This window comes from Streptococcus uberis, assembly GCF_900475595.1.
Classification (GTDB): domain Bacteria; phylum Bacillota; class Bacilli; order Lactobacillales; family Streptococcaceae; genus Streptococcus; species Streptococcus uberis.
The window spans coordinates 1,189,106-1,419,791 of sequence record NZ_LS483397.1; the positions used below are offsets into that span (position 1 = coordinate 1,189,106).

The 230,686-nt window shown below is 36.3% G+C and carries 213 protein-coding genes, 1 pseudogene and 1 riboswitch (2 of these 215 cut by a window edge); of the genes and pseudogenes, 28 read left to right on the forward strand and 186 right to left on the reverse strand.

What is annotated here, in order from left to right:
• The 3 genes from dltA to uvrB form a co-directional block, all read right to left on the reverse strand.
• A protein-coding gene (dltA, locus tag DQM95_RS06240) for a D-alanine--poly(phosphoribitol) ligase subunit DltA (RefSeq protein WP_111685973.1) crosses the window boundary here: on the reverse strand, nt 1–1,253 show its 5' portion. Its footprint begins 286 nt before the window's first position; only the first 1,253 of its 1,539 coding nucleotides appear in the window; its start codon is at nt 1,251–1,253; the stop codon falls past the left edge of the window.
• Nucleotides 1,254–1,265: 12 nt separating this feature from the next.
• Nucleotides 1,266–1,400 (reverse strand): teichoic acid D-Ala incorporation-associated protein DltX, encoded by a 135-nt coding sequence (locus DQM95_RS06245; RefSeq protein ID WP_012658637.1) that lies wholly within the window; start codon nt 1,398–1,400, stop codon nt 1,266–1,268.
• A gap of 229 nt (nt 1,401–1,629) precedes the next feature.
• Nucleotides 1,630–3,621 (reverse strand): excinuclease ABC subunit UvrB, encoded by a 1,992-nt coding sequence (uvrB, locus tag DQM95_RS06250; RefSeq protein ID WP_037591922.1) that lies wholly within the window; start codon nt 3,619–3,621, stop codon nt 1,630–1,632.
• Between the two features lie 168 nt (nt 3,622–3,789).
• Here uvrB and DQM95_RS06255 point away from each other — a divergent pair, with 168 nt between their 5' ends.
• Together DQM95_RS06255 and DQM95_RS06260 are read left to right on the forward strand one after the other, a co-directional pair.
• Nucleotides 3,790–5,964, forward strand: coding sequence for an ABC transporter substrate-binding protein/permease (locus tag DQM95_RS06255; protein WP_037591920.1), 2,175 nt, complete (start codon nt 3,790–3,792; stop codon nt 5,962–5,964).
• Complete coding sequence (locus DQM95_RS06260) at nt 5,964–6,704, forward strand: amino acid ABC transporter ATP-binding protein (RefSeq protein WP_012658640.1); 741 nt, start codon at nt 5,964–5,966, stop codon at nt 6,702–6,704. The genes DQM95_RS06255 and DQM95_RS06260 overlap by 1 nt, the downstream gene beginning before the upstream one ends.
• An 88-nt stretch (nt 6,705–6,792) precedes the next feature.
• Here the strand turns inward: DQM95_RS06260 and DQM95_RS06265 are convergent, their stop codons facing one another.
• Nucleotides 6,793–10,224, reverse strand: coding sequence for a S8 family serine peptidase (locus tag DQM95_RS06265; RefSeq protein WP_037591918.1), 3,432 nt, complete (start codon nt 10,222–10,224; stop codon nt 6,793–6,795).
• 300 nt (nt 10,225–10,524) lie between these two features.
• On the opposite strand from DQM95_RS06265, the gene pnuC reads away from it, so the two are divergent.
• On the forward strand, nt 10,525–11,223 hold the full coding sequence (gene pnuC, locus DQM95_RS06270) for a nicotinamide riboside transporter PnuC (RefSeq protein ID WP_037591915.1): 699 nt from the start codon (nt 10,525–10,527) through the stop codon (nt 11,221–11,223).
• Nucleotides 11,224–11,298: 75 nt separating this feature from the next.
• Here pnuC and DQM95_RS06275 read toward each other — a convergent pair whose 3' ends face one another.
• The 3 genes from DQM95_RS06275 to DQM95_RS06285 all read right to left on the reverse strand — a co-directional run bounded on the left by DQM95_RS06275 (nt 11,299) and on the right by DQM95_RS06285 (nt 13,319).
• Nucleotides 11,299–11,457 (reverse strand): hypothetical protein, encoded by a 159-nt coding sequence (locus tag DQM95_RS06275; RefSeq protein WP_037591912.1) that lies wholly within the window; start codon nt 11,455–11,457, stop codon nt 11,299–11,301.
• A 365-nt stretch (nt 11,458–11,822) separates the two neighbouring features.
• Nucleotides 11,823–13,139 (reverse strand): GTPase ObgE, encoded by a 1,317-nt coding sequence (gene obgE, locus DQM95_RS06280; protein ID WP_037591909.1) that lies wholly within the window; start codon nt 13,137–13,139, stop codon nt 11,823–11,825.
• Between the two features lie 51 nt (nt 13,140–13,190).
• The gene (locus DQM95_RS06285) at nt 13,191–13,319 is read right to left on the reverse strand and encodes a DUF4044 domain-containing protein (protein WP_012658645.1); all 129 of its coding nucleotides are present in this window, start codon (nt 13,317–13,319) and stop codon (nt 13,191–13,193) included.
• A 173-nt stretch (nt 13,320–13,492) separates the two neighbouring features.
• Between DQM95_RS06285 and DQM95_RS06290 the strand changes: the two genes are divergently transcribed.
• A complete protein-coding gene (locus DQM95_RS06290; protein WP_037591907.1) occupies nt 13,493–14,734 on the forward strand; it encodes an aminopeptidase in 1,242 nt (413 codons plus the stop codon).
• 46 nt (nt 14,735–14,780) lie between these two features.
• The gene (locus tag DQM95_RS06295; protein ID WP_037591905.1) at nt 14,781–15,698 is read left to right on the forward strand and encodes a magnesium transporter CorA family protein; all 918 of its coding nucleotides are present in this window, start codon (nt 14,781–14,783) and stop codon (nt 15,696–15,698) included.
• A gap of 38 nt (nt 15,699–15,736) precedes the next feature.
• Here DQM95_RS06295 and DQM95_RS06300 read toward each other — a convergent pair whose 3' ends face one another.
• Both DQM95_RS06300 and DQM95_RS06305 read right to left on the reverse strand, forming a co-directional pair.
• Entirely contained in the window at nt 15,737–16,456 is a 720-nt protein-coding gene (locus DQM95_RS06300) for a pseudouridine synthase (protein WP_037591902.1), read from the reverse strand.
• A 9-nt stretch (nt 16,457–16,465) separates the two neighbouring features.
• Nucleotides 16,466–16,819 carry an iron chaperone gene (locus tag DQM95_RS06305; protein ID WP_037592492.1) on the reverse strand — a complete coding sequence of 118 codons (354 nt, stop codon included), beginning with the start codon at nt 16,817–16,819 and terminating at the stop codon, nt 16,466–16,468.
• Between the two features lie 101 nt (nt 16,820–16,920).
• On the opposite strand from DQM95_RS06305, the gene DQM95_RS06310 reads away from it, so the two are divergent.
• Complete coding sequence (locus tag DQM95_RS06310; RefSeq protein ID WP_012658650.1) at nt 16,921–17,283, forward strand: thioesterase family protein; 363 nt, start codon at nt 16,921–16,923, stop codon at nt 17,281–17,283.
• 77 nt (nt 17,284–17,360) lie between these two features.
• Here the strand turns inward: DQM95_RS06310 and DQM95_RS06315 are convergent, their stop codons facing one another.
• On the reverse strand, nt 17,361–18,584 hold the full coding sequence (locus tag DQM95_RS06315; protein ID WP_037591900.1) for an MFS transporter: 1,224 nt from the start codon (nt 18,582–18,584) through the stop codon (nt 17,361–17,363).
• Between the two features lie 387 nt (nt 18,585–18,971).
• Between DQM95_RS06315 and DQM95_RS06320 the strand changes: the two genes are divergently transcribed.
• Entirely contained in the window at nt 18,972–20,456 is a 1,485-nt protein-coding gene (locus DQM95_RS06320; RefSeq protein WP_037591899.1) for a DUF1846 domain-containing protein, read from the forward strand.
• Between the two features lie 32 nt (nt 20,457–20,488).
• On the opposite strand, the gene DQM95_RS06325 is transcribed toward DQM95_RS06320, so the two are convergent.
• From DQM95_RS06325 to DQM95_RS06355, 7 genes are all read right to left on the reverse strand, one after another.
• Nucleotides 20,489–21,268: an ABC transporter permease gene (locus tag DQM95_RS06325; protein ID WP_037591896.1), complete on the reverse strand. Its 780-nt coding sequence runs from the start codon at nt 21,266–21,268 to the stop codon at nt 20,489–20,491.
• Nucleotides 21,265–21,921 carry an ABC transporter ATP-binding protein gene (locus tag DQM95_RS06330; RefSeq protein WP_037591893.1) on the reverse strand — a complete coding sequence of 219 codons (657 nt, stop codon included), beginning with the start codon at nt 21,919–21,921 and terminating at the stop codon, nt 21,265–21,267. Before DQM95_RS06330 ends, DQM95_RS06325 begins: the two co-directional genes overlap by 4 nt.
• Before the next feature lie 129 nt (nt 21,922–22,050).
• Nucleotides 22,051–22,449, reverse strand: coding sequence for a PaaI family thioesterase (locus tag DQM95_RS06335; RefSeq protein ID WP_012658655.1), 399 nt, complete (start codon nt 22,447–22,449; stop codon nt 22,051–22,053).
• A 222-nt stretch (nt 22,450–22,671) separates the two neighbouring features.
• Nucleotides 22,672–23,115 carry a GNAT family N-acetyltransferase gene (locus DQM95_RS06340; RefSeq protein WP_037591891.1) on the reverse strand — a complete coding sequence of 148 codons (444 nt, stop codon included), beginning with the start codon at nt 23,113–23,115 and terminating at the stop codon, nt 22,672–22,674.
• A 20-nt stretch (nt 23,116–23,135) separates the two neighbouring features.
• Nucleotides 23,136–23,609 carry a nucleoside 2-deoxyribosyltransferase gene (locus DQM95_RS06345; RefSeq protein WP_037591889.1) on the reverse strand — a complete coding sequence of 158 codons (474 nt, stop codon included), beginning with the start codon at nt 23,607–23,609 and terminating at the stop codon, nt 23,136–23,138.
• Between the two features lie 93 nt (nt 23,610–23,702).
• Nucleotides 23,703–24,158 (reverse strand): 8-oxo-dGTP diphosphatase, encoded by a 456-nt coding sequence (locus DQM95_RS06350; RefSeq protein WP_012658660.1) that lies wholly within the window; start codon nt 24,156–24,158, stop codon nt 23,703–23,705.
• A gap of 307 nt (nt 24,159–24,465) precedes the next feature.
• Entirely contained in the window at nt 24,466–24,651 is a 186-nt protein-coding gene (locus DQM95_RS06355) for a hypothetical protein (protein ID WP_037591887.1), read from the reverse strand.
• Nucleotides 24,652–24,836: 185 nt separating this feature from the next.
• On the opposite strand from DQM95_RS06355, the gene DQM95_RS06360 reads away from it, so the two are divergent.
• Together DQM95_RS06360 and DQM95_RS06365 are read left to right on the forward strand one after the other, a co-directional pair.
• Entirely contained in the window at nt 24,837–25,409 is a 573-nt protein-coding gene (locus DQM95_RS06360) for a dihydrofolate reductase family protein (protein WP_037591885.1), read from the forward strand.
• Nucleotides 25,410–25,439: 30 nt separating this feature from the next.
• Nucleotides 25,440–25,817: a DUF1761 domain-containing protein gene (locus DQM95_RS06365; RefSeq protein WP_037591884.1), complete on the forward strand. Its 378-nt coding sequence runs from the start codon at nt 25,440–25,442 to the stop codon at nt 25,815–25,817.
• 160 nt (nt 25,818–25,977) lie between these two features.
• Here the strand turns inward: DQM95_RS06365 and DQM95_RS06370 are convergent, their stop codons facing one another.
• The 29 genes from DQM95_RS06370 to DQM95_RS06510 form a co-directional block, all read right to left on the reverse strand.
• On the reverse strand, nt 25,978–26,379 hold the full coding sequence (locus DQM95_RS06370; protein WP_037591882.1) for an HIRAN domain-containing protein: 402 nt from the start codon (nt 26,377–26,379) through the stop codon (nt 25,978–25,980).
• Entirely contained in the window at nt 26,372–27,187 is an 816-nt protein-coding gene (locus DQM95_RS06375) for a J domain-containing protein (protein ID WP_111685974.1), read from the reverse strand. The genes DQM95_RS06370 and DQM95_RS06375 overlap by 8 nt, the downstream gene beginning before the upstream one ends.
• A gap of 44 nt (nt 27,188–27,231) precedes the next feature.
• Complete coding sequence (locus DQM95_RS06380) at nt 27,232–27,777, reverse strand: DUF3592 domain-containing protein (protein ID WP_037591880.1); 546 nt, start codon at nt 27,775–27,777, stop codon at nt 27,232–27,234.
• A 159-nt stretch (nt 27,778–27,936) separates the two neighbouring features.
• Nucleotides 27,937–28,704, reverse strand: coding sequence for a hypothetical protein (locus DQM95_RS06385; protein ID WP_111685975.1), 768 nt, complete (start codon nt 28,702–28,704; stop codon nt 27,937–27,939).
• Between the two features lie 365 nt (nt 28,705–29,069).
• Nucleotides 29,070–30,575: a serine/threonine-protein kinase gene (locus tag DQM95_RS06390; RefSeq protein WP_037591872.1), complete on the reverse strand. Its 1,506-nt coding sequence runs from the start codon at nt 30,573–30,575 to the stop codon at nt 29,070–29,072.
• Between the two features lie 13 nt (nt 30,576–30,588).
• On the reverse strand, nt 30,589–31,362 hold the full coding sequence (locus DQM95_RS06395) for a hypothetical protein (protein WP_037591870.1): 774 nt from the start codon (nt 31,360–31,362) through the stop codon (nt 30,589–30,591).
• Nucleotides 31,363–31,785: 423 nt separating this feature from the next.
• Nucleotides 31,786–33,144, reverse strand: a complete 1,359-nt coding sequence (gene rlmD, locus DQM95_RS06400) for a 23S rRNA (uracil(1939)-C(5))-methyltransferase RlmD (protein ID WP_037591868.1) — start codon at nt 33,142–33,144, stop codon at nt 31,786–31,788.
• A 69-nt stretch (nt 33,145–33,213) separates the two neighbouring features.
• Nucleotides 33,214–34,677, reverse strand: coding sequence for an LCP family protein (locus DQM95_RS06405; protein WP_037591866.1), 1,464 nt, complete (start codon nt 34,675–34,677; stop codon nt 33,214–33,216).
• A gap of 162 nt (nt 34,678–34,839) precedes the next feature.
• Nucleotides 34,840–35,331 (reverse strand): shikimate kinase, encoded by a 492-nt coding sequence (locus DQM95_RS06410; RefSeq protein WP_012658671.1) that lies wholly within the window; start codon nt 35,329–35,331, stop codon nt 34,840–34,842.
• Nucleotides 35,324–36,607: a 3-phosphoshikimate 1-carboxyvinyltransferase gene (aroA, locus tag DQM95_RS06415; RefSeq protein ID WP_111685976.1), complete on the reverse strand. Its 1,284-nt coding sequence runs from the start codon at nt 36,605–36,607 to the stop codon at nt 35,324–35,326. The genes DQM95_RS06410 and aroA overlap by 8 nt, the downstream gene beginning before the upstream one ends.
• A gap of 82 nt (nt 36,608–36,689) precedes the next feature.
• Nucleotides 36,690–37,637 (reverse strand): YihY/virulence factor BrkB family protein, encoded by a 948-nt coding sequence (locus tag DQM95_RS06420; protein WP_037591863.1) that lies wholly within the window; start codon nt 37,635–37,637, stop codon nt 36,690–36,692.
• Between the two features lies 1 nt (nt 37,638).
• Nucleotides 37,639–38,499 carry a methionyl aminopeptidase gene (locus DQM95_RS06425; RefSeq protein WP_037591861.1) on the reverse strand — a complete coding sequence of 287 codons (861 nt, stop codon included), beginning with the start codon at nt 38,497–38,499 and terminating at the stop codon, nt 37,639–37,641.
• A 22-nt stretch (nt 38,500–38,521) separates the two neighbouring features.
• Nucleotides 38,522–39,805, reverse strand: a complete 1,284-nt coding sequence (gene spxR, locus DQM95_RS06430) for a CBS-HotDog domain-containing transcription factor SpxR (RefSeq protein ID WP_037591860.1) — start codon at nt 39,803–39,805, stop codon at nt 38,522–38,524.
• On the reverse strand, nt 39,798–40,349 hold the full coding sequence (locus DQM95_RS06435; protein ID WP_037591857.1) for a GNAT family N-acetyltransferase: 552 nt from the start codon (nt 40,347–40,349) through the stop codon (nt 39,798–39,800). The genes spxR and DQM95_RS06435 overlap by 8 nt, the downstream gene beginning before the upstream one ends.
• Nucleotides 40,350–40,487: 138 nt before the next feature.
• Entirely contained in the window at nt 40,488–42,212 is a 1,725-nt protein-coding gene (locus tag DQM95_RS06440; protein WP_012658677.1) for a glycoside hydrolase family 3 protein, read from the reverse strand.
• A 24-nt stretch (nt 42,213–42,236) separates the two neighbouring features.
• Nucleotides 42,237–44,027, reverse strand: a complete 1,791-nt coding sequence (locus DQM95_RS06445; protein WP_037591854.1) for a glycoside hydrolase family 3 protein — start codon at nt 44,025–44,027, stop codon at nt 42,237–42,239.
• Nucleotides 44,028–44,043: 16 nt separating this feature from the next.
• A complete protein-coding gene (locus DQM95_RS06450; RefSeq protein ID WP_037591852.1) occupies nt 44,044–44,844 on the reverse strand; it encodes an HAD family hydrolase in 801 nt (266 codons plus the stop codon).
• A 129-nt stretch (nt 44,845–44,973) separates the two neighbouring features.
• Nucleotides 44,974–46,503, reverse strand: coding sequence for a hypothetical protein (locus tag DQM95_RS06455; RefSeq protein WP_037591850.1), 1,530 nt, complete (start codon nt 46,501–46,503; stop codon nt 44,974–44,976).
• Nucleotides 46,504–46,581: 78 nt separating this feature from the next.
• Entirely contained in the window at nt 46,582–47,421 is an 840-nt protein-coding gene (locus DQM95_RS06460; RefSeq protein WP_037591848.1) for an SDR family oxidoreductase, read from the reverse strand.
• Nucleotides 47,422–47,550: 129 nt separating this feature from the next.
• Entirely contained in the window at nt 47,551–48,597 is a 1,047-nt protein-coding gene (gene uxuA / locus DQM95_RS06465) for a mannonate dehydratase (RefSeq protein WP_037591845.1), read from the reverse strand.
• Nucleotides 48,598–48,616: 19 nt separating this feature from the next.
• Entirely contained in the window at nt 48,617–50,020 is a 1,404-nt protein-coding gene (uxaC, locus tag DQM95_RS06470; protein WP_037591842.1) for a glucuronate isomerase, read from the reverse strand.
• A 10-nt stretch (nt 50,021–50,030) separates the two neighbouring features.
• Nucleotides 50,031–50,651 carry a bifunctional 4-hydroxy-2-oxoglutarate aldolase/2-dehydro-3-deoxy-phosphogluconate aldolase gene (locus DQM95_RS06475; RefSeq protein WP_012658684.1) on the reverse strand — a complete coding sequence of 207 codons (621 nt, stop codon included), beginning with the start codon at nt 50,649–50,651 and terminating at the stop codon, nt 50,031–50,033.
• 121 nt (nt 50,652–50,772) lie between these two features.
• Nucleotides 50,773–51,498 (reverse strand): FadR/GntR family transcriptional regulator, encoded by a 726-nt coding sequence (locus DQM95_RS06480; RefSeq protein WP_037591841.1) that lies wholly within the window; start codon nt 51,496–51,498, stop codon nt 50,773–50,775.
• 43 nt (nt 51,499–51,541) lie between these two features.
• On the reverse strand, nt 51,542–53,332 hold the full coding sequence (gene uidA, locus DQM95_RS06485; protein WP_037591840.1) for a beta-glucuronidase: 1,791 nt from the start codon (nt 53,330–53,332) through the stop codon (nt 51,542–51,544).
• 11 nt (nt 53,333–53,343) lie between these two features.
• The gene (locus DQM95_RS06490) at nt 53,344–54,369 is read right to left on the reverse strand and encodes a sugar kinase (RefSeq protein WP_012658687.1); all 1,026 of its coding nucleotides are present in this window, start codon (nt 54,367–54,369) and stop codon (nt 53,344–53,346) included.
• 73 nt (nt 54,370–54,442) lie between these two features.
• Nucleotides 54,443–55,987 (reverse strand): MFS transporter, encoded by a 1,545-nt coding sequence (locus DQM95_RS06495; RefSeq protein WP_037591838.1) that lies wholly within the window; start codon nt 55,985–55,987, stop codon nt 54,443–54,445.
• A gap of 235 nt (nt 55,988–56,222) precedes the next feature.
• Nucleotides 56,223–57,482 (reverse strand): UDP-N-acetylglucosamine 1-carboxyvinyltransferase, encoded by a 1,260-nt coding sequence (locus DQM95_RS06500; RefSeq protein WP_046390309.1) that lies wholly within the window; start codon nt 57,480–57,482, stop codon nt 56,223–56,225.
• A gap of 185 nt (nt 57,483–57,667) precedes the next feature.
• A complete protein-coding gene (gene metK, locus DQM95_RS06505; RefSeq protein WP_012658689.1) occupies nt 57,668–58,855 on the reverse strand; it encodes a methionine adenosyltransferase in 1,188 nt (395 codons plus the stop codon).
• A gap of 321 nt (nt 58,856–59,176) precedes the next feature.
• Nucleotides 59,177–61,360, reverse strand: a complete 2,184-nt coding sequence (locus DQM95_RS06510; RefSeq protein ID WP_037591837.1) for a leucine-rich repeat domain-containing protein — start codon at nt 61,358–61,360, stop codon at nt 59,177–59,179.
• 155 nt (nt 61,361–61,515) lie between these two features.
• Between DQM95_RS06510 and birA the strand changes: the two genes are divergently transcribed.
• Entirely contained in the window at nt 61,516–62,490 is a 975-nt protein-coding gene (gene birA, locus DQM95_RS06515) for a bifunctional biotin--[acetyl-CoA-carboxylase] ligase/biotin operon repressor BirA (RefSeq protein ID WP_111685977.1), read from the forward strand.
• Here birA and DQM95_RS06520 read toward each other — a convergent pair.
• The 5 genes from DQM95_RS06520 to udk all read right to left on the reverse strand — a co-directional run bounded on the left by DQM95_RS06520 (nt 62,432) and on the right by udk (nt 65,860).
• A complete protein-coding gene (locus DQM95_RS06520) occupies nt 62,432–62,635 on the reverse strand; it encodes a DUF3272 family protein (RefSeq protein ID WP_111685978.1) in 204 nt (67 codons plus the stop codon). The genes birA and DQM95_RS06520 overlap by 59 nt on opposite strands.
• 51 nt (nt 62,636–62,686) lie before the next feature.
• A complete protein-coding gene (gene dnaX / locus DQM95_RS06525) occupies nt 62,687–64,354 on the reverse strand; it encodes a DNA polymerase III subunit gamma/tau (protein WP_037591835.1) in 1,668 nt (555 codons plus the stop codon).
• The gene (locus tag DQM95_RS06530) at nt 64,354–64,851 is read right to left on the reverse strand and encodes a GAF domain-containing protein (RefSeq protein WP_012658693.1); all 498 of its coding nucleotides are present in this window, start codon (nt 64,849–64,851) and stop codon (nt 64,354–64,356) included. The genes dnaX and DQM95_RS06530 overlap by 1 nt, the downstream gene beginning before the upstream one ends.
• 89 nt (nt 64,852–64,940) lie before the next feature.
• Nucleotides 64,941–65,222 carry a DUF1294 domain-containing protein gene (locus DQM95_RS06535; RefSeq protein WP_037591834.1) on the reverse strand — a complete coding sequence of 94 codons (282 nt, stop codon included), beginning with the start codon at nt 65,220–65,222 and terminating at the stop codon, nt 64,941–64,943.
• Between the two features lie 5 nt (nt 65,223–65,227).
• Nucleotides 65,228–65,860 (reverse strand): uridine kinase, encoded by a 633-nt coding sequence (udk, locus tag DQM95_RS06540; RefSeq protein WP_012658695.1) that lies wholly within the window; start codon nt 65,858–65,860, stop codon nt 65,228–65,230.
• 152 nt (nt 65,861–66,012) lie between these two features.
• Between udk and DQM95_RS06545 the strand changes: the two genes are divergently transcribed.
• Complete coding sequence (locus DQM95_RS06545) at nt 66,013–67,095, forward strand: DEAD/DEAH box helicase (RefSeq protein WP_037591832.1); 1,083 nt, start codon at nt 66,013–66,015, stop codon at nt 67,093–67,095.
• Between the two features lie 71 nt (nt 67,096–67,166).
• On the opposite strand, the gene DQM95_RS06550 is transcribed toward DQM95_RS06545, so the two are convergent.
• The 4 genes from DQM95_RS06550 to DQM95_RS06565 all read right to left on the reverse strand — a co-directional run bounded on the left by DQM95_RS06550 (nt 67,167) and on the right by DQM95_RS06565 (nt 72,185).
• A complete protein-coding gene (locus tag DQM95_RS06550; protein WP_037591830.1) occupies nt 67,167–68,456 on the reverse strand; it encodes a polysaccharide deacetylase family protein in 1,290 nt (429 codons plus the stop codon).
• Nucleotides 68,457–68,601: 145 nt separating this feature from the next.
• Nucleotides 68,602–70,029, reverse strand: coding sequence for an NADP-dependent glyceraldehyde-3-phosphate dehydrogenase (locus DQM95_RS06555; protein ID WP_037591829.1), 1,428 nt, complete (start codon nt 70,027–70,029; stop codon nt 68,602–68,604).
• A gap of 154 nt (nt 70,030–70,183) precedes the next feature.
• On the reverse strand, nt 70,184–71,917 hold the full coding sequence (ptsP, locus tag DQM95_RS06560; RefSeq protein ID WP_012658699.1) for a phosphoenolpyruvate--protein phosphotransferase: 1,734 nt from the start codon (nt 71,915–71,917) through the stop codon (nt 70,184–70,186).
• Between the two features lie 4 nt (nt 71,918–71,921).
• Nucleotides 71,922–72,185 carry a phosphocarrier protein HPr gene (locus DQM95_RS06565; RefSeq protein WP_012515399.1) on the reverse strand — a complete coding sequence of 88 codons (264 nt, stop codon included), beginning with the start codon at nt 72,183–72,185 and terminating at the stop codon, nt 71,922–71,924.
• Between the two features lie 484 nt (nt 72,186–72,669).
• Between DQM95_RS06565 and nrdH the strand changes: the two genes are divergently transcribed.
• The 5 genes from nrdH to DQM95_RS06590 all read left to right on the forward strand — a co-directional run bounded on the left by nrdH (nt 72,670) and on the right by DQM95_RS06590 (nt 79,025).
• Entirely contained in the window at nt 72,670–72,888 is a 219-nt protein-coding gene (gene nrdH / locus DQM95_RS06570) for a glutaredoxin-like protein NrdH (RefSeq protein ID WP_012658700.1), read from the forward strand.
• A gap of 19 nt (nt 72,889–72,907) precedes the next feature.
• Nucleotides 72,908–75,067 (forward strand): class 1b ribonucleoside-diphosphate reductase subunit alpha, encoded by a 2,160-nt coding sequence (gene nrdE, locus DQM95_RS06575; RefSeq protein WP_037591826.1) that lies wholly within the window; start codon nt 72,908–72,910, stop codon nt 75,065–75,067.
• 567 nt (nt 75,068–75,634) lie between these two features.
• Nucleotides 75,635–76,594: a class 1b ribonucleoside-diphosphate reductase subunit beta gene (gene nrdF, locus DQM95_RS06580; protein WP_012658702.1), complete on the forward strand. Its 960-nt coding sequence runs from the start codon at nt 75,635–75,637 to the stop codon at nt 76,592–76,594.
• 123 nt (nt 76,595–76,717) lie between these two features.
• Complete coding sequence (locus DQM95_RS06585) at nt 76,718–77,710, forward strand: hypothetical protein (RefSeq protein WP_037591824.1); 993 nt, start codon at nt 76,718–76,720, stop codon at nt 77,708–77,710.
• 61 nt (nt 77,711–77,771) lie between these two features.
• Nucleotides 77,772–79,025 (forward strand): chloride channel protein, encoded by a 1,254-nt coding sequence (locus DQM95_RS06590; RefSeq protein WP_037591823.1) that lies wholly within the window; start codon nt 77,772–77,774, stop codon nt 79,023–79,025.
• A 37-nt stretch (nt 79,026–79,062) separates the two neighbouring features.
• On the opposite strand, the gene alaS is transcribed toward DQM95_RS06590, so the two are convergent.
• The 10 genes and pseudogenes from alaS to nagB all read right to left on the reverse strand — a co-directional run bounded on the left by alaS (nt 79,063) and on the right by nagB (nt 91,438).
• Complete coding sequence (gene alaS / locus DQM95_RS06595) at nt 79,063–81,684, reverse strand: alanine--tRNA ligase (RefSeq protein ID WP_037591821.1); 2,622 nt, start codon at nt 81,682–81,684, stop codon at nt 79,063–79,065.
• Between the two features lie 291 nt (nt 81,685–81,975).
• Nucleotides 81,976–82,920: a peptidylprolyl isomerase PrsA gene (gene prsA, locus DQM95_RS06600; RefSeq protein ID WP_037591820.1), complete on the reverse strand. Its 945-nt coding sequence runs from the start codon at nt 82,918–82,920 to the stop codon at nt 81,976–81,978.
• A gap of 62 nt (nt 82,921–82,982) precedes the next feature.
• Nucleotides 82,983–83,690, reverse strand: coding sequence for an O-methyltransferase (locus DQM95_RS06605; RefSeq protein ID WP_037591818.1), 708 nt, complete (start codon nt 83,688–83,690; stop codon nt 82,983–82,985).
• 139 nt (nt 83,691–83,829) lie between these two features.
• Nucleotides 83,830–85,059, reverse strand: a complete 1,230-nt coding sequence (locus DQM95_RS06610) for an L-lactate MFS transporter (protein WP_037591817.1) — start codon at nt 85,057–85,059, stop codon at nt 83,830–83,832.
• Nucleotides 85,060–85,183: 124 nt separating this feature from the next.
• The gene (locus DQM95_RS06615; RefSeq protein ID WP_037591816.1) at nt 85,184–85,825 is read right to left on the reverse strand and encodes an HAD family hydrolase; all 642 of its coding nucleotides are present in this window, start codon (nt 85,823–85,825) and stop codon (nt 85,184–85,186) included.
• A 51-nt stretch (nt 85,826–85,876) separates the two neighbouring features.
• Nucleotides 85,877–87,685 carry an oligoendopeptidase F gene (gene pepF / locus DQM95_RS06620; protein ID WP_037591814.1) on the reverse strand — a complete coding sequence of 603 codons (1,809 nt, stop codon included), beginning with the start codon at nt 87,683–87,685 and terminating at the stop codon, nt 85,877–85,879.
• Between the two features lie 16 nt (nt 87,686–87,701).
• Nucleotides 87,702–88,646, reverse strand: coding sequence for a competence protein CoiA (locus tag DQM95_RS06625; RefSeq protein WP_037591812.1), 945 nt, complete (start codon nt 88,644–88,646; stop codon nt 87,702–87,704).
• A 75-nt stretch (nt 88,647–88,721) separates the two neighbouring features.
• A complete protein-coding gene (locus DQM95_RS06630; RefSeq protein WP_037591810.1) occupies nt 88,722–89,867 on the reverse strand; it encodes an MFS transporter in 1,146 nt (381 codons plus the stop codon).
• Nucleotides 89,868–89,952: 85 nt separating this feature from the next.
• A pseudogene (locus tag DQM95_RS06635) lies at nt 89,953–90,668 on the reverse strand (pseudouridine synthase).
• A gap of 65 nt (nt 90,669–90,733) precedes the next feature.
• Nucleotides 90,734–91,438 (reverse strand): glucosamine-6-phosphate deaminase, encoded by a 705-nt coding sequence (gene nagB, locus DQM95_RS06640; protein WP_037591809.1) that lies wholly within the window; start codon nt 91,436–91,438, stop codon nt 90,734–90,736.
• Between the two features lie 180 nt (nt 91,439–91,618).
• Between nagB and queA the strand changes: the two genes are divergently transcribed.
• The gene (gene queA / locus DQM95_RS06645; RefSeq protein WP_012658715.1) at nt 91,619–92,647 is read left to right on the forward strand and encodes a tRNA preQ1(34) S-adenosylmethionine ribosyltransferase-isomerase QueA; all 1,029 of its coding nucleotides are present in this window, start codon (nt 91,619–91,621) and stop codon (nt 92,645–92,647) included.
• Between the two features lie 39 nt (nt 92,648–92,686).
• Here queA and DQM95_RS06650 read toward each other — a convergent pair whose 3' ends face one another.
• From DQM95_RS06650 to DQM95_RS06675, 6 genes are all read right to left on the reverse strand, one after another.
• Nucleotides 92,687–93,727 carry a serine hydrolase gene (locus tag DQM95_RS06650; protein ID WP_037592486.1) on the reverse strand — a complete coding sequence of 347 codons (1,041 nt, stop codon included), beginning with the start codon at nt 93,725–93,727 and terminating at the stop codon, nt 92,687–92,689.
• A 165-nt stretch (nt 93,728–93,892) separates the two neighbouring features.
• On the reverse strand, nt 93,893–94,501 hold the full coding sequence (gene sodA / locus DQM95_RS06655; protein WP_037591808.1) for a superoxide dismutase SodA: 609 nt from the start codon (nt 94,499–94,501) through the stop codon (nt 93,893–93,895).
• A 96-nt stretch (nt 94,502–94,597) separates the two neighbouring features.
• Nucleotides 94,598–95,638, reverse strand: a complete 1,041-nt coding sequence (gene holA / locus DQM95_RS06660; RefSeq protein WP_012658718.1) for a DNA polymerase III subunit delta — start codon at nt 95,636–95,638, stop codon at nt 94,598–94,600.
• A 42-nt stretch (nt 95,639–95,680) separates the two neighbouring features.
• A complete protein-coding gene (locus tag DQM95_RS06665; protein ID WP_111685979.1) occupies nt 95,681–97,939 on the reverse strand; it encodes a DNA internalization-related competence protein ComEC/Rec2 in 2,259 nt (752 codons plus the stop codon).
• Nucleotides 97,920–98,600: a helix-hairpin-helix domain-containing protein gene (locus DQM95_RS06670; RefSeq protein WP_012658720.1), complete on the reverse strand. Its 681-nt coding sequence runs from the start codon at nt 98,598–98,600 to the stop codon at nt 97,920–97,922. Before DQM95_RS06670 ends, DQM95_RS06665 begins: the two co-directional genes overlap by 20 nt.
• A gap of 62 nt (nt 98,601–98,662) precedes the next feature.
• On the reverse strand, nt 98,663–99,403 hold the full coding sequence (locus tag DQM95_RS06675) for a lysophospholipid acyltransferase family protein (RefSeq protein ID WP_012658721.1): 741 nt from the start codon (nt 99,401–99,403) through the stop codon (nt 98,663–98,665).
• A 122-nt stretch (nt 99,404–99,525) separates the two neighbouring features.
• On the opposite strand from DQM95_RS06675, the gene DQM95_RS06680 reads away from it, so the two are divergent.
• Nucleotides 99,526–100,311 carry a tRNA1(Val) (adenine(37)-N6)-methyltransferase gene (locus DQM95_RS06680; RefSeq protein ID WP_111685980.1) on the forward strand — a complete coding sequence of 262 codons (786 nt, stop codon included), beginning with the start codon at nt 99,526–99,528 and terminating at the stop codon, nt 100,309–100,311.
• Between the two features lie 40 nt (nt 100,312–100,351).
• Nucleotides 100,352–100,621: a GIY-YIG nuclease family protein gene (locus DQM95_RS06685; protein WP_012658723.1), complete on the forward strand. Its 270-nt coding sequence runs from the start codon at nt 100,352–100,354 to the stop codon at nt 100,619–100,621.
• 21 nt (nt 100,622–100,642) lie between these two features.
• Here the strand turns inward: DQM95_RS06685 and DQM95_RS06690 are convergent, their stop codons facing one another.
• Together DQM95_RS06690 and DQM95_RS06695 are read right to left on the reverse strand one after the other, a co-directional pair.
• A complete protein-coding gene (locus DQM95_RS06690; protein ID WP_046389518.1) occupies nt 100,643–102,640 on the reverse strand; it encodes a KUP/HAK/KT family potassium transporter in 1,998 nt (665 codons plus the stop codon).
• Nucleotides 102,641–102,772: 132 nt separating this feature from the next.
• Complete coding sequence (locus tag DQM95_RS06695) at nt 102,773–104,392, reverse strand: DEAD/DEAH box helicase (protein ID WP_037591803.1); 1,620 nt, start codon at nt 104,390–104,392, stop codon at nt 102,773–102,775.
• Between the two features lie 211 nt (nt 104,393–104,603).
• Here DQM95_RS06695 and DQM95_RS06700 point away from each other — a divergent pair, with 211 nt between their 5' ends.
• Complete coding sequence (locus tag DQM95_RS06700) at nt 104,604–105,380, forward strand: Cof-type HAD-IIB family hydrolase (protein ID WP_037591802.1); 777 nt, start codon at nt 104,604–104,606, stop codon at nt 105,378–105,380.
• 36 nt (nt 105,381–105,416) lie between these two features.
• On the opposite strand, the gene DQM95_RS06705 is transcribed toward DQM95_RS06700, so the two are convergent.
• From DQM95_RS06705 to DQM95_RS06725, 5 genes are all read right to left on the reverse strand, one after another.
• Nucleotides 105,417–106,253, reverse strand: coding sequence for a hypothetical protein (locus tag DQM95_RS06705; protein ID WP_037591801.1), 837 nt, complete (start codon nt 106,251–106,253; stop codon nt 105,417–105,419).
• 53 nt (nt 106,254–106,306) lie between these two features.
• On the reverse strand, nt 106,307–106,951 hold the full coding sequence (locus DQM95_RS06710) for a DUF6287 domain-containing protein (RefSeq protein ID WP_111685981.1): 645 nt from the start codon (nt 106,949–106,951) through the stop codon (nt 106,307–106,309).
• Nucleotides 106,952–107,145: 194 nt separating this feature from the next.
• Nucleotides 107,146–108,690 carry a peptide chain release factor 3 gene (locus tag DQM95_RS06715; RefSeq protein WP_012658728.1) on the reverse strand — a complete coding sequence of 515 codons (1,545 nt, stop codon included), beginning with the start codon at nt 108,688–108,690 and terminating at the stop codon, nt 107,146–107,148.
• A gap of 113 nt (nt 108,691–108,803) precedes the next feature.
• On the reverse strand, nt 108,804–109,499 hold the full coding sequence (locus DQM95_RS06720; RefSeq protein ID WP_012658729.1) for a TMEM164-related integral membrane acyltransferase: 696 nt from the start codon (nt 109,497–109,499) through the stop codon (nt 108,804–108,806).
• A gap of 92 nt (nt 109,500–109,591) precedes the next feature.
• Entirely contained in the window at nt 109,592–110,962 is a 1,371-nt protein-coding gene (locus DQM95_RS06725) for a UDP-N-acetylmuramoyl-tripeptide--D-alanyl-D-alanine ligase (RefSeq protein ID WP_012658730.1), read from the reverse strand.
• 137 nt (nt 110,963–111,099) lie between these two features.
• Nucleotides 111,100–111,190, forward strand: a riboswitch (THF riboswitch).
• A 39-nt stretch (nt 111,191–111,229) separates the two neighbouring features.
• Between DQM95_RS06725 and DQM95_RS06730 the strand changes: the two genes are divergently transcribed.
• A complete protein-coding gene (locus DQM95_RS06730; RefSeq protein WP_012658731.1) occupies nt 111,230–111,787 on the forward strand; it encodes a folate family ECF transporter S component in 558 nt (185 codons plus the stop codon).
• 39 nt (nt 111,788–111,826) lie between these two features.
• Here the strand turns inward: DQM95_RS06730 and DQM95_RS06735 are convergent, their stop codons facing one another.
• The 7 genes from DQM95_RS06735 to DQM95_RS06765 all read right to left on the reverse strand — a co-directional run bounded on the left by DQM95_RS06735 (nt 111,827) and on the right by DQM95_RS06765 (nt 118,574).
• Complete coding sequence (locus DQM95_RS06735; RefSeq protein ID WP_037591800.1) at nt 111,827–112,873, reverse strand: D-alanine--D-alanine ligase; 1,047 nt, start codon at nt 112,871–112,873, stop codon at nt 111,827–111,829.
• Nucleotides 112,874–113,010: 137 nt separating this feature from the next.
• Nucleotides 113,011–113,607 (reverse strand): recombination mediator RecR, encoded by a 597-nt coding sequence (gene recR / locus DQM95_RS06740; RefSeq protein ID WP_012658733.1) that lies wholly within the window; start codon nt 113,605–113,607, stop codon nt 113,011–113,013.
• Between the two features lie 11 nt (nt 113,608–113,618).
• Nucleotides 113,619–115,691, reverse strand: a complete 2,073-nt coding sequence (pbp2b, locus tag DQM95_RS06745; RefSeq protein ID WP_046391468.1) for a penicillin-binding protein PBP2B — start codon at nt 115,689–115,691, stop codon at nt 113,619–113,621.
• An 88-nt stretch (nt 115,692–115,779) separates the two neighbouring features.
• Nucleotides 115,780–116,556 carry a formate/nitrite transporter family protein gene (locus DQM95_RS06750; RefSeq protein WP_046391469.1) on the reverse strand — a complete coding sequence of 259 codons (777 nt, stop codon included), beginning with the start codon at nt 116,554–116,556 and terminating at the stop codon, nt 115,780–115,782.
• Between the two features lie 94 nt (nt 116,557–116,650).
• Nucleotides 116,651–117,196, reverse strand: a complete 546-nt coding sequence (locus DQM95_RS06755) for a hypothetical protein (protein ID WP_037591797.1) — start codon at nt 117,194–117,196, stop codon at nt 116,651–116,653.
• Nucleotides 117,197–117,261: 65 nt separating this feature from the next.
• A complete protein-coding gene (locus DQM95_RS06760; RefSeq protein ID WP_012658736.1) occupies nt 117,262–117,780 on the reverse strand; it encodes a transcription repressor NadR in 519 nt (172 codons plus the stop codon).
• A 101-nt stretch (nt 117,781–117,881) separates the two neighbouring features.
• Nucleotides 117,882–118,574, reverse strand: a complete 693-nt coding sequence (locus DQM95_RS06765) for a phosphoglycerate mutase (RefSeq protein WP_012658737.1) — start codon at nt 118,572–118,574, stop codon at nt 117,882–117,884.
• Nucleotides 118,575–118,811: 237 nt separating this feature from the next.
• On the opposite strand from DQM95_RS06765, the gene DQM95_RS06770 reads away from it, so the two are divergent.
• Nucleotides 118,812–119,747, forward strand: coding sequence for a dihydroorotate oxidase (locus DQM95_RS06770; RefSeq protein WP_037591796.1), 936 nt, complete (start codon nt 118,812–118,814; stop codon nt 119,745–119,747).
• Between the two features lie 77 nt (nt 119,748–119,824).
• On the opposite strand, the gene DQM95_RS06775 is transcribed toward DQM95_RS06770, so the two are convergent.
• From DQM95_RS06775 to DQM95_RS06850, 16 genes are all read right to left on the reverse strand, one after another.
• Nucleotides 119,825–120,031: a hypothetical protein gene (locus tag DQM95_RS06775; RefSeq protein WP_037591795.1), complete on the reverse strand. Its 207-nt coding sequence runs from the start codon at nt 120,029–120,031 to the stop codon at nt 119,825–119,827.
• A gap of 67 nt (nt 120,032–120,098) precedes the next feature.
• Nucleotides 120,099–121,952, reverse strand: a complete 1,854-nt coding sequence (locus DQM95_RS06780; RefSeq protein WP_037591793.1) for a heavy metal translocating P-type ATPase — start codon at nt 121,950–121,952, stop codon at nt 120,099–120,101.
• A gap of 204 nt (nt 121,953–122,156) precedes the next feature.
• Nucleotides 122,157–122,432, reverse strand: a complete 276-nt coding sequence (locus DQM95_RS06785; protein WP_012658741.1) for an HU family DNA-binding protein — start codon at nt 122,430–122,432, stop codon at nt 122,157–122,159.
• 98 nt (nt 122,433–122,530) lie between these two features.
• Nucleotides 122,531–123,118 (reverse strand): YpmS family protein, encoded by a 588-nt coding sequence (locus DQM95_RS06790; RefSeq protein ID WP_012658742.1) that lies wholly within the window; start codon nt 123,116–123,118, stop codon nt 122,531–122,533.
• Complete coding sequence (locus DQM95_RS06795; RefSeq protein ID WP_037591791.1) at nt 123,096–123,938, reverse strand: SGNH/GDSL hydrolase family protein; 843 nt, start codon at nt 123,936–123,938, stop codon at nt 123,096–123,098. Before DQM95_RS06795 ends, DQM95_RS06790 begins: the two co-directional genes overlap by 23 nt.
• Nucleotides 123,931–124,770, reverse strand: coding sequence for a DegV family protein (locus DQM95_RS06800; protein WP_037592483.1), 840 nt, complete (start codon nt 124,768–124,770; stop codon nt 123,931–123,933). Before DQM95_RS06800 ends, DQM95_RS06795 begins: the two co-directional genes overlap by 8 nt.
• Before the next feature lie 98 nt (nt 124,771–124,868).
• Nucleotides 124,869–126,530, reverse strand: a complete 1,662-nt coding sequence (recN, locus tag DQM95_RS06805; protein ID WP_037591790.1) for a DNA repair protein RecN — start codon at nt 126,528–126,530, stop codon at nt 124,869–124,871.
• Between the two features lie 16 nt (nt 126,531–126,546).
• Nucleotides 126,547–127,017: an arginine repressor gene (locus DQM95_RS06810; RefSeq protein ID WP_012658746.1), complete on the reverse strand. Its 471-nt coding sequence runs from the start codon at nt 127,015–127,017 to the stop codon at nt 126,547–126,549.
• Nucleotides 127,004–127,831 (reverse strand): TlyA family RNA methyltransferase, encoded by an 828-nt coding sequence (locus DQM95_RS06815; RefSeq protein WP_037591789.1) that lies wholly within the window; start codon nt 127,829–127,831, stop codon nt 127,004–127,006. Before DQM95_RS06815 ends, DQM95_RS06810 begins: the two co-directional genes overlap by 14 nt.
• A complete protein-coding gene (locus tag DQM95_RS06820) occupies nt 127,824–128,693 on the reverse strand; it encodes a polyprenyl synthetase family protein (RefSeq protein ID WP_037591788.1) in 870 nt (289 codons plus the stop codon). Before DQM95_RS06820 ends, DQM95_RS06815 begins: the two co-directional genes overlap by 8 nt.
• Nucleotides 128,693–128,908, reverse strand: a complete 216-nt coding sequence (locus DQM95_RS06825; RefSeq protein ID WP_012658749.1) for an exodeoxyribonuclease VII small subunit — start codon at nt 128,906–128,908, stop codon at nt 128,693–128,695. The genes DQM95_RS06820 and DQM95_RS06825 overlap by 1 nt, the downstream gene beginning before the upstream one ends.
• The gene (gene xseA / locus DQM95_RS06830) at nt 128,898–130,226 is read right to left on the reverse strand and encodes an exodeoxyribonuclease VII large subunit (RefSeq protein WP_012658750.1); all 1,329 of its coding nucleotides are present in this window, start codon (nt 130,224–130,226) and stop codon (nt 128,898–128,900) included. Before xseA ends, DQM95_RS06825 begins: the two co-directional genes overlap by 11 nt.
• A gap of 141 nt (nt 130,227–130,367) precedes the next feature.
• Nucleotides 130,368–131,222 (reverse strand): bifunctional methylenetetrahydrofolate dehydrogenase/methenyltetrahydrofolate cyclohydrolase, encoded by an 855-nt coding sequence (locus DQM95_RS06835; protein ID WP_037591785.1) that lies wholly within the window; start codon nt 131,220–131,222, stop codon nt 130,368–130,370.
• Between the two features lie 103 nt (nt 131,223–131,325).
• Nucleotides 131,326–132,060: an amino acid ABC transporter ATP-binding protein gene (locus DQM95_RS06840; RefSeq protein WP_012658752.1), complete on the reverse strand. Its 735-nt coding sequence runs from the start codon at nt 132,058–132,060 to the stop codon at nt 131,326–131,328.
• Nucleotides 132,057–132,746: an amino acid ABC transporter permease gene (locus tag DQM95_RS06845; protein WP_012658753.1), complete on the reverse strand. Its 690-nt coding sequence runs from the start codon at nt 132,744–132,746 to the stop codon at nt 132,057–132,059. The genes DQM95_RS06840 and DQM95_RS06845 overlap by 4 nt, the downstream gene beginning before the upstream one ends.
• Before the next feature lie 126 nt (nt 132,747–132,872).
• Nucleotides 132,873–133,103, reverse strand: coding sequence for a DUF1797 family protein (locus tag DQM95_RS06850; protein WP_012658754.1), 231 nt, complete (start codon nt 133,101–133,103; stop codon nt 132,873–132,875).
• Nucleotides 133,104–133,357: 254 nt separating this feature from the next.
• Here DQM95_RS06850 and DQM95_RS06855 point away from each other — a divergent pair, with 254 nt between their 5' ends.
• The 3 genes from DQM95_RS06855 (at nt 133,358) to DQM95_RS06865 (ending at nt 136,580) form a co-directional block, all read left to right on the forward strand.
• Nucleotides 133,358–135,628 (forward strand): ATP-dependent Clp protease ATP-binding subunit, encoded by a 2,271-nt coding sequence (locus DQM95_RS06855; protein ID WP_046391474.1) that lies wholly within the window; start codon nt 133,358–133,360, stop codon nt 135,626–135,628.
• A 133-nt stretch (nt 135,629–135,761) separates the two neighbouring features.
• The gene (locus tag DQM95_RS06860) at nt 135,762–136,217 is read left to right on the forward strand and encodes an NUDIX hydrolase (protein WP_037591783.1); all 456 of its coding nucleotides are present in this window, start codon (nt 135,762–135,764) and stop codon (nt 136,215–136,217) included.
• Nucleotides 136,218–136,268: 51 nt separating this feature from the next.
• A complete protein-coding gene (locus DQM95_RS06865) occupies nt 136,269–136,580 on the forward strand; it encodes a DUF1827 family protein (protein ID WP_037591782.1) in 312 nt (103 codons plus the stop codon).
• Between the two features lie 102 nt (nt 136,581–136,682).
• Here DQM95_RS06865 and ileS read toward each other — a convergent pair whose 3' ends face one another.
• The 16 genes from ileS to DQM95_RS06945 all read right to left on the reverse strand — a co-directional run bounded on the left by ileS (nt 136,683) and on the right by DQM95_RS06945 (nt 153,480).
• Nucleotides 136,683–139,478 carry an isoleucine--tRNA ligase gene (gene ileS / locus DQM95_RS06870; RefSeq protein WP_037591781.1) on the reverse strand — a complete coding sequence of 932 codons (2,796 nt, stop codon included), beginning with the start codon at nt 139,476–139,478 and terminating at the stop codon, nt 136,683–136,685.
• Nucleotides 139,479–139,730: 252 nt separating this feature from the next.
• A complete protein-coding gene (locus tag DQM95_RS06875; protein ID WP_037591780.1) occupies nt 139,731–140,495 on the reverse strand; it encodes a DivIVA domain-containing protein in 765 nt (254 codons plus the stop codon).
• Nucleotides 140,496–140,504: 9 nt separating this feature from the next.
• Complete coding sequence (locus tag DQM95_RS06880) at nt 140,505–141,296, reverse strand: YlmH family RNA-binding protein (RefSeq protein WP_012658760.1); 792 nt, start codon at nt 141,294–141,296, stop codon at nt 140,505–140,507.
• The gene (locus DQM95_RS06885; protein ID WP_012658761.1) at nt 141,293–141,550 is read right to left on the reverse strand and encodes a YggT family protein; all 258 of its coding nucleotides are present in this window, start codon (nt 141,548–141,550) and stop codon (nt 141,293–141,295) included. The genes DQM95_RS06880 and DQM95_RS06885 overlap by 4 nt, the downstream gene beginning before the upstream one ends.
• A gap of 3 nt (nt 141,551–141,553) precedes the next feature.
• Nucleotides 141,554–142,189: a cell division protein SepF gene (gene sepF, locus DQM95_RS06890; RefSeq protein WP_012658762.1), complete on the reverse strand. Its 636-nt coding sequence runs from the start codon at nt 142,187–142,189 to the stop codon at nt 141,554–141,556.
• 12 nt (nt 142,190–142,201) lie between these two features.
• The gene (locus DQM95_RS06895; RefSeq protein ID WP_172455883.1) at nt 142,202–142,876 is read right to left on the reverse strand and encodes a YggS family pyridoxal phosphate-dependent enzyme; all 675 of its coding nucleotides are present in this window, start codon (nt 142,874–142,876) and stop codon (nt 142,202–142,204) included.
• 12 nt (nt 142,877–142,888) lie between these two features.
• A complete protein-coding gene (ftsZ, locus tag DQM95_RS06900; RefSeq protein WP_037591776.1) occupies nt 142,889–144,214 on the reverse strand; it encodes a cell division protein FtsZ in 1,326 nt (441 codons plus the stop codon).
• Between the two features lie 39 nt (nt 144,215–144,253).
• Entirely contained in the window at nt 144,254–145,618 is a 1,365-nt protein-coding gene (gene ftsA, locus DQM95_RS06905) for a cell division protein FtsA (RefSeq protein WP_012658765.1), read from the reverse strand.
• A gap of 185 nt (nt 145,619–145,803) precedes the next feature.
• Nucleotides 145,804–146,982, reverse strand: a complete 1,179-nt coding sequence (locus tag DQM95_RS06910) for a cell division protein FtsQ/DivIB (protein ID WP_111685983.1) — start codon at nt 146,980–146,982, stop codon at nt 145,804–145,806.
• The gene (locus DQM95_RS06915; protein ID WP_037591774.1) at nt 146,983–148,059 is read right to left on the reverse strand and encodes a UDP-N-acetylglucosamine--N-acetylmuramyl-(pentapeptide) pyrophosphoryl-undecaprenol N-acetylglucosamine transferase; all 1,077 of its coding nucleotides are present in this window, start codon (nt 148,057–148,059) and stop codon (nt 146,983–146,985) included.
• Nucleotides 148,056–149,417, reverse strand: coding sequence for a UDP-N-acetylmuramoyl-L-alanine--D-glutamate ligase (gene murD / locus DQM95_RS06920; protein WP_037591773.1), 1,362 nt, complete (start codon nt 149,415–149,417; stop codon nt 148,056–148,058). The genes DQM95_RS06915 and murD overlap by 4 nt, the downstream gene beginning before the upstream one ends.
• A gap of 137 nt (nt 149,418–149,554) precedes the next feature.
• Nucleotides 149,555–149,794: a DUF3165 family protein gene (locus tag DQM95_RS06925; RefSeq protein WP_012658769.1), complete on the reverse strand. Its 240-nt coding sequence runs from the start codon at nt 149,792–149,794 to the stop codon at nt 149,555–149,557.
• Between the two features lie 105 nt (nt 149,795–149,899).
• Nucleotides 149,900–151,741, reverse strand: coding sequence for a translational GTPase TypA (typA, locus tag DQM95_RS06930; RefSeq protein ID WP_037591771.1), 1,842 nt, complete (start codon nt 151,739–151,741; stop codon nt 149,900–149,902).
• Between the two features lie 170 nt (nt 151,742–151,911).
• Nucleotides 151,912–152,292 carry a rhodanese-like domain-containing protein gene (locus tag DQM95_RS06935; RefSeq protein WP_037591769.1) on the reverse strand — a complete coding sequence of 127 codons (381 nt, stop codon included), beginning with the start codon at nt 152,290–152,292 and terminating at the stop codon, nt 151,912–151,914.
• 8 nt (nt 152,293–152,300) lie between these two features.
• On the reverse strand, nt 152,301–153,272 hold the full coding sequence (locus DQM95_RS06940) for an ROK family glucokinase (protein WP_037591767.1): 972 nt from the start codon (nt 153,270–153,272) through the stop codon (nt 152,301–152,303).
• Nucleotides 153,262–153,480, reverse strand: coding sequence for a YqgQ family protein (locus tag DQM95_RS06945; protein ID WP_037591765.1), 219 nt, complete (start codon nt 153,478–153,480; stop codon nt 153,262–153,264). Before DQM95_RS06945 ends, DQM95_RS06940 begins: the two co-directional genes overlap by 11 nt.
• Before the next feature lie 101 nt (nt 153,481–153,581).
• Here DQM95_RS06945 and DQM95_RS10225 point away from each other — a divergent pair, with 101 nt between their 5' ends.
• Entirely contained in the window at nt 153,582–154,232 is a 651-nt protein-coding gene (locus DQM95_RS10225) for a prepilin peptidase (RefSeq protein ID WP_037591764.1), read from the forward strand.
• 24 nt (nt 154,233–154,256) lie between these two features.
• Here DQM95_RS10225 and DQM95_RS06955 read toward each other — a convergent pair whose 3' ends face one another.
• The 28 genes from DQM95_RS06955 to DQM95_RS07090 form a co-directional block, all read right to left on the reverse strand.
• Nucleotides 154,257–156,002, reverse strand: coding sequence for an ABC transporter ATP-binding protein (locus DQM95_RS06955; RefSeq protein ID WP_037591763.1), 1,746 nt, complete (start codon nt 156,000–156,002; stop codon nt 154,257–154,259).
• On the reverse strand, nt 155,989–157,737 hold the full coding sequence (locus DQM95_RS06960) for an ABC transporter ATP-binding protein (protein ID WP_111685984.1): 1,749 nt from the start codon (nt 157,735–157,737) through the stop codon (nt 155,989–155,991). The genes DQM95_RS06955 and DQM95_RS06960 overlap by 14 nt, the downstream gene beginning before the upstream one ends.
• 80 nt (nt 157,738–157,817) lie before the next feature.
• Nucleotides 157,818–158,273, reverse strand: a complete 456-nt coding sequence (locus DQM95_RS06965; protein ID WP_111686034.1) for a VanZ family protein — start codon at nt 158,271–158,273, stop codon at nt 157,818–157,820.
• Nucleotides 158,274–158,326: 53 nt separating this feature from the next.
• Complete coding sequence (rlmN, locus tag DQM95_RS06970) at nt 158,327–159,412, reverse strand: 23S rRNA (adenine(2503)-C(2))-methyltransferase RlmN (RefSeq protein WP_012658778.1); 1,086 nt, start codon at nt 159,410–159,412, stop codon at nt 158,327–158,329.
• Nucleotides 159,409–160,026 (reverse strand): YutD family protein, encoded by a 618-nt coding sequence (locus tag DQM95_RS06975; protein ID WP_037591759.1) that lies wholly within the window; start codon nt 160,024–160,026, stop codon nt 159,409–159,411. The genes rlmN and DQM95_RS06975 overlap by 4 nt, the downstream gene beginning before the upstream one ends.
• Nucleotides 159,995–161,377, reverse strand: coding sequence for a bifunctional metallophosphatase/5'-nucleotidase (locus DQM95_RS06980; RefSeq protein ID WP_037591755.1), 1,383 nt, complete (start codon nt 161,375–161,377; stop codon nt 159,995–159,997). Before DQM95_RS06980 ends, DQM95_RS06975 begins: the two co-directional genes overlap by 32 nt.
• A 162-nt stretch (nt 161,378–161,539) precedes the next feature.
• Nucleotides 161,540–162,508 carry a substrate-binding domain-containing protein gene (locus DQM95_RS06985; RefSeq protein ID WP_037591754.1) on the reverse strand — a complete coding sequence of 323 codons (969 nt, stop codon included), beginning with the start codon at nt 162,506–162,508 and terminating at the stop codon, nt 161,540–161,542.
• A gap of 39 nt (nt 162,509–162,547) precedes the next feature.
• Complete coding sequence (locus tag DQM95_RS06990; protein WP_037591753.1) at nt 162,548–163,495, reverse strand: ABC transporter permease subunit; 948 nt, start codon at nt 163,493–163,495, stop codon at nt 162,548–162,550.
• Between the two features lies 1 nt (nt 163,496).
• On the reverse strand, nt 163,497–164,975 hold the full coding sequence (locus tag DQM95_RS06995; protein ID WP_037591751.1) for a sugar ABC transporter ATP-binding protein: 1,479 nt from the start codon (nt 164,973–164,975) through the stop codon (nt 163,497–163,499).
• Between the two features lie 14 nt (nt 164,976–164,989).
• On the reverse strand, nt 164,990–165,388 hold the full coding sequence (gene rbsD, locus DQM95_RS07000) for a D-ribose pyranase (RefSeq protein WP_015911636.1): 399 nt from the start codon (nt 165,386–165,388) through the stop codon (nt 164,990–164,992).
• Entirely contained in the window at nt 165,363–166,274 is a 912-nt protein-coding gene (gene rbsK, locus DQM95_RS07005; protein ID WP_037591749.1) for a ribokinase, read from the reverse strand. The genes rbsD and rbsK overlap by 26 nt, the downstream gene beginning before the upstream one ends.
• Nucleotides 166,271–167,251, reverse strand: coding sequence for a LacI family DNA-binding transcriptional regulator (locus DQM95_RS07010; protein ID WP_046389542.1), 981 nt, complete (start codon nt 167,249–167,251; stop codon nt 166,271–166,273). Before DQM95_RS07010 ends, rbsK begins: the two co-directional genes overlap by 4 nt.
• Before the next feature lie 223 nt (nt 167,252–167,474).
• Nucleotides 167,475–168,518, reverse strand: a complete 1,044-nt coding sequence (locus DQM95_RS07015) for a SepM family pheromone-processing serine protease (RefSeq protein WP_111685985.1) — start codon at nt 168,516–168,518, stop codon at nt 167,475–167,477.
• On the reverse strand, nt 168,496–168,996 hold the full coding sequence (coaD, locus tag DQM95_RS07020; protein ID WP_037591747.1) for a pantetheine-phosphate adenylyltransferase: 501 nt from the start codon (nt 168,994–168,996) through the stop codon (nt 168,496–168,498). Before coaD ends, DQM95_RS07015 begins: the two co-directional genes overlap by 23 nt.
• On the reverse strand, nt 168,986–169,525 hold the full coding sequence (gene rsmD / locus DQM95_RS07025; RefSeq protein ID WP_037591746.1) for a 16S rRNA (guanine(966)-N(2))-methyltransferase RsmD: 540 nt from the start codon (nt 169,523–169,525) through the stop codon (nt 168,986–168,988). Before rsmD ends, coaD begins: the two co-directional genes overlap by 11 nt.
• Before the next feature lie 88 nt (nt 169,526–169,613).
• Entirely contained in the window at nt 169,614–170,489 is an 876-nt protein-coding gene (gene aguB, locus DQM95_RS07030; protein WP_037591745.1) for an N-carbamoylputrescine amidase, read from the reverse strand.
• Nucleotides 170,486–171,586, reverse strand: coding sequence for an agmatine deiminase (aguA, locus tag DQM95_RS07035; RefSeq protein ID WP_037591741.1), 1,101 nt, complete (start codon nt 171,584–171,586; stop codon nt 170,486–170,488). The genes aguB and aguA overlap by 4 nt, the downstream gene beginning before the upstream one ends.
• 15 nt (nt 171,587–171,601) lie before the next feature.
• The gene (gene nspC, locus DQM95_RS07040) at nt 171,602–172,729 is read right to left on the reverse strand and encodes a carboxynorspermidine decarboxylase (RefSeq protein ID WP_046389544.1); all 1,128 of its coding nucleotides are present in this window, start codon (nt 172,727–172,729) and stop codon (nt 171,602–171,604) included.
• Entirely contained in the window at nt 172,729–173,988 is a 1,260-nt protein-coding gene (locus DQM95_RS07045) for a saccharopine dehydrogenase family protein (protein ID WP_037591738.1), read from the reverse strand. The genes nspC and DQM95_RS07045 overlap by 1 nt, the downstream gene beginning before the upstream one ends.
• Nucleotides 173,988–174,845 carry a polyamine aminopropyltransferase gene (gene speE / locus DQM95_RS07050; protein ID WP_037591733.1) on the reverse strand — a complete coding sequence of 286 codons (858 nt, stop codon included), beginning with the start codon at nt 174,843–174,845 and terminating at the stop codon, nt 173,988–173,990. Before speE ends, DQM95_RS07045 begins: the two co-directional genes overlap by 1 nt.
• Before the next feature lie 3 nt (nt 174,846–174,848).
• Entirely contained in the window at nt 174,849–176,303 is a 1,455-nt protein-coding gene (locus DQM95_RS07055; RefSeq protein ID WP_037591731.1) for an aminotransferase class I/II-fold pyridoxal phosphate-dependent enzyme, read from the reverse strand.
• Nucleotides 176,304–176,794: 491 nt separating this feature from the next.
• Complete coding sequence (gene asnA, locus DQM95_RS07060; RefSeq protein ID WP_037591730.1) at nt 176,795–177,787, reverse strand: aspartate--ammonia ligase; 993 nt, start codon at nt 177,785–177,787, stop codon at nt 176,795–176,797.
• Nucleotides 177,788–177,972: 185 nt separating this feature from the next.
• Entirely contained in the window at nt 177,973–178,923 is a 951-nt protein-coding gene (gene arcC / locus DQM95_RS07065) for a carbamate kinase (protein ID WP_015911649.1), read from the reverse strand.
• A 16-nt stretch (nt 178,924–178,939) separates the two neighbouring features.
• Nucleotides 178,940–180,271, reverse strand: coding sequence for a dipeptidase (locus DQM95_RS07070; protein ID WP_037591729.1), 1,332 nt, complete (start codon nt 180,269–180,271; stop codon nt 178,940–178,942).
• A gap of 32 nt (nt 180,272–180,303) precedes the next feature.
• Nucleotides 180,304–181,800 carry a YfcC family protein gene (locus DQM95_RS07075; RefSeq protein WP_037591728.1) on the reverse strand — a complete coding sequence of 499 codons (1,497 nt, stop codon included), beginning with the start codon at nt 181,798–181,800 and terminating at the stop codon, nt 180,304–180,306.
• A 191-nt stretch (nt 181,801–181,991) separates the two neighbouring features.
• Nucleotides 181,992–183,005, reverse strand: a complete 1,014-nt coding sequence (argF, locus tag DQM95_RS07080; protein WP_037591724.1) for an ornithine carbamoyltransferase — start codon at nt 183,003–183,005, stop codon at nt 181,992–181,994.
• A 439-nt stretch (nt 183,006–183,444) separates the two neighbouring features.
• A complete protein-coding gene (gene arcA / locus DQM95_RS07085) occupies nt 183,445–184,677 on the reverse strand; it encodes an arginine deiminase (protein ID WP_015911653.1) in 1,233 nt (410 codons plus the stop codon).
• A 283-nt stretch (nt 184,678–184,960) separates the two neighbouring features.
• Nucleotides 184,961–185,641, reverse strand: a complete 681-nt coding sequence (locus DQM95_RS07090) for a Crp/Fnr family transcriptional regulator (protein ID WP_037591721.1) — start codon at nt 185,639–185,641, stop codon at nt 184,961–184,963.
• Nucleotides 185,642–185,786: 145 nt separating this feature from the next.
• On the opposite strand from DQM95_RS07090, the gene argR reads away from it, so the two are divergent.
• On the forward strand, nt 185,787–186,260 hold the full coding sequence (argR, locus tag DQM95_RS07095; RefSeq protein WP_015911655.1) for an arginine repressor: 474 nt from the start codon (nt 185,787–185,789) through the stop codon (nt 186,258–186,260).
• A gap of 22 nt (nt 186,261–186,282) precedes the next feature.
• Here argR and DQM95_RS07100 read toward each other — a convergent pair whose 3' ends face one another.
• The 6 genes from DQM95_RS07100 to DQM95_RS07130 all read right to left on the reverse strand — a co-directional run bounded on the left by DQM95_RS07100 (nt 186,283) and on the right by DQM95_RS07130 (nt 192,071).
• Nucleotides 186,283–186,993, reverse strand: coding sequence for a B3/B4 domain-containing protein (locus DQM95_RS07100; protein WP_037591720.1), 711 nt, complete (start codon nt 186,991–186,993; stop codon nt 186,283–186,285).
• Nucleotides 186,994–187,021: 28 nt separating this feature from the next.
• Nucleotides 187,022–188,101: an MmcQ/YjbR family DNA-binding protein gene (locus tag DQM95_RS07105; RefSeq protein WP_037591718.1), complete on the reverse strand. Its 1,080-nt coding sequence runs from the start codon at nt 188,099–188,101 to the stop codon at nt 187,022–187,024.
• 20 nt (nt 188,102–188,121) lie between these two features.
• The gene (locus DQM95_RS07110; protein ID WP_037591715.1) at nt 188,122–189,042 is read right to left on the reverse strand and encodes a magnesium transporter CorA family protein; all 921 of its coding nucleotides are present in this window, start codon (nt 189,040–189,042) and stop codon (nt 188,122–188,124) included.
• Nucleotides 189,043–189,461: 419 nt separating this feature from the next.
• The gene (locus DQM95_RS07115) at nt 189,462–191,012 is read right to left on the reverse strand and encodes a CHAP domain-containing protein (RefSeq protein ID WP_170123122.1); all 1,551 of its coding nucleotides are present in this window, start codon (nt 191,010–191,012) and stop codon (nt 189,462–189,464) included.
• A 159-nt stretch (nt 191,013–191,171) separates the two neighbouring features.
• Nucleotides 191,172–191,510: a hypothetical protein gene (locus DQM95_RS07125; RefSeq protein ID WP_231909962.1), complete on the reverse strand. Its 339-nt coding sequence runs from the start codon at nt 191,508–191,510 to the stop codon at nt 191,172–191,174.
• 243 nt (nt 191,511–191,753) lie between these two features.
• The gene (locus tag DQM95_RS07130; protein ID WP_037593599.1) at nt 191,754–192,071 is read right to left on the reverse strand and encodes a DUF4176 domain-containing protein; all 318 of its coding nucleotides are present in this window, start codon (nt 192,069–192,071) and stop codon (nt 191,754–191,756) included.
• Nucleotides 192,072–192,225: 154 nt separating this feature from the next.
• On the opposite strand from DQM95_RS07130, the gene DQM95_RS07135 reads away from it, so the two are divergent.
• Entirely contained in the window at nt 192,226–192,540 is a 315-nt protein-coding gene (locus DQM95_RS07135) for a hypothetical protein (protein ID WP_111685986.1), read from the forward strand.
• A 351-nt stretch (nt 192,541–192,891) separates the two neighbouring features.
• Here DQM95_RS07135 and DQM95_RS07140 read toward each other — a convergent pair whose 3' ends face one another.
• From DQM95_RS07140 to DQM95_RS07315, 35 genes are all read right to left on the reverse strand, one after another.
• Nucleotides 192,892–193,824 (reverse strand): hypothetical protein, encoded by a 933-nt coding sequence (locus tag DQM95_RS07140; protein WP_231909963.1) that lies wholly within the window; start codon nt 193,822–193,824, stop codon nt 192,892–192,894.
• A 156-nt stretch (nt 193,825–193,980) separates the two neighbouring features.
• Nucleotides 193,981–194,502, reverse strand: a complete 522-nt coding sequence (locus tag DQM95_RS07145; protein ID WP_145959609.1) for a hypothetical protein — start codon at nt 194,500–194,502, stop codon at nt 193,981–193,983.
• Between the two features lie 76 nt (nt 194,503–194,578).
• Nucleotides 194,579–195,112, reverse strand: coding sequence for a hypothetical protein (locus tag DQM95_RS07150; RefSeq protein WP_037593591.1), 534 nt, complete (start codon nt 195,110–195,112; stop codon nt 194,579–194,581).
• 139 nt (nt 195,113–195,251) lie between these two features.
• Entirely contained in the window at nt 195,252–196,805 is a 1,554-nt protein-coding gene (locus tag DQM95_RS07155; RefSeq protein WP_170123123.1) for a CHAP domain-containing protein, read from the reverse strand.
• Between the two features lie 260 nt (nt 196,806–197,065).
• A complete protein-coding gene (locus DQM95_RS07165) occupies nt 197,066–197,359 on the reverse strand; it encodes a DUF4176 domain-containing protein (protein WP_037593405.1) in 294 nt (97 codons plus the stop codon).
• On the reverse strand, nt 197,356–198,018 hold the full coding sequence (locus tag DQM95_RS07170; RefSeq protein WP_037593403.1) for a hypothetical protein: 663 nt from the start codon (nt 198,016–198,018) through the stop codon (nt 197,356–197,358). Before DQM95_RS07170 ends, DQM95_RS07165 begins: the two co-directional genes overlap by 4 nt.
• An 8-nt stretch (nt 198,019–198,026) precedes the next feature.
• Nucleotides 198,027–198,890, reverse strand: a complete 864-nt coding sequence (locus DQM95_RS07175) for a hypothetical protein (protein ID WP_408646215.1) — start codon at nt 198,888–198,890, stop codon at nt 198,027–198,029.
• A 439-nt stretch (nt 198,891–199,329) separates the two neighbouring features.
• Nucleotides 199,330–199,710 carry a hypothetical protein gene (locus DQM95_RS07180; protein ID WP_037593400.1) on the reverse strand — a complete coding sequence of 127 codons (381 nt, stop codon included), beginning with the start codon at nt 199,708–199,710 and terminating at the stop codon, nt 199,330–199,332.
• Between the two features lie 14 nt (nt 199,711–199,724).
• Nucleotides 199,725–200,060 (reverse strand): TIGR04197 family type VII secretion effector, encoded by a 336-nt coding sequence (locus DQM95_RS07185; protein ID WP_037593399.1) that lies wholly within the window; start codon nt 200,058–200,060, stop codon nt 199,725–199,727.
• Nucleotides 200,061–200,073: 13 nt separating this feature from the next.
• Nucleotides 200,074–204,483, reverse strand: coding sequence for a type VII secretion protein EssC (gene essC / locus DQM95_RS07190; protein WP_037593397.1), 4,410 nt, complete (start codon nt 204,481–204,483; stop codon nt 200,074–200,076).
• 7 nt (nt 204,484–204,490) lie between these two features.
• Nucleotides 204,491–205,747: a type VII secretion protein EssB gene (gene essB, locus DQM95_RS07195; RefSeq protein WP_037593396.1), complete on the reverse strand. Its 1,257-nt coding sequence runs from the start codon at nt 205,745–205,747 to the stop codon at nt 204,491–204,493.
• Nucleotides 205,747–205,992 carry an EsaB/YukD family protein gene (locus tag DQM95_RS07200; RefSeq protein ID WP_037593395.1) on the reverse strand — a complete coding sequence of 82 codons (246 nt, stop codon included), beginning with the start codon at nt 205,990–205,992 and terminating at the stop codon, nt 205,747–205,749. The genes essB and DQM95_RS07200 overlap by 1 nt, the downstream gene beginning before the upstream one ends.
• Nucleotides 205,973–206,431 (reverse strand): type VII secretion protein EssA, encoded by a 459-nt coding sequence (gene essA / locus DQM95_RS07205; protein ID WP_037593393.1) that lies wholly within the window; start codon nt 206,429–206,431, stop codon nt 205,973–205,975. Before essA ends, DQM95_RS07200 begins: the two co-directional genes overlap by 20 nt.
• Before the next feature lie 9 nt (nt 206,432–206,440).
• Nucleotides 206,441–209,476 carry a type VII secretion protein EsaA gene (gene esaA, locus DQM95_RS07210; protein WP_111685987.1) on the reverse strand — a complete coding sequence of 1,012 codons (3,036 nt, stop codon included), beginning with the start codon at nt 209,474–209,476 and terminating at the stop codon, nt 206,441–206,443.
• A 98-nt stretch (nt 209,477–209,574) separates the two neighbouring features.
• Nucleotides 209,575–209,865, reverse strand: coding sequence for a WXG100 family type VII secretion target (locus tag DQM95_RS07215; protein WP_037593389.1), 291 nt, complete (start codon nt 209,863–209,865; stop codon nt 209,575–209,577).
• A 258-nt stretch (nt 209,866–210,123) separates the two neighbouring features.
• Entirely contained in the window at nt 210,124–210,579 is a 456-nt protein-coding gene (locus DQM95_RS07220) for a DUF5085 family protein (protein WP_037593388.1), read from the reverse strand.
• Complete coding sequence (locus tag DQM95_RS07225; protein ID WP_037593387.1) at nt 210,569–211,021, reverse strand: hypothetical protein; 453 nt, start codon at nt 211,019–211,021, stop codon at nt 210,569–210,571. Before DQM95_RS07225 ends, DQM95_RS07220 begins: the two co-directional genes overlap by 11 nt.
• 41 nt (nt 211,022–211,062) lie before the next feature.
• Complete coding sequence (locus DQM95_RS07230; protein WP_037593385.1) at nt 211,063–211,734, reverse strand: hypothetical protein; 672 nt, start codon at nt 211,732–211,734, stop codon at nt 211,063–211,065.
• A 1-nt stretch (nt 211,735) separates the two neighbouring features.
• Complete coding sequence (locus tag DQM95_RS07235) at nt 211,736–213,190, reverse strand: hypothetical protein (RefSeq protein ID WP_111685988.1); 1,455 nt, start codon at nt 213,188–213,190, stop codon at nt 211,736–211,738.
• The gene (locus DQM95_RS07240) at nt 213,183–213,563 is read right to left on the reverse strand and encodes a hypothetical protein (protein WP_037593379.1); all 381 of its coding nucleotides are present in this window, start codon (nt 213,561–213,563) and stop codon (nt 213,183–213,185) included. The genes DQM95_RS07235 and DQM95_RS07240 overlap by 8 nt, the downstream gene beginning before the upstream one ends.
• A 1-nt stretch (nt 213,564) precedes the next feature.
• Nucleotides 213,565–213,897, reverse strand: a complete 333-nt coding sequence (locus tag DQM95_RS07245) for a TIGR04197 family type VII secretion effector (protein WP_111685989.1) — start codon at nt 213,895–213,897, stop codon at nt 213,565–213,567.
• 128 nt (nt 213,898–214,025) lie between these two features.
• Nucleotides 214,026–214,316 carry a WXG100 family type VII secretion target gene (locus tag DQM95_RS07250; RefSeq protein WP_037593377.1) on the reverse strand — a complete coding sequence of 97 codons (291 nt, stop codon included), beginning with the start codon at nt 214,314–214,316 and terminating at the stop codon, nt 214,026–214,028.
• 169 nt (nt 214,317–214,485) lie between these two features.
• The gene (locus DQM95_RS10135) at nt 214,486–216,993 is read right to left on the reverse strand and encodes an SA1320 family protein (RefSeq protein WP_037593376.1); all 2,508 of its coding nucleotides are present in this window, start codon (nt 216,991–216,993) and stop codon (nt 214,486–214,488) included.
• Between the two features lie 13 nt (nt 216,994–217,006).
• Nucleotides 217,007–217,636 (reverse strand): hypothetical protein, encoded by a 630-nt coding sequence (locus DQM95_RS07260; protein ID WP_037593375.1) that lies wholly within the window; start codon nt 217,634–217,636, stop codon nt 217,007–217,009.
• Nucleotides 217,637–217,765: 129 nt separating this feature from the next.
• Nucleotides 217,766–218,725, reverse strand: coding sequence for a Gfo/Idh/MocA family protein (locus tag DQM95_RS07265; RefSeq protein WP_037593373.1), 960 nt, complete (start codon nt 218,723–218,725; stop codon nt 217,766–217,768).
• A gap of 212 nt (nt 218,726–218,937) precedes the next feature.
• Nucleotides 218,938–220,602 (reverse strand): ABC transporter permease, encoded by a 1,665-nt coding sequence (locus DQM95_RS07270; protein ID WP_037593371.1) that lies wholly within the window; start codon nt 220,600–220,602, stop codon nt 218,938–218,940.
• Nucleotides 220,603–221,682, reverse strand: a complete 1,080-nt coding sequence (locus DQM95_RS07275; RefSeq protein ID WP_037593370.1) for an ABC transporter ATP-binding protein — start codon at nt 221,680–221,682, stop codon at nt 220,603–220,605. It lies immediately after the preceding gene.
• Nucleotides 221,683–221,692: 10 nt separating this feature from the next.
• A complete protein-coding gene (locus DQM95_RS07280) occupies nt 221,693–222,727 on the reverse strand; it encodes an ABC transporter substrate-binding protein (protein ID WP_037593369.1) in 1,035 nt (344 codons plus the stop codon).
• 70 nt (nt 222,728–222,797) lie between these two features.
• The gene (locus tag DQM95_RS07285) at nt 222,798–223,568 is read right to left on the reverse strand and encodes a helix-turn-helix domain-containing protein (RefSeq protein WP_037593368.1); all 771 of its coding nucleotides are present in this window, start codon (nt 223,566–223,568) and stop codon (nt 222,798–222,800) included.
• Nucleotides 223,556–225,217 (reverse strand): sensor histidine kinase, encoded by a 1,662-nt coding sequence (locus tag DQM95_RS07290; protein ID WP_111685990.1) that lies wholly within the window; start codon nt 225,215–225,217, stop codon nt 223,556–223,558. The genes DQM95_RS07285 and DQM95_RS07290 overlap by 13 nt, the downstream gene beginning before the upstream one ends.
• Before the next feature lie 107 nt (nt 225,218–225,324).
• Nucleotides 225,325–226,911 (reverse strand): hypothetical protein, encoded by a 1,587-nt coding sequence (locus DQM95_RS07295; protein WP_037593366.1) that lies wholly within the window; start codon nt 226,909–226,911, stop codon nt 225,325–225,327.
• Nucleotides 226,912–226,989: 78 nt separating this feature from the next.
• Entirely contained in the window at nt 226,990–228,210 is a 1,221-nt protein-coding gene (dcm, locus tag DQM95_RS07300; RefSeq protein ID WP_037593365.1) for a DNA cytosine methyltransferase, read from the reverse strand.
• Complete coding sequence (locus tag DQM95_RS07305; RefSeq protein ID WP_037593364.1) at nt 228,207–229,172, reverse strand: DUF4160 domain-containing protein; 966 nt, start codon at nt 229,170–229,172, stop codon at nt 228,207–228,209. The genes dcm and DQM95_RS07305 overlap by 4 nt, the downstream gene beginning before the upstream one ends.
• 3 nt (nt 229,173–229,175) lie before the next feature.
• Nucleotides 229,176–230,228: an AAA family ATPase gene (locus tag DQM95_RS07310; protein WP_037593362.1), complete on the reverse strand. Its 1,053-nt coding sequence runs from the start codon at nt 230,226–230,228 to the stop codon at nt 229,176–229,178.
• Nucleotides 230,221–230,686: the final stretch of a DUF262 domain-containing protein gene (locus DQM95_RS07315; RefSeq protein WP_111685991.1), read on the reverse strand. The gene runs 1,202 nt beyond the window's last position; the window shows 466 of its 1,668 coding nt (coding positions 1,203–1,668); its start codon lies beyond the right edge, outside the window — the gene reads right to left on this strand; its stop codon occupies nt 230,221–230,223. The genes DQM95_RS07310 and DQM95_RS07315 overlap by 8 nt, the downstream gene beginning before the upstream one ends.

The following is a 230,686-nucleotide window of genomic DNA, read 5'->3' on the forward strand; positions in this document are numbered from 1 at the left end:
GAAACATCTTCCAACTCAATACGGTAACCTCCATATTTAATTTGAAAATCAAGACGCCCCCCATATTGTAAGATGTTACTTTCTGAGAAATATCCCAAATCACCTGTGTGATAAGCTGGCATGCCCTTATAGGTAAAGAAGGCTTCTTTTGTTTTCTCTGGGTTATTTAAATAGCCCTTTGAGACAGCCGGACCTGCAACAATAATTTCGCCTGCCTCTCCAAGTGGAACAGGTTGCAAGTTTTCATCAAGGATTAGAGTTGGTGAATCAGGTTTAGGATAACCAATTGGTAAACGTGCTCCTTTTGCAACCATTTCTTTGGTAATTTGAATGGCTGAAAGTGCAACAGTCGCTTCAGTTGGACCGTAGGCATTAACAATAATTGCATTGGGAAAACGTTCCATTAACTTTCTTGCCGTCGAGACTGTCAACTCCTCACCATCAAAATAAAAATGTGTTAAATGTGGCATTTTATCATGGCAGAAGTCATCACTTAACATAGCCAAATCAGCAAATGAAGGCGTCGATGTCCAAATTCCAACAGGCAACTGTATGATTGTCTTAAACAACTGTTTAAAATCTGAAACCAATTCTTTAGGTAATGCATATAATGTTCCACCCAAAGCTAAGGTAGGGGCCCAATACATCACTGATAGGTCAAATGAATAGGGTGGTTGAGCAAGCATTTGAGGGCGCTCTGGGATTGCAAATTCTTTGTCTTCTATCATCCAATTGGTAAAACTTAACAAATTATCATGTGAAATTTGAACCCCTTTAGGCTTACCCGTAGTACCAGAAGTAAAAATAATATAGTAATTATCGTCACCTTTAACAGGACTAGACATCGTAAATGATTTTTGCGCAACCTTTGCCATCTGAATATCCTCAAGACTGATTACTTGTTTACTTTCAACAGTAACTGGAAGTTCTTCGATGGTGATAATAGCACTTGGTTGTCCTATTTCAATGATGTCTAAAATGCGATTCTGAGCAGAGTGAACGTCAACCGGAATATAAGCATGACCGGTTTTCGTTAAAGCAACAAAAGTTGCTAACATGTCATAGGTTTGAGCTCCAAAAACCATAACTGGGGATTTGGCTTCTAAATGTAAGTCGCTAAGGAAAGCCGCGATGCTATCTGAATCTCTCTTTAAATCACCATATGTGTAAGACTCTCCCATACATTTGTATACAGGAAAATCCTTTTGTACTTTTGCTAACTCTTCAATACGTTCAACCATATCTTTTATCATCTGTATGTCTCCTTAAAATTCATTATAAATAAATGCACTTTGACCATGTCCCAAATAATCAAAGATATAAATTAATAACATAAAAATCAGATAAAATAGAATTGTTTTACCAATAAATATACCTATTGATTGCCACTTTTTATTCATTGTCTATCCTTTGTCTTGTATTAGCTCTGTAAGGCACTAGAAAGATTTTACCCTAATTCACATCATTGAGCAAGAAAATTTCACAATTATGAGATAAAATTTTAATTATTTTAAAATTTAATTTTCTGTTTCCTTAATGTTATTAGATGTCAACTACTATATTTAGGTATTAACTGTAATAGTTGTAACTTAAACTTTTCTTAATTTTTCATTAAAAAAAGCATGGACATCAATCCATACTTTTTAATTCTAAAACCATATCTCTAATTTGAGCTGCCAATTCAAAATCAAGGAGCTCAGCTGCTTCATGCATTTGTTTTTGCAATTTCTTGATAGCTTCTTGCCTTTCTGATTTTGTCATAACAGAATAATCAAGACTTTCTTCTTCAACTTCTGTGTTTGTGCCTTTTGTGATTGAAATCAGGTCTCTAATTTCTTTTTTGATTGTTTGTGGAACAATACCATGTTCTTCGTTATAAGCCATTTGAATTTGGCGACGACGCGCTGTTTCATCAATGGCTTTTTGCATAGACTCTGTCATTTTGTCAGCATACATGATAACACGACCCTGTGAATTTCTTGCTGCCCGCCCTATGGTTTGAATTAAACCACGCTCGTTTCGAAGGAAACCTTCTTTGTCCGCATCTAGGATAGCAACAAGACTTACCTCAGGAACATCGATTCCTTCGCGCAGCAGATTTATCCCAATCAAAACGTCAAAAACGCCTAATCGAAGATCACGAATAATTTCAGTCCTCTCCAAAGTTTTGATGTCGCTATGCATGTACTTCACTTTGACACCCATTTCTTTGAGGTAATCTGTTAAATCTTCTGCCATTTTTTTAGTCAATGTGGTGATAAAAGTCCTTTCACCACGTTCTGTTCTTAAATTGATTTCACCCAACAAATCATCCATTTGCCCCATAGTCGGACGAACTTCCACAATAGGGTCTAATAGCCCTGTTGGTCGGATAATTTGTTCCACAATTGTATCGGTTTGTTCCAACTCATAATCACCAGGAGTTGCAGATACGTAAACAATTTGATGAACGTGACTTTCAAACTCCTCTCGTCTTAAAGGTCTGTTATCCAAGGCGGAAGGAAGTCTAAAGCCATAATCAACAAGCATTTTTTTACGAGCTTGGTCCCCATTATACATTCCCTTAATCTGTCCCATCGTCATGTGACTCTCATCAATCATAATTAAGAAATCTTCAGGGAAAAAGTCTAATAGCGTATAAGGAGGTTCTCCTTCCGAACGGCCATCCATATGTCTTGAATAGTTTTCGACACCGTTGGTATAGCCCATTTCACGGAGCATTTCAATATCATATTCTGTTCTTTGTTTTAAACGTTGCGCTTCTAAGAGCTTACCTTCTGACTCAAAAACTTTAAGCTGACTAGCTAGCTCAGCTTGAATTTTAGCAATTGAGGCTTCCATGTGTTCATCATTGGTCACAAAGTGAGTAGCTGGGAAAAGGACTAAATGCTCTGCTTCTCCCAAAATTTTCCCTGTTAAGGATTCAATTTCCCGAATACGATCAATTTCATCCCCAAAAAACTCTATACGAAAGGCATGTTCATCACGGGATGCTGGGAAAACTTCAACAACATCTCCACGAACACGAAATCGTCCTCTTTGGAAGTCAAAATCGTTACGTTCAAATTGAATATCAACCAGTTGATTCAAGAGTTGGTCTCGAGAGATTTCTTGACCTGGTCGAAGACTGACTGCAGAATCAGCGTACTCTTTGGGCGAACCCAAACCATAAATACAAGATACCGAGGCAACAACGATAACATCGTTTCTTTCTAATAAAGAAGAGGTTGCGGAATGACGTAATTTATCAATTTCATCATTAACAGACGAATCTTTTTCGATATAAGTATCACTAGAAGGTACATATGCCTCCGGTTGATAATAATCATAATAGGATACAAAATATTCCACTGTATTTTCAGGGAAAAATTCCTTAAATTCTCCATACAATTGCCCTGCCAAGGTTTTATTGTGAGCAATGACTAATGTAGGCTTATTGACTTTACTAATAACTTGACTCATGGTATAGGTTTTACCAGTACCAGTAGCTCCTAGTAATATCTGTGCTTTTTCACCACCTTCAATGTTATCGACTAACTGCTCAATTGCTTGAGGTTGATCACCGGAAGGCTGGTATTTGGATACTAATTTAAAAGTGTTCTCATCTCGTCTATCTATCATTTCAATACCTAAAACTCTTTCTTAAACCTATTTTAACACAGGAAGCTTCATTTCTGTAAATGAAAGATTTTAGAGTCATGTTATATTTTCTAACATGAAAAAATAAAAAGTTTGCTAATGTCAGACTTTTCTGATATAATGAAGCATATTTTTTCAAAGGAGAAAAAAATGAAAAAGATACTAAAGGTTTCCTTGCTTGCAATGCTTGCTCCTCTTTTTTTTATGGGAAGTATTGTAAGTGCTGAAACAATTACCATTGTTTCAGATACCGCTTATGCCCCGTTTGAATACAAAGATTCTGATCAGGTCTATAAAGGCATTGATGTAGATATTATTAATGAAGTTGCTAAACGCCAAAATTGGGATTTCAAGATGACCTTTCCAGGTTTTGATGCTGCTGTTAATGCTGTTCAATCTGGCCAAGCAAATGCCTTAATGGCAGGTACAACCATTACCGAAGATCGTCAAAAAGTATTTCATTTTTCAGATCCTTACTATGACACAAAAATCGTTATTGCAACCCAAAAAGCAAAACCAATTAAAAGTTATAAGGCTTTAAAAGGAAAAACTGTTGGTGTTAAAAATGGTACAGCTGCCCAATCTTTTTTAGATAAGCATAAAGAAAAATATGGTTACAGTGTTAAAACTTTTGATACTGGCGACCTCATGTATAATAGTTTATCTTCTGGTTCTATTGATGCCGTAATGGATGATGAACCTGTTATTCAATTTGCTATTAAACAAAATCAGGATGTCGCTATTAACATGGAAGGCGAAGCCATTGGTAGTTTTGGCTTTGCGGTTAAAAAAGGCAGTGGTTATGATGCTTTAGTTGATGATTTTAATAAAGCATTGAAAGAGATGAAAGCTGACGGTACATACCAAGATATCATGGCAAAATGGCTTGGCAACGACGTCAAAGCTGATAGTCTCGCATCTACTGGTGATGCTTCCAAAAAGGCAACACCTGTTAAAGAAAAATATAAAATTGTTGCAGACTCTTCTTTTGCCCCATTTGAATTCCAAAATGACAAAGGTGAATATGTTGGTATTGATATGGAATTGATTAAAGCCATCGCAAAGCAACAAGGTTTTACCATTGAAATTGCAAACCCAGGCTTTGACGCTGCATTAAATGCCGTTCAGTCTGGTCAAGCAGATGCTGCTATTGCAGGTATGTCTATCACCGATCAACGTAAAGAAATTTTTGATTTCTCAGACTCTTATTACACTTCTAAAATTTTACTAGGTGTTAAGTCTGGATCTAAAATTTCATCTTATAAAGATCTAAAAGGGAAAACAGTAGGTGCCAAAAAAGGGACTGCTTCCTATGATTTCCTTGACAATAACAAAGATAAATACAACTACAGTCTAAAAGCATTTGATGAAGCATCATCAATGTATGATAGCTTAAATTCTGGATCCATTGCTGCTTTAATGGATGACGAAGCGATTTTAAAATACGCTATTCAACAAGGACGCCAATTTGAAACACCTATCAAAGGTGAGCCTTCTGGAGAATATGGCTTCGCTGTTAAAAAAGGATCAAATCCAGAACTTATTGAGATGTTTAACAACGGCTTAGCAGCTTTAAAAAAATCAGGTGAATACAAAAAGATTCTCAACCACTATTTAGCATCTGATAAAGCTGAAAAAGAAGTTAAGAAAGCTGATGAGTCAAATATTGCTGGATTAATTTCGAACAACTACAAACAATTATTATCTGGTTTAGGTACTACCTTGAGCCTTACCTTAATTTCATTTGCAATTGCTATGATTATTGGTATTATTTTCGGTATGATGGCTGTTTCTCCAAGTAAAGGTATGCGTATAGCTTCTTCCATTTTCGTAGATGTTGTTCGTGGTATCCCATTGATGATTGTTGCAGCCTTCATTTTCTGGGGCGTACCAAATCTGATTGAGAGCATGACTGGACACCAATCACCTATTAATGATTTCTTAGCAGCTACAATTGCCTTATCATTAAATGGTGGTGCCTACATTGCTGAGATTGTGCGAGGGGGGATTGAAGCTATTCCTGCCGGACAAATGGAAGCTAGTCGAAGCCTAGGTATCCCTTACCGTGTTACCATGAAAAAAATCATTTTACCTCAAGCAGTTAAAGTTATGTTACCGAACTTTATTAACCAATTCGTCATTTCTTTAAAAGATACTACTATCGTTTCAGCAATTGGTCTTGTTGAACTGTTCCAAACTGGTAAAATTATCATTGCTCGTAACTATCAGTCTTTCCGCATGTATGCGATTTTAGCAATTATCTATCTTATCATGATTACACTCTTAACAAGACTAGCAAAACGTTTAGAAAAGAGGCTTAACTAATGGCAGAATTAAAAATTGATGTTCAAGATTTACACAAATCCTTCGGTAAAAATGAAGTATTGAAGGGTATTGATGCCAAGTTTTATGAAGGAGACGTTGTTTGTATTATTGGTCCTTCAGGTTCTGGTAAATCAACCTTTCTACGTACTCTAAACTTACTTGAAAGCATCACAAGTGGTAAAGTCGTTGTTGATGGATTTGAATTATCTGATCCTCATACAAACATCGATAAAGCTCGTGAGAACATTGGCATGGTTTTCCAACATTTCAATCTTTTTCCACATATGACTGTTATAGAAAATATCATGTTTGGCCCTGTGGAATTAGGCAAAGAATCTAAAGAAACTGCCAAAAAACATGCCTTGGAACTATTAGAAAAAGTTGGCCTTTCTGATAAAGCAGAAGCCTATCCTGCCAGCCTATCTGGTGGACAAAAACAAAGGGTTGCTATTGCACGTAGTCTAGCTATGAACCCAGACATCATGTTGTTTGATGAACCAACATCTGCTCTTGACCCTGAAATGGTTGGGGATGTTTTAAATGTAATGCGTGATTTGGCTAAGCAAGGAATGACCATGTTAATTGTCACTCATGAAATGGGATTTGCAAGGCAAGTTGCCAATCGTGTTATCTTTACAGATGGGGGACAATTCTTAGAGGATGGCACTCCTGAAGAAATATTTGATCATCCAAAACACCCACGTCTCATTGAATTTTTAGATAAAGTATTAAATGTCTAAAGCATAAAGTGATGTCAAAAGCCCTGTATTTTTACAGGGCTTTTTCTTATTTCTTTGGGATGTTTTGAATAATTATCCAATAGGCATATTAATCTCTCTTTTTAAAGTATGACCATAGGACTTGTAATATGCCACCAAATAACATGGCAATCCCTAAAAATGTCATTGTCTTTTGTGAATCAACTGTTTTAGGAAGACTTGTTTTTTGGCTTATTGACTGCGGATGAAGAGTTCCATCCTTAAGCGTGATTGAAGCGGGAACTTTTGGAAACTTATTTTTCTCACTTCTTTCAGACTTACTTTCATCCATAATGTCTTTCTCTTTTTCAACCATTAATTGGTCATTTTGTTTTTGGCCATCAATTGATGGTGTCGATAGTAGAGTTTGTTGACTAAGATTTTCTTGCTTTTCGTGTCTAATATCACCTGTATTATATTCTTTTCTATCACTCTTACTCTCTTCAAGTGAATGCATTTGATCTGAATGACTGTTCAATAATTGTGACAGGCTAATAACACTAAAATTACCTGAGAAATCTTCTCTGACAAAGAAGAAATGATCAGTTTTATCAAGATTGATAGTAATCTTCTCTCCACTGAGTTCATCTTCAACTTGGTTTGGGATCACAAAATGTCCCATATCATCTTTTTCAAAAGTGGTGAAATTAATATCATCTGTTCCATATTTATAGTAAAGTCGATCACGATAAGTATCATGAGATAAATAGTCTCTTGATTCTGTTAGCTCAATCCGTCTTTCGGCTAGCATCAAGATTGCACTTTGTGGCAGTTTTGACGGGGTTAAATCAACTAGAATATCAAAATCAATAAACTGTTCTTTGGCCCCTTCAGCAAGTGGCGTATAAGTTACACGATATCGATATAATCCCTCTGTAACCGGATTTCCAGAAGCATCTTTACCTTCCCAAACGGTATTTTCAAGCATGCTTTCTTTGATATCATTTGTATTCACATCTTTTTTAGCAAAAGCTTTTATAGGACTCTCCCAAATCGGATGTTGCAAATCATCACTTGGAAATACCTGTGCTTTGATGTCTCTGACATTTCTTAAGAAAACACCTCTAAATCCCACTTTATCCATATTATCATCGCCATTAGGTGAAAGTGCTAGATAAGGTTTGCCTTCGACAAATCGGAATCGACGAACCGTATTATCTCCTTCTTTATTATAGGAACCGAGGTAATCAGTCGTGCTAAATTCAGAAGCCATCTCTGGTGAAAAGCCATCTATTTTACTTCCTTCAACCAGTGACCAAGGCGTAAATGTTGTTATAAGACCAGTCATATATTGTTCTTTAATTTGTTGGATACTATCCACTTCAAAGTCATAAGGGTCTTGGCCTTCTTTGGGGCTGTAGTAAAACGTACCATCTAAATTTCGATAAATTGGACTATCAAGAGCCTCTAAATCTGCAAATTTTCCTTTGAAAGCGATAAAGGGAATAGATAAGTCTTTTTGAGCACCTTCCTTAGACTGAAATACTACAAAACCATCTAGAAAATAACCGTTAGGCATTTGAGCTTTAAGCTGTTGATCAAAGTTAGAAATATCAACCTTGATAACCACTTCTTGCTTTTGCTTCGGAGCTAGTTTTACTTGGAGGGGTCTCGTTTGATATAGCTCTTGTGGACGCAAGAGAATACGCCCCTTTCCAACTTTGTCAGTAAGCACCCTTGCAAAGTAAGTAAAGTTTTTTTCCTGATTGCTTAAATTATGTAAGGTTACTCTTAATTCGAACTGATTATTGACATCACCTAATTGAATTTTTGAAAGACCATCCGCAGCTGTTACATAAACATCTGTTTCAAGGGCCTTTTTGGCATCCAGTGCCCCTGCTCCTTGAACCCTAGGAGAATAGTAACTGTGATCTAACTCTGAATAAATTGGACTGGCAGTAGACATTAATAAGTTCTTAACTAACTGTAACTGTTCCTTAGCACTTAAGTGAGGGTATTCTTTCTGAATGTGTTTACGGACTAAATGAATAATTCCCATAGCATGTGGACTTGCAGCACTAGTTCCTGACATCTTTGAGTAGTCGTTTCCTGGAGTAGGTGAATAAATTTCATAGCCAGGTGCAGCAAAATCAGGTTTCATATTGCCATCAACTGATAAGCCCCAGCTTGAAAAGTTTGTCATTTGTCTGCCACCAGGCACCTCAACTAATTGCTTCTCTTTTTTTAATCTAAACTGTGGACTTGTCATCGTTTTTAACCAATCTGCATCCTCTTTACTGATAAAGCCCATAGGTAAAGGACCATTATAAGCTAAAGGAATGAGCGGTTTTTTAACTTGATTATTGTGGACAAGTACACCAGCTGCTCCCAAAGCCTCAACTTTTTCAGCAACTTCTTTGGAATTGGTGACAAAGTCATAATTCAAGACTAAAACCTTATTTTTCAGTCTTTCTGCATTCTCTTCCGTTTCTAATCCCTTTTCTAAGAAAATGAGCTCATAGTCCTTATTTTCTGCAAATGGACTAGCCATTTCAAGCGCCAAGGCTTTTGATGTGCTACCGTCAGTAACCGATAGTACTCTGCTCCAATAGTGCGGTGCAACATATGCTGCTACTGTAAAAACCTCCTCCGTAGTTGCTGGAGTTCCAATGACACCTGTATCAGGATTTTTCGCAAGAGGCTTCGTCTGGCTGCCGCCCATGGCATAATCATTTCCTGCAGCAACAACAATAGCGACGCCTTTATCTGCTGCTAATGCTAAGGCTTTTTTGAAATCATCATTAAGTTCATGGCTAGCTTTTCCAACTTGTCCAAAACTCATATTAATAGCTGTTGCTCCTAAAGCAATAGCATCTTTAACAGCCATGGCATAATGCTTTTCTCTTTCACCTTCTACACTTGGTTGCCCTACTTTTAAAAATAATAATTGAGCATTGGGAACAATGCCTTGCATTTGCTCCTTATTTTCTTTCTGTGTTAGGCCTGAAGCAGTTGCAATCCCTGCGACGTGGGTTCCATGGTAGGTATTTCTGTCAATAGACTCTTCCCCTTGTGTGTAATCATGGTAAAATGGGAGCTTATCATTTATCCACTGTCCTCGTTCAATACCTAATAATTGTTTCTTACTGTCAATGCTGGTTTGATCTGTGTACATTTTGTCAGCATCCTCTGGAAGCTGTAGCATGGAATGATTGGTTTCAATTCCTGAATCAATGACAGCTAAGACATCTCCTTCCCCTGTGCCAACTTTTTCCCAAAGAGCCTGGATATGAGATGGATCGACCTTTTCAATCATAGGTTGTAAGCTTTTTGGGGCAGTCTCATCCTTTTGATTGGTCTCTTGATTTGAGTTTGAGAGGTCTTCTGAACTTATGATAGTATGAGGCGTAGATGTTTCTGTCATCTTACTAAGCAAATCCGACTGCTTTTCATTTTGCAATTGATCTGCTGAGACTGTTGAAACTGTTGTCGTTAATACACTTGTTGCTAATAATGAGATTTTTAATATATGTTTTTTTCTCGAGTTAATGTTATTTTTCACAATAAGTCCTCCATTACATGTCTGTTCATTATCATACAATATTATCATTTAATTAGCAATATATTTATTTATCATTAGTTTTATATGATAGTTATTTCTGATAAAAATCCTTTTATCCCATTAATTTCAAGTTTTTTAATTATCTCAATTTCTCATCATCATTTCATGATATGGTATCAATTGAGTTCCATACGACTTTCTATTTCTTATTAATGATATCTGATTTCTAGAAGTTTTCCTCTAGTCTTGACAGCTTTTAAGGTTATTGACAGATACTTTTTACTGTGTTTGAATACTAGTATGATTAATTACAATTACTTTTCAAGGTGTGAATGGTGCTTGTGGCTGATTTCACTTCTAACAATTGTCACTACTCACTTCTTGTTTGGTGAGTCAAATCTCCTAACCCTTACGGCATCCTTAATTGGAGCTACTTCTCTCATTTTTTCAGCAAAAGGTAATCCAATTGGGCAAGGGCTGATGATTATATTTTCAGTCATTTATGCATATTTGTCGCTTATCAATCATTATTATGGCGAAGTGATAACCTATTTTTTTCTGACCTTACCTTTAGCCATTATTTCCTTATTGACTTGGCTTAATCACCCTTTTCGTGGTAGAAAATCACAAGTTTTAATTAGTCGCTTAAGCATTAAAGATATTTATTCTGTGAGTTTTTTGACTTTTTTGGTTACCATTTGCTTCTACTTTATTCTTGGAACACTACACACTTCTTTTTTATTAATGTCCACACTTTCCATAACGACTTCTTTTTTAGCAACACTTTTAACCTATAAACGAAGTCCTTATTTTGCATTAGTCTTTTCACTCAATGATTTAGTCTTAATGTCGCTTTGGATGTTTGAAGCAGATAAGGACCCCAGCCATTATTCTATTGTTATTTGTTTTCTTATTTTCTTAGTGAATGATGTTTATACATTTGTGAACTGGATAAAACTTCAAAAGCAACAAGAAAATCTCTTACAAAATGAATTGTAATTATGGCTAGCTCTGTCGATGTTTACATGAGAAAAAAGCTTGTTAAGTATACAAAAAAGGCTAGGACTTCGCATCCTAGCCTTTTGATTTTTCCAATTTTTCACGTTCAAGTCGTAAACGACGATTGGGATTTAATTGATTGAACAATTCTTCTAATTTTTGTGCATTCCAAACATCTGCTGCAGAAACAAAGTTTCCATCTTTATCCTTGAAGGATATTGGTTTATCACCCATAAAAAACCTCCACAAAAAGATAATACTATTAACGATTTGATCGTTTTCTTATAAATCGCAAAATAGGGAAAGCCGCCTTAGCAATAGGTGCCGAAGTACCATTACTAAGGTGCAAGTTACGAAGTGAGACTGAAAAATCGACCTTATTTTTCAGTGAGCTAGTAAGGTGCTTAGGCTTATCGCATTATAGCGAAAGCCGTCTTAGCAATAGGTGCTTTAGCACCATTACTAAGGTGCAAGTTACGAAGTAAGACTGAAAAATCGACCTTATTTTTCAGTCGAGCTAGTAAGGTGCTTAGGCTTATCGCATTATAGCGAAAGCCGTCTTAGCAATAGGTGCCGAAGTACCATTGCTAAGTAGCAAGTTAGTCGACGAACTCAAATTCAAAATTGCCAATTCGAACTAAATCTCCATCTTTAGCCCCACGCTCACGCAAGGCTTCGTCGACACCCATGCCACGTAATTGTCGTGCAAATTTCATTATGGACTCGTCTCTTTCCATATTTGTCATGACAAAAAGACGTTCCAGTTTTTCACCTGAAAGAACCCAAGAGGCATCGTCATCTCGTGTAATCTCAAAGGCTTTCTCTTCTTCTGAGAATCCATAATAAACTTCATCTTCGACTTGATAATCAGATTCATCATAAAGTAAGAATTCATCCGTTGAAGCAAGAAGATTGGCTGTTGCATCTAACAAACTATCCAATCCTTGTTTAGCCAAAGTAGATACTGGAAAAATTTGTGGCATGTCATCAAATTCATCATATTCGGCTGCTAATTTTTCCTTAAATGCCACTAAATGCTCTTCAGCTTCTGGCATATCCATTTTATTGGCGACAATGATTTGCGGACGTTCTAATAAACGAAGGTTGTAAGTTTCCAATTCATTATTGATTGACACATAATCCTCATAGGGGTCACGACCTTCAGAAGCTGACATATCAATAACATGTAAGATAACGCGTGTTCTTTCGATGTGTCGTAAAAATTGAGTACCAAGACCTACACCTTGACTAGCACCCTCAATTAAACCTGGAAGATCTGCCATTGCAAAACTATCACCAGATTTTGTACGCACCATTCCTAAGTTTGGAACAATGGTTGTAAAATGATAGGCTCCAATCTTTGGTTTAGCTGCTGAAACAACGCTTAATAAGGTTGATTTCCCTACTGAAGGAAAACCTACAAGACCAACATCAGCTAGAATTTTCAATTCCAATTCTAATTCACGTTCTTCTCCTGGTTCACCATTTTCTGCAATTTCAGGGGCTGGATTACGTGGTGTTGCAAAACGAATATTTCCACGGCCACCTCGACCACCTTTTGCAATGACGTACTCTTGACCATTTTCTACCAAATCTGTAATGACTTTTCCAGTTTCAGCATCTTTAACGGTCGTCCCTTGTGGAACAAGAACAATCAGATCCTCTGAACCACGACCATGCATGCCTTTGGTCATTCCTTTTTCACCGGCTTTAGCTCTAAATTTGCGGTTGTAACGGAAATCCATTAAGGTTCTTAATCCTTCATCTACTTTAAAGATGACTGATCCACCTTTACCACCATCGCCACCCCATGGGCCGCCATTTGGAACATATTTTTCACGTCTAAAAGCAACCATACCATCGCCACCACGACCAGCCTGAACGCTAATCTTGGCAGTATCTAAAAACATACTCATATTAATTTCTCAATCTTTCACTTACTTTAAAAAAACGCCTTTCAGCGTTTTTTACATTAAAACTGACAAAGCACCTGCAATAAGGCCACCTACAGTAACAAGGACCATCAAGATAACAACGAACATCGTTATTTTTTCAAAGCCAGTTTTTTTACGGGGTCCATTTTCTCCAAAAGCCACTCTTTAATACCTCTACTATAGAATTTTCTTTCTCTATATATTAACACGAAAAATGGCAATAAGCAAATATCAAGTCAATTGCCAATAAGCCCTATTTAAAAGGGATTATCTTGAGCTTTCGTTAGAATTATGCTACATTAGACTTACTAATTTATGAAATAGAGGTTCTTATCATGGTATTACCAGATTTCCAAAAAAATCTTGAAAAATATGCGGATTTACTTATCCGTAAAGGTGTCAATGTTCAAAAAGGTCATACTCTTATTATTGCAATTGCTGTTGAACATTATGCTTTTGCAAAAATGCTAACTGAAAAAGCTTATCAAGCTGGAGCTGCTGAGGTTGTTGTTGATTATTTAGATGACCGTATTGCTAAAGAACGCCTCTTGCATGCTGACTATGAACGCTTAGTGACTGTCCCAGATTATGTTGTTGAAAAATCCAATTACTTCTTAGATAAAAATGCCAGTCGCTTATTTGTACGTTCCTCAAATCCAAATGCCTTTGCTGGAGTGGATCCAGAAAGACTCTCTTCCTCAACAAAAGCTACTGCCATTGCTTTAGAAAAACAACGTGCTGCTTCGCAAGCCAATAAATTTTCGTGGAATTTAGTTGCAGCAGCTAGTCCAGAATGGGCAGCCATGGTTTTTCCTGACCTAGAAACTGAGGAAGAACAAGTCGATGCTCTTTGGGATGCTATTTTCAAAATGAATCGTATCTATGAAGAAGACCCAATTAAAGCATGGGATGAGCATCAAGAACGTCTTGAATCAAAAGCTGCAATCCTTAACAAATATCAATTTGATGCCCTCCATTATAGAGCACCAGGGACTGATCTCACACTAGGAATGCCAAAAAATCACCTTTGGGAAGCTGCCGGAAGTGTTAATGCGCAAGGTGAAACCTTTATTGCAAACATGCCTACAGAAGAGGTCTTTTCAGCACCTGATTATCGCAGAGCTGATGGATATGTTTCATCAACCAAACCATTAAGCTATGCCGGAGTTGTCATTGAAGGTATGAAATTCACCTTTAAAGATGGGAAAATTACAGAAGTAACAGCTGAAAAAGGTGAAGAAACCATTAAACGTCTGGTAGAGGAAAATGATGGAGCTCGGTCTTTAGGAGAAGTTGCATTAGTTCCGCATAAAACACCAATCTCACTTTCAGGTTTAACCTTCTTTAACACACTGTTTGATGAAAATGCCTCTAACCACTTGGCCATTGGACAAGCTTATGCATTTAGTTTAGAAGGTGGTACTGAAATGAGTCAAGAAGAGCTCAAAGCTGCTGGCTTAAATCGTTCCACAGCTCACGTTGATTTCATGATTGGATCAGATCAAATGGACATTGATGGGATTACCGCTGACGGTCAAGTTGTTCCTATTTTCCGTGGTGGTGAATGGGCAATTTAAATGATTGAGCCAGTGAAAACTGGCTTTTTTATATGAGGATAGAAATATGTTTTACCAAATCTCAGAGAAATTTAAAACGACAACTTTTGAAGACTGCAAATCTCAAAAACTGCCTTTTATTGCTATTGTTAAACCGGAAGAATGGCCTTCGCTTCAGCAAGACTTAAAAATGGGGATTGACATCGAGTTTGATTTTCAAAAAGCACGTTCAACAAAAGCAGAGGTTAATCTTGATTCTTTAACTGGTACTTTTAACATCCCCAACCGAGATGACATCTTAAATACAGCCATTGATTTTTCATTTGCACTTGATGAGCGTGGTATTGTTTTCATTGATAGTCATGATCATGTAGAACAAATGGCTAAGAAAATACAAAAAAGTAAAAAGTGGAAACAACCAAGTATGGAACGATTTCTCTATGACTTTTTAGAAAATCTCATCAAAGGTGATTCAGAACTCTTAGAATCCTATGATAAAATTTTGGACAATATGGAAGAAAGCATTTTAGAGGGGAAGAGTTCTTATCGGGAGCAAGAACTCAATGATTTACGACGAAAATTAACAAAACTGAATGTGCATTACAGTCAGTTAATTGATTTAGCACAAGAATTTTCAGAAAATGAAAATAATTTCTTTAGTGACGAACACTTACGCTTCTTCCATCTTTTCTCATCACGCGTTACACGGCTTCAATCAACAGTCCTAACTTTAAGAGAAAACATTCTTCAAATCAGAGAATTAGCCAAATCACAATTGGAAATGCGTCAGAATAAAAATATGGCTGTTTTAACCACAGTAACAACCTGTTGCATGCCCTTAACCATTTTAGTAGGCTGGTATGGGATGAATTTCAAACATATGCCGGAATTGGAAAACCCCATGGGCTACCCCTTAGTTATTGCTTTTGCGATTACGATTTTTATCTCGGCTATCCTTTATTCAAAATTCAAAAAATGGCTTTAAAAAACCGCTACCTTTTTTGGTAACGGTTTTTTATATTTCTATTTTAGGGCTAGTATGGCTTTCATTTCTGTTTCATTGAGGCGTCTAAAGGCGCCCAAAGCTAAGCTATCATCCAATTGGATAGGACCCATTGAAATCCTTTGTAAGTCAGTGACTTCCTTGCCACAGGCTAAAACCATTCGTTTTATCTGGTGAAACTTTCCTTCTCTGATGGTAATTCTAACTTTGCAGCAAGTCCTTTCAGCATCAACTTCTTCTATCTGTAATTGAGCTGGTAAACACTGATGGTCTGATAAGGTTATGCCTTTGGCAAAAGCCTCAACATCCTGTTCTGTCATAATCCCATCAACTCTGGCCATATAAACTTTATCAACATGTTTCTTTGGAGAAAGTAGACGATGAGCCAACTCCCCATCATTGGTTAAAAGGAGTAAACCATGTGTATCCTTATCAAGTCTTCCAACAGGAAAAACGGATTTACGTCTTGCGGTATCATCTAGTAAATCGAGAACGGTTTGATGAACCTTGTCTTCTGTCGCTGAGACAACTCCTTGCGGTTTATTCAATAAATAATAGAGGAATTCCTCATAAACAAGGACTTGGCCTCCAAATGAAACCTGATCCTGATTAGGTTTGATCTGTAACTTGGCTTGACTTTCTGGTTTACCATTAACAAAAACTTCTTTCTTTTTAAGAATAGACTTAACTTGAGTCCGACTGCCAATTCCGGCTTCTACTAAAAACTTATCCAGTCTCACTCTTTCCTCCTATTGAGCATATGTATCATAAAGCCATTTAAGCATGGCTTTTATTTCTTCTTGGGGTAAGCTTTCTTCGTAAGTCAGTTTAATCCCCCGTTTACTGAATCTTAAATTTGCATAAATCGTACTAAAATGATCTACCGCTTCAGGGCCAATGTAAAGATTCATATGATTGCTATAATCTTGGAAATGAATCAGATAGGTCTTGTCCCAGTAAGAAGGCATGGACCATGCCATTCCTTCAATCACTGAGTCCGGCAATTGACTGACAATTAAGTTTCTTAAGCTTTCTAATTGTTGCTGATGACTTTCTGGTCTTGCAGCAATATAAGCTGTCACAGCATCTTTATTTTCTTTCATGTGTAAATCCAATCACTTTTTTTCTAGTATAACATATTCACAGTTCCTAAAAGACTGAAAAGGTATTATGTCATATAATAGATAAAAAAGGAGGAAAATCAATGACTATTTTTTCTAAGATTTTTGATACTGAGGAAAAGCATTCCGCCTCTCAAATGGGTTCAGGGGGATTAAGCGTTTTATCAACGCCATCATTAGTAGCTTTCATGGAAAATGCTGCTTACCATTTGGGTGAAACCCTTTTGCAAGATCCAAAGCAATCGACCGTTGGCAGTCATATTTCCATTCAACACTTAAAAGCCAGTAAAATTGGTGATCCAGTTACAATCAACATAACTGACCTAAAGGTAAATGGAAGACGATTTGACTTTCGCATAGAAGCCTTTGTCAAGGATACTTTTGTTGCTGAAGCAAGTCATACTCGAATTGCTATTGATTGCGAAAAATTCCTCAAAAATCTATAAAAAGTCCTTAGATTGTCTAAGGACTTTTACGATATTATAGGTGACTTATTCACTATTTCTTAAGCGTGAGCCTTCAATTAATTTGCCAGATTGCTATAGATAGATGATTTTAAATTTTTAATAGATAGCATGGCAATAAATGAGATGATGTATAGCGATGCTAGGAAAATCATAACCATTGGAACGCCAGAAGCATCTAAAATTTTACCGATGATTACTGACGAGAATCCACCGATAGCTCGTCCCACATTAAGAATGACATTGTTAGCCGTTGAACGAATGTGGTGTGGATAAAGTCTTGTAATCATTGCCCCGTAACCTGCAAACATTCCGTTGACGAAGAAACCTACAATTGCCCCACCGATAATCATTGTCGGCATTGAGTTGGCAAACTGGAAGAGGTAGACACAAATGGAAGAGGCTAGTAAGAATACTGTATACACTAGTCTTGGTCCAAATTTATCTAAAATTTGTCCAAAGGTGAGCATCCCTAGACACATTCCTAGAATGGTTGATACCATCCAAAGTGAGGAATCTTTTACGGAAATATTGAGGCTTGTTTGAATGATAGTTGGTAACCAGTTCATCATACCAAAGTATCCTGCAATTTGTACTGTTGTCATCACCATCAAAGCTAAAGTTTGCGCTGTTAAAGTTGGGCTCTTAAAGAGTTGGTTGATTTTGACAGGTTGGCTTGTTTCTTCTGACTCATTTCCTCCCTTGTCCCAAATCTTGTCATCGTCGATTGAAAGCTTCATCCAAAGCACTAATAAGATTGGGGCTAAACCAAATAAGAAGAGTCCTCTCCATCCCAAGGCTGGTGCTAACCACCCTGCTAGTAATGCTGAGGTGATTGATCCTACCTGCCCTGCAATTCCGTTAAGGGATGAAATACGTCCCATTTTTTCAGGCGGAACAATCCCTGCCATGATGGCAATGGCAACACCATACTCACCACCGACACCAATACCAGCGATAAAACGCATGATGTAGAGGTATTCGATACTTTTAGTGAAGTAAATCAAACCTGTTGCAATAGAGAAAACTAAGATTGTCCACTTAAAGACTTTAAATTTATGATGTCTATCTGCTAATAAGCCAAATAGTAAACCACCTACTAACATTCCTAGGTTGGTAATGGTCGCAATCCAACCACCTTGAGCTCCTGTTATACCCAATTCTGTGATGATGGATGACATGGAAAAGGCTAGGAACATGACATTTAAGTCATCCGTTCCAGAGGCTACGATAGCGGCAGCTAGGGCACGCGCATTGTTTTTGTCTAAAGACAATTTTGACATAAATTTCTCCTTTTAATAGTAGCTCACTGTCTACCTTAATTAATTGAATACCCTTTAAAGTCAAAAAAAGACTCAAGCGCATGGCGTGAGTCTTAAAGGCTACAGAAAATAAGAGGATAGCAACTATTCTCTTCTTTGTGACTTTCATGCCTCACGGGACATGGTTTAAAGCAGTATTTAATTGTAATCAGTATAATTGAAAAAATGAGAATTGTCAATACTATTTTCTTTTTTAATGATTTTTTTTGGAAATGTCTTGTTTTTTACGGAGTTCATTCGGAATTTAATAAGCAGTTTTGATTTTTCAAAAGAAATCATACAGATTTTGGAAAAAGCTTTCCCTAAAAGCAGCATCTTTGATATAATGCTAAACAGAGGTGATTTATGATGAAAAAAATGGCTTTTGATTCGAATAAGTATTTACAACTACAACGCGACCATATTTTAGAGCGCATTCATCAATTTGATGGCAAACTTTATATGGAATTCGGCGGCAAAATGTTAGAAGATTACCACGCTGCTCGTGTTTTACCAGGTTATGAGCCTGATAACAAAATTAAACTGTTAAAAGAGTTGAAAGATCAAGTTGAAATTGTCATTACGATTAATGCCAATAACATTGAACATTCTAAAGCTAGAGGTGATTTGGGTATTTCTTATGACCAAGAAGTCTTTCGCTTGATTGATACCTTCCATTCACTTGATATTTTTGTAGGCTCAGTGGTTATTACTCAGTACAATAACCAAGCTGCTGCTGATGCCTTTCGTAAACAATTGGAAAAGAATGGGATTACATCTTACCTGCACTATCCTATAAAAGGTTATCCTACTGATATCAATCACATCATTTCTCCAGAAGGAATGGGAAAAAATGATTATATTAAAACCAGTCGAAACCTTGTTGTTGTGACTGCACCAGGACCTGGTTCAGGTAAATTAGCAACATGTATGTCTCAAATGTACCATGATCAAATCAATGGGATTACATCTGGCTATGCCAAATTTGAGACTTTCCCTGTCTGGAATCTCCCCTTACATCATCCTGTCAATCTCGCCTATGAAGCTGCAACCGCAGATTTAGATGATGTTAACATGATTGATCCTTTCCACTTGGAAACCTATGGAAAAACAGCTGTCAATTATAACCGTGACATTGAAGTATTCCCAGTTTTAAATCGAACTTTTGAACGGATTTTATCAAAATCTCCATATGCTTCTCCAACTGATATGGGGGTTAATATGGTTGGTTTTTCCATTATTGATGATGACTTAGCAATTGAAGCTTCAAAACAAGAAATCATTCGTCGTTACTATCAAACCCTTGTCGATTTTAAAGCAGAACGTGTGCCAGAATCAGCCATTAAGAAAATTGAACTCTTAATGAATGATATTGGTGTTAGTCCTGAAGATCGCAAAGTAACAGTTCTTGCACGCCAAAAAGCGGAACAAACCGGCGCTCCCGCTCTTGCTTTGGAACTTCCAAATGGAGAAATGGTAACAGGAAAAACCTCTGACTTATTTGGGCCAACAGCTGCTGTTGTCATTAACGCCATTAAGAAATTAGCTCATATCAGTAAAGAAACCCATTTGATTGAGCCCGAATATGTCAAACCCATCCAAGGATTAAAAGTCAACCACCTAGGTAGCCAAAATCCTCGCCTTCACTCTAATGAAATTCTGATTGCTTTAGCAATCACAGCTATGAATAACGACCAAGCCCATTTAGCGATGAAGGAACTTGGAAATCTAAAAGGTAGCGAGGCCCACTCAACAGTAACCTTAACCGAGGAAGACAGAAATGTTCTTAGAAAATTAGGCGTAAATGTCACCTTCGATCCCGTCTATCAGCATGATAAATTATATCGCAAATAAAAAAGAGCAGAGATCCTTAAATCTCTGCTTTTTTAGCTTTGTTGTGAAGGAAACACCACTTGCTTTTTAGCATTAAAGAAGCCTCTGTAAGCCAAATATGATGCAATAAAGGAAGCGATGGAGGTTGTTGAAAGTAACATAAAGGTTACCATCATTTGATATTTTACGGCTTGAATCGGAGAAGTACCCGCTAGAATTAATCCCGTCATCATCCCTGGTAAGGAGACAATCCCTAACGTTTTAGCAGAATCAATTGTTGGAACCATACCTGTTTTAATCACGTCTCGAATAATATCAATAGAGGCTGGTAATATATCAGCTCCCAAGGCCAACTTTGTTTCAACTTCTTCTTGTTTGTCACGAAAAGAAGCTAAGAGTTGCTTATAACAGAGTCCAATGGCCACCATGGAATTACTGATAATCATACCACCAACAGGGATCATTTGATTGGGAACAAATGCTAAAATCCCTGAAAAAATTAAAACTGATAAGGTAATACTTGCTCCTAAGAAAATAGCAATAAAAGAAATCTTAAAACCATTTTTGACACCTTTACCACGTTTTGAAGCATTATAAGCAGCATTAACAATCATAAATAATAATAGCAGGCCTGTAAAAAGCGGATTCTTATATCCAAAAATATAGTCGAGGACGAATCCGACAACCAATAATTGCAGCACAGCTCTGATAGCACTTATCAAAATCTCTTTTTCCAGCTTTAGCTTTTGCCAGTAGGAAAAAAAGAGGGTAATAAAAACTAGAGATGACGCTAACACTAATGATGTTACTGATATCTGTTCTGCTCCGCTCATTTTAATACCTCCAATGATTCTAATTGTCCTGCTACTATTGTCATCAATCGATTGGCATATTTTTGACTTTGTTCCATATCATGTGTTACCCACATAATGGTCACACCCTTTTGATGACAGTCTTGAATAACAGTTTCAACAATTTCCTTATTCTTTTGGTCCAATGCTGAAGTCACTTCGTCTAATAATAAGATTTGAGGTTCAAAAAGTAATTGTCGAATAAGAGCAATACGCTGCTTTTCACCACCTGATAATTTTTTGACATCTTGTTTCAAGTAAGCCTTGTCCATTTGGAACAAATCAAATAAGACATTGACACGTTCTTTATCGACAGCTAACTGACGGATACTGTAGGGAAAAGCTATGTTATCCTCAACAGTCTCACCAAATAAATGTGGGGTTTGGAAAACATAGGAAACTTTTTGACGCAGTGAAATTGGGTCTAGCTTTTCCAGGGAATCACCCTTAAAGAAAATATCCCCTTTGCTAGGACTGATTAAACTATTTGCCAACTTTAATAGTGTACTCTTTCCTCCACCTGATGGACCAACGATTGACATAAAATCACCCTTTTCTAAGTCAAAAGATAGATTCTTGATAATATCTTTGTCATCAGAGCTATACCAAACATTGTTAAAAGTCATTAATGACATAATGCATTCCCTCATTTCCTATACTCATTCTTATTTATAATCATTCTTATTAACTAGTTTACCATGAAATGAAGAAAATGTCAGCTTTGTGCACTTAAAAAAGCAGTTCAATGAACTGCTTCTGCTAATTTAAGACTTATTTTCACTTTTTTTAGTGTTAAACATGGTTAAGGTCGCCTTGGTTAATAAGGTACCTTTTTCATTTTTGACAGTTGCTTCGACAACCTGGGTTGATCTTCCGTTGTGAAGAAGAATTCCTTCTACAAACAGTTTGTCGCCAAGGAAGCCTGGTTTTAAATAATTGATTGTCGCTTGAGAAGTGACAGACTCAACACCTGTTGATCTTGCAATCAAACCACCCATTTGGTCACAAAGGGTAAAAAGGTAGCCACCATGAGTAATGTCATAATAGTTCAAACTAAAACTGGTAACCTCTGTACTTAAAATGACATGACCGAACTCTAGTTGTTCAATATTGAAATTTTCAAAGACACGAATTTCATTTAAATTCACTTTTGTTTTATCCATTGCTTAACCTCTTATCTTGGTATTTACTTGATTATTATACTATAAAAATGCCCATTTGTTGGCAGAAATGCCCTGAATCTCTCATTTAGTGGTAGCGTGAAATATTGAGTAAGAGTGGATTTTATGACACAAAACTGTTTTGCAACATCTGATAAGTTGGTTTTCGCATCTGCTTACGAAAAAACACCCAGATTGAAACCATAAATCTGGATGCCTTTTTCTTTAATCATTGACACTTAGTTCTTTGATAAAACGTTTTTGTAGTTTTTGCCCATCATAGCCTAATTTTTGATAAAAAGCATGCGCATCTTCACGATGAAGGGCTGAATTCAAGCGAATAAAGGGATAAGCATGATCTCTGGCCCATGCTTCCAAAAAAGTCATCAGCTGCTTACCAATGCCTTGCCCCTGAGCATCTTCAAGAACTGCCAAACCCAAAACATTTAAGCCAGTGGGACTATAAAAGCAATCATAATCTTCTACCTCTACATAACCCAATAGTGCTTGAGTTGACGGGTCAAGATAGACAAAACTATGATGTTTAGGGTCCTGGCACAATTTCCCAATCTGTTGACGGACCAGATCTAAGTCTGCATCATAGCCTAAAGCATCTCGACAGAGGGCTTTAATGGCTGGAGCATCAGTTATTTGAACTTCTCTAATCATCTTGATGTCCCTTCAAAGTCCTAAAGAAATTCAGTAATGGCTTGAAGTAAATCTTGGCTACTGCTAACGATTTTTCCATTTAATTTAATCAAACCAACTGTGTAAAGATTAACATAGCCAAATTGTGATTCTGCTACTGTTTTCAAGGCATTCAATTTATCTTGATTATCAGCTCCTAATTGACGTGAATCGGAGTACAAGCCAAGAATCGGGATTCCAGCTTGGTATGCCACACCAATTTCAGAAGCAACACCTGGATCAATGACCTGACCATCTAAGACTGCAATCAGTAAATCACTATCTAAAACAGCTTGGGTATCCAATTGCGCAATCATTTTAGAATCAGCATAAGCGTTTTTATCATTAATATCACCTTGTTCTTGAGGTAAAAACACCTCAACATCCGGATAGGTTTGACGGATCTTTTCTACTAAGACTTGATTAAATGTAACTTCCATCTCAGTAAACAAAGGACTAGCGAAATAGATTTTCATGGTATTCTCCTTTATGTAAACTAAAACCATTATACCACGGAGACGTTCAAGCCAAAAAGAAAAACTGCCCCGAAAGACAGTCTTTATCATTTGTTATTTCAATTGATCTTTCCATTCCCCATTTTCCTGGAAGAAAAAATGCTCACTAACATCATCTCGTAAGAAAACTTCTAGCATGATATCCATGGATGAGGCTAACTTCAAATGTTTCAGCTCTTCTAAGTCCACCCAATACACTTCGCCTTCATCTGAGGACTGTAATTGCCCTGAAAATTTATTGGTTTTGTATAAGAAGACAACATACCGTGAACCATCTTCATTTGTCCAATCTTTGATACCACAAATTTCCAAATCAGTAATGTCTAAACCTGTTTCTTCTTTAATTTCTCTGATCGTGGAATCTACAATGGATTCCTCAGGTCTAACATGTCCACCTGGGAAAGTAATTCCCCACCAATCATTACTAACCTTATCTTGCACTAAAACACGTCCTTGGTCATCATAAATCATACACATGTTGGTCAGCGTAGTTGCAATTTCGCGCGACATTTCTTTCTCCTTACTCCTTAAAGCCTCCAAAGAAACCTTATTGTATAAGTTTTACATATTAAAGTATCTGATTTTTCCACAGATTTGTCAAGTAGCTGACGTTTAAGAAGCCTGTTGAGTTTTGCATGAATAGTCTGGAGAAAAATAACGCAACTCATTCATCTCAAAAATAATTATTTCTGACATAAACAAGAACAATTAAAGCAATAATAACCACAGGCGTATACCACAATAACACCGGTGTTAAACAGAGTGCTGCTGTTATACCCAAGCCAGCAAAAATGTCTAAACCATCAACAACTTTTTCCTAGTAGCCTTTACTGTCTAAATAACTTAAAAATGCAATGGCATCCTTTTCTTGATTTGGCAGTTGAAAGTCTTTCGTTCCCACCATTTCAACGGCTTTATTCCCATAACTTTTTAAAAATTCTTCCCGATTCAAGCGGCTCACTAATAGAGATACAGAGGGTTGGTGGGCTATGGAAATAGTCACAGTCCCCTGACCAGATTTCAGTCATTTTGACCCCTCATGTATTGACATTTTTAAAAGCTTTCACCTAAAGTCATTATACCATCTCGCACTTGAAAATAAAGCTATCTTCAGGCATGAAAACACATTTTTTTACTTTCTCACCTAAAAACAGTATACTGAGAAAAACAAAATGAGAAAGTCTGAAAATGAGAAAATTAAAAATCTTTTTACACATGTCCTTAGATGGCATCGTTGAAGGCCCCAATGGTCCAATGGACATCGGTTTTGTCGCTTATAATGAAGAGTTAGAAGCCTTTGCTCAAAAAAACTTAGCTAGCGTTGATACTATTCTTTGGGGGAGAGCAACCTATGAAATGATGGCAGATTATTGGCCAAAAATGCTTGATAATCCAGATGCCACTGATTATGAACGCAGACATGCCAGATGGATACAGGATGTAGAGAAAATTGTCGCATCAAAAACCCTCAAAGAGCTTGACTGGAACCATTCCACCCTCATTCAAGAAAACCTAGAGGAAGACATTCAAAAGCTAAAAAACAAGGAAGGAAAAGATATTCTGGTCCTTGGTAGTCCGCGTTTAGCAAACTACCTGCTCCAAGCTAAATTAGTTGACGGCATTATTGTAACCCTTTCCCCAACCCTTGTTGGAAATGGCTATCGCCTCTTTGACCAAGTAACAGCTGACATGGAGCTCATGAGTTCAGAAAGCTTCTCAACTGGTGCCCTGGGATTAACATATCAGGTCAAAAAACAGTAATCCCCCCAAGAAAATACATAGGAGAAAAAAATGACACTTATTGTAGCAATTGTAACAGGAGTAATTAACTTCATGATTGGCGGTCTTTGGTATGGCATGCTCTTCCAAAAAGCATGGATCAAAGCCATGGGTATTAATCCCGAAGACATCGGTAAAAATGGTGATGGCAAAAAAGAAATGATGATGACCTTAATTGTTGAAGTTATCATCAGTATCCTAACAATACTCTTCTTGTCAGCTATTCACGCTGCAACGCCATTGAATGCCCTTGTTATAGGAATCATCACTGTTCTTTCTGGATTAAAAAACTACTTCTTTGAACAAAAATCACTCACATTGATTCTAATCAATGAAAGTTATAAAATGGTAGCCTTTATGGTTATCGGATTAGCCTTATTGTTAGTCTAGCAAGCTAAAAATACAAAAAACCTCAATTCCACTCCGGAATTGAGGTTTTTTACGAATAGCGTTTAGGCCAGTTAGAATAAGAAAAAAAATGGAAACTATTTTCTATCTGTAAGACCAAAATATAATTTGATTAAGACCTTCAGAGATGTGCTCTTTGTGCTTAGCTTTCATGCAAATAGATAGCAATTGTTATTCGCGTCCACTTGCCCTTCTTCTCTATGTCAATAATTTTTCCAAAAAGAACCTTTCCTGCATCCATCAACCGCGCAAAAATGACATTATCTTTTTGGGGAAGATAGCCTATTTTTTTCTCCTTCAACGTTACAATTTTAATTGCCTGCGGATCAAATCGATTATCCGGTTCTCGATAGAAGACTAACTTGTCATCAAGCGCCAGTTCTGCTTCAATTTCTTCAATTCCCTCAATATGGCTTGTTCCAGCTACAATGGTTTCAAAAAGATAGATATCTCTTTCAAAGGGTTTAGGGAGTTCTAGGGCCAATTCTTGATGTTGTAAGTATTTGATTAAGCCAATATTATCATTAGTCATAAGTTCATGCATTTGCGTTTCCTAATAAGTCTTTTATAGCTTCTTTTTGAGTTTTGATGGCTTCTTGGTAGGAAGCTAATTGATGTTTAAGACTTTCCTTTTTCTGTTTGATGATTTCATTTGAGCTCAAAAGCTCTTGCAAGATATATGGTGGCTTTTGTTTGATGGCCTCAATCTCATCTTTAATTTCCTGACGAATCGTTTCAAGTCTTTCTTTTTCTTGCTCAAAAGATATTTTGATACCCATTGAATCAACTGCCTGATTAGTAACCCCTTCCTGATAAAGAAACTCAATCAGTTTAAGGGTCTTTAAATCACCGGATTTAAATGCTGAAACCACATCCATGAAGAATTGGGCTTCCTCTTCACTTTGGTTAGGATTTAAATCGGGATGGAGTTTTTTGACCAAACTTTTATACAGTCGTTTTAATTCTTTGTCGTCCTCATCATTCAAAAAGGGTAAATTTCCTCGTTCAATGGCTTGAGTGAACTCCTTCAATTTTTCTTTTAAAGATTTTTGAAACTGTTCAAAATCTAGGTCTAATTGATTCTCAATGACTTCCAGATTAACCTTTTCTTGCCGATTAATTTTAGCTTGTATGTAATCTTTTTTGCGACCTAATCTTAAAAAGTCGCAGTAAGCTTTATAAACACGATACTCCAATTCACCATATTCACGAATATAGCGAGCTTTGATGTTTTCACAGATGGTATATTTGAGTTGATCACGCTCAAAAACAAGCTCAATAATCTCTTTTCTCAAAGCATCGAAATGATTTTTTATTGGACTTTGTCCAGGTAATAAACTATCTTTTTCCATTCTTATTTTTTTCTAAAAGCATCTTTCTTAATTGGGCCACTACTTCAAGGTAATAATATGACTATCAATAAATCCGTTAGGAGTAAGGAAATAGCAGTGACAAAGGTTAAATAAAAGGCCCATTTACGATTACAATATCTTTGTACATATGCTAACTTCGGTTTGTCAGGTGCATAAAAAACATCAAGTCTTGTACCAATTGGATAGAGCTCTGCAAGTGGATTCTTTATGAGCCCAAAATGACTATTTATACTGCGGTCAATATAGAGGACTTGGTCTTTTTCATAGCAAGATTTAATCGTATTTGTTTCTATTGGAGAACTGTGAGAATAGGTCTTAAAGGCCTTAAATTCTGGACCTACCACCTTAAATTGTTGTCCTCTAACCTCATACGATACTATGGGCAATTGAATACCAGAGCCTTCTGCACCTCGGCTTATTTTAGTATAGGCAATCACTTCGCCACTTGTTTTTTTGATACACTTTGACTCTTGCAATAAATACTTATAATAGACTTTAAATGCAATGATAAATAGAACAAATGCTCCTAAACTTAATAGGGTTCCAAAAATTAATTTAATGGCAAGCATAATCTCTCTCCTTATTATCGACGCTTGTATTCTTAAGACGATTGATTGGGAATAACTACTGAATAAAAGCTTTTACCCGTTCAACTTAGTCATTTCATTTTGAGAAGATAAATATATCGCAATATCTGAAACTGTTCAGTATTTTCTTATTTTTTCATATTAAAATTTTCCAACTAACCACTCAATGAAAAATCCAAGTAAAACTAAAATCGCACCTCCACCACCTAAGGCGCCCATCTGGAGAGCGTATTTACTTTCGGCATCAAAGGCTTCTTTCCAGTGATCTTCTTTTTGAGATATTTTTAGAATATCTCCCAATGAATTCGGACGCGATTGACTTTTCTGGACATGCATCATTCCATTTTTAGAATTCATTTCTGCCCTGTAGGATAAATGAATAGAGCGACCACCCACCAGCCTAGTTTTTTGATGATAAATATCATTTTCCTTTGTCAGAGCCATTTCAAAATTTAAGCGTATAAACTTATGATTCTGAATGGTTTTTAAAAGAACGATTCCATCATTGTATAGGGTTTTCCCTGACGTCAGCTTAGCCTCTTCTTCAGTACTTAATAGCCTTGAAATTCTGATACCATCCTCATTCGTTTCAACGAGAAAATTCAATGATGAGAGACGATCCTGCAATTTATTAGCCAAATGCAAGACATGGCTTTCGCCAACTCCATCATTTAATGGGAAAAATTCTTTCTTGGCGACTTTTCTCTCATGGAGAATACCCAAAAAGCATAGAACTCCAGGAATACCAACCGCAAACATCACGGCAGCACCAAAAAGCTCCCAGTCACTGCGATAAAAAGATGTAAAATAATGATAAAGTATGACAAGCCCAAAAACATTAAAAATTAAACTTAAGAAAAAAGACGATGTGGCCGGACCCAAAGTCCAAGATTTAACCATAAATTTCATTGGGAGCCTCCGAGATTAGACAATAGTAAGATATAAAAGACTGTTTCATTTGTCTTCATAGAAATACAAAGTCTCTCTATCTTTATTATACAATATTTCACTTTAGAAAATGTGAAGTCTTAATACATTTTTACATCAAATGACCACATGCGTCATTTTGATAACATGCAAAATAACCACTCATAAAGAATGGTTATTTTCAGTTGATGTCTTTCTTCAAAGCATCAAATACTACTTACGTTTTTCTAACAGGCATACACACTCGACGTGTGCTGATAGTGCCTACCTATACTATTAAACGAAATGGAGTTACAAAATTAGGATTATACTATGCAACGAAAATAATTCTCTTCGCTAGCAGTAATTCATATTTCTAAAATGTCTTCAATTAGAGGTTCTAATCCACGTGTTTTTAAATCATCGATTTTGTGCTGCGCATTAAATCGATTAACTTCAAAAGCAACATATCTCAATATTGTAGCTGCAACTTCATTTATAGTATAAGTAAAATTCCCTTTCAAAATTCTATAGGCAAAGTTTGCAAAAATATCCGCATCTTCGAATTTCTTTAACTGAATTTTATAATGAGAGTCTATCAGTTGGACTATGTAGATTGCATGACTATCATCTATTTTTATAAATTCAAATAACGCATTTAAAAAAACATTACCTTTCTGCATACACTTTTGACATAAGTCTATACCAGATAATTCATATATATAATTTTCCACATCCGAATCAATTTTTTGATTTGAAATCTTATCCCATATCATTACTTCGTATTTTTTATCAGCTCTGATACTAACTAATCTATTGAGTTTTTCTAACATTTTAGTAGCATCTTCATATCGATATTCTGGGTTTAAATTAGTTGCTTTCTCACTAATTGAACGTAATGAGTGAGAAAAATCGTTAGGATTTTTTGTCATTACAAAATTTATTATACGTCCTAGTGAATATACATCACTGCGTTTATCAGCATCTTTCAATAGGGTTAGTTGCTCTGGAGCACAATAAAAAAGTTGCCCAAAAGATGTAGTATCCATAGTTTGATGAGAAGTTAACGTATTCAAATTTTTCCCCAATCCAAAATCAGCTAATTTAATTATGCCACTTATGAAGAAAATATTGGTCGGACTCAAATCTCTATGTAGCACACCTCTTTGATGAACTAGTGACATCGAATACAAAATTTGTCGAATGATATTAATTTGAGAATCCTCTGTCAAAGAACTTTCTTTAACAAAATCATCCAATATATTATCTGCTTTCTCCATGGTATATGACCAATTACCAATATCAAAATCATACACTTTAATGATGCTTCCAATATCTGAACAAGATTTAGTTATTTCATATTCACGCTTAAAGCGGCTTCGGATTGAAGCACTTCTTGCAGATTCCTCATTAAGTTTTTTCAATACTAGTCCTGTTGATTTTTGGTAATAAATATTTGCAAAACCACCACTACCAATTTCAATCAGATCTAAATCAATTTCTACTAAATGAAATGCACCATTTTTTTGAGATAGTTTTAGCGAGTAAACCGAGCATACTTTATTCAGTTCATCTAATATTCTTTGTTGATGCTCAAGTGCATCAATTTCACTAATTTGTCTTTCTGTTAAAAGATACTGTTTAGAAAGAATTACATTAAAATACTCATCAATCTTTCCTACTGAAGAAAACTCTAATAATTTTTGATTTACATATCTCCACCTTGTTGGAAAGCCCTGTCCATAGCTATCAGATGTTTTGAAATTATTATAAAAAAAGTGAACTAGGTCTGGACCGGATTTGTACTTGAATAATTCTAAATCATCTCCACAGAATATTTTAGCTATTTTTTCATAAAACTCTGGATTAACCAAAACGTTTCCCCTTTCAGATAGAATAACTTTTTAATTTAACAAAAGTAGGTAATTCCGAACAACTGAGTTTTTCAATGAGTTTTAGCTTTTTATTGAATATCTTAAAAATGTTAAACTCATCACGTACAATAGTAAGTAAATAAGTTTCTAACGATTGTGCTTTTATATGTCTGTAGGCGAAAAGAGAAGAAAAATCATAGCTTATTGCATTTAAAATGATATCATCTAGTTCATTAGTGGTAATTTCTACTTCCGTATTAAAAATATAAGGGAAAAATAAAAGGAGATTTTTCTGCTTCTCAAGCATATTTAGGACATTTATAATATCTTTTTCAAGACATTGTTTCCTAATATGTTGACGCTCTGCCTTGAGTCGTATTAAATCAGATACAGTTCTAAATCGAAACGCAACATGAATCTGAGTTGCTTTAATTTCTCCGTTCGGCTTTCTACTTTCTCCAATTGCAGTAATACCATTTCCAAGATTAGTGATACTAGGTGAAAATAAATTGCTTGCCTGCAGTCTACTACTTGAAGAAAGAAGCTTGAAGTCTATCTTGTAATCATCTGCTACTGCATCACATTCCCCATGACTCTCGTCTAAAGGCATCTGAAATTCAGATTTTCCCTTCTCTCTAAAATATTCTGATTTATTAAGCAATTCCAATAAATAAATTTCATAGTTACATTCGGTCTCACCATCTACAAAACCTTTTATTATTGCGGATGGGGGTAATTGTTGAAATTTAATTCGAGGATCAATATTAGAATTCAAATTATCACTCATGCTTTATACTCCTTAAATAATTATACTACTAAAACTACAAAAAGACTGCAACCTCTCAATTACAATCTCTACAATTTTACCTCTATTCCATCTAGAAAAGTTATAAATTGTCCACTTACTGAAATGTGTATTTAAATAAAAGCTTAGTTCTTGATAGTTCCTTCAAATTTATCTAAATCTAATAAGTAATACATCATGAACCTGTTGTGACTTAATATTCAATCAATTATGTTCTAATGAAAATACAAAAGGAGCTGAGCTTCCAGCTCAACTCCAGATTAGAACCATTAAAAAGACGGTTACTCGTTATTAATAGACCATAACTCGTCCAACAACTCGGTCAAAAGGGGGAACGGGTTATTTTTTGTTCTTTTCTTTGAAGATTTTTTAGCATGGCGCCTTGAAACCAGGAAGCGCTATGAATTACTTGCGTTTTTCTAACAAGCTTACACACTCAATATGATGCGTATGCGGAAAAAGATCCACCGGCTGGACTTTCTTAAGGTCATACCCCAGTTCTTGGTAGTGTTTGATATCACGCGCCATGGTGGCTGGATTACATGAAACATAGGTAATCTTTTGGGGTTTCATGGCTACACTTGCTTCGATAAAGCTCTCTGTTAGGCCTTTACGAGGGGGATCAACTAAGATAACGCTTGGCTTAATGCCTTCTTTTGTCCATTTTTCCATGGCTGATTCTGCACTGTCAACGACATATGTTGCATTGCGAATGCCATTTCGTTCTGCATTTTTCTGAGCATCTTTGACCGCAGCTTCGATCACTTCTACGCCATAAACTTTTTTCACATTTTTAGCAAATGACAATCCTATAGTACCAATTCCTGAATAGGCATCGATGACCACGTCATCTTTCGAAAGCTCTGAAAAATCAATGGCCGTTTGGTAAAGTTTTTCTGCCATAAGGGTATTGACTTGGTAGAAAGACTGGGCAGATATCATGTAGTCATTCCCTAACATGCTATCCATGATATAATCTTGACCATAAAGCACTTTGAAATCTTTGCCAAAAATAGCATTGCCATTTTGGTCATTAATATTTTGCATGATTGAAACTACATGAGGGAAGGCCTCTGTAATTTTCTCAACCATTTGATCCACACGGAAAACCTTAGGACGACTGGTCACAAAAACCAACATCATTTGACCTGAATAATGGCCACGACGCACCACTAAATTTTTTATTAAGCCTGTTTTTTCCTTTTCATCATAAGGACTCACTTCATAGCGACGCAAAAGGTCTCGAACAAAAAGAATCAGTTTATCAATTTCCTTGTCTTGAATATAAAAATCAGAAATTGGTAACAAGTCATGAGAATTTTTTCTAAAAAATCCAGTCTCTAACTGACCGTTGACACGTCTAACGGGAACCTGAGCTTTATTGCGATAAGCATAGGGTTCTTCCATGCCAATTGTAGGTAAAACCTCAACTGAATTAATTCCAGCGGTTTTATAGAGGTTGTCCTTAACTTGTTTAGCCTTAAAAAGTAATTGTTGGTCATAGACAAGATGACCAAAATCTGCGATACCGGTTCTTAAGTAGGCAATGTCTAAGTCTTCATTCCGATATGGGGATTTTTCCAGGTATTCTTCAACTTTACCAAAACCAATCTTTTTATTGAGTTTTAAGACACGCATGGTGATGCGTTCACCCGGCAGAGCATTTTCCACAAAAAAGACGAAGCCGTCTACTTTGGTAATACCTGATCCTTGATGACTCAAGTCTTCAATGACAACTTCAACAATTTCATTTTTCTTTAACATTCATTTTTCCTTTACTTTAGAGGTGCACTAAAAAAGAGCAACCTAGGTTACTCTTCATTATACCACATTTTAACGTAATCCCATTTTAGCGAGAGATTTCTGATATTTGGCAAAATCAATATACAGGGCTTGACCGCCATACATATCATATTCATCTAGCCAATCACCATTTTCAGGAATTGTAACATGTTCAACGCCTTTTCCACCAGTCATGGTCGAAAGTCCTTTTTGAAGGACAACTGGGAAGGAAAGATTGGTTGATGTTAAAGCATATATTTTCCCGATAGCTGCTGAACCTGTAAATAGTTTTGTGGGATCTTTGATTTGAGACATGACGGCAGCCATAACTTGTTGCTGTCTAACGGTACGACCATAATCCCCTTGATCATCTTTACGGAAACGAGCGTAATTTAACAGCGTACGACCGTCCATTTGCTGTTCACCCACTTTAATAGTCTGATCTGGTACAACGCCATCTTTCATCCGCAAGTCATCAGGTACGTCGACAGAATCAACGGCTTCTCCATCAATTGTAGCAAATTTGGCATCAATCTTAACACCATTAGGAAAGAGGGTATCAATGGCTTCAGCAAAAGTCTCAAAGTCTACCATTACATAGTATTTTATGTCAATATCAAAGTTATGTTTTAAGACTTTACGAACAAATTCTGCACCATGATGGTTCTCTTGTTCACCCAAACTAAAGGAAGCATTTAATTTCAAATCATAACTGTAGTCATTATAACTATAGTCGGGAATATTCACCAAGGTATCTCGCATGAAGCTAACCATCTTGACTTTCTTATCTTTGTTCCCAATATTGACCACCATGATCGTGTCAGTTCGGGCATCTTCAGATGTTTGAGTCACCCGTTTATCAGAACCAAGAACCAAAATATTAGTTCCATTTTTAGTGTCAACCCCATTAAAAGGCTCAGAAACTGCTGGCTTATAGTTCTTTGTATTGGTAGATACATCAAAGTAACCCTTAATAAACATTCCTATTGCACCAATCAAACATAGTGTCAGCAATACCAAAAGAACTTTAAAAGCCTTTTTAAATGCTTTCTTTTTTGATTTTTTTGGTTTCTTTGGTGAAACTGGCTGCCAATCATTTTCTGGCTGATAAAAACCAGCCCCTTGAGAAGAATCAGCAATTACCTCCTGGCGAGCATGTGCTGAAGAATGGCGATTTTTTCTGGAATAGCCCCCACTTCTTTTCGGTTTTTCACTGACCGGGTAAAGAGGCAATCCTCCTGTATAACTTTCTTTTGCTTGTGAATTGGGATAGTCTTCTAGAGGAGAACTCTCTTGATGATAATCATTAGTTTGAAGAGAATTGTTTTGTGAACTATGTTCAAATTGCTGAGAAGTCTGACCTGCCCAACTTGTGTTTTGTTGCGAGTCCATCTTAGCTTTTAAATAGCGATATTCCCTTTTTTCATTTTCCGTTAACAGTGTCAAATGACGCAATAAATAAAAATAGCGTAATTCTTCATGGTGACTAAGGCCACCTTTTCCATCTCTTGTCATAACGTTTTCCAACTTTTTAGTATCATAATACTATCTATTCTATCACACTTAATGCTATTATTATAGCTAAATCTTTTTAGAATGTCTTAAAAAATCTTAATTTTAGTTGATTATTAATGCTTTCTTAACATTTTTCAAAAAAGGGAAAAACTGACTTGATGATTAAATGCTTTTAATAATGCGAACAATTTCTTGAGGTGTTCGATGATCTACATTAATAATCAGATCCGATAATCCTTCATAAAGCATCATACGACGTTCAAAGATGCCATGAAAATCCTCCTTTGAATTGTTTAAAAATAATGGCCTTTGAAAAACAGTATCCTTTTCAATACGGTCATACAAGACATCAAAGGAAGCAGAAAGTAAGATATTATTTTTGCGATTTTTTCGCAACAATGCTCTATTTTTTTCACTGATGACGACACCACCTCCGGTTGAGATAATATAATCACCTTCTAAGGACATTAATTCTTCCAATAAGTCTGATTCCAATTGTCTAAAAGCGTCCTCGCCTTTTTCTGCAAAAAAATCTGATATGGACATACCAAGACGTTGCTCAAGGATAATATCCATATCTAAAAAATTGTCATCCAAATAGGAACCGATAGTTGTTTTACCTGCTCCCATAAATCCTAGTAATACTTTAGTCATGTTGTAAGCTTTCTAAATCTTTGAAAAATTGAGGGTAACTGGTTTGGATAGCTTCCTCCCCATTAAGAATCATTTCTCCCGTTTTAACCAACAAAGCAGCAATAGCCACCATCATGCCAATACGATGATCTAAAAAAGCATCTGCTTGACAAGAATGGAGTTCTGTCTTACCTTTAATCACAAATCCATCTGTTTTTTCTTCAATATCTGCTCCCATTTTGCGTAAGAGTGATGTGACAACCTGGATACGATCTGTTTCTTTGACCCTTAACTCTTGAGCATCTTGGACTACGGTTGTCCCTTCAGCCTGTGTTGCAAGTAAAGCAATGATGGGTAACTCATCAATAAGTCTTGGAATCATTTCTCCAGCAATTCTAGTACCTTTTAACTTGGAATAGGAAACATGAATGGTGGCAGATTGATTGATGTCATCCCTATCAGTCAACTCAATAGCTCCACCCATTTTTTTGACTAGGTCAATTATTCCAGTTCGTGTTGGATTAATCCCTACATTTTTAATGCTAATAGCGGAGCCAGGTATGATTAAAGCTGCGACAATCCAAAAGGCTGCACTTGAAATATCCCCTGGAATCGTTAGGCTCTGCCCTTTCAAAGTCTGTGGACCAATGATTCGAATTTCTTTACCGGATTGGAAAATCTCTCCGCCAAATTGTTTAATCATGACTTCCGTATGATTACGTGTTACTGCCTTTTCAAATACCTGTGTCTGACCTTTGGTCTGTAATGCAGCTAAGAGAATGGCGGATTTTACTTGAGCAGAAGCTAGAGGCATCTGATAGTTAATAGCAGTTAGCTGAGAACTTCCCAAAACAGTGATTGGGGGTAAGTGTTTTTGGCCTTGGCCTTCTACTCTTGCTCCCATTTCCCTTAACGGGATGACAATGCGGTCCATAGGTCTTTGGGATAAGCTAGCATCGCCAAAAAACTGTACAGGGAAATCTTGGCCTGATAAGAGCCCTGCTAATAAGCGTAAAGAAGTCCCCGAATTTCCCATATCCAATGGTGAGTCTGGAGCTGTCAGCCCCGAAAAACCTTTACCTTGGATAATGACTTTCTGGTCACTTTCCTCAATAGTAACGCCAAGATGCCGTAAAGCGACTAATGTCCTTTGCACATCTTGACTCTTTAATAATCCTTTGATTTCAGTCTTTCCTTCTGCTATTGAACCAAAAATAAGGGCTCTATGGCTGATCGATTTGTCCCCTGGAACAGTAACCGTTCCTTTTAGTGGCCCAGTATTTATTTGCAGTTTCATCTTGTCTCCTTTATCAATTGTTATTATTTTAACATAAGATTTTTATGAAAACTATACGAAAAAACCTTATCCAAAGATAAGGTTATTTTGTCTTGTCATTCTTTTTGCTATGTTTCCCAAAGAGTCTTTCCATGATAGAAGCAACGTTTCCTCTACGTCCCACTAATTTTCCTTGATCTAACTCTTGATAGGTCGCATTGCAAATAGCACCAAAAATCAAAATCCTTGCCAAAAAAATGAACCATAACATGATGATAAAAATCATTATTGAACCGAAGGCCTTGATATCGACCATTCTTTCAACATTATGAACAACATAATTAGCAATCATATTGCTCATAAAAGTCATGACAAAAGCCGTGAAAATGGTTCCAGGTAAAATATATCGTATTTTACGAATTTTAACATTGGGTAGTAAAAAGTAGAGCACCATGATACCAGAAAAAATGATAACTATGGTTGTCGGTTGTATTAAGAGTAAAAAGAGCGAGGTAACATTGTCACTTAAATGATAATGCCTATCTAGAAGTTGAATGGTTGCTTTTGAGAAGGTGGAAAAGATTAATACAAAAGTCAGCAAAAATAGAATAAAAACACTAATGAAAAGTCCGATAATGTGACTGACTAAAAAATCACGATGCTCAGAAACACCATATGCTTTATTGACGGCTTTTTGAAGGGAAGTTAAACTTCGAGACATGGTCCAAAGACCTGCCACCGTTGCCATTCCCAAAATACCACCAGCCGGCTTTGAAAAGATGTTTGTTACTACGGCAGCAGCTGGTTTATAAATATCCACTGGTAAACTTTGTTTCATCAAGGATAATAAATCACTAATATCAATATTTAAGTAAGGGAAGATATTTGCTGCAATAATGATTAAAGGAAAAACCGTTAAAATTAGATAATAAGCAACCGCAATAGAAGACAAATCCATTTCCGCACTGACAAAGTGTCTCATAAATGCTTGAACCGGTTCATATTGCCACTTATCTATTAACCTAGCCAAAAGGTTTTTCTTTTTTTCCATATTAGTACGTTCTTTCTTCTCCCTGACTTGTTAGGATAACAGGTCCGTCTTTAGTGATGACAAATTGGTGTTCGTATTGACAGGATAAGCCACCGTCCAAGGTTTTGTGAGCCCATCCCGTCTTCATATCCGTATCAATTTTCCAAGTTCCAGTGTTAATCATTGGTTCAATGGTTAGAACCATTCCTTCTTTTAATCGCAAACCACGACCAGCAGTCCCATAATTTGGAACCATTGGTTCTTCATGCATCGTTGGTCCAACACCATGACCCACTAAATCTCTAACTACTCCATAACCACGACTCTCAGCGTAATCTTGAATGGCAGCACCAATATCGCCAATGCGATTGCCAACTTGCGCTTTTTCAATTCCAAGATACATGGCTTCTTTCGTCACGTCCATCAAATCTTGAACTTCTTGTGATGGTGTTCCAACCGCGTAAGCCCAGCACGAATCAGCTAAGCCACCTTGATAAGGTTCTGTCCATTTTTTCATTTCTGCAACATTATTGAAATCCAATTTTGAAACATCAACATAAGATTTGTCTAAAGGCATGCTTAAGACCATATCTACTTTTAAAAGATCTCCATCTTTTAGAATGTAGTGTCTAGGAAAAGCATGTGCTACTTCATCATTTAATGAACAACAAGTTGCATAAGGGTAATCCATAAGGTGGCCATCTACACCAATCTGAAGCGGTAAAACATTCTCTTCTTTACAACGTCTACGGACATATTCCTCAACTTCCCACATGTCTAAACCTGGTTTAATCATCTGACGCAAACCAATGTGAATGCTAGCTAAAAAGTCTCCAGCAATATCCATGGCTTCAATTTCGCGTGCAGATTTTAATGTTATCATCGATTATTTTCTCCTAATATTTCTAATTAATTTTACTTGTAACTATTGCTTTTGCCACCACATGGTCATCGACATAAATCTCAAAATCTAGAGTTCCACTCTTACGATTTTCAGTAATGATTTTAGGGTAAATTTTAAGTTGATCGTCAATTTGGGCAGCATGTAAAAAGTATATCATCATTTGCTCGATAATGATATTTTTTTGGTATTTTCGTGAAAAGACTTTTAAGGTAATTTCTTTAAGGATTTCAGAAATGACACCTTGAGCAAGATTTCCTGTAGTATCAATCATGTTAGGTTCCACGAGTAATTGGAAATAATGGTGGTATTCATATAAGTCAGATAGTATTTGTTCGCTAAACGTATTACGATTGTTTTTTTGACTATTTTGAAGGTGTTCCATTGCTAAGCGACGTGTAATAACTCCCAAAACTTTTTTGTCCTCATCAACCACAGGCAACATGTTTAAATCCTCAAAAATCATTTTTTGACTGATATTAGCTAAACTAGTATTCGGATGGGCTGTAATGGGATTATTAGACATCACTTCTATCAGGGCAGTATCTGGCTGCTTATCAACAACATCACGCATACTAACGACGCCTAAGACGCAGTTTTCTCTTGAAAGAATAGGAAAGCGAACATGTCTTTTGTTTTTGACCAACTGATTAAAATCCTCGATAGTCATGTCCTCAAAAAGAAAACCATAGTCTTCAATAGGAATCATCACTTTTTCAACAGTTTTCAAATCTGTTTTAATTCTGAAATTCAAGAGGGCATGGTTGATCATGGTTGCGACTGTAAAGGTATCATATTGCGTCACCATAACTGGAATTCCTAAGTGATCAGCTGTTTTAATGACTTTTGCTGAAATAGGAAAGCCACCAGTCACTAGGATAGCATTATGATTTTCCAAGGCTAAAAGTTGGATTTCTTCTCTATCACCAACAATCAATAACCCACCTTTTACAAGGTACTTCATGATATTTTTTTCAGTCATTGCCCCAATTGAGAACTTGCTAAATTCATGTCCCAGACCTGTCTTACCTGCTACAACTTCTGAATCACTGATTCTGGCAATTTCTGTATAAGTGAGTTTATCAATTCTAACACGGCTTTTACGTTCAACGCGAACCGTCCCACTTCTCGGTTTTGTTTCAACAATACCTCTATTTTCAGCCTCTTTTATGGCACGATAAGCTGTTCCATCACTCACATTTAGATGGTTCGATATACTTCTAACACTGACTCTTTTCCCAATGGCAAGTTTTTCTAAATATTCTAAGATTTCCTGATGTTTACTCATGATAGTCACCTATATTAAGTTGATATTTTTTGTAATAGCGCATTTTTCGTGTATAACGATCACTACCTTTAAACTGTTCAATAAAAGTGAATCCCGCCTTTTCAGCCACTTTTTGACTTGCCTGATTTTCCAGATGCGTTAAAATGATTAAGCTTTTTAAACCTAACTCTTTAAAAGCAAGAAAAACAATATTTTTCACCACTTCTGTCATCATACCTTGACAACGATAGTGATTGTCCAAAAAATAAGCCAATTCAGCTTCTTTCTTTTGTGTGTCAATCTTTTCTAACTTAATAAAACCTAGTAGGGTGTGACTAGATTTATCTGAAATTGCCCAAACACCCAAAGGTTTTTTCAAAAAAGAATGGGTTAGCAGATAATCGCTTTCTTCTTGACTAATAACACGTGGAAAAACAAAATGAAGGTTATCCTTGTCAGAAGCTATATCATAGAATGCTTTTGCATCAGAAAAGCTAGGTGGTCTTAAGGTTAACCTCTCTGTCTCATAAAAAGAATAACGAGCTAATTGTGTCCAAAAATCCATTAACTTCACCTTTATTTTTGCCTAATATTAGCTTATTATACCAAATTAATGGAAATTCTTCTATAACAGATTGATAGCAATCTTAAACTGTATTAATTTGACATAAAAAGCCTAGGCATAGGCCTAGACTTAATCAACTTATAACTTCGCTTGCCACTTATTAGCCCATACCAAATCATTTGGTTGACCATTAAAGTTTTCTTTACCCTCTAAAGCATCTAACAACGTTTCAATCGTATTTGCATTATAGTGATAAGCATTAATAGCTGTTTTAACCATTGTTGCATCATGTAAGTGTGTTGTATAGTTCAACGAAACAAATACAGTTGGGACTTCATGGACGTACCAAGGTACCTCATTTGACATTGCTGTTTTCCATTGGATACGGTAATTGTTTTGGGCACCATATCCCACAACATTAGCAACTGTCAAGGCTAAATCCACAGACTCACGATATTTCAATGTTGCACCTTTAACACGAGTGGTACCATCATTAATCTCAACCTCATATCCACGACGCTCAAGAGCTGTTTTGATACTTTCTAAAACAGTGTCGTCAGCTGCATGAATACCTCCTTTTTCACCTTCTAGGTAATAAAGGCGGATGCGTTTATGCGTTTGAGGACTGATTGGAAGATTTCCTTGAGTATCTTTTAGAAGCGTCAAGCTACGCTTAGCAGCTTCTTTTTGCCATCTTAAATGTTCCTCACACCCGATAATTGACAATTCAGAAGGATCTTTTAATAATGTTTTTTGAGCTTGTTTTTCATGTAAGTTTAACTTAGCTTTTAATCCCAGGATACGACGTACTGCATCTTGTAAACGTTCTTCGGTAATTACACCATTTTTATAACCATTGAGCATAAAGTTATAATCTTCTTCCATATTGTTGAAGAATAAGAACATATCACATCCAGCGGCGATAGCTTGAGGGACATAATCTTCACGTCGCATTGCTGATGTCATACCTAACATATGGCTCGCATCTGTAATCACCAATCCATTGAAATTAAGATTATTTTTAAGCAAACCATTTATTAGTTCAGGAGCTAATGTTGCAGGTAATATATCCTCATCTTTTAGAGAAGGGTCTAATTTTTGTTGATAATATGGTAGAGCAATATGTCCAGCCATAATCATTTCAACACCGTTTTCAATGTGATTTTTGTAAACTCGTCCAAAACTGTCGTCCCAACGGTCAGGTGATAATTCGTTTACCCCTAAAACTAAATGTTGGTCACGTTCTTCTGTACCATCTCCAGGGAAATGTTTGATACATTGGATCATCTCACGTTCAGCTGTCAAGCCTTCTAAGTATGCTGTTGTGTATTTGATAACATCATCAGCATTAGTTCCATAAGCACGTGTATTAACAATAGTATTACGCCAATTTTCCAATATATCCACACATGGATCAAAGTTAACATTAACACCTAGAGCACTTGCCTCACGCGCAGAGACTAATCCTGCATGATAAGGTGCCCATGTGTCGCGACTAGCCTCAGATTGTGCTCCAGAAGAAATATAAGTTCCTCCTTTTACTGCACCATCACCGCCTGAATCACAGTTTGCAGCAACAAGTAAGGGCACTTTGGAGTGAGTTTGTAATTCATTAAGTAAACCTTGAACTTCCTCAGGGGTACCATTCATGTAACGCGCACCACCGATATGATATTTTTCAAGTATTTCTTTATTTGTTAGGCTATTTCCAGAAAAAGCATCTTCACCAAAGAAAAATAAGTTAACAAATAATTGACCTATTTTTTCTTCGACAGATAAGTCAGCCAATGTTTCTTCAACCCAGGCGATTTGACTATCACTTAAATTATAAGGTTTTTCTTTTAAATTAACTAAAGTAGGCATATCCTATCCTTTCAAATATGTGAATTAACGTTGTCTCCAAATCTGTGTGTCAATCAATCCACAGAAAGCATCCACTGATGAAACACCTGTAAATTCAGACTCACCAGCCAATTTCTTAACTAAAGCTTCCATGGTATTAGGTTTACCATCATAAGCGTTTATATAAGTTCCTGTTTGAGGCATATCTGCTAAAGCAAATGCATGTTGAACAGATACAACAATAGATGGAATCTCATGAACATAAAATGGTTGATCTGGAGTACCTTTAGCTGCTGGCCAAACGATTCGTTGAACTGTACCACCTGAGTTAACGTCAACAAGATTAATGATCAGGTCATAGTTATCAGTTAGGTTTGAAATAGGTTGCTTTTGTGCATAGACATTAGCAAAAGCTGCAGCTCGTTCCTCTTCTGGTAATTTCATAATACGTTCTTCCGTTGATTCCCAGACGGTTACTTCATGACCACGAGCTTCTAAAAGTTCTTTTACATGATCTGATGCACGCTTTTTATTTCCTGCAATCATTGCACCAAAGCCACCTTTGTGACCTTCAACATTTACAATTAAGATGCGTTTGTAACGTTCCGGTGTCACTGGGAAGATATCTTTTTGTTTGTCTTTTACAAGTGTGATTGCTTTATCTGCTACTTCATCAGAAACAGCTTTAGCTTCATCAGTATTAATAAGTGCCATAGCTTCTTCTTTTGGTAAGAATAAGTCTTCACGATGACCTTCAAATTTGTGAAGGCCTAATTTTGCACGAAGTCCTAATGAACGACGAAGGGCATCATGTAAACGTTCGTCAGAAAGGATACCATTTTCATAACCTTCTTTCATCCATTGTAAATCTTCTTCAGGGTCATTAAAGAATAAGAATAGGTCACACCCAGCTTCTATAGCAGTTGGTAGCATTTCACGACGTGGCATTGATGCGGTCATCGCAACCATATGGGATGCGTCAGTAACAATAGCTCCATTATAACCAAGTTCTCCACGGAGTAATTCATCCAACAATGTTTTATTCAATGAAGCTGGTAACATGTCATCAAGTTCACGATCAGGATGCATTTCTTTTTCTACATTTGGGAGGTGAATATGTCCTGCCATAATACCTGGAAGTCCAGCTTCAATCAATTCGCCATAGATACGGCCAAATGTGGACATCCATTCTTCTTTGCCCATTGGGTTTGAAGCAAATGATAAATGATGGTCTCTTTCATCAATACCGTCACCTGGGAAGTGCTTAGCAAATGGCATAATATTATGTTCCATAATGCCTTTCATATATTGTTTCGAAAGGTCAATAATTTGGTCTACATTTGAACCCCAAGTACGGTTAGCGATAATGGGATTTCTCCAGTTTCGGGTAATATCTACAATCGGAGCAAATGAAGCGTTACAACCCACAGCTGAAGCCTCAATCCCTGCAATACGTCCCATTTCATAAGCATATTTGGAATCATTTGTTGCTGCAATTTTAATTTCGTCACCAACCATTGTGCCATCAGTTACTGCACCATCACCACCAGATTCAGTATTAGCAGCAATAATCATTGGCCATTTAGATTTGGTTTGTAGAATAAAGTTTTGGTCATAAATGTCACTTGCCGGTCCTTTGTTATAACGGACAGCTGCAATATGGTAATCATTCAAAACTTGTGTAAGGTATTCTTCTGAACGACTTGCTCCCATATTAAAAAATAGTTGCCCAATTTTTTCGTCCAGTGTCATCTCACTTATCGTTTGTTCAACCCAATCAATAGCTTCTTGATCGAGATTAAATGGTTTTTTAGTCAAATCTACTAAATGTGTCATCTGATTTTCCTCTCTTTTAGTTTTCTAAGTTATGCCAGAATTGAGCAATGACTTGCTCTTGGTTTTCTTCAGTAAAGTTTCCTTCAACAAAGGCCTTACCGACACTATTAGCTAATTCTTCCCAAGACTTTGCTTCGTCTCCAACCAAGATTGGGTAAAAGGCAACACCATTTTGTTGAGCTGCAGCCAGATCACCTGGCGAGTCACCAATCATCATGATTTTTTCTGGGGCATAGCCTTGAAGAATAAGTGAGGCAATGACATCCTCTTTTTTACCACGGTCTTGACAATAGAGGTCATCGATGTGTGACATAAGCCCCTGGTCATTCCATTCTTCTTCAACCGCTTCCTTATTTGCAGAACTTACAACGAAAACTTTTCCGAGTTCATGTAGTGCATCCAATCCTTCAACTGTCCCAGGGAAAGCTAAAGCTTCACCTTCATAATCTTTGATATGGCTATTAACGAGATTGGACCATTCCAATGCTTTTTTTAAATCTTCACTTGGATTGTCTGCAATAGCTTTTTCAAGGGAAGCATTTGATAAGGATGATGTGTTCTCAACCCAATCTTTAAAGGCTTCGATAGGAGCATGTTTTGCGAATTCCAGACCCATGAGGAGACCGACAAATCGGTTGACCCCACGCGTTTTGGAAAAGAGATTTACCCTATCCCATTCTTTTAAAAAAGATTCCTTATCTTCTATGTGAAAGACTTCTACAGCAAGTGGTCCAAAAAAGAGCTGATGTTTATAGGTCATAGTATCCATGGCACAGCCGTCTGAATCCACACAAAATACAAATTCATCTGTTATCATCCTGATCATACCTCCATATTTACTTGTAAGTCATCTGATGAATTTATTATATCACAGCATGAAATCGCTGTCAAACTCAAAATGCAATTTAAAAAAGCCGAAAAGTCATATGACCTTTCAGCTTGGATTTTAGATGACAATGAAGGCACACGATACCGGAGGCAATGTCAAATCCCCTGCTTCAATCAGCTTTCCCTTTAATTCTGGAAGTCGATTATTCTCATCTAGTTCGAGAACTGTTCCATTCAAGGTCATACGACGAGCTCGTTTTTCTTGATTTTCACCTTGTAGAAGATATAGAGTTGCATCTTGTGGTAAATTTAGTACAGTTTCAGTAGTTTCTGAATTATTGATAGCTAAATACACTTTACCTTCTTTACCATCTTTTCGAGAATGTGCAAATATGTGTGCCCCTTCTTCAATGGCAATTTCACTGTCAAAAACTTCTTGTCCCATTAAACGATTCCACAATAAGACTGCAAAATAGTTTGGTCGAGGATCAAAGACTTGGCGAGCAAGGTATCCATAATCAGAAGATGCTAAAGTGTTATGGAAAATAACACCATCTGTTAAACTTGCAAAAGTTCCCAATTCATTTAAAGTTCGAGGAACATCTAGGAATGTGGAAGCCCAAGTATTCCCTCCTCCACCTGCATCACCTGATTCTGTTACCCACATTTCTGCTCCAGGAACATATTTATCTCGTAGTGGAAGGTAAGTTTTACAGAAATTTGATGAGACAGCTAAATAATCCTCAGATAAAGCTTCTTCAGCTGACCAGTGAGCACTTGGCATAACAGAAGCTAAACGTTCTGAAACACCGTTATAATAATGATATGAAAAGACATCTAATGGCACTTCAGTCCCTTCAACTAAGTCTGCACAATTAACAACGTGACGTGCAACCTGTTCTACTCCACCTGTACCTTGTTCATTACCTTTACCAAAGACGATATTATCACCACCTGTTGTTGATGGTCCTACTTTCAGGCAGTCAGGATAGTTGGCATCCAACCATTTGAAAAAGAGATCATGGTCACGACGGTAATGTGCTGCAGTATAGCCTTCTGGGAAACCTGTATCTTCTAGCATGTTAGGTTCATTAGCAAACTCCACTGATTCGATTGGTACGCCATATGCTTGACTGAATGAGAAAATCTTTTCAGCTTCTGCAGGATGCCATGGTTCTTCAGCGGAGTGAAGACCTGGACAGTTTGCCATTGAGATTTTCAAGCGTCCACCTACGGCTTTGACGAAGTCCAAAACACCAATCCATTGGTCTTTTGTTAGGACATTCAGGTAACCTTCAGGTACCTGTCCATTTGTAGTCCCGTCGAAATCATAGTATGTTTTTGTAGACCATGTTCCAGAAACTCTAACCCAAGCTTCCCCTAATTCTTTGGCTAAGTAGCGGAGCTTTTCATCATACAAATCAATAGGATTATATACTTGCATTAAATCTTTATACATTGCAGCAATGCCTTGATCGGAAGGCTCAACGTAGAATTCTTCCTCACCGGTAATTTGTTTGTCAGAATAAGCTTTCCAGAAGGTTCCACCAGTTACTTCAGCAAATTCCACATTGTAAGAAACAAGTAAGGGATTAATATCTCTCAATTTTGTTAAGTTTTCTGTTTTCAAAGTAAATTGTTTTGTCATGGCTAACCTTTCTTTAGAAAAACCACCTAACAACAAATGCTAAGTGGTATATGTTAAATCAATAAGGAACTATAATCCTTATACACCTGAGTATGCTGCAAATCCACCATCGATAGGGAGAACAACACCATTGACGAAGCTTGCTGATTGTTCATCAGCTAAGAAGAATAAGCCACCAATTAATTCTTCTGCTTCTCCAAAACGCCCCATTGGTGTGTTGTTAAGGATTTTTTCAGCACGCGCTGTCGGTTGGCCATCTTCTGAGAAGAGTAAGCCACGGTTTTGGTTTGTTACCAAGAAACCTGGTGCGATAGCGTTACAACGAATACCAACTTTGGAGAAATGAACAGCTAGCCATTGTGTGAAATTACTAATAGCAGCTTTTGCTCCAGAATATGCTGGAATCTTTGTAAGAGGTGTGAAAGCATTCATTGATGAAATGTTAATGATATTTGCCCCTTTACGGCCAATCATATCTTGTGCAAAAACTTGAGTTGGAAGAAGTGTTCCAAGATAGTTTAAATTGAAAACAAAACTAATACCTGCTTCATCTAAGTCAAAGAAGCTTTTTGTTTCTGCTGGTAAATCTAATTCATGGAACTCATTGTCTGTTGTTGCTTTAGGACTGTTCCCTCCAGCACCATTAACAAGAATATCAGTTGGACCAAAATCTTTTAAGACTGCTTGACGAACTTCTTCAAGATTTTCTTTTGACAACACATTTGCTTTGTAAGCTTTGGCAGTTCCACCAGCGGCAGCAATTTCGTCAACGAATTTCTGTGCTGCTTCTTGATTTAAGTCTAGTAAAGCGACTTTTGCGCCAGCTTTGGCAAATTCTTTTGCCATATAACCACAAAGGACCCCACCTGCACCTGTAACAACAACAACTTTGTCTGTAAATTCAATAACTCTTGACATTTTATTACCTCATCTTTCAACTCTCATTTGAGATTTTTTCAAACAACTACTTTTAGGATTATCTATTATAGGGAAAATAAGCTTTCATAAGGAGATTGAGTACTGGCTTATCATCACCTAAAGATGCCATTATTTTGCTGCCTTAACAACAGCTTCGTAAAGCCCAGATAAATAAGTAGCACCTAGAGCACGGTCATATAAACCATACCCAGGACGACCAGTTTCACCCCAAATCATGCGACCATGGTCAGGACGGATAGCCCCTTCAAAACCAAACTCATGGCAGAGTTTGATGACTTCGTACATATCGATGGAACCATATTCTGATGGGTGAGCAGACTCCTTAAATGATTTGCCTTCACCTAGTTTGATATTACGCGCATGCACAAAGTTAACACGATCAAGTTCAAAAGCACGACGTGAAATTTCTAGAACATCATTTTTTGGATCTGATGCGTATGACCCAACACAAAGTGTAATCCCATTGCTCTTACTGTCGTATAAGTTAACGAAACGCTCAACTGAATCTAAACCAGTGATGATACGAGGTAAACCAAAAATTGAATAAGGGGGATCATCAGGATGGATTGCCATTTTCACGCCAACTGCCTCAGCTTCAGGGATAATACGTTTGATAAAGTATTCTAAATGTTCCCAAAGTTTTTCTTCATCAACTTCAGCATAAGCATCCATAATAGCACGCATTTCTTCTTTGGTATAGCTTGAATCCCAACCTGGTAAGGACAGTTCACCATTTACTGGATCCATTTTTTTAGAAACTTCTTCATCGAAGATTAAAGCTGTTGAGCCATCTGGATATTCATAAGCCAAATCTGTTCGTGTCCAATCAAATACTGGCATGAAGTTGTAACAGATAGTATCAATGCCTTCAGCAGCAAGGTTTTTAATTGTTTGGATATAATTATCAATCAAAACATCACGAGTTGGGCGACCAAGTTTGATGTCTTCATGAACAGGAACTGATTCAATAACTGAAATTTTAAGACCAGAAGCTTCAACAGTTTCTTTTAATTGTTGAATGCGTTCACGAGGCCAAACTTCACCAACTGGTACATCATAAATTGCAGTGACAATCCCTTTCATTGTTGGGATTTGACGAATATTTTCTAAAGTAACGGGATCATCTTCCCCGTACCATCTAAATGACATTTCCATTGTATTTCTCTCCTTTTAGTTATTCATGTTTAAAATAATTTACAGCATTATGGTAGGCAATATCCTTAGCCATATGACCTAAGGCATCATAATCTTCAGGAACTTCTCCTTCCTCAATCCATTGACCGAGGTATGTACAAAGAATTCTTCTGAAATAATCATGACGTTGATATGATAAGAAACTTCTAGAGTCTGTTAACATACCGACAAAATTAGCTAACATTCCTTGTTCTGCTAAAGCATTCATTTGGCTGATCATACCTAATTTGGTATCAGCGAACCACCAGCCAGCTCCAAATTGTAGATAAGATTTTACGCCCTCATCATTTGCTTGGAAGTTAGCTAAGGTATTGGCAACTGCAATGTTGTAACTTGGGTTCAAGTTATACCAAATCATTTTTGGAAGAGCATCTTTTTGAACAAGATTGTCTAGTAGTTTGTTCATATTTGAAGTTAGTGCTGTTTGATCACCAAGTGAATCAATTCCCACATCTGCTCCCAATTTTTGATAAAGTTTGGAATGATTATTACGAAGGGCACCGAAGTGAACCTGTGTTACAAAACCATATTTTTTATATAGTTGGCAAAGCTCCGCGAATACTGCTGTTTGCCATTGTTTCACTTCTAGAGCATTTGGTTTGTAGCCATCTTTTACCTTGGCTAATAATTCATTTAGTTCAGATTCTTCGGCTGCTTCAAAGACAATTTCAGTGAAACTAATATCACTTGCTTTACAGCCATTTTCAGCAAAGTAAGCAATACGATCTTCCATAGCAGAAATGAAGTCTTTAAATTCAGTCATTTCTTTTCCAGTTGCTTGAGATAACTTATCTAAGAAACCTTTAAAATTGTGGTGTTCAATAAAGGCTTCATCAGGTCTGAAAGTAGGAGCAACAATGGTTTCAAAACTTTTATCTTCTGCAAGCTTTTGATGCCATTCCAATGTATCTAAAGGATGGTCTGTTGTCCCAATAAAAGTTACCTTGCTATCTGCAATTAATTTGCGAGGGCTAACCTTATTTTCAAGTAAATAAGTGTTCAAACGATTGTAAATCTCTTCAGCATTTTCTTCTGTTAAAACTTCTTCGATACCAAAAACATTTTTTAATTCCATAGCTGACCAATGGTAAACGGGGTTGCCATATGACCGTTGGAGTGTTCTTGCGAATGCTTTAAATTTATCTAACTGGGAAGCAGAGCCTGTAATTTCTTCTTCAGAAATGCCATTTGCACGCATCAGACGCCACTTGTAATGGTCGCCACCAAGCCATAAATCAACAATGTTCTCAAAAACCTTATCTTCAAAAATCTCTTTTGGATCTAAATGACAATGATAATCAAAAATGGGTTGATCTTGAACAGCTGTGTATAGTTGTTTAGCAGCTTGATTTTTTAACATAAAGTTCTTATCGTTAAAAGTCATGATGACCTCCTTATTTGTTAACTGCTTCTACAAATGATTTAGCAACGGCTGTAACACTTTCATAGCCATCACTGCTTACTTTACTTGCTAAAGCTGATCCAACACCGACTGCTACTGCACCAGCTTTTTTCCAATCAGCAACATTATCAACAGAAACACCTCCTGAAGGCATTAAATTCACTTCAGGAATAGGACCATGAATATCTTTGATAAAACCTGGTCCAACGATTCCTCCTGGGAAAAGTTTGATGATTTGACAACCACTCTTCATGGCTCGTACCACTTCTGTGGCAGTCGCACATCCAGGGAAATAAAGGTTTTCGTGATCTAAAGCTAAAGTTGCAATAGCTTCATCAAAGTGTGGGCTCACGAGGAACTTAGCTCCAGCATCAATTGCTTCTTGAGCTAAATCAGTCGTCATTACTGTTCCTGCACCAATCACAACACTAGGGTCGTTTTTAAAGTCATCTGATAATTTTTGAATCACTTTTGCAGCGTCTGGAGTTGAAAACGTAATTTCTATATTACGAATACCACCTAAAATAGCATGTTTAGAGATTTCAATGGCATCTTCAACTGATTTACCACGAACAACAGCGAAAAAATAATTTTCTTTTAACTGGTCTAACATAAGTTCCTCCTTTTTTGAAACCGTTATCTTATTTATCATTATAAAAGTCATCTGATGAATTGTCAAGGATTTTATTTAAAAAGTAAAAAAAATCAGGAAATCCTGATTTTTAATTTTCTTTTTACTTTTCGATTTTTGGATTTGGTAGACCTTGAATGTCAATCTTTTTATCAAACCAATCGTTTAAAACCGTTTGTCTGACCGTGAGGATATGGGCCATCATACTGTCATACGCTGCAATTGGGTGTCGTGATTGAATGGCTTTTAAAATATTTCGGTGAGCTTCAATACTGGTTTGTTTCATCTGACGATTTGTGTAATCTTCGTTAATAATCTGTATGGATTGATTGATGACTGGTATCAGACTAGTCACAGCTATATTTCCACTCATCTCTGCAATCATACTATGAAAGGTAACATCCAATTCCAAATGAATAGGATCATTTGCTTCAACAGCCTTTTCAATAGCAGCAACAACTTCTTCTAGCTTTTTGATATCCTCATCCTTAGCAAATTGGGCCGCTCGTTCAGCTATTCTAGGTTCTAGTAAATAGCGCACTTCAAATAGATCTGTTGTTAACTTTACTCTATCTTTGACAAAGGCAAAGCCAAATGGGTCTTCTGCAACCCCTTTTTTAGAACTGATATAAGTTCCAGACCCTTGTCTGACTTCTAATATATTGCGAGCAGCTAAACTTCTAACTGCCTCTCTAATGGTACTTCGTCCCACTTCTAAATCTTCAGCTAATTCATACTCATTAGGAAGTTTAGCTCCAATGGGATAGTCACGTTCTAAAATAAGCTGTAATAATCTTTCAGCTGTTTTTTCAACTAATGGTCTTGCCATCTGATACTACCTCTTCCATCATTAAAATTGTCTTTATTGTACACTATTTTTTCTTAGAATGATAGTTAGGAATAGCTTTCCAACGTTTTTTAAATTGTCTAACAACTTGTTTGGGTTGTCTTCCACGAGTATAGAGACCTTTATGATTGCCTTGTACTCGTAATATCATAAGATTGGTTTCAAAATCAGCAAAATTCCATACTTGTTCACCAACAAGGTTTGGAATCTCATCAAAGACACGGTGACTCATATCATAGAAATCACATTGAAATTCCTCCGTATAAGGGATATCCCAATTTGAATGGAGACCCGGCAAGGTGTCTGCTCCATATTCCGTCATTAAGATAGGCTTTTCTGGAAATTTTTCTTGCCAAGCTAAAAGCTCTTTGCGAAGCCCCTCTTCCCCTTTTTTAAGATCACCATGATCAATATACCATCCATAGTAACGATTTAAACAAATCACATCAACCAAATCCATGACTTTGTCTTTTTCAGGAGTAGCCATCATGATATTAACCAAGGTAACTGGTCGATTTTGAGGATCAAGATCACGATAACGTTGAATGAGTGGCTCGAAATACTCATGCGCACCCTCTTCATGGCTGGCAGGCTCGTTAGCAACCACCCACATAACAACACAGGCATGGTTTTTATCCCTTTTTACGAGTTCTATAATAGCAAGCTCATGAGCTTCTTGGGTTGCCATTTTTGACCAAGTGCCATTATCTTTTCCACTTAAATCCAGCGACGCTGTGAAATTTTGGAATAAGCCAACAGCCGGTATTTCATCAATGACAAGAATTCCCATTCGATCTGCCAAACGCATCATTTCTTCAGAATATGGATAATGTGAGGTCCGGAAGGAATTTGCGCCAATATCCTTAAGAAGGTTTAAATCCATTAAGTTAGCAGCTTCATTTAATCCACGGCCATTTATAAAGGTATCTTCATGTTTACCAAATCCTTTGAAATAGACGGGTTTCTTGTTTACTAGAAACTGGGCATCTTTAACTTCCACAGTTCTAATACCATAAGGTTCTTCATAAGTATCAAGGAGTTTATCAGCCACAAATGTTTCTACTCTAACAGTATAAAGGTAGGCATCTAAAACTTCCCATAAATGGACGTTTGGAATGGTGAGACTTTCTGTATCAGAAGTTGCTACAAGCTGCATATCTTCATCAAAGATGGTTATCTGAAATTTGTCAATCTTCCCACTGGTTTCCAGTGCAACTTTAATAGTAGCTTCAGTTAAATCTTGATTAAGTTCAGAAGTAATAGTAATATCAGAAATGTGATTTTTGGGACGAACAATCAGTTTTACAGGGCGGTGAATGCCCGCATAATTAAAGAAATCAAAATTCTCTTTAACTACCTTTTTGACACTACCATCTTCTTGTTCTTCTTCGCTATAATTCCCTACCGGAAGAGTTGTGTAATCCAGAACATTATTTGCACATACAGAAATCTTACAGGTATTTTCTTTGTATAATGCTTCTGGCACAAGCATTTCAAACGGAGTGAAACCTCCCTTATGCTCTCCCAAGAATTGTCCATTCACATAGACTTTAGCATGGTGCGTTACAGAGCCAAAACGTAAAACAAGTTCTTCACCTTCTAAAACACGTGGTATGTCAATCATTTTTTCATACCAGAAATCTCCAATATAATTCCGCTTGTCTTTGTCGACGACAACATCATTAAAGGATGTTGGTACCACCATTATTTCTTCTGAGCTTAACAGTTCTGCTGGGTTATGATCTCCAAGTTTGAAGTTCCAAACACCACATAAATCATAGACGCTTCTTGTTTTGGTAAGAGTTGGGTATAACATCATTTCTCCTTTTATCTTTTAATATCGTGTGAGTCCGAATGCATAATGGTATCAATATCATGTTTAGTGATAAAATTGATATCCCCTTCAATCGTATGTTTAAATTTGAAACAAGTCATTGCAATATCAAGTACTTCTTGTGCTGGTTTCTCCTCAATTAATCCGTGGATAAGACCAGCCGTAAAGGCATCGCCTGTACCGACACGATCCAATACTTGAATACCATTTTTCTCCGTTTGACAAAATTGTCCATCTTGATACAAATAAGCTTTCAATTGAAATTCATTAGTATGACTTGCTTCACGTTGAGTAAAAGCGATATTTTTCAAATCATATTCTTTCGCTAACAAATCAACAACTTTTTTTAACAAGCCCATATCTTTATATGGACGTTCTAGACCAAGTTCATCTTTCAAGTCTTTATTTTTACCTGGTAGAACTAGAGGTTCAATTCCTATACAAGTATCGGCTAATTTAACTAAAACCGACAAGTATTCACGAGCCTCCTGGAAAGAATGCCATAGACTATCTCTAAAATTCAAATCAAAAGAAACATGTAAGCCTTGTGATTTGGCTTCTGTCATTAAATATTTAGTGATTTCATATAAATCTGGAGTTAAAGCTGGTGTAATCCCAGAGACATGGAACCAATCTGCACCATCGAACACATTTTCAAAATCATAATCAGATAATTTACTCGTCCAAAAAGACGAATATTTACGATCGTATGTCACTCGACTGGCACGAATTGAAAAACCTTTTTGATAAAAATATAAACCAAGACGATCACCCGAGCGAATCAATGCCTCATGACCAATTTGATTTGAAAACAAAAATTGTTCAGTCATTCTACCTAGATCATTATCAGGAATAGCTGAAATCAATGAAACTTTATGCCCTAATTGAGCTAATGTTGCTAAAACGTTTAGTTCAGAGCCACCAAACTGACATTCTAAACGATTTGTTTGAATTAAGGTTTGATATTCAGGCGGGGCTAATCTTAACAAGATTTCGCCTAATGAAATAATCTTTTTCACACATTTCTCCTTTTAACCATTTTATCACTTTAATAAAAGAAACAGTTACCCAATGAGCAACTGTTCCATAAAACTAATCTTTTTTAACAGGATATTTCGTTACATCCACATAATCCATATCTGTCAACGGAACATTTTCAGCAATATCTTTAACACGTTGGTCAGAATCCGCAGCTTTCATGACTTGGATTTTTTCTTGAATGCGGATCATTTCTGCATGATCAAGTTTATAAAACTTCATCAAGAATAAAGCCGTTAATAAAGCAATAACAGGAATACCTACATAAAGGATGATTAAAGCCATTTTCAATTCTGGCGTTAGAGGAGTTTCAATTGTTGGGTAAGCTTTTGAGAAACCAATTCCAGCAAGAACAAATCCAATTACCATAGGTGCAAATGATGATGCGATTGAGTCAGTTAATGAGAAGATAGTTCCAATCATGCCTGAAACATAACGACCTGATTCAGAAGTTTCATAGTCAGAAATATCAGCACCCATTGTTAATACCAAACTAGCTGGTGCTTGTGAAGCGTAACGAGCAATAATGTTTGTTACGATGAAAGCAATTGTATAGAGATTAAGTTTAGTTAAGCTTAAATCGCCTTTACCACCCATAAATAGAACTACACCAAATGCTAATAAACCGACCAAACCAATTTGTAAGGCTTTAACATATGAGAAACGAAGACCTTTTTTACGAGCAATACTTGAAAAGACAATGTTAATTAAAACACCTGGAATAACATATAATAATGAGAATTGACCAGAGAGTGCGTAGTTACCAAATAAAATTCCAAATAAGATAACCATTACAACTGAATCTCCGAAAAATTGAACCGAAAATTTAACGAGTGCTGCTGCAATTGAAAGTACTTGAAGTGGTTTGTTTCCTTTAAGAACTTTCCAATAATCTTTCATACGAGTTTTTTGAGTTTTTTCTCCAAGTCCAAAGAACTCTTTTCTATCTTTACCCCAAATACCAATGATAGCAACAATAGCAAGGATTGCTGATATAACAATTGTTCCATAAATGAGTACATTGAAGAATTGTGGAGTGAAGTTACCAAATTTTGGAACCAAGAAACCTGACACTACAAATTGACCACCAGTCATTAGTGAAGTTGTCATTACTGCATCCACAATATTGAAAATTGGACGTTGTTTAGGATCATTTGTAAGAGCTGTTTGTCCAGCTTTAGTAATCGTTTGTTGCATTGAATAACCGATTTTATGAATGATCAATACAGCGATAAATAGTGGGAAACGCATGCCTTTATCTACGCCACTTAAACCAAGTAAAGCAATCAATGAGAATGCTGTAATGATATTACCAAGTGCCAAAATTGGACGGTATTTACCGAATTTTGTATCTGTTTTATCAATTAATATACCGATTGCTGGATCGATGAAGCCATCAAAAATACGAATATATCCCATTAATTGACTAACAAAAATTGCAGCAAGTCCTAAAACACCAGTTGAGAAATAGGTAACAAACATAAATGTAAATAGATATAAGTTTGTTGAAGCATTGTTCATTGCAAACATTACAAGCTGCCATGTTTTTGCTCTGTTATATTGAATGACCTCTTCACGTTGATCAATTGTTTTCTCCATGAGAGAAACCTCCTTATAGTGAGTTGAAATTTTGTAAGCGTTTCATTTACATCTTTATAATACTATTCATCTGATGACTTGTCAACACTTTTTATGTTTTTATTCTCAATTTGCCAAATAATCTGTCAAAAAAGCCTTTATAATCAATATTCATCTGATAACTTTCTTTTGAATAGTTAAAATCATCTGACTATTTCAGAGAATGGGAATAAAAAAAAAGAACTTTTCAGTTCTTTTAGTCTTCAATTAATTGAATGTCAGCTCCTAAAGCTTGTAATTTTTGAATGATATTAGAATAACCTCTTAGGATAAATTCTATGTTACTAATTTCAGTACGTCCTTCAGCCATCAATCCTGCTGTTACCAAGGCAGCACCTGCTCTCAAATCAGTAGCTTTGACTTGAGCTCCTGAAAGTTGATTTGGACCTTCATATGCAATTTTTCCACCAACTATTGAAATCTTTGCACCCATACGAGCCATCTCTGGAACATGATTAACACGTTTCTCATAAATCGTATCAATAATAGTTCCACGACCATTGGCAGTTAGCAATAATGGCGTCAAAGGTTGTTGTAAATCTGTGGCAAAGCCTGGGTATGGAGAGGTTTTAATCGAAACAGCTTTTAATTGCTCTTGTTTTTCAACAAAAATAGCATCTTCTTCTACTGTCATATGGACACCCATCTCTTCAAGCTTCGCAATAAAACTATCTAAATGTTCATAGAGAACGTTCGTAATGCGAACACCTTGACCAACAGCAGCAGCAAGGGCTATATAGGTACCAGCTTCAATACGATCCGGAATGACTTGATGACGAGTACTATGGAGACTATCAACCCCTTCAATAGTAATCATGTCTGTACCTGCGCCACGGATATGAGCTCCCATATTATTCAACAAAGTTGCAATATCAATGATTTCAGGTTCTCTCGCAGCATTTTCAATAACTGTTTTTCCTTCAGCTCTGGCCGCCGCCAACATTGTATTAATGGTAGCACCAACGCTGACTGTATCCATATAAATATGGGCACCATGCAAGCGTCCATTTGTTGCTTCTAGGTGCATGTTTTCACCTTCAAAAGATACCGTTGCTCCCATAGCTTCAAAGGCTTTTAAATGTAAATCAATAGGTCTTGGACCTAAATCACATCCACCAGGTAAACCAACTGTTGCTTTACCAAAACGACCTAATAGACTTCCATAAAAATAATAGGATGCTCTTAAACTGTTAATTTTACCGTATGGCATTGAAATACTTTTTACGGACTTAGGGTCAATTTCAAGAGTTTCATTTTCGTAACGAATTTTAGCACCCATAATTTCCATGATTTCAATCAAACTATCTACGTCACTGATTGCAGGAACCCCATCTAAAGTTATAACATCATCAGCTAATATGATAGCTGGTATCAAAGCAACCACACTATTCTTTGCTCCCGATACGGCAACTTCACCAGATAATGGTTTCCCACCATTAATAATAATTTTTCGCATACTTCCTATTCTTTCCTATACTAGAATTCAACCTTTTCATTTTATCATAATTTTATATTCAAGACAAATCTTTAGAATGGTTGATTCCATCACAATCTCTTAGAATTAATGAAGTGTCAGAACCGATAATAATAGAAAAAGATAGAAAATTTAATTTCTATCTTTTCAATAACTATCGTAAGGATTTAACCTATTAATTGTTTTAATGCCTCAACTTTATCTAGTTTTTCCCAAGGTAAATCAATATCTGTTCGTCCCATATGTCCATATGCAGCTGTCTGTTTATAAATAGGACGTTTTAAATCTAGCATTTTAATAATACCTGCTGGACGTAAATCAAAGAGTTGTCGAACCGCTTTTTCAATATCGGTTTCAGAAACTGTAGAGGTTCCAAAGGTATCAATGCGTACAGACACAGGTTGAGCCACTCCAATGGCGTATGCTAATTGAACTTCAGCCTTTTTAGCAAGCCCTGCAGCTACTATGTTTTTAGCAATATAACGAGCTGCATATGAAGCTGATCGATCCACTTTAGTCGCATCTTTACCTGAAAAAGCCCCTCCACCATGACGAGAGTAACCACCATAGGTGTCAACAATAATTTTACGACCCGTTAAACCAGAGTCTCCTTGAGGGCCTCCAATCACAAAACGACCGGTCGGATTAATAAAATACTTTGTATTGTCATCAATAAAAGAGGTTGGAATGACTTCTTTAATAACCTTTTCAATCACATCATGTCGAATAGTTTCTTGACTAACTTCCGGATCATGTTGAGTTGATATGACTACTGTGTCTACACGAACAGGTTGGTCATTATCATCATACTCCACAGTGACTTGAGATTTTGCATCTGGTCGAAGATAAGTAATGTCTCCTGATTTTCGAAGATCAGCTAACTTTTTAACTAATTTGTGCGATAAAGAAATCGGTAATGGCATCAATTCTGGTGTCTCATCAATTGCAAATCCAAACATCAATCCTTGGTCTCCAGCACCAATTAAGTTCAAATCATCTTTTTGACCCTCACGCGCTTCTAGAGCTTCATTTACCCCTTGTGCAATATCAGTAGATTGTTCCACTAGTGACGGATGAACCCCAACGGAATTAGCTGAAAAACCATACTCGGCATTAGTATAACCGATTTCCGCAATGGTATCACGGACAACTCGATTGATATCAACATAAGCTGAGGTTGAAATTTCTCCAAAAACATGGACTGATCCAGTATAAACAACTGTCTCCGCCGCAACGTGGGCTTCCGGATCCTCTGCAAGAATTGCATCTAAAATAGCATCTGAGATTTGGTCTGCAATCTTATCTGGATGCCCCTCAGATACAGACTCAGACGTGAAAAGTTTACGTTCTGACATAAAAAATGTCCCCCCTTTAATTAATTCAAATATCAGCTAAAACTTCATTATTCGAAGTCGAGTTACGACGATTTTTAGGAGATTCGATACAATCGACTAAAAATCTAGTAAGTCAACTAGGGAGTCCATATATGGACTGCTGTCAAATAAGGAGAGGCTTTGCCTCCGATATTTGTGTTGAGTTACAAAGAACCAGAAAAATTTTCTGCCTTTTCGGGACTCATTAACTTATCCATTATAACATTTTTTTTCAAATTGGCTAGTTCTATAAAAAAAGAGAAGCTTTCTAGCACGTATAGCTAAAAATCTCTTTTTAAAAGGTTATTCTTTTTTATTATTCTTTTGATTTTGACTTTCTAAAACATCATTTAGAGAGGGATTCCCCTCTATTGACCCTTCCTTAACCGCTGTAAAATGTTGAGCAACACCAAGGGGTATGTCGTTTTCATTTAATGTTAATTCCTCCTTTGGCAATTGATTATAACTGACATCTAAGCTTTTTACTTGCTGATTGCTTTCTTCAAGGTGTAAGCTCGAAATTTTATTTGATGCCACTCTTAATGTCTCCAAAGCTGTAAAGTCATTTACCCCTTCGAGCGATTCCAATGCATTATCAGAAAGATTCAAGAAAGTTAGTGACTCTTGTTTTTCCTTAATGTTTAAATGATTAACCTTATTTTCTTGCAAATCTAAAAATTGCAATTTCTTTGCTTTCTCAATGCCATCTAATTTCTGAATAGCATTTTTTGTTGCTGTTACTTCAGTCAAGTTAGGATTAGCTTCAAAAAAGTTTAAATCCGTCAAAGATGCTTTATTTACCGTAAGTGTCTCAAGAAGCGGTAACCTCAAAGTCTTTAAGTCAACTCCCCTATTTTCGGATAGATTTAAAACTTTTAAGTTTTCTTTGTCATTTAAAGGGGTTAAATCTCTGACCAGATTGTTCTCAATATGAACTTCTTGAAGCCTTGTTAAATTTTTCAATGGACTCAAATCTTTTATCTTATTATTACTTAATACTAAAAATTGTAAGTTTGGCAGTTCCGCTAATGGTTGCAATGTTGATAATTGGTTATCTGCGGCAGCTAATAGATTGAGTTGTTTATAAGGCGTCAAAAAGCTCAAATCCTTTAAGTTGTTTTGTGAAATATCTAATCCCTCAAGATTTGGCATGTACTTCAGAAAATCATAGATTTTAACACCAGTTGCTGTCATTAACAGTCGTTTTAATTTTTTAAATTGTAGAACAGGCTCCATATTTTTGATAGGTGTAAAGCCGATTCCTAAATTCTCTAGATTAGGTAATAAATGAAGTCCAAATCGATTCAAGGGGTCTTTTCGGCTTCCTAAATCCAATTTTGTAACTGTGGTCAACCACTCCTTCATCTTTTCCGGATTTTTTTCATTTGATGGAAATTCTGTTTTTGCATCATGGGTTCTAACAATATCAAGAATGACTTCTTCATCAAAGCCGATCTCCCTTAATGTATTCATGCCAATGCGATGCTTTTCCAATTCTTTGGCATGATGAAGTTGATGAGGATCTGGAATTGGTTTACCGATTTCGATATCTTCTAACATGATGACATGGCTATGATCATGATGAGGATATTTAAACCCAATTTTACCATCGTCAGTTTTGATTATTTCAATAGATGATAATGGTAAGGCCAATGATTTCGCTAAATATTCTATGGTCTTTTGAACCAAGTCCTCCTTGCTTGCTACATGACTAAGGGGAGTTGCAATTTCTCTTTTCTCATAAATTTTGACTATCTCTCCCCAACCTGTTTTCCTTAAATCATCAAACGAAATGGGATGAAGATGGTCATCGTGACTAACCAAAATACTATCATTTGTTTTACCTACAATTCCGCTACCATCAAATTGAAAACCATCAGAGGTAGCAAAATCAAGACCTGGAATTCCTTGAACATTAGGTTTGTAATGACTATCCCTTTGGAAATGACGGCCTTGATTATAGTTGGTCAACATAGGGGTCATTCCTAGACTAGATTTTAAAATATAATGGAAATGATCATCATGTCTGACAGTATAACCAAAAGCATCTTCTGCAACAATATCCTTTGGATTGAAAACATAATGATGCCCATGTCCATTTATCGATTCATTTGTATCACCTATTAAAGGTTTAGTTATTTGAACGCCATTTGGTATTAAATATGCAAATGCAGTCCCTTTCAAATCTTTATAAAAAATAAAGTGAGAATGATCTCCATGAGCAACAATAATTCCTGTGTCTGTTTTAGAAATGATTTTAGATTGCTTATCTAGTTTAAATCCATCACTAGTAGGATAATCAATACCAGCAATACCCTTATCTTTTTTCCTAGATTTATCATCACTATTAGTTGGGGATTTTGAAATCATTTTCTCATGTCCTGATTTTGTCATTGGTATTGACTTTGGTTGTGATAAATGAATCGCCAATGCAGTACCACAGGTTACAGTGATTCCAGCAACAAATAAATAAGTTTTTTTCTTCATTTTGCCTCCGATATTTTTGTTAACTAGTTAATTATATCAAGAAAAATAATATTTGCAATCTTTTTATTATTTTTATTTCATTTTAGTTTAATTTATCAAATGTTTTTTTATTGCTCTAACTTTAAAAATTGCTAAAAATAGGCTATACTATAGCTATGAAAACCACAGAAATTATCTATGACATTTTATCTCAACATAGCAGTGGGATTAGTGGAGAAGCAATCGCAAAGCAATTAAACATTAGTCGAACTTCTGTTTGGAAGGCCATTAAGTCATTAGAATCACAAGGATTAGTGATTGAATCCTCAAAACAAAATGGCTATCGACTATTGGAAGGCGATTTATTAATCCCCGAGATCATTGAAAAAGCCTTACAAATCCAAGTTTCTTATAATGAAAAAAGCATCTCAACACAAAAAGATGCTAAAGAAAACATTCTGACTAATCCCAAAACCCCACAACTTTATCTGGCTCCAAAACAAGAAATGGCTAAAGGTAGAATGAACCGACCTTTTTTTACTTCCGAAAATGGTGGCATCTATATGTCACTTCATTTAAAACCAAACGTTCATTATTCCGATCTTGAACCTTTCACAATGATGGCTGCTTCCAGTATTACAAAGGCGATTTCTCGACTTACAGGTATTGATACACAGATAAAGTGGGTTAACGATATCTATCTAGGGCAAAAAAAAATAGCCGGCATTATCACAGAAGCCATCACTTCTGTTGAAACCGGCTTAATAACCGACGTCATCATCGGTATTGGTCTAAATTTTTTTATAAAGGATTTTCCTGATGACTTAAATAGCAAAGCAGGATCTCTTTTTTCAGTACAGCCAACAGTTACGCGCAACCAATTAATTATCGAAATTTGGAAGCTCTTTACAGAGATCCCCGTCAAAGATCATATCAAAGTCTATAAGGATAAATCACTGGTCTTAAATCGACAAGTAACTTTTATGGAAAATGATACCCTCATCTCTGGAAAAGCTATCGCTATCACAGATGAGGGCCATCTGGTTATTCGTCTTGAAAGTGGGCAAGAGAAAATTTTACGTAGTGGTGAAATCAGTCTTTCTTCTTGGCAGCTTGCGCAGCTTTCAAGAGTGATTTCGAAAACTTGTTAATTAAATAAGCTTTGCGAAGATCTCTAATCAACAAAAATCCCCAAAAACCAGCAAATAGAAAATCCGATCCCATGAAGGCATCATTGAAAAAGTAAGTTTCAAAAGCAATAATGATTGCTAGAATAAAAAATTGTCTTATTGTCATAGTGTCTATTATACCAATAAAAAGAAAATTCTTCGAAGAATTTTCTTTTTTTTAATCCTCAATTGTTTTAATTTTTTGACTTAAGAAGTTAAAATTATCTGGAATAGCTACTTCAGGTTTATCATGACTTGTCTCAATACTTGTTGATTTCATCTGCATGGCAAACTCACTTCTTAATTGATTAAAATCAGACTTGGGTACTGCAAGGATGTTAGGGGAAAATCCTGCCGCCTTACTCATGATATTACCAAAAACAGCATTTAAATCCTGACGGTTCATGGCTTGCTCCGCGTTAAAGGCTGCTTCAAATGCCAAGATTGCATTTTCACTATTGGCAAGAACTGGTTCCGAACCTAAAAGTAAAGCACGATCCTGTGGTGAAATACTATCTAAAATTTCATTCCAAACAGATTTCAGGGATTCTAAATATTGTCGTGACTGTTCACTATCCTGTACAGTCTCTTCCATAATTCTAAAGATTTTCTGGCGATCCACTTTATAGGTGAATGTTTTTTTAACTGCTTTGGTAGGTCTACTATCAAAAAGAGGCTTATCTGCGGAGACCGTATTAAGTTTTTCCCGAAGAAGACTGACTTCTTCTTTTAATGCAGTGATTTCACTTGCTATGTTTTCTGGCACATCAAGCTGTTTCTCTTTAGGACGTTCCGCTAAAGCAATCGTCATCATTTCAGCATAAATTTTAGGGTGTGACCCTTTTTTTATCTCTGAAATGTATTTGGTTACTAAAGATATCCAATCAAAAATTTGATCAGTTGCAATCTTTAAATGATTGAAAAACTGTTCCGATTGGAATGACTGATCGCCTCCACTTTTAGCAATTAACAAATCTCTAAAATAAGTCAATAAATCGGTAGCAAAACGACTCATGCTTTTTCCATTTTCAAAAATCGTATTTAAACAAGCTAGGGCTTCTTGAGCATTACCCTCATAAATGTATGTCACATATTCATCTAAAGCTTTTATTGAAATAGAGCCCGTAATCTCTTCAGCCGTGCTTAGGTCCACTTGATTTTTGGAAGACAAACTGAGGGCTTGATCCAAGATAGACAGAGCATCTCTCATCCCACCTTCTGCTCTTCTAGCAATCAAAGATAGGGCTTCTGCTTGATAAGATAAACCTTCTTTTTCTAAGATAGACGCTAAATGATCAGCAATATCAGTCTGCTTTATCGATTTAAACTCAAAACGTTGAACCCGGGATAAGATAGTTGCTGGTATTTTATGAAGTTCAGTGGTTGCTAAAATAAATACTACATTTTCCGTAGGCTCTTCCAAGGTTTTTAAAAGAGCATTAAAGGCTCCTGAAGAAAGCATGTGAACTTCATCAATAATATAAACTTTATAGGTAGCTCTGCTAGGGGCATAAGTTGATTTATCCCTAATATCTCTTATTTCATCAACGCCGTTATTTGAAGCAGCATCAATTTCGATAACATCTTCTAGGCTACCATTCGTTATATCTTGACATAAATCACACTGATTACAAGGTTCTCCATTAACTTGATGTGGACAGTTCATGGCCTTGGCAAAAATTTTAGCCGCACTGGTTTTACCAGTTCCTCTAGGTCCAGAAAATAGATAAGCGTGACTAATTTTCCCAGACTCCACAGCCTGTTTCAATGTCGTTGAAATGACTGATTGTCCTACCATTTCAGAAAATGTCTGACTACGATATTTCCGATAAAGGGCTTGATACATTACTCTTTTTCTCCAAACATGTCAAAATGAAAATCAGTTTTTGAGAGGAATAAGCTTATAAATTGTTCTAAATAACGCTTATCCAATTCATCATAATCAGCAACTTTCGAAGAGTCTAAATCCAGCACCCCAATTAATTTCTGGTTTTTAAACATTGGAAGGACAATTTCACTCATTGCTGCTGCATCACAAGAAATATAATTAGCATGTTTTCTGACATCATCAACGATGATTGTTTTTCCTTCTTGTGCTGATTGGCCACAAACACCTTTTCCCAGCTCAATATGAACACAGGAAACTTTGCCTTGAAAAGGTCCTAAAATTAACTCTTGACCATTAAATAGATAAAATCCAGCAAAAACAGAGTTTGGAAGTGTTGTTTTTAGCAATGCGCTAGCATTGGAAAGGTTTGCCAAAGCATTTGACTCGTTAGCAAATAATGCGTCTGCTTGTGCTAGCATCAATTGATAATTTTCTTTTTTTAAGTTCTTATTCATGGCTTCTATTATAACACAAGTCAAATCTTAGTTAAAGAATACAAGGTATTGGACAAGAAAATCCCCTAAACAATGCGTTTAGGAGATCATTAGGATGTTTTAAAAAAATAAATATAAAGATAGTAGGCAGTTACGAAAATAACTGCAATCCCCAAATACCAAGTCGCTTGGAAATACCATTTTTGTGTTTTATGATGAAACAGTTTTCCACCAATCATAGCACCTAGCCCTCCCCAAAAAAGAGCCGACAACAATAAGGTTTTTTCAGAAATTCGCCAATTACCTTTAATGGCTTTCCGTTTATCAACACCATACATAACCAGAACAACAAGATTCCAAGTCAATAAAAGGCTTAAAAATGCAATAACCATATCTCTTACCTATCAATTTCTGCTAAAATACTTGCAATTTTAGTATTGATTAAATCAATGGCAACTACATTGCTGACACCTTCTGGAACAATGATATCTGCATAACGTTTACTTGGTTCAATAAATTGATGATACATAGGCTTAACTACCGTAGTATACTGTTCGATGATACTATCTAAGCTTCTTCCACGCTCCATCATATCACGTTTAATCCGTCTAATAATACGAATATCATCATCAGTATCCACAAAAAGTTTAATGTCCATTAAATCACGTAACCGTTCATCTTCCAGAACTAAAATCCCTTCAACGATAATGACATCTTGTGGTTCTTGACGAAAGGTTTTATCACTTCTAGTATGTGCTTTATAATCATAAACTGGAATATCAACGGGACGCCCTTTTAACAATTCCTTCAGTTGTTCAATCATAAAATCAGTGTCAAAGGCTAATGGGTGATCATAGTTGGTTTTGACACGTTCTTCAAAACTTAAATGAGCTTGATCTTTGTAGTATGAATCATGTTGAATCATTGCTATTCTTGCATTTGGAAAGCTGTCCAAGATTGCTCTAGAAACACTGGTCTTTCCTCCACCAGAACCTCCAGTCACACCAATAATAATGGGTTTTCTACGCATTTTACACTCCAAATCTAAAAAGTCTTCGGTATATTTTACCAAAAATTTAATGAATTAGCTATACGTATTCAACCTAAATCTTTGCTCCGCTTTTTAAGAAAGAAAGACAAAATCATGTTATAATGGATTGAAAGAAAGTAAAAGGATAAATCATGATAACAACATTCCCAAACGTTTGGCAAGAAAAATTACAACACTTAGCATTCAAAGAATTAACACCAATTCAGAAAGAAATGTTTACCCCTATCCTAAATAAGGAAAATGTATTAGGAATTAGTCCAACAGGAACCGGAAAAACCTTAGCCTACTTATTACCGAGCTTATTAAATATCAAAAGTCAAAAATCACAACAACTTCTCATTTTAGCACCAAATACTGAATTAGCTGGTCAAATTTTTGAAGTTACAAAGGAGTGGGCTGAGCCAATCAATCTAACTGCTCAACTTCTCATTTCTGGCATTAGTCAAAAACGTCAAATTGAAAGATTAAAAAAAGGTCCACAAATTATTATAGGAACCCCTGGGAGAGTTTACGAGTTAATTCAACACAAAAAAGTAAAAATGATGTCAGTTGATACCATTATTTTAGATGAGTATGACGAATTACTAAGCGACTCTCAAATTCAATTTGTTCAAAAAATCAGTCACCATGTTCCTAGAGATCACCAAATGATCTACATGAGTGCTACCAATAAGGTCCCAGTTCAATCCTTAGAGAAGAATACCAAAGTCATTGATTTATCTAATCAAGACCTCTCAGCTATTGAACATTTTTACCTTTCGGTAGACAAACGTGATAAAGTTGACCTCCTTCGAAAGTTTTCCAACTTGCCCGATTTTAGAGCACTCGTTTTCTTTAACAGTCTATCTGATTTAGGAGCAAGTGAGGAAAAGCTTCAATTTAACGGAGCCTCAGCTGTCTCATTAGCCAGTGATATTAGTGTACCATTCCGTAAAACCATACTTGAAAAATTTAAACAACATGACATCAAACTGCTACTAGCAACCGACCTTGTTGCCAGAGGTATTGATATTGATAATCTAGAGTATGTTATCAATTTTGAAGTTGCACGTGATAAAGAAAACTATATTCATCGTGCAGGAAGAACTGGACGGATGGGTAAATCAGGCCGAGTGATTACTCTTGTTAGCCATCCCGAAGATATCAAAAAATTGAAGAAATTCGCTTCCGTTTCTGAACTGACATTAAAACATCAAGAATTTCAAATAAAATAGAACCAGTAGGACTGGACTCGAAAGTTAGATGATAACTAACTTCAACTAGTCTTCACTGATTCTTTTTTACTTTATTGGATGTTTTGGCTTGCCATTAATTGACTAACCGTCACAAAATGATAACCTTGATTGACAAGGTAGTCTAAAACGGTAGGGAGGGCATTAACTGAGGTTTGATGAATATCATGCATCAAAATGATTCCATTAGGTCGCAATTGATTTTTTATATTTGTCATGATAGCAGCAGTATTATGGTTTTCCCAATCTTTCGTGTCGACAGTCCAAAGCAATTGAGACATGCCCACAGCTTGTTTGACTCTTTCATCCGTAGCTCCATATGGAGGTCTAAAATAAATCGGTTTTTTGCCACAAGCTTTTTCAATTAAGCTATTTGTCGTCTCTATTTGTGATACGATTTGCTCATGACTTAATTTTGTGAAATTAGAATGATCAAAGGAATGATTACCAACTTCATTACCCTCATCTGCAATGCGTTTCACCAAAGACTCATTACCACTTATCTTACCACCAAGCATGAAAAAGGTTGCCTTGGCATGATATTTTTTTAGCATATCTAAAACTTGAGGAGTCGTTCTCGGATCAGGCCCATCATCAAAGGTTAAAGCGACTTGCTTTTGACCTTCTAATTGTTTTTTCTTTTGAGCCATATAATGATCATAATCGTTTTTTAAAGTTTCTGATAAATAAGTTGCATTTATAATGTCATAAAGTTTCTGATAGGGTAAATGAATTTTTTGATTAATAATGAGTTCCTGGTCAGCAAACGCTAAACCATCAGTTAGGATTCCTTTTAATTCTGTCCGCTTTTGACTTTCAATATGATCTGTTGAAAAACTTGAATCGACTTCTTTGATCATTGCCTTAAGAACATTCAAATCACCACTAATGACATCACCTAAATTTAAGGGACTATAATCCTCTTTTACATGATAATGACTTATAATCTTATCGGATTTCTTTTTGAGAGAAAATATCCCTTCTTGATAAACGACTTTATGAATACTTACCTTTTTTATACCTCTTAATGGAGTGTTAGTCAAATAAGGTTTAATGATAATTAATTCTTTTTGATCATTCTCGTTTTGGTACAATGACATTGGTAAATTATTTTGATAAAAGTCACTATTTTTTTTTAGTGGTGAAAAGTAAAAATAGGTTTTTTTACCTTTTTTTATTTCCTTTAGGGATTTATAGTCACTACTCTCCTTAGTAACCTTTCTTTCTACTTTGAGAATCTGTTTAATGGCATTATTTTTCACAACTTTTGAATAAACAAATAATGAGACCGATAAGATAAAAATACTTAACAGTGTACCTACAATAACGTAAAACTTCTTCATTACTTCTCCTTTTGCAATAATATTATTTTAACATAATAAAAAAAGAAGTAATATAGTATAATTGTGGCAATTTAGATGCTTTTTTATTAGAGTTCTATCTGTTTTTAAAAAATTAAAAAATAGGTTCTAAAGAACCTATTTTTAATTAAGCAATGTCAAAAACAATTGATTTTAAGTTAGTCATTGCATCAATAGAATATTTGACCCCTTGAACACCTGCTCCTGATTTCTTAGCTCCAAGGAATGGGAAGTTATCAGTTCCACGTTGGGTTTTATTATTAATATGGACAGTTCCAACTTCTAATTTTTCAGCAATAGCAAATGCTTGTGGGAAATTGTTAGTAAAGACAGAAGCTTGAAGTCCATACTCTGAAGCATTTGAAATATCAATAGCTTCTTCCAAAGAATTCACACGAATAAATGGTAATACAGGACCAAATGGTTCTTCCCAAGCTAGGCGCATATCCGTAGTAACATGGTCGAAGACAACAGGTGAAATTAAGTTACCTTCACGTTTGATCTCGGTTAAGGCTTTTGCACCTTTTTCATTAGCATCAGTAATTAATCCTTCGACAAAATCTGCCGCTTTTGTGTCAATTAAAGGTGTGATATCAGCGTTGTCTTCTGGCATACCTACACTTAGGTTTTTAACCAAGTCACAAACATGTTTTTCAAGCTCATCTGCAACACTATCCATAACTAAGACACGTTTAACAGCTGTACAGCGTTGTCCAGAATAACCGAAAGCACCTGCTACGATGTTTTTGGCAGCTAAAGCTAAATCAGCATCTTCTAAAACAATGGCAGAATCTTTACCACCTAGTTCTAGCATGATTGGACGCATTCCAGCTAATTGACCAATTCTTTCACCAACTGGTGTTGAACCCGTGAAATTAATAAAGTTTACAGCTTCATGCTCAACAATGTAATCACCAATAACAGAACCGCGACCAGTAATGGTATTGAAAACTCCAGCAGGTACGCCTGCCTCAGCAAAGACTTCAGCTAATAGCAATCCTGAAATAGAGCCTTGTGTTGGTGGTTTAAGGGCTACTACGTTCCCAGCAATCAGTGCAGGTGCAATTTTTGATCCAGCTAAATTGATTGGATAATTAAATGGTGAAATAGCAAGGACAAGACCAACTGGTTCATGACGAACAATGGCAATTTTCTTCTTACTTGATGCTTCAAAACTGCCTCCTTCAAGAACTTCACCTTCCATGCGGATTCCTTCTTCTGCAGCGTAATTAATAATTTCAGCTGTACGAACAACTTCACTAACTGCTGCTTTATGACCCTTTGCAACTTCTTTTGAAAGAATAGCACCGATTTTTTCCGCATCACGAACTAAAATATCTGCTGCTTTATGAAGGATAGCTGCACGTTCAACATATGAAAGCTCACGCCAAGCTTGAAAAGCATTTTTTGCAGATTGGTAAACATAGTCAACTTCTTCAGTAGACATAGCTGGTACGCTACCTAGTTCTTCTCCTGTTGCTGGTGCATAGATTTTAATTTCATTTTCTGAAAGTTTCCATTCACCATTAACAAGATTTTTATATTGTTTAGTCAAATTGTTATCTCCTTTTATGATAATAAGTCTATTTTATCACTTTTTCGATTTATTTCAAACATATAATACGATAATTGTCTGAAAATTGAAATAATTTCATACCTCAAAAAATTTGATACATAAAAAGAAGTTGGATTTCCAACTTCTTTCATGATTAGTTTTCAGGTAAGTATTCTTTAGATAATGCTAAAACTTCTTCTGCTGTAGAACATTCTGTTATAGCACGTTGTGCATACTCACGCATTTTAGCTGTGTCTAATGTTTTCATCAAGCTACGCGTACGTAAAACTGATGTAGCTGACATTGAAAATTCATCCAATCCCATTCCCACAAGTAATGGAACTGCTTGTTGATCTCCAGCCATCTCACCACACATACCAGCCCATTTACCTTCAGCGTGTGCTGATTTGATAACGTTGTTAATTAAACGTAAGATTGATGGGTTATATGGTTGGTAAAGGTATGAAACTTGTTCATTCATACGGTCAGCAGCCATTGTATATTGAATCAAATCGTTAGTTCCAATTGAGAAGAAGTCAACTTCTTTAGCGAATTGGTCAGCTAACATAGCTGCTGCAGGAATTTCAATCATAATACCAACTTGAATATCGTCAGCAACAGCCACTCCTTCTGCAACAAGTTTAGCTTTTTCTTCATCAAAGACAGCTTTAGCAGCACGGAATTCTTTAACAAGAGCAACCATTGGGAACATGATGCGTAGTTTACCGTGAACTGAAGCACGAAGAAGGGCACGAATTTGTGTGCGGAACATAGCATCTCCAGTTTCAGAGATTGAAATACGAAGAGCACGGAAACCAAGGAATGGATTCATTTCTTTTGGAAGGTCAAAATATGGTAATTCTTTATCTCCTCCAATGTCCATCGTACGAACAACAACTGGTTTGCCATTCATACCTTCCAATACAGCTTTGTAAGCTTCATATTGTTCATCTTCAGTTGGGAAGTCTTGAGAATCCATGTAAAGGAACTCTGTTCGATATAGTCCAACAGCTTCAGCGCCATTATCATTAACACCTTCAACATCTTTTGGAGTACCAATGTTTGCGGCAAGTTCAAAGTGTTTTCCATCAGCTGTTACAGTTTCAGCATCTTTTAATAATGCCCATTCTGCTTTTTGTTTAGCATAAGCTGAACCAGCTTCTTTGAAGGCAAGAATTTGTTCTTCTGAAGGGTTAATAATAACTTCTCCAGTGATACCGTTAACGGCAACAATATCTCCGTCATTAACACGTTTTGTAATATCATTTGTTCCTAATACTGCTGCAATTTCAAGCGTACGAGCCATGATAGCGGAGTGACTTGTACGACCTCCAATATTAGTAACAAATGCTTTTACAAACTGTTTATTTAATTGAGCTGTATCAGAAGGTGTTAAATCATGAGCTATAACGATAGACTCTTCATCAATAGTAGCAGGATTTGGAAGTTTTACACCTAATAAGTGAGCTAAGACACGTTTTGCAACGTCACGAATATCGGCCGCACGTTCTTGCATATAAGGATTATCTTCCATACCTTCAAAGATAGTGATAAACATATCAGTCACTTCTTTGAGTCCAGTTTCTGCATTTGTTTGTTTTGCACGAATAGTCTCTTTGATTTGACTAATCATTTCTGGGTCAGCAAGTACCATTAAATGAGCGTCAAATACAGAAGCTGCTTCTTCGCCTAAGCTCTCTACTGCTTTCTCACGGATAACAGAAAGCTCGTCTTGTGAAGCTTGTAATGCTACATCAAGGCGAGCTTCTTCTGCGTTTGTATCTTCGACTGTGATAGTCTCAAATGACAAATCCGGTTGAACCAATAGATATGCTTTAGCAACGGCAACACCATCAGAGGCTGCAATTCCTTTAAGCATTTCTGTCATAGTCTTATGCCAATCCTTCTTTTGTCATTGTTTCTTCGATTGCTGCGATAGCATCATCAGCGTCAGCACCTTCAGCTGTGATTGTCACGTCAGCACCTTGACCAACACCAAGGCTCATAACACCCATGATAGATTTAAGGTTTACTGCTTTTCCTTTGTAGTCTAATGTAATGTCTGATGCAAATTTGCTTGCAGTTTGAACAAGTAAAGTCGCTGGACGAGCGTGAATCCCTGTTTCTGCAACAATGTGAAAATCTTTTGAAGCCATATTATGGTTCTCCTTTTAATAGTTGTGTATTTTTGAGCCACCACATGGTAACCCTTACAATAACAGATTATAGCATAATGCTATTTTATTTTCAAGATTAAATGTTCTCACAAGAAAAATATTTGAAATGTTTTCTTAAAATTTTCATTTAATATTTGACAATATAAATGACTTACAAAAGCTTATTTTCATCTTTTATTGTGTTAGGAAATTTTTCCCAAAATTTTTTGACTTTCCAAAACTTCTATTTTCTTTAGCTTATGTTTTGTTATTTTAATGAAATGGTCTTGAAAAGCGAGAAAACTTTTCTGCAAGAAATATCAATTCAGCATCAAAGGCCGATACAATCGCATCCACACAATATATAGTGATGCAAAAACCGATTGACCCCAAAATATTGTGTTTTTTTGGGATAAAAATCTTGCATTTTACCTTCAAATTTAATATGCTATTAGAGTATTGAAATTTTAAAAGGAGAAATAAGATGATAACTGTCTATTCTAAAAATAATTGTATGCAATGTAAAATGACTAAGAAATTCCTAGAACAAAACGGGGCTGACTTTCAAGAGATTAATATCGATGAACATCCTGAAAAAATTGACTATGTGAAAAGCCTTGGTTTTACATCCGCACCAGTTATTGAAAGTGATAATCTTGTTTTTTCTGGATTTCAACCGGCTAAATTAAAAGAAATAATCTAAAGAGTAAGGAACTGTTAATATGAGTCTAAAAGATATTGGCGATATTTCGTATTTTCGCCTAAACAATGAGATTAACCGACCTGTTAATGGAAAAATCCCATTAAACAAAGATAAAGAAGCATTAGATGCCTTTTTTAAAGAAAATGTTATTCCAAATACTAAAGCATTCCCTTCTGTTACAGAGAAAATTAACTTCCTCTTAGAACATGATTATATTGAAAGTGAGTTTATCAAAAAATACACTTTTGACTTTATTGAAGAATTAGCAGCTCTTATTAAAGAAGAAAAATTCCAATTTAAATCTTTCATGGCGGCTTACAAATTCTATCAACAATATGCTCTCAAAACAAATGATGGAGAATATTACTTAGAAAGTCTTGAAGATCGTGTTATGTTCAATGCTCTCTATTTTGCTGATGGAAATGAAGACTTGGCCAAGGATTTGGCTATTGAAATGATTAACCAACGTTATCAACCAGCTACTCCTTCTTTCTTAAATGCAGGTCGTAGCCGCCGTGGAGAATTAGTATCATGTTTCTTAATTCAAGTTACTGATGACATGAATTCAATTGGTCGTTCAATCAATTCTGCCCTACAATTATCTCGTATCGGTGGTGGCGTTGGAATCACATTATCAAACCTTCGGGAGGCTGGAGCTCCAATTAAGGGCTATGCCGGCGCCGCATCAGGTGTTGTACCTGTCATGAAACTTTTTGAAGATAGTTTCTCCTATTCTAATCAGTTAGGCCAACGTCAAGGGGCTGGTGTTGTTTATCTCAATATTTTCCATCCAGATATCATTGCTTTTCTTTCAACAAAGAAAGAAAATGCTGATGAAAAAGTCCGTGTCAAAACCTTATCATTGGGACTTACTGTTCCAGATAAATTCTATGAATTAGCTCGTCAAAATGAAGATATGTATCTTTTTAGTCCATATGACGTAGAACGTGAATACGGAGTGGCTTTCAACTATATTGACATCACAGAGAAGTATGACGAACTAGTAGCCAACCCTAAGATTACCAAGACTAAAATTCGTGCTCGTGATTTGGAAACAGAGATTTCTAAACTTCAACAAGAATCTGGCTATCCTTATATTATCAATATCGATACTGCCAACAAAGCAAATCCTATCGATGGAAAAATCATTATGAGCAACCTTTGCTCTGAAATTCTTCAGGTGCAAAAACCAAGTATCATAAATGATGCTCAAGAATTTATTGAAATGGGAACAGATATTTCATGTAACTTGGGCTCTACCAACATCCTAAACATGATGACCTCACCAGATTTTGGCCGTTCCATTAAAGCGATGACACGCGCACTTACATTTGTTACGGATTCTTCTCAAATTGAAGCTGTGCCCACAGTCAAAAATGGAAATCAACAAGCGCATACCTTTGGGCTTGGGGCTATGGGTCTTCATTCCTTCTTAGCAAAAAACCACATTGAATATGGTAGTCCTGAATCGGTAGAATTCACTGATATCTACTTCATGCTAATGAATTATTGGACCCTAGTGGAATCCAATAACATCGCTCGTGAACGTCAAACGACTTTCGTTGGTTTTGAAAAATCAAAATATGCTGACGGAAGCTACTTCGACAAATATGTGACCGGTCAATTTGTTCCCAAATCAGACCTTGTTAAAGAGCTTTTTAAAGACCATTTTATTCCTCAGGCATCGGACTGGGAAGCCCTTCGACAAGCTGTTCAAAAAGATGGTCTCTACCATCAAAACCGTTTAGCTGTAGCACCAAATGGTTCTATCTCATACATCAATGACTGCTCTGCTTCTATTCACCCAATCACTCAAAGAATTGAAGAACGCCAAGAGAAGAAAATTGGTAAAATTTACTATCCAGCCAATGGTTTATCAACGGATACAATTCCTTATTACACATCTGCCTATGATATGGATATGCGTAAGGTTATTGATGTTTACGCCGCAGCAACTCAACACGTTGACCAAGGCTTATCATTGACTTTATTCCTTCGAAGTGAACTTCCAAAAGAACTTTATGAATGGAAAACAGAAAGTAAGCAAACAACTCGTGACCTTTCTATTCTTCGCAACTATGCCTTCAATAAAGGCATTAAATCAATCTATTATGTCCGTACCTTTACAGATGACGGCGAAGAAGTTGGCTCTAACCAGTGTGAATCATGTGTTATTTAATTGGTTAAGAAGTAATGATGCTAAAGCATCTATTACTTCTACGGCAGTCGCTATTTGGCGATCTGCCTAAACCACTTACTAACTTCGTAAATGAAGTATTATCGACTTCATTTACTCCGTGTCGTAATGGCGTCTTTGAAATATTGTCGTTAATGCAGCTATTACTTATACGGCTGGCGCTGTTTGCGATCTGCTTATACCAATTACTAACTTCGTAAATGAAGTATTATCGACCTCATTTACTCCGTGTCGTAATGGCGTCTTTGAAATATTGTCGTTAATGCAGCTATTACTTATACGGCTGGCGCTGTTTGCGATCTGCCTAAACCACTTACTAACTTCGTAAACGAAGTATTATCGACTTCATTTACTCCGTGTCGTAATGGCGTCTTTGAAATATAGTTGCTAATGCAGCTATTACTTCTACGGCAGTCACTGTTTGGTGATCTGCTTATACCAATTACGGACTTAGAAGAACGTTGCGGAAATACTTTCTATTTTTTCCGCGCTTTCTTATTATGATTACCACCGGTTATATCATCACCCTCTTTTAGGAGATTTTAAAGAATGACAACATATTATGAAGCAATAAACTGGAATGAAATTGAAGACGTTATTGATAAATCAACTTGGGAAAAGTTGACTGAACAATTCTGGCTTGATACGCGCATTCCTTTATCCAACGATTTAGATGACTGGCGCAAGCTTTCAGCACAAGAAAAAGATTTAGTTGGTAAAGTTTTTGGTGGTCTTACCTTATTAGATACCATGCAATCTGAAACAGGGGTTGAAGCTATTCGAGCGGATGTCAGAACACCTCATGAAGAAGCGGTATTAAATAATATTCAATTTATGGAATCCGTCCACGCTAAATCTTATTCTTCCATTTTTTCAACCTTAAATACCAAAAAAGAAATTGAAGAGATTTTTGAATGGACTAACAATAATGAATTTTTGCAAAAGAAAGCAAAAATCATTAATGATATTTATGCTAATGGGGATGCCCTACAAAAAAAGGTTGCATCAACCTATCTAGAAACTTTCTTATTTTATTCAGGATTCTTTACTCCACTTTACTATTTAGGTAATAATAAACTGGCAAACGTTGCAGAAATTATTAAATTGATTATCCGTGACGAATCTGTTCATGGTACCTACATTGGTTATAAATTCCAATTAGGTTTCAATGAGTTGTCAGAAGACAAACAAGAATCATTTCGTGAATGGATGTATGATCTTCTTTACCAACTTTATGAAAATGAAGAAGAATACACGAAAACACTTTATGATCCAGTTGGTTGGACTGAGGAAGTAATGACATTCCTCCGTTATAATGCCAACAAGGCCTTGATGAATTTGGGACAAGATCCACTCTTTCCAGATACGGCAAACGATGTAAATCCTATCGTGATGAATGGTATCTCAACAGGTACTTCTAATCATGACTTCTTTAGTCAAGTTGGTAATGGTTACCTTCTTGGTTCAGTAGAAGCCATGACTGACGAAGATTATAATTATGGCCTCTAAGTTACTTTCCTCATCCAATTAATGAAATCAACCAACTAATAGAAAGCCAAGTCAAGTGAGACTTGGCTTTTATATTGCAAAAAAATTTGATTAGCTTATAATAAAGGAAAAGAGGAACATAAAATGACTGATTTAAAAACAATTGAACGAAAGTATAGTAATCTTTTCCAAAAAGATCCTTATGCGAAAAACAAACTCTTGTACCATGATTTCATCCTCCAATATCCAGATTCAGAGATGTCTATTGCTAGGTTTTACCAAACCATAGCACAGGATGATTCATTTTTTGACGACTACCCAGAAAATGAGATTTCACTAGCCTTACTTAATGACTTGTTAACTTTAAGCCGAAAAAACACGCTTGTTTTGCAAGGCGCAGATCGCCTTATTTTGGATGCGAAAAACATGATTGCAAGGGAAAAAAATGAACCTATTATGGTTTTCAATGTTGATGAAGGGCTCATCATTTTGTCACTGTCAACTTTTTTCCTATTATTCATCGTTATGACCTACATTAATCAACCACTTATCATTCTTTTCTGGTTTTTAATCATTGCGAGCTCACTTTTTTTCTATTTCCATTACGTTAAAACACTAAAACAAACAAATGGGAAAAATCATACAATTAACAACCTTGTTATCGAAAGACAAGAGGAGATTGTTGCAGTTGCCGATATGGATAAACTCTTTTTTCAAAATGCTCTGAAAAACCATCCCTACTATAGTCTTCTTACATCATGCCAATGGGAATATTTAGAAGCACTACAAACCATTTTATTTAATGGTGAAGCCTCAACGATTAAAGAAGCTAGAAACTTACTCGATCAGCGCATACGCGATGCTGAAATGCTTAGCATTATGGCAGAGCAGCAAAAGGATTTGAATCAGCTAAAACGAAATCAAGAACGTCAGGCCAAAATAATGCAACAGCAAGTCAAAAAACAAGAAAAACTATATAAAGATTTGGTCAAAGAAAAAGAAAAACTATATAAAGATTTGGTCAAAGAAAAAGAAACAAGAGAAGAAATGGACCGTCATTTACGCAACCGCCAACGTTATTTACGAATGCGACAAATACATGATTATTATCGAAATCGCGATAAAGATAAAGCTTAAAAAGCAGTCAAGCAAAAAGCTGACTGCTTTCTTTCTATCTAGGTTTTGATATAATAGAAATATGACAAAATCAATCGATTCTCACTTAAAATGGCTAGGCCTACTTTTCTTGACCGGAATTACTGCTGGTTTAGTAGCTAGTGTCCTTACTATTTTAATTCATCTTATTCAAGCTATCAGTTTTGGCTATAATGAGGGTTCTTTCAGCCTTCAAATCGCACATGTTTCCCCTATTAGACGATTTTTCTCTGTCATTTTATCAGGACTTGTTGCTGCTTTTGGATGGTATAGCTTACAAAAATACGGTAAGCCATTTAAAAGCATCTCAGCTATCGTCAAAAAACAAGAAACTGTTCACCCATTATCTAATTTCATCCACGGGATGTTACAACTCATTACAGTTTCTATGGGATCACCACTAGGACGAGAAGGCGCATCCCGTGAGGTAGCCGTTGCACTCACAGCTACTTGGCTTCCCCTATTCCATTTAAGCAAAAACGAAATCAGTTTGATTCTTGCTTGTGCTTCAGGTGCTGCATTGGGTGCTGTCTATAACGCTCCATTAGCAACCGTTGCTTTTATTATAGAAAGTATTCTTTTAAAATGGCAGAAAGATTATATCATCGCTGCCATCCTCAGCTCCTTTATTGCAGTTTGGACTGTCCGTTTATTATCCGGAAATGAGATTCAGTATCAACTTGCCAAATTAGCTTGGACTCCAGGACTTTTTCTATGGGCTATTTTTGCCGGTATCGTCATTTCATTTGTGACATTTGCTTATAAAGCATTGCTCAATCATCTACCAAAACGAGATCTTACGAGTCAAAAATTCCTAGTTTTGACATTAATAGCTTTTACTTTAGTTGCTTTCATGAGTCTTTTTTTCCCCGAAATTTTAGGAAATGGCAAAGCTGGTCTTCTTTATTATCTCCACCATAAATTTGATTTTTCTTATAGTCTCCTTCTCCTCATTGCAAAAGCTATCGCGGTTCTGATAACCTTCTACGCTGGCCTATACGGAGGTAAAATTGCACCATCCATGATGATGGGCGGAGCATTGGGGCTACTGTTAGGTCAAGCTTGGAATTTCCTCCTTCCACTGCAACTTTCAATCCCATATGCTATTATTATTGGAGCTACTCTCTTTCTAGCCATCATCAATAGTATTCCAATCGCTGCTACACTTTTCTTAGTAGAAATTACCGGACAACCCATTCTTAATGCTCTTCCAATAGCACTTGCAGTTGGAACATCGCTTTTATTTCAACGACTAATGCAAAAACTTACAAAGCGTCAAAATAAAGTATTCCATTAACACAAAAGAAGCTAGGCAAATACCTAGCTTCTTTATGTTATTTCATTTTATCAGCAACTGAAGAAAGCAACGTTTCGATTTGCGAAGCATCAGAACCACCTGCCATGGCCATGTCTGGTTTTCCTCCACCACGACCAGAAACAATTGGTGCCAATTCTTTAATCAGATTACCAGCATGAACGTCTTTTGTTTGACTAGCAACCAATACATTGACTTTTTCCCCAATTGAAGCAACTAAAACTAAGATATCAGAATAATCTTTTTGTTTCCAATTATCAGCAAAGGTACGCAATGCTCCAGCATCTGAAACAGATACTTGTTTAGCAATATAACGGATACCATTTGCCTCTTTGACATCTTTAAAGAGGTCACCAGCTTGAGCTGCAGCCGCTTTTTCTTTAAGTTCAGCATTTTCTTTTTGTAAGTCACGAACTTGTTCAGAAAGACTAGCCACTTTTGCTGGTACTTCTTTTAATTGCGGAGCTTTTAAGTTAGCAGCAATTTCCTTAAGAGCATCTTCACGTTGGCGGAAAGCTTCGAAAGCTTGTTGTCCAGTTAAAGCTAAGATACGACGGGTACCCGAACCAATTCCTTCTTCCTTAACAATCTTGAATAAGCCAATTTCAGAAGTATTTGATAAATGGGTACCACCACAAAGCTCAACAGAGTAGTCACCAATTGTAACAACACGAACCACTTTACCATATTTCTCACCAAAGAGAGCCATAGCTCCCATTGATTTAGCAGTGTCAACATCTGTTTCGATGGTATTAACCGCAATGGCATTCCAGATTTGTTGATTGACTTCTTCTTCAATACGACGAAGTTCTTCAGCTGTTACAGCTTCAAAATGTGTAAAGTCAAAACGAAGGAACTCTTCTTCATTCAATGAACCAGCCTGAGTAGCATGATCACCAATGATGTTATGAAGAGCAGCATGGAGCAAATGAGTAGCCGTATGATTTTTTTCTACTGCATAGCGACGTTTATGGTCTATTTCAAGAACATAGGAGCTATCAATTGAAAGGCTAGCTAATACGTCAACGGTATGAAGTGCTTGACCATTAGGTGCTTTTTGGACATCGGTAACCTTAGCTAAGATATCGCCCTTATCATTTTTAATAACACCATGGTCGGCTACTTGACCACCCATTTCCGCATAGAAAGGTGTCCGGTCAAAAACAAGTAATGCTTGGCCTTCTGAAACCATGTCGCTACGTTCATTGTCAACAACAATGACTGAAAGATTAGCTGTAAGCGTTTCTTCTTCATAAGAGAAGACTGAAGCTTCTGTAATTCCAGCTAAGGTTTCATTTTGCATTCCCATAGAACCACCTTTAACAACAGCAGCACGCGCACGGTCTTGCTGTTCTTTCATGGCAGCCTTGAATCCCTCATGATCAATCTTATAACCCGCATCTTCTGCTAATTCCTCAGTTAATTCTACTGGGAAACCATAGGTATCGTACAATTTAAAGATATCTTTACCTTCTAATGTGTCTTTACCTTCTTCTTTTAACTGCGCTAGCAATTGATCCAAGTGACCAGATCCAGCATCGATGGTACGTGCAAATGTTTCTTCTTCACGTTTGATAATTTTTTCAATAAAGTCCCTTTTTTCAAGGATTTCTGGGTAATAAGACTCCATAATTTGACCAACAGTCACAACGAGTTTGTAAAGGAAGGTCTCAGTAATCCCCAAACGACGACCATGCATAACAGCACGACGAAGTAAGCGACGAAGCACATAACCACGTCCTTCATTTCCTGGAAGAGCACCATCGCCAATTGCGAATGAAAGGGCACGAATATGATCCGCAATAACTTTAAAGCTCATATTGTCGCCATCTTGGTCGTAAGGTTTGCCTGAAAGTTTTTCAACTTCTGAAATAATTGGCATAAATAAATCGGTTTCGAAGTTTGTTTTAGCCCCTTGCATCACCGCAACAAGACGCTCTAAACCAGCACCCGTATCAATATTTTTATTAGGAAGTTCTTTATATTCTGAACGCGGAATTTCCGGATCAGCATTGAATTGTGACAAGACGATATTCCAAATCTCAATGTAACGATCATTTTCAATATCTTCTTCTAAAAGACGAATCCCTATATTTTCTGGGTCAAAAGCTTCGCCACGATCAAAGAAAATCTCAGTATCAGGACCTGAAGGACCCGCACCAATTTCCCAGAAGTTTTCTTCTAAAGGAATCAAATGACTTGGGTCTACACCCAATGAAATCCAACGGTTGTAAGAATCCATATCCTCTGGATAGTAAGTCATGTATAGTTTTTCTTTAGGAAAGGCAAACCATTCAGGACTTGTCAAAAGCTCAAATCCCCATTCGATGGCTTCATCACGGAAATAATCTCCAATAGAAAAATTACCAAGCATTTCAAACATGGTGTGGTGACGAGCAGTCTTACCAACATTTTCAATATCATTTGTACGTATAGATTTTTGAGCATTGGTAATACGAGGATTTTCAGGAATAACAGACCCATCAAAATATTTTTTTAAGGTTGCAACACCTGAATTAATCCAAAGCAATGTAGGGTCGTTAACTGGAACCAAATTTGCAGAAGGTTCTACAGAATGACCTTTTGATTTCCAAAAATCCAACCACATTTGGCGAATTTGGGCAGATGACATGTGTTTCATAATGTTCAGATAGCAAGAGAAAATGAATTCTCTCGTTCCTTTCTTTTAGTTCTCCTTGGAAATAAACATAAAACAAGCCCATATCACAGAGGGCGAAAACCGCGGTACCACCTCTATTCAATGAACTTGTCATTATCTTTATCATATTTTCGATTGTAACAATTAAGTAGCATGTTTATCGGATTTTCCATGACTTTCAGCAACCGTCATTTTTCTGTATCCAATCCCTGACAAACAATTCTTAACTAACTTATTATACAGTCTTTTTTCATTTCGGTCAACGACTTGCCTTTATTTCCCTACTGAACTTGTTAAAGCATTGTTGGTATTATTTTTATTAGAAGCAAATTGTGACAAGATATTTGCAAAGGCTTTGTCTTTAATTTTAACATTTGCCTTATCTAAAGTTTTTGAAATCACTTTGTTTTGGAAGTTACTGTCGTTTTCCTTTTCATTCATAATGATTTCTTTTAGTCGTGATTTGTATTCTTTCCAATCGGCTTTTTTCTCAGCTTTCTTGACTAAATGAACCACATAAAATTTTTTCTGATAAGTTCTTGAATCCATAACTGTAATAACAGCTGATTTTTCACCTTCATTTAATTTTGCTGTTTCTTTAATGACATCACTTGGTAAAACAGTGTCGGCTGAATCAAAGGTGTAATCAATTTTTTTATTGGCTTCAGTCGTGTTTTCTTTTGCGATGTTAGCAAAGTCAGCACCTTCAGCTTTTGTTTCTTCTAAAACTTTTTTGGCTTTTTCTTCATCATCAAAAGCAATAACTTGTGTTGTCATTTCAGGGGTATATGATTCAAAAGCTTTTTTATAATTATCATCTGTTAGTTCTTTTTTGGCAGCTTGTTTTACCGCATATTCAACTAACATTGTAGTGCGAATTTGTTTTTTATAGGTGTCCGTTGTCAGTCCTGCCTGTGCTAAAGCATCAGAGAAAGAAGAACCGTACTGCTTAGCCGTTTTATTATAAGATTCCTCAACCTTTTTCTCAGGGACACTTTTACCATATTCTTTTTCAAAGACACGTGATAAAATCAAACTCAACATGGATTGTTGTGCCGCTGTTGACGTTTTAGCTTCATTATAAAAGTCAGTTACTGTAATGGTATCACCTTTCATGGTAACTACTTTTGTATTGTCACTTGTTGAAGAACATGCTGCAAGGGTAAGGACAGATGCAAGCGTTACAAATCCCGTAACAATTTTTTTTGATGTATTCATGTAATGTTAGACTCCTTTTAATCTTTAACCTCATTATTATAACACAATTTCTTAAAAATTACTTAATCTACGAGGTCTACAAACTCTTTATTCTTACGAATCATTAACAAACCATCACTGAGTGGAATCAAACTAGCTGATAAATCTGGATGGTCTAGAGTCGCTTGAAAAAGTTTATGCAAACCACGGTAAATCGTACGTTGACCTCTTCTAACTTCTTCAATAGGTTTAGCAATATCACCACCTTGAAAAACATCATCAATAATAATAATGCCACCAACCTTAAGATTCCGTAATATTTCTGGAAGAAAAACAATGTATTTCGATTTCGCAGAATCTAGAAAAACAAAATCAAATTCTTGGTTCAATGTTGATAGGATATCTGCTGCATCACCTTCTAAAAGCGAAATCTGATGACGACTATCGTATTTTTCAAAATTTTTCTTTGCTAATTCAATCATTTCTGGATTGCGATCAATCGTGGTAATGGATGCCGTCGGAACATTTTCTGCCATCAAAAGGGCTGAAAAACCAATGGCCGTCCCAACTTCCAGAATAGCTTTAGGCTGTATAGTTTGTAGCAGTACCCTAAAATAGGCTACAACTTCATGTTGAATAATTGGAATATTTTCTTGCCTTGCAAAAGCTTCAATTTCTGCTAAAAATGACTCATTTTGCTTTTGTTTCGTCCTCATAAATGATACGATTTCTTCTTTCACAACCGGACGACGCATGTTGTGATTTGCATTTTCGCTATAAGATTTAACCATGGATTTAGCATATCACAGTTCCTCAAACAGTGTCAAGAATAGTGAAGGACTGCTCTTGAAACAAAAAACCACTAACTCAATAATTAGTGGTTTTCATTATTCATATGATTAAATCCCCATTGAATGAATCTTATAAGTATTAATCTATTACTGTCTGTCTTCTAGCATACATTACTCTCAACCAAATAGTAATTGATAAGGCTATCACATAAAGGGCAATGAAAAATTGTAAGGTAGTAGAATAGCTATGTGTCCATTCAAAAGTAATTGACAATAGCATTGGACCGACCAAAGCAGCAATCCCCCAAGCTGTCAAAATGTAGCCATGTAGTGTTGCTAATTCTTTTGCGCCAAAAATATCACTAAGATATGGTGGTATTAATGAGAAACCAGCACCATAACATGTCATCAAAATGGCCATTGCCGATACAAAAATGAATGGCATTTGGAAAAATAACAATAGGAAAGACATCATGATATTGACCATAAAAAGAACGATAAAGGTCATTGGTCTTCCAATGAAATCTGAAAGACTAGCCCAAAACAGACGCCCAAATCCATTGAAAACCCCCATCACACCGACAACCATTGCTGCTGTAGTCACTGACATTCCTGCAACATCCTGTGCCATTGGAGCAACCACCGAAATGAGACCCAAACCACATGAAATATTGATAAAAAGGATTAGCCAAAGAGTGTAGAACTCTTTTGTTCTCAATGCTTCTTTTGCGGACATTCCTTGACTTAGATTTGTATGTTTTTGATCTTTAGCTTTTAAAACTAATTGTTGGAACTCACTATCACTTGGTTTTTGAATAAATTGAGCAGAAAGTAACATAACCACAAAATAAATCAAACCTAAGATGTAGAATGTGTTGACCAAACCTCTTGAAGAAATCAGTGATTGAGCTACAGGACTAGTCAAGAGAGAAGCAAAACCAAATCCCATAATCGCTAAACCAGTTGCTAAACCTCTCTTATCAGGGAACCACTTAATGATGGTTGAGACTGGAGTAATGTAACCAGACCCTAGACCTAAACCACCGATGACACCATATCCCAAATATAACAAGCCTAATTCATGATTTTGAATAGCCAAGCCAGCTAACATGGTTCCACCTGCGTATAAGAAGGCAGATAGGCTACCTGTCAATCTTGGACCAAACTTTTCAACCAATTTGCCCATGAAAGCAGCTGACATTCCAAGACAAAAAATAGCTAATGAAAATGCAAAGGCTACAGAGGATTGACTCCAGCCTGTTTCAGTCATAATTGGATTTCTAAAAACACTCCAAGCATATGTTGAGCCTAGCATCAAATGAAAAATCACTCCAGCAGTAGCAACAAGATATCGATTAGTTTTTTTCACCAAGAACCTCTTTCTACAGAAACGAACATTTTATGTTTATTGTGTTGTTTACGTTAGGTTTTCAGTTTATTAAACTTTGATATATTTGTCAAAAAAAATGCTTGCAAAGTTTTTTCCGTATATTCTAGAAAAAGAAACTATAGATATCTTGAAACTGCTGAACAATGTGATCACAAGAAGATAAATCTTGTTTTGGATAGTCAGGATTTGCAAAACCAATACAGGTCATACCGGCAGCTTTTGCAGCACGACTCCCATTTTTTGTATCTTCGATAACGGTACATATTTCTGGACTAGCACCTAACAATTCAGCTGCTTTTAAAAAGACATCCGGTTCGGGTTTGGAATGAGCGACTTCCTCTCCACTTACTTTAACAGTAAACGCATTAGAAATGCCTAATTCCTTTAAATTTCTTTCAATATCACTTTTTGGCGACGAGGACGCTACTGCTAATTGATAGCCATTCTCCTTCAATTTGGTAATAAAATCAATAACGCCTTCAATTGGTCTCACACCATCCTTTTGAATCATTTCTTCACGACGGTGATTCATTTCGAGAATCAGATCTTCGACTGAATCTTCCAGATGGCATTCCTCTTTCATGACCCTCCACATGTAATCAAAGGTGGTCCCCATAAACTGATATTGGTAAGATTCATCAGTATCGATACCTCTATCCAACAACATCTGTGTCTTACTGCTTAAAAATGTGTATTCGGAATCCACAATCACGCCATCCATATCAAAAATAACATATTTTGTCATTATTTTCTCCCTTTTCTCTTGAACAATAGTTCTTATTTGAAGAACATCTCCTTAAGCCTTAAGATGAACCCCTTTTGCCACTAATTCTTCTAGCTCATTCAGTCGAGCTTCAAAAACTTTAAAAGCTGCTTTTAAATAAGTTCCATCTGTCATATCCACTCCTGCTTTTTTGATAACATTAAGTGGATAATCCGAGTTTCCAGATTTTAAATAATTGAGGTAATTTTCTTTATCTTCATCGCTACCATGAACCACTTGATGAGCTAAATAATTTGCTGCAGCGAAGCCAGTAGCATATTGATAAACATAATAATTATAGTAAAAATGTGGTATCCTTGCCCATTCGTACTGAATAAAACTATTTTCTTTTTTCGGAAGATTATAGTATTTTTCATTTAGATCAGCATAAAGATGATTGAGGTAATCACTGGTCAAAACTTCCCCATTTTGGTCAGCAAGATGAACCGCATGTTCAAATTCTGCAAACTGTGTCTGACGGAAAATGGTTCCTCTAAAGCCATCTAAATAATGATTTAAAATAGTGAAACGTTGTTTCTCGTCTTCAACATCATTTAAGAGTGCCTCTGTTAAAATATTCTCATTTGTAGTTGAGGCAATTTCTGCTAAGAAGATACTATAGTCACCATATACATATGGTTGATATTTACGTGTTAAAGCCGAATGCAAACTGTGACCTGTTTCATGAATTAAGGTAAACAAGTTGTCTAGATTATCTTGCCAATTTAATAACATAAAGGCATTGGTATCGTAAGAGCCACCTGAATAAGCTCCTGATCTTTTACCTTTCTTGACCTGGACATCTATCCATCGTTCAGTAAATGCTTGATGCACAATATCACTGTATTCTGTTCCAAAGATTTGAAGAACTTTTTCAGCTTTTTCCAAAGCCTCATCATAGCTTAATGTCATCGTCATTTCTGATAATGGAGTGTAAACATCGTACATTTTCAAGCTATCTAAACCAAGTACTTCTTGTCGCAATTTCAAATAACGGTGCAATAAAGGCAAGTGATTGTTCACTTCTTCAATAAGAGTATCATAGACCTTTTCAGGAATAAAGTTAGCAGACATAGCTGCCTGACGGGCTGAGTCATAGTGATGAACACGAGCTTTGTAGTTTTGTACTTTCACATTGGTTTGTAGTGTCTTGGCATAGGTATGTTGGAATTGTTGGTAAGTTGAATAAAGCGCCTCATAGGCAGACTTTCTGACATTACGATTTTTAGATTCCATTAAATGAATGAAATTGCCATGAGTAATTTCAACCTCTTGATGATTTTCGTCTCTAATCACTGGAAAGAGAATATCGGCATTGTCAAGAACACTAAATGTTTCCTCAGCACCATTAAAAATTTCCTGGGCACCCGCTAATAACTCTTCTTCTAATTGAGAGAGAACATGGGACTTATTTTTTAATAAACGCTCAAAAAAATGTCGGTATAATTCTAGACCTTCTTCCTCTTTGAAGAATTCTGCTAATTCTTCCTCTGAAATCGTCATCAATTCAGGCTCATAAAATGAGAAAACTTCACTAAATAAAGCATAAAGCCCAGATGCCTTAGCATAATAGGCTTGGTATTTTGATACTCTTGTATCCTGATCATTTTTCATATGAGCATAAACATAAAGTTTTTCAATACGTCTTGCCAAATTCAGTTCTACTTCAGTAATTTCTAATAATTGTTGACTTGAATCCAGTAGGTGTCCAGCGAAACTTTTTGCTGCTTCCACCTCCTTACTTACTTGTTCAAAATCAGTTTCCCAGTCTTCATCACTGTGATAAATGGTACTTAAATCCCATGTATACTTTTCTTCTATTTGACTTGCTTGATCTGTCATGGCAACCTCCAATTTATTAGTTCTCTTTTATTTTAACATAAAGGAATGGAGGATAAAGCGTTTGCACTTTTTTATCTTTCATTTTCTGATAAAAACGATCAAAAGATTCATAATATGACTGTAAATTTTCATGAATCTGACAAAATGGAATGTCGGAAAAGGGTGGTCTAATTTGAGGATAAAAGGTTTCTAGAGGTTCTGTTAATAAATTCTTACCTTGAAGATAAGCATCTTCTTGTCGCTTAAGCCAAGATTTGTCTCTACGACATAAAGATTTTTTGATTTTACCTATCACCTCTTGATCCATGTGAAGAGTCATTTTTGAAGCACAGCTTTTTTGAAAAGGGAGTCTTAAAAAAGCCATAATATTGTCCTTAAAGGAACATCTTTTGGTTAAATAGCACAGCTTTCCAAATAAATTTTGATGAATCATATAGTGTAGTCGGAGTTCTTCTTTTTCTAAATCTAGTTCCCAAAGATAAAAACCGATAAACCAAGAAAAGGCTAAAAACTGTTTTTGCAGGTGATTTAATTTCTTTCTTAACCAAAGTTTTTTACCTAAAAGCCAATAAACCATATACCCTTCACGATGGTATGCGTTTGTTCTCTCAATTAAGCGGTCGATGGGTAAAGGGCTACATTGAACTTCTAAAATTAATTTATGATTAATACATAAATCAGCTATCTGTCCAAACTCAGGAAAAACCTTTTCAATACGGACGTCTTCTGTTTTGCTGATGATCTTGTATAAAGTTGCTTTTAATTGTAAATGCTCTACCGATTCATTTTCAGAAAAGAAGTGACAATCCCTTAAATGCTTATGAGCAAAGTGAGGACGCATGACTTTTCCCTTTTTTAGACATAAGCTTTGCCCACACCCTGGGCAAAAATAATCCTTTGAAAGAGGAAACTCACCTAAAAGATGACACAATTTCCCCTCAGAATCCAATGCTGTTAACACTCTGATCTTCCTCACTTTCTGTCACTATCTATCTATTCGAAAAATGCTCCCCAAATTGGGGAGCTCAACGGTCTCTTAATCTTTCTCAAGTAAAGCATAGACAACTATTACTATTACCATCAAAATTGCAGTGATATAAAAGGGTGTCACGAATGATTCCAAACGGAATTGTGCAGGAAGTTTCGTTAGAAGCAAAGGCGTCATGATAACACCAATATTTCCAGCAGTAATTGCTAAGCTGGTAACAAAGTGATTATGTTCTTTTTCAAAATGATTTGCAATGTAATAAAAAACAGATGACATGGTACCAACAAAGCTTGAACCAATCAAAATTGCAGCAATATAAAAAATAACAGTATGATTGCTAAAGGTAAAAAGTAAATTTCCGAGTCCCATTAATAGAATCATTAATAGCATGGTTTTAACTTTAAAAATTTTTGTTAATTGTCCAAAAATCAAACCAATAAAGATACCTGAAAATGCTAAGATCGTTAAAACATTACTTGCAAAAAAACTTGAATAGCCATATTTATTGACAAGCAAAGTAGGAATTTTAATGGTCGCACCAATGTATGAAATCCCTACAAAAAAGGTTATTAACATTAAGAGTAAGACACTTTTGTTAAAAATACTCGCACTCTTTATCGGTAAAACATCATGGTCTTTTGAAGGGATGAATCTTGTGAATAGGAAGAAAACCGGAATAACCAAGAGATAAACCAAATAAGTGTAATTAACACCAATCATCAAAGCTAAACCGACCATAAAAGTTGTCAAAGCTTTACCTATATTTAGGGTCGCCGTACGAAAACCAATCATACTTGCGCGTTCTTCACCTTCATAGTAATCGCTAATGATACTAATCGATAGAGAATTATAGAGTCCAATACCAATTCCAAGGATTAAACGACCAATCATAGCAAGAGGAAATGATTTAGCAAAAAAAGAAATAAGAGCAGATAACAAGATCAAAATCAGTCCGAGCTGAACTGTTTTTTTCTGACCCAATTTTGCAACAACTAAGTTACTAATTATCACAAACAAGGTGATCATCATTGCGGGTAAGGTCACTAAGCTCTCAACGGAAGCTAACCCAATATGGGGATTATGTGTATGATAGTACTTGAATAGTTTAGGAATAGCAGGGGCAATCGCAAGATGCGACATGAGGAAAAGAGAAATTGATAACAAGGACAATTTCTTTACTATAGGGTTGTTCATATCTATCTCCTTATAAAAAGTTACTTTACAAGTATATAGATACTCCCCTAATTTTTCAAGGATTGTGAATTATTTCATGAAGATTCTAATCAAAGAATGCAATCAATTTCAGTTTCTCATTCCAATCTAAAGGACGATACTTTCCTAAAGGTAGGTTTCCTAAAGAAAGCCCTGCAAAACTGACACGTCTTAAGTAGGTTACTTTGAGACCATAGGACAAAAACATTTTTTTAACTTGGTGGAATTTCCCTTCTGAAATGGTTAGATAGGCTTTTGACAGGTTTTGTTGACAATTAATAACTTCTAAGACCGCAGGTTTACATACAGTACCGTCTAAAAAAACAATTCCTGATCTGAAGAATAAAGGAGCATCTTCTCCTAAAAAACCATTAACTTCTACATAATAGGTTTTTTCGACATGATGACTAGGATGAAGCATCCTAAAACCAAGAGGACCATTATCCGTTACCAAGACAAGGCCTTCTGTATCCCGATCTAGCCGCCCCACTGGGTATAGCCCTTCTACTCGATCTTCAGGTTTCAAAAGATCAAAAAGTGTCGGATGATTTTGGTCCAAACGAGCTGTTACATAGCCTGAGGTTTATGTATTAAAAAATAGTGATGGGAATAACCTTCAATTTTTTTCCCATCGACGATAAGTTCCTGAAATCCAGTATCAACATTTTGACTGATAGACTGAGCTATTTTTTCATCAAGCACAACCTTCTGATTTTTAATCATTTTTTTGACTTCTGTTCTAGAGCCAATCCTTGCTTTTTCTAATAATTTATCCAATCTCATGTTTTTAGTGTAACATAAAAAGAGTTGAGAAAACTCAACTCTTTGAACAAATTATTTCTGTCAGGTTAATCAAGCTCGGAAGCTGCTTCTTCATCAACGATAACAACAACATTATCATGGTTTTGGAGAACACTTGCTGGAAGTGACTCTGTAATTGGACCTGTAATCATTTCTTTTACAGCGTAAGCTTTTTCCTTACCAAAAGCCATTAAAACAATCATTTTTGATCCCATTATGGAAGCAATCCCCATTGAAACTGCCTGTTTTGGTACATCCTCTTTACTTGCGAAGAAACGACTATTAGCTTCGATAGTAGACTCTTCCAAATCAACCACATGCGTGCGAATATCAAAGGGAGTTCCTGGTTCATTGAAACCAATATGACCATTTCTACCAATGCCAAGAATTTGAAAATCAATAGGATGTTCCGCAATCAGATTATCGTAACGGCTAACTTCTGCACTTAAATCTTTGGCCAAACCATTTGGTAAATAATTTTCCTTAAAGGGTTTATGATTAAAGAGGTTTTCACGCATAAAGTAGTCATAGCTTTGGTCATGTTCAACTGGCAAGCCAACATACTCATCTAAATTGATACTTGTCACGTCAGAAAAAGAGAGGTCACTCTTAACAATTTCTTTATAGAATGTTAGAGGAGTGCTTCCAGTAGCCAATCCTAATGTTTTTGCACCATGGGCTAAACTTTCTTTTAAAAGTGAAAAAGCAACTTGTCCGCCTTCTTCTTGATTTTTTACACGAATAACTTTCATTTGTATCTCCTTTATTGGTATAGACCTTTTATATTTTTATTATATGGTATATACCAATTTTTGTCAAGCTTCTTCTCTCTTTTTTAGTAACATATTAATGACGTAGCCGTAGACAAGTGTTATAATGATAAGGATTTGGTTTGAAAGTTAATCCACTGTCAAACCCATTAAGGAGAAGTTATGCATACAAACGATTTTGATTTTGATTTACCAGAGGAACTCATTGCACAAACACCATTAGAAAAACGCGATAGTTCCAGACTTTTAATCATTGATCATCAAACAAAAGAAATGACAGATAGCCACTTTGATCAGATTGTTGACCAATTAAACCCCGGTGATGCACTTGTTATGAATAACACGCGTGTCCTACCTGCTAGGCTTCATGGTGAGAAACCAGATACACATGGACATGTGGAATTGCTCTTACTAAAAAATACCAAAGAGGATCAATGGGAAGTACTAGCAAAACCAGCTAAACGCCTTAAAGTTGGCAGTAAAGTTAGCTTTGGAGACGGACGTTTGACAGCTACTGTCATCGAAGAGTTGGACCACGGTGGCCGTATCGTTGAGTTTAGCTATTCTGGTATTTTTTTAGAGGTTTTAGAGAGCTTAGGGGAAATGCCTTTACCGCCATACATCCATGAGAAACTAGAGGATTCTGAACGTTACCAAACAGTTTATGCTAAAGAAAATGGATCTGCAGCTGCGCCAACGGCTGGCTTGCATTTTACTGAGGCTTTACTTAAAAAAATTAAAGATAAAGGTGTTCATCTCGTTTACCTAACCTTACACGTTGGATTAGGAACTTTCAGACCCGTTTCTGTGGACAGTGTTGACGAACATGAAATGCATTCAGAATTTTACCATCTTTCAGAAGAAGCTGCGCAAACATTACGCCAAGTGAAAGCCAATGGCGGACGATTGGTTGCAGTTGGAACAACCTCAATCCGCACTTTAGAAACAATTGGTACCAAATTTGATGGGGACATCCAAGCTGATTCTGGCTGGACAAATATCTTTATCAAACCCGGCTACCAATTTAAAGTAGTGGATGCCTTTTCTACGAATTTCCATTTACCAAAATCTACCCTTGTCATGCTTGTTTCAGCATTTGCTGGAAGAGAATTTGTCTTAGAGGCCTATCAACATGCTGTAAATGAAAAATATCGATTCTTCAGTTTTGGAGATGCTATGTTTGTTAAATAAGATATCAAAAACCGTAAGATAAAAGATTATCTTACGGTTTTAGTTTTTATTCATATTAACGCGGTGCCATTCATTAATGACATAGGTTAAAGCAACTAGCTGGTTATAGCCTAAAGTTGAAATCTCCTCAGATTCTTCTGTACTACCACCTAAATTTTTTGAATAAAGCGCAATTAAATAAGGGCTTTTCTCACATACAATGGCATCCACATTAAGAGCTTCTCTGACATAACCCGGTTTTTGATAGATTGTTAAATCAGGTAAGTAAGTCTTATAATACTGATTTGGAAAAGATTCCCCAATATAATACAAGACATCTTGGTATTTTTCTTGATGTTTCCACAAATAGTCCAATACTTGGATGTAGTAATCACTAGTTGTTTTATTTCCATTTTGTTGAATGGTTTTAATTGTAGCTTTTGATTTACCATATCTACCCAGTTTTTGATATGCTTTTTCCATTCCACCAAGTCGTTCTGCGAGTGCATAGGCTGGAGTGTTCTCAGAATAAACCAAAGAATATTCTTGCATTTCAGGAATAGACATAGCACCTGCAAACTGCCCTACATAAGCCTCATGTTCTTTTTCGTATTCGTAGGTAGTCTGTGTAATATCGAATCGTTGGTCCATTGTGTATTTGCCTTTTGCTACTGCGTCCACAACCAACATATTTAATGGAAGTTTATAGGTACTACCAGCAGTCATAGGTTGTGTATCATTCATCGAAAAGGTCTTTCCCGTCTCAATGTCCTTGTAAGAAAACGCAATCTGATCATGAGCTATACCAAATTCATCAAGATAAGCCTTGACGGTGTCCACTAAACTTAAATTAGGATAATCATAGTAAAGTCCCAAGGAGTCCATGCGTGCTAAGTCTTCTTCCATAACAGCCTGCTTAGCTTCTTTGCTCTTTTTAAATGTTTTTTTTGGCTTCTTTTTGTGAACCAAAGGAACTTGTTGAACGTGACTGTCTTTCTTTTTTTCGAATGCTGAAACAGTTACAACGAGCCCTAAAAATAAACTGACACATAAAAAAATTAGGACTTTAGTCGAATTGATTTTTCTTAAAAATGTCATCATTTGCAATCTCATTCCCCTCTAAATGATATTTTATCTCATTTTAATAAAAAATCAAGTAAATATTGCATTTTTCGAACATTTTTATTTCATTTTTATTACAAAAACTTTGAAGTTGAATTAAAAAAAGCCGAGCAAAGCTCGACCAAGATTGATATTATGCTGTTTTTACGCTTTTGCTGCTTTATAAAGCTCATCAACCTTTTTCCAATTAATAATTTCAAAGAAAGCTTTAATGTAATTTGGACGTACATTACGATAATTTAAGTAATAAGCATGTTCCCATACATCAAGACCCAAAATAGGCTGTTTACCTTCAGAAATTGGTGTATCTTGGTTTGCAGTTGAAGTTACTTCAAGTTCTCCTTCTTTATTGACAACTAACCAAGCCCAACCAGATCCAAAACGTCCCGTTGCTGCTGCTGTAAATTTTTCTTTAAATGCATCAAAAGAACCAAATGCTTCATCAATAGCAGAAGCTACTTCCGAAGTGATTTCTGTTTTCTCAGGTGAAAGAAGTTCCCAAAAAAGTGCATGGTTAAGATGTCCGCCTCCATTATTGATAAGAGCTTGACGAATATCTTCTGGAATTGATGACACATCAGATAATAACGCCACCAAATCTTCACCAATTTCTGGATGTTTTTCAAGCGCAGCATTGGCATTAGCAACATATGTCGCATGATGTTTGTCATGATGAAGAGTCATTGTTTCTTTATCAATTTGTGGCTCAAGAGCATCATATGCATATGGAAGGTCAGGTAAAATAATTGCCATAACTTAGTCCTCTTTTCCTTTATTTATAAGTCTATAGTATCGCAAAAAGAGGGACCTTTCAACTATTTTGATTAGTACATTTTAAATCCATAATCCTTACAAATACGTGTTAGTCATCATTTTTAAAAGAGCTAAATCAAAGAGATACTCTTTTTCATATAAACCTGTTTTTATTTGATAATCCGTCTTAATTAAAATTTTGACAAGACTCTTCAAATAGGGTATTGAAAGTGTTCGAGAATCTCTTAAAGCATATTTCACTTGATAGGGATTTATTTTTCTGCCAAGATAATCGGATAAGGCGAGAACCATTTGCTGTTCATTTTTCCCATCCTGACTCAAAATAGCAATTTGTAAATACAGTCTAAATTGACCTAACAATACTGCAATCAACTTGATGTCATCCTCACCAGAAAGTCTTAAATCATGCACTAATTGTCTTGAAGCATCAATATTTTTTTGAAGAACATAACGCGATAAATCAAAAATATTGTCTTGCAGTGTTTTTGGAATAGCTTCATCAATATCATCGAGGCTTATGATACCATCATTTTTATATGTTTTTAAGAAATGAAGATTTTTTACCATATCACTAAAGTCACCACTTGATTTAAGAAGTAACTTTTCAAAAACACCACTTTCAAAAGATAAGCCTAACTTGTGACTATACTTCTGAAAATAATTGTTTAATTCATGTTCTTTCAATGGATTCGCCTCAAAAAGAGTCGCATCTCGTTTTAAGAGTTTTACCAATCGTCTTTTTCCATCTAATTTACCCGGTGCAAAAATGACTAAGCGTGTTGTTTCCAATGGATTTTCGAGGTAAGCCTCCAAGTCTTTCAAGTCATTCTCATTAAGATAACTTTTCTTTTGAGTGGTAATATCTAAAAGCTGGTCAAATAAGACAATCTTGTAATCTGCAAAAAAAGGCAAACTTTGCAAATCCATTTCAGCCTGCTGGAACTGATTATCGGAAATGTCAAAATAGGAATAAGCCAAATCTTCTTTATCAAATGCAATTCTCTTTAAAAAGAGTTCCTTCATTTGACTATACTGACCAAGGTCTTCACCGGTAATAACTGTGATAAGCCCTAAATTGTCTTTAGTCATGTTTTCAATAGTCTCTATAGCAATCATAACTTTATTATATCATCTTCTATCAGAAAATGTTTAGCCTATCTATTTATCTAAATTCGGATGCGTTCTCTCCAAGCGCCACTGATGAGTCCCTGTGAGGCGTAGAGTCCCCTCTTGATCTGTCCTTAGTATTTCAACATGATTCTCTATAAGCCTGTCTAAGGTCTCTTTATGAGGATGATGAAACCTATTGTCTTTTCCCGCCGAAATAAATGCCACTTTAGGTTTGAGGACTTTTAGAAAATCGTTACTAGATGACCCTTTAGAACCATGATGTCCAACTTTTAAATAATCAATCTTCATTGAAGGGTATCTTTTTAGTATAGCATCTTCTCCTTCCTTTTCTAAATCACCAGTAAAAAGGAAGGACTTGTTTAAGAGTTTTCCATATAAAACAAGTGAGTCATTATTTCGACCATCTCCCTTTTTCCATGGATAAATGAGGTATAGCTTTCCATTCATAATATCAATACTATTACCAACTTTTAAGACGGTGACGGGATTCCCTAATTTTGACAAACGATGAACGAAATTACTATTTGTTAAACTTCCTTCACTAACAAGAATCTCTTTTATTTTAAATGACTTTGCCACCACTTCCAAGTCTCCAACATGGTCAGTATCAATGTGTGTTAAGAGTAATTGATCAATTTCTTTAATGCCTCTTGATTTTAAATATGGAATTAAGGTTCTTTCTGCATTTGCATTGCTGCTTCTTTTTTGCCAATCTTCTTTTCCTTGAAAAGCTACTGTGCCACCAACATCAATTAAGAGCGTTTTATTAGTTTTATCTCTCAGAAGAATGCTATCTCCTTGACCAACATCCACAATTGATATCTCATTTTCAAAGGGAATTGAAATCGTTTTTAAAAGGAAAAAATAAATTATCAAAAATGACAGGAGATAGGTTTTTCGATTAGCAAAAGCCATTATCAATGCAACTATAAAGATAAGTGAGAGAAAGACTAAAATAGGTGGTTGACCAAAAATAATGGGATGAGGAAACAATTCAACTACATTGACCATGACTTTTTCTAACATTTGAAATAAACTGTTAAGGTGGTAACCGGTCAATACTGGACTTATTAGAAAAATAAAAGTAAGCAAGGGAAGAATAAGGATATCGAATAAAAAAGAAAAGATAAGTGTTAAAATGATTGATACTGGGTGAAATGTTGAAAAAAATAAGATTAAAAAAGGAATAGTGGCCAATTGTAAGTAAAAAAGCCCTAAAATTTTTCCTTTTAATCCTGATGTATTTTCAGAGGGAAGGAGAGTTAAAAGGAAAGCATAGACAAAGGACAAGACTCCGCCGATGGTTAATGGGAAAAAAGGAGATATCAAGAACATTAGGAGAAAAGCCAGGCATAAATTTGTACTTCCTTTCAAACCCATATTTGCCAAATTTCGCTGCAATAGACTTCTTAATACTGAAATGCTATAACCTGTTAAACCAGCATAAATAATCGAAAAACATAATTCTAAAATAGGATAAAAGTCTCTTGGAATCCAACTTAAGATTAATCCCTTTCGGAAGAGATTTAAAAAGAAGGATACCTGCATTCCTGACAAGGCAAAAAGATGTATGATTCCTAATTGACTATAAATTTCTGTCATCTCAGAGAATGATTTATCCAAATACCCAAATAATAATCCAGTCATGTAATCAGACATGGGCTTAGGAAACTGAACTTGACTCCTTACTATGGCATATCGACGCCAAATAGCTAAATAATCGAAAAAACTTTCAGCTTTTCGAACGCTAATTGATTTTATCTCTTTCAAACGACCAATTCGATAGATTCCTTGATTTTTCAGATGGTCCTGATAGTCAAAACCATTAAAGTAGCGTTTCCTCTCAGCTTTTTTGAGTTCAATACTTCCACTGATTTGTAACAGCTGATTATTTTTCTTAAAAAAGTCTTGCTCTTTTTTGTTCTTCAATTGGTAAAAAATTTGAAAATGATTTTTTCCTTTTCTTGCTTTAAAAGATAGACTATCACCGTTTATAACAACAGAATCTGGAACTAAGATAACAGATTCGATTCGTGTTGGTTCTTGCCTGAATTGACTCTCCTGATAAGATTTGGTGAAATAAACATATGAGGCAAATAACATAAGAAGACAAGAAAGCTTTACATTTCTTTTTAATGCCCTATGTTTGAAGGCGACAACCAAAGCTGATAAGAATAAGCAAACACTGATTTTGTTTGGGAAATGTACAGCAAAAAAGACCAATAAGCACAGCAAAGAAAACTGTGGAATGGGAATTGGGAAAAACTTAGTCAATAATGATGTCATTCTTAATTTTTTCCAAGGTTTTTTGCCCAATCCCAGAGATAGTCAATAAGTCATCAATACTTTTAAACCCACCTTTTGAATCTCTAGCATCTAGTATCTCTTGCGCTCTTTTTTCACCTATTCCAGGTATCTTTCGTAAGTCCTCAATTGTCGCTTTATTAATGTTTACCTTCTGATCCCTTTGTCCACCCTGTTCTATTGACGATGACTGCTGACCCTGAGAATCAATAATTGATTTGTTCTCTCCTTTTCTAGCAACATATAGGATAGCTTCGTCACTTAATTTTTGTGCTAAATTTATTGCATTAGGATCAGCATCATCCCTCAACCCTCCAGCTATCTGAATAGCATCTGTCACACGACTATTTCTTTGTAATTGATAAACACCTTCTTTTACCACTGCTCCTTTTATATCAACCATAATGGTTTCCATTTCGGGATTCGTTTTTTCCTCCTCCCTATCGTTTTGAGCAGTAGTTGACAAATTTTCCGTCAGATTCATTTGTCTTGGTAAAGTAACTTTTTTGTCGTCTTCTTTAATTTTAAAAAAGAAAGTTAGACATATTATCAAAACTAAAGAAACAATAGCTAATAAAATACCTAGTTTCTTTTCTTTGAATGATAGCAAAAATTGTTTTATGTGATCTGTTATATCGTTCATTTTTTAATACCTCATTTATCTATCCGAAAATAAATGAAAAAAAACCATCTTTTTAGATGATTTTAAAAACGATGTTTGTCTGGATCCCATACGAAACTTGCAATAAAGGAAAAAAGTATGGTGGCAAGTAACACTAAAATCAAAATGATTGCTAAGGGTATACGATAAATATAGGAAAATAGACTTGGTTTTTTCCCAGATTGAAATGGAGCCATTTCCTTATCTAATCTATCAAATTCCGTTTGAATACGTCGAGCGACTTCTGAAATGCCTTCATCATTCATTCGTTTAATGTCTGAAACATCAATGGGATTTCCGAAGTTCATATCAACTCTCTCACCTCTAATCAACCCTTTCATAGTCATTGGTCCAAGGTAGGCTGCAGGCATAATTTTTACTTTGGCCATTTTCGCAATGACAGCTACTCCTCCCTTTACATCTTGTGAATGGCGACTACCACTTGGAAACATCACTAATGAACGATTTTCCTTTTTTAAGACATTTACTGGATATCTAATGGCATCTGGACTTGGATTTTTCCTATCAATTGGAAAGGCACCACACATTTTTATCCACCAAGCGAAAATACGATTTGTAAAAAGTTCTTTCTTAGCCATAAAAATAAATTGTTTTGGGCGAGCTGCAAATGCCATATAAACCGGATCCCAAAACGTTCGATGAGGAGCTACAAGAATATAATTGGTATCAGCTGGTAATATTTTATCTTCATTGTGATAATGGGCATTACCATTAACAACCCATAAGATAAAAACGACCAAGCCTCTTAGATAAGTATAAAACACTATTATCTCCTTTAACTATTTCTACCCAACATTGTATCATGAAAAAGGGCGATGGAAAAGGGGAAGATCTAGCACATTCATTCTGCTATCACCTAGTTTTATTTTTTGCTATAATAATAGCTATGACAGAAATAGTTTTAAAACCTGGAGAAAGAATTGATCAGCTTTTTTCTAGTAATGTTCAGATCATTCAAAATAAAGAAGTTTTTAGTTATTCCATTGACAGTGTCTTATTGTCGCGATTTCCTAATATTCCATCTAGAGGTCTTATTGTTGACCTATGTTCTGGAAATGGAGCAGTTGGCCTTTTTGCCAGTACTAAAACAAAGGCAAAGATTATTGAAATTGAACTCCAAGAAAGATTGGCTGAAATGGCTCAACGATCTATCAGGTTAAACCAATTAGATGATCAAGTTTCGATGATCTGTGATGACTTAAAAAACCTTCTCGATCATGTTCCAAGATCGGGTGTAGATCTTATTTTATGTAATCCACCATATTTCAAAGCTACTGAGAGTTCCAAAAAAAACATTTCTCAACATTACCTTTTAGCTCGACATGAACTAACTACAAATTTAGATGAGATCTGTCACATTAGCCGTCATGCCTTGAAATCAAATGGACGTCTAGCAATGGTTCATAGACCAAGTCGCTTCCTTGAAATTTTAGATACCATGAGAAAGCATGGTTTAGTGCCAAAGCGCGTTCAATTTGTTTACCCCAAAATAGGTAAAGAGGCAAATATGCTTCTTATTGAAGCTATTAAAGATGGATCAATAGACGGTTTTAAACTATTACCACCCTTAGTTGTTCATGAAGAAAATGGTGACTATACGCAACATATTCGTCGTCTATATTTTGGAGATGTTTCTGATCAAGAGAAAGCAATGACTAATACTGATGTCTGAATGTTCTCACCTTCAAAATAATCACGAGTAGGAGCAAAACATGAAGGAAGCAAAAGCATTTATGTATGTACTAGAATGTTCTGATAAAACACTCTATACTGGATATACAACTGATGTCAATAAACGACTTGAAACACATAATTCTGGAAAAGGTGCAAAATATACAAAAGCAAGATTACCAGTTAAGCTGCTGTATGTAGAAGCTTTCAATAGTAAACAAGAGGCCATGAGTGCTGAAGCCCTTTTCAAAAAAAGAAAAAGCCGAGCCCAAAAATTAGCCTATATTTCAGAACAGCAAAAAAAAGATTGAGAACTTTTGTTCTCAATCTTTTTATGAATTTTCAGCAGGTGTTTCAATTTCTTTGATTGGTAGTTTTAAGATATCAGATAGGATTAATGGGACTAATTCCACTTTTACTTCTGAATATTGTAAACCAAACCAACGGGTTGGTGTTGCTGTAAAATGTTTGATACTTGCCTTGGTTTGCATGATAAAGCGCTCAAATCCTGTTAACTGCCGAGCTTGTGATACACGTTCTTCAATAATCACAAATCTGAAGTCACCTACTTCTCTACCTTTGGAAATTGAGTACTCTTGAATTTGTTTTGGTAAACGACCACTTTCCATTAAGTCTTGAACAATGGTTCTCAAATAGCGGGGAACGGTTTGTGGCATTCTAAATCCGAGATAAAGTTCTACCTTGACCATATAATCTGTTCCCATCATATCAACTTTATACTTAGCTGTATAAGGTTCATCGGTCACTTTTACATTAACAAACCAATAAACTTTGGCTCTTTTTGGACGTTTATCAAGAATTGAGTACAAGATAGATTTATCAATCATATTGCCTTGCAAACGATTTGTTAAATATACCACATTTGTTTGGTACAAATCAATTGAGGTATCATCACGCAAAGCTTTGATTTGATCTCTGTAATCCAATAAATTCAAAGATTTAACATATTTGAAAACAATCTTTGTTCCTTGGTGCCAAATAAACATTAAAGAAATAATGGTAAATGCAATAATAACAACCACGTAGCCACCGTGAAAGAATTTAACAGCTGAAGCCCAGAAGAAAATAAATTCTAATGCTGCAAAGAAAGCCATAATAAGATGAGCCAAGATAGACTTCATTCCACGCATTACCAAGAAGTAATTCAATAAGATAGTTGTCATCAGCATAGTAATGGTAATAGCTAAACCATAAGCTGACTCCATGTGCTCTGAAGTTCTAAAGTATAAAACGACACTAGACGTGATTAAGAAAAGTACCCAGTTTATAACAGGTATATAGAGTTGACCTAAATTTTCTCCTGGATAAGTCACTCTAAAGAGTGGGAAAATTTTAAGTCGCATAGCTTCTGAAACAAGAGTGAAAGATCCTGTAATCAGGGCTTGAGAGGCTATGATGGCTGCTAAAGTTGCCAAAATGACAGCGTAAACTCTAAAATTCTCTGGAATAGAAGCAAAGAATGGATTAAGTTCAATACCACTATTTTTATGAGATAAAATCCAGGCACCCTGTCCACAATAAGATAAAACAATACAAGCTTTTACAAATGGCCAACTTACATAGATGTTACCACGACCGACATGGCCTAAATCTGAATAAAGTGCTTCAGCACCAGTTGTTGCGAGGAAAATTGAGCCTAGAATAAAGATTCCACGATGGTTTTCAGGACTCACCAACAAATGTAATGCATAGTACGGATTTATTGCCTTGAAGATTTCTAAATTTCCTAAACTATTAAAAAGTCCACTTAGTCCTAAAAAACTAAACCATAATAACATAACTGGACCAAATAATTTACCAATTAAACTAGTACCAAATCGTTGAATGCTAAATAGAGACAACAAAATTACCAAGGTTGTAATGATAACATTCGTTTGATTTTCATAGATATGATTGATACCAGGTACTGCTTTTAACCCTTCTATGGCCGATGTAACAGTTACGGCAGGGGTCAGAGCACCATCTGAAAGTAAGGTAGCACCACCAATCATAGCTGGAATAATTAACCATTTGGACATTTTTCTAACCAATGTGTAAAGTGAAAAAATACCACCTTCTTTATGGTTATCAGCTTTCAAAGCAATCCAGACATACTTGACAGTCGTAATCAATGTCAAGGTCCAGAAGATTAAGGAAACCGAACCAAGTATGAACGACTCGGTCATTTGAGTCAAACCGCCTTGATTTTCAACCAATGACTGCATGGTGTATAACGGACTAGTTCCGATATCACCATAAACAATCCCAAGTGCAATAACAAAACCGGCTTTTGTTGCTTTATCAAAAGACGGGTGATTGGCATTAGACATCCCAATCTTCCTCCTAATTTTCTTAAAAAGTACCAAAAATGGTTGCTACCATTATAACAGATTCATTCCCAAAAAGGAAACAAAGCTAAAAGAAAAAAGGAATTGAAAACGTGTTCAATTCCCTTTTTTAGATTATTCCCCTTTGTGTCTGATGACAAATCCAGAGTCCTTTTGTGATGACTTTTTCTCTTTGTTGAAAAAGTCATTGGCATTACGTTTTGGTTTGCGTTTAAAATCACGGTTACCGCCGTTGTCGTCACGTTTATCTCTGTAACGCCCTTCACGTTTATCATCACGCTTACCTCGATAACCACCACCGCGACGATCGTTGTCACGACCACCACGTCCACGATTATCTCTACCACGTCCGCCTTTATTACCCTTTTTACCACCACCATGGCCACCACCGACATATTTAAACGGCAATGGTTTCTCACGAGCAATTTCAACTTCAGGTAAATCAGCCGGGTCTTGGACAGTTAAGCTCAAGATATATAAGGCTAATTCTTCTGGCGTAAATTCAGAAGCTAATTTTAAAGCGTCCGCCTTGAATTTATCAAAATTTGAACGAATAGCTTCATCCGCAAAATCACGTTCAATTTTTTTCAAAGCAACTTTTTTCTTAGCTTGGAAGGCTTCCTCAGCAGTTGCAGGTTTTAATGGTTTCATTTGTTTCTTGGTTAGGTTCTCAATCATGGATAAGTAACCCATCTCATTTGGTGAAACGAATGTAATTGACTCACCAGTTTTACCCGCACGACCAGTACGTCCAATTCGGTGAACATAGCTTTCAGGGTCTTGTGTAATGTCATAGTTATAGACATGTGTTACACCTGAAATATCAAGACCACGCGCAGCAACGTCAGTGGCAACTAAGATATCAATTTGGTCGCCTTTGAAATCGCGAATAACACGTAAACGTTTATTCTGATCAAGGTCCCCATGAATACCTTCTGCCCGGAAACCACGCAATTTCAAACCACGGGTGATTTCATCAACGCGACGCTTTGTACGACCAAAAACAATTGAAAGTTCTGGCTGATCAACGTCCATCAAGCGCGTCATGGTATCAAATTTTTCTTGTTCTTTAACACGAACATAAAACTGTTCAACGTTAACGTTTGTTAATTCTTTATTTTTAATTTGAACATGTTCTGGATTTTTCATAAACTTAACGCCAATTTCTTTGATAGGAGCTGGCATAGTTGCAGAAAATAGTAAAGTTTGACGTTCTGAAGGAACGCGACTAATAATCGCTTCAATATCCTCTAAAAAGCCCATGTTAAGCATTTCATCAGCTTCGTCTAAAATTAATGTTTCAACATGATCAAGTTTTAATGCTTTACGTTTAATCAAATCTAATAAACGACCTGGTGTACCAACAACAATATGAGCGCCTGATTTAAGGGCTTTAATTTGTTTATCAATACTTGATCCGCCATAAACGGAACGAACTTTAACACCTTTGTCTCGACCAAAACGGAAAAGTTCTTCTTGACTCTGAACAGCAAGTTCACGAGTTGGAGCAATAACGAGTGCTTGGATAATGTTCTCATCCGTACGGATCTTATTCAAGGTTGGTAGTCCAAATGCGGCTGTTTTACCAGTACCTGTTTGAGCTTGACCAATGACATCTTTACCTTCTAATGCTAATGGAATCGTCATCTCTTGAATTGGAGATGCTTTTTCAAAACCTGCTGTTACAACAGCTGATTGGATGTCTTCTGATAAGTTAAATTCTGTAAATTTCAAATGTTTCTCTTTTCTAAAAAAGCAGTGCGAAGCTGCCTTATAAGCCTGTATATTCTTGTCGTCCATTTGACAACTAGTTTAGTTTAACACAATTCATTTCAAAAAGATAGGAAATAAGTTATGAAAAGGTTTTTATACCAAAATAATGGTAAAATAATCTCAGTGACATGATCACTTAAAAATTTTAGAAAATGTGAAGGTATCTCATACGATGACTTATAAAGGAATAGTTTTTTTTGATTTGGATGGCACTTTGTTAAATGCTGTTTCCCAAGTTAGTCCCGAAAATCGCAAAGCTTTGGACCAATTAAAGGCTAACGGATATCTACCAGTTATCGCAACAGGCCGTTCTGTAGAAGAATTAGATAATGTGCTTGAAGAGTCAGGTATTCAATCAGTGGCTATGTTAAACGGCATGGTCGTTGAGGTTGATGGAACCATTATCTCTACGCAAACCATTGATAAAAAAGATATCCAAAAAACTTTAGAATTGGCGAGAAGTTTAGGCGAAAGTATTGCCTTTTACACCCCTGAAGAGTTGGTTTTAGCTGACTTATCAGATGGCCTCAAAAAGCATTTTGACTATTTTCATGGTCCTCTTCCACGAATTGATGATAGCTATTATTTGACACAAGATGTTAACATGATATTAGTTGGTGGCTCCAATAAAGAAAATGATCATTTGTATCAAGAGGCTGTACCTAATCTTCGCTTCTTACGCAATAGCCCATTTTCTATCGATGTGGTTAAAAAAGGATTTCATAAAGGAACTGGTGTTCAGATTATAAAAGACTATTTAGGACTAAAAGATATTCCTACCTATGGTTTTGGTGATGGCGGAAATGATTTAGACCTGCTTAAAGCAGTTGATCACCCTGTTGCAATGGAAAATGCAATCCCTGAATTAAAAGCATTAGCTGAATTTATCACACATAAAAATACCGAAGATGGTATCATTTTTGGTTTAAAACACTATGGACTCATATAATAAAAGAGAGACTTCTACCAAGAAGTCTCTCTTTTATTATTGTTTAACCAAACCAAGGCCACCTAAAGGGTAAGAAAAATCAAATTCTGAATGTTCTCCTGTTTGCCACAAAACCGGAACCATACTTGTCCCTTCAAGATGAAAACCAAAGGTATATTTGATATTAGCCCCACCAATACCGCCAGGAATCATAATTGCTTGGTTATAGCCATTATTACCGACTAACTCATAGTAGCCATTGCCACGATCATAAACACCATTAAAATAGGCACTTTGCGGTTGAGCATAATGGACATATCCTGACGACTTGTCTACCCGTGTAACAGTTCCATCTGCTGAGATCGTAATTGTTACTAACCAATCAGGATCTGGCTGAACACTCCAAGTCCCAACCAAAGCAGCAGGTATTGGTAAAAGGGTTGGTGTAACAAGAGATTTATCTGCCACATCTTGGCTTTGACTAGTTGTGCTAGTTTCGGCACTTGCATTTGTTTGTGCCTTTTCAGCAATTCCACTTGGCTTCGTTTCTGGTACTACAACTGTGGAGGTATCTATAGTAGTTTTTTCTGAAACAACATTTGCTTGACTAACAGTCTCGCTATTTAGAGTTTGATTTTCTGAGCCTTGGACTGCTACAACTTGCTCTACTTGTGGGAGAATAATATTATTTTTAAGACTGGAAGTTGTAGCTTTTTTACCGTCAACTTTTTGACTATCCTTTACACCTGCTTTACTTGCGGCTTTTTGATAACTGACTGGAATAGCTTTGTTGTTGAATTGTTCTTGAGCACTCTCTTGATCTTGACCAAGGCAAAGAATACTTGAACACGCCAATGTTAGAACTACTGCACTAATCATAATTTTCTTTTTCATTTTTTCGCTCCTTATTATCCTATTGTTTCATTTTCAAATAGGACTTCTCTCCATTACTGTTTAAAAAATGGATGTTTATCAGTTTCTATGGATTGCCCCATTGTGATGGAATCTTGATTATAGACAGTACCTATATGGGCATTTTTCACTCCAGCTGGTGTAACCAATAAGCCTGCCCCCGTTATACTAGCAAGGTAACAATTTTCATGGATATATCCATTACCAATTTTGTCTTGACCTCTAGTTACTGTACCATTCGTCTGTTTGTAGTCAAGTGTGAAACTGCCGTCAGCAGCAATAATTAGGACTTCCCCTAAATCATTTTTCCAAGTTCCAGCAATTGGTGAAAAGTCACGTTTTTGTAAACTCGTTAGCAATTCTTGAGTTGAAGTCGTCTTCTCATTTTCTGTCCCACTAGTAGAATTACTTATTTGGGGATTACTTTCCTGACTGTTTGTTGGAGCTGTTGGACTAGAATTTTGTTCACTGGTCTTTGACGTTTCAGACTTATTTGCACTAGCTTCTTCCTCACTGATGGCTGATGTCTCTTTTTTGCTTTTCGTTTTTTTAACTTGTGTTTGTCCAAATTCTTTTTTTGCTTCTGTTTCTTGAGAATTCGATGATAAGATATTAAAAGCGAAAAATAGGCATAAAATAAATACAAGTAATGAAAGAGTAATTATTAATCTTTTTTTCATGTTAGAACTCCTAATGTCTTTTTTTCTTTATTTCATCTTCATTATAGCACTTAAAGTTTAATTTGCAACACTTTTGTAACACTTTAGAAATAAAAAGTTATTTAATAGTAATCTAAAGTCACAAAAAGTTATTTCATAGTAATCTAAAGTCACAAAAAAAAAAGCTAAACTCTAATGTTTAGCTTTTAATTTCATTACATTTTTTCTTCGAGTTGAACATCTGGATACTTATCAGCGAACCAACGAAGGGCAAAATCATTTTCAAATAAGAAAACGGGTTGGTCAAATCGATCCTTAGCCAAAATATTACGACTTGATGACATACGCTGATCTAGGTCCTCTTCTTTTATCCAACGTACAGTCTTTTTACCCATAGGAGTCATGATCACTTCCGCATTGTATTCACCTTCCATTCGGTGCTTGAAGACCTCAAACTGAAGTTGACCGACGGCACCTAACATGTACTCACCCGTTTGGTAATTACGATAAAGTTGAACTGCCCCTTCTTGAACCAATTGTTCCATTCCTTTATGGAATGATTTTTGTTTCATAACATTTTTCGGAGACACTTTCATAAAGAGTTCCGGAGTAAAGGTTGGCAAAGGCTCAAATTCAAATTTATGTTTCCCAACAGTTAAGGTATCCCCTACTTGATAGGTCCCTGTATCGTATACTCCAATAATATCTCCAGCAACGGCATTTTGAACATTTTCTCGGGATTCAGCCATAAACTGAGTCACATTTGACAGTTTTGCACCTTTTCCTGTCCGGGTTAAATTGACCCCCATCCCTTTGACAAACTCACCAGAAACAATTCTGACAAAGGCAATACGGTCACGATGACGTGGATCCATATTCGCTTGGATCTTAAAGACAAAGCCTGAAAAATCTTTTTCTAAAGGATCAATCATTTGGCCCTCTTTTGTTTTATGGCCGTGCGGCTCGGGTGCAAATTCCAAGAAGGTATCAAGGAATGTCTGCACACCAAAATTGGTCAAGGCTGAGCCAAAAAAGACAGGGGTTAACTCACCTGACAAAATAGCTTCCTCAGAGAATTCATTACCAGCCTCTTGCAGTAGCTCAATATCATCCAAGACCTGTTCATAAAAGGGGTTATTGGCAAAAAGTTTTGCACCTTCTTCTAGATCTGCAAAACGGTTCTCACCTTTGTACAGTTCAAGACGATTGTTATGTAAATCATATAGTCCCTCAAAGGCTTTTCCCATACCAATCGGCCAATTCATTGGGAACGATGCGATGCCCAATACCTCTTCTAATTCTTCTAAAAGTTCAAGAGGCTCACGACCATCTCGGTCTAACTTGTTGATAAACGTAAAAACTGGAATGCCACGATGCTTGACAACTTCGAAAAGTTTTTTGGTCTGTGCTTCAATCCCTTTAGCCGAATCGACAACCATAACTGCGGCATCTACTGCCATTAAGGTACGGTAAGTATCTTCAGAGAAATCCTCGTGTCCTGGGGTATCTAGGATATTGACCCGTTTTCCAGCATAATCAAACTGCATAACAGACGAGGTTACTGAGATACCACGTTGTTTTTCAATATCCATCCAGTCCGATTTGGCAAATGTTCCTGATTTCTTTCCTTTTACAGTACCAGCTTCTCTGATTTCCCCACCAAAATAAAGAAGTTGTTCTGTAATGGTTGTTTTACCAGCATCTGGGTGACTGATGATAGCAAATGTTCTTCTTTTTTTAATTTCTTCTTGTATTGACATATATTTTCCTTGAACTCTTATTTCCTTTTTATCGTGTAAGACGAGGATCACTTCATCTTTTCCTCTAAAACAACTCTTTCATTATAGCTAATTTTAAAACCTTTCGCAATGTCTTACACTTTTAGCCCTTGACTTATTTTTCTGGAATGGACATTAGCATAGCTGATAAAGGTTACTTCTACTAGCTTTGCCATTAAGAGTAAACCAAAAGTCACTAGGAAGAAATTGATGAACAGATGGTGGCTATGTATGATAGGGACTTCTTTTAAAAAACCGTAGTTTCCCTTAGTCAAACTGTTAATAATAACTAATGATAAATTAATGATAGCTAGTCGATTTAAAAATTGTCTTTTTGATGACAATGTGTCGTCGTAGTTATCTTGCAAATATATAAGGGCATTTACGAGTAGGGCATAGTGTCCAAGATAAAAGGCAACATTGGTCGCATGAAAGAGAGGATAAGGATATAAGTCAGGTGATAAGACTGCCAAAATAGGGCCTGCTACCCCTAATAACATAAACAGTTGTTTTAACACTGTTTTATTTGGTAGTAAAAAAATGGCAAGCATACCAATTCTGCAATGGTATAAGGGCAAGGCTTCCTGCAAAGGAAAACCTCTCATGATATACCAACCATATAAGCTTATCAACTGACTTGCTTGTAAGATGAGAAAAAAGTTCTTAAAAGCAACAACTTTATGGTATTTGAAACTTAAATAAATCAAAAATGGACAGATTAACAGTGTCATCAGATAAAAAGGAATTGATAAGTGTGGAATAAAACCTTCTTGTAAACTAAAAAAATTCATAAATAATCCTTTCTCGATTTCTCATTATACCTTAATCTTATTTTTAGAACAAGATGATAAATGAAATCCTTGGATTATTTATGAATTTACTTTCAGGCATTCCCAACCAATTGTTCCACTAACTGGTCTAAATGCATAGAGTTGCTTCCTTTTAATAAAAGATAGTCATTAGCTTCTAATATTTCTTTCACGTGATTTGCCATAGCATCAAATTGATCTTGGTCCTCTGTCTTTTTAAAAAAGTAAACTTTCCCAATGGGATACATTTGACTAGCAAGTTGAGCTAAAGACTCAATATCATTTCCGTAAAAAACCAAATGATCTATTTTATCGGGACTTAAAGCAGTAATTATTTGTTGATGCAGCTCGACAGATTTTGGGCCTAGCTCTTTCATATCCGCTAGCACTGCTATTTTTTTCCCTTGATTTTCAGGAGTTAAGCTTGAAAAGCTTTCTAAAATTAATCGCATTGCTGTTGGATTTGCATTATAGACATCTGATAAGATATCTGCACCATTAGCTGCTTTTTTCCATTCTGTTCTGTTTTTGGTCAATTGAATGTTTTCTAAAGCTTCAATAATATCGTCATCTTCAACCGCCAACAATTTTCCAACATATGCTGCAATCATGGCATTGCTTGCGTTGTATTTCCCAGAGAGTGGTAAAGTGATTGCTCGGTCTAAAACATTTGTTGTAAAGGTTAGACTGTTTTTCCTTTCCTGAATATCTTTAACGTATATCTCTTGATTGTCACCAAAACGAATCAACATTTGATTTTCGGGTAAATAAGGATCGATAATAGGATCACCTGGAGCGATTAAAATGCCATGAGAATCCATACCATCAATAATTTGCATCTTACCTTCTGCAATTTTTTCACGACTTCCAAAAAATTCGAGATGCGCTTCCCCAATTAAGGTCACGACTGCAATATGAGGTTTGGCGATTTCTGATAAGAGATGGATATCCCCCATATGATCTTGTCCCATCTCAAGGACAATTTTTTCAGTATCCTCTGGCATGTGTAAAACAGTATAAGGTAATCCAATTTCATTATTGTAGTTACCTTGAGTTTTATAAGTCTTATAGGTCGTTGCTAGCACAGCCTCAATCATATCTTTAGTACTGGTTTTTCCATTTGACCCAGTAACTGCAATAACATCAAGTCGCATCTTTTCAATATAATATTGTGCTAACATTTGGAAGGCTTTTAAGCAATCCTTAACCAACAAGTATGGTTTTCCTGGGATCTCTTTTTCTGAAAAAGTTGCTACCGCACCATTTTCAAATGCCATATCAATAAAATCATGGCCATCTCTTTCACCTTTTAATGGCAAAAAAAGATCGCCCTTGGTAATTTTACGACTATCGAATTCGATTTGGTTCAGGGGAACGTCGTCAAATTCGGAAAGAGAATTTTGAGCCTCCACAACTTTTGCAACTTCATACAGTGATAGTTTCATAATCATTCCTTCTAAATTGAACACTTTGTTAAATTCTTTGTTCCTATTATACCACATTTTCGATCAATATTCCGTCATTTTCAAGACAGTTGAATTATGCTATAATTTTTCTCAGAAAGTGATTTTCCATACTTTCTGACAGAGTAGATGGTTTGCGTTAAGTGTATGTGAATGGGATGTCGTCACATAACGAAGCTTATTGCGCGGTAAATCATCGCATCCGCTGTTAAGTCATTAACAGCTCCACATTTTAAAGAAGGAGCACATATGCCAAAACAACTCTATTTTCCAAAATTGACTGTCCAACGATTAGTAACTTTAGCGATGTTAATAGCATTAGCAGTCATTGTTAGTAAATTTTCAGTTTCCATCATCCCAAATCAATTAGTGATTAGTTTTACCTTTATTGTCAATACTGTCATTGGGATAATCGCTGGACCTTTTTGGTCTTTTATCACCTTAGCAATGATCGATTTGATTGATAGCTTAATGGGGGGCACTAGCCATTTTATCATTTGGTGGACAGTTATGGAGGCTTTTCAGGGACTCCTTTATGGTTTCTTTTTCTATAAAAGACCATTGCGGTCAAATCAAAAAAAGGATTGGATCTATGTGTCAGCTGTGACGCTTGTTATCATGCTATTTTCAACATTTCTGATAACTCCCCTATTGATTCAGATTTATTTTCATGTTCCTTTCTGGGCCCAATATGCTGCGGGAAGATGGTTCAAGATTTTTGAGATACCGTTACGCGTTCTTTTAACCATGTTCCTCATACCTCCTCTTCAACGAATCCCAGAAATCAAGAAACTGTCAGCTCTATAAAAAAGAACAAAGTGTCATCCCCACTTTGTTCTTTTTCTTCTAGATTAAATGACTTTCACGTTTTTGGAACATTTCCTCAGCTAATGACACTAATTCTTCAATGAGATCAGAGTATGACAATCCCATATTATCCCATAATAAGGGATACATGGACCACTGAGTGAATCCAGGCATAGTATTCAATTCATTGAGATATAGGTTGCCATCCTCCGCTAAAAAGAAATCACAGCGAGACAAACCACATGCTCCAATAGCTTTAAAAGCTTGTTCTGCAAAATATCTCATTTGTGATGTAATGCCTTCATCAATCGTCGCGGGAATAGCCATACTTATCTTATTATCTATGTATTTGGCTTGATAGTCATAGAAGGCAACATCTTTGATGACTTCACCAGGTAGAGTTGATGCTACTTTCGTATTTCCTAATAAGCCAACTTCAATCTCACGTGCTACGACTCCTTGTTCAATTAAAATACGACTATCATATTTTAAAGCTAATGCAATAGCTTCTCTTAAGCCTTCAATTGATTCTGCTTTTGAAATTCCAACTGAAGACCCCATATTTGCTGGTTTCACAAAAATTGGAAAGCTTAATGTCTCAAGTGTTTCAGTGATACAGTCTTCCAAGTCATTACCTTCAATATAGACGGTGTAGTTAACTTGTGGAATACCTGCTGATTCCAAAACTCGCTTAGTGGTAATCTTATCCATTGCGACACTGGAAGATAAAATATTGGTACCGACATAAGGCATTTTTAGGATTTCAAGGAAACCTTGAATTGAGCCATCTTCTCCCATTGGACCATGTAACAAAGGAAAGACAACTGCTTTATCTTCATAAATATCACTTGCCTTGATTTTTAATGACGCATCCAAGCTAGCATTGGTCATTAATTTTTCAGACTCACTTGGTTGAACAGTAAATTCTTGTGTTTTGTAAAAATCACCTGCTTGTGAAATGAAATAAGTTTTGACATGGAACTTATCATAATTAATAGCTCTCATGATGCTTTCTGCCGAAAGAACTGATACTTCTCTCTCAGCAGAACGTCCTCCATAAAGTAAAACAATGGTTTGTTTAGACATGTTAATGCTTCCTATCTGAATTGAATTTCTATTAATTATAACAAAAATAAGAATTCATTTCAAAATCATTTCCCATAATTTTTGCAACACTCTCATTCTCAAAAAAAGACAAGACTAGTAAAATAGCCTTGCCCTCATTAGAGTTCTGTTCGGTTTTCAATTGCTCGAAGTAAAGTAACTTCATCAGCATATTCAATATCAGAACCAACTGCAAGTCCACGAGCTAAGCGCGTTACTTTTATACCTGCTGGTTTTAGGACTCTAGAAATATACATAGAAGTGGCTTCCCCATCAGCCGTAGCATTTGTAGCAACAATAACTTCTGAAACATCACTATCCATCAAACGCGTAATCAATGTTTTCAGGTTAATATCATCCGGACCTACCCCATTCATGGGAGAAATCAAACCATGTAAGACATGATAATAGCCGTGATACTCCTGTATCTTCTCCATGGCTGAAACATCTTTTGAATCTTCAACCACCAATATCATGCTCTTATCTCGACTAGGGTCGGTACAAATGGAACATGGATCCTCATCTGTTAAATTTCCGCACACTGAGCAATAAGTGAGTTCTCTTTTGGCTGCCAATAAATTTTTGGCAAAGTCATTAACATCTTCATCACTCATACCGATTGTATAGAAGGCTAATCGAGTTGCCGTTTTAATGCCAATTCCTGGTAATTTTGAATAAGAATCAATAAGTTTTGCTATTGGTGTTGGATATAACACGCTTCTCTCCTTTATGTTTTTGCCTTATTTGCCATATATAAATTAATGATATCCCGAGCCATTTGTTGATGCGATTTGGCTAAAGCATCACTGGCATGAGGATACATAATGGCAACAGCTACTTCAGGATCTTGACTTGGACCATAGGCCACAACATTCAAGTTAAAAGTAGCAACTGTATTTCCTTCTTTATCTTTGGCATAAGTTTCAGCCGTTCCGGTTTTAGCACTGATTGGCACAGATCCACCCACCAAGCCTTTACCCGTTGCATATGGACTTGAACTGTTGACAACCTGATAAAATCCTTCTTGCAGAATGGCTAACTGTTCTGAACTAATGGTGACTTTATTGAGGACAGTTGGCTCCAGTATCTTTTCTAATTTACCTAAGCCCTTTGTGCCATCATTAGCGTAGATACTATCAACAACATGAGGTGCAATTCTTTGTCCCCCATTGGCAATTGTTGATACATATTGGGCTAATTGAAGGGTTGTATAATTATCAAACTGGCCAAAAGCTTCCGTTAAAACATTTGAAGCCGTATAATCTTTGGTCACATAACCTTGTGATTCTCCAGGCAAATCAATACCTGTTGATACTCCTAAACCAAATTCAGAAAAGGTCGATCGTAATGCCTCCATAGCTTTTTTCATTCCGTCAGTCATCAAAGACATACCAACATGATACTCTTGCCCCATCATTTTAAGAGCTATTTGAACCATATATGTATTTGATGAGTATTCCAAAGCTTGAGTTGCAGTTATATTTTGTTGACCTGCCGTAAACCATGAATTAATAGGTTTTGAATTTCCAAACTGGATTGGCTGATCTGTTAAGACTTGATTTCCTGAAATAACACCATTTTGCCAACCTGCCGTTAGGGTGGCTCCCTTAACAACCGAACCCGGCGTGAAAACATTGGTGATGGTCCCAAGAGCATTTTTTTGAATCTGCCCCGAATCCAAATCACGAGACAAGCCCGACATAGCCAGAACAGCGCCTGTTTTTGGATTCATTGCAACAGCATAGACCCCTTCAGAATAGGTTGCTTTACCTTGAGATATTTCTGAATCAAAATAATTTCTGACAATTTGATCCACACCATTTTGAAAATCAGTATCAATGGTTAGTTTAAGATTTTTACCTTTAGCGCCTTTTGAGGTAACCTTATCCGATAGAATTTTCCCTTTTTTATTGGTCTTTATTTCTCTAACGTCATGTTTACCTTGTAACACTTTTTCGTAAGCTTTTTCTAGGTAAGAAGTACCGACACGGTCGTTTAAGGAATATCCCTCTTTGAGGTATCTCTCTGCATCTTCCCGAGGAAGACCTGCCTCTTTACTGGAGACTTTACCAATAATTGAGTTGAGACTGGCATCCTCAACCTTGCGGTTCCAATCTGTCGAAATGGCAATGCCCGGCAACTTCGCTTTATTGGCAACGATATAAGCTATCTCTTGATCCGTTAAATCAGCTGTTCTTAGATAAACGGTATTGAATGTGGCTGCCGCATTCATTTGATTGAATATTGAGATTTGTTTAACTTCCTCTGGAGAATAGGTTAATTCTTTTTCTGTCAGCGAAGCCACAGCATTATTATAGATAACAGATTCTGCAAGACGATTACCATACTGATCCATTTTTTTGGCCTTTGGCAATTTTTCAACAACCTTGGCATAGACTTTAGGATCAGCTAAATAATAGTCTTTTTTTGCTCTTAATGTGACTTTACTATCGGTGTAAGTAACATACTGAGATAATTTCTTAGCCAATTTTTTTAAATCAGCTGCACTCGTTTTTGGACTACGGGTATAGGAAACCACATCCTTTAATTCATTCGAAACAAGTACTTTTCCTTTATAGTCAAAAATCATACCTCTTGGATTGGAATTTTTGACTTTATAAACTGTTGATGCTTTTAATTTAGCATCATAAAAAGCTTTGTTCTGAATTTGCATGTGTGACAGTCGCAAGACAAGTGCTATGAACAAAAGAACGATGATCAAAAATAAGAGGTGTATGCGATGAGGTATACTTGCCTTTTTTTTAACGATAAATGATGGTTTTTCTTTTTTAATGACAATAACCTCCTTACAAACTACCTTTCCTATTTTATCATAAATCGTAAAAAGAAAACTGAGAATTCATTCTCAGTTTTAGATTTTTTTGTTTTTAATCATGATTGTCATGTGCATGGTAGAAAGCAATATAATAAAAAAGACTCACAAAAATAGCACCACCAATAATATTTCCAGCAAAAACAAGTGAAAAGTTTTCCAAAAATTCTAACCAAGTTGCACCATTCTCAAAGATTGCAGCTGGAATGACAAAGGCATTGGCGACACTATGCTGAAAGCCTAGGGCAACAAATGTCATCACTGGAAACCAAATGCCTAACAATTTTCCACTGGCTTCTTTGGCTCCATAATTTAACCATAAAGCTAATCCCACAAACCAATTACATCCAATTCCTGAAACAAAGGCTTGTAATGGATTGGCAGCTATTTTAGCATGAGCAACTTCAATAACTTCTTCCTTAAAAATACCGCTTGCTGTTAAGCCAAGGAAATGACCAAAAACATAAGCGACGAAAAAGGCACCAATAAGATTAAAAATGGTAATCACTAACCAATTTTTAAGCAGGTCATTGAGTGAAATTTTTTTGGCAAAGAAACTAGCAGATACTGCCATCATATTACCCGTAATAAGCTCCCCACCTGCCATCAAAATGATAATTAAGCCGATCGGAAAGGCACAAGCACCAAGTATACTCGAAAAAGCACCAAATGTTTCCAAACCACTAGCAGCAATTCTAACATAGAGTAAATACCCTAAACTAATCATTGCTCCACCAATAAACCCTAAAATAGCCTTTGCGCGAAATGGTTTCGCAACTTTATACTGTCCTATCGCAATAGTGCTTTCAATAATTTCTTCTGGTGATTTCATCCCAATACTCCTAGTTATCATTTTCACAAAGTCAACTCCTAGTATAACAATTTTTCAAAAAAATGCAAGCCCTTCCATAGAAGAGCTTGTTTTTTTATTGTTTTGCAATCTTTAAATTGAGTTTATGAACCATGATATCCCACAACCAGAAGGAAAGGTAAAAATCGACAATTCCGTGTATCAATGTGCCAAGTCCTACCAAGCCTAGGATTGTCCAAATATAAGATGAGTCAGTGCTTGCAGTTTTTGTTAACAATAAGACAACAGCAAACTCTGCTGCAGCATGAATCACATTAATGCCAAAAGCAAAAGGGAAAGCTTTAATAGGATTTTCTAAAAGACTTGACTGTTTTCTTAAAAGGGTTGCTGCTATTATCGCAAAGAGGATATGGGATAAAGCTCTAAATACAATAACAATAGGAAAACCTGCCATAAAGAATCCCAAGGCAGTTCCTAAACTAACAAAGATTGCAACTGGTAAAGAAATAAAGGTTGCTAAAAAGATTGGAACATGGCTTGCTAGAGTAAAAGAAGCCGGTCCAATGATAACTTTAATTGGCATCATCATTGGTATAATAATGCCAAAAGCTACTAAAATAGAAGCGTAAGCAATTGTTTGCGTTTGTTTATGATTTGTCATTTCATCTCCTTTTGCATTATTATAAACAAAAAACATTACAGGTGTCAAGACACCTGTAATGTTTTTTAACTGTGATATAATAAACCAACTTTTTTCAATGCAGCTTTAATCTTTTGGAAATCTTCCTGACTTTGGCAAGAAATCAAATGACTATGGAGACCATCTGTTAATGAAGAAAGGAGTTCAGCTTGAGATTGTCTTACCTTAGACATAAAATCAGTAATATCATCTTGACTTTTAATATTTAAAGGTGCTGTCAACATTCCATAAATGGGATGCTCTACTTCAACTGTTGAGATAATCCCACCATGCTTTATAATGATTTCAAGTTCTATTTGGGTTTCCTCCATTGAGTGTTGACAGACAATCCTTGCCGTATAGGCACTCGTTTGGAGAGATGATTTCATGATGTAACCCTTCGGTGTCGACACAATATCATGTTGCGAAGCTCTGAGAAGAGCAATATCACCGACGATGACTTGGCGACTAACACCTAAAAGCTTTGCCAATTGCGTTGCAGAAATTGTGTCTGTCTCTTTTTCTAAAAGTTCTAATAAGCTTTCTCTACGTTGCTTAGCTTTCATCCTTATCACCTTTCATATCGATACTACTTCACATTTTATCACATTGTCCAAGATTCCAAAAGAGACAAAAAAAGGTTAAGCATTCACTTAACCTTCACGTCTTATTTGCCTAAATAGTACTCAGCAGTAACGTTTAATTTTTCGTCAAATTCGAAAACGAGTGGTGGGAAGTTAGGAATTTCAACATCCATAATTTCGTCATCATTTAAGCGCTTGATGTGTTTTACAAGAGCGCGGATTGAGTTACCATGTGCACCAATGAAAACATTTTTACCATCAACTAATGCTGGAGCAATTTTATCTTCCCAGAATGGTAGGGCACGCTCAAGTGTCACTTTAAGATTTTCTGCATCTGGAATAACAGAGCTATCTAAGTGAGCATAACGACGATCTGTGTGAGCAGAGTGTTCATCATCTTTTGCCATATCTGGAGGTAAAACATCGTAAGAACGACGCCAAATGTGAACTTGTTCATCACCAAATTGTTCAGCAGCTTCTGCTTTATTTTTACCAGTTAAACCACCATAGTGACGTTCGTTTAAGCGCCAAGATTTTTCAACTGGAACCCAAAGTTGATCAGAGTATTCAAGAGCAAGGTTAGTTGTTTTGATAGCACGTTTAAGAACTGATGTGAAAGCAAGGTCAAATTCGATACCAGCTTCTTTAATCAATTTACCTGCATCAATAGCTTGTTGTGTTCCTTTTTCTGAAAGATCAACATCAGCCCAACCAGTGAAAAGGTTAGCTTTATTCCATTCTGACTCACCATGGCGAGCGAAAACCAATTTTACCATTAGTTAATATCTCCTTTTATTTAAGGTTTAAAACTTTTTTACAGTTACTATTTTACAAAAATTAGACTAAAAAAGCTAGTCCATAACAGATAAAATTGAAAAGAGCATGCAAGGATAATGAAAGCGTTTCAAAGTTCGGAATTTGAATAGGTTTTTCTCATTATTTCTGATTTTTCTTGCCAAGACCTAGTCCAAGTGATAGAATAGAAAAAATTTGTCTAAATTCTGGAGGAAATCATGGTATCTACTGCTACTCAAATTGCTGGTTTTAACTTCGACAACTGCCTAATGAACGCAGCCGGTGTTTATTGTATGAGCAAAGAAGAATTATTGGAGATTGAAACATCTGCTGCAGGTTCCTTCGTTACTAAAACTGGAACCCTGGAAGCCCGTGAAGGGAATCCGGAGCCCCGCTATTCACCAACTCCTCTTGGATCCATTAATTCCATGGGACTACCAAATATGGGTTACGATTACTACTTGGATGTTGTTCTTGACTTAGAAAAAGAGGCAAATTCAAAAAATCACTTCATCTCAGTTGTTGGCCTTTCACCAGAAGATACCCACACAATCCTTAAAACCCTTCACTCTTCCGCTTACCAAGGACTTGTCGAACTTAATTTATCTTGTCCAAATGTTCCCGGAAAACCACAAATTGCCTACGATTTTGAAACAACAGAACAACTTTTAACCGAGATTTTCTCATACTACACAAAACCATTAGGCGTCAAGTTACCCCCTTATTTTGATATTATTCATTTCGATCAGGCCGCTGCAATCTTTAACAAATTCCCTCTTGCATTCGTAAACTCTGTTAACTCAATCGGTAATGGACTCGTTATTGATGACGAGACTGTTATCATCAAACCTAAAAATGGATTTGGCGGTATCGGCGGTGATTACATCAAACCTACAGCACTAGCTAATGTCCACGCTTTCTATCAACGCCTCAACCCTTCCATTCAAATTATTGGAACAGGTGGAGTTAAGTCTGGACGAGATGCCTTTGAACATATCCTTTGTGGAGCAAGCATGGTCCAGATAGGCACAGCTTTACAGGAAGAAGGACCAGAAATATTTACACGAATCACTGAGGAATTAAAACAAATCATGGTCGAAAAAGGCTATCAAAGACTGGATGACTTCCGCGGTAAACTCCACTATTTAGATTAATCCAAATAGCAAATCATGGGTTTGAACAGCTCTTGTTTTGATATTTAAAAATAGGATAAGATAACAAAACGAGACTATTATCTAAAATAGTCTCGTTTATATTTTTGAGCGGGATCAATGGTGCTATCACCTTTTTTAAGGTAATAAGTTTTTGAAGGTTTTTTTGAGGGTTTAGGAGCAACTTTTGGTAAAAATTTCTCTGATAAAAAGACGAATAATCCAATTTTAATAAGAGAAAAGATTAATAACCCAATAATAACTACTTCTATCCCTAATTCAAACATATACTATTACCTCACAATTCTATAGTAATAGTATAACCGCTTTCAGGTACTTTATCAAGTTACTAAACTATTTAAAAGATAGTAAGCGCAAGCCATTTAGAATAACCAAAATGGTTGAACCTTCATGACCAACAACTCCAAGTGGCAGATTAACAACTTGTAAAACATTGGCTAATATGAGTAGTGTAATCACTGAGAGTGCAAAAATAATATTTTGTTTCACAATAGTCTTCATTTTTTTAGACAATTTAATTGAAAATGGGATACGAGTCAAATCATCCATAATCACACTATCAGCACTTTCCATAGCTATATCTGTACCAGAACCAATAGCATAAGAAACATCAGCTTGTGCCAAAGCTGGAGCATCATTAATGCCATCTCCAACCATAGCCACAAAACCATATTTTTCTTTTATTTCAGCAAGGCGTTCTACTTTATCCTGAGGCATACAGTTAGCCACTACATCGTCGATGCCTAATTTTTCAGCAACATAGAGTGCTGTTTTTTCTTGGTCTCCTGTTAACATGACCGTTTTTATGCCTAATTCGTGTAACTGTTTAATAGCTTGTAAGGATTCCTTTTTGATATCATCCAATAAGGCATAATAGGCTACTAAGTCTGATCCTCTGCTTACAAAAATCAGTGTTTTACCTTGACCTTCGAGTCTAGCAATTTCTTCTTCTAAGTGGTCAACATGATCAACAACTTCTAAAATAAAGGATTTCTTTCCAATACGCCATTCTTGACCTAGGTAGTGTAAAACAAAACCTTTTCCTGAAATTTCTTCAGCTTGATCAATAAGAAGACGATCAATAGAGCCTGTATGGTCAAGTAAGGCTTTTGAGATTGGATGGGTTGAAGCTTCCTCGGCAGTTTTAACAATAGCATCAACTAATTCTTTTTCAGCAATGTAGTGAGTATCGACAACTGATGGTTTTCCTTGCGTTAATGTACCTGTTTTATCCATGACTACCGCTTTTATATCACCCATATTGTCAATGATGTCACCACCTTTGATGACTAAGCCCTTTCTGGCAGCTCGGCTAATCGCAGATAAGCTAGCTGGTGTAGATGAAGCAATCAAAGCACACGGCGATGCTACTGTCAGTAGAATCATTCCCCGGTAAAAAGCAGACAACCAAGTCCAACCCAGAACAAAATGACAGAAAATAATGAAGGCTGGTACTAATAGTAAGACAAACTTGACATAGTTATCTTCCAAATTTTCGATAAAAGTAGCCGTCTTGCTTTTTTGTGTTTGTGCAGATTCTACTAAGTTAACGATTTTGGCAAATAAGGTATCTTCATTTTCAACGGTAACAAGCATTTCAATGGTTTGACCTTCATTGATTGTTCCTCCAATTAGGGCATCTTTTTTAACTTTGTCAACGGTTATTGGTTCACCTGTAACCATGGATTCGTCAAATTGACCAAAATCACTTAATAATTCACCATCAATTGGAACTGCTTCACCTTTTCTGACGTGCAGTTTGTCACCAATTTTAAGCTCCTTAGTTTCCACTTCAACAATATTACCGTCTTCTTGAATCTTACGAGCTGTGTCAGGCGTTAAATTCATCAGCGCAGCAATGGCATTTTTACTTTTTTCCATTGCCATTTCTTCTAGTGTGTTAGAAAGTGAAAAAATAAAAATAAGTAAGGCACCTTCTAACCAATAACCTATTATACCTGCTCCTACAGCAGCAAGAATCATGAGAACATCAACTGAAAGATGTTTATTAATAAACAGATCTTCCAGACCTGCTTTAGCTGATTCATAACCTCCAATAAGAAAGGCTAATATGAAACAGACAGATGCTAAACTAGCATGTGATGATAATAATGGTAACCCAATTAAAATTAAAAGTAAACATGTTAACGTCTCTAAGATGTGAAGATGTTCTTTTATCCAAGTCACTGAAATATCCCCCCAGTTAGAATTTTTTCTAACAATTTAATTCATCTTAATTATAACTATTCTAAATAAAAAAGTCAAGTAATTTAGAATAATTCTAAATAAACTTAACCAGATAAGGAATATCTCTTTTTGTCATCTAAAAATGGAAGGCAAAAAAAACCTACTAGTCAAGCTCAAATGCCCGACTAGTAGGTTCTTTATACATTATTTAACGGCGTCTTTAAGTGCTTTACCAGCTTTGAATGCTGGAACTTTTGATGCAGCGATTTTAATTTCTGCACCTGTTTGAGGGTTACGACCTTTACGAGCTGCGCGTTCGCGAACTTCGAAGTTACCAAAACCGATTAATTGAACTTTTTCACCTTTTGAAAGGAATCCTTCAATTGCAGAGAATACTGCATCAACAGCTGCTGCTGAATCTTTTTTAGTAAGTTCAGTTGCTTCTGCAACTTTTGCGATTAAATCTTGTTTGTTAGCCATTTAACAAATCCTCCAAATTATTTATAAGCAATATGCTTTAACAGTTACAATAATAACTAAAAAAAGCTTATAGGTCAAGTATTTAACGTTATTTGTAGCTATTTCTTAAAAATTTCAAAACTTATTTTATCATTGACAAGATCAATCTTTTTTGCTTTTAAAAAAATGCCCGCTTCATTATCTATTCGATCTAATCTAATAAGCAGTGATGATTCCTTCGAATTAATTGAGACAAATGATGGCAGCTTGTAACTTGACTTAATATAGCGCAGAACCTCAGCTTCAGGTAAAGGTAAAGTCCCTGCAGAGATTGAGGTCACGCGCAATTGGATATTTCCATTTGCAAGAGCAATTGGCTGAAAATAAACGTATAAAGGCACTTCATATCCTAATAAATAATAGTTTCCCTCAAAAATGATAGACGTTCTTGATGCATAAATTTGATAGCTTAAGTTTTGTTTCTCTTCCTTCTTTAAGTATCGAGCAACACTGTCATTTAAGGATTTTCGACTTGTCGTAAAGTGTCCCACTAAGACACTATGCTGATTTTTGCTTAATAATTTTTGAGACTCCGGTTCCCTAACTTGAATGACTCGACTTGCAATAACACAAACAAAAGCTAGGTTTAATGCTAATAAAATGAGGAAAGACCATTTCCACCAGTTAATTGTTCGTTTTTTTCTCATATTTTTTTAGTGTCTCCAATACAGTGTCTGACATAATTTGATAGCCGATATGATTTGGATGAAAATGATCACCAGAAAACAAGGCATCATTTAAGACCTTTTTCTGATTACCATCTGATTGAACGACACCATCTTTTCCATCAATTCCTTTATATAAACGATCATTGATTGGAACAAAATGGACGTTTGAATAATCAGAGATCACAGCTTTTGTCATCTCATTCCAATCATCAATAATAGATTGCATCTCTTTGATCTGTGGAAAATTCAGAAAGAATGGATTATATAAACCCAATATATAGATTTTAACCCTCTTATTTCCTTTTTTGGCTAAAGAAATCATCTCTCTTAAATGATTTTGATAGTCTTTTGAGGCCTCTAGGAAACTTGACTCATCTAATGTCGATAAATTTTGTCTGACTACAGCCATGATATCATTTCCACCTACAGTGACTGTGATTAAATCTGCACTTTTTAAGGCCTTTTTCAGGTTAGGGTCATCCTTCATGCGATCAAGAATTTGTTGACTCGTATTACCAGCTACCCCAAAATTAGACGCTGTGACTTGTATATTAAAATGACTTTCAATATCTTGAGCCAATAAGGGAACAAACCCACCTTGATTGCTTTCATCGCCAATGCCTTCAGTTAAAGAATCTCCTATTGCTAGATAGTTCAAAGAGCTTTGACTTTGTTTAAAAAAATCACTATCCTTTAACTGAGAGTCTTTTTTAGGAATGACAAGATTGAATAGACCGAAAAAAAGAAGAAAGAAAAGAAGAAAAAGCCCAATCTGACCTATAATGCCTTTCTTATTCATAACGAATCATAACCGCAAATGCGCCTTCACCAGTATGCGTTTGAATGATTGACCCAGTTTCAAGGATAGTTATTTCTCCATTATAATAGGATCTGATTTTTTCTGCCAATTGATTTGCCAAATCCTTTTCACCAGAGTAAGAAATGGCAAGCTCAGCAATTTTTTGATGACTAGTCTCTTTAAAATAAGCATCAAGCCATTTAAAGAATGTCTTATTTCCTCTTCCTTTAGCTATCGGTTTTAACTCATCCTCTGTGAGCTCCATCAATAATCGAATGTTTAATAAACTTGTGATAGCACCAGCAACTCGACCAATTCGTCCCCCTTTGACAAGATTTTCAAGGGTTGAAACTCCTATAAATAACTTTGTTTTAGATTTGACGTCATTGATTTTTTCGAGTATCTCATCACACGACGCACCTTCTTGAGCCATTTTTGCTGCCTGGACAACTTGAAATTTAAGGGCTTGATCTGTAAAAGTAGAATCGACGACATGGACAGAAACTCCAGCGATTTCCGCACCCTGTCTTGATGCTTCAATTGTCCCTGATAAAATGGGTGTTAAGTGGATTGCAATAATATCAGTGACACCTTTTTTCACCAATTCCTCATAATAATCTGCAAATAGGCCAACTGGAGGTTGACTGGTTTTAGGCAAATCTTTCGTCGCCTTCATTAACTTTAAAAATTGGCCTTCTTCTTTTAAATCATTATCTGAATAGAGTTTACCGTCAACCATCACAGAAAGCGGTACTACAGTGATATCATATTTTTCAATGTATTCTTTTTCAATTGTAATTGAGGAATCAGTAACAATTTGTATTTTTCCCATAACATGTTCCATTCTATGACTTCTTTATCACTTTATTTTAACATTGATTGAATCAGAAAGCAAAATATGCAAAGAAAAAAAGATAAATGAATTACCTTTTAATCTTTTCTTAACAAGTCACGTGCTTGTGTCCGTGCAGTATCCGTAACATCATTTCCAGCAATCATTTTTGCTATTTCTTCAACCCGTTCCTCATCCGTTAATAAGCGAACGGTTGAGATTGTTGTTTCTTCCTTACTTTCTTTCGATATAAAGTACTGATAATCGGCAATGGCGATGACCTGTGGGAGGTGAGATATGGCCAAGACTTGACTATTGTGACCAATTTTGTAAATTTTTTGAGCAATGGCTTGAGCAACCCTACCAGAAACACCTGTATCTACTTCGTCAAAAACAATACTTGTCTTATCTTCTTTTCTCGAAATAGCTGACTTGATGGCTAACATTAGACGTGACAATTCTCCACCTGATGCGACTTTAACAAGAGGTTTAAAACCTTCCCCAGGATTGGTTGAAATGTAAAATTCAATAGTCTCATTGCCACTTTGACTAAACTTAGCCTTGGAAAACACCACTCTAAAAGCAGCTTTTTCCATATATAGTTCTTTCAATTCCTGTTGGATGATTGTCTCTAGAGCACTTGCCAACTGATGTCTTTCAAGACTTAGTTCTTCAGAAACTGTGATTAACTCTTTCTCCAGCTTCTTCAAATCAATTTCCAAGGTATTTGTAGAGGATTCATTACCTGTTAGTAATTTGTATTCTTTTTCGATATTACTGTAATAATCTAAGACATCATCAACACTACCTCCATATTTGCGCGTCAAACTGTAGATGACGTCTAATCTCTTTTCAATATCAAAGAGTCGACTAGCATCAAAGTCAAGATCTTCAAGAACGACGGATAATTCCTTGTTGACGTCCTCCAAAATGTAATAAGCATCAGTTAATGATGAAGCTAAGGTCTTATAGTTTGGATCAAAATCCTCTATGCTTAATAAGTCATTCATAGCAGAGCGCAGATTTGCAAGGCTTGAAAAATCATCATTATCTAACATAGTAGAAGCATTGGATAAGGTATCCACAATATGTTTGTGGTTCAGTAAGCGATCCCGTTCCTGATTCAATGCTTGATCTTCACCTTTTTGTAAATCAACCGCTTCTATTTCAGCTAATTGAAAAGCTAGCATTTCAATTCGTTCTCTATGTTCTTGCTCATTTTTTTGCTTTTCAATCACACGTTTTCGAATAAGCTTGTAATCGTTAAAAAGTGATTGATAACGCCTTTTTAAAGATTGAAATGCGTCATTTCCAAAGGCATCTAAAATAGATTGATGGTGAGAGGCTCTCATCAACTCTTCCTGGTCATGTTGACCATGAATATCAACGAGATAATGGCCAACTTCTTTCAAGGTACTTAAAGTTACCATTTGACCATTAATGCGACTAACGCTACGCCCATTAGCAAAGATATCACGACGAATAACCAAGTCATCTGAAACGTCAATGCCATTCTTTTCTAAGATGCTTTTGATTTCATTTTTTCGATCAAGTGAAAAGAAACCTTCAATTTCAGCCTTCTCTGTACCATGTCTAATGACATCTGTACTGGCTCTTGCACCTAGCATCATATTCATAGCGTCTATGATGATAGATTTTCCCGCTCCAGTTTCTCCAGTTAGAACAGTCATACCATTCTCGAAATTTAAGGATATTTCTTCAATAATGGCAAAATTCTTTATCGAAATTTCTAATAACATCCCTGTCCCCAATCTATTAGGATTTAGTAGCCATCCATTCAGCCACTGCTTCTCGAATGAGATCTGTATCTGCTTCAGTGTGTGTAATGATGAAGATACTGTCATCATCAGCTATAATACTAAAAATGTTTTCTGAAAAATCATCTAGTAAGTGACGCTTAATAACCATTGCATTTCCAGGAACCACTTTTAAATAGATATGGTTACGCAACTGCTCATGCTTAGGTGAAAGATGTAAAATGGTACTCTTAATGGATAGGGGTCTCTGATTTAACTTTTTGCCACTATCCTGTGATAATCCATAAATATATGGACCTGAACCTGATGGGATCTTAACAATACCTATTTCATTCATATCACGTGAAATAGTTGCTTGTGTTAATTCCAATCCTTGCTCTCTTAAAAGAGCCAATAGTTCGTGCTGCGTTTCAATATCATGAGATAAAACAATTTTTTTAATTAAGTCTAGTCGTTCACTTTTCTTCATGCTTATCAAATTCCTTATGTGCTTTTTCTACGAGTTCTTCTATTTGCCTATCCTCCACTTGTTGACTTGGAGTCTTCTTAACTAGGTACATTAAAAATTCTATATTGCCATGACCACCTTGAATAGGAGAAAAATCTAGGCCTTGAACCTCAAATCCAAAATTATTGGCAAAATGAGTCACTTCTTTAATCACTTTTTGATGAACTTGCTTGTCTTTGACAATCCCATTTTTTCCCACAAAATCTCTTCCTGCTTCAAATTGAGGCTTGATTAAAGCAACAACTTCACCCTGATCCTGAAGAATCTTATGTAATGCTGGTAGAATCAAGTTCAAGGAAATAAAGGAAACATCAATGCTTGCAAACTCAGGCCTACCCTTATCAAAATCTGCTAGTTGGGCATACCTAAAATTATATTGTTCCATGCTTTGAACCCGTTGATCTTGTCTGAGTTTCCAAACCAGTTGATTGGTTCCGACGTCAACCGCATATACGAGCTTAGCCCCTGATTGCAACATGACATCTGTAAAACCACCCGTTGAAGCACCGATGTCAATAGCGACTTTGTCTTCAACAGAAAGATTAAAAACTTTCAATGCCTTCTCGAGTTTGAGGCCACCTCGACTAACATATTTTAATTTTTCACCCTTAACTTTAAGTTCGATAGTATCGTCTATTTTTTCACCTGGCTTGTCAAAACGTTCACCATTTAGGACAGAAATGACCAATCCTGCCATGACACCACGCTTTGCCTGTTCACGTGTTTCAAACAAGCCTTGTCTATGCGCTAATACATCCACTCTTTCCTTAGGCATCTAATCTTAACCTTTCTATCAATGACAGTATCTTTTGTGGGGCAAAGGCAATTTCATCAGAAAGTTTTCGCAAAATAGCCTCAGCTTGATCAAGTGACTCGTCTAATATCTGGTATGATTCATTCAAGCCAAGTAAGTGAGGATAGGTCATTTTTTCAGCCATCACATCCTTTTTGGGTGTTTTTCCAATTTCCTCAAAATTAGCCGTAATATCTAAAATGTCGTCCCTCACTTGGAAAGCAAGGCCAATGATCATGCCAATTTCTAAAAATGTAGCGAGGAGCTTCTCATCCAATTGAGCTACTCGCGCTGCTGCCCAAAAGGGATAGGCTAGCAATTGACCTGTTTTATGACGGTGAATTAACTGCAAATTTTTAAAATTGAGCTTTTTCCCCTCTGCTGCCATATCCAACATTTGCCCACCAACCATACCAAAAGTACCTGAAGCTGATGATAAAGACCTGACAAGATCAACAGTGACATCAGTTGGAAAATCAGTTTCTGCTAGCATTCCAAAAGCATCCAAAAAGAGACTATCTCCAGCAAGAATGGCCGTTGCCTCATCAAACTTTTTATGATTCGTTAATTGCCCTCTTCGATAATCGTCATTATCCATAGCTGGCAAATCATCATGAATAAGACTTCCAGTATGTATCATTTCAAGAGCTGCTGCAGCTTTAAAGTGACTTTCTGTTAGAGGAATTTGCAAAGCCTCAATAACTTCCAAAAACAAGATGGGTCTAATACGTTTTCCACCTGCATTGATAGAATAAAGAACTGCTTCATTCAACTTTTCTGAAATAACAGCTTTCTCACAATAAAAGGCATGAATCGTCTGGTCAATTTTCTTTAACTTATCCATCAGTCTTCAATCTCTATTTCGCTACCATCAGCTTGCATGACTTTTACCAATGTCTTTTCAGCATTTTGTAACGTTTTTTGCAAGTCTTTTGACAAAATCATACCTTTTTGAAATTCAGCAATTGCCTCTTCTAAAGGCACTTCACCACTTTCTAACTTTGAAACGATCGTTTCTAATTCCTGTAAACGTTCTTCAAATGTTTTTTTAGTTGCCATTTTTCACCTCTACTTCTATTTGTCCATCACGCATTTCAATGGCCAACAAATCACCAGTTGAAACGTCTTTGACGGACGAAATTATCTTATCTTCTTGTCTTACAATACTATAACCACGCGCAACTATTCGCTTTGTATCCAATGTTAAAAGTGCATCTTGTGCCTTTTCAAAGCGTGTCCTTAACTGATCAAATTGTTTTTGCATGTCAACATTTAGCCACTGATTTAAGGTCATCAGCCGTTCTTGGTAGCGATTAATTGTTGATAATAAATTCATGGTTTGCAAGCGATGACTGACAGTCATTTCTGCCTGTCTACTATCTGAGAGTTTACTCTTGATACTGTTTAATAAACTATTATGCAATCGGTCTATTTTTTGGAGATAGGCATCATATAAACGCTCAGGTTGCCTAAAAATAACCGATTGACCCAAGACCATGACCTGATCCCGTTTTTGGTGAAGCAACCTCAAAGTCGCCTGGTAAGATCTATTTTGTCGTTCACTAATCCACGAAATAATATCAGCTTTTGTAACTGGAGTTGCCAATTCTGCTGCAGCTGTGGGTGTTGCTGCTCTGCGATCAGCTACAAAATCCGATAAAGTAACATCAGTCTCGTGGCCAACACTTGAAATAATGGGTAATTGTGATGCGAAAATGGCATGAACCACAATTTCCTCATTGAAGGCCCATAAATCTTCAATGGAACCTCCACCACGTCCGACAATTAATAAATCCAAATCTTCTCTTTGATTGGCTTTCGAAATATTGGCTACGATTTCTTCTGCAGCCCCTTCGCCTTGAACTTTTGTTGGAAAGAGTAAAATCTCAACTCCAGGAAAGCGACGAGAAATGGTTGTAATGATATCTCGAATGACAGCACCACTTGGACTAGTTATGACACCGACTTTCTGAACAAACTGTGGCAAATCTTGTTTATGCTTATCGTCAAAGAAACCTTCGTTAGTTAACTTTTTCTTCAATTGTTCGAATTGGATGGCAAGTGCTCCAATACCATCTGGTACTGCTTCCTCAATAATAATAGAATATGACCCTGAGGGTTCATATATCTGAACTCTACCAATGACATTTATTTTCATGCCTTCTTCCAAATCAAAAGCTAATCTTTTATAGGCACTTGCCCACATAGTTGCCTGAATAACAGCATTTTCATCTTTTAAAGAGAAATATTGATGATTGGGACGTTTTCGAAAATTCGAGACTTGACCTGTCAAATAAACGCGTTCTAAGTAAGGATCTCGGTCAAATTTCATTTTAAGATACTTGGTAAGATGCGATACACTTAAATAGTCTGACATTTTTCCTCCTTTCCATTTCAAGTCGTATATACACGATATTTACAAATGCAATTATATCATTTTTCTAGCTAAATAGTCAGTAACAAGACGAAAAAAGGGCCTTTATAGGCCCCTTAGATTACAATCTGCGTTTAATTTTCATTATGAACTGACACTTCTGAGTGCTGATTGATAGGTTTGTTCCAATAACATCGTGATAGTCATTGGTCCTACACCACCTGGTACAGGAGTAATATAACTTGCTTTACGTGATACTTCCTCAAAAGCAACATCACCAATCAGTTTACCATTGTCATCTCGATTCATTCCCACATCAATGACAACAGCCCCATCTTTGACATATTCTTCTGTTACAAAATGACCTTGCCCAATGGCAACTATTAAGACATCAGCTTCGCTGCTTATTTTTGATAAGTTTCGAGTTCTTGAATGTGTTAAAGTAACCGTAGCATTTTTATCCAAGAGTAATTGTGCCATCGGTTTACCAACAATATTCGAACGTCCAATAATAACAGCATGCTTTCCTTCCAAATCAATTTGATACTCACTAAGCATTTCCATAATTCCTGCTGGTGTACAAGGAACCATAATAGGGCGACCAGACCAAAGATGCCCTGTATTCATAGGGTGGAAACCATCAACATCTTTATGGGGATCAATTTCTAAAATAATGCGCTTTTCATTAATATGTGTAGGAAGGGGAAGTTGAACTAAAATCCCATGGATACTCTCATCTTTATTATAACGATGGATGATTTGAATTAATTCTTCCTGACAAATAGATTCTGATAGTCGAATGGTTTCACTTTTAAAGCCTGCGGCAATAGCTGAGCGTTCTTTGTTTCTAACATAAACTTGACTTGCTGGGTTGTCTCCAACCAGTATCACCACAAGACCTGGTACAATACCAAATTCTTGTTTCAAATCCTCAACCTTTTTAGCCAATTGAGATTGCATTTTTTGAGCTAAAGCTTTTCCATCAATAATTTGTGTCATGCAAGGATTCCTTTTCAAATGTAATTGCATATTATTATATCAAAAAAAAGAAGGAAAATAACCTTCTTTTGATTTTAGAGTGATATCAACTGATTATTCTAATTTATAGAACCTTACTCAAAAAATCTTTTGTCCGGCTTTCTTGAGGGTTTTCAAATAAGTTTTTTGGAGAACCTTCTTCAACAATTACCCCTCCATCCATAAAAATGACACGGTCAGCAACTTCTTTTGCAAATCCCATTTCATGCGTAACAATAGCCATTGTCATTCCAGATCTAGCTAAATCTTGCATTACAGTCAAGACCTCACCTACCATCTCAGGATCTAATGCTGATGTTGGTTCATCAAATAGTAAGACATCTGGATCCATTGCTAAACCACGGGCAATAGCAATCCTTTGTTGCTGCCCCCCTGAAAGACTTGCTGGATAAGCATTTGCTTTTTCCAGTAAACCGACTTTTTCCAATAGTTCATAAGCTTTTTGCTCTGCTTCACTTGTCGATAATCCTTTTGTTTTGATTGGGGATAAGGTGATATTTTCTAATACCGTCATATTTGGAAACAGGTTAAACTGTTGAAAGACCATTCCCATTTTTTCTCGCATTTTAAAAATATCATTTTTCTTATCTGTAATGTCTATTCCTTCAAAGGTAATGCGTCCCTTGGTCGGTTCTTCAAGAAGATTCATACTTCTAAGCAGTGTTGATTTTCCTGATCCAGAGGGACCAATAATGACTAATACTTCGCCTTGTTCGATCCTTAAATCAATCCCTTTTAAAACCTCATTTTTCCCAAAGTATTTATGGAGGTTTTCAATATGAATTAGTGTATCACTCATGCTTTTTTAACTCCTTGTCCCATCTTGTTTTCTAAAATCGTTAATAAATAGGATAAAACCGTTGTCACCATCAAATAGTAAAATGCCGCAAATAACAATGGTGTAATTGGTAAATAGGTTGACGTTACTACTGTTTGAGCCCCATTCCACAACTCCATGACACCGATAGTTTGTAAAAGTGCACTATCTTTGATGATTGTAATAAATTCATTTCCTAAAGCAGGTAAAATGTTTTTAAAGGCTTGTGGCAAAATAACATAACGCATTGCATTTTTCGGTCTAATTCCTAACGAATATGCCGCTTCAAGTTGTCCTTTTGGAACAGCTTCAATTCCAGCACGTACAATTTCAGAAATATAGGCTCCACTATTTAATGAAATGATAATAATACCTGGCAATAACCTTGAAAAATCTAAATCCAAAACACCAAAATTGACAGTTGGCATATTATTAAAATGCATCCATGCAAATGCAATCATAATCTGTACAACCATTGGAGTGCCACGAAAAATCCAAACATAAAAATTGGCTAACCACTTCAAGGGAGTAAATGAACTACGCTTGACAAAAGTGATCAAAACCCCAATAATCGTGCCAAAAAAAACGACACAGGCAGAAATCATTATTGTGACTATGACACCATAGTTGAAATAAGCCCAATATTCAGGCAAAAAAGAAAAATTCATTCTATCATCCTACAATCTAATTTTTTAAAATAATAGAAATAATTATAACATCTTATGAATAAAAATACAACGTTTTTTGACATAAAAAAAAGCTTACCCAAGTAAGCTCAATCTTAGTCTATTTTCTTAGTATAATAAATCGTAAATTTCCATTGCAATTAAATCAATACTATCAAATGAATATGATTCACGTGCTTCTACATCGCGCAAGGTAAAGACTGGTCCATTTTCAGGATCATTTGCAAAAGAAACTTCCGCAACGACAACACCCTCACGTTCAAAATTTCTTTTTAAGTTGCCACCATCGTTGACCATCAATTCTAAACGATTGATGATTCTCACTAAATGTGATTCCATTTCCGTTCTCCTATTCGTTTATTATCCCTATTATTTTAACATAAAAATAACTAAACAAACACTAAAATAACTATTTTTCTTGAATTTTATGCCCTTTTTCAATCGAAAATACAATTATCACTCTAAGTCACTAAGTGCTAAAATTCTGAACTTTTTACTTGATTTCCTTTTTGGAGGTGCTATAATATGAGTATAAAGTTTGACCATTTTTGACTAAATGTTTTGACTTTTATTCTGACCTTTGGAGGTATATTATGCTTTGTCAAAATTGTAAATTAAATGAAGCAACTATTCATCTATATACGAATGTGAATGGAAAACAAAGACAGGTAGATCTTTGTCAAAATTGTTATCAAATCATGAAAACAGATACTAATAATCCTATCCTAGGTGGTCAAAATGGGAAACCACAACAAGATTCGATAAATCCATTCTTTGATGACTTTTTTGGTGATCTCAACAATTTCAGGGCATTTGGTCAATTGCCTAACACGCCACCAACTCAATCTGGAGGCGGACAAGGTAATGGGGGACACCGTGGAGGATACAACGGGTCCCAGGCTCAAGCTGCTCAAACGCAAAAACCAAATGGCCTTTTAGAAGAATTCGGTATCAATGTAACTGATATTGCCAGAAGAGGTGATATTGATCCTGTTATCGGACGCGATGATGAGATTGTTCGCGTCATTGAAATTCTAAATCGACGGACTAAAAATAACCCTGTCCTTATTGGGGAACCTGGTGTTGGTAAAACTGCAGTTGTGGAGGGTTTAGCTCAAAAAATTGTAGATGGGGATGTTCCACATAAATTACAACACAAACAAGTCATTCGATTAGATGTAGTCAGTTTAGTTCAAGGAACTGGCATTCGTGGTCAGTTCGAAGAACGCATGCAAAAACTAATGGAAGAAATCCGAAATCGCCAAGATGTCATTTTATTTATTGACGAAATTCATGAGATTGTCGGTGCTGGTAGTGCAGGCGATGGCAATATGGATGCTGGTAACATTTTAAAACCTGCCCTTGCTCGTGGAGAATTACAACTGGTTGGTGCAACGACGTTGAATGAATATCGGATCATTGAAAAAGATGCAGCACTCGAAAGACGTATGCAGCCAGTTAAAGTTGATGAACCTTCAGTTGAGGAAACCATCACTATTTTAAAAGGGATTCAAAGCAAATATGAAGATTACCATCATGTGAAATACAGTCAAGATGCTATCGAAGCTGCTGCTCACCTTTCTAATAGGTATATTCAGGATCGTTTCCTTCCCGATAAAGCCATTGATTTGCTCGACGAAGCCGGTTCTAAAATGAACTTGACATTAAACTTTGTTGATCCCAAAGAGATTGATAAGAGATTAGTCGAAGCTGAAAACTTAAAAGCGCAAGCCACTAGGGATGAAGATTTTGAACGCGCAGCTTACTTCAGAGACCAAATTGCAAAATACAAAGAATTGCAAAAACAAAAGGTAGACGACGAAGACACGCCTATTATCACAGAAAAAACAATTGAAGCCATTGTTGAACAAAAAACCAATATTCCAGTTGGCGATTTAAAGGAAAAAGAACAATCCCAATTGGTCAACTTATCAGATGATCTTAAAGCGCATGTCATCGGTCAAGATGATGCGGTTGAAAAGATTGCAAAAGCTATTCGACGTAATCGTGTCGGACTTGGTAGCCCTAATCGTCCTATTGGTTCTTTCCTTTTCGTTGGACCGACTGGTGTTGGTAAAACAGAGCTTTCTAAGCAATTGGCTATTGAACTTTTTGGATCTGCTGATAATATGATTCGATTTGACATGTCGGAATACATGGAAAAACATGCTGTTGCTAAATTGGTAGGAGCGCCTCCAGGATATGTTGGTTATGAGGAAGCTGGTCAGCTGACAGAAAAAGTTAGACGGAACCCATACTCACTTATACTTCTGGATGAAGTTGAGAAGGCTCATCCTGATGTGATGCATATGTTCTTACAAGTTTTGGATGATGGTCGCTTAACGGATGGACAAGGTCGAACTGTGAGCTTTAAGGACACTATTATCATCATGACTTCAAATGCGGGAACAGGACGCGTTGAAGCTTCAGTTGGTTTTGGTGCAGCGCGTGAAGGACGTACAAACTCTGTTTTAGGCGAATTAAGTAACTACTTTAGTCCAGAATTTATGAACCGTTTTGATGGTATCATTGAATTCCAACCATTAAGTAAAGAAAACTTACTCCACATTGTAGATTTAATGTTGGAAGATGTTAATGCTCGCTTATCTCATAACAATATTCATCTTGAAGTAACAGCTAAGGTTAAAGAAAAATTGGTTGATCTTGGCTATGACCCTAAAATGGGGGCCCGTCCTCTAAGAAGGACCATTCAAGAGCATATCGAAGATGCTATTACAGATTTCTACTTAGAAAATCCAACAGAAAAAAATCTCAAAGCTATGATGTCAAGTAATGGGAATATTCTTATTAAAGCCATTAAAGCGAAATCAAGTGAAGAACTGCTTGATATGCCAGTTAAATAAATGCAAAAAAGAGCACCAAATCAGGTGTTCTTTTTGAAATGAAAGGGTATTTTTAGTGATTTTTTTGAAAAAAAGGAACTTAATTAAGATTTATTAGTGATTTTTTAGTATAATAATTTAAAGGAGGGAGCTTATGACAGTTCCAGTTTTCGGAGATAAAATAGATAATCAATCTTATCAAACACGATATGGTGTCTATGCCATTGTTCCAAATTCAAATCAGGATCAAGTTATCTTAGTCCAGGCACCAAATGGAGCTTGGTTCTTACCTGGTGGTGAAATTGAAAATGGAGAAAACCATCATACAGCTCTCGAACGTGAATTAAAGGAAGAGTTAGGATTTAAAGCAGACTTGGGTAACTACCTGGGACAGGCTGATGATTATTTCTACTCTCGCCATCGAGACACCCACTTTTATAATCCAGCATTTTTTTACCATGTAAAATCCTATCAACGGTTAGGAAATCCTCTCGAAGATTTTAATCATTTGGAATGGTTTCCAGTAAAAGATGCTATTGAACGCTTAAAAAGAGGCAGTCATAAGTGGGCTGTTGAACAATGGTTGAATCAGCATAAAAATCTTACATAAGATGATAGAGTAATATCCTTTTGATTTCAATTTTACTCTTGGAGGAAAATTATGAGACTCATAAATACAACTAGTAGCCACCCTGAGCTTGTTCAGAACCAATTGCGCAACACTGATGCCCAATTGGTTGAAGTTTATTCAGCAGGAAACACAGATGTCGTTTTCACAAAAGCTCCGACACATTATGAATTGCTTATTTCCAATAAATACAGAGCAATTAAAGAAGAAGAATTAGAGGTGATACGCTCCTTCTTCCTAAAACGAAAAATTAATCCAGAAAAAATTGTTGCTGGTAAATCAAAAACCTTACATACCAATAATTTGATTGAAATTTCCTTTCAAATTAAACCTGAAAAAATATAGTTGCTGAGATTTCAAAACACTTCAAAATTGAAGTGTTTTTTTTAATTAAAAAAAGATTGAAGACACTGTCCCAAAATGGGAACCTCTTCAATCTTTTTGTCATTAGTTACTTTCAAATCCTTGAGCAACAGCTTCAGGGAAATTTTCTTCGATAATTTTAGCACTTGCGTCACATACAAAAGCGCCATAAGAACGCATTCTCGTTGTAGGATCAACGCGACGAGAGCGTTCGCAAACTTCTCCTACCGCATGGTCAACAGTAAAGGCGACATTTTCGAATGAGATAGCATTTGTTGGTGCATCAGCAAAATCGGCAATGGTTAATTGCGAAACAATCATTAAGAGTGCAATATCTGAATCGAGGGCAGTTAGTAATGTTTTGACTTCATCACTAGCATAGATTGTCAGATGAGCCTCAAGTGATTTACCAATAACTTTTTCATTTCTGGCTTCTTCTAATGCTTTTTGAGCTTGTGTGCGTAATGTCATGAAAGCATCCCAGGCAGAAAGAATGTCTTCTTCGCCTTCAAAAATTTCTGCGACAGGCATTTCTGTCAATTGAACAAATTCTTCCTCTTCAAATTCTAAATAAGACCAAATTTCTTCAGCAGTGTGAGGTAAAATTGGTGTTAATAATTTAGTAATCTTCACAAGAATATCATAAAATACTGTTTGCATGCGACGACGCGCTAAGCTATTAGCCGCTTCAATATAGACCACGTCTTTCGCAAAATCAAGATAGAAGGCAGACAAATCAATAGTAACAAAATTAACAACTGCTTTATAGATAGCCATAAAGTCATAGTTTTCATAAGAGATGTTAAAGACTTCTACTAACTTGTTAAATTTAATCGTTAAGTATTTATCAACTGGAGCCAACTCTTCATAGGCTACTCTATTTGTATTTGGATTAAAGTCAGATGTATTTGCAATCAAGAACCGTAAGGTATTTCTGATTTTACGGTAGGTTTCAGAAACTTGACCCAAAATGTCCATTGAAACGCGAACATCATTATCTGTATCAACGGATGTTACCCAAAGACGTAAAATTTCAGCACCATATTGTTTCGCAACATCATTTGGTGAAATAATATTGCCTTTTGATTTAGACATTTTTTCACCTTTACCATCGAGGACAAAACCTTGTGATAAAACTGCTTTATAAGGTGCATGACCATTTACGGCAACTGATGTGATGAGGGATGAATTAAACCATCCACGGTATTGGTCAGAACCTTCTAGGTATAAATCTGCTGGATATGATAGTTGTTCACGAGCGTTCATGACTCCATTCCAAGAAGATCCAGAGTCAAACCAAACATCCATGATGTCTGTTTCTTTTGTAAATTCACCATTTGGTGAACCTGGGTGACTAAAGCCTTCTGGGAGCAATTCTTTGGCTTCTTTTTTCCACCAGATAATGGAGCCTTCTTTTTCAAAAAGATTAGCCACATGGTCAGTAACTTCTTTTGTCATAATAGCTGTGCCATCTTCTGCATAGAAAATTGGAAGAGGTACTCCCCAAGCACGCTGACGTGAAATAACCCAGTCGCCACGGTCACGAATCATATTGTATAGACGTGTTTTACCCCATGATGGGTGGAAGGTTGTCTTTTCAATCTCATCCAAGATTTCTTGTCGGAAATCTGATACAGATGCAAACCATTGTGGAACTGCGCGCCAAATTATTGGTTTTTTAGTTCTCCAGTCAAATGGATAGGAGTGGTTAATAACTTCTTTTGCCAGTAAGAGGTCACCAAGTTTTTCAATAACAGTTGGTAAAACTTTATCATAAAATTGACCTTGGAAATCTGGACCAGCATTTTCCATCATCATACCGCGCTCATCTACAGTAACGGCTACTTCCAGTTTGTATTTCGTTCCAACATTATAGTCATCTTCACCAAATCCTGGAGCAGTATGGACAATCCCTGTACCTGAATCTAGAGTAACATGATCACCAAGGATAACTAATTCGTCAACATCACTATCCCATGGATGTTCCGTAACAATATACTCAAGCTCTGAACCTTTATGATGGGATAGAATTTCAAAATCTGTCCAAGCAAATTTAGGGGCTAAACTATCTAATAAGCCTCCTGCAACAAGATATTTCTTGCTAGTTGAGGCTGGTTGGACAAGGACGTAGTCCATGTCTGGACCTACTGTCAACCCACGCGAAGCTGTGACAGTAAATGGTGTTGTTGTCCAAACGACAATATATGAATCTGTATCTAAAATGCCTTTGCCGTCTTTGACTTTATTGGCATAATAAAGAGAAGTTGAATCAATATCATGGTATTCAATCTCTGCTTCTGCTAATGCTGACTCGGAAGACCATGACCAATAAACTGGTTTGGCACCGCGATAAATATAGCCTTTATCTGCCATTGCCCCAAATACACGAACTTGGTCAGCCTCATAAGCAGGGTCTAGGGTTACATAAGGATTGTCCCAGTCTGCTGAAACTCCTAGTCGTTTAAAGTCTTGGCGTTGCTTATCCACTTGGCTAAGGGCATAGTCACGACACATTTCCAAATATTCTGCCAAGTCCATTTCTTTGCGTTTAATGCCTTTTTTAGCTAAAACTTGTTCAATTGGAAGACCATGTGTATCCCATCCTGGTACATATGGCGCATTATATCCTGACATAGACTTGGCTCTAACAATGATATCTTTAGAAATTTTATTCAAAGCATGACCAACGTGGATATTTCCGTTGGCATAGGGAGGACCATCGTGAAGGTGAAATGATGGTTTTCCTTCATTGAGTTTTTGACGTTTTTGGTAGATTTGAGCTTCATCCCAAGCTGCTTGCCATAATGGCTCTTTGTTGGGAAGTCCAGCTCGCATTGGAAAAGCTGTTTTTCCTAGATTTAATGTCTCTTTTAATTTCATGCCAATCTCCTTTTAGTTACATGCGTAAAATAAAAAAGCCCCGTCTCAAAAAGGACGAAAGCTCGTGGTACCACCTTTGTTTAGAATAATAATCACTATTATTCCCTCTTCGTCCGTAAGGTGGACTAACCTTCTAACTTAATGAATCGTTTCAGTTAGAATGCTAGAAAATGATAATATATCATCCCAGGGAATGTAGGCCTCTCATCATCACCTACTTGCTGTATTTATAGAATGACTATTGTGTTTTTCTTATTTTTCAATATTTAATTTAAATGTTTGTGTTTCGTTGAGGTTAATCTCAGGCTGGTCAAAATCAGATGAATCTTTTTCTGCATTAGCAGCGTCTAATTCTTTATTACCTTGATCTACACGGCGTTGCAATTCTTCCATTTCTTCAGGTGTGAATTGTCGTGTAGCATCAAATGAAGCACTATCATCAGCCTCTGGAATATCTTCATTTAAAACTTCCTTAACGACTTCTTTAAATGCAGCATCAGAATTTTGAAGGTAAACAGCTGTTGGTTGCAATAACTCATCCCATTCTGAGGAATTAGCTAAGCTTAATTGTGATTCAATGGCTGAAATAAGACGCTGATGGAAAACACGTGATTGACGTTTCAATTCTTCTGTTTCAATGGCAACTCGTTTAGCTTCATCCGTTGCATCACGAAGCATTTGATTAGCTTTAGCTTTAGATTCGTCTAATAAATGTTGGGCATCATAGTTAGCTTTACTTACTAGATTACTTGCTTCAGCATTAGCAGATGCTTTTACTTTTTCAGCAGTCTCCTGAGCCAAAATAACAGATTGACTAAGTGATTCTTTCATTTCGTCAAAGTAAGATAATTTTTCTTCGAGTGTTTTAATTTTTGACTCTTGCTCACGCGTCTTCTTCACTAAAGCTTCATAGTCTTCAACGACGATATCTAAAAATTCATTAACTTCTTCTTCGCTATAACCGCGCAATTTCGTTTTAAACGTCTTATCTTTAATTTCAAGTGCTGTTAGTGCCATTTTATCTCCTTATTTGTGCAATGTTTTGCTTAGTGTTATTTTGTACTTTCCATTTTTGGTAAAGCCATTATCTTGTAACAATTTGAATCTTCCAAATCCACGAACACTAACCAAGTCGCCAATAGCTATACTATCTGAACTCTTAGTTATGATTCGATAATTCACTTTGACCTTTTCAGATTCAACTAATTTAATAGCTTGACTACGTGAAAGTTTCAAAACACTTGCTATCAGACGATCAATCCTTAAACTTGAAAGAGTTATATCGATAAGAGACTCTTCTTTTTGGACAAGAAGTAAGCTATTAAGATCGATTTCTTTTAAATTGACGCTGACTCTTGCAATTTTTTGAATATTTCCCAAAAAATAATGTAAGAATTGTCGATTCACCATCAGTTGGGCAAAACCATCATGAACCAAAATATCACCAATCATTGACCTTTTTATGCCTAATTCATTAATTAAGGTTCCTAATATTTGCGCATGCGTCAAAGTATTAAATTTTGAATGATATGAAATTTCTACTAATGAAATGTCATAATCAAGTGGATCTAGCTGATAATAATCTGGTGCAAGAATGACACGTCCATACTCAGTATGGTAATGATCACTTGACGAAAAACAAGTGATATTCATACTTGCTGATAAGATTTTAACAATTTCGATCTGTCTGGGATTCAAAAAATCTGTAACATGTAGGAGATAATTATCCTCTACACGTCGAAGTTGATCCATCATTTTTTCAATGAACGGGGCTTCTTCAGGATGAAAGTGTTGGTAAATATTTTTTTGACTTATCATCTTAATAACAACCTAATTAAAAATTCACTTAAAAAATTAAGAGCAATCATGACTACAAATACAGTAAAGTCAATTCCTGCAAATTGTAATGGTAATTTTTTAAAAGGATTTAAAATGGGTTCAACTAATTGACAAATCAGTCTTCCAAGCCAGGTATTGTATGCCCCTGGAAACCAGGATAACAAAGCATAGCCAAGAAGTAAATAGGAATATACTTTGATAAGATTTAACAATAAAACTAAGATTAATAACATTGTTTACCGTCTCTTCATATCAAAATCATAGCCAAAATCTTGATTATGATTTGGGATATTCATATCTTCAATATTAACAGATACATTTGATGGGGTCAACAGATACATTGAAGAACCCACTTTTTGTAAAGTCCCATAAAGTACCTTACTTGCACCATCAATAAAGTCAAGACATCTTCTAGCTTGAGCATCAAGCATGAATTGAAAGTCAATCAGAACACATTCATTTCCAATTAATAAATCAACAATTTCTTGAGCATCTTCATATTTTTTAGGATATTTCAAAGCAATTGTTGTTTTACCTTCTTGAACGGTTGTTTGTGCCTGATAAGTCTCCCGACGAGCAGTTGAAGCAGTTACCGATTCCCTACCACTAGATCGTCTGTCAATTGATTCCTGTCTATTTGGATAAGTTGGCAGTGAATCACTCTCGGTCTGCTGACTTCTTGCAACTGTTGGTCTGTTCATAGCTGGATTTTGACTTTGTCGTGACGTTTGTTGAGACGGAATTGGTCTTTGTTTAGGTTCCTGCACTACTGGTTCTTCCATTTTAGCAGCAGTAACTTCTTCTTCGACTTCATTAACCTCATCTGTATCAAAATAGGATACCATCTTATTAATTGCGTCTTTAAATGCCATCTTTTTCTCCATTTATTTAAAGAAAGAAGTACCAATTCTTACAAAAGTTGCACCTTCTTGAATGGCAATGGGGAAATCATTGCTCATCCCCATACTCAACTCTGTAAAGGGCATATTCTTTCTATTCTCTGCTTGCAATCGTTGTCGTAATTGATTTGTTTCTTTAAAAATCTCAGCAATGGTACTTTGATCTGCTTCAAAAGGGGCCATTGTCATTAAACCAATCAATCTTATCTGATCATAGTCAGCTAATTGATCTAATACATGAGAAACTTCCTCAGGTGCAAAGCCATGTTTACTTTCTTCACCAGAAACATTTACCTGTAAGAAACAATTGATTGGATGTTCAGCTCTTTTTTGAATTTCTTTTGCTAAAGAAACTGAATCTAAAGCATGAAAATAATCAACATAGTTAATAACATCTTTAACTTTCCGTCTTTGAAGACTTCCAATAAGATGCCATGTTAGCTGACAATCTTTTAACGCCTTATATTTATCTAGAAATTTATCAACTCTGTTTTCAGCTATGTGCCTTACTCCAGTATCGACAAGTTGTCTAGCAATATCCGAATCAACATATTTTGTAACAGCTATGATTGATACACTATCCTCGGAACGCCCCGCAGATAGTGTTGCTTCATTCACAGCTTTAAATACTGCTTCTTTGTTTTCTTTTAGACTCATCATTTCTAATGCGAATTAACGATTTTTAAAGAATGGTGGTGTTTCTAATTCATCATCATCTTCTTCATTTACAGATGCTGAAAATGTTGACATATTTAATTGTTTATCCAACTCACTCTCGGTTGGACGAGAAATATTGTCACGTCTCAAATCCCAGTTTCCAAAGGCAGAACCTTGATTTTGGTTTGCTTTTGAATTTCTGACTTGATTTCTTGGCATTTCACGAGTTTCTGCCATATCGAAATCAAAATTTGTCTGACGTTCAAAATTTGGTTGTGAAGATTGTTGAGCATGCTCATTTGCATATTGAGCACCAGCTTGTTGTGCATTTCCTTGAGAGAAGGTACGAGGTTGAGAACGGAAACCTGAAACGTGATCAGCTGTTTCTTGACGAACACCTGTAGCAACAACTGTTACGCGAATTTCATCATTCATTGTATCATCAATTGAAGTACCTAACCAGATGTTTACACCATTTCCAGCAGCTTGTGCAACAATTTCTGACGCTTCTTCAGCTTCTGTTAAAGTCATATCTAATCCACCAGTTACATTGACAATAACATCTTCAGCACCAGCAATTGTTGTTTCCAAAAGTGGTGAGTAAGTTGCTTTACGTGCCGCTTCAACAATTCTTTCTTCACCGGTACCAATACCAATACCCATCAATGCATTCCCTTTATTTGCCATAACTGTTTTGACATCGGCAAAGTCTAGATTGATAAGACCTGGGCTAGTGATCAAATCGGTAATACCTTGTACACCTTGACGAAGAACATTATCAGCTTCACTAAGGGCTTCTAATAATGGTGTTTTCTTATCTACGATTTCAAGTAAGTTGTTGTTCGAAATAATTAATAACGTATCAACTTGTTCACGTAATTCCTGGATACCTTCAATAGCATAGTTGCCACGTTTGTTACCTTCAAATCCAAAAGGACGGGTTACCACAGCTACGGTTAAGGCACCTAAGCTTTTTGCAATGCGTGCAATAACTGGGGCCGCACCAGTACCTGATCCACCACCCATTCCTGCTGTAATGAATACCATATCTGCACCAGTCATAGCTTCAGTCAAAGCTTCTTCGCTTTCTTCAGCTGCTTTACGACCAACCTCAGGTTGACCTCCCGCACCAAGACCACGTGTTAATTTAGGGCCTAACTGAATAACAGTTTCTGCTTTTGATGAGCTAAGGGCTTGAATATCTGTATTTGCAGCGATAAATTCAACGCCTGCAACCCCTTCGTCAATCATACGGTTGATGGCGTTGCCACCACCGCCACCTACACCAATAACTTTAATGATTGCACCTTGTACTGATGCTGTATCAAATGAAAATGCCATTTTATATCCTCACTTTATTACTATACTTTTATTCAACTGTTAATCAAACATGCTTCCAAATATACCACGAACGCGTTCTGTGATTCCTGGTTTCGGTGTAGCAGGTTCTTGTGTCCCATACTCAAGTGGTTTTTGATTAGCAGTACTATAATTTGGAACTTGTGTTTGGTTAGATTCGTTGTAGTTTGGAATGTATGATTCTTGTCCTGAAAAATCAACTGGTTTGCGTCTTAAGAGTTCTTCTCCAGACACCGCACTTTGTGCTAAAACATCAACTTCAGACATTTTTCCAACATATTCAACCAAGCTAATCACATTGGCAAACATTGGATTTCTGATACCAACTTGGTTTGGAACATGCAATTTAACAGTTGTGCCAAAAATTTCTTGAGCTATTTCAACAACCCCAGGAATGATTGCTCCACCACCAATTAAAACAATTCCACCAGGTAAGTCAAGTAATCGTCCACGATCTAAATCTTGTTTAACACGATCTAAAATGTGACGGATACGAGCAGAAATAATTTCTGACAAGTAGCGCTCGGTCACCTCAACTGGCTCTTCACTGCCGACAACGTCCACTTTAACGGTCTCAGTCAAACTTGCTTCATTCACATTGGCTTGGCCAAAGTTGAATTTCAATGCTTCAGCGATTGACATTGATGTTTTAAGAACCTTAGAAATATCTTTAGTGATGTAGTCGCCACCTTCAGTATAGATATTAGTGTATTGTAACTCTTGTGCTCTCATTGAGGCCACAGTCGTTTGACCCCCACCCATATCAATGACAGTCGCACCAAATTCGCGTTCGCCTTCGTTAAGAACTGAACGAGCCATTGCAAGTGGTGTAATGATAATATTTTCTACTTTTATTCCTGCACGCTCAACTGTTTTGCGTAAATTATGCAAAATAGTGGTTGGGCCTGTGTAAATCAAGCCACGCATCTCAAGGCGAATTCCCATCATTCCACGTGGATCACGAATACCTTGGAAACCATCTACAATGAATTCTTCAGGTACCAATGAAATAACTTCACGTTCTGGTGTGATGCTTTTTGTAAGTGCTGACTTCACAACGCTATCAACATCTTCGTCTTTTATCTCTTTTGATTCGCTTGGCACCGGAATCATGCCCTGAGTAGGTTCAATTTGAAGAAGATTAGCTGGTAGACCGACATTGATTTTCTCAATGGTCATTCCTGCTTTTTCTTCTGCTTGTTCTACTGCTGTTTTAATAGCAACCGCAGCTGCTTCAATATCAATAATTATACCGTCTTTTACGCCTGTACTAGGGACATTACTAACGCCAATAACGTTCATTTCGCCTGAAATAAATTCTGCTACTAAAACTTTAATCGAGCTAGTTCCTATATCCAAACCAGTAAAAAAGCCATTTCTAGCCATTCACTTGACCTCACTATCTTTCCAAACTTTTACTATTCTAAATACTGTCAAAAACAGAATTATTCAGTGCATATTATATCACAAAAAAACGTAAAATGATAACATTTTACGCATTTTGTTATATAAACTTAATCTTTTTTGTCAATTTAATGAATTGCTCTAGAAGTCAATTCTACCAACTTTTTTTAATCGATTGAAGCGCTAGATTGTTCTGTTTGATCGGTACTTGTTTCAGAGGTAGGTTGCGTTGATACATCCGTCGGATTTTGTTCCTGTGTGTTTGTACTTGGATCGGTAGCTATAGATGGATTAGTTGTTTCCGTTTCCGCTTGCGCTTCTGAAGAATTGGCTTGATTTTCTTCTGCTTTTGATTTGCTAACTTCTGCTTGTTTTGCTTCTATGTCACTGGTTGTTGAATAAATACCCACTTCCATATCAACGATACTTGTACCTTCTAAATGTTTTTTTATTTTGAGGTAGTAAGGTAATTTTTTTTCAATTTGCGACTGAGGTACTCGAACAGTATTGCCATCATGCATTTCAATAATCAACAAATCAGCCGTTGACTTGGAATTTGCTAGAGAAATAGATTTTATATCTTCAACTAATTTTTTTGGTAGTGTTGTAAGGGATTTGATTAAGTCTTGGATTGCTTTTTCATTTTCCAAATTGATAATTAAATAATCTTTTGGAAGCTGACTTTGATTGACTACAGTGACTCGAACACCATTTTCTAAAATAGGTTGAAATCCTTCTTGAACCTGTGCATAGGCAATAATTGTGTATTCTTTGACATTGAAAGTAAAATGATTTGGAAAGGCATAGTCTAAAGAAACATCTTTAACCCAAGGGTTAGATGTCATAATTGCTTTTTCATATTTTTGAGCAGAAAAGAGGACTTTCAAAAAATAATCACTTGATTTAATGCGACTTTGTTCACTCAATTCCGCTAAGGTGGTATGTTTATTTCCCACCACTGCAAAATCTTTCATTTTGCTATATGGAGATAAGAAAAAGAGAGAACCTAACAAAAAGAATAAACTGATGCTGAGAACAGGCAAAGCCTTCACAAAGGCTTTTTGTCTTTGACTCATTTCTTTTTTTACCTTTAGAGGCTTTTCTTTTTTCTTAGTTGCTTGTTCTTTTTTATCATCTGATGACGTTTTAGAACTGTCTTCAGGTGTTTCCTCTGTCAGGTTATTTTGGAGAAGTTGCGCTTTCTTCTCACTTGCTAATTTTTCTTTTAGTTTCTTTTCTTCTTCTTCCTGAATTTTCTTTTTTTTAAGGAATTCAAGATTTCGTTTTTGCCACTCTGTTAAGACTATTGGCTCTTTTTCAGTTGGTGAGTTTTTCTTTTTGGACATTTATTTTCCTTTTGCCTTCAAGCTTATATCATTTTTTAACAAATCATAAAACACATCGGGTGATTTGATTTCTTGTGATTCTGACATAGCCTTTCTAAACTGATCTTGATGTTCCAGTAAATAATGAACCTCACTTATTAAGGTCTCAGGGTTGAGTAGTTCTTCCGATAGCTGACGCGCATAACCTTGCTTTTCGAAATAGTTAGCATTTTCCAGTTGATCTCCACGACTGGCTTCTTTTCCTAATGGAACAATTAAATGTAGTTTTTGCATCGCTAAAAGTTCAAAAAGGGTATTCGATCCTCCACGCGTAATAACAAGATCTGCTAATTGCATCAAAGGTTGATATAAATCCGTCACATAGTCAACACGGTAGAGATTTTGTGACAGTTCATTTAATTGTGAATCACCTGTTATGTTAATCACATTAAAGGCTTTTGTTAAGTCAGGATTATTTGTGATCAATTGATTAAAAACTTTTGCCCCTGCTGACCCACCAATAAAGAGAAGCGTCTTAAATTGAGGGTTGAATTTATTCTGAATATCTGATAATTCAGGCAAATAGTTTCCACTCTCTTTTGACACTTTGGTAACGGCTCCAATGTGTTTGATTATAGGATTTGTTACTTGAGATTCAAATGTTGTATACATGGTTGAAGCAAATTTTAAGGCGATTTTATTGGCCAAGCCCATTGATAAATCAGACTCATGGACAAAAACGGGCACTCCCATCAGTCTTGAGGCAATAACCGGTGGAACTGATACAAATCCACCTTTTGAAAACAAGGCTTGTGGTTTGACCTTATTTATAATGACAAGAGATTGTAGTAGCCCTGTAGCAACTTTGAAGACATCAATCAAGTTTTGCCATGAAAAATACCGTCTTAACTTGCCAGTCTTGATAGCATGGAAGGTCACAGGATATCCTGACTTCTGAATTTCTTGGTATTCTATGCCTTTTTTATCACCAATATAATGAACTTCCCAACCATCTTTAAGGAATTTTGGGATTAATATCAGATTTAAAGTCACATGACCAACTGTCCCTCCACCTGTAAAAAGTATCCGTTTGGTCATTCCGTGTCTCCTTTTAATTGTTGGAAGGATTCGATAAATTCATCACCACGAACTTCAAAATTTGGATACATATCCCAACTTGCGTTTGCAGGACTTAATAAGATAATATCTCCTGGTTGCGCTTGTTCAAAGGCAATTCTGGTAGCGTCAGCCACATCTTTTGCCTCTAGATAACCCACGCCCGCACTTTCAGCTGCCACTTTCATTTTTTCGGCAGATTCCCCCAAGAGAATCATTTTTTTCAAGCCTTTTATATCGGGAATTAAAGTGTCAAATGCGTTACCTCTGTCTAGTCCTCCAGCAATTAATATCACCTTATTATTATCAAAACCTGATAAGGCTTTTTGACAGGCTAAAATATTGGTTGATTTGCTATCGTTATAAAAAGCGACATCCTTGATGGTTCCAAGTTTTTGTAAACGATGTTTTACACCACCAAAACTTGATAAGGTTTCAGCAATTGCCTGATTCGAAATACCAGAAAGTTTGGCAACAGCGATAGTTGCTAGAGCATTTTCAACATTATGTAAGCCAGGCACACCTAAAGATTGGGCATCCATAATATACTCCCCTTTATAGAAGAGTTTGCCATCTTCCTGATAAGCTCCTTCAACTTTTTCTTTACTTGAAAAGTAGACCAAGCTTGCTTGTGTCTTTTGTGCCAGTTCTTTTGTTTGCTCTTGCTCTGCATTCAAAATGAGCACGTCATCAGCTGTCATATTGTTTTGAATGTTCCATTTAGCTTGGATATAAGCATCAAAACTACCATGGTAATCAAGATGTGTTGGCATCAGATTAGTTATCAGTGCGATGTGAGGGTGAAAGTCTTTGATTCCCATCAATTGAAATGAAGACAGTTCCATAGTGAGGATATCATCTTGACTTGCAGTCATTGCCACTTCAGAAGCAGGAAAGCCGATATTACCTGAAAGTAAGGCTGATTTTCCTCCATGATTTAAAACATCTGCAATCATGGTTGTTGTAGTTGTTTTTCCATTTGAGCCAGTGATAGCAATAATCGGGGCCTCAGAAATAAGATAAGCTAGCTCCACTTCAGTTAATACCGGAATACCTTTAGAAAGAGCTTTTTCTACCATTGGATTTTGATAAGGAATGCCAGGATTCTTAACCATTACTGCAAAGTCTTCATCCAACAACTCCAATGGATGACTACCACAAACCACTTTAATGCCTTCTTCTAAAAGAGATTGAGCTGCTGGATTTTCTTCAAAAGCTTTGCCATCATTGACAGTGACAATAGCACCTAAACGAGACAACAATCTTGCAGCAGCTTCACCAGATTTTGCCAAACCTAGAATTAATACTTTTTTGTTATTAAACGTTTTACATTCTTTCATATAACCACTCTACCTATTCTAATTCCTATCTATTTTACCCTTATTTTCTTGCTTTTTCAAGGTTTAGCAAATGGTAGCAATTGTAAGATGACATCAAAAGAACGACTGAACTCATAAGAGTTCCGTCGTTCTTCTCCTTATTTTTTTGGCAGATTGAGAATATCTTTAATTGAAAAATATGCCAAGGCAATCATGGCAAGAACAATAAAGATTTCCGGTGGTGTTTGCAAAATTTTAAGGACACTCATTCCTGCTAGAACGATAAGTAAAGCCACTAAAGCAACCAAACCTATCATGGTTAATGTATTACGAACACTTTTCGGTGCCATAAAGATGTAATAGGATAGAATTAATATGGCTATAATTAAATAGAACAATCTGGCCTCTCATTCTAAATCAAATCTCAAGATAAGACACAAAAAGACTTTTAAAAAGATAACTTTTTAAAAATCTTATGTTTCTTAATCATTTCTGAATACTAATTACTCAGCTGATTTTTTCTTTTTATTAGCTTTATCACGCGCTGCTTTGTTTAAAATTTGCTTACGCAAACGAATAGATTCAGGTGTTACTTCCATGTATTCATCATCATTTAAAAATTCTAAAGATTCTTCAAGAGTTAAAATACGTGGTGTTTTAATAACAGATGTTTGGTCTTTATTAGCAGAACGCACATTGGTCATTTGTTTCGCAGTTGTCACGTTAACACCAAGGTCATTGTCACGAGAGTGTTCACCAATAATCATTCCTTCGTAAACTTCTGTTCCAGGGTTTACGAAAATGGTTCCACGTTCTTCGACACGCATGATAGAATATGTTGTTGCTTTACCTTGATCAATTGAAACCAAGGCTCCGCGGTGACGACCACCAATCTCACCTGGGACAACAGGTAAATACTGGTCGAATGTATGGTTCATGATTCCGTAACCACGAGTCATTGATAGAAACTCAGTTGAGTAACCAATCAATCCACGAGCTGGAATTAAGAAAATCAAACGTGTTTGGCCATTACCAACCATCTGCATGTCTAACATATCACCTTTACGTTCTGAAAGGGATTGAATGATGGCACCTTGGTATTCTTCTGGAGTGTCAATTTGAACACGTTCAAATGGCTCCATTTTAACACCATCAATTTCTTTGATGATAACTTCTGGACGCGACACTTGTAATTCATAACCTTCACGACGCATGGTTTCAATTAAAATAGCTAAATGAAGCTCTCCACGACCAGAAACCGTCCATTTATCAGGTGAATCTGTTGGCTCAATGCGAAGTGACACGTCTGTTTGTAATTCCGCTAAAAGGCGTTCTTCAATTTTACGAGAAGTTACCCATTTACCTTCACGTCCCGCAAAAGGTGAATTGTTAACCAAGAAAGTCATTTGGAGAGTTGGTTCATCAATACGTAAAATTGGTAATGGCTCAATGGCATCTGTAGGTGTGATTGTTTCGCCGACAAAGATATCTTCCATACCAGATACTGCAATCAAATCACCTGCTTTTGCTTCCTGAATTTCGCGACGTTCCAAACCAAAGAAACCGAATAGTTTTGTCACTCGGAAATTTTTTGTTGTACCATCTAATTTAGATAAGGTAACATTGTCTCCAACTTTAATGGTACCGCGGAAAACACGACCAATACCGATACGACCGACAAAGTCATTATAATCAAGTAATGACACTTGGAATTGTAATGGTTCATCAGAGTTATCTTTCGGTGCTGGAATATGATCAATAATGGTATCAAAGATTGGAGCCATAGTATGCTCTTGGTCAGCTGGATCATCAGATAACGATGATGTTCCATTAATAGCAGATGCATAAACAACTGGGAATTCCAATTGCTCATCATCAGCTCCTAACTCAATAAACAACTCTAAAACTTCATCAACAACTTCAGCTGGACGAGCAGATGGTTTATCAATTTTATTAACAACGACAATAGGAACTAAATCTTGTTCTAATGCTTTTTTCAAAACAAAACGTGTTTGTGGCATTGTTCCTTCGTATGCATCAACAACGAGGACAACCCCATCAACCATTTTCATGATACGTTCTACTTCACCACCGAAGTCCGCGTGACCTGGTGTGTCCATGATGTTGATACGAACATCATTGTATGCAACAGCGGTATTTTTGGCAAGAATTGTGATACCACGTTCTTTCTCAATATCGTTGGAATCCATCGCACGCTCTTGGAGCTCTTTTCGTTCATCAAGGGTGTGAGATTGTTTTAACAACTCATCTACTAATGTTGTTTTTCCGTGGTCAACGTGGGCGATGATGGCAACGTTACGGATATCGTTTCTTAATTCTGTCATGTTTTCCTCTTGTAGCATAATATATTTTTAACTAAACAAGTATATCACAATTTTTTTCAAAAAACAGAGATTGACAAATTGTAAATGTTTTCAGGTCTACAAATGTTTTTTACATGAAAATATTCTAAAAAAAGAAAAGAAACCAGTTCATACTGATTTCTCTTTCCTTATTATTTTGTTTTACCGTCCCAATAATCAATGCCATCTCTCAATAAGTACAAGTTAGTAAATCCTGCTTTTTTTAACTTTTTGAGAGCACTTGGTGCAATTCGACTTGTTGCATTTTCATATACCAAGATTGGTTTGTCCTTGCGTAAGGATTTAATAGAGGCATCGAAAGTTTGTAAAGGGAAGTTTCTAGCACCCAAAATATGTTTATTTCTAAAGGCAGCTGGATCTCTCAAATCAATAATTTGACTCTTATGCATCATTTCCTTAAAGGTATCATTATCAATTTGCTGTGCCATACGTTTAAAGGCAAAATAGTTCCATGCAAAATAAGCTAATGTTGCAAATAATAGTCCCCAAATAATTAGTGTAACTGTTGACATTTTTTCTCCTATTCTTTAATGAACTGACGTGCAAGACTAGCTGCACCAATAATACCAGCGTCATTGCCAAGTTCTGCAATTTTTATTTTGGTTGAAGCTTTTACTTGTGGGAAAGTATAAGTCATAAAATAACGTTCAATTCTGGACCTTAAAAATTCACCTGCTGCAGAGACGCCACCACCAATGACAAGAGAATCTGGATTTAGGATGTTTGAAATATTTGCTGATGCTAGTCCAAGATAAAAAGCCACTTTTTCAACAACAGAATCTGCAAAAGTATCCCCCGCTTCAGCAGCCACAAAAATGTCTTTACTTGTTACCTCTTCACCGTTATCAATTGCGGCTTTAATTGCCGAACTACCTTCATAACTTTCAGCTAAGAGTCGAGCCACTTTCACTACTCCAGTAGCAGAAGCAACTGTTTCTAAACAACCGTAAGAACCACAAGTACAAGCAAAACCATTCATTGGTTCCACAATCATGTGACCAATTTCGCCACCTGCTCCGGCTACACCATGAATGAGATTCCCATCCGCAATGATACCACCGCCGACACCAGTACCTAGCGTCATAAAGACAACATCTGGGTTATTATCACCGGCACCTACCCATCGTTCTCCAAGCGCAGCTACGTTGGCATCATTATCAATGGCAAATGGAATACCAAGTTCGCTTTCAATCACAGAACCAACTTCTTGAGTGTCTTTCCAGTTCAAATTAAAAGCACCTGTGACTGTATTTTTGGTCCGGTCAACAGCACCTGGGGAACCCATGCCGATACCGATAAAATCGTCTTTAGATAACCCATACATCTCTAAACGATGTTTAATTGAGGCAACAATGTCAGGAACAATATGCATTCCGTTTTCCAAAATATTCGTTTGGATGGCCCATTTTTCCTGCACTTCACCTTCAAGTGTCAATATTCCAAATTTAATGGTTGTTCCACCAAGATCAATTCCTAATAATTTATGACTCATTCTTTCGTCCTTCTTTTTCTAATTCTAAGCGATGTTCACGTCGCAAAATTAATTCCGCATTTAAGTAATCATTTTTTTCAATTAAGCCGTTATCAAATAAGCGTTGAAGTTCAATTTTCATCATTTCAATGTCATAGAGACGCTTACCAATATAAATGTAAATGCCAAAATGTTTCAGTAATTGTTGCACATCAAATAGTGTTTTCATATACTTAAAGTTTAGCAAATTCTAATCTCAATTTCAAGATGATAAGGCAATCGCTTTCCTAATTTTTATGAAAATAGTGTTATTTTTTCGAAAGTAAAAGTATGATACCTATTTTATTTTTTTGTTTAGGAGCAAGTCTTGGTTCTTTTATGGGGGTTATTTGGAATAGGTTCCCTGAAAACTCAATTATTTGGCCGCCAAGTCATTGTGACAACTGTAAGCATTCACTAAAAGCACAGCAGTTGATACCTATTTTTTCTGTCTTAATGACAGGCTTTAAATGTGCTTTTTGTAAGCAGCGGGTCTCTCCAGTTTATAGCTTGATTGAGTTAGTCATGGGTCTCATCTTTTGGTGTGCCCAGCAACATCTTTTTTTATCATGGATAGATGTCTATATGATTTCCATTTCCATCCTTTTATCACTCTACGATATGAAGACACAATCTTACCCTTTTATAATCTGGATTTTTTCTTTTATGATACTTCTTCCTTTCTATGAATGGAACTTGCTCGTCTTCTTCTTTCTTTTGATAGCCTTACTATGCACCATTTGGCCAGCAGTTATCGGAAATGGAGATCTCCTCTATTTAGCTAGCATAGCCTTAGTCTACAATCTGAAAATGACACTCTGGATTATCCAAATTGCTAGCATTTTAGGCTTAGCCTTTTGTCTTGTCCAGAAAAAAAGAAAAATTCCTTTTTTACCCTTTTTAAGTCTTGCTTTACTAGTCTTGCTATGTTTGAAGCACTAAAAAACAACTAGAAATTCTAGTTGTTTATGCATTGTCCATCATGCCAGCTTGCAATTGATACATTTTGTAATAAGTCCCTTGTTTTTCAAGCAGTTCCTCATGACGGCCACTTTCTATGATTTTACCTTTATCTAGAACATAGATGCAGTTGGCATCCTGAATGGTTGATAATCGGTGAGCAATAGCAATGGTTGTTCGACCTTGTCGCATTTTAGCTAGTGACCTTTGAACTATCTCTTCTGTTGCTGAATCAATATTAGCTGTTGCCTCATCTAAAATTAATATTTTAGGTTTACTTGCTACTGTTCGTGCAAAAGCTAATAGTTGTCGTTGTCCAGTAGAAAAACTTGACCCACGTTCTGTCACTTTGGCATCATACTGATTTGGTAATTTTTGGATAAATTGATCTGCATCCACAAATTCAGCCGCTGCTTTTACCTCTTGATCGCTAATATCTTGATACATTCTAATATTTGAAGCAATTGTTCCATGATATAGGAATGGATCCTGTAAAACTAAACCAATGGATTGTCGCAATGCTTCTTGACTATAGCGACGAATGTCTATGCCATCTATTAAGACCTGGCCTTCCTGAAATTCATAAAATCTCATAAAAACATTAATGATAGATGATTTCCCCGAACCGGTAGAACCAACAAAAGCGATTGTTTCACCTTTATTAACCTTAAAGGAAATCTGATCCAGTATCTTTTGTTTACCATCGTAAGAAAAAGAGACATTTTTAAACTCAATATCACCTTGTTCTACTTCCATTACCTGTCCGTCTTGTGCGGGCTCATAAATTTCTTCATCAATCAACTTAAAGACGCGGCCAGCAGAAACCATCGAGGTTTGTAAGGTTGAAAAATTTTGTGTCACCTCAATCAGTGGATCAAAAAGACGATTGATGTACTGAATAAAGGCGTACATAATACCTGCCGTCAATCCACCTTGCATCCCTTTAAAGCCAAAATAGGTCATTAAAACGGCATAAGCCAATAATTTTAATAATGACATTGCTGGTCTTAAAAAGAGACTGTCCAAGGCTACAGATTTATTAGCATAGGTCAAATGTTCTTCATTGATTAACTCAAACTCATCTTTTAATCTCTCTTCCTGACCAAAGGCTTGAATTATCCGAATACCTTCAATACTTTCAGCCAATTTAGCATTAATATCACTCAAAAGGCTACGCGTTTTAGCAATAACCTGAACTGATTTTTTGCGATAGGCATTGACTAAAATAAAAATAAAAGGCAGAAAAATCAGGATAATAGCTGTCAGTTTGACATCCAAAGTTAACATGGTATAAAGAGTTACGGTAAAAATAAAGATAGCTGAAATAAAATTAGATAATAAACCAGAAAACATCTCACTGATGGCCTCTGTATCATTTGTAATACGAGAAACAATTGAGCCAGCAGGCGTTTTATCAAAATAAGACATTCCTAAACGTTCCATGTTAGCAAATGCATCTCTTCTAATGTCTCTTACAATGCTATAAGAAACTTTAGCAAAGCATAGATTTCCAAAATACTGAATAAAACTTTGCAATAGATAGAGACCATAATAGGCAATCAGTATCAAAAAAGCAGTCTGATTCATATGATCCAAATAATGATCAATGAAGTAAGAGGCTACTAAAGGGATGTAGCTTTTAACAACTGTTGTCAAAAGTAATAGGCTTAGAGCTGCCGCTGTCAGCCATTTATATGGTTTTAAATAAGACATCAAACGTTTGAACACTTGCCACTGACTAGCCTTGTACATCTCCTTCCACCTCCATTTCCATTTGCTGTGATACATAAGTTTTGGCATACCAACCATTGTTTTGAATTAAGTCTTCATGGCGACCACGTTCAATAATGCGACCATTTTGCATGACTAAAATGATATCAGCGTGTACAACGGCGCTGAGACGGTGTGCCGTAATAATAGTTGTTTTATCTTTGCGGGTATCTTTAAGATTTTCAATAATAGCAAATTCCGTTTTCGCATCAACGGCTGACAAGGAATCATCCAAAATAAGAATTTCCGGATTTAAAACCATTGCGCGACTCATGGCAAGTCGTTGTTTTTGTCCTCCAGATAAGGAAACACCTTTTTCACCGATCAAGGTGTTAAAACCATCTGGCATTGCCAGGATATCCTCATAAACGTGAGAGAGTTTGGTAGCCTTTTGAACAGCTTCCACTGACAAATCCGGATTCCCAAATCGAACATTTTCGAGAATGCTAGTCGCAAATAAAAATTGATCCTGAGGCACATAGCCAATTAATTGTCTTAGGTCTTTTAAACGATAATTCTCAATCGGATGACCATTTAATGAAATAGAACCTTCTGTAACATTATATTCTCTTAACAAGAGTTTAATAAGGGTCGTTTTCCCAGATCCTGTTTGACCAACTAAACCGAGAGTTTGTCCCTTTTCAAGAGCAAAATGAATGTCTCTGAGTGTTTCTTCGTCACTGTACTGAAAAGCCTTAATATCATATTTAAGTTGTCCATTTTGAATGGTTTTAATAGGATTTTCTGGATCTTTGATGTCAGATTCTTGATTTAAGAGCTCTTCAATACGTTCATAGGAAACAGAACCACGTTGAATCATATTGAATAGGAAGCCTACAGCCATTAAGGGCCAAACTAACATGTCTAGATAAGTAATGAAGGTGACAAGATTACCAATGGTAATGGTTTGGGCTTTGATCATGTAAGCTCCTACAAATAAGGTCAATACATAAGAAGCCCCAATAAACAAAAGCACTAGAGGATCAAACATGACATCATAAGTCATGGTTTTAATATTTTTCTGGAATGTTTTTTGATTGATTGATTGAAAAGAGTCCAATTCTTGAACTTGGTAACCAAAGGATTTTGTAACTTTAATACCTGATACACTTTCTTGCACCTTATTATTTAAGTCAGAAAAGGCTGCCTGAGATTCTCCAAATGCTTTGTGAGTTTTTCGTCCCAAACGACTAGTAGCATAAGCCATTAAGGGCAAAGGCAAGACTGCAATGACAGTCATCTGCCATGAAATGCTAAAAAACATGGTGACTAAGGTGACAATTGCTGTAATGGAAGCATCCACTGCTGACATAACCCCTCCCCCGGCCAATCTGGTTAAAGAGTTGATGTCATTAGTGGCGTGAGCCATTAAATCACCTGTTCGATATTTTTGATAGAAAGAGGGAGACATCCTGGTAAAATGATCGAACAATTTAAAACGCATGATTCTTCCTAAACGGTAAGAGGTCCCAAAAATACAAACTCTCCAAATATACCTTAAGACATACATGGCAATTGAAGCTAATAAGAGCCAAAACAACTGTATTAACAAGTCATCTTTGGTTAAATGTCCACTTGTGATACCATCAATCACTGATCCCATGATTTTGGGAGGAATCAAATTCAAAAGGGCTACTAAACTAAGAGAAAGAATACCGATAAGATAGGGCACTTTTTCTTGTTTGAAGAACCACCACAAATTTTTTATAATTGACATGAATTACCTTTCTTTAAAATTTCTATTTTTCTCATTTTATGATGCGCTAAAAAAGTCTCTCCTTTATCAGGAGAGCACTCTTATGTCAAGATTTTAGAAGAACGAGTGAGACGAAAAAGTCCGTAGGCAATGCTTGCCCCCAGAGCATTGGTCCATAAATCATCAATTTCAAAAACCCTATTGGCATTAATAGCTACATCTAAGAGTAACTGTGTTATTTCGATACTAAAGCTAATGGTGAGACCTAAAAGAAAACTCTTAGCATAGCTGTGCCATTTGCTTGTCAAAAAATGACAAAGATAAACTAATGGAAGGAGAAGAAAGACATTCATTAGATTTTGGCAGAATATCCAAACACCTTCAAATAGTGTATTGACCTTGCCCAACCCTAAAATAGAATTGAAGGGAACCAGAAGAAATCGAAGTCTTCCAACATAAATAATATTGGGGGTTTTGATATCTTCAAAGAGTTGTGGCTGAGGCATAAAGCACATGATGCAAATAGCTAGGATGTAAAGAATTGCTAGAGCTTTCATGACGCGAATAACCTTGACTGAAAGTCGCCTAGGATTATCAAAAAATGTTGACATTAATCAGCTACTGCCGCCACTACTTTTTGACGGTCTTTCTTCATGGTGTTTGATCGTAACTGACCACATGCTGCATCGATATCTGTTCCATGTTCCTGACGAACAACACAGTTGACCCCATTTTTCTTCAAGACATCATAGAAGGCTGCCACTCGTTCTTTAGGACTTCTGCTATATTGATCATGTTCTGAAACAGGATTATAGGGAATAAGATTGACATATGACAATTTTCTGATTTTTTTAGTTAAATCAGCCAATTCTTGTGCCTGTTCAACGCCGTCATTAACTTCATTAAGCATAATATATTCAAAAGTTACACGACGATTAGTCGTCTCAATATAATATTCAATAGCTGCAAATAGTTTCTCCAATGGGAAGGAACGGTTAATGCGCATAATGCTCGAACGTAATTCATTATTGGGAGCATGGAGTGATACAGCTAAATTCACTTGAACGCCTTCATTTGCAAATTCGCGAATTTTGTGGGCGAGACCAGATGTTGATACCGTAATATGTCGAGCTCCAATGGCTAAACCATTATCATCGTTAATCGTTCTTAAAAATTTCATGACGTTATCGTAATTGTCAAATGGTTCACCGATTCCCATGACAACGACATGACTAACACGTTCGTCTTGACCACGTTCGTCAAAATATTTTTGAACCAACATAATTTGAGCGGTAATTTCACCATTGTTTAAATCACGTTGTTTTTTTATCAAACCACTTGCACAGAAAGTACATCCAATATTACAACCAACCTGAGTTGTCACACATACGGAATGACCATAATGTTGACGCATCAACACCGTTTCAATTAACATGCCGTCCGGTAGTTCAAAGAGATATTTTACCGTTCCATCAGCTGATTCTTGGACGATTCTTTGTTTTAAGGGATTAACACAAAAATGTTCATTTAAAAGAGCTATGAAGTCTTTAGAAATATTGGTCATTTCTTCAAAAGATTGGACACGTTTTTTATAGAGCCAATCCCAAATTTGAGTTGCACGGAATTTTTTCTGACCGTTTTCAAGTGCCCAAGCAATTAATTCATCTCTGGTTAGGCTGTAAATAGATGGTTTCATGAATTATTATCCTTCTTTCTGATGATAAAATGGTCGTTCTTTGGAGCAGGAGACTGACGTTTTTTGCCTTCTTGTTTGTTATCAGAAACTTTTTGAAAATCTTTTCGACGTCTACTCTTTTTAGGAGGTTCTTGATATTTCTCTTTAGACGTTTTGCTTTTTGACTTAGGATGTATTGTAAACACATCCTCTCCCTTATTCCGTCGTTTCTGAGGTCTTGCTGATTTCTTACGTCTTATAGGCTTATCTTCTTCAAATTTGATTTCAATGGGATTTGGATTTTCTAAAACAAAGTAGGCACAGCCAAAATTACAGAATTCTTTAATATAGTCTTCTAAACGGGAGATGCGATTTGTTTTTTTGATGTCGTTGGAGTCTTTGTAAAATCCCTTAAGACGTAACTGCTCATTGCCCCAATCCCCAACAATATAATCATACTTTAATAAGATTTCAGTGAAACGTTGTTCAAAGGCGGTTGTATCAAACGCCTCTTTTTCATTTTCCAAAAGAGTGAAGGTATAGTCATCACTTTTTACGATATTATCAAAACTAATGAACTTTGGCCCAGGAAATTTATTATAGTTATACATTTCTGGTGAAATTTCCTTTTTCATTGGACTCCTTTCCGATCATCTTCTCATTTTTGAGGTATTTTTCCAAAACTTCCCTTAAAAGATCAGGGAAGAGCAAGGTAGGCAATTCTTGCTTCACACTAGGAAAATAGGAAGCAAAAAAATACTGATCGACTAAAACTAAACTTATCTTATCCGATTTGCCCATAACTGTTTCATTATACACTATTTTTCCATTTTTGTATGCAAAGCCACGGCTACATAGTCCCCCAAACTGTTTGCCGCGGAAGCCCATCCCTCTAATTTCCTGATTTTTTAACAAATCCGCCTGTCCCCAAATCTCAAAGCAGATTTTTTCGAAACTTTCTTTGCTTAATTCGAAACGTGCTAAGCGCATTTGATGCGGTAAGCTTTTTTGAAGTGATTTTAAAGTTATCCTTTGGTCCAGAGGATGCACCAACAAGCCAGTGTTAATCAGACAAGTATCGGCATGAGCATAATCCATCATAGCTTCCATCACTAAATCCAGTGTTTTTTCTTGATTTAATGGTTCTGCAAGCGTCAGAATACTCTGGTCATCTAAAAGCCTCTCTCCCTCATTCAATAAAGCTTGAATCGCTTCTTGATCCGAAGGAAGACTGGGAAAATGGCTGGTTTCATGAGCAATAATTTCTATTTCCTGAAGCCGATGGTTCTCTAATACCATGGAAATGTTACCGACATACTGGCCATATTTCCCAGCAGCAGCTAGATAGGTTCCATTTAAACAAGCACCATCTTCAAAAACATGATGGGTGTGACTTCCGATAATTAAATCGATATTGTCCACTTCTTCAGTGATTCTTTCATCGACAGTGATGCCTAAATGACTCAAGAGAATACGTATATCTGCAGATGCCACTTCCGGCAATTGAAGATCTCTTTTTAAAGCTTCAATAGGGTCTGTGACTTGCCAACCATTAGGTTCATAGGTCCAGTAGTAGGGAAAGGTATAGGCAAGAAAAGCAATGGTCGTTCCCTTTTTTGTCCTGTAAATGGCATAGGGAGAAGCCCATTTAGGGCGCTGATGATTATCTTCAAGATTTCCTAAAATGACTTCAAAATTTGCCTCATCATAGACTTGATTTAAATCTTCCTTACTTAAACCGATACCTTCATTGTTACCAATTGTAGCAAAATCTATTCCAAGTTGATTCATCAGTTGGACATTTGCTTTTCCTTTGGTCGCATCAGATAAAGGATGACTTCGATCAATGTTATCTCCGATGTCCAGTTTGATCACTTCTTCATCTTGATTTTGCGAAGCTTTTTCAAAAAAGCGTTGCAGTTTAGGAAAAGCTTCAAAATGGGAATGTAAATCATTGAGATGAAGTAAACGAATGATTTCCTGCATGGATTGCCTTTCTATTTCTGGATAGGGTTCACTTTTAAAACCAGATAGTAAGGCTATTATATCATTTTTGACATCGAATTCTGTTATTTAAAATAGGAAATCATAAACCTATAACTTCTTTCAAACTGAAAAAACAGAGCATACAGCTCTGTTTTAAAATGGTTACCAATTATATTGATCAACAGTTTCTTTGGTGACTAAATAGATAGGAGAAACGGTTGTTTTTTTCACTTTTTTACCTTGATAGTGGTCAATTGCTGCTTGGATGGCAATTTCTCCCATTTTGGCTGGTTGTTGGGCTATTGTTGCTGTAATATCACCATTCTTGATAGCATCATGTGCATCTGGTTGACCATCAATGCCGACAATCAGAATATCTTTAAGTCCTGCTGATTTAACAGCTTGTGCTGCTCCCAAAGCCATTTCATCATTTTGGGCAAAAATAACTTGAACATCTTTATGGCCTTGAATCATGTTTTGAGCTGTATTGAGAGCTTTGGCACGATCAAAATTGGCAGATTGACTAGAAAGGATATCTAATTTTGTTTTTGCAATCTTATTAAAGCCTTTACCACGGTCAACTGTTGCGGAAGCTCCTGGTACACCTGACAATTCAAATGCTTTTGCTTTTTCACCTAATTCTTTAACCACAAATTCAGCAGCCATTTTACCAGCTTCAACGTTATCAGAAGCGACGGTTGTTAAAACGTCTCCGCCTTCACTACCACGGTCAATTAAGATAACAGGTATATTGGCAGAATTAGCTGCTTTGATGGAAGAAACGACAGCCTTTGAATCAACTGGATTAATCAAAATGGCATCAACATTTTGACTAATAAAGTTTTGAATATCATCCGCTTGACGTGCTGCATCATCTTGCGCGTCAGCAACTTTCAAACTCACTTTTTTCTCACCAGCAAATTTATCCAATCCATCTTTCATGGCAACAAAGTATGGATTGTTAGTTGTTGAAATGGATACTCCCAATTTCAAATCTTTAGCTGCTTTTTTGGTGACTTCCTTTGAGGAAGATGCGGAAGAGTTTCCTAACCCCGTTTTACCACAGGCACCCAGAAGCAATACCATTGATAGGAAGAGAGCTAAAAAGCCTAGTTTTTTGATACATTTCATGTGACAATCTCCTTTTTATATTTTTTTAAAAACACTCATTTATGAAGCTTTTGCTACTTTTAGACGATCCAAAAGAACAGCAATTAAAATAACAACACCTTTGACTACTTGTTGCCAAAAGGCGGAAACCCCGATGATGTTAAGTCCATTGTTTAAGACCCCAATGATTAAAGCACCAATTAAGGTTCCTAGAATTCTACCTTTTCCTCCAGATAAGGATGTTCCGCCAAGTACAACAGCAGCGATTGCATCCATCTCATAACTTGCACCTGCTGTCGGTTGAGCAGAACTTAAACGAGACGTAATGATTAAACCTGAAATGGCTGCCATCATTCCTGATATGGTATAGATCACAATCTTGACTTTATTTAATTTAATCCCGGAAATATAAGCAGCTTTTTCATTTCCGCCTAAGGCATAAACAGATTTACCAAAAGCTGTCTTATGAAGCAAGAGATACAAGATTAAAAATACGAGGAACATGAGAATGACTGGAAAAGGGATTCCAAATATATAACCTTGTCCTATGAATTGGAAGGTAAAACTATCTGAAAGACCTCCCGTAATAGGATTTCCGTTAGAATAGACCAAGGTAGCTCCTCTAAAAATAGTCATCGTTGCCAGTGTCACAATAAATGGAGCAAGTTTGCCGTATGAAATCAAGAGACCATTTAACATGCCAAAGATACCACCTAGGGCTAATGCAAGTAAAATAGCTATTCCAACAGGTGTTCCCTTAGCAATTAAACCTGCTGTCAGAGCACTTGAGAGGGCCAATATAGACCCCACAGATAAATCAATCCCACCGGTCAATATAACAAAGGTCATCCCAAAGGCGATAAATCCATTTGCAGTGACTTGCAGTAACAAATTCAACAAGTTATTGGTGGTTAAGAAATTAGGATTGATTATTGTAATGACAATCATTAATCCAATTAAGGCGACCAGAGTTGTCAACTCTGAGAAATATTTCATGACTTTTTTCAACTTAATGCCCTCCTGTTGCCAATTGCATAACACTTTCTTGACTTGCCTCTTCTCGGCTCAATTCTCCTGCAATGCGACCCTCATGCATAACCATGATACGATCACTGACTCCTAAAATTTCAGGTAAATCAGATGACACTAAAATAATAGGAACACCTCTTTCAGCAAGCTCATCAATCAACTGATAAATTTCACGTTTAGCCCCAACGTCTACACCACGTGTTGGCTCATCTAAAATTAAAACTTTAGGGGCTATGCCAATCCATTTAGCTAAAACGACTTTTTGCTGATTACCACCTGATAGTTGACCAACGGTCATCTTGGGTGTACCTGATTTGATGCGCAAGCGATCAATTAATTGCTGAACGAAAATAGTACTTGTTTTCTCATCAAATAATCCATGTTTGACGAAGTCTTTGGTACTCGGTAAAGTCATATTATCTTTAATGGAAAAATCTAAGATTAAACCTTCTGCTTTGCGATCTTCAGTTAAAAATCCGATGCCTTGAGCGATAGCTTGTGCAGGGTTGGAAATGCTTAATGCTTGTCCATTAAGTTTTATTTTTCCAGACTTTACTTTATCTAGGCCAAAAATAGAACGCATCACTTCAGTCCGGCCAGCTCCCATTAAGCCAGAAAAGCCTAAGATTTCACCTTTTCTAACCTTAAACGAAACATCTTGAAAAGCTGAACCAGTAAGGTTTTCAACTTCAAAAGCAATGTCACCAATGCTTGCCTTTTTTTCGGGGTAAAAATCTTCAAGCTCACGGCCAACCATCTTCTTAACCAGTTCATAAGGGGTCGTTTCACTGGTTTTTTTCGTATCAACCACAATGCCATCTCGCATAACAGTCACTAAATCCGTGATTTTAAAGATTTCTTCCATCCGGTGTGAAATGTAAATAATTCCAACACCTTCTTCTTTCAAGCCTTTAATAACCCTAAACAAATTTTCCGTCTCACGATCAGTTAAGGCGGCTGTCGGCTCATCCATAATGAGCAAAGAAACTTTTGATAGCAAACTCTTGGCAATTTCAATCATCTGTTGTTGACCAACAGACAGGTCACCAATGGGACAGTGTAAGGGAATGGACACTCCTAGACGTTCAAAAGCAGCCTTAGCTTTTTTAGCCATTGCTTTTTGATCAAGAAGCCCGAGTGGTGTTTTCACCTCACGACCAAGAAATAGATTCTCCAGAACAGTCATTTCCGGCCAGGTATTCATTTCTTGATGAATAAAACTGATTCCAAATTCTTCAGCTTCTTGTGGATTAGAAAAGGTCATCTCTTTTCCATCAATGATAATATCCCCATGACTAGCAGGAAATAGACCTGTCAGTATATTCATTAAGGTAGACTTCCCCGCACCATTTTCTCCCATTAGGGCATGAACTTGACCAGATGCTATACTTAAGTCAATTTTTTCTAAAACCTTATTGCTCCCAAATGATTTGGAAATTCCTCTCATGTCAATTTTCATGAAGCCCAACCTTCCTAAATGGTTACACCCGATTGTAAAATGATATTTGAATATGGAGTATTTTCACCCGTGCGAATCACTGCCTTCACGTCTTGATTTAATGCCTTGAGTTGCTCATGACTGACATATTCAACAGTGACGCCATCATCCAATTTTCTTAAAATTTGAGACAGTTGCTCTGGATTCTGCTCCTTAATTTCCTCAGCTAGGATGATTTTTTCCACAAGCACATGCTCTAAATAGACATCCAGTAGGTCTTGAAAACTTGGAAAACCAGCCTTTAGAGACAGATCAATCTTTCGCACACCACTAGGAATCGGCAAGCCCAAATCACCAATACAAACCCGATCCGTATGTCCCAAGTCATCAACAATTTTTGCTAAGTCACTATTTAAAATCCCATGTTTTTTCATAAGCCTGATGTTTCCTCATTTCTTCTAAAGTTGGCATGCCACCCTGAGCACCAAATTTCTGAACCGATAAATGTGAAGCCAAAGTAGCAAATTGAAGTGCCTGTTCAATCGGTAACTGTTTCGTTAAAGCAAAGCCAAAGGCACCGTTAAAGGTATCGCCAGCCCCCGTAGTATCAACCACATCTGCTTTAATAGCAGGAATTGTCTTCAAACTGCTACCATCAAAAAAAATTGAACCTTGGCTGCCTAAAGTGACAATCAGTTTGTTTGGGTAGGCCATCACATTTTCTTCAAGAGTCCTCTCCGGAAAAAGTTCCTGACATTCATGCTGATTTGGAGTGACATAATCCACCAAATCTATCATCTCTTTATCAGTCGAACGCGATGGTGCTGGATTATACAGTACTTTTATACCATGTTCCTTACAATAGGATGCTATTCTTTTATTAGCTTGATGAGGAATCTCATTTTGCAAAATCACCAAATCGGCTTGCTCAATCACTTCCCATTCTGATGACCATCGGTCTGGGCTGACAAAGTCGTTTGCACCAGGACAGACAATAATGCGATTATCCTGTTGGAAAAGTGTAATTTGTGCAATTCCAGAAGATGATGGTACCGTTCCCACATAGCTTGTATTTAAATTGTTATCAACTAGGTTTTGTTTCAAAAGGGGACCAAATGAATCCTGACCTAAGCATCCAATAATAGTACAATCATCCTGATCAGAACTCAAACGTCCTAGGGCAACAGCTTGGTTAGCTCCTTTTCCTCCTGGAACCATTGAAAAGTGATTTCCAAAGACTGTTTCCCCCTCTTGAGGGATACGACTCGTCTCCATGACCAAATCCATTGAAATACTACCAATAACTACAATACGACTCATTTTTTCCTCCTTAATGTTTCACGTTCGACAAAATGAACCGGCAATTTAATCCGTTTTTCGTCAACTGGGATATTATTTGCAATCTTATAAATTAATTCCGCTGCTTGGTGTCCCATCTGATAAGATGACTGGTGAATGGTGGAAAGGGAAGGATAAATAAATTGACTCATTATAATATCATCGTAACCAATCACTTGCACATCATCGGGAATCTTTTTGCCACGTGCATGCAATTCATGAATATAGGCAATAGCATGAATATCTGATGGGGCAATAATACTATCACAATTAACAAAATAATCTAAATGACGTTTAGCCTCATTTTGAATAGTTTCAAAATCAAAACTCCCACTATCACAAATCCTGACATCAACACCCTTTTCTTTCAAATAATGTAAACTCGCTTTAAAACGCTCATTTAAGTTAGTTGCCATATCTAAGGGGCCCCTTATTAAAAGCACTTGCTTAGTCCCAGCCTCATAAACCATTTCAGCTGCCAAGCGTCCCCCCTCATGACTATCTGAAAAAACACCATACTCACTGTGTTTATCAACGCGGTCAACCACTACGACAGGGATGTCAATTTCTGGATGATTTTGCGTAAAATCATGAGTGGTAATAATACCGGCTGCATTGTTTTGAAGTAGCATATCGATGTACTCTTCTTCTAAGGTCTGACTGTGACCAATATTGCCCAGCATGACCCGATAGCCTTTTTCTTTTAAAAATACTTCAGCCCCTCTGGCCAAGCGTGGAAAGAATGGGTTTGATATATCAGGCAAGAGCAAACCGACAAGTTGATTTTTTTTTGTTTTTAAGGATTGGGCAATCAGATTTGGACTATAATGCAACTTTTCAATGGCCTTTTTAATCTTTTCCCTAGCCTCATCTGACACATATCCATTTTGAGAAATATAACGAGACACTGTAGATTTAGACACTCCTGCCTCTTCAGCCACTTCTTTTATTGTCGCCATAATATCCAATGCCTCCTTTCTCACTTTATATGGAACCGGTCTCACAAAACATATTGTAACCGTTTTCTTCATTTCTGTCAATAACTTTTAAAAAAATTTCGTTGCTAAAAAGGATATAAGCATCATATTTACTTCTTATTCAACTATTTTGACTACTTTTATTAATCCAAAAAACTTCCAGAATAATCTAGAAGTTTTATCATGGTTTATAAAAGCTGTAAGCTTAGTTAGTCTTTTTCAAATAATCTATGGCCTCTTTAGCTGTTGTTACGGGAACAATTTTCATTTTCGTTTTAATTTGTTTGGCTGCTTCTTTGGCCTCGTCATAATTGGTTTTTAAATCAGGATAACGTTTTTTGAGCTTTTTATCCACTGGGTTATTAGGCACAAAAAAGATTTCCGCCCCCTCGTTAGCAGCAGCAATAACTTTTAAGCCTGCCCCACCAATATCACCAACCCTGCCATCTTGATCAATTGTACCTGTCCCTGCAATTTTACGACCTTTTCGCAGGTCTTCTTTATTAATTTGGTCCAGGATATCAAGTGTGAACATCAAGCCTGCACTAGGACCACCGACACCATCTGTTGAAAAAACAATGTCTTGGTCGGTATGGACCTTGGTATGATCTGTTAAGCCAATACCAATACCATTTTTGCCATTTTTGAGTTTGATGATTTTACCATTTTTAGATTTATCTTTACCATCTGAAGTGAATTGGACACTGACCTTATCACCCAGTTTTAAACCTGACACATAATCAATTAATTCTTTAGAACTCTTAAAGGATTTATGATTGACTGCTGTCACAGTATCAGCGATGTTTAGTTTTCCTTTGAATGTGGAATCTTTGCTTACATCTAAGACATAAACCCCTAAATAATCCAAGGAAACATCTTTATCAGCCAGTTTTAAGGCCTGATAAATAGCACTATTTTGAGAGGTTTCCATGTAAAACTGATTAATGCGTAAGTAGTCAGCATCACTATATCCTCCAGTTGTATCTTCAGCTGATGAAATCTCAGTGAATGGTGTCATCCAAGCATAAAGCATTTGAGCAAATGTGGCATGACTGACTGTTACAGCTACGAAGTTATAGGAGCCTTTTTCATTATCTTTTTTGCCATTGACCTTCAAGACAGATCTAATATCATAAGCCCCCCCTGGCATTTCAATGTAGTAAGGCAGTGGGAAAAATAAGGCAAAGAGAATTAAGACCATTGACAAGATGGAGAGCACCCACCATTTATAAGTTTTGATTACTTTCATTCATTGACTCCAATTGCTTGATAACGGATTGGGGAACAAGTCCCTCAATAGAAGAGTTAAAGTGAATCAGTTCTTTTACACGACTAGAACTGATAGGCTGCATCAGATTGTGAGCAATAAAATATACCGTATCAATACTAGGATCCAAACGATTATTGAAAAACTCTAAATTTGACTCATACTCAAAATCAGTTGGGTTCCTAAGGCCTCTAACCATGTGCGTGACCCCTAATGATTTGGCCAAATCCACTGCCAAACTATCTGCCGCAGAAACAACAGAAATATTAGGATAGTCCACTAAGGCTTCTTTTAATACATTGATCCGCGTTTCTAGATCAAAAAAACCTTTTTTCTCAGGGTTGAAGAATACTCCAATATAGAGATGATCAAAGAGTTGGCTCGCACGCGCAATGATATCCATGTGACCATTGGTCACAGGATCAAATGATCCAGAATATAGCCCAATTTTATCTGACATAAACCGTTACCTTACTAATTCCATAAATTTTTTCTTTCCAAATGCCTAAAGATGCAACCTCTTCAGGTAATTGCACAGCTTTATCCGTTTCACAAACAACCATGACATCCTCAGAAAAGAGCCCTCTCTCATCTAAAGTTTCAATAGTGGCTACAATTTCCTCTTTAGCATAAGGTGGGTCTAAAAAAATCAAGTCAAATGGCTGATGTAACTGTGACAAGGCCTTCTTTGCATCCATTTTTAAGAGTTTGAACTGCTTCTCAGCCTTTGTCATCTTAATATTTTCTTGGATAATGGCTTGCGCTCCGCGATCGCGTTCAACCAAAACAGCTTCCGACATTCCCCGCGAAATAGCTTCAATAGACAGAGCTCCAGAACCAGCAAATAAATCTAAGACTCGACCCCCGTCAAAATAAGGACCAATCATATTAAACATAGCACCCCGAACCTTATCAGAGGTTGGTCTCGTTGTTTTTCCTTGCAGGGTCTTTAAAGGACGCCCACCGAATTCACCTGATACAATTCTCATAAAACTTATTATAACAAAATTATGGATTGAACCAAACCTAAAAGGACAAATTTCTATTGAAAAAAGGAATTGGATGCATTCCAATTCCTTAACGGCTAATAGCTTTGTACATTTCTGGACGACGATCACGGAAGAGACCCCAATCCAGACGTTCACGAGTGCCTTTGTCTAAATCATAGGTATGCATTAAGACACACTCTTCTTCTTTAGAAGCCAGCTCAATCATTGCACCTGTCTCGTCTGTCATAAAGGAAGAACCGTAAAAGACAAGTTCAGAAGCTTGCTGACCATTCTCAATACTTGGTGTCACCACTTCGCGACCAATTCTGTTAGCTGCAATCACAGGAATGATATTTGCCGCAGCATGCCCCTGCATTGTCCGTTGCCAATGGCCACTACTATCAGTCTCTAAAATTGGTTCAGACCCGATAGCTGTTGGATATAAGAGAAGTTCTGCTCCAGCTAGGGCAAGGCAACGGGCGGTTTCAGGAAACCATTGATCCCAACAAATACCAATACCAATGTTTCCATAACGGGTTTCCCATACCTTGAAACCAGTATTTCCAGGTGTAAAATAAAATTTTTCTTGATAGTAATGATCATCTGGAATATGTGTTTTTCGGTAAACACCAAGAATAGACCCATCAGCATCTATAACAGCGATGGAATTAAAGAGAACATTACCGTCTTTTTCGTAAAAACTAATGGGAATGACGATGCTGAGTTCTTTGGCAATGGCCTTAAAATGCTTGATTGCCAAATTATCTTCCGTAGCAGTCGCAAATTGATAGTAATCATATTGACGTTCCTGACAAAAATAAGGACGTTCAAATAATTCTGGCAAAAGGATAATCTGAGCACCTTTGGCTGCAGCTTCTCTAACTAGACGCTCTGCCTTTTCAATATTTTTTTCCGGCTCTAAGTGACACTGCATTTGAATAGCAGCAACTGTAGCTTGTCTCATAAAGCTCCTTTCTCAAATAGGGGAATTTGTTGCGTGATACAGTGAATATTACCACCACCCACAAGGATATCTCGAGCTGGGATGCCCTGAATTTTCCTATCAGGGAAAAGCTCCGCTAACAACTCAAGCGCAAGATGGTCATGGACATCATCAAATTGAGGAACCAGAACAGCCTGATTGCAAATATAAAAATTCACATAAGAAGCCGCTAGGCGCTCACCTTCTTGACGTTCCTCTTCACCTTCCTCATAATCATAGCCAGGTAAATCACTTTCTTCAATCCTTTGTATTTTTTTAGGAATCAAGAGTTTATGAACCTTGAAGGGACGACCCTTAGCATCTGTTTGCGATGCCAAAAAATCCAAATCCGCTTTCGACATAGCATACTGTGGATCCTCTTGATCATCTGTCCAGGCTAACACTAATTCTGCAGGACCAACAAATGCACAGACATTATCAACATGTTCATTGGTTTCATCTTGATAAATCCCATAAGGTAACCAGATGATTTTTTCAGCACCCAGATAATTGACTAAGGATGCTTCAATCTCATCTTTGCTTAAGTTAGGATTACGGCCACCACTTAATAAACAGCTTTCGGTAACCAGAATTGTTCCCTCACCGTCACTGTGGATGGCTCCGCCTTCCAATACAAAAGGATGAGCATCAAAATGGGGAATTCCCAAGGCTTTTGAAAAGCGGCTAGCCACCAAATCATCAGCCTCATAGTCTTGATAAAGGCCATCAAAACTGCCTCCCCAAGCATTAAAGGCCCAGTCAACGGCTAAGGCTTCTTTTTGAGCATTGCGTAAAATGGTCGGACCCGTGTCACGCGCCCAAGCATCATTTGTGGGAATGTCCAGATAAATGGGCTTATCTCCTAGAAAAGTTTTAGCTTCTTGTAGATAAGCCTTTTCCACTAGAAGGTAGACTTGCTCGCTTTCAGAAATCACCTGAATAATGCGACTAAAAGCCTCTTTTGCAGCCTTAGCTTCAAAAGGCCATGAACCAGGTCTTGTTGGCCAAATCATCAAGGTTCCATGATGCTTTTCATATTCTGCTGGCATGTGAAAACCCATTGTTTTTGGACTTTTCATGGTCTACTCTCCTTTTTAAGATAATCTGCTTTTAAAATCCTCATAAGTAAAGGATTTAATGAGGTGGCAATCTCCACTTTGATCCATCAGATACAAACTAGGCAAACCAATGCCATTAAAAGTATTATTTTTGACAAATGAATAAATAGCCATATCTTGGAAATAAAGTCTTTGGCCAATCTCAACAGCTTTTTCAAAAGAATAGTCTCCAATGATATCCCCTGTCAAACAGGTATTGGATGATAATCTGTAAGTAAAAGCTTTTTCCTGAGCATCAAAGGCGTCTTTCAATGGCGGACGATAAGGCATCTCAATAACATCTGGCATGTGACAGGTTGCCGAGGCATCCAGGATTAAAGTTGATATACCATTTTCTACAATATCTAAGACTTCTGTGGCTAAATAGCCTGCATTGAGGGCAATGGCTTCCCCAGGTTCTAAATAGATGTCAATGTTATAGGTTGCTTTGAGTCGTTTGATTTCTTGAACAAGGGTTGGCAGGTCATAATCCGCTCGAGTGATATGATGGCCTCCACCGAGATTCAACCATTTCAACTGATGAAGATAAGACCCAAATTTTGCTTCAAAAACCTTGAGGGTGGTTACTAAATCATCCACGTTTTGCTCACACAAGGTATGAAAATGAAAACCATCAATCAACTCCAAAACCTCAGGATGGAAGTGACTCTCGGTCACGCCAAAACGTGAGCCATAGGCACAAGGATCGTATTGGTCATGATCATTTTGGGTTGATATTTCTGGATTAAGACGTAAACCGATACTGACACCCGAATGGTGACAAGCCTCAGCATGTTTACGTAATTGTCTTTCAGAGTTAAAGACAATATGGTCTGCAATCTCAAGGAGCTCTTTCATGTCATCATCTTTAAAGGCGGGTGCAAAAACATGCACTTCACCACCCATCTCCTCATGGCCTAACTTTGCTTCATATAGGCCACTTGCTGTGGTACCCGCCAAGTATTGCCCGATGAGAGGATAGGTTGCAAAGAGTGAATAGGCTTTTTGAGCCAATAAGATCTTACAGCCTGCTTCATCTTGAACACTTTTTAAAATCTCTAAATTCTTGATTAATTGCCCTTCATCAATGACATATGAAGGGGTTGGCACCTGTTCTAATTTCATTAATCCACCACTTGTGGGTTTTCAACAACTACCCATGGTAAGCCATATTGATTTAAAGCTTCCATAAACGGATCTGGATCCAATTGTTCTAGGTTGAAGACACCTGCTTCTTGCCATGTGCCATTCATCACTAATTTTGTCCCGATCATCGCTGGCACACCTGTAGTGTATGAGATGGCTTGGGAACCCACTTCACGATAGCATTCCTGATGGTCGCAAACGTTGTAGATATAGATTGTTTTTTCCTGACCATCTTTTACCCCAGTAAAGATACAACCGATATTCGTTTTTCCAACTGTGCGAGGGCCTAAGCTTGCAGGATCCGGTAGTAGGGCTTTTAAGAACTGAATAGGAACAATTTCTTGACCATTAAAAGAAATAGGATCTGTACGAAGCAAACCAACATTTTCAAGACACTTCATATGTGTTAAGTAGGATTGACCAAATGTCATGAAGAAGCGAATGCGTTTAACGCCAGGAATATGTTTTGCTAGTGACTCAATTTCTTCATGGTGTAGAAGATACATGTCTTTTTGCCCCACTTCTGGGAAGTCATATTCACGTTTGATAGACATTGCTTCAACCTCTACCCATTTCCCGTTTTCCCAATATGATCCTGGTGCTGAGACTTCACGAAGGTTAATTTCTGGGTTAAAATTGGTAGCAAATGGGTAACCGTGATCACCACCATTACAGTCTAGAATGTCAATGGTATGAATTTCGTCAAAATAATGTTTCAAGGCATAAGCTGTGAAGACACTGGTAACTCCTGGGTCGAATCCTGATCCAAGGAGGGCTGTTAAACCAGCTTCCTTAAACTTTTCTTGATAAGCCCACTGCCAAGAATAATCAAAGTAGGCTGTAAATCCTAATTCTTGGCAACGTTTTTCATAAACTGCGCGCCATTCTGGATCTTCGGTATCTTCTGATTCATAGTTAGCGGTATCGATATAGTGAACACCTGTTGCTAGACAAGCATCCATGATGCTTAAATCTTGGTAAGGAAGGGCCACATTTAAAACAGCTTTAGGTTGATAGGCTTGAATCAAGGCAATGATATCATCTACCTTATCGGCATCCAAGGCTGCTGTTTCAATTTTAACAGATGTTTTACTTTCTAATCTTGCTTTTAAGTCATCACATTTTGATTTGGTGCGACTAGCAATCATGATCTCTGTGAACGTTTCTGGGTCTTGACAAATTTTACTGATGGCAACTTGGGCAACGCCACCACACCCAATCACTAATAAACGGCTCATTATTTTTCTTCCTCTTCTTCTAAAATATCTTCAACATATCTTGGTAGGCTAAAGGCACCTAAATGCAAGTTTGCTGAATAGTAGTCTGTTTTTAATTGACGTGCTTTCCAGTCTTCCTTCTTAAAATCTTCAATAGGGTGGTATTTTTTAGAAGCAAAGCCAAAACACCAGTATCCTGAAGGTGCTGTTGGGATGTGCGCTTGGAAAACACGACTGATTGGGAAACTTTGAGAGGCTTTGCGGTGCATACTTCTAAAAGCAGATTCGTCTTCATCAAAGAAAGGACTGCCATGTTGATAAATCATGATACCATCTTCTTTGAGAGCACGGTAACTATTCCCATAGAATTCCTTGGTAAACAAACCTTCAGTATGGCCAAAGGGATCTGTTGCATCATTGATAATAATGTCATAATCACTGTCGCAGTTTCTTAAAAAGCGCAAGCCATCTTGATGATAAATGGTCACACGGTCATCGTCTAAACCTGAAGCAAACTCTGGAAAATATTGGCGACAAACATCCACCAACATTTCATCAGGTTCAACAATATCAATCTGTTTGATATCAGGATAGAGTTCAAGAACTTGGGCAACTCCTCCATCACCTCCACCAATAATCAAGACTTTTTCGGGATTAGGATGCACAGCCATTGGGACATGGACAACCATTTCGTTATAAACAAAATTATCCGCATCAGAGAAAAGAACATGACCGTTTAAGATCAACATTTTGCCAAAAGATGGGGTATTGATGACAGAAATATCTTGCCACTCACTTTTTCCTACAAACAATTGTTCTTCTGTTCTGACAGATAATTTCACATCAGGTGTGTGACTTTCTGAAAACCATAAATCCATTTCTTAGGCCTCCTTGATAATGTTGATGTATTTCACATCAGGGTCTTCTGTTCCTTGAATAGAACAGCCTCTTTCTTTTGAAAAGATGATGTAGTCAATCAATTCTTTAGTGATACGCTCACCAGGGGCAAGAATTGGAATTCCTGGAGGATAAGCCATCACTAGCTCACCACAGACATGTCCGATTGCCTCTTTAAGTGGAACACTATCACGTTCTGCATAGAAGGCTTCTTGTGGCGTCAAAACCAACTCAGGTTGAATGTATTCACCAGACATCAAATCTTTCCCATCACGCGCGTGTAGACGCTTGATATCAGCAAGAGCCCCAACCAATCGCTCAATATCTTGTAATCTATCACCAATAGAGATATAAGCTAAGATATTACCGATATCACCAAATTCAATTTGAATATCGTATTCATCACGAAGCAAGTCATAAACTTCAATACCTGTTAGCCCAATTCCTTGTGTATAGATTGACAATTTTGTAACATCAAAATCATAGACCGAAACCCCATCAACCAACTCTTTAGAAAAGGCGTAATAACCCCCAATAGCATTAATTTCGCGACGAGCATATTCAGCCATTTCAATCACTTTTTCAAAAGATTCTTTTCCACGTGATGCCAAATTACGACGGGAAATATCCAAACTAGACAAGAGCAAATAGGAAGCACTAGTTGATTGCGTCAAGTTGATGATTTGACGGACATATTCCTGATTCATACCAGGTCCTAACAGTAAAATTGAACTTTGGGTTAAAGAACCACCTGATTTATGCATAGAGACAGCAGACATATCAGCTCCAGCCTCCATTGCGGACAAAGGTAATTTATCCGTAAATGGTAAGTGTGCACCGTGGGCCTCATCAACCAAGACTTTCATCCCAGCAGCATGAGCCAAGTCAGTTAATCCTTTAAGATCAGAACAGATACCGTAGTAAGTAGGGTTATTGATTAAAACAGCCTTAGCGTCTGGATGTTCTTTAATGGCTTGGGCGAATCGATCGTTTTCCAAACCAAGCGCAATGCCGATTTTATGATTGACGCTCAATTCAATATAAATGGGAATGGCTCCGCATAAAACCAGTGCATTAATAGCACTCTTATGCACATTCCTTGGAAGAATAATCTTATCCCCAGCTTTTACAGTAGCCAAAATCATAGCCTGAACAGCAGACGTGGTACCTCCAACCATCAAAAAAGCATGCGCAGCCCCGAAGGCATCTGCCGCTAATTCTTCAGCTTCTCGAATGATTGAAACGGGATGTCCTAAATTATCAAGCGGTTTCATGGAGTTAACATCAATGCCAACACATTTTTCCCCTAACAACTCAACTAATTCTGGATTTCCACGTCCTCTTTTATGACCTGGCACATCAAATGGAACAATTCTTTTCTTTCTCAAGTCAACCAATCCTTGATAGATTGGTGCTTTTGTTTGATCTTTCTGATTCAATTTTTCTCCTTTTGCAAAAAATGGTTAGGGCAATACCTAATCGAGACTTAAAAAAGTAGCAAGTGCTAACTTTCTTTAACATTTTAAGCACATCATACAAAAAAGAGCAGGTTTTCACCTGCTCTACAATCGAATTTAGCCGTTTTTTAGTTTGTTCTATCTGAGTGTCTGGGGCTTATGTTTCCTACTCTCAAGTGCAAATATTACGTACTTTATTGACCGTTTCACAAGATGATGTGTTTGACAACACTGATTATTAAGTAATCAACTTATAAAATTTGAGCGTTAACTCAATCAATAATGTGGCTTTTAAACCACGCTTCGGCATTCGACCCGCCTGTCCGTAGGCATTATAAAGGTCTATATTTGCTAGAAAACACTTCTTGAAGATTCCTAGACTTGTTTATATTAACAAAAATTAAATTATGTGTCAATTGCAAGACGAACGAAAAATAAAGAAAGATAGTCAAACTATCTTTCTATTATAGTGCTTATAAGATATTGTCAAAACTTTCTCTAACCGATTGTGGCCAAACAGATGTTTGCACTTCGCCAATGTGTTTTTTACGCAATAAAAACATAGCCATACGTGATTGTCCGATTCCACCACCAATGGTCAATGGGAACAAGCCATTTAAAAGGGATTTATGCCAATCAAATTCTAAACGTTCAAAGTCTCCCGTTATAGCTACTTGTCGTTTCAAGGCATCTTCATCCACGCGAATGCCCATTGAAGACAACTCAAAGGCTGATTGTAGTTGCTCGTTCCAAACTAAAATATCACCATTTAAACCATGGTAACCATCTTCCGTTTCACTTGTCCAGTCATCATAATCTGGAGCACGCCCATCATGTGGTTTGCCATCTGATAATTCACCCCCAATACCAATTAAAAAGACAGCACCAAATTCTTTGGTAATGGCATTTTCTCTTTCTTTGGGACTTAAATCCGGGTATCGTTTCACCAAGTCTTCTGTATGAATAAAGGTAATTTTTTTAGGTAGAATAGCCTCAATGTCATAACGTGCTTCTACCGCTAATTCCGTTAAACGAATAACCTTATAAATGGTTTCAACAGTTTCTTTCAAATAAGCTAGATTACGTTTACCATCAGGAATGACCTTTTCCCAATCCCACTGATCGACATAGACGGAATGGGTCTGGTCTAATGAATCCTCGTCAGGGCGGAGGGCTTTCATATTAACAACAAGGCCTTCTCCTTCATTAAATCCAAATCGTGCTAAGGTATGACGTTTCCATTTGGCTAAAGAATGGACGACTTCAAATTGAGCTTCAGGAATTTTTAAGACATTAACAGATACAGGATTTTCAATACCAGACAAATTATCTTGCATACCATCCCCGACCCGACTTAAAATAGGTCCTTGCACTTCAACAACGTCAAGTTTAGCAATTAAATACTGTGTAAAAGTATTTTTAACAAAGGAAATCTCCTCTTGTTGATGAATAAAACTTTTCTTCATAGCTCCTCCTTAAATATTTTTTTATTTTTGCCCTGACTAATTGTGAAATCAAAACGAAAATAATAGGAATATTATACACCTATTTTTAGCAAAATAAAATAGTTTTTTCATTTTTCAGTATATTCCCATAATTTTGACAAAAGAAAAGACTTTGGGACTAATAATAGAACCCAAAGCCTTTGTCATTAACCTTTAACGATAGTTGTTCCAGCACCTTCTGAAAGAACTTTGTCAATGTTTTCAAGAGATGTAATGATTGCTTTTGCTTCTGGTTTGTTTTCAACAAATGCAATAGCTGCTTCTACTTTTGGTAACATTGAACCTGGTGCAAATTGATTTTGACCAATGTATTCTTTCATTTGTGAAACAGTAACTTCTTCCAATTTTTGTTGATCTGGTTTGTTAAAGTTAACAAAGACATTATCAACACCAGTAAGGACGATGAAGAGGTCAGCATCAACTAATTCTGAAAGTGTTTGTGACGCAAAATCTTTATCGATAACAGCTTCTACACCAGTGAGGAATTTAGTTGTTGGGTCTTCAATAACTGGGACACCGCCTCCACCAGCGCTGACAACAACAACACCTGAATCAACTAAGTTACGAATAACATTAGCTTCTTTGATGCCAACTGGTTTTGGAGATGGCACCACTTTACGCCATCCACGACCTGAATCTTCTTTAAAGCTTGCTCCAGTTTCTTCCATTTGTTTTTTAGCTTCTTCTTCAGATAAGAATGGGCCAATTGGTTTTGTTGGATTTGTGAATGCTTGGTCGTTTTTATCAACAATAACTTGTGTCACAACTGCAGCCACTTCTTTTTCAATGCCTTGTTCTTTAAGTTCGTTATCAAGAGCATTAACGAGCCAGAAACCGATAGAGCCTTCAGTCATTGCCACACAAGTATCTAATGGCATTGCAGGATTTTTTTCAGAATCTGCTGCTGCTTGTTGTAATAATAAGTTACCAACTTGTGGTCCGTTACCATGAGTAACAATAACTTCATTGCCATCTTTAATCAATTTAACCAATGATTTTGATGTTGAAATCAAAGCTTCTTGTTGTGCTTTAGCTGATGCATCTGTTGAAAGTATTGCATTTCCACCTAATGCAACAACAATTTTTTGTTTAGTCATTTAAATAGTCTCCTTTTTAACGTGTTAGGCGATAAATAGCTTCTGCGTAGATATCCATAGCTTTATAAGCATCTTCTAACACAATGTTTTCATTTTCTTGATGTTCTGTTTGAATAGAATCTGGGAATAAGGCCCCAAAAGCAACACAGTTTGGCATTGTCCGCGCAAAGGTTGCACCGCCGGATGATAATGCAGGGCTTTGATCACCGGTTTTTTCTTGATAAACATCCATTAATGTTGTTACTAACTCACTGTCAATAGGAACATATAATGGTGCTAAATAATCAAATTCTTCATAAGTTAGGCCATAGGCTTTAGCTTTTTCTAATAATTGTTTAACCAATTCGTCTTTATCAGCTAAAACTGGAATACGAATATCAAGTCGAACTTCTGTCAAGGCTTTGGAAAGCGTCAAACCTGCAGCGTTGAAAGAGAGATAACCTGATGGTTCGTCTTCAATAGGACCAAAAATGTTTAACCCTTTACCATCTTCGTCCACACAATTAGCTAAAAAGTCAATGGTTTTATTTTCAGTATAAGGTAGTAAAGCTTTAGCAAGTCGAACAAGAGCATTGATGCCATGTGGGGCATCTTTAGCATGTTGAGCCAAACCATAGACTGTCAATGTATCTTCTTTGATAACATATTCAAAACCTAATTTATCTAACTCAGCTTTTATAGACTCAAGTAATTCCCCTTTATAAGCTGCTCTGGCAGGCACAACGTTATAAGCATTTCCAATTTCAAGACTGAGTTCATCAGTTCCCGGTCCAGTGAGTTTTGCTTGTAACAAGCCTTTTTCTGCATAAATCAGTGGAAAACTTGAATCTGGAGCAAAGCCATATGTTGCTTGTTCTTCGAGTTCGTTATAGCGATTCATACAACGCCATAAGGTTTCCTCGTCAGTTCCAAAGATGAATCGAATCCTTTTGTTAAAGGTAACCCCAGCATCCATCAAAGCTTTGACTGCATAGAGTGCCATCATGGAAGGTCCTTTGTCATCTTGTGTTCCACGACCATATAAACGACCTTCTTTTTCGACACAGTCAAATGGATCTGTCTTCCATAGGCTTCGATCACCTTCGGGTACAACGTCCAAGTGGCAAAGAATGGCTAGCATTTCTTTTTGAGTGCCGTACTCAGCATAACCATAATAACCTTCAGGATCAATATAGGTATCAAATCCTAAAGAACGACAGTGTTCTAATGTAAATTCTAAGACGTCTTGTATCGCTTGGCCAAATGGCGTTCCATTTTCACCTTCTTTACAAACTGAAGGGTAGGAAACGATTTTTTTGATCGCTTCGACACAAGCTAATTGTTGACTTTCCGTAATATAGGATTTCATATTTTTTCCTCCCAATTACAAGTAACAAGCTTTTAAATAAAGAATGTTGCAAGTAAAAGAATTGCGACACTAGCTACAACAACTAGTACCATGAATTTACCAACAAATTTCCACCATGTTGGTAAGTCAATTTTACCAATTGCAAGAGCACCCATAACGATTGCTGAAGTTGGTGAAATCATGTTAAGGACACCTGAAGCTGATTGGAAAGCAGTAATGACAAGGTGAGCAGGTACATGTGAGAATTGACCTAGAGGAGCCATAATACCCATAGTTGCACCAGCAAGACCTGAAGTTGAAGGAATGAGGAATGACATTGGTAAGTAGAATAAATAAGCTAACAATACAAAGACTTGTGATGAAAGTCCAGAAAGTCCTTTTTCACCCCAAGAAAGAATGGTTGAAGTGATCATACCATCGTTCATGATAACTTGGATACCACGGGCAACCGCACAGATAATCGCAACACTTAATAAATCAGCTGCTCCAGCAATAAATGAAGAAATGAAATCTTCTTCAGACATTTTGTAAACCATAGCAACAAGGATCCCCATCATAATGAAGAGCATTGTGATTTCAGGGAAGTACCATGTACCAAGAGCTGCAGAGCTCTTACCAAAGGCAGTTCCTAGAACTGGAAGACCTGTTAACCATGAGTTAATAGCTGTAAAGAGTTTAATATTAAAGTTTTCCCAAGGGATTAAACTTAAAATCATGATAAGGAAAGTAATGATGAAAATCCAAAGCACATGTTTTTGTTTTTTAGTCATGTCCATATCAGAATTTTCAAGTTTGAAGATTTCCTTATGTTCTGCCATTTTGTCAGCAATTAATGATTTGCTTGGGTCTTTTTCAATCTTACTTGCATAATTATAGACAAACCAGATTGAAAGTCCTACTAAAACAACCCACTGAATTAGACGCCAGATCATACCATCAGCGATACTTACACCAGCAGCATCTGCAGCGACACCAGTTGCAAATGGGTTAATAGTTGATGCCAAACATCCAATTTGAGAACCAATCAGAATAATAGCTACTGCTACTAAGGTATCAAAACCTACTGCAATCATTACTGGGATAAGCAATGGGTAGAATGCCATCGTTTCTTCACCCATACCGTAAGTTGATCCACCTAAGGCAAAGATTGGAATCAAAATGGCAATCAACATTTTTTCTTTGCCTTTGTTGTTTTTAACAACTGATGCGATACCTTGGTCAAGGGCACCAGTTTTATTAACAACACCAAGGAAGCCACCTACCATCAAAATGAAGAAGGATACTTGAATGGCGCCATCAGTTTTATCAGTTCCAAGCATACCACGAACAGGTGCCATAAAGACATCATACAAACCTTGAGGGTTTGATTTCACAGCATGATAAGTACCTGAGATAACACTACCATCTTTTGCAGTGTCATAAGCTCCCGCTGGGATAAACCAAGTCAAAACTGCCATTATAGCAATGATGATAAAGAGAACGGTGTAAGAAGATGGAATTTTAAAACCCCGTTTTTTTTCTTCTGTCATGATAGTTACCTCTTCTTTTCAATAAAATAAGTCATTCTGGTTCTGGTTAAGGAGGCCAGAACCAGAACGACTTTTCTAGTAGTTAAATTTTTTGCTCTGTTAAATAAATATAAGGAGTTTTATAATGTTTAGATATTACACTAATGATGTTTAATTTGTAAGGAGTACCAGTTTCGTATGTCGGCTTCAGATTATACTTTTGGAATGAACAAGTTTCCAAGAGTTGCTGCCATAACAGCTTTGATTGTGTGCATACGGTTTTCAGCTTGGTCAAAGTGACGAGCATATTTGCTACGGAAGACTTCATCAGTAACTTCCATTTCAGATACGCCGTATTTATCAGCTACATCTTTACCGTAAACAGTGTTTGTGTCATGGAATGCTGGTAAGCAGTGTAAGAAAATAAGGTTTTCGTTGTTAGCTTTTTTAACAAGATCCATATTAACTTGGTATGGTTGAAGCAATTCAACGCGTTCTTTGAATTTGTCTTCTTCACCCATTGATACCCAAACGTCTGTGTAGAATACATCAGCGCCTTTAACAGCTTCGTCAGCATTGTCAGTAACTAAAATGTGTGCTCCAGATTCTTTTGCAAATCCTTCAGCTAATTTAACAATTTCTTCATCTGGGAATAATTCTTTTGGTGAGAAGATGTGTACGTTAACACCCATCAAAGTACCAGCAACCAATAGTGAGTTTGCAACGTTGTTACGACCATCACCACAGTATACTAAAGTAATACCTTCAAGTTTGCCGAAGTTTTCTTTAACTGTTAAGTAGTCAGCAAGCATTTGAGTTGGATGCCATTCGTCAGTAAGACCATTCCATACTGGAACACCAGCGAATTCACCTAATTCTTCAACCATGCGTTGGCTGAAACCACGGAATTCAATACCGTCAAACATGCGACCAAGAACTTTAGCGGTGTCTTCAGTTGATTCTTTTTTACCAAGTTGGATGTCGTTTGCACCAAGGTATTCAGGATGTGCTCCTAAGTCAATTGCTGCAGTTGTGAAAGCTGCACGAGTACGAGTAGATGTTTTTTCAAACAAAAGTGCAATGTTTTTACCTTCTAAATAACGGTGAGGAACACCACGTTTTTTAAGGTCTTTTAAGTGTGCAGCGAAGTCAATTAAATATTCAAATTCTTCGCGTGTGAAGTCTTTTTCTGCTAGGAAATTACGTCCTTGAAATACTTGAGTCATCTTCTTTCTCCTTGAGAATCTATATTATTTTTTCCAATTTTTATAAAGGTATACTACGATAAAAGCACCTAAAATAGTTGAAACTATTTCAAATGTATTCATTTCAATACCAACAATTCTAAATCTTATAAATAGATTAGTGATTTTGGTTTCTGTCTTTTCAATACCAAATATATCATGACTGACAGTCTACTTATTTTCCAGATGTCATTGGATATGATAATCACTTTAGTCATTTTTTAGTGTAACATGGGCTTTAAAGTTACTTTGGGAAGGAAGCGCCCTGATAAAGTCACTTTTAAGCCCTCGTACACCACCTTATTGACAATTCTTTAGAGTTACAGGATTTTGCTTCTGACCTTCCAACTTAATACCTCTCTCATTTGTAATGAGGTAGAAGGGTTTAAACTTCAGCTAGTCCTTAATCTTCATTAAGTGATTAGATATCTTCACGTTCAAATGGCATTGACATACAACGAGGTCCACCACGACCGCGAACTAATTCACTTCCTTCAATCTTAACAAGTCTTAAACCTTTTGATTCAAGAATTGCATTTGTGATTGTGTTGCGGTTATATACAACAACAACACCTGGTGCGATTGTAAGAGTGTTAGATCCGTCATTCCATTGTTCGCGACCAGCAGCAACGATGTTGTCACCACCACAACGAATCAATTCAACTTTTTCAACGCCTAAGTTTGCTGCAAGAAGTTCAGCTAAATCGCCTTTTTCTTCAACAATCTTAAGTTTATCATTTTCATAGGTTACAGAATAAACTCTTAAGTCACCTTCAATTTCAGGGTGGATAGTGAATTTATCATAGTCAACCATTGTGAATACAGTATCTAAGTGCATGAATTTACGGTTGTTAGCAAATTCGAATGCCAATACTTTTTTGAATCCAAGATTTTGTTTAAAGATGTTAACCAAAAGTTTTTCGATTGATGCAGCATCTGTACGTTGTGAAATACCAACAGCTAATACATCTTTTGAAAGAACAAGTTCATCTCCACCTTCGATACGAGTGTTTTCGCTACGGTCATAAACCATTGGAACTTTTCCACCGTATTCTGGGTGATGTGTGAAGATGTATTTACCGTAAAGTGTTTCACGGTTACGTGTTTCTGAGAACATGTGGTTAAGAGAAACACCTGCACCAATTGTTGCAAATGGATCGCGTGTGAAGTAAAGGTTTGGCATTGGATCAATTGCAAATGGATAATCTGATTCTACAAGGTCAGTTAAACCTTTTTCTTCATCTGAAATTTCAGGAAGTTCTGATTTTTGGATACCTGCCATTGTTTTGTCAATCAATTCTTGATTATCTTCAATTGACATTAACATGTTACGGATTGCTTCTTTTGTTGCACGTCCTCTAATGTTAGCTTCAGCAATGTATTCATCGATGAAAGCTGTACGAACTTCTTCATTGATAAGAGATTCTGCAGCTAATTTTTCAAGGTAAAGAACTTCAATGCCTTCGTTTCTTAAAGCTTCTGCAAAAGCATCATGTTCTTTTTGAGCATTTTCCAAGAAAGGAATATCATCAAATAATAATCTTTCAAGATAGTCTGGCATCAAGTTTTCAATTTCTTTACCAGGTCTGTGAAGCATTACTTTTTTAAGTTTGCCAATTTCTGAATAAACATGAATCGGTGAGTTAGCAGTCATAACTATAACCTCTTTCTAAATGATATGATTTTTTGTGAATTCACATTCAAGATTTATCAAATCTTGTTTACACTCATAGTTTACCTTTTCACGAAATAAAAATTGCGGTATTTTTCACCTTACAATTGTGGAATCGCTTACACTTTCTATCGCGAAAATGCATCTTTATAAAAATGTATACGTTTACTTGTAAGTTTTTTACATTTTAACGAAAAAATTTATAGTTATAAATTTAAAAAAAGTTAAAAAAAAACAAAAAACTTTAAAAAAGTTCTTTTGTCTTCTATTTCGTATGTTTTAAAAAATAATCTTTATTCAAAAACCTTAAATATTTGTTATGGGAAGATAAATAACCATCTTTTTTGAGTTTACTTAAGACATGACTAACAGTCTCCCTAGTTGTTCCACTCATGTTAGCAATATCGGTTGCCGTCAATTGAATAGGAAGTGTGTCTGTTTCATCCCCCATTTCTACCAATAACAAGGCTAAGGATTGAGTCACTCGGTCACTTGCACTAGATGTGATCAGGTTGCGTACCCTTAACTCATGTAATTCCAGCAGTTTTGATAGTTTACTATAAAGGTGTTTCATTTGTTTTGGATTTTGCAAAGAAAATTGTTCAAACTGATCAACTGGTAAATAATAATAGTTCACATCTGTCATGGCAACCACAGAGAAATGATAGGTTTCATCTGTAAATAAGCCACCATAGGGAAAAATTGTTCCGTGATGAATAAAATCCGTATAAATAAAGGTGCCTGAATGATCAGTCTGTTCAATTTTAAAATAACCAGAAGTGACTAGAAAGAGTTTGTCACGTTTATCCCCTTCAAAAAAGAGGATATGGCCTTTTTGCACTTTTCGGTATTCCATTTGACCTACAATTTTATCAAATGCTTCAATCGATAAATGCTTGAAATCATCTAATTTTCTAAGGTATTGGTAATCTTCTCTTTTAATCAAATGAAACCTCCACGATTTTGTTCTCTCTTTCTATTTTATCATATTCCGAACCTTATTGTAAGCGTTTCTGAAAAAACTTTACAGTGACTAACCTTTTTGTTATACTCGGGATAATCGTACTAAAATTAAAGGAATATGATAAGAAATGAATAAAAAAGAAATCCGGCATCAACTGATACGATCCCTCATTTCTGAGACAAAAATTCACACACAACAAGAGCTTCAAAAACGGTTGCAAAAAAATGGGATTTCCATCACGCAAGCCACCTTGTCTCGTGACATGAAGGAATTAAACCTTGTCAAAGTTTCTGATGGCAACAAAACCCACTATGAAACCTTATCCATTTCCCAAAGTCGTTGGGAACACCGCTTACGCTTCTACATGGAAGATGCACTTGTCATGTTACGCGTTGTGCAACATCAAATCGTCTTAAAAACCTTACCTGGACTAGCACAATCGTTTGGCTCCATTTTAGACGCCATGCAAATTCCAGAGATTGTTGCCACGGTTTGTGGGGACGATACCTGTTTAATCATTTGTGAAGATCACGAGGCAGCTCAGGCTTGTTTTGAGACACTCAGTCTTTACACCCCACCATTTTTCTTTAGTAATAAATAAAACCCGAACAGATGTTCGGGTTTTATGCTTTTAATGTTAGGCAAGAATTCTCTTTGCTTAAAATGTATTGACTTGTTTCAGCCTGCAATTGCAGTTTGCAATGGCCTTCGATAAAATCAAGAGCTTCTTCTAACTGGTCCTGCTTGTTTGGGTCTAATACTTCCGTGATTAAAAAAGCATTTCGGGTATGAGCAGTAATCATGGTCCGTTCACCATCTCTCCAGTTTAAACAACGGCATACCGCGCCAGCTTCATCCTTATAACAAAGCTCATTTGCTAAAGTTGGATTGTTGGTGTCATCTCCAATGAGATAAAAGGAATCATCCCCATCTGTAATGGTCAGTTTTAAATCACCTACAAAGGTATCCATATCTTCTGCGCCTACGGGTAGTGCATACCTCAAGCTTGCTGCATTATAGATATCTACTAAGGGATTGATTGAAGGAATTTCTTGTCCATTTGAAACACGTTTAAGGAGAGCTTCAATACTTGAGCGAGCTCCTTTTTTGCTTTTAAATTTTTGAAAAGCTTTGCGGTAGATTTGAATGACCTCGTTATCAGAGAAATTTTCCTCAGTCACATGTGACAAAGCTACCTGATGACTGTCTTTCAACAGGCTTTTGATTTCAGGAGAAGATTCTCCGGATACTTGAAAATCTTTGAGAAGAACGACTCCTAGTTTAGCATCAGGAAATAAGTCCCAAAAGCTCTGATCAGCGATAAATTGTTGCATCTTTTTCCTCCTTTATTAAAAAGACAGATTACTCTTTGTCATTAAAATACTCTTTTTCCTTCAAAAAAGCAATTAATTGCTGACTCATCCGTCTTGGTCCCCTAACAGCATTAACCTGATACTCTTTTAAAAGGTCAGCCGTCAATAAATGGTCTGGAAACTGTTTTAAGCATTTTAAAGACATCAAGGTTTTAATGGAAGACAGGTCCCGATAGCCCTGATTCGCTATATTTGCTTCCAAAACCTGACAAGCATAGCGAATGGCCCGTGTCGGTGCAGTGATATAAATAAAAACAAAATCACCAGCTTTGATGGAGGCCTTCTGTGTCCAAAGAATGGTATCAGAAGCTGCAAATTCACTATCAATATCGTAATACTTTAGATTTGCTGGTATAAGCCAATAATCAGGTCCAGAACCCGCACTTAGTTTGGATGGTGCAGCCAATTGACGACTTTTTGCAATCAACTCCCACAACTCCTGATCTGAAAGGGAATCATTCAGAAGAACAGTTGCCCAAGACTTTTTAGCCATATGATAGGCTTCAAAAATTCCTTCACGCTCTAATAAACCGGACAGATACTTAGGCTCCACTTTGAGATTGATCACTTCAGCTGTTTCAGCCTTCAAATCCTCTGATATCCCCTTTAACTTGGAGAGCTCAAGGGGATAAATGAGGCCATACCATTTCCCATCCACCCGATAGGACTGGTAATCTTCTTGCTTTTCAAAAGGACAATCCAAAAGATCTCCGAACCTTTCCTCAATCCTTTGAGCCATCCGATTCATTTGATCCGACTGAAATGGCAAAGTTAGACAACAAGCCTCAGCCACGCGCCCCAGTAAGTCCAGATAGGCCTGCCGAACTTCCCCAACAAAAGCGCCATCTTGCCTCTCCTGTCTTAAAGGGAGGTACTCCTCACCCAGATCACAGTCGATAACCTTACCACTAATTTCCCCTTTTTCAGTTACTAAAAGCTGCGCCTCTAACTGACCTTCCATCAGTTTTTCAGAGTAGGAATAGCCCCTATCTGTTTTGACAAAGCCAAAGGCTTGTAAAGAATCCATTTGGACCTTCTTAGCCCTAAAAAATCTTCTTTCGATTGACATAAAGGCCCTTTCTTGACACCTTACATGGAATGGTCATGTTCTTTTTTCACATAACGTATCATGACAAAAATAGCTACGATGGCCACTAGTGAAGTCACCAGAAGGATAATGGCCCAGACAGGATCATGCTTGGCAAAAGGCAACTTGACATTCATCCCATAAAAACTGGTAACAGTTGCCAAAATAGAAATCCCTATGGAAATAATGGTCAAGGTCGTCACGTTCTCATTTAAATTATTACTGAGGACATTATTATAAGACGAAGCCAATTGTTCCAAAATCCGCGCATGCAGAGAAATCATATTGGATAACTGGCGCGCTTCAATTTGCGTGTCGCGCAACTGCTCTTTAACCTGATCATCACTGGCTTCAAAGCTTGGCAATTTCTCAAAATCAGAAATCATATCACTGTTTTGTTTTGACCCCATCATGACATAAACAGAACCACTTTGTAAATTGGCTAAGCCCTTTAAATTACGTTTTGTTGGGCGTTTTCGCAAGTCCTGAATGAGATGATCACGCTCTTTGGTTAAATCTTCCATCAAATGGAAATAGCCTTTAGTGAATAAGGTTAAATATTGGAAGAGAATATGTTTCGGAGCTTGTGTCATGTCAACAGAATCAGTTACAGCATCTAAGAGCCCTTTGGTCTGTTGATTATATAAAATCACTAGCTTCTGATCCGCAACCACGAAAGTCATCGGGCGAATCCTTGGAATATCCCCTTTGGTGATAGAAACCTCTTGGTAATCTAAAAGCTGATAAACAACGGTTAATCTGCCATTTGTCTCCTCAACAAATGAAGTCTCATTTTCATCACTCGCATAAGCTAGGACTTCATCATCTAAAAAATCATAGGCTGATAATGCCTGCCTTGATTCCTCTAATTGATCACTATTGATAAACAGGACATGCGATTCACTGCTTTCTTGTCGACTCATAAGGACACCTCCCAAAAACTAGACTTTTTAATATTATCAAATAATTTAAGCAATTTAACAAGTTAAAAGCTGCATAGGCCAAAAATAAACCCATCAAAAAGCGACTTCTCCCAAACAAAGAAATCGCAAATAAGCCTCAAATCACAAACCCAATCTATTGGAGGTATGTTAAAAGTGTTTTATATTCCTTACTATAACACTAGCTAAATTCCAATCCCTGAACATTTTTTATATGCAATATTATAGATATTACCTTTTCTTGTTTCAATAGTCTTCCTCACTAAAATATCTTATTCCAAGTTGACATTACAATTTTTAACTCACTGGCAAGAGTTATTTGATCAATTGTTTTCATTTATAAATTAAAGGACCTGAGTTTTTCTCAAGGTCCTTTTTTATTTTCAAATGTTGGTTGTTATCTACTTCTCCCCCACTACATAGGTCAATTGTGCTGCTTCTACTGCACTGAAGGTGCGATAGGAGATGATACCTAGCCCTAAGACATTCGACTCGGAGATCAGGATAGATCCGTCTTCCTTGACGTCTTCGACGATGGCCACGTGGCCGTAAGTTCTGTCAGCGCCAGCTTGTCCAGGGCTAAATGAGATGGCGTAACCTGGTTTTGCCTCATGTGTGGTTTGATAGCCCGGCTTATGTTTCCAATCGCCACCATTACCCATGAATGGTCCAAACTGGTATCCAAGTTCTTTGGCGCGGTTAAAGACGTACCAGGTGCATTGGCCCCAAGGGTAGGTACCTGCCACATAGTTGCCCGCTTGGTTAGCTTTTGAAACAGAATAACCCGTTGGAACTGCCATCATAGCGACGGACGACGTGTTGAGCAGTTCCTTAGGAATCTCAGGCGTCCCACCATGGCTGTCGATCCACTTGTCAATGCTCTCCATAATGGCCGCACGACGTTTACCCGAACCGCTAGCATCAGTGAAATAAACCCCACCTAGAGCCGCTACATTCAAGTTGCCAGTTGACAAGAGTTGCGCTTTTTGGTCTTGAATGGCAAAGCTGGTGTTTTGGTTTTGGATGATGGTTTCTTGCGTCATTTTAATGACAGCTTTGTCATCACTAAAGTTTTGAGCATTAGTTGGATTGTTGTCAAATGCCCCAAAACCAAACATATTGGCACCTGGTGCTGTGGCTACGCCTTGGGTACCAAGCGAACTTTCTGCGATAGCAATGGCAATGATTGCACGCGCATCCAGACCTGATGATTTCTCCCAGTCTAAGATTTTTTGACCGTTGATACGATTGCTATCGTATTTAATGCCGGTAGACTGTAAGAATCCATCAAGCTGTGCGGCAGTAATGCCGTATCGATGTGATAAGAGATTGTGTGTATAGGCATCATTGCCTGTCCAGTGTTTGACATAAGCTGCGCTAGCCATTGCCGTAGGCATAGAGACATCTGACAAGTCAATACCACTCGTAATTGCTGGCGTCACAGTTTCCGCTTTTTGAGGTGCGACTGGTGCTTGAGGTTGGCTTGCTTTAGACTCAGCTTGAGGCTGGTTAGGCACCACTGGTGTCACCGGCTGACTAGAAGCTGGAGTTCCAGGTTTGCTTGAATCTGTTTGCGTACCAGCTTGTGTTTCACCTTCAGATCCACTTGAAGGAGCAGTTTTGTCAGTACTAGACGCCGGATTCTTTTCTGTTGATCCCTCAGTTACAGTCTCAGTAGGAGAGTTTGTGTTTTCCGCTTGCATGGCAGGGACGTCAGCTGAAGGCAAACTTGACTCAGGTATAACTGTAGTGGAGTCTATTGAAACTGACTCAGGCGCTTTTGTCGCCTCAGTTGTAGAAGCTTCCTCAGCTTTATCACTTGTTTGATCAGTTACAGTCGTTGCTTGTGTCAAAACACTTTGCGTATCCTTGGCAAAAACAGTAACAGCCGATAAGTTCGACAGGGCAATGACACATAACAATGTCAATGCAATATTTTTTTCTTTTTTCAAAACGTTTTTCCTTATTCAGTCTTTGGTAATTCATATAATAGAAATTTCCATCTACTTATCGAAAATACTCTTGTTATTTCATGATATATTTTGATGGAATAATATCGCCTATTTACTATTTTAAGATAAATTATGAAAATTTACAAACGTTTAATTTTTCTATTGTATCGCAGTCTTTTCATTAGGTATATTTTTACTTTCTTTTTGTTTCCATTCTTCAATAAGTTTGGAGACTCGTTCTTCTGGTATGGTAGGGTCATCAGCTGAAGGATGACTTGCCTCAGATGCTACTGTCGTCGCTTCTGTTGAAACTGACTCAGGCGCTTTTGTCGCCTCAGTTGTAGAAGCTTCCTCAGCTTTATCACTTGTTTGATCAGTTACAGTCGTTGCTTGTGTCAAAACAGTTTGCGCATCCTGAGCAAAAACCGTAAGAGCCGATAAGTTCGACAGGGCAATGACACATAACAATGTCAATGCAATATTTTTTTCTTTTTTCAAAATGTAAATCTCTTTCTTATAGTTCGAGCATGTTATTTTTAATAAAATTACACCTTTTTCAATGAATAAATTATCTTTTAAATGCGAGTAGAAACTACCAACCAAAGATAATACAATTGACTTATTATAATATTAGTAACAATTCAATTTTTAGAATAGCTACATTCATAATCATTGGTTTTTAAGAATTTTAGATTACTATCAACAAAATTAGCTTATTTATTTGATAACTCCTTAGAAGCATCATAATTCATCTAAGGAACTGACTTCTTCAATTGTAAAATGCGGATATTCAATTTTAGCAACTTGATTTTTAAAAACCTCTTGAGCTTTTAATTCATTCTCATCAATATAACCTGTAAACCACACCTTTTCAATATCATCTGTATTAAAAAAATAAGTCTGATTATCAGTCACACCACTAGGAAATACACAACCAGAATAGTCAAAATAACCAATTCTGTTCTTATAATTATATAAAGGATAACGTGCAGTAATCATAACTTTTAAAGAACCATTTTTCAATGTAACTACTGTTCCAATTGGTAAAATATTTTCCATAATTATTCCTCTCATTTTAAAGTAAGTTATCTAAAAATAAGAATATAGACTTTCATATTTATATTTTTATTGTAAATCTTAGTACATCATTTTTTTTAATATTTTTAAAGCTTTTTTTCTATTAAAATATTCCAAGTCTTTTAAGAATATTCTTATGAGTATTACTGCTAATATCGCCCCAGGAAAACAAATTAATATAGAAAATTTAAAAAATAATACAGTCAAAATTATCGTTGAACAAATGCTTATTACAATAATCAATGAAAACCTTTTAAGTAAATCATCTGCAGAATTAACCAATAAAGCTAGCTCGTCAGCCGATAATGAAACTTGTTCACTATCAATACTTGAAATGAAAGTTGACCTTAAATTCATTTTTTCTTTTATTTTAATATATATAATTGTTGCAATTATTAAAAACATTACTGCAACAATCAAATTTAATAATAAACTGGCTATTGACGAATAAATTCTATTAGTGATTATCATAATTATAGAAATTATCAAAGAATATGTCGCATATTTCTTTATATTCAAAATACTCTCTATTTCAAATTTTTTATTATCAAATCTTTTGATTTCTATTTGTTTAGTATTAATATTAAAATAATAAACGACGCTACCATCATGAAATAACTCTACAATTTCTTTATTTATTTTTTTCAAAATGCTGTACCTATATTTAATCCCGAAATAGTATCTCCAATTTTGCTCATTACATCTTTTCCTTATTGTTTAACAATTGTACCTCGATTTAATATTACAAGTTTTTGTTTACCTTCAATCAGATACACGACACTTCCAACCTGTAATAACATAATTATTTCTCATCAATAACATAATTTTTACCATTCAATGATGGCTGAAATTCAATAAATTTTATAAAAAACAGACTATTTGCACATATAAATCCAAAAAGTATTAAATTGGAGAAGTTCGATCCCCATAAAGCCATACACCAAAGCACCACATATCCAACAAGAATTGATAAAAAAACTTTGAATGGATTATTTTTTTTATAATTCATATATATTAGTTTACTTTTTTTGTATCTAGAAAGGTCTAATTTTGTATTTTTTAATTTTAAGAGGATCAAAATAGCAATGATAGTTAATAAACTTAAAAAATAAAATAAAATAATATTGTTTAATATAAAAGTTGATTTTGTTAAAAATGCTAAATTTAGTTTTTGGGGGAAAATCATAATATTTATAAGATACAAAATAAAAAATACTGTAAAAGTTTTAATAGAAAAAAATTTAAATTTTCCATTACTTAGAAATTTTTTGTAATCTTTTGAAACATCATAAATATCATAACTTCGTATTCTTTCTGGAAAAAAACCTATAAAATAATCTTTAAAATTATTTATATCAGCATAGTCAATAATATAATACTTACCATTAATACTAACCAAATAATATCTAATACTTATTTTATTAACTAGCTCTACACGTTTTAAGTCCCTTACTTCCATTCTAATACCCCCAATTAAATGATTTTGAAAAAAAGATTTCCCTATATTATTAAAACTATCACCAATACTATCTACAGCATAATTAAAAGGTTTAAGAATATTATATAGTGCTTTTACACCTATAGAAGCTTCCTCAGCTTTATCACTTGTTTGATCTGTTACAGTTGTTGCTTGTGTCAGAACAGTTTGCGCATCCTGAGCAAAAACCGTAACAGCCGATAAGTTTGACGTGGCAATCGAACATAACATTGTCATAGCAATATATTTTTTTTTCAAAACGTAAATCTCTTTCTTATAGTTCGAGCATGTTATTTTTTATTAAAATTACACCTTTTTCAATGAATAAATTATCTTTTAAATGCGATTAGAAACTACCAACCAAAGATAATACAATTGACTTATTATAATATTAGTAACAATAATTATTTATTGTTAATCGACAATATCTTGTTTTAGTTTTCTTATTAGTTTTTCACGATAAATTGGCCTATAATCTATGATTAACATTAGAAATCCTACAAATGTTATTCCAAAAATTATTAAAATTTGAAAATCGTTGACATTAATTAGCAAATCAATTAAAAATAAATCAAGCAAAAGAAGGAATATCGATATAAAAAATATAAATCTATTATGTATTTGAGCCTTGCTTAAAAAATCCTTCATTTGATCAGGATAGAATTCGATTAGTTTGAAATGAGCTTTTTTCTTCATCAAAAAAACAGAATACCATGCACTTAATGATGAAATCATAATAAAAATTACTATTAATATTAATTGCTCAATAAAATTAATACTAAATACTAAGTCTATTTTATTCAATATTTCTCCTAAGATTGTCGTTACAATCGGAGACAAAAACAATATTCCTGTACTATTTTTTTTTATATTTGTTATATAAAATTTATCTTCACTGATATTATAATAGACAGCCTTATCATCATACCAACCCATATTTAACGTGCTCTTAAATTGTGCAAATAGCCTCACTTTTTTCTCCCTATTTATATGCTGGATTCAAATCACTTAGTCAATCATTTACTGAAGTTCCTAAATTATTTGCAAAATTATTTACAGAATCAAAAATATTATCTTTATAATTATCATATTCAAAATCAAATACCATACTAACACCAACCCCAATAATAAAACCAGTAGGTCCACCAACGGCAACACTAGCTAGACCAATCGCAGAGTGAACTCCTGTCTTAACCGCTGATTCACCAACATCTTCACCATATTTAAGTTGTAGTCCAAAGTCAACTGCAGCACCAATAACAGGTGCCCCATATTTCACAAATTTGCTTGATTCTCTTATGAAATTAGCATAGCTAGGATTGACATCAATTGCTGTTGCTAATTCCACTCCATTTACAGTTGTTAAAACACCAGATAACTGCATTGTTTGGAAATTCTTAGACAAAGCTTCCCATGACTCTTTAGTGAAGGTTTCCACGACTTTATCAGTTATCTTTGCTTTAGCTAATTCCTTCAGAAAAGCAGCAGAACTATTTACTAATCCACTTTTTTGATTGATAAGTTTGTTTATCAATTTTACCAGCATTATAAGCTTTTTATTTTCAGTTTTCCTTAGTTTTTAACTCACTGGCAAGAGTTATTTGATCAATTGTTTTCATTAATAAGTTAAAGGACCTCTGAGTTTTTCTCAAGGTCCTTTTTTATTTTCAAATGTTAGTTGTTATCTACTTCTCCCCCACTACATAGGTCAATTGTGCTGCTTCTGCTGCATTGAAGGTGCGATAGGAGATGATACCTAGCCCTAAGACATTCGACTCGGAGATCAGGATGGAGCCGTCTTCCTTGACGTCTTCGACGATGCCCACGTGGCCGTAAGTTCTGTCAGCGCCAGCTTGTCCGGGGCTAAATGAGATGGCGTAACCTGGTTTTGCCTCATGTGTGGTTTGATAGCCCGGCTTATGTTTCCAATCGCCACCATTACCCATGAATGGTCCAAACTGGTAGCCAAGTTCTTTGGCGCGGTTAAAGACGTACCAAGTGCATTGGCCCCAAGGGTAGGTGCCTGCCACATAGTTGCCCGCTTGGTTAGCTTTTGAAACAGAATAACCCGTTGGGACTGCCATCATAGCGACGGACGACGTGTTGAGCAGTTCCTTAGGAATCTCAGGCGTCCCACCATGGCTGTCGATCCACTTGTCAATGCTCTCCATAATGGCCGCACGACGTTTACCCGAACCGCTAGCATCAGTGAAATAAACCCCACCTAGAGCCGCTACATTCAAGTTGCCAGTTGACAAGAGTTGCGCTTTTTGGTCTTGAATGGCAAAGCTGGTGTTTTGGTTTTGGATGATGGTTTCCTGCGTCATTTTAATGACAGCTTTGTCATCACTAAAGTTTTGAGCATTAGTTGGATTGTTGTCAAATGCCCCAAAACCAAACATATTGGCACCTGGTGCTGTGGCTACGCCTTGTGTACCAAGCGAACTTTCTGCGATAGCAATGGCAATAATTGCACGCGCATCCAGACCAGATAATTTCTCCCAGTCTAAGATTTTTTGACCGTTGATACGATTGCTATCGTATTTAATGCCGGTAGACTGTAAGAATCCATCAAGCTGTGCGGCTGTAATACCGTATCGGTGAGACAAGAGATTGTGTGTATAGGCATCATTGCCTGTCCAGTGTTTGACATAAGCTGCGCTAGCCATTGCCGTAGGCATAGAGACATTTGACAAGTCAATACCACTCGTAATTGCAGGCTTCACAGTTTCCGCTTTTTGAGGTGCGACTGGTGCTTGAGGTTGGCTTGCTTTAGACTCAGCTTGAGGCTGGTTAGGCACCACTGGTGTCACCGGCTGACTAGGAGTTGGTGTTTCAGGTTTGCTTGTTTCTGTTTGCGTACCAGGTTGCGTTTCTGCTTTAGAATCACCGGTTGAGGGAACTGTTTGATCTGTACTAGTCGTCGGATTAGTTTCTGTTGATCCCTCAGTTACAGTCTCAGTAGGAGCTGTTGTGCTTTCCACTGGTATGGCAGGGTCATCAGCTGAAGGCAGACTTGCCTCAGGTACCACTGTCGTCGCTTCTGATGAAACTGAGTCCGATGCTTTTGTCGTCTCAGCACTAGCAGCTTCTTCAGCTTTATCACTTGTTTGATTTGTTACAGTCGTTGCTTGCGTCAAAACAGTTTGCGCATCCTGAGCAAAAACCGTAACAGCCGATAAGTTTGACGTGGCAATCGCACACAACAAACTCAATGCAATATATTTTTCTTTTTTCAAAATGTTTTTCCTTTTATGTGTGAATCTATTGAATGTATGGAAAGTCTATAGTCATGAAGCAATGTTGTCCTCAATTTTGTGAAATAATGTGTGCTAAATCTATAAAATTTACTTTGCACTTATTTACCATATTTGAGTTTTCCTTTTGAAATATCATGGTAATCTTGAGTACCACTTTTTACGAATTCCGTTTACTCAACTTTTCCATTAACTTTTCTAATCATAGTATTAATGTTGCCAGGAAAATTATATTAGAATATTTACTCTGTTTCTCCTTTTGATATATTTTTTCCTTCTTTTTGTTTCCATTTTTCAATAAGTTTTGATACTCTTTCTTCTTCCTCATCGTGATATCCCTCAAAGATGACCTCATCAATATCTTCCTCATTAAAATAATACACTTGCTCCATATTTAAACCTTCTGGGAAAATCCCGCCCAGATAATCAAAATAAACATCTTGTCCATTTTGCTCCACAATTGAAGCACGATTCAAAATCACTAATTTTTGGTTTCCACCAACCAAATAGACAATACTTCCTACTGGTAACATTATTCTTTCTCCTTTGTTATGTAATATATTCTGCCATTCATTGACGGCTGAAATTCTATAAATTTAATAAATATCATAATATTTACAAAAATTATTCCAAACATAAAAATATTGGCATAATTACTACCAAAGAATGCCATCATCCAAAAAATACCATATCCAATTACCATTATGAAAAGACCTTTGAGTATATTTTTTTTCCTAGGCTTATTATTTATTAATGTATATTTTTCAATCCCATCAAAATTTATTTGATTTGTTTTAAATATTAGTAAAGCTATTAATACTAATGTTGTTAGAAAACTTATCCCTATAAATAATAAGGGATGAGAAAAAATAAATAAATCCTTTGTAATAATTCCAATATTGAACTTATCAGGAAATAACATGACATGAGGCAAATAAAAAAGAAGAAGAATTGTATAGATTTTATCAATCTTAAATGACCTTTGTTTTTTCACCCTGTAATTATCTTTTATTTCCGTCACATCATAGACATCCCAACTTGATAATTCTTCAGGAAATAATGCTAAAAAATAGTTTTTAAAATTTTTCGGATCAGAATAATCAATAACATAATATTTCCTATCAACTCTTATAAGATAATATCTAATGTTTATGCGACATATTTTTTCAACTGAATATAACTTTTCTTTTGGCATGATTTCTCCTAATTCCATGAAAAATTCTTTTTAAATGAACGTCCAATTTCATTTAAAGAGTCACCTACATTATTTACTGCATCATGAAATGGTTTCATTTTTTTATAAGCTGCTTTGACTCCAACTGTAGCAACTGCTCCAACTGCTACTGCAACTATTACAGGGGCTGCAAAAGTTGCTGCAAAACCAGTTGCGGTTGCGCCTAAGCCAATTGCTATAGCTGTTCCTGCGGTTGCACCAACAGTACCTGCAACCACACCTGTTGTTGTAGTTACAGCGCTATAGGACATTGCTCTACCAACATTATGATACTCATCATAATGTTCTTTTGCATCTGCATAATAATTGTATGCTATGAGTGCTCTACCTCCCACTCTTGCACACTTACCAATCGTTTTACTTTGAGCATTTGTAATACCTTTAAGTTTACTTGTTGCACTTTTACGCAAAGGATTAGTATCCTTTACGAACCGTCCGTTAGCATCTCTTGGCTGTAATTTTGCACCATAAACTTTACCTATATTTTTGCCATCTTTAATAATAATTTTCCCAAATTTATCAAATTGTTGACCTGCAGCCTCAGTACCATAATTCATATAATCTGTAGTTTCTGTTTGAAAATCTGTAAGAGCATCTTTTCCATCATAGGTTTCATTTGACTTTTTCCTCTTCAGTTCCTTAGCTTTTGCTTCTTTTCTTACTTCCATCCCTGTCTTGATTGTTTTTGTCCATTCAAGTCCTTTTCCTGAGGTATCAAATGTGCCATTGAAGTTGTTAAAACCTGTTGAAACAAAGCTTAGTCCTGTAGAAACAGAATCTTGGAACTCGGCTAGGGCCTCAAATACAGAACTAGATTCTGCATTGAATTCCATAAGATTTTTGAGTTTCTTCTTATTTTTTCTCAGTCTCGCTTTAACTGTTGCTTCAAGTCCATCCAATGCATGTGATAAAAAGGAGGCATGTTTCTCTAGATGTGCTTGTAAATCTTGGATTTTGATCAATAGCTCTTGATCTTTTTCGATTTTATCAGTTAAGACTTCTGAGTCCAAACTTTCGCTACCACACTTTTCCGCATACAAAGTCTGTAATTTTGTGACACCTTTTTCTGTTTCCTCAGATAAGAGGATCATACCATCAATTAATGGTCCTAAAACACTTGTCGCATATGCTTTGGCATTTTGATAGGCAGCTCCCTTCAGTTGGTCCTGACTGGCAAAGCTGCTTAGGCTTTGTTTAGCATCGGTTAATGCTGATACTCTCTGAGAAACAATGGCAGAAACTGATGATGCTTGGGCACTCATTGTTCCGACATTAACTTTTACCATTTAGATCTCCTTTCCTAAGTTGTTCTTCTTTTTCAAGATACAATAATTGTCTTTTTTGGAGAATATGATCGAGTTCATCCCTTAGTTTAAGCTCTTCTTCCTTTAATTTACGTTTCTCATCAGAATAATAATCTTCAACTAGACGACTTTGTCTTGAAAAAACACTTAGGATTTCTTCATTTTCTTGAATTTCTTCTTGTGTTAGTTCCAACGAATAATTTCGGATGGATTGGTGGATATCACTTTGTAAATTAACGGCTTTCTCATAAGATTTTTCCAATTGGAATGCTCTCTCTTCTATTCTTTCAACCTGCCTCTGCACACTTGCTATTTGATTATCTAATGCGTTTAATTCTATCCCTTCCATTCCTTTTCCTCCCCTTATTTAAAATAAGGCTTTGGAGTGATAGAAGGACTTGTATAAAGGGTTGGTGAATAGTAATTTGGGGCAGAGATGGATTGACTAATAGCTAAGTCCATGGCCTCAAATTCACTTGCTGTAGAGTGAATGAGACCAATAAACTCTGTTAATTTATCTGCTATTTCACCACTTTTACTAGCTTCATTTTCAATGTAAAGATTTGCACTAGTCTGTCCAGAATATTGACTAGAATCATCCTTACTTGCCTTACCTATGGCTGTGATGCCACTGGCTCCTGTTTGTATGGCAGTTGCACAGGTGGATGCCACCGATGCATCACTTTGTATTTTTGCCATTCGCTCTCCTTTCCTAGTCTATGGTTAATTTCAGTTTTTGATAGGTCTTTCTATCGTGGATGTATGCCTCATCTTTTTCAAGGCGTTGTTCTTTACTATTATATACTTTTTCAAGGAATGTTTGGTCCATGAGGCGCATACCAGCAAGAACGTATTGAACCGTTGTGCGAACGTACTTAGGCACAGCATCAATCTTAGTCCCAACATAATTATAGCTTGACCCAATCATCAGATGGAGGCCATAACGTGGTCCATTATCCAATAAAGCCTGAATCTGCTCAAGTTTCATGTTACTCTTAGCCACAAAACTTTCAAAATCAGGAATCATAATAAACCATTCGGTATTTTCTGCCTGACTTTCACGTTGCTGCAACTCATAGATCAACTGATCCGCCATATCTGAAATCATATCAGACCCCACATAAGTACGGACCTGACCTTGATAGCCTTCATATTCGCCAAGGGAATCGATGATCATCGTATGGTATTTAGGGACTTTAAGTAAGACTTTCATGATATGAGTACCTAATGCTTGGAGCGACTCGTCAGAATCAGACATGTAAAGCAAATGCTTAAATTTATTGAGAGCTAAGCTATAACTTTCAACATTGATCATGTCAAGCCCCAGTGGCAAACGGTTATTGCTTAAATCTGTTTGAACTGTTTCCTTAGACATAAACTCATCATAAGTGAGTTCTTCTGGCACAATTGGGATATTCTTAGGTCTTGGTCCTGTCCATTTGGCATTCATGACATCAGATTCCGCCTGGATGTTGTTGATGATGTCAAAGGTTTCGGTGCCTTCTGTTGGTAGGGCTACTTGGATGACTTCAATCTCATCACGTTTAATGAGACCACGACCTGGAATATCTTCCATGACATGTTGGTGACGACCAACAAGTGTACGGGATTCTGAATCATCTGTTAACTTAAGGGCTAATCGTTCTTTTAGATTGGCCATTAAAGATGATCTTAAGGCTGCCATACGTCCTGCAGAGATGACTAAGGAAATCCCTAATGATGAGCCATCACGCGAAATGTTCTGGAAGCAAGCTTCAAGATTTGTTAGATGCTGTGCTTCTCTTAAACCTTCATAACTGTCAATAACAATCAGAATTTGAGGCATGGTTTCGCCAGAAACTTGACGGTACAGTTTTGCTGTGGCTACATTATATCGGCTAAGAGCTTTCTTACGAGTTGCCATCTCTGCTTTGATGCGTGTGATAAATTTTGTGATTTTTTCTTCGTCATCAATGGTAAAGAAATCTGCCACATGTGGTAAACGTCTTAGTGGTAGAAGACCATTTGTTCCAAAGTCAAAGAGGTATAGGTGTAAGAATTCTGGTGAATTGTGACGGACCAAGTCCATTGTCACTGTTTGTAGGGTTGTTGATTTCCCCATACTCGGTCCAGCAAAGACAGCAAAGTGCCCATCTTCTTCAAAGTCGTGGTAAGCCACTTCTTGTGCTTGTTGGCTAGGAATATCCATGAAACCAAGGACAGCATTATATGATGGCGCTTGGGCCCAGAGATTTGCTGATTCTCCCTGGCGTAATTGGGTCACTGCTATTTGAGTGTTTAATGGCGGTAGCCATGGTTGTGGCAAGTCTGCGATTCCTAGTTCTTTGGTTAATTTTTGGATATTTTCTACGATGGCATCCAATTCCGTAGGAACTTCTTTGATGTTTTCGGCTTGATCCAAACCTGATAGGTCTTCATTGAGGATTTCATACTGTCCTAGGTCGTTGATGGCATAGATGGTATGGTCTTCGATGCCTTGCTCATCTTTTTCTGGCTGGTAATCTGCTCCAGACCAGGCTGATTGGAAGAGTTCATAGACTTCGTTATTACCAACTTGAAGGTAAGCACGGCCAGCTTGTGTAATTTCGGCAGCATCTGGGGTATGAAGCATTTCCATTGAGTCACCACGGTCTGCCACTTTTAAGGCTAATTTAAAGCGAGAGTTTGACCAGATTTGGTCATCCACGACACCTGATGGTTTTTGGGTGGCAAGGATTAAGTGAATTCCGAGGGAACGTCCAATCCGTGCTGTTGAAACTAGTTCTTTCATAAACTCAGGTTGGTTGGATTTCAATTCCGCAAACTCATCTGAGATTAGGAAGAGGTGAGGCATTGGTTCTGACACTTCTCCAAGTTTATATTTCTTTTGGTATTGATTGATATGATTGACGTCATTTTCAGAAAAGAGTCGTTGGCGTCGTTTCAATTCAGCATTGATTGAAACAAGAGCACGCATTGACTGGGCACCATCCAAGTTGGTAATGGTTCCAAGTAAGTGGGGCAGATCCTTGAAAAGGTTTGCCATCCCACCACCTTTATAGTCAATTAAGAGAAAGGCGACATCATGTGGATGGAAATTAACTGCTAGGGACAGAATGTAGGACTGAATAATTTCTGATTTACCTGAGCCTGTTGTTCCTGCGACTAATCCATGTGGGCCATGGGCTTTTTCATGTAAGTTTAGGTAGACGATATCATCTTGTCCCCTTAAGCCTAATGGAACCGAAAGGGATTTATAAGGGGCGTGACTTGCCCAACGCTCTTCTACTTGTAGGTCACTGAACTCTTCAGCTCCATACATTTCCATGAAGGTAACAGATTCAGGGATTGAGGATTTCAAGTTTTGTAAATGGTTTAATGGTGCTAGGCGACGGGATAAGTTTTCTTTATCATAATCATCTGGGAAATGATCCAATTCAAAGTCTATTTCTTTCAGCTCGCCTTCTTCCATAACAAGTTGTCCGACATTGCGGTCCTTAATATTAATGATGGTTTTAATATTTTCGGATAAGCTAGACATGACATCTTGTACAAAAATCAATGAGCACCCTAGGTCTGTAGGATCTTCGGTAAAGAACTCCATGATGACATGGTCTAATATCAGTTTCTCGTCAGTTACAATCACCACGTAATGAGGGTTAAAGAAGGTACCTTCTTTAGCTGACTTATCCTCACGCTGAGTTCGGCGAAGTTTTAGGATTTGGTTGAGACTATTTAGAACCTGATCGCGGCTTCTTTGGTTATAGACAAAGCCACGCACATTCATTCCTTGTAAGGTTGCATGGGGTAACCATCGCATCCATTGCCACTTGTCCACTTCCTCTTCGGGAACAATTGTAATAAACTGAACATCATGATAGGAATGGAAGAAAGAAATCTGGTTGACCATCAGTTGGAGTTGCTCAAGCACCAATCCACGAGGACCAATATAACCTACTGGGCCATGGGAAAGATTAGCCACTATTGGCATATCATCAATGGTTTTATTGTCTTCATAAAGGCGGTAGCCCTCATGTTCTAGCGGATCTTTCTTACCAGAACGTTCCGGTTGCGTGTAACGAATATCATAGGCTGTTGGAACTTGACCTAAGCCTAGACGATAATATAGAAAATCAAAATGTAAGGGCGTTTTTTCATAAATTCTATGGTTGTAAGTCGCAGCCATTTTAGACAGTGTTTCAACAGTTGGATAATGGTAAAATTGCCCTTGTTTTTGTTCTCTAGCGAGTTCATTTAATTCTATGGATTTATCAGCTAAATACTCATGATAGGTATCAATACGCTCTTGTAAATCTAACTTAAATTGTTTCCGGTTCTTGAAAAAACCAGTCACTGAAAAAATAACTGTCACTAAAGACATAGACATGGTCGCAAGAATGTATATTCCCCTAGGACGGAAAATCGAAATCACAACGGATACTGTCAACATCACTAAAGGTGGAACAATTAATTTAATCAGTTCATCTTTAGGTTTGTTTGGTTCATTTGGTGGCGCTTCGACTGTTTTTTTCTCTTCACTTGGACGGTAAATAATACGAGGTGACCGATGAAAATCGGGATAGTCTGGGTAATATTGAAAATCCGAACTGTTTTTTTCAGTTAATTTACTTTGGTAATCTTGATTTCCCCAGACAAAGATTTCATAATCAAATACTTTTATAGTGACCTCTTTGAAACTTAATTCGTCTCCCAAGCCAAGTTCTAAGCTATTGGCCTCTGTCAGGATGTGATTATTGAGGTACAGACTGCCCTTCAAAAGGGTTAAAGCCCAAACACTTCCGATTCGTTTCAACAGAAATTGAGGAACCTGACCCGTAAAGGTGATATCATACCCTTTTAAAGAACCAATTAAAACTTCTGTTTGATCAAGCGGTGTATAGACCTTCGTGTCTTCATCTGCAATGTAAAAAACAATGCCTTCAATCTCAGTTCCTTGTTCAAGGATTGCCTTTTGCCCCTTTACTTGATAAAAAAGCTGGTCATCTTCATTTGAAATCACAATATCATCCTGTAGCTCTGTAATCGGTAGCACCGATTTTGACCGTGATGAAATAAGCGCTTCTTTTCCGCGCTCAAGAGAAAAGTCATAACGAAAACGATTATAGTATGAAACAATTAACATAAATTACCTACTTACTACTTGAGCTTGTGCTACTAGTTGCCGTATCCGAAGAAGAGGAGCTCGTCGTTGAGTCGCTTGTTGTTGTCTGCTCTTCCTCTTTTTTAGTCAAATCTGTTTTCCGGTCTTTCCAATACTTGTCATATTGACTTTGTAACTCCGATAGTTGACTTTCACGATCCTCACCTGATAATTTATCATCATTACGGACTTGGTCCATTTTTTGAACAAGAGCATAGATACTTAAGTCAGAATCATCCAAGCGTTTTGCCACATCAATCGCATCATCATTTAGACCGCGACCAATATTGATCCAATAATCTAAATAGAGTTCATCTGTTTTTAAGGTCACATTATTCAAGATAACAGCTCTTTGTTCATCAGAAAATTCCATGCCCTTAATATAAGACTTGGCCAATTCATATTTTTGCGTGTATGGAATTTTGTTAACTTTAACATTCTCTAATTTATCAATCACTTGGCTATAGTCTACTTTCAGATAAGAAGTATCAGCATCAAGCATTTTTTGTTTAAAAGGATTATGGATGAAAACGAGATAAACTAGCGGAATTAACAAGATTGTTGACAGAGCAGCTAGCCAAATGCTTGCATACTTATAGAGCTTATATTTACTTTGTGATACTTTGGCTAAAGTATGGTCTTCTTCTTCCTTTTTGGAATGATAATCATCCGATAAGGCTTGACGAACCTCATCAATCGTTTCTAATTGGTAAATATTCTTAAGAAAATCGGGTACTTCTACAACTGCAATTGAACCATTATAAAGATCCATAAAGTCATGTTCTGTAAAAAGAGAATATAAGAAACACTTAAATTGAAGCAAAAACTCAGCATTGTCAAACTGTCTTGGTACCATAATTTCTGGTAAACTCCGATAGGCAAGTCTAGCTGTAGCATTCTTCGTAAAGAATAAATTTTCAGGATGCAAGATTGTATTAATAGGTAATGTCAAGATTTTATCTAAATCGAGCACATTTAAAGCAAGTCTCAATTTTTCAGCCATTGTTTCAGACTTAATCGCATCAAATGTTAAACCATTAGCTTCGGTTGTGAATTGAAATTGAATGGTATCTGCATCAATGGCTGTTGTCATTGGCATTAATAAGGGATGATTAATTTCCAATAATTGCAACTGAGCTAAATTTTGTGTCCCAACTTCCGATCGTTTTAAGGATAACTGCCACTGATCTCTTTCTTTTTCGAAATTAAAAACTTGATTATCAAATTCAAATGTAGCTTCAGCCATTACATACTCTCCTTAATCATAATACAATCCCCATTTGTGATAGGATATCTTGCTAATACATCATTTTCAGCCAACAAAATGCCCTTATTCACCACTTTTAATTGGTATTTATTACGGCCCAAAGGACGGCCAAAAATGCCGTCCAATTCAGTTATTAATTGTTTGACCGTAATCTTTACTGGTATCCGTAAATCACGCGCTTCTTCTCCCATTATCAGGGTAATATTAATGTGTGTGTTCTTCATCTTTTTCCCTTAATTTCATCGTTAATATGGTGGCTATTCCAAGGATTAGAATAATTAACCCCAAATAAATAAAACTATTCGTCAAACTTGTATTTGTTTGAGAAGGTTCTGCAAGAATGTATTTCGAAACCGTTTCCTCTTGATTTAGAAATAAATCCTTTCGGACTGTCTCTTGACTACTAATTCTTTCTTTGGTAAAAAGACTTCCGTTTTGCTTATCCTCTTGTTTACGTTTTTCTTTTTTACTTTTTTCAATAAGATCATTAGTTTCTTTATCAAAGAGGCCACTCACAAGATCCGATTGTTGACCAGTATTTTGATTTTGATCTGACTCGATGCGATTCGTATCAAAATGAATACTGTTATCTTTAACAGTGTCTGCTGAAACGGGACTAACTCCAAAAAAGCAAAGTAGCAATAAAATCATCAGTTTTTTCATAAGCAACTCTCAATGTATGTCTTGATCCTGTTTACCACCGGTTAATGTTATAAAGATATTGGCAATCATTAGTAAAACCACAACAATCCCAGTAGCTCCAAGGAAGAAGAATCCTGCAGACATGTTGTCAAAATAAGAGGATAGTTTCATTTCCAATAAAGAAAGTGGATTAACCGCCTTGAGATATTTAGGGAAGCCTTTGAGTGTCGCAACCGTGCCAATCGCATTTGACAAGTATACATAGCTAATAATCATAAAGAGTGATAAGCCCATACCGATAGCTTTGAAATTCTTCAATAAGAAATACTGTGCATGAACGAGTAAGAAGCTAAAGAGGACAACTAGCAATGTCCACGAAGGTACAAATTCAGAAGCAATATTTAGACTGCGACTTGAAACAATTCCTAACACTAATCCGATAATCAACGCGAGGCCTGAAATAATAGCAACCGTTAAGAAGTCTGTTTCCAAGAATTTATTAACTTTATACCTATTTGTGAGTTTATTAATGAGATTTTGTGTTGCAAAAACATATGCAGTGAAAAGGGTCACCACTTCAAGTAACAGAATCCAAGTGAAAGGACGATAAACATTTACTGTTGCTTTAACAGAGGAAGCATTCTCAGCAACAGGTTTCGATAAGAAATCAAGCAAGACATTATTTGGAACACCGTTTTTATATGCAGTGTCAAAAACTTTTTTGAAGGATTCAACAAAATCATTATGATCAGCTAATTCTTTTTCAAATTGATTCATCAAATCATTAGCATCCGTAGACAGTTTCTTACCAGAGTCGGCAGCAGTGACCACTTCTTTATTAAAGTTGCTAAAAATACTGTTAACTTGCTGAGCTTGCTCGGTATTCCGTTGAGCTGTATCTTTAACACCAGAAGTTGATGACATCAAAGATTCCAACTGGCTGTTCAATGCCTGGATGCCTGAAGTTGTCGCTTCTTCATTAGTAGCAACAGATGAGCTACCAGAAGTAACCTTATCTTTTTGACTTAACAATTCTCCAAGTTTAGTAATACCATCTGAAATTTCAGTGGTTAAAGTCATATTGCTTTCGCTAATGCCCTTCATTTCATTAATAAGCTGGTCTTTATTTGATTCTAGCTCAGATAGCTGCGCATCTAGCTTATCTTGACTAGCAATCGTGTCTGAATCGTTAATGTAATCTAGAATAGCTGTCGTTAAAAGATTACTAAGGTATGATTTGAGACTTTGATTAAAGAATTCACTTGTCAAATCAAAGCGTTCGCCGCTAGAGGGATCAAGTGGATAGAAAGTATCTATCAACTGTTGAGCGTTCAAGTAGGCGTCTTTAACCTCTTGCAATTTGACTTGGTAGGCAATCTCTTTTTGACGATACTTATCTAAAACCTTGACATCACTCGACATGACGTCAACACCGCCAATACTTATTGTGAATGATCCCGTTTCAGTTTGTGGTTGACTTGGATTTGTCGGGGTGGTTGTACTTGCTGTAGATGGTGCGAAACTATAATCAACTGTAATGTCATTAGCTTTTGTAGGATCAATTTCGGTTGGATCTTGAATTCCATTAACTGTCCAATGGTTAATAATCAAATGGCTACTTGGGTCTGCTTTGATGGTCAATGATTGCATCCCAGGTGTCGAACTTGTTGCAGGTGTTGTTAAAGAAGTGGCTGCTTTTTTAGCAGCAAGATAGTCTTTATAGACTCTATTTAAATCAGAAGCTAATCCTTTTTTATCCTGAGCTGTGGAAATTTTCAGAGACTGATTCACATCATAATGAAGATCTTGAGCATCACTTTCAGGCATCCCAATAGATGTAAGTGTCGTCGGGTCATTACTTGGTAAATCAGCTATGGTAGATTTTAGCAAACCATAAATTGTAGCCATAAAATCTTTTGTGGATTTCCCAAGGTCACTGTTTTTTTGATGTGTTAAAACGTCAACTAAACTAATATCATCACTGATGTCGTTTTTATCAAAGTATACCCTGAGTTCCTCATTAACAAAGTCATTGATTTTTGCCTTTTTATCTTCATTAGCCAGTTTTTGATCATTTAAGCTTTCTTTTAAATCAGCAATCTGTTGATCAATTTTTTGCACCAGTGCATCGTTTTCTGGATCATCAGCAAGATTTTCCTGGTAGACTTTTAACAGATTTTCAGACAAGGTATCTTGAGTGGTTTTTATCGTATCAATACTCGTTTGTAACTGAGCACTAATATCTCCCAAATCCATTATCCCTTGTGCAAATTCACCATAGGTAATCTTATCCTCAGCACGTTTTTTAATCAGTTCTTGAAGACTTGTACCAACACTGTTTTGCGTATCGGTTAAGTTGCTAAATAAGCTTGTGTAGCCTTCTAAGGATTGCTTCAAGGCTTCATTTGCAGTTAAAGAACTATCTGATGCTGATACTAAAGCAGGAAAAACATTTGGAAAACCATTAGCAGATTGAAGAAGGTTCTTCTGATAGTTGGACACATTGCCATTATGTACTTCTGAAAGGTTTGAAACATTCTCTTGAGCAGTATAAAGATTGCTTAAAATACTAGCCATATACATGTCAACCAATTGACTGTTTAAATCAGCAACAATATCTTTCCCTTTTTTGGTCGCTTCTTTTTCCAGTTCAAGATTTCCTGCTGTATTAATTTTATAGGTCACAACCGTTTGGCTCGCCCCACTAGAATTAGCTTCAAGAACTTTTTGTGAAAAATCACTAGGTATGACAACCATTAATTGGTACTGGCCTTTTTTTAAACCTTGCTCAGCTGTTCCACGACTAACGACTGACCAATTTTGAGAATCATCTCTCTGAATAGAATTGACATAGTTAGAACCCAAATTATAAGCTTTATTTCCATCAACAATATTCTGGTCCTCATTAACCAAAGCAATGTTCAATTTGGATTGTCTCTCTTTTTGAGCTGTCTTATCCTTAACATTATTGGATTGAATAGCTAAATTTAAACCCGCTACTCCTGCTAATAAAAGGAGCACAGCTAGGATATACCAGAGAACTCTTAAATGTTTTTTAAATTTCATCATTTTTCCTAAACTATCTTATTTTGTGAACTATCTTAATATGAAAAATAGGAAGGCTTCTGCCTTCCTAAGTGTTACTTACAGTAGTTGGTCTAGCCTTATTGATTAATTTGAGAAGCAATATCAGCATCAGTTTGTTCAACAACATCTGCAACTTTTAGAAGTTGTTGATTGATATCTTCTAATAATTGTGCAAATTGTGTGATTTTTGGTGACAATTCATTAAATTGTGCTTCAAAGCTGTCAAATGCATTTCCGTCCCAGTTTTCGTCAATAACAGCTTGTTCTTGTGTTAGGGATGTTAGTACATCTGTGATGGCTTGTGAACCAGACGTGTATTTTTGAGCTGATGTGCGTAGTTCTTCCGGGGTAAGTTTAATTTGTGACATTTTGCGACCTCCTAATATTTTTCTTAATTATTATAATATTTTTCTTTAGAAATTACCAGTTAAAAATGTCGTAAATTGATACTTTATTCATAGTTTATTTATTTTAAACAAACAAATAATATTTTATATTGCATTATTGTAATAAAATCCGAACATTATATTTTTCAAAAATACCCCGTACCATATTTTTATTTAAAAGGGTTAAGATTAATGAATCATAAATGATAGGTGGTGGGGTATTTTATTAGAATCGACATCTTAATAAGCATAGCCTACAAAAATGGTAACCGTCTGAGGCTGAATACTTGAAAAAAGATGATAAAAAGGCGTTCTTATTTCTTGCTCATTTTCCAAAAGAGTTGCCACGAGCAAAGCGTAGGCTCCTTCTGTCAATTCCTCATAGGAATGATTAATTTGGGTTTGCAGACAATTATGAATTTCAAAATAACTTGAAAAAACAAATTGATCAGAAAGAGCTTCTTCTTCGATGACTGGTAGAAAGAATTCTATATCAACCATTTTATCCATTGGCGTATTATTAAGACTATAGAAGAAATCTCCATTTTGCGAGTACCCCTCATCTTCAACTGCTGTAAAAAAACGGTCTATTTCATTACCCAAGTCATCAATAGGACAGGTAAATCGTTTTCTCAAGACATTTTCTAGTCGAAAAACATTTAAGGTGTCAACACCCTGAGCTAACTTATAAGTCATTTAGCACCTCACAATAAACATCTACCATTAAGTCCTCGTTTTTCATAAAAAGAATATGATAAACTTTAACTTTAGAGAGTTGATTCTGATCTAATTTGGACTTAAGTGTCTCATAGTAAGTTTCCAAGTCACTAGCTGTCAATCGCTGATAGTCTTGACTTTTTACCACTAAGGATTCTTGAAATACTATTTCAGATAAATTGGGAGCCTTGACGTGAACCCTATTTCCGATAGTCGTAAATAGGGTCATCTCTTTTTCCTCAGAAAAAGGCCTTGTCACAAAACAAGAGGGACCGTCTGAATAGTAACCTAAATCCATAAGATCGTATGTAAACTGTTGACATGAGGCTAATACTTGCTGACACAGTTCTAGACCAGTCATTTCAAAAGGTATATCTGTCTTGTAACCCACCGAATGTGTCATGTATAAATGTCGAGTCATTGATACCTTCCCTTCACGCATTCATTCTATTAGGACTTAAGCTACTTATTGCTGCTACGATTCTTTACAAAGCGCATGCCATAGATAGCATCAATGATCAAAGCTGAAAAAAGAAAAGTACACAAGATAGCCAAAGCAAGCCCGAAAAAGGTGGCCACTTTCCCCTTAATAAAAGAACCAGCTAATAAAATGACTGCAAAAACAATCACACTATCCTTTGCCATTTGCTCTTTTCGTGATCTTTCCTTTTTTGGAGAAACTGTTTCACTTCTATTCTGATTTTTACGGTAAAGGCCTGCAAAATAGATTAGTGAGCCTAAAAACAGTAGACCAATGATAGCAATAAAAATGCTAAGAGGGAGATTGGTGGCTAAGTTTAGATTTTTTTCACTCCCAAAACCCGACAAAAACATCAGCAAGGCCATAAAATCAATCAAAAAGATGAGAATGATGATTTGGATGAAAACCAAAGCCATTGAGATGACCTCAAATTGTTGGGTCATTCTTTTCATGAAACTAAAGGCAATACAAGCTATCGAAAAAATCGCAATGATTAAGAAAAGACTTGTCATGGTCGGGGTTTGAAAGAAGGATGCTGTTATCCAATAAAACAATAAGCTAAAAACTAAATTGAGCCAGCCCATTGTTAAATAATTACTGTTGGTTGGTCCCGCTAAGAAGGGGACAAAATATCTTGGTTGCGTTTTTATCATCTTATGCAAATAATCCTTTCAAACCACTAAAACCACTTTTAATGCCATCTTTCATCACATCAGTCACACTGGATTTCTCATCACTGGTCCAGTCTTTGTTAATCACCCATGAAACTCCCAATCCAACACCAGCTCCGACTACAGTTCCTAATGGGGGAGCAAAGAAGGAACCGACTCCAGCACCAATTGCGGCTGCACCTGCACTGGTACCAAGATCAACTCCTGTATCAACTGCAAAATTACCCCAATTAGAAGCATTGCTGATACCACCTTTTGATTCATCAAAGTTGCTAGCTGCATTCCCTAAAATCGTAAATCCTGTACCAACAATACCTAAACCTTTTCCTACTTTAGATAGTTTGGAAGCATCCTTCCAGCCTTTAAAGTCATTGAGAGGATTGATAGATTCTTTAAATTGTTTGCCAGCCATTTTTGATGCTTCTTTGAAGTCTAAAGCACCATCTGCCGTTCTTGCAAAGGAGGTTTTAGACATGTCAATTTCAGTTGCTGATTTGAAGTCTTTTGTGAGGCGATACATATGGCCAGAATCTTTTTTATAGAGGAATTGGGAACCTAACTTTACCCTTCCTTTTTCATCAACAGTTATGGGTCTTCCATCAAAAAACTTCACCCCTCTATGATATTTTAGAGCTGTTGAAATAATTTTATGGGCCTGTTTTGAGAGTTTGGCAGGCTCTTTTCCGAATAAAACATAATTAATGACTTCATCTACCGTTAGGCCAGTTTGATCTGCTAATTCATGAACTTTCTTATCAAAATCAACGGTACAAACTTGAGAATTGAGTTCTTGCTGCCGTTGTTGCCAAGCTATTCCAATTGTTTGGCTCCACTGCATCTGACTTGCTGGAGGGATTGTAAAACTTCCTTGAAATTGGCTAAAATCCCTAGAGGCTTGCGCCAGACCTTGCTCAACAGCTGACTTTAAACCATCAATACTGTCAAAGAGTGATGGTGATTTCCCATCAAAGGCAAGTAATTTCCGAAGTTTTTCTTTGAGTTCATCAATCTTCTTTTGATTCTCACTCATTGCCGTCTCAGCTTGGCTGATAGCAGCTAAATCAAGCTCTTCTTCTGCCATCAGACTATCATATAAACTTTTAGCCGCATCATAAAGACTTTGATAATGTTGGATTTGTTGCTCTAACACATCCGAATCTAAACTTTCTGGCTCAACTTGGCTGGAATATTCTTTAGGAAGATTTCCAACCGATTTATCAACACCTTCCGATAAGAGAATCCCCCCCTGAAAGATGGGTACCATGACAGAAGTGGCATATTGTTTGGCACTTTCATAAGCCTTCCCTTTTAATTCACCAGCACCACTTAATTTTGTCATGCTAGCAATTAAATCATCATAAGCCGTTGTCCGATCAAGGGCCATAGTACTCGTTGATGAAGCTTGTGCCTCTGATGTGCTTAAATCCATTTTAACCATAGAGTTTTTTCTCCCTTTGATTTTTAGATTGTGATGCCATTAAAAGGTTTTGGCGTTCAAAATACAATTCATCTTGTTTTTGGAGCAATTTAGCTTCTTTCACTTGCAGTTTTTCTTTTTTTTCAGCGATATGATTGCCAATCAATCTAAAACTGCGTTGATAGTTTAAAGCTAATTCTTCCAAATCTTGTTGATCTTTCGCCGATAACTTAGAAAAGGTCAAATCAGCACAGAGTTTTGATTTATAATCTAAGAAATCATGGCATTCTGACTCCAAAAAATCAAGCTTTCGTCTTTTATCACTCAGTTTTTCAATGCTAGCTTGAAGTAATTTACTTTCTCGCAAATTGTCTTCAATTTTCTGATTAATCATCTTAGCCACCACCTCCTACAACACATTGGCCGATAGCAGGACTGGAATGGTTACTACCAGATTGATGATTGGCTAACATCTGTCCAAGTCGTTGATCCGTAGACTCAAAAGCACTAGATGTTGACTGAATCAGATTAACAAATTGGTTTACTGTCTGAGCTACACTATCAGCTACTGCAGCATCTGCATCAATAGCTTGGTGCGCATTACTGTTACCACTTAAGGTTGTGGTCATATCAGTTGATGCTTTTGTTATAGATAAAAGTGTGGCTCCAGAGCTACTAATAGTTGTTGCACAATCTTGGGCAACTGCTGGATTACTTTCTATGGTCATTGCACTTCTCCTAGTTTTACTGGACTTACTTTAATTGTGTCCAAGACAAAAGATTGGTGATCATTTCTTTAGAAAAATAGGAAGGCAAATGCCTTCCTAGACCATTACTTTTCAGTAATGCCCTCTCATTATTGATTGATTTGAGATGCAATATCAGCATCTGTTTGTTCAATAACGTCAGCTACTTTAAGCAATTGTTGGTTGATATCTTCTAATAATTGTGCAAATTGAGTAATTTTTGGTGATAATTCATTAAATTGAGCTTCAAAACTGTCAAAGGCACTACCATCCCAGTTTTCATCAATCACAGCTTGCTCTTGAGTCAATGACGTTAATACATCAGTAATAGATTGTGATCCAGCTGTGTATTTTTGAGCTGAAGTGCGAAGTTCTTCTGGTGTAAGTTTAATTTGTGACATAAGAATTCTCCTCATTATTTTTTAATTACTACATTTTTTATTATACAAGAACCCTTAATCAAATGCCATAAATAACATTACATTTTACAAAACTTTTACATTTCCTTTACTTAAACTATAAATTAAACTAAAAAATCCCAAGAATTATGTCCCTGGGATTAAAAGTCTATTAGTCTCCAAAGCACTCATCTAGCATTTTTGAGACATTTGAAAGTGTTAAGAGTGTTCCATCTAATTTATCTGACAATGCCTCCACTGCTAGACCTGAATGGTAGGATAGTGTGCTTTGGAATTCTTTAAACCTTTGGTGCATGGCTTTTAAAACAGACGAGACAGCAAGTTGTGATTTGACAATTTCATCTAAGCCTGAGACACCATAAAATGCCTCTTCCATGCCGAGTCTGAAAGGTTGTTTAAAATTTCCTAGATATGAGTAAACCGTGTTGATAGTGGTTGCTGCCTGCGTCAGTTTAGTATCCACTTGCCCAATTCCAGTTCCCGCTCCGTTACCAGCAAGCTTTGAGATTGTTGATGAAACGGTTATGTGATCACCAATTTTACCATAATCCATCAGAGGTGTTTGGTCATTATCCTCAGAAAAGAAATGAAACTCTTCTTTTTTATACTGCAATTGTTTTGGCATGTCATGCGACAATTGTGAGAAGTTTTCTGCAAGTTTTCCCAAATAACGATTAACTGACTCAATCTGATGTTCTACCGTTGAAAGGTATTCCCCATAAGCCTTTGACATCTTGTCTGCTAAGTCTTCTGATTTTTGATCCACTTGATCATCAAAAGCAACTAAAACAGTTTTATCATCAAAAACCTTAGATTCCTCTAGGAAAGTTTGGTAATCATCAGAGATGGTAACCCTTACTTCTGGTACCCGTGATAAATCCAAATTTTTGATATCAGTAGCTAAGCTATCATCAGAATCGCTAAGACCACGATGAATCAACTCTGTTACACTAATCAAATACTGAGTACACCCTTTTAAGGTTGTCAGGTTATCAAGAACAACTTGTAATATTTCTTTGGTCGCTTGCGGAATGCCATCATCAAAATGGCTACGATTGTCCAGTCCAGAGGTACTTTCTTCAATCATTTTCTCAAAGGAATTAATGAGTTCAACACCTTCACCAGCAACATCTGTTTTGGCAGGGTAAGCACAAAAATTCGTATTGTAACGATACCCATAACCAGGAGAGCAGGTCAATTGATTGTCTGAAATGAGGTTTTTTAAACAACTTGCCTCCCAACTTGAATCACTTAATAATCTACTGATTGGTCCATAGTCCCACTTACTGCCATCTTGATACCACTCATAGTTGCCACTATCACCAAGCCAATCAAATTTTCTAGTGAAAGAATATGAGTCGTAATTGGCTACCGTTGAAATATCATTTTCAAGATTACCCAATTCATTAAAAGCATCATCAATCTGACGGACAGCTTCAATAAGACTGACTGCTTCTAATTCACGCATGATCGCATCTTTTAAGCTTTGCCTACGACTTGAAAGTCGTGATAAGACATCGTCATTTGACCGTTTCGCCTGACTGGTTAGATCAATTAGGCTTTCAATTTGAGACTTAACATTCCTTAGATTGTTACTCAAAACAGTCATGGCCTTTTTATCTAACTTAATTTCTTTAGCTGACTGAGCAGTCATAGGAAGCAAGGATTGTGTGGTTAAGTAATCTTGAGTTAAGAAAAATTCTTGGTTGCCATCCTGGTTGAAATCGACTCCCAAAATGTTTTCGCTAATAATTTGCTTGGTATAAGCCATAACACTTTGATCAACGCGATAGTTGTACATGCTATGTTCTGTGTTAACGTCAATAGCAATAACGTGGCCAACATATTTTGTGTCAGGAAAAGTTCCAACCATCCCACCTAATAATGATACTCCAAATCTGAGTGACCCGTTTGTCCTGCTACCTACAAAATTAATTTCCTTATCATTTGCTTTCCATAAACCGTTCGTTAAGAAATCACCTGTTGTTGAAAAAGTAACAGCATAGCCCTTATAATTCTCCATAAGTTTTGAAACCCTATCCGATTCAACTCTTGCGGAGTCAACAGCATCAAGTAGTTCCTTTGTCGGGATTCCTCGATTACTATAAATTTGATTAACAATAATTTCCTGTGCTGTTAGTTTACTAACCGATTGAGGCGCCCCTTGAAAACCAAATTTGTAAGGTACTTGTCTTTCAATGGCCACTCTTGTTGCCAAAAAATCCCCGTAGGAGTGACCAGAAACCACTGTTATCTTTGTTCCATCTGTAGCTTGAATTTGGTCATAGAATGCCGTTGCCTGATTCCCCAGTTTTTTTAAATGAAGTGGATCATTTAAGCCGATAGAAAGATCAGAATCAACATCCTTTAAACCATCAGCATCAAGATTTGTTCCTGCATAGGAAATATAGGTTTCTCCTGTCTGAGAATCTTTAACAGCAATGGCTGCAACACCTGTATCTGGATCATAAGTCGCTTCTACCAGTGTTAAATTGTCCTTTGTCAAGTTTGTTTTTAAGTCTTGGACGGCGTTCTGCTTTGCGACTTCGTTTGAATCGCCTGCTTTTAAAAAGTTGGCGTGTTTTTTTTCATAATCATAGACATAATCATCTAGGTTTGCAGATACCTCAACACGCCGCTCGAGAACTTCTTTTGACATGCTCTTTACCCTTTCATTTTGCCTTCATTTCTATGAGTAAATCCATATAATAAACCTTTTCATTTGTACGCAATGAGACTTGAACTTTATAGTTCCCTTTGCCATTTTCAGATAAAGAAAGGTGACTTTTTTTAATGTCTTTGATGTCATATTGCTCAATCAAGGCATCAACCAAATCTGACTCTGGGGCTTTATCATATAAAATGGTCTTTAATTCTGTTTCGGGGTGATCTTTTGAAGATGTTACTATTCCTAACTTTTTAATGGCTTCAGTCTCTATGGAACGATTCAAGATAAAATCTAAGTCTTCTGCCTTTGTCTTTTTCAAGTTCAGTTTATTTTGCGAAGCTTCAAAAGCAATCTCTTCCTTGCTTTCGTTGTCTTGGATTATATGACTGAAAGTTCCCTTAGGTGCTTTCAAATCCAGAGGATTAAAGACAATGCTTTTTTCTTCTTTTTGATTGTTTTGCTTATCTTCATAGGTAATACTTGCTACATAAGTGTTAACTGCCGAAAAATCTTTCTCTTTCTGATTTAAAAACGCAAAAAGAGGTTGAAAGGCTTTTTCAACTTGCACTTCTTCTTCTGAACGATTTTTTGGTCTCGCTGTTGAATGGTCGCTACAAGCTGCTAAATTGGTCATTAATAGTATCCCTCCTAATATAAGAACAATAGATGTGATTTTTTTGATCATGTATTGGCTCCAACTTATTTTTTTCATTGCATGAGATGTCTTAACCTTTAAGTCCTAAGTCCGTTTAAAGCGTCACTTTTATTTCCCCCACGATTTGTAGAGTTCTTCGATGATTTTAATGGTTAAGAGGGTAATCTCCGGTTTCATGATTGGACTGGTTGTCATTCCTTTTTGAATCATATCACTGACATGGAAGGCTTCCGAAGCAAAGTCACTGTCCATTGGTGCTTCTAGCAGTCTCCGACTGCCATCCTCGTGAATGAGCGTTGCAACAGTCGTCTTCCAAAAGCTAGGAATTTCAATCGTCCCTTTGGTCCCTCTGATGGTCATTTTATGTTTAAGGGATAAACTCGTTGTTAAGAAAATATCCACAATGAGCCCATTTTCCATTTGCAGTAGTATCTTAGATTGACTGTCACTTTGACCTTCAGGAAAATTGGCGACGCCTCCGGCTTTCTCAATAGGCGAATCAAAAAGGTATTGCAGATAGGAAAAGGCATAGGGGGCCATGAAATGGACCGTTCCCCCTCCTGCATCTAGATCTCTAAACCAGTCGATATGATCAATATTGGGATAGGAAGTTGTCGACGATACGGATAAAACCTCCCCTATCTCACCGGATTGAATGGTTTCCTTGATCACATCCGTCATCGGTATGAAGACGGACTTTTGCGCTTCCATGAGAAAAAGATCCTGACGGTAGGCGATATTAAAAAGCTCGCGCGCCTCAGCATAAGTAATGGTAAAAGGTTTTTCAACCAAAACATGTTTGCCCGCTAGCAAAGCTTTTTTGGCACAATTGTAATGATCTTTATTGATGGTCGGAACATAAATCACATCGATCTCCTGGTCCACCAACATTTCTCTCAAACCACCATAGGCACGCGGAATCCGATATTGCTTGGCAAAAGCTTTGGCTTTCTCTAACGAACGACTGGAAACAGCAACCACCTCACCGTTCCCAGCAAGACGAACACCTTCTATAAAACGAGGTGCCACCTGCGCAGTGGACACCACACCGTATCTTACCTTTTTCATAAAGAACCCCACTCTATCTATTCCACACTTGAAAACGTTATTATAAAAATATTATAACATGAAGAGATAAAAATGACAGAAATGAAGGGTAAGATTGCCTAAATTTCAGCTTTCACAAAGATAAACAAACCCTAAAAACCCCACCAAATGATAGGTGGGGGGAGGAAAACAAAAAGCATCGTAATAACGATGCTTTGAGGTAAGAGAGTGAGTTACATGGTAATACGATCGCTTTTTGATACTTTCATAAAAATGAGCAAGGATACTACGGTAAAGCTTGTTAACAGTGTTGAAAGTGCTGCTGCAATCCCATAATTACCTCTTAATACTTCAGTATAAATGGCCACAGTCATTGTTTTCGTATTAATATTATAGAGAAGGATTGATGTCGATAGCTCTGAAATCATAGTAATCCAAGATAGAATTGCCCCAGAAATAATACCAGATAACATCATAGGAATGGTAATCTTTATAAAGGTATTGATTTTTGAACTACCGAGACTGGCAGCAGCCTCTTCAATGCTAGGTGAAATTTGTTGGAGTGCAGCTACTGAAGACCTTATAGTATATGGTAAGCGTCTTATGGCCAAAGAAATAATCATTACCAATGATGTTCCTATAATAGCTAAAAATCCCGATCCAGCTATTCCTGTATTAAAAGCTGTGATGAAAGCAATCCCTAATACAGTACCAGGTACAATATAAGGAACCATACTCATGCTATCAATAAGAGATGTAAAGGGGTTGCGTTTGCGGACACTTAGATATGAAATGAATGTAGCAAAGACTAGTACTAAAATTAAGGCCATTAGCGGTATCCTCAGTGTATTTAAAATACTAACCCCCATTCTATCAAATGCTTGACGATAGCTGTTTAGTGAATACCCCTTTACAAAAATCATACCCGAAGTTTTTAAGAAAGAGGTATAAATGAGATAGACTTGAGGCAAAACAGATAAGCCAATAAGGCCATACACACCAGTATAAACCATTAATTTTTTCAGACCACTGATATTTTTAGGTTCAATAGGATGTAGACTATTCATACTAAAACTGTTTTTTTGAGCTAAGTATTTCTGGATTAAAAAGATAATAAGTGCAATTGTAATGGCAATAATAGCTAAGGCTGAGGCAAAGGCTGAATTACCTCCTACTTCACTAATAAATTGAGAATAAACCAATACTGGGAATGTCCTGTATCCCTCACCAATTAACATTGGTGTTCCAAAATCAGAAAAAGCTCGCATAAAGACCAGTAGAGCTGCAGCTAAAAGAGTGGGAACTAAAAGTGGTAAAACAATTTTAGTCAATTTTTTAGTTCCGGTCACTCCCATGCTCTCAGCCGCTTCCAGCAGTGAGTTATCCATACTTTTCAAAGCCCCACTCACATATAGAAAAACCAAGGGAAAAAGCTGCAAGGTAAAAACTAAGACAATACCTAGAAAACCATAAATATCAATTTTGGGAAAACCAAAAGTTGTTGCTAACCATTTTGTAATGACACCATTACGTCCTAAAAGAAGAATCCATGAGTAAGCACCAACAAATGGGGCAGACATTGAGGCGATGATAATTAATATCTGTAGGTATTTTTTCCCTTTAAAGCGATACATCGCAAAAGCATAGGCTAAAACAGTACCAACAATGAGTGAAAGAAGAGTAGCTACTACTGAGACTTTAAAGCTATTAAATAGTGTCTCAACATAGTAATCTTTTGAAAAAAAAGTCACAAAATTTCCTAAGGAAAGTTGGCCATTGACAAAAATTGCTTGTTTTAAAATGGTCACAATAGGATAAATTAAAAATAGGAGATAAGAAATAAAGATAATAATTGAAGAAACCAACCATACATTCATTTTGGAATGGACATTTTTCATTTAATCCACCTCCAACAAATTCACCTTACCATCCGCAGAAAAGACATTTATCTTTTGACGATTGATATCTAGATAAATACAATCACCTGGACCAAAGTCTTCGTCTAATGTAGATTCTTCAGTTACCTGAATCCGATTCGCAAATGGTGTTTCAACAATATACTCTGTATTTAAACCCAAATAAGTGCTATCTTTAATGACCGCTTTAATAGCGCCATCCTTTCGACGAACAAATTCTTCAGGACGAATGCTGACTCGGACTTCTTGATCTTCGATATGATTCAATGATGGAAAGGAGATTGAATAGCCATCATTAAATTGGAGATAAGCCTCACCATTATCGTGACCTAAAGTGGCTGAAATCATATTCGTTCGCCCTATAAAGGTAGCAACAAATTCATTACTTGGTCGGTGATACAACTCTTTGGGTTTACCTATTTGTTGAATTTCACCTAAATACATAACAGCAATTTGATCAGAAATAGCCATAGCTTCTTCTTGATCATGGGTGACATAAACTGTTGTTATACCAACTTCTTTCTGAATTTCTTTAATAGCTTGACGCATATCAATTCTGAGCTTAGCATCTAAATTACTTAAAGGTTCATCCATCAATAAAACATCTGGACTAATGGCCAGTGCACGCGCAAGGGCAACACGTTGTTGCTGACCTCCGCTTAAATTTTCAGGTTTTCTGTCTCTAAATTGATCAATTTGCATTAAAGCTAAATACTTTTCAACACGCTGGTCTATTTCTTTATGTGATAATTTTCGTTGTTTTAACCCAAAAGCAACATTATCCTTCACCGTTAAATGTGGAAAAATAGCATAATTCTGAAAAACCATACCAATATTTCGACGACTAGGATCCATTTGATTAATCCGTTCCTCAGCAAAGTAAAAATCTCCGCCCTCAATCGAATTAAATCCAGCAATCATTCTTAATAAAGTTGTTTTTCCACAGCCTGACGGACCCAATAATGTAAAAAGCGTTCCATCTGGTATCGTAATGCTTAAATCTTCAATCACGGGAACATCATTATAGATTTTCTTTGCGTTCTTTATGGTTATTTGACTCATCTATAACCCCCTACTTTGATTGAATATCAACAAAGATGTCATTATAGCGTTTTACAATATCTTCTTTATGCTTAATAACATAATCATAGTCTTCCGTAATGGTGTGAATATCACTTAAGGTTTTCATGTTCTTACTTACTTTAGCATCTTTACGCACTGGTCTATTTGTTGTTTCTGTGCCTAAAGCATCCTGTGCTTCTTTTGATACAATAAAATCAATGAATTTTTGAGCATTTTCCTTATTTGGTGCCTTTTTAATAATAGCAGCACTCGCTGGTAAGAAGACTGAGCCTTCTTCTGGATAAATGACCTTGATATTAGCCCCATCATTTAACAATTTCACAGTCGGATCCTCATAGGAAAGACCTACCGCCATCTCACCATCAGCCACCGATTTATAGACATTTGATGAACTTGAATTAATTTTACCATCAACTAAAGTGAATAAGTCTTTAACATAATCCCATGATGCATCTTTGTCATAACCGCCAGTGGCTTTTAACATATTGGTTAACTGAGCGAAAGCGCTGGAAGAATTAGCTGGGTCTGCTGTAGCAATCTTACCTTTTAGTTCAGGATTAAGAAGGTCTTTATAACCTTTAATTTTCATCCCTTTTGTTAAGTCAGGATTAACAATCAATACTGATCCGTCTAAAGTGTAAGGCGTTGAATAACCCGTGGTATTTTGATAGTCTTTGATCACTTTGTCATTATCTTTTGCAGTATATTTTTCAAACAATTCTGGATGTTGGGCATACTGGGTATAAGAACCCCCAAAAACAATATCTGCTACAGGCTTGCTGGATTCACTTTCAACTTTTTTAAAGAGTTCACCAGTACCAGCTTGGATGAGTTCCACCTTGATGCCATATTTTTCCTCGAAAGCTGGAATCGTTGCATTGATCAAGCCTTCCGAATTTGGTGAATAAACCACTAATTTGTCACTCGATTGACTAGCACTTTTAGCCCTTTCTTTCGAACCACAAGCTGTCAAACAAAGCAGTGCTGTTGAAGCAACCATGAGAGTTAACATTTTCTTACGCATAAGCATGCTCCTTTTTTTGATTTGATTACCCTCATTCTAATAAAGAAAGCGCTTTATTTATAGGACGATACTATCCTTTATGAGTAAAATTCTCTTTAAATGTAGTATAGGTTAATCCCGTATAACGACGAAATACTTTACCAAAATAATTGTAGTCTGAAAAACCGACTGCTTCTGCTACTTCATAAACTCTCAAATCAGGTTGACTGGTCATTAACTGAATAGCTCTCTTAATACGGTATCGATTCAAATAATCTTTCAAAGTAATCCCTAAATCTTCTTTGATTTTTTTATAGAGATAAGATTCACTGTAACCAAAATGTCTGGCAATTTCTTCTGTTGATATGGAGTGATTGTAGTGTTGATGAAGATATGCTACTAAATGGGCAGACCAAAAATCTTCCTGAACTGATGGCAAGCTGATCATAGGAAGTTCTTGATAATAGTGACTGTTCTTAGAATCACTCACTTGATTTTTCTGATCTAGAACAATCTGCCATAAGGTATCTCTTAACTCTTCTATATCTAATGGTTTTTCCAAAAAGTGTTTAACCCCATAAGTCATAGCTTTCTTAGCGTGTTGAAAATCACTATAAGATGATAAAATCATCTTTTCATACGGGATATCCTGACTGTTGTCAAACATTTCAAAACCTGTCTTCCTTGGCATCATCAAATCCGTTAACACAATGTCCGGATGGCATTGCCGAATACATTCTAACCCTTCCTCACCATCTCTAGCTGTTGCCACCAAATCAATGCCTAATTGTTGATAATCCAAAGCACGACTCAACCATTCTCTTATCAAATCCTCGTCTTCGACAATAATCATTCGTAACATGCTTGTTTCCTTTCAAATTGTAATTGTATACCCTTTTTAGATTCTGCTAGGCTTAGCCCTATTTTTGTACTTGGGTAGAACATAACTAGTCTACTGTAAGAATTCACCAAACCATGCTCAGTAGCTCCGCTTTTCACATAAGCGTCAAGTGTTTCTTGAAAATGCCTACTAAAATCAGGACCATTATCAGATACTGTGAAACAAATAAGCTTTTCCTGACAAGTCACTTCGACTGCAACTGAAAGATCATGACGAGCAGTCATCCCATACTTCAAAGCATTTTCTACCAGTGGCAACAGAAATAATTTAGGAATACGGAGCTGTGCTAGAGACTGATCATAGTGAAGACTAACCTTTAATTGGTGAAAACGTATCTGATTCACAAGAAGATAATCCTTCAAAATCGCCATATCTTGTTCCAAGGTAACAGCATCACTTTCAGTACTGATACTATAACGTAGCACGCGGTTTAGAGCTAATATCATTTTTTCTGCTTTTTGGGGATCTATGTACATTAATATTTTGATGGATTCCAAAGAATTATATAGAAAATGGGGATTAAACTGTGCTTCTAGTAACTTCCTCTGAATCAATACTTTTTCTTGCTCAGAAGTCAAGGTTTGCTGAAAAAGCCTTTGAAGAGCATCTAAAACAGCATTTATCTTTTTAGCAAGGAAACCAAATTCATCATCAGTTGTAATGGATAATGTTGATTGATAACCATTTACAATGGCGTCTAAATCCTTTACCAGTAGTTCTATACTGTCACTACTATGCAAGCTGATTTTTTGAGATAGATGTTTAGCTAATAAATAATGAAGCATAAAAATAAACGTAGCGAAGAGTCCTGTGAAAAAAAGCAGATAACTTAATGGAAAAGCAACGATCTTTGTATAAAGCATCAATTGAGGTGTTAATTCTTTTTGATGATTAAGGTAAACTTTGCCATCCTGATATGACAAGATTGCATCAGAATGGTTTATAACTACTTTATGATGATTCTGATTTGCAAAACTTAAGCTATTTGTCGAAAAAAGATTTTGAAACTTATCCGTTAGTATATACTGGGTAGACTCTGACGATAGATTGGATTTAAAATCATTTCCATCGATATAGAGTACAAAATAACCAATAAGTTGCTGTTTTTGAATAATGGGTTTTAGTTTCAATAAATAGCGATTGCCTTGATAATCTTTCATAATCCGATATTCCGAATCCTTTTTTAGATTCTTTAATGCGATTTTGACATAGCTATCGTCTTGCAAACCATCTCGGTTTGGTAATTTTGTTGATAAAGCTAAACTCCCATCTGCCCTGTACAAAGATAAGGCTGTCCTAAAAGGCAATTGGCCTGTTTCTTCATAAATGTGACGAAACATTTCCCTTTCCGAACGTTCACCTTTTAAAAATCTGGGTACTTCTCTGGTGTCAAGTTTTTTAAAAATAAGATCACTTTGCCAGTCAACCTGATTAAAATAAGTCAATATAGTCCTTCTTCCCTCTAGCAATTGACCAAACTGAACTAAAAAAATAAAGAAGACCAAAAATAGAATATAAAAGCAAGCAATAAAAAAAGTTGCCTTACGAAAACTTAAAAAAATCTCACGTCGCAACTTTTCCTTAAATGGCACCAACTTCATATTTTCCATAACAACCACCCTTAACATCCCAACTAAAAAAGCATGTTACCATGCTTTTAATTATGAAATGATTATAACAAGATGAGTACTAAATGTAAACGGTGTCAAAAATAAAGCTATTTTTTGTTTGAAACCCATCCAATAGCGTCTTTAGGTGGATTTTCAATATCAATCCACGTAAACTCAATACCAATTACTTTTGAATTCCTATATTTAATCAATCTAATTGCATTGATATGTAAATCAATTAATTTTTGATAAGTCAATGCTTCTCGTCTTTTTAATTGAAAAACTTGATTAACAATCCATTCCCCTAAAATAGCTTGGTTTTTAGTTGATTGAATTGCCTTACCATTTTCCTGATTAATATATGCCTCAATCTCATCACCAGAAGGTAAAAATCTTAAAGTAAATGTGCGATCTCTTTTATCAAGTGCAAGTTTTCCACGAGACCCCTCTTTAAATGTTCCTATTGAGTCACCGAAAAAGTTAGGATAGGCTTTATGGAAGTTGATTGAATCAGGAATTGGAATATAAACTTCATTAGCATCACGATAAATTAGCTTTTCAATAGCAAGTAACAGTTCAGGGCTAGCAAAACTCTCGATATTTGACATAAATTCCTGTCTATCTTCTCTCATTTTTCTTGTTTCTTCGTTTGTTCTATATTTTGGAATTAATAATTGATACAAACTTTCATTTAGATAATTTAATTGATCCTTTGTTAAATATGAATAAAATTGATCTAATAAATCAGCAATCCTTTTTTCACGGTACCCGTTTTTTCGTGATAATTTTGATCCTCCATTAAATCCATTAAAACCTGAACTAGCCTCTACTTCTAAATTCTTATTTGGAATCATCCACGATACTGTCATTTCAATATTATCATCAGCTTCTTTTGTAACCAAAGTATGTAAATTTTCAAATAAATAAAACGGGTCTTCTATATAGTCAACATCCCAAGATTCAACAATTATTTCTTTGTTGTTGAATGCCATCAATAGCTGACTATCAGCAAATGTATATTTATATACATGTCTACCATCAGTGAACTTGAAATTCATTGGTTTATCGAGACTTGTGGCACCAAGAATTTCTAATTGATCAATATCAATCGGTAGATAAGAAGTTTCACCAACATGTATCTGTGGATGATGGTCTTTTGCAGTCGGCATTAAAACATGATAAACAGATTCTACATTTATATCATCCGACTTAAAACCGCGAATTTGCGCTTTCGAAGATTCAATTCTTTGATTTCTAAGCTTTGCAATATCCTCTGCAATCCGATAATAAATAGGAGCATTAATTTTATCGGCACTCGATTTATCTTTTGATATAGAAGCATTAAATTTTATTTCACCAAAATTTTCAGCCCAACCCGCAGATTGGCCTTTAAATTGTGCAATTTTTTGATCTCCCGATTGAAACCCAAAAGACTTTATACCGACTAAATATTTGTGAGTATCATCTACGATTACAGAAGCATCAAATGAAGTATTTGCGATATCTTCACCTACTGCACTAAAAGCTTTTTGAAAAACAGTTTCCTGAAATTTAGAATTAATAATCGGAGTCACAATGGGTTTATTATCTCCATCACTCTCTGATTTTTGCGAAAATGCCTCACTTAGACTGGCAAAGTTAGTAATATAAGTTTTATACTTCTCTTTATCAACTTTTTTTAAATAGTTCCACATAATTGTTACCTTCGACTTATTTACTTTAGTATATCAAAAGAAGACTAGTTTATCACTAGCCCCTCATCTAATTATTCGTCATTGAATACTATAAAACTCTAATTTTCCCCGTTTTTTGACTAAACGAAGGTAATCATCATCTGAAAGAATTCCTAAGCCATCATCATATGACGCAATTGTTAAAAGTGCTGCTTCATAATCCTTAACAAAATCCTTGACATATGACTCTCCTTCAAAAGGGCCGTTCATTTTTGTATAAATAATGGAAACATTATCTTTACGAGTATCTTTTTTAGCAAATTTTGATTGATTCATTGCCTTAGCAATATTTTCTGCAATGCGATTAATAACCGGTACCACAACACTGTTTCCCGCTTGTTTATATAGATGACTATTCGCTAATCCTTCAGGTAACTTAAAGTCTTTTGGATAACCTTGTGCGTTAAATGTTTCTTTAGGTGTTAGTTTTCTAATTCTGCCATTATCCGTTAGAATTAACGGTACATTATGACCACCCGTACCCATATTTGCTGTTAAAGTTGGTACAACGCCACTTTTATTTTCACGAACATATTGTCGACGCCATTGATAAACTGTATCTTGACGATCCATAGCATGTTTTAAATCTGGATAAAAGCGTTGCTTGCCTTCCTCATAATAGAATGCTGAATCCATTTCAGAATTAAAATCAATAATGTCCGATAAGCCTTTCGTTAGAGGAACTTCTTCGGGAAATTCAAAGTTATCAAAAGCTTCTTTATTATCAAAACCTACGATATAAATCCTCTCTCTATTTTGAGGTACATTCCCATAATCTTTTCCATTAAGTACTTTCCACTTAATAAAATAATTATTTTCAGTCAAAGCTTCTCTGATTACTTTAAATGTGTTCCCGTGGTCGTGACCAACCATATTTTTAACATTCTCTACAAAAATAGCCTTTGGTTTTTTAGCTTCAATCATGCGAAGCAATTCAAAAAACAAATCGCCACGTTCGTCTTCAAAGCCCTTTCGATAACCCGCAATACTAAAAGCCTGACAAGGAAAACCACCAACAATAATATCAACTGTTTCTGCTGGAATTTCTGCTGGATCGACAGCATGAATATCACGACTGTCCAAAAATGTATTCGGAAAATTTAAGGCATAGGTCTTCCTAGCATTTTTATCAAATTCATTGGCATACACCACTCTGAACTCGTCGGTTTGCTCAAAACCTAACTCAATTCCACCAACACCGGAAAAGAAAGCCGCTAAATTATACTTCTTCCCTTGGGCAGAACTTACAGAATTTGTCATTTAAACTCCTTTGACTTTATATTTTTTTTCAATTCTTCAATTTTATCACTCTTTTTTGAAAATAAACAACGTAAATCTTCTGAGTCACTTTCAGGAAAACCACTATTAATAATATCACCATTCTCCGAATTATAACTTCCACACTCATTTGACTTATAAAATATTGAAAATATTATGTCCTTTTTTTCCTGATTAGCTTTAATATACGCCAATTCGTAGTCTTGATTTAATACAACTCGATTAACTAATCTGTCTGGATGAACAGTATTCCACAGGTTTATTATATTTTCATAATTCCTTTTTATCCATTCTTCTATTTTGTGTTTATCCTTCGCATTTATTTTGATATCATGTTCTTCTAAAAATGGAATTTGATAAGCACCAACTTTTTCTCCATTAGTTAAAATATGAAAGTGAGGTGGATGATTAGCTTCATTTTTGTATATCACTGCGTCAAATTTCTCATTAATTGGTATCTTATTCCCAATTAAAGGAATACTTTTTAAGTCAGATAGAGATAACCAATTTTCAACCGTCACACGACATTTATTTTTTTTTATATTTATTTCTGTAATCTTATCAAATTCACTTGGAGTAAATGAGAATACAATCTTATCTCGTTCATAAGCTTCATAAATACAATCTGTTTCTAAATTATACTCCTCACAACCATATTCGCAATTTTTGTCTTTTCGAGAATAGCTATCCCAAAAGTTTCCATTCTTAAGTAATATTATTAAAACTTGTCGTGCTGTCATACCTTTTCCAACTTTACCAAAAATAAAATCTTCAAATGTATCCGTTTTTGTTATTACTCTCGAGTATAGGGTTGATTGGGAAAATAATAAAGAATCTTTTAAAGAACAATAAAAAGGTATAAAAGTTTCTTCCAAATATTTTTTAAATTCATAAACGTCACAATATTGTCCTTTCAACGAGTCTTCATTTAATATTATCTCCATTATCTAGAACCCCAGCATTTTCAATAAATCATTATCAAACTGATCAAATAAATTTTCTTGAGGATTTTCTATATCACCTTTACCTGAAATAGAAATTGTGTTATTTTTGGATTCAGAATTTTCATTCAGTTGAACAAAATTAATACCAAATAAATCTTTTGATTTCTTCTGATTTTCAGAATCATCTTTTGCAATTGCAACTCTAATCGCATTAAATACATGATCACTATGTGTTTCAATACATAATTGTCTACCTGTTTTTGAAATGTGAATTAAAAAATCAGTTAAATATGACTGCGCTTTTGGATGAAGGTGTAATTCTGGATTTTCAATTATTAAAATATCGCCTTTTTCACTAGCTAAACAAAGAATTAGAATCGTAATAAGGTAACTAGTTCCACTTCCTAAATTTTTTGGTCTATTAGATATTTTATTTTTTTTAACATCGTAAGTTATTTGGACTAAATCTGTTTGGTCAATATTAGTTATTTGAAGTTCTGTATCTAATATTTTTCTTAACCATGCGTTTAGTTCAACCAATAAAGTATTCGAACCATCATCATTGGTAACAATGTCATCATCAAGTACTTTCTTTTTATTATTTTGTAGATATGAAATCAAAAAACTTCCATTTGGTTCAAAATATTGAGAGTCTGAAAAGGTTTCAGGATATACATCAAGAGCTCCAATTCTATTCGCTCCAAGATATTTGATTTTTTTACATAAATTATTACCACTAACAATTACTTCTTCATCTGAAATTTCAACTGATTCCAATAATTTATCATCAAAAACTTTAATTTGAATATTTGACTTTGTGTTTTTGCTCTGTACTTCTGCGAAATGCCCCAAATTTATTAGTGGTCCATTCAAAACGTTATGTGGTTTTAGAACCTCTAATGATTTTAATTTTTGTGACTGTGCTAAAATTAGTAAAGCTTGTAAAATTGTTGATTTTCCAGAGGAATTTGTCCCCAGAAAAAGATTAAAACTTTTCAATGAAAGTCTCATACTAGAAATACTTTTTAGCGAATTTATTTCAATAGATCTAATCATTAATTTTCCCCAAAAGGTTTCTTATAATTTCAAACCTTTTTTCTATTTTATTTTTCCCGTCACGATAACTTCCTATACTATCAAGATATTTTTCATTTACAAACAAGTTTCTCATATCTTCAAAAACCAAGCTTTTATATTTATCATCCTTAGGAATCCTTGAAAAATAATACATTTGAGTTTCAAATATATTCATATTAATTGGAGAACTGTTTTTATTTGATTGATTTATAAAAGCATACTCACCCAAGTAATATTTTGCATTTTCAAGTCCTTTTATAATTCTTTGTTTATATGATTCTAAATCATTTTGAGATATTTTATTAAAATAAGTCATTGAATTGCCTAGCAAAGAATCAATATCAGAAAATTCGTATCCATTTTTTTGGGCTTCAAAATAAAACTCAAAAGCTAGAAAGCGTAAAATAATATACCTATCATTCATTCTATTATCTTTA

What these genes read in the sequence shown, in the direction of transcription:
- DQM95_RS06245 (WP_012658637.1), bottom strand. Translation starts at nt 1,400, where the DNA reads ATGAATAAAAAGTGGCAATCAATAGGTATATTTATTGGTAAAACAATT.
- uvrB (WP_037591922.1), bottom strand. Translation starts at nt 3,621, where the DNA reads ATGATAGATAGACGAGATGAGAACACTTTTAAATTAGTATCCAAATAC.
- DQM95_RS06255 (WP_037591920.1), top strand. Translation starts at nt 3,790, where the DNA reads ATGAAAAAGATACTAAAGGTTTCCTTGCTTGCAATGCTTGCTCCTCTT.
- DQM95_RS06260 (WP_012658640.1), top strand. Translation starts at nt 5,964, where the DNA reads ATGGCAGAATTAAAAATTGATGTTCAAGATTTACACAAATCCTTCGGT.
- pnuC (WP_037591915.1), top strand. Translation starts at nt 10,525, where the DNA reads ATGATTAATTACAATTACTTTTCAAGGTGTGAATGGTGCTTGTGGCTG.
- DQM95_RS06275 (WP_037591912.1), bottom strand. Translation starts at nt 11,457, where the DNA reads ATGGGTGATAAACCAATATCCTTCAAGGATAAAGATGGAAACTTTGTT.
- obgE (WP_037591909.1), bottom strand. Translation starts at nt 13,139, where the DNA reads ATGAGTATGTTTTTAGATACTGCCAAGATTAGCGTTCAGGCTGGTCGT.
- DQM95_RS06290 (WP_037591907.1), top strand. Translation starts at nt 13,493, where the DNA reads ATGGTATTACCAGATTTCCAAAAAAATCTTGAAAAATATGCGGATTTA.
- DQM95_RS06295 (WP_037591905.1), top strand. Translation starts at nt 14,781, where the DNA reads ATGTTTTACCAAATCTCAGAGAAATTTAAAACGACAACTTTTGAAGAC.
- DQM95_RS06305 (WP_037592492.1), bottom strand. Translation starts at nt 16,819, where the DNA reads ATGAAAGAAAATAAAGATGCTGTGACAGCTTATATTGCTGCAAGACCA.
- DQM95_RS06310 (WP_012658650.1), top strand. Translation starts at nt 16,921, where the DNA reads ATGACTATTTTTTCTAAGATTTTTGATACTGAGGAAAAGCATTCCGCC.
- DQM95_RS06315 (WP_037591900.1), bottom strand. Translation starts at nt 18,584, where the DNA reads ATGTCAAAATTGTCTTTAGACAAAAACAATGCGCGTGCCCTAGCTGCC.
- DQM95_RS06320 (WP_037591899.1), top strand. Translation starts at nt 18,972, where the DNA reads ATGAAAAAAATGGCTTTTGATTCGAATAAGTATTTACAACTACAACGC.
- DQM95_RS06325 (WP_037591896.1), bottom strand. Translation starts at nt 21,268, where the DNA reads ATGAGCGGAGCAGAACAGATATCAGTAACATCATTAGTGTTAGCGTCA.
- DQM95_RS06330 (WP_037591893.1), bottom strand. Translation starts at nt 21,921, where the DNA reads ATGTCATTAATGACTTTTAACAATGTTTGGTATAGCTCTGATGACAAA.
- DQM95_RS06335 (WP_012658655.1), bottom strand. Translation starts at nt 22,449, where the DNA reads ATGGATAAAACAAAAGTGAATTTAAATGAAATTCGTGTCTTTGAAAAT.
- DQM95_RS06340 (WP_037591891.1), bottom strand. Translation starts at nt 23,115, where the DNA reads ATGATTAGAGAAGTTCAAATAACTGATGCTCCAGCCATTAAAGCCCTC.
- DQM95_RS06345 (WP_037591889.1), bottom strand. Translation starts at nt 23,609, where the DNA reads ATGAAAATCTATTTCGCTAGTCCTTTGTTTACTGAGATGGAAGTTACA.
- DQM95_RS06350 (WP_012658660.1), bottom strand. Translation starts at nt 24,158, where the DNA reads ATGTCGCGCGAAATTGCAACTACGCTGACCAACATGTGTATGATTTAT.
- DQM95_RS06360 (WP_037591885.1), top strand. Translation starts at nt 24,837, where the DNA reads ATGAGAAAATTAAAAATCTTTTTACACATGTCCTTAGATGGCATCGTT.
- DQM95_RS06365 (WP_037591884.1), top strand. Translation starts at nt 25,440, where the DNA reads ATGACACTTATTGTAGCAATTGTAACAGGAGTAATTAACTTCATGATT.
- DQM95_RS06370 (WP_037591882.1), bottom strand. Translation starts at nt 26,379, where the DNA reads ATGCATGAACTTATGACTAATGATAATATTGGCTTAATCAAATACTTA.
- DQM95_RS06375 (WP_111685974.1), bottom strand. Translation starts at nt 27,187, where the DNA reads ATGGAAAAAGATAGTTTATTACCTGGACAAAGTCCAATAAAAAATCAT.
- DQM95_RS06380 (WP_037591880.1), bottom strand. Translation starts at nt 27,777, where the DNA reads ATGCTTGCCATTAAATTAATTTTTGGAACCCTATTAAGTTTAGGAGCA.
- DQM95_RS06385 (WP_111685975.1), bottom strand. Translation starts at nt 28,704, where the DNA reads ATGAAATTTATGGTTAAATCTTGGACTTTGGGTCCGGCCACATCGTCT.
- DQM95_RS06395 (WP_037591870.1), bottom strand. Translation starts at nt 31,362, where the DNA reads ATGAGTGATAATTTGAATTCTAATATTGATCCTCGAATTAAATTTCAA.
- rlmD (WP_037591868.1), bottom strand. Translation starts at nt 33,144, where the DNA reads ATGTTAAAGAAAAATGAAATTGTTGAAGTTGTCATTGAAGACTTGAGT.
- DQM95_RS06405 (WP_037591866.1), bottom strand. Translation starts at nt 34,677, where the DNA reads ATGACAAGAGATGGAAAAGGTGGCCTTAGTCACCATGAAGAATTACGC.
- DQM95_RS06410 (WP_012658671.1), bottom strand. Translation starts at nt 35,331, where the DNA reads ATGACTAAAGTATTACTAGGATTTATGGGAGCAGGTAAAACAACTATC.
- aroA (WP_111685976.1), bottom strand. Translation starts at nt 36,607, where the DNA reads ATGAAACTGCAAATAAATACTGGGCCACTAAAAGGAACGGTTACTGTT.
- DQM95_RS06420 (WP_037591863.1), bottom strand. Translation starts at nt 37,637, where the DNA reads ATGGAAAAAAAGAAAAACCTTTTGGCTAGGTTAATAGATAAGTGGCAA.
- DQM95_RS06425 (WP_037591861.1), bottom strand. Translation starts at nt 38,499, where the DNA reads ATGATAACATTAAAATCTGCACGCGAAATTGAAGCCATGGATATTGCT.
- spxR (WP_037591860.1), bottom strand. Translation starts at nt 39,805, where the DNA reads ATGAGTAAACATCAGGAAATCTTAGAATATTTAGAAAAACTTGCCATT.
- DQM95_RS06435 (WP_037591857.1), bottom strand. Translation starts at nt 40,349, where the DNA reads ATGGATTTTTGGACACAATTAGCTCGTTATTCTTTTTATGAGACAGAG.
- DQM95_RS06440 (WP_012658677.1), bottom strand. Translation starts at nt 42,212, where the DNA reads ATGCCTACTTTAGTTAATTTAAAAGAAAAACCTTATAATTTAAGTGAT.
- DQM95_RS06445 (WP_037591854.1), bottom strand. Translation starts at nt 44,027, where the DNA reads ATGACACATTTAGTAGATTTGACTAAAAAACCATTTAATCTCGATCAA.
- DQM95_RS06450 (WP_037591852.1), bottom strand. Translation starts at nt 44,844, where the DNA reads ATGATAACAGATGAATTTGTATTTTGTGTGGATTCAGACGGCTGTGCC.
- DQM95_RS06455 (WP_037591850.1), bottom strand. Translation starts at nt 46,503, where the DNA reads ATGACAAAACAATTTACTTTGAAAACAGAAAACTTAACAAAATTGAGA.
- DQM95_RS06460 (WP_037591848.1), bottom strand. Translation starts at nt 47,421, where the DNA reads ATGTCAAGAGTTATTGAATTTACAGACAAAGTTGTTGTTGTTACAGGT.
- uxuA (WP_037591845.1), bottom strand. Translation starts at nt 48,597, where the DNA reads ATGGAAATGTCATTTAGATGGTACGGGGAAGATGATCCCGTTACTTTA.
- uxaC (WP_037591842.1), bottom strand. Translation starts at nt 50,020, where the DNA reads ATGACTTTTAACGATAAGAACTTTATGTTAAAAAATCAAGCTGCTAAA.
- DQM95_RS06475 (WP_012658684.1), bottom strand. Translation starts at nt 50,651, where the DNA reads ATGTTAGACCAGTTAAAAGAAAATTATTTTTTCGCTGTTGTTCGTGGT.
- DQM95_RS06480 (WP_037591841.1), bottom strand. Translation starts at nt 51,498, where the DNA reads ATGGCAAGACCATTAGTTGAAAAAACAGCTGAAAGATTATTACAGCTT.
- uidA (WP_037591840.1), bottom strand. Translation starts at nt 53,332, where the DNA reads ATGTTATACCCAACTCTTACCAAAACAAGAAGCGTCTATGATTTATGT.
- DQM95_RS06495 (WP_037591838.1), bottom strand. Translation starts at nt 55,987, where the DNA reads ATGGAGAAAACAATTGATCAACGTGAAGAGGTCATTCAATATAACAGA.
- DQM95_RS06500 (WP_046390309.1), bottom strand. Translation starts at nt 57,482, where the DNA reads ATGCGAAAAATTATTATTAATGGTGGGAAACCATTATCTGGTGAAGTT.
- metK (WP_012658689.1), bottom strand. Translation starts at nt 58,855, where the DNA reads ATGTCAGAACGTAAACTTTTCACGTCTGAGTCTGTATCTGAGGGGCAT.
- DQM95_RS06510 (WP_037591837.1), bottom strand. Translation starts at nt 61,360, where the DNA reads ATGAAGAAAAAAACTTATTTATTTGTTGCTGGAATCACTGTAACCTGT.
- birA (WP_111685977.1), top strand. Translation starts at nt 61,516, where the DNA reads ATGAAAACCACAGAAATTATCTATGACATTTTATCTCAACATAGCAGT.
- DQM95_RS06520 (WP_111685978.1), bottom strand. Translation starts at nt 62,635, where the DNA reads ATGACAATAAGACAATTTTTTATTCTAGCAATCATTATTGCTTTTGAA.
- dnaX (WP_037591835.1), bottom strand. Translation starts at nt 64,354, where the DNA reads ATGTATCAAGCCCTTTATCGGAAATATCGTAGTCAGACATTTTCTGAA.
- DQM95_RS06530 (WP_012658693.1), bottom strand. Translation starts at nt 64,851, where the DNA reads ATGAATAAGAACTTAAAAAAAGAAAATTATCAATTGATGCTAGCACAA.
- DQM95_RS06535 (WP_037591834.1), bottom strand. Translation starts at nt 65,222, where the DNA reads ATGGTTATTGCATTTTTAAGCCTTTTATTGACTTGGAATCTTGTTGTT.
- udk (WP_012658695.1), bottom strand. Translation starts at nt 65,860, where the DNA reads ATGCGTAGAAAACCCATTATTATTGGTGTGACTGGAGGTTCTGGTGGA.
- DQM95_RS06545 (WP_037591832.1), top strand. Translation starts at nt 66,013, where the DNA reads ATGATAACAACATTCCCAAACGTTTGGCAAGAAAAATTACAACACTTA.
- DQM95_RS06550 (WP_037591830.1), bottom strand. Translation starts at nt 68,456, where the DNA reads ATGAAGAAGTTTTACGTTATTGTAGGTACACTGTTAAGTATTTTTATC.
- ptsP (WP_012658699.1), bottom strand. Translation starts at nt 71,917, where the DNA reads ATGACAGAAATGCTTAAAGGAATTGCAGCCTCTGATGGTGTTGCCGTT.
- DQM95_RS06565 (WP_012515399.1), bottom strand. Translation starts at nt 72,185, where the DNA reads ATGGCTTCAAAAGATTTTCACATTGTTGCAGAAACAGGGATTCACGCT.
- nrdH (WP_012658700.1), top strand. Translation starts at nt 72,670, where the DNA reads ATGATAACTGTCTATTCTAAAAATAATTGTATGCAATGTAAAATGACT.
- nrdE (WP_037591826.1), top strand. Translation starts at nt 72,908, where the DNA reads ATGAGTCTAAAAGATATTGGCGATATTTCGTATTTTCGCCTAAACAAT.
- nrdF (WP_012658702.1), top strand. Translation starts at nt 75,635, where the DNA reads ATGACAACATATTATGAAGCAATAAACTGGAATGAAATTGAAGACGTT.
- DQM95_RS06585 (WP_037591824.1), top strand. Translation starts at nt 76,718, where the DNA reads ATGACTGATTTAAAAACAATTGAACGAAAGTATAGTAATCTTTTCCAA.
- DQM95_RS06590 (WP_037591823.1), top strand. Translation starts at nt 77,772, where the DNA reads ATGACAAAATCAATCGATTCTCACTTAAAATGGCTAGGCCTACTTTTC.
- alaS (WP_037591821.1), bottom strand. Translation starts at nt 81,684, where the DNA reads ATGAAACACATGTCATCTGCCCAAATTCGCCAAATGTGGTTGGATTTT.
- prsA (WP_037591820.1), bottom strand. Translation starts at nt 82,920, where the DNA reads ATGAATACATCAAAAAAAATTGTTACGGGATTTGTAACGCTTGCATCT.
- DQM95_RS06605 (WP_037591818.1), bottom strand. Translation starts at nt 83,690, where the DNA reads ATGGTTAAATCTTATAGCGAAAATGCAAATCACAACATGCGTCGTCCG.
- DQM95_RS06615 (WP_037591816.1), bottom strand. Translation starts at nt 85,825, where the DNA reads ATGACAAAATATGTTATTTTTGATATGGATGGCGTGATTGTGGATTCC.
- pepF (WP_037591814.1), bottom strand. Translation starts at nt 87,685, where the DNA reads ATGACAGATCAAGCAAGTCAAATAGAAGAAAAGTATACATGGGATTTA.
- DQM95_RS06630 (WP_037591810.1), bottom strand. Translation starts at nt 89,867, where the DNA reads ATGAACAACCCTATAGTAAAGAAATTGTCCTTGTTATCAATTTCTCTT.
- nagB (WP_037591809.1), bottom strand. Translation starts at nt 91,438, where the DNA reads ATGAAAGTTATTCGTGTAAAAAATCAAGAAGAAGGCGGACAAGTTGCT.
- queA (WP_012658715.1), top strand. Translation starts at nt 91,619, where the DNA reads ATGCATACAAACGATTTTGATTTTGATTTACCAGAGGAACTCATTGCA.
- DQM95_RS06650 (WP_037592486.1), bottom strand. Translation starts at nt 93,727, where the DNA reads ATGATGACATTTTTAAGAAAAATCAATTCGACTAAAGTCCTAATTTTT.
- sodA (WP_037591808.1), bottom strand. Translation starts at nt 94,501, where the DNA reads ATGGCAATTATTTTACCTGACCTTCCATATGCATATGATGCTCTTGAG.
- holA (WP_012658718.1), bottom strand. Translation starts at nt 95,638, where the DNA reads ATGATTGCTATAGAGACTATTGAAAACATGACTAAAGACAATTTAGGG.
- DQM95_RS06665 (WP_111685979.1), bottom strand. Translation starts at nt 97,939, where the DNA reads ATGACATCATTATTGACTAAGTTTTTCCCAATTCCCATTCCACAGTTT.
- DQM95_RS06670 (WP_012658720.1), bottom strand. Translation starts at nt 98,600, where the DNA reads ATGAACGATATAACAGATCACATAAAACAATTTTTGCTATCATTCAAA.
- DQM95_RS06680 (WP_111685980.1), top strand. Translation starts at nt 99,526, where the DNA reads ATGACAGAAATAGTTTTAAAACCTGGAGAAAGAATTGATCAGCTTTTT.
- DQM95_RS06685 (WP_012658723.1), top strand. Translation starts at nt 100,352, where the DNA reads ATGAAGGAAGCAAAAGCATTTATGTATGTACTAGAATGTTCTGATAAA.
- DQM95_RS06690 (WP_046389518.1), bottom strand. Translation starts at nt 102,640, where the DNA reads ATGTCTAATGCCAATCACCCGTCTTTTGATAAAGCAACAAAAGCCGGT.
- DQM95_RS06700 (WP_037591802.1), top strand. Translation starts at nt 104,604, where the DNA reads ATGACTTATAAAGGAATAGTTTTTTTTGATTTGGATGGCACTTTGTTA.
- DQM95_RS06705 (WP_037591801.1), bottom strand. Translation starts at nt 106,253, where the DNA reads ATGAAAAAGAAAATTATGATTAGTGCAGTAGTTCTAACATTGGCGTGT.
- DQM95_RS06710 (WP_111685981.1), bottom strand. Translation starts at nt 106,951, where the DNA reads ATGAAAAAAAGATTAATAATTACTCTTTCATTACTTGTATTTATTTTA.
- DQM95_RS06715 (WP_012658728.1), bottom strand. Translation starts at nt 108,690, where the DNA reads ATGTCAATACAAGAAGAAATTAAAAAAAGAAGAACATTTGCTATCATC.
- DQM95_RS06720 (WP_012658729.1), bottom strand. Translation starts at nt 109,499, where the DNA reads ATGAATTTTTTTAGTTTACAAGAAGGTTTTATTCCACACTTATCAATT.
- DQM95_RS06725 (WP_012658730.1), bottom strand. Translation starts at nt 110,962, where the DNA reads ATGAAACTATCACTGTATGAAGTTGCAAAAGTTGTGGAGGCTCAAAAT.
- DQM95_RS06730 (WP_012658731.1), top strand. Translation starts at nt 111,230, where the DNA reads ATGCCAAAACAACTCTATTTTCCAAAATTGACTGTCCAACGATTAGTA.
- DQM95_RS06735 (WP_037591800.1), bottom strand. Translation starts at nt 112,873, where the DNA reads ATGTCTAAACAAACCATTGTTTTACTTTATGGAGGACGTTCTGCTGAG.
- DQM95_RS06750 (WP_046391469.1), bottom strand. Translation starts at nt 116,556, where the DNA reads ATGAAATCACCAGAAGAAATTATTGAAAGCACTATTGCGATAGGACAG.
- DQM95_RS06755 (WP_037591797.1), bottom strand. Translation starts at nt 117,196, where the DNA reads ATGACAAATCATAAACAAACGCAAACAATTGCTTACGCTTCTATTTTA.
- DQM95_RS06760 (WP_012658736.1), bottom strand. Translation starts at nt 117,780, where the DNA reads ATGAAAGCTAAGCAACGTAGAGAAAGCTTATTAGAACTTTTAGAAAAA.
- DQM95_RS06765 (WP_012658737.1), bottom strand. Translation starts at nt 118,574, where the DNA reads ATGGTAAAATTGGTTTTCGCTCGCCATGGTGAGTCAGAATGGAATAAA.
- DQM95_RS06770 (WP_037591796.1), top strand. Translation starts at nt 118,812, where the DNA reads ATGGTATCTACTGCTACTCAAATTGCTGGTTTTAACTTCGACAACTGC.
- DQM95_RS06775 (WP_037591795.1), bottom strand. Translation starts at nt 120,031, where the DNA reads ATGTTTGAATTAGGGATAGAAGTAGTTATTATTGGGTTATTAATCTTT.
- DQM95_RS06785 (WP_012658741.1), bottom strand. Translation starts at nt 122,432, where the DNA reads ATGGCTAACAAACAAGATTTAATCGCAAAAGTTGCAGAAGCAACTGAA.
- DQM95_RS06790 (WP_012658742.1), bottom strand. Translation starts at nt 123,118, where the DNA reads ATGAGAAAAAAACGAACAATTAACTGGTGGAAATGGTCTTTCCTCATT.
- DQM95_RS06795 (WP_037591791.1), bottom strand. Translation starts at nt 123,938, where the DNA reads ATGAATAAGAAAGGCATTATAGGTCAGATTGGGCTTTTTCTTCTTTTC.
- DQM95_RS06800 (WP_037592483.1), bottom strand. Translation starts at nt 124,770, where the DNA reads ATGGGAAAAATACAAATTGTTACTGATTCCTCAATTACAATTGAAAAA.
- recN (WP_037591790.1), bottom strand. Translation starts at nt 126,530, where the DNA reads ATGTTATTAGAAATTTCGATAAAGAATTTTGCCATTATTGAAGAAATA.
- DQM95_RS06810 (WP_012658746.1), bottom strand. Translation starts at nt 127,017, where the DNA reads ATGAAGAAAAGTGAACGACTAGACTTAATTAAAAAAATTGTTTTATCT.
- DQM95_RS06815 (WP_037591789.1), bottom strand. Translation starts at nt 127,831, where the DNA reads ATGCCTAAGGAAAGAGTGGATGTATTAGCGCATAGACAAGGCTTGTTT.
- DQM95_RS06820 (WP_037591788.1), bottom strand. Translation starts at nt 128,693, where the DNA reads ATGGATAAGTTAAAGAAAATTGACCAGACGATTCATGCCTTTTATTGT.
- DQM95_RS06825 (WP_012658749.1), bottom strand. Translation starts at nt 128,908, where the DNA reads ATGGCAACTAAAAAAACATTTGAAGAACGTTTACAGGAATTAGAAACG.
- xseA (WP_012658750.1), bottom strand. Translation starts at nt 130,226, where the DNA reads ATGTCAGACTATTTAAGTGTATCGCATCTTACCAAGTATCTTAAAATG.
- DQM95_RS06835 (WP_037591785.1), bottom strand. Translation starts at nt 131,222, where the DNA reads ATGACACAAATTATTGATGGAAAAGCTTTAGCTCAAAAAATGCAATCT.
- DQM95_RS06840 (WP_012658752.1), bottom strand. Translation starts at nt 132,060, where the DNA reads ATGAGTGATACACTAATTCATATTGAAAACCTCCATAAATACTTTGGG.
- DQM95_RS06845 (WP_012658753.1), bottom strand. Translation starts at nt 132,746, where the DNA reads ATGAATTTTTCTTTTTTGCCTGAATATTGGGCTTATTTCAACTATGGT.
- DQM95_RS06850 (WP_012658754.1), bottom strand. Translation starts at nt 133,103, where the DNA reads ATGGAATCACATTTAGTGAGAATCATCAATCGTTTAGAATTGATGGTC.
- DQM95_RS06855 (WP_046391474.1), top strand. Translation starts at nt 133,358, where the DNA reads ATGCTTTGTCAAAATTGTAAATTAAATGAAGCAACTATTCATCTATAT.
- DQM95_RS06860 (WP_037591783.1), top strand. Translation starts at nt 135,762, where the DNA reads ATGACAGTTCCAGTTTTCGGAGATAAAATAGATAATCAATCTTATCAA.
- DQM95_RS06865 (WP_037591782.1), top strand. Translation starts at nt 136,269, where the DNA reads ATGAGACTCATAAATACAACTAGTAGCCACCCTGAGCTTGTTCAGAAC.
- ileS (WP_037591781.1), bottom strand. Translation starts at nt 139,478, where the DNA reads ATGAAATTAAAAGAGACATTAAATCTAGGAAAAACAGCTTTTCCAATG.
- DQM95_RS06875 (WP_037591780.1), bottom strand. Translation starts at nt 140,495, where the DNA reads ATGGCACTAACAGCACTTGAAATTAAAGATAAGACGTTTAAAACGAAA.
- DQM95_RS06880 (WP_012658760.1), bottom strand. Translation starts at nt 141,296, where the DNA reads ATGATAAGTCAAAAAAATATTTACCAACACTTTCATCCTGAAGAAGCC.
- DQM95_RS06885 (WP_012658761.1), bottom strand. Translation starts at nt 141,550, where the DNA reads ATGTTATTAATCTTAGTTTTATTGTTAAATCTTATCAAAGTATATTCC.
- sepF (WP_012658762.1), bottom strand. Translation starts at nt 142,189, where the DNA reads ATGGCATTTAAAGACGCAATTAATAAGATGGTATCCTATTTTGATACA.
- DQM95_RS06895 (WP_172455883.1), bottom strand. Translation starts at nt 142,876, where the DNA reads ATGATGAGTCTAAAAGAAAACAAAGAAGCAGTATTTAAAGCTGTGAAT.
- ftsZ (WP_037591776.1), bottom strand. Translation starts at nt 144,214, where the DNA reads ATGGCATTTTCATTTGATACAGCATCAGTACAAGGTGCAATCATTAAA.
- ftsA (WP_012658765.1), bottom strand. Translation starts at nt 145,618, where the DNA reads ATGGCTAGAAATGGCTTTTTTACTGGTTTGGATATAGGAACTAGCTCG.
- DQM95_RS06910 (WP_111685983.1), bottom strand. Translation starts at nt 146,982, where the DNA reads ATGTCCAAAAAGAAAAACTCACCAACTGAAAAAGAGCCAATAGTCTTA.
- DQM95_RS06915 (WP_037591774.1), bottom strand. Translation starts at nt 148,059, where the DNA reads ATGACCAAACGGATACTTTTTACAGGTGGAGGGACAGTTGGTCATGTG.
- murD (WP_037591773.1), bottom strand. Translation starts at nt 149,417, where the DNA reads ATGAAAGAATGTAAAACGTTTAATAACAAAAAAGTATTAATTCTAGGT.
- typA (WP_037591771.1), bottom strand. Translation starts at nt 151,741, where the DNA reads ATGACAGAATTAAGAAACGATATCCGTAACGTTGCCATCATCGCCCAC.
- DQM95_RS06935 (WP_037591769.1), bottom strand. Translation starts at nt 152,292, where the DNA reads ATGTCAACAGTTACACTAATTATTTGGGGACTATTATTTGCAACATTA.
- DQM95_RS06940 (WP_037591767.1), bottom strand. Translation starts at nt 153,272, where the DNA reads ATGAGTCATAAATTATTAGGAATTGATCTTGGTGGAACAACCATTAAA.
- DQM95_RS06945 (WP_037591765.1), bottom strand. Translation starts at nt 153,480, where the DNA reads ATGAAAACACTATTTGATGTGCAACAATTACTGAAACATTTTGGCATT.
- DQM95_RS10225 (WP_037591764.1), top strand. Translation starts at nt 153,582, where the DNA reads ATGATACCTATTTTATTTTTTTGTTTAGGAGCAAGTCTTGGTTCTTTT.
- DQM95_RS06955 (WP_037591763.1), bottom strand. Translation starts at nt 156,002, where the DNA reads ATGTACAAGGCTAGTCAGTGGCAAGTGTTCAAACGTTTGATGTCTTAT.
- DQM95_RS06960 (WP_111685984.1), bottom strand. Translation starts at nt 157,737, where the DNA reads ATGTCAATTATAAAAAATTTGTGGTGGTTCTTCAAACAAGAAAAAGTG.
- DQM95_RS06965 (WP_111686034.1), bottom strand. Translation starts at nt 158,273, where the DNA reads ATGAAAGCTCTAGCAATTCTTTACATCCTAGCTATTTGCATCATGTGC.
- rlmN (WP_012658778.1), bottom strand. Translation starts at nt 159,412, where the DNA reads ATGAAACCATCTATTTACAGCCTAACCAGAGATGAATTAATTGCTTGG.
- DQM95_RS06975 (WP_037591759.1), bottom strand. Translation starts at nt 160,026, where the DNA reads ATGAAAAAGGAAATTTCACCAGAAATGTATAACTATAATAAATTTCCT.
- DQM95_RS06980 (WP_037591755.1), bottom strand. Translation starts at nt 161,377, where the DNA reads ATGCAGGAAATCATTCGTTTACTTCATCTCAATGATTTACATTCCCAT.
- DQM95_RS06985 (WP_037591754.1), bottom strand. Translation starts at nt 162,508, where the DNA reads ATGAAATGTATCAAAAAACTAGGCTTTTTAGCTCTCTTCCTATCAATG.
- DQM95_RS06995 (WP_037591751.1), bottom strand. Translation starts at nt 164,975, where the DNA reads ATGAAAATTGACATGAGAGGAATTTCCAAATCATTTGGGAGCAATAAG.
- rbsD (WP_015911636.1), bottom strand. Translation starts at nt 165,388, where the DNA reads ATGAAAAAACATGGGATTTTAAATAGTGACTTAGCAAAAATTGTTGAT.
- rbsK (WP_037591749.1), bottom strand. Translation starts at nt 166,274, where the DNA reads ATGAGTCGTATTGTAGTTATTGGTAGTATTTCAATGGATTTGGTCATG.
- DQM95_RS07010 (WP_046389542.1), bottom strand. Translation starts at nt 167,251, where the DNA reads ATGGCGACAATAAAAGAAGTGGCTGAAGAGGCAGGAGTGTCTAAATCT.
- DQM95_RS07015 (WP_111685985.1), bottom strand. Translation starts at nt 168,518, where the DNA reads ATGAAAGTAATCAAAACTTATAAATGGTGGGTGCTCTCCATCTTGTCA.
- coaD (WP_037591747.1), bottom strand. Translation starts at nt 168,996, where the DNA reads ATGTCAGATAAAATTGGGCTATATTCTGGATCATTTGATCCTGTGACC.
- rsmD (WP_037591746.1), bottom strand. Translation starts at nt 169,525, where the DNA reads ATGAGAATTGTATCAGGTGAATTCGGTGGGCGTCCTTTAAAGACCCTG.
- aguB (WP_037591745.1), bottom strand. Translation starts at nt 170,489, where the DNA reads ATGAGACAAGCTACAGTTGCTGCTATTCAAATGCAGTGTCACTTAGAG.
- aguA (WP_037591741.1), bottom strand. Translation starts at nt 171,586, where the DNA reads ATGAAAAGTCCAAAAACAATGGGTTTTCACATGCCAGCAGAATATGAA.
- nspC (WP_046389544.1), bottom strand. Translation starts at nt 172,729, where the DNA reads ATGAAATTAGAACAGGTGCCAACCCCTTCATATGTCATTGATGAAGGG.
- DQM95_RS07045 (WP_037591738.1), bottom strand. Translation starts at nt 173,988, where the DNA reads ATGAGCCGTTTATTAGTGATTGGGTGTGGTGGCGTTGCCCAAGTTGCC.
- speE (WP_037591733.1), bottom strand. Translation starts at nt 174,845, where the DNA reads ATGGATTTATGGTTTTCAGAAAGTCACACACCTGATGTGAAATTATCT.
- asnA (WP_037591730.1), bottom strand. Translation starts at nt 177,787, where the DNA reads ATGAAGAAAAGTTTTATTCATCAACAAGAGGAGATTTCCTTTGTTAAA.
- arcC (WP_015911649.1), bottom strand. Translation starts at nt 178,923, where the DNA reads ATGACTAAACAAAAAATTGTTGTTGCATTAGGTGGAAATGCAATACTT.
- DQM95_RS07070 (WP_037591729.1), bottom strand. Translation starts at nt 180,271, where the DNA reads ATGAAATCCTATATTACGGAAAGTCAACAATTAGCTTGTGTCGAAGCG.
- DQM95_RS07075 (WP_037591728.1), bottom strand. Translation starts at nt 181,800, where the DNA reads ATGACAGAAGAAAAAAAACGGGGTTTTAAAATTCCATCTTCTTACACC.
- argF (WP_037591724.1), bottom strand. Translation starts at nt 183,005, where the DNA reads ATGACTCAAGTATTTCAAGGACGTAATTTCCTAGCAGAAAAAGACTTC.
- arcA (WP_015911653.1), bottom strand. Translation starts at nt 184,677, where the DNA reads ATGACTGCTAACTCACCGATTCATGTTTATTCAGAAATTGGCAAACTT.
- argR (WP_015911655.1), top strand. Translation starts at nt 185,787, where the DNA reads ATGAATAAAAAAGAAATCCGGCATCAACTGATACGATCCCTCATTTCT.
- DQM95_RS07100 (WP_037591720.1), bottom strand. Translation starts at nt 186,993, where the DNA reads ATGCAACAATTTATCGCTGATCAGAGCTTTTGGGACTTATTTCCTGAT.
- DQM95_RS07105 (WP_037591718.1), bottom strand. Translation starts at nt 188,101, where the DNA reads ATGTCAATCGAAAGAAGATTTTTTAGGGCTAAGAAGGTCCAAATGGAT.
- DQM95_RS07110 (WP_037591715.1), bottom strand. Translation starts at nt 189,042, where the DNA reads ATGAGTCGACAAGAAAGCAGTGAATCGCATGTCCTGTTTATCAATAGT.
- DQM95_RS07130 (WP_037593599.1), bottom strand. Translation starts at nt 192,071, where the DNA reads ATGGAAAATATTTTACCAATTGGAACAGTAGTTACATTGAAAAATGGT.
- DQM95_RS07135 (WP_111685986.1), top strand. Translation starts at nt 192,226, where the DNA reads ATGAGTATTACTGCTAATATCGCCCCAGGAAAACAAATTAATATAGAA.
- DQM95_RS07145 (WP_145959609.1), bottom strand. Translation starts at nt 194,502, where the DNA reads ATGGGTTGGTATGATGATAAGGCTGTCTATTATAATATCAGTGAAGAT.
- DQM95_RS07150 (WP_037593591.1), bottom strand. Translation starts at nt 195,112, where the DNA reads ATGCTGGTAAAATTGATAAACAAACTTATCAATCAAAAAAGTGGATTA.
- DQM95_RS07170 (WP_037593403.1), bottom strand. Translation starts at nt 198,018, where the DNA reads ATGCCAAAAGAAAAGTTATATTCAGTTGAAAAAATATGTCGCATAAAC.
- DQM95_RS07175 (WP_408646215.1), bottom strand. Translation starts at nt 198,890, where the DNA reads ATGGAATTCAATGCAGAATCTAGTTCTGTATTTGAGGCCCTAGCCGAG.
- DQM95_RS07180 (WP_037593400.1), bottom strand. Translation starts at nt 199,710, where the DNA reads ATGGAAGGGATAGAATTAAACGCATTAGATAATCAAATAGCAAGTGTG.
- DQM95_RS07185 (WP_037593399.1), bottom strand. Translation starts at nt 200,060, where the DNA reads ATGGCAAAAATACAAAGTGATGCATCGGTGGCATCCACCTGTGCAACT.
- essC (WP_037593397.1), bottom strand. Translation starts at nt 204,483, where the DNA reads ATGTTAATTGTTTCATACTATAATCGTTTTCGTTATGACTTTTCTCTT.
- essB (WP_037593396.1), bottom strand. Translation starts at nt 205,747, where the DNA reads ATGGCTGAAGCTACATTTGAATTTGATAATCAAGTTTTTAATTTCGAA.
- DQM95_RS07200 (WP_037593395.1), bottom strand. Translation starts at nt 205,992, where the DNA reads ATGAAGAACACACACATTAATATTACCCTGATAATGGGAGAAGAAGCG.
- essA (WP_037593393.1), bottom strand. Translation starts at nt 206,431, where the DNA reads ATGAAAAAACTGATGATTTTATTGCTACTTTGCTTTTTTGGAGTTAGT.
- esaA (WP_111685987.1), bottom strand. Translation starts at nt 209,476, where the DNA reads ATGAAATTTAAAAAACATTTAAGAGTTCTCTGGTATATCCTAGCTGTG.
- DQM95_RS07215 (WP_037593389.1), bottom strand. Translation starts at nt 209,865, where the DNA reads ATGTCACAAATTAAACTTACCCCGGAAGAACTACGCACATCAGCTCAA.
- DQM95_RS07220 (WP_037593388.1), bottom strand. Translation starts at nt 210,579, where the DNA reads ATGACTTATAAGTTAGCTCAGGGTGTTGACACCTTAAATGTTTTTCGA.
- DQM95_RS07225 (WP_037593387.1), bottom strand. Translation starts at nt 211,021, where the DNA reads ATGACTCGACATTTATACATGACACATTCGGTGGGTTACAAGACAGAT.
- DQM95_RS07230 (WP_037593385.1), bottom strand. Translation starts at nt 211,734, where the DNA reads ATGATAAAAACGCAACCAAGATATTTTGTCCCCTTCTTAGCGGGACCA.
- DQM95_RS07235 (WP_111685988.1), bottom strand. Translation starts at nt 213,190, where the DNA reads ATGGTTAAAATGGATTTAAGCACATCAGAGGCACAAGCTTCATCAACG.
- DQM95_RS07240 (WP_037593379.1), bottom strand. Translation starts at nt 213,563, where the DNA reads ATGATTAATCAGAAAATTGAAGACAATTTGCGAGAAAGTAAATTACTT.
- DQM95_RS07245 (WP_111685989.1), bottom strand. Translation starts at nt 213,897, where the DNA reads ATGACCATAGAAAGTAATCCAGCAGTTGCCCAAGATTGTGCAACAACT.
- DQM95_RS07250 (WP_037593377.1), bottom strand. Translation starts at nt 214,316, where the DNA reads ATGTCACAAATTAAACTTACACCAGAAGAACTTCGCACTTCAGCTCAA.
- DQM95_RS10135 (WP_037593376.1), bottom strand. Translation starts at nt 216,993, where the DNA reads ATGTCAAAAGAAGTTCTCGAGCGGCGTGTTGAGGTATCTGCAAACCTA.
- DQM95_RS07260 (WP_037593375.1), bottom strand. Translation starts at nt 217,636, where the DNA reads ATGACCAATTTAGCAGCTTGTAGCGACCATTCAACAGCGAGACCAAAA.
- DQM95_RS07265 (WP_037593373.1), bottom strand. Translation starts at nt 218,725, where the DNA reads ATGAAAAAGGTAAGATACGGTGTGGTGTCCACTGCGCAGGTGGCACCT.
- DQM95_RS07270 (WP_037593371.1), bottom strand. Translation starts at nt 220,602, where the DNA reads ATGAAAAATGTCCATTCCAAAATGAATGTATGGTTGGTTTCTTCAATT.
- DQM95_RS07275 (WP_037593370.1), bottom strand. Translation starts at nt 221,682, where the DNA reads ATGAGTCAAATAACCATAAAGAACGCAAAGAAAATCTATAATGATGTT.
- DQM95_RS07280 (WP_037593369.1), bottom strand. Translation starts at nt 222,727, where the DNA reads ATGCGTAAGAAAATGTTAACTCTCATGGTTGCTTCAACAGCACTGCTT.
- DQM95_RS07285 (WP_037593368.1), bottom strand. Translation starts at nt 223,568, where the DNA reads ATGTTACGAATGATTATTGTCGAAGACGAGGATTTGATAAGAGAATGG.
- DQM95_RS07290 (WP_111685990.1), bottom strand. Translation starts at nt 225,217, where the DNA reads ATGGAAAATATGAAGTTGGTGCCATTTAAGGAAAAGTTGCGACGTGAG.
- DQM95_RS07295 (WP_037593366.1), bottom strand. Translation starts at nt 226,911, where the DNA reads ATGTGGAACTATTTAAAAAAAGTTGATAAAGAGAAGTATAAAACTTAT.
- dcm (WP_037593365.1), bottom strand. Translation starts at nt 228,210, where the DNA reads ATGACAAATTCTGTAAGTTCTGCCCAAGGGAAGAAGTATAATTTAGCG.
- DQM95_RS07305 (WP_037593364.1), bottom strand. Translation starts at nt 229,172, where the DNA reads ATGGAGATAATATTAAATGAAGACTCGTTGAAAGGACAATATTGTGAC.
- DQM95_RS07310 (WP_037593362.1), bottom strand. Translation starts at nt 230,228, where the DNA reads ATGATTAGATCTATTGAAATAAATTCGCTAAAAAGTATTTCTAGTATG.